Raw genomic sequence first — 228,781 nt, 5'->3', positions numbered from 1 at the left:
CCGATAGCCATAGTCATAGGCGTCTTTGGTTTCATTGCCGGTCGCCGGAATCTCGACCTGTTTGACCAGGGCGAGCCGCGCTGCGTTCGGCGTGGTAGTCGCAGGTTTGGCCGCAGCCGCGGGTGGTTTTTTCGCGGGCGCGGCCGCAACCGTCGATGATGCCGCAGGGGGCTTCACCGCTGGCGCAGGCGCGAGGCTGGCCGGGGTCGCGGTGGCCGCAGGATCGGCGAAGCGATTGTCCATCTCGGTCTTGTACGCGGTGAACTGCTTTTCAAGCTCGCGTAGCTGAAAAGCGTTTTGTTCGGTCTGACCGGTCAGCGTCTGGAGCTGGCTTTCCAATGCATCGACGCGCGCGGTCAGGTCGATCACCGGGGCGTTGCTGCGCGCGCGTTCGCCGGGCGTGTTGTCAGGTGCAATCTCGCCTTCAAAAAAGGTCGGGCTGCCGCCGGGGAACACCGAGCGCTGGACCGCCCGCATTTCCTTTTCGAGCCGTTCGACCCGCTTGTCGATCGCGCCCTCTTGAGCGGGAGCGGGCATGGTCGCCGCCAGCGCAATCGTTGCGGCTCCAAGGAAAGTGATCTGACGCATCTTCATCTGCCGTTCGGCCCCCACCAATTAACCATTCTGTCGTTCATAACGCCGCAGAGTGCGGCAGCGCAAACCCAATTCGGTGCACTGCCGTTCGTGCCGGCCCAAAACATAGCCGTTTCAGCCCTTGGGAAGCGGGCGTGCCGCAGGCGCCGCAGCGCTGGGTGCACCATTACCTTCGGCCCTGGCCACCAGATCGGCAGGCTTGAGCGAAACGCCTTTGACCAGCGTATCGGCGGGGCCGATCGCCCCGACGTCGCGGCCACCGACCGTGACTTTCAGTGCCTGCGGAATGCTGGTGCGCAGCGTGAATTGATTGATATATTCGGGCGGCACCTGATAGGTTTCGCCCGGGTCGAGGGTGCGCCAATTTTCGGTCTTGCCCGCCGCGTCGTCGAAGCCGATCCACACCTCGGAAATGCCTGTTAGCACCACCGGTGCATTGGCGGCGATGGCCGACTGAGCGGTGCCGGCCTTGGTCGTCGGCGGCGCCGCGGCGTCGCTCTGCGGTGCTTCGGAGGCATCGGCGGCGCGGTTCTGCGCGGCGACCAGCGCTTCGCCCGGCTCGACCGACAGGAAACGCCACACGCCGTAAGCCGATGCGAGGAGCAAGGCGATGATGACCAGCGTCCACGTCATCCGGGCAGTCGGCAGCCGCGCCGGATCGGTGGGTTCATAAGCTTCGTAAAGCGGCCGCGCGCCATAAGCGTCTTCTTCGAGTTCACGGCGCACCGCGGCGCCAACTTCGGCTTCGGGAAGATCGACCGCACGGGCATAGGCGCGGGCAAAGCCGGTGACATAGGTTCGGCCCGGAAGTTCCGAGAAATCAGACTTTTCAATCGCGGAAAGGTGACGCTGGGTGATCCGCGTCCGCGTCGCCACGTCAGCAAGCGACAATCCCGCGGCTTCCCGCGCCAGCCGAAGCCGATCGCCGGTGCGCGTAATCGCCAGCTCGCCCTGCTCCGGGGCGACGTCCTCGTCTGTCATTACTGTCTCCGCGCCGGTCGGTTGCAACCCGTGTCGACCGTGTCGCACCGTTCATCGCATTGTCACGCCGAAAAAGTCAAATGAAGTTCGGCAAACGACCGGCTGAAAAGAGTATGATTTAAGCCCGTCGGAACGAGAGGCGTTCAGAGCACATATTTGCTGAGGTCGGCATCACCGACAATCTCTGACAGCTGGCGCTCGACATAGGCGGCATCGATGGCGAGGGTGGTACCCGACATGTCTTCGGCGCCGAAACTGACCTCTTCGACCAGCTTTTCCATGATCGTCTGCAAGCGCCGCGCGCCGATATTTTCGACGCGTTCGTTCACCTCGGCTGCGAGTTTGGCGACGCGAGCAATCGCATCATCGGTGAATGACAAGCTGACACCCTCGGTGCCGAGCAGCGCCGAATATTGTTCGGGAAGGCCCGCCTTTGTCTCGCTGAGGATGCGCACGAAATCGCTTTCGGTCAGCGCGCTCAACTCGACGCGGATCGGGAGGCGCCCCTGCAATTCGGGCAGCAGGTCGCTCGGCTTGGCGACATGAAAAGCGCCCGAGGCGATGAACAGGATGTGGTCGGTTTTCATCGGGCCATATTTGGTCGCGACGGTGGTGCCTTCGATCAGCGGCAGCAGGTCGCGCTGCACGCCTTCGCGGCTGACCGATCCGCCGCGCACATCGCTCACCGCGATCTTGTCGATTTCGTCAAGGAAGACGATGCCATTGGCTTCGGCATCGGCGAGCGCGATGCGGGCGACGTCATCCTGATCGAGCCGTTTGTCCTGTTCTTCCTCGATCAGCCGCGTCGCGGCTTCGATGACCTTGAGCTTGCGGCGCTTCTTGGGCGCGCCGCCCATTGCCTTACCGAGCATGTCGGACAGGTTGATCATGCCCATTTGGCCAGGCTGGCCGGGCAGTTCAAAGGGCATTGACGGCGCGTCGGCTACCTCGATTTCGACCTCGCTATCGTTGAGATGGCCTTCACGAATGCGCTGACGAAAGCTCTGGCGCGTCGCCTCGCTAGCGCCCTTGCCGGTCAGCGCATCGAGCAGGCGTTCCATCGCGGCCTCCTCGGCGGCGGCGCGCACGGCTTCGCGGCGGCGATCCTTTCCAGCCGCACCGCCTCCTCAACCAGATCGCGCACGATCTGCTCGACATCGCGGCCGACATAGCCGACCTCGGTGAATTTGGTCGCCTCGACCTTGATGAACGGCGCATCGGCGAGCTTGGCCAGGCGCCGCGAAATCTCGGTCTTGCCGCAGCCGGTGGGGCCGATCATCAGGATGTTCTTCGGCGTCACCTCGTCGCGCAGGTCGGCGGACAGCTGCTGGCGGCGCCAGCGGTTGCGCAGTGCGACGGCGACCGCGCGTTTCGCCGCGTCCTGGCCGATGATGTGCGTGTCGAGGGCAGCGACGATCGCCTTGGGAGTCAGGTCCTTGTTCATCTGTCTTACGCCTGAGTTTCGATGGTTTCTTGGGTGAACTGGTCGTTGGTATAGACGCAGATTTCGGCGGCGACCTGCATCGCCTTGCGGACCAGAATTTCGGCGTCCTTCTCATACTCGGCGAGGGCGGTGGCGGCGGCGAGCGCGTAGTTGCCCCCCGAACCGATTGCGGCGATGCCGCCTTTGGGTTCGAGGACGTCGCCGTTGCCGGTGATGACCAGCGTCACCTCCTTGTCGGCGACGATCATCATCGCCTCGAGGTTGCGAAGATATTTATCGGTGCGCCAATCTTTGGCGAGTTCGACCGCAGCGCGCAGCAGCTGGCCGTTGTGGCGTTCGAGCTTGGCTTCGAGCCGTTCAAACAGCGTGAACGCATCGGCGGTCGCGCCGGCGAAACCGCCGATGACGCTGCCGTCGTGGAGGCGGCGTACCTTGCGCGCGTTGGGCTTCATCACCGTCTGGCCCATCGACACCTGACCGTCACCGATGACAACGACCTTGTCGGCGGTGCGAGCGGAGAGGATGGTGGTTCCGTGCCAGGGCGCGGCACTTTGCGCATGAGGATTGGTCATGCGGCGGGATATGGGAGATCGCGAGCGGGGCCGCAAGGGGAGGGCGGATATGCGTTTAGGCGGGCCAGGTTAGCAGCGCGCGAGCGCCCAGGTCGATCGCGATCGTCAACGGATCGGTGAGCAGGACCGCTTCGCCTAGCCGCACGCTTTCGCCCCCGACACGGCAACCGGCCGCTAGCGGCACGAATGTCAGCTCGCCGGTCGCCCGTTCGAGCAGCGTTTGATCAATCGGCGCGGCCAGATGCGCCAAATAAAAATGCGGCCCGCTGACGAGCAGGCGGTTGGCGTCCGGATTGACAAAGGTGTCGCGCGGGTCGTGGACTGGGCCGGGGTTCGCGACCTTCAGTCCCTCGTCGAGGTGCAGTTCGCGCGGGCGGCCATAGTCGTAGAGACGATAGGTGCAGTCGACATTCTGCTGTACCTCGACGACGGTGAGCCCGCCACCGATCGCGTGGATCGTGGCGGCGCGGTTATAGACGAAATCGCCGTTTTTCGACGACCGCCAGTCGATCATATCGACGATCGTTCCGTCGAGCGCGGCATCGTGGAGCGCTTCGCGCGTCGTCACGACATTGAGCCCGACACCAAGTTCGGCGCCGGGCTGGCCATCGAGGATCAACCAGCATTCTTCCTTGCCCCGCGCGAAGCCTGCAGCCTGTGCGTCGACGTCGTCGGGGTGAACCTGGATCGAAAGGCGTTCGGACGTGAAGAGAAATTTGACCATGATCGGCGCCGCATCGCCGTCGGGGTGCGCGAACCAGATTTCGCCGATCCGGCGGTCGCCGAAATCCCCGAAATCCAGAGGTATATCGGTGCGTCCCCAAGGCTTTTCGACGACGATCGTTTTCAGGCGTGCCAGCATACCCCCAGCATGCGTGGGCATTGGCAGACGGTCAAGCCGTGCTGCGTCAGGCCGCCCGATGAAGGCGGCTGCCGTTCGCCGGGGGTGGTTGGTCGAGCCATAGGCCGCGCGTGTCATAGACGATCTTTTCGCTTCGTTCTTCAAGCGGGATCGATTTGAACAGGTCATGATCGACCAGCACGATCAGAATGTCACAGGCTGCAAGCGCGCTGTCGAGATCGATCAGTTCTGCGCCAGTCCCGGCGAATTCCATCGGCAGGCCGCGCGCATAGGGCTCGACGATCTGGACCTGCTGACCAAATCTCCGCGCCAGCGCCGCTGCAACCTCGACCGCCGGACTTTCGCGGAAATCGTCGATATTGGGTTTGAACGCGAGGCCGAGGCAAGCGACCCGCGCGCCCGGATGCTGCGATACCAGCATTTCAGCCGCGCCGATGACATGCGCGGTCTTGGCGAGATTGACCTCGCGCGCGGTGCGGATCAGGCGGCTATGCTCGGGGGCGCCATGGACGAGGAACCACGGGTCGACCGCGATGCAGTGGCCGCCGACGCCGGGGCCGGGCTGCAGGATATTGACGCGCGGGTGGCGGTTGGCGAGGCGGATCACCTCCCAGACATCAACCCCCATCTGCTCGGCCATCATCGACAGCTCGTTGGCAAAGGCGATGTTGACGTCGCGGTAGCTGTTCTCGACCAGCTTGACCATTTCGGCAGCGCGCGCCGAGGTGGTGACGCAGGCGCCGCGCACGAACTGGCGGTAAAAGGTCATCGCGCGGCGGGCGCAGCGCGGGGTGATGCCGCCGATGCAACGATCGTTATCGACCAGCTCAACGAGGATACGGCCCGGCAGGACGCGCTCGGGGCAATAGGCGACGAAGATGTCCGCGGCGCCGGTGCAGGCGCCCGGAACCTTCAGATCTGGGCGAAGCTCGGCGAGGAGCGCGGCGACCTTTTCGGTCGTGCCGACGGGGGAAGTCGATTCGAGGATGACGAGATTGCCAGCTTCCAGTTTTGGTGCGATGGCGCGCGCGGCTGAGAGGACGTAACCGATATCGGGCCGATATTCGTCGTCGTGCGGAGTCGGTACCGCAATGACAAAGGTGTCAGCGGGGGCGACCTCGGTCGAAGCGACCAGCGCGCCGCGCGAAACGACACCTTGGACGAGGCCGTCGAGATCGACTTCCTCGATATGCACCTTGCCGTTGTTGACGGTGTCGACGACATGCTGGCTGACATCGACGCCCGTCACCTTGCAGCCCGAGCGCGCAATCAGCGCCGCTGTCGGCAGACCGATATAACCCAGCCCGAGAACTGTGACCGTCTGTTCACTATCGATGGGCACGCGCAACAATCTCCGCAATCTGTTTGGCCGCCGTGCCGTCACCAAAGGGATTATGGGCGCGGGCCATGGCCGAATAGGCGTCCTTATCGTCGAGAAGCCTGAAAATTTCGGAAACAATACGCGCTTTGTCCGTTCCGACAAGTCGTGCAGTGCCCGCCGCAATGCCTTCGGGGCGCTCGGTGGTCTCGCGCATGACAAGGACGGGTTTGCCGAATGAAGGCGCTTCCTCCTGCACCCCGCCGCTGTCGGTCAGCACAAGGTTCGAGATCGCGAGCAGGCGAACGAAATGCGGATAGTCCAGCGGGTCGATCAGCGCGACATTTTGGACAGCACCGAGGATAGGCTCCATCGCGCTGCGGACATGCGGGTTCGGATGGACCGGAAAGACGACCGCGACGTCGCTGCGTGCGGCAATTGCCGCGATCGCATCGGCGATAGCTTTCATACCGTCACCAAAATTCTCGCGGCGGTGCGAGGTAACGGCGATGATCCTTTTGTCCGCGAAACGCGCGACGAGCGGATCGAGCCCGGCAGCCAGAGTCGGCTCCTCGTCGATCCGCGCCTTCGTCGCCAGCAGCGCGTCGATAACGGTATTGCCAGTGATGTGAATTCGATCGGACGGTACATTCTCGGCGCGGAGCGCTGCGGCGGCGGTTTCGGTCGGTGCGAAGTGTAGATCCGCGACCGCGCCAGCGACCTTGCGGTTCACCTCCTCGGGCCAGGGGTGATATATGTTACCGCTGCGCAATCCCGCCTCGACATGGCCGACGGGTATCTTGCGGAAATAGGCGGCGAGGGTGGCCGCCATTGTGGTGAGCGTATCGCCGTGAACGAGAACGCGGCCGGGCTTTTCGGCGTCGAACGTCTCGCCGAGCCCGGTGACCAGCCGGGCGAGAAGACTATCAAGCGACTGGTTCGCCTGCATAACATCAAGATCAATGTCCGGCGTGATGCGCGCGATGTCGAGCACCTGGTCCAGAATCTCGCGGTGCTGCGCGGTGACGCAGACGCGCGCGTCAACACCGGCATGGGTGTGCAGGGCGTGTACCACGGGAAACATCTTGATTGCTTCGGGGCGGGTGCCGAAGACGGCCATCACTTTTATCATTAGTCCTCCCGCGCCATGCGCGGTCACAACGGTATCATGAGGGCGGGCGACAACGTTAACCGGCAAAACTTGCAACACCCTTAAGCGTGTATAGCCGCTGGAGGAAAGGCAGAAAGATCTCTGGCGATGCAACGTCTGCGCTGCAAAGCCGTTATTGTCACCGGATGCGAGGCGGAGTAGGGGGCCGGGGCATGCGCGCCGCCATTTTGCGCGAACCGGGTTTTAACTGGAAACGGAATGTTCTGGAAGCGGAAGGCTAAACAAGTTGAGAGTGCTGGCCGGGGCTTTTCCGTTCCAGCCGGGCAGCGTGTCTATGCGATCGGTGACATCCATGGGCGCGACGATCTCTTCGCGCAGATGATCGATCTGATCCGGGCCGACCACGCCGCCCGCGCGCCAGCCGAGCTGACGCTGGTGCTTTTGGGCGACCTCGTCGATCGTGGACCCCAGTCGTCCCAAGTCGTCGAACGCGCGATCCAGTTGCGCGCCAAATTTCCCGGCCTGCGCTTCCTGATCGGCAATCACGAAGAATGTTTTCTTGCCGCCCTGACCGGGAATGTCCGCCGGCTGCGCTATTTCATGCGCATCGGGGGCGATGCGACGGTGCAGAGCTACTGGCCCGAGGGCGAGAATTTCGCCGACAGCAGCTTCGAGGAAGTCGCCGAACGATTGCCCGGGCTCGTGCCGCAATCGCACATCGATTTTATGAGTAATGGCGAGGATATGGTCGAGATCGGCGATTATCTTTTCGTCCATGCGGGTATCCGGCCGGGCGTTCCGCTCGAAAAGCAGACGATCGCCGACTTGCGGTGGATCGCGAAGATTTTCTCGATCATCTCGGTGACTATGGAAAGATGGTCGTTCACGGGCACAGCATATCGGCTCGCCCCGACGAACAGCTGAACCGGATCGGCGTGGACATCGGGGCGTTTCGCACCGGTGCGCTCGCTTGCCTCGCGCTCGAGGGAGGCCAGCGATGGTTTATCGTGGCGGAGGTGGATACCGTGGTCGAGGCGGTTGCCGCCTAAACCGTCTTAGTCGATTGAAATATCCGCCTGACCGAGGCGCCCCCCTTGTCACCTGTTGATGCTGCGTTTATGCGCCGAACTCATCGTGCGCATTGCGGCGAGCGAACCCCTTGAATAGCGAATGTAATGAACAGAAGATCCACACGCACGGCGCGTTCATCGGCTGGTCTCAGTTTCGCTTGGGGCGAATGGATTCCGGGTCTTTTTTCTGATGTTCGTCGTCTTGTTTGGCGGGAGCGGGCGCAGCGACGTTGCGTCGCTGCCGATTTTGCGCGGCGGATCATTATTGTTCGCCTGTTGGGCGGCGACGCGCCTCAGCTCGGAAGACTGGCACCGCATTCCGGGTTCCACTGACGCTCTGGTTCGCCGCGACGGTGTGGATGGCGATCCAGCTGATTCCCCTGCCCCCGGAAGTCTGGCATGCGCTCCCCGGCCGTGAAATTATCGTGCAGATCGATGGGCTGGTCGGACAATCCGGCCTCTGGCGGCCGATTTCGCTTTCGCCGTCGCAAACCATGAACAGTTTGCTCGCGATGACGGTTCCGCTCGCGGCATTGCTGGTCGCCGCACAGGCCCCCGCCGAACACTACCGCCGACTGACGCTCGCAATCATCGGCATCGCCTGCTTCAGTGTCCTGCTGGGAGTGATGCAGATGCTGTCCGGTCCGGGCAGCGCCTTCTATCTCTATCGCATTACCAACGTGACTAACATGGTCGGCCTGTTTGCGAACAGCAATCATCACGCGTTGTTTCTCGCCGCCGCGGTTGCGCTTATCGGCGCGGCGCTTCGCGATGAACTAATTCCGGAAACGGCGCAACAAATTGCTTGTCGGGCTGCTTGGCGCTGCGGGTCTTTTCATTGTGGTGGTCACTCCCTTCACAGGCTCGCGCCTTGGCTTCCTTGCTGCGGGCGCGGCCTTTGCCATAAGCTATCTGATGGTGGTGCTGACCTGGCGGTCCCAATCCGAGGAGTCCACGCCAACCCGACGCGGCACGCCCGCGCCGAAATTGGCGCGATATCTAATTTATTCGCCGCCAGTGCTGCTGGTTGCTGCGCTGGGCTCTGTGCTTTTCCTCACCAATCGTGTGACATCGCTCAGCCGCGCTTTTGGCGAGGATGTTGCGGGGGATCTTCGCGTCCAGGCTTGGCCGACGGTACAGTCGATGATTGAAACCTATTGGCAGCTGGGTAGTGGCTTCGGGTCTTTTCCTGGCGTGTACAAGATTTACGAACCGGATAATCTGCTGCAGGCGAATTATTTCAATCATGCCCACAATGACTGGGCAGAACTGCTGATCACCGGCGGAGCGCCGTTCGCGCTGGTTGTGCTGGGCCTGATCCTCTGGCTCGCGATACGGTTCTGGAGCCTTGGGCTGCGTAATCTCCTTGGAGCGCGCAGGGGCGACCTTCGTCTTCCCGTAATAGTTGTAGTCGGGCTCTTGGCGACGGCAAGTATTGCCGAATATCCGCTTCGTGTGCCCTCAATCCAGGCTTTTGCCGTGGTGCTGATAGTCATGCTTTGCAGCCCGAAAATGGTTCGAACGGTGTGAGGATTGGGCTTGAAGCGCGGCCCATTGCCTCTATAGCCTCCTCCTCTTTTCAATTTGGATTGATTTGCACCCCATGACCTCCTTTCGCTTTATCGCTGCCATCATGATGATGCTGGTCGCCGGTTGCGCGCACTCACCAGCTCCCGTGGCGAGCAGTCCCGGCAGTCCGGTGACCGCGATGAAGGCGCTTCCACAGCCCGAAGCAGCGGACATGGTCCGCTCGGCCCGGCTGTCGTTTGTCGGCCCGTTCAACGAGCTTCGGGTCGAAGTGTTCGGCGTCGAAGAGATGCAGCGCGACATCATGACGGATGGGCAGGGGAATTTCACCTTTCCTTTAATTGGTGTGGTCCCAGCAGCGGGCAAGACCCCGACCGCGGTCGCTGAGGATATTCGTTCGAAGCTTGCCGGCCGCTACGTACGCGATCCCAGCGTGACCGTGAATTTCAAGTCTTCGGACAATCCACTCGCACTTCAGTCACAGTCGGTCTCTGTCGATGGCCAGGTGAACAAGGCCGGCGCCTATCCCGTTGTTGGGCGCGTGACGCTAATGCGTGCCGTCGCATTGGCCGGCGGCGTGAGCGAATATGCCAAGCTAGAGGATGTCGTTGTGTTCAGGGACGTCGGCGACCAAAAATATGTCGGCATCTATAATCTGGAAGGCATTCGGCGGGGGAATTATGCCGATCCGGAAATCTTTCCGAATGATGTGATTGTGGTTGGAGATTCCGTGGCTCGTCGCCAGTTCAAGGACATCTTGCAAGTCGTCCCGGCGCTGCTTTCGCCGCTCATTCTTATTGCAACAAATTTTTAGGGGCGGACCAGGTCGCATTATGAATAACGTCGCACAGAACCCGGCCGATCTGCTGCCCAATGGCACGACGGTTATTCCTGAGGGCGAAGCGAGAGGCTATTACGAGCCCTCGCAACCTTCCGCCCTGTCGGTCGTGGAGCACGCATGGGCCGCATTATTAAATCACCGCAATCTGGTGATTGGTATCATTCTCGCCACGCTCGCGCTCGGTATTTTGGCGCCCTTTTTGGCGACGCCCCAGTTCACGTCAAAAATCCGGCTTGAAGTTCTGCCAGATTCCCCAATTGCGACGTCGGTAGAAGGTCAGCGAGACAAGGAGTTGATCAACGAGCTCTCGTTCTACAACACGCAATATTCACTATTGAAATCGGACTCGCTGGCTGAACGCGTCGTTCGGGCAGGCAATCTGACCAACGACAAGAGCTTCCTTGCCGCGTTCAAATTGGATGTCCCCGAAGGCGCGATGACGAGCGCGCAGCGGCAGGATGTTGCCCGGTCCGCCAAAAATATCTTGCTCGACCTGCTGGACGTGTCGCCGGTTCGCAGTTCCAGCCTAGTGGACGTCAGTTTTTCGACCCCGTCGCCTGAGCTGTCCGCCAAACTCGCCAATTTGTGGGGGCAACAGTTCCTACAGGCTACCATCGATCGTCGTTTCGCCGCGACGTCTGACGCGCGAAGTTATTTGGAAACACGACTTGAAGCGCTCCGTCAGAATTTGGAAACCTCGGAACGGTCGCTGATCAATTATGGCACGAACAAGGGCATCGTGACCATTTCATCGGAGACTGACGGCGATGGCCGCACGCGCAACCAGACGCTGGTCGCCGCCGATATTCGCGATGTCAGTGCATCGCTTTCCAAGGCCCGCGAATCCCGGATCGCCGCAGAGGCGGACCTTGCGAACAGCACGACCGGCGTCACCTCGCAAAATGCGCAAACGATTGGCAATCTGCGCCAAAAGCGTGCAGAAATCGCCGGTGAGCTCTCGCGCAAGCAGACGACCTTCGCAGACGATTACCCCGAGATCGTGTCGCTGCGTGCGCAGGTCGCGACGCTTGATCGTGCGATTGGCGACGAAGCTGGGCGGGCCACGCGCGGAACGCGCGAAGCCTATAATGCGGCGATGCGCCGCGAACGCGAACTGCAATCGGAAATGGACGGCTTGCTGCAGAAATATAATGTGCAGCAGCGTGACTCGATCGAAATGGCGATCCTCCAGCGCGAAGTCGATTCCAACCGGCAGCTTTATGAGGGGCTGCTGCAGCGCTACAAGGAAATCGGCGTTGCCGGGGTCGGTACGAACAATATTTCGGTTGTCGACCGCGCGCTTCCGGCGGAAAAGCCTTCGACCCCCATTCTTTGGTTGAACATTCTGATTTCATTGATTGTGGGCACCGGCCTTGCGGCGGGCGCTATATTCGGGCTCGAAAAGATCGACAGCTCGATCCGTGATCCGCAGGATGTCACCAAACGCCATGGTCTGCCGCTTTTGGGCGCAATTCCCGAAGTGGTCGGACAGGAGGTCGCCGAGGCGATTACCGACAAGAAGTCGCCTGCGTATGAAGCTTATTTCTCGTTGATGACGAACTTGAGCTTCCTGACCACACATGGGGCGCCGCGGACGATCATGCTGACCTCGTCGCAGCCGCGTGAGGGCAAGAGCAATTCGTCGCTGTGTCTCGCGACGGTGCTTGCCGCAACCGGCAAGTCGGTGATTCTGGTCGACGCCGACATTCGCAATCCGTCGCAGAACCGTTATCTGGACATTCCCAATAGCCGCGGTCTCAGCCATTATCTTGCGGGCGATGACGATGTGAACGGGATGATTTCCGAGCTTTCCAAATTCGGTTTTTCGATCATCACCGCGGGCAAGGTGCCGCCCAATGCAGCGGAACTGCTGGGCAGCCAGCGGCTCGACCAGTTGATCAAGACGCTGCTCCAGCGATATGATCATGTGCTCGTCGACTCGCCGCCGCTGCTCGGCCTCGCAGATGCGCCGCTGATCGCGCGTCGCGTCGAAGGCGTACTGTTCACGATCGAGGCAAATTCGACGAAGAGCCGCGCCATCGCAACCGCGTTGATGCGTTTGCGGATGTCGGGGGCGAAAATTTTTGGTGCAATCGTGACCAAGGTTGGGGCGAGAAATCAGCTTTATGGCTATGGCTATGGCTATGGCTATGGCTACAGCTACGGCGCGGAGTCGCCTAAGGACTAACGAGCTTTTAAGGCTTTTGGATCGAGTATGAATGTTGCGCGGATATCGGGTTGGCTCGCGGGCGTTACAGGGGCAGTTGTCGTTGCCGTCTGGAGCTATGCGATTGCTAACCAGGGCAGGTCCCCGGCGACGACGGCCGCGCTCAACCTTCCTTTCACGCAGACCGCGAACGGCGCCCTAGCACTCGGGTCGCTCGCGCGGCGACAGGCGGAAGCGCAGCGTAAGGCAAATGAGCCAGCGGTCAAGGTCAACGGGTTCGAAACCCGGTTGGCAGAGACCGCCTATCGCAGCGATCCCCTGGCCATCACGGCCATCGGCATCATGGGTATGTCAATTTCAGGCGCCGGCTCCCCCAACAAGGGGCGAGCCGTACTCGAAGCCGCCGGCAGGCTTAGCCGCCGCAGTTCGCTGGTTTCGAGCCGACTGATTGAGGCTGCCGGTCACACAGGCGATGAAGCGACTGTATTCCTTTGGCTTTCGCGTGCGATGTTGACCGACGAAACGGTCCGGAATGTCTACATCGCAGCCATGGCGGAGGCGACGGCGCAGGATCGATCGGTAGCGGCACTCGTGCCGATCGTCGGGCCGGCGCCCGCCTGGTCCGACTATTATTGGTCGGCGGTGCTGGCGCGCCCGCGCAGCTTGGTGAATGCCGCAAAAATCAGGATCGCTATCGCGCGCGGGTCGTGGCCCAAAAAGGATATGACGTCGGCCGACCGGCAACTGGTGGAAAATCTTGTTGCGATTCGCGAGTTTGAAATGGCGCAGGGCCTCGCCAGGCCGTTGAAGCGCGGCAAATCAGGCTCGCGAGCATCGTCCGCAATTTTAAGCGGTGATGTCTTTACCGACGCCCCTGTTTTCGCGCCATTCGATTGGCAGCTGTCGTCGGAGGGAAATCTGGGCGCTTCGATCGACAAGGCCAACAAGCAGATTGTAGTTTCCGCCATTCCCGGCGCGTCGGGTTTCGCGGCGCGCCAGCTCGTTCGCTTGAATAGCGGAAATCACGCCTTGTCGTGGACGATGTCGAGCGAACAGGCGATTGCGAAAAATGCCCTGGCGGTGAGTTTGCAGTGCGCTGAAGAGGGGGCTCAGGAAAAAGCTGCCTCGGTCGTCCTCGCACCCGGCAAGAACCGCGAAATTGTGTCGGTCCCGCCGTCGGCCTGCGGCTGGTACTGGGTTTCGATCGATGTGACTGTTCCCGACGGCGCGGTGGGGCTGGATGCGCAAATCGGCGACTTGGCACTGTCGCAGGCCGCGGCCGGGGAGAAGAATGTCGACGCCCGGTCGAACACGCCGGTCCTTCCTGCATCGACGAGCGGAGGCTCATAAGTCGGTGAGCTGCAAGAGTTTTTGATTTTGCCGGTGCACGTCGAAGCGTTCGCAGGCCATTTTGCGGCTTTCGATCCCCATCGGTACGATCCTTTCGGAATTTTCGACGAAGAAGCGCATGGCTTCCGCGAGCGCTTCGGGGTTTCGCACGGGCACGAGCATGCCGTTCACGCCGTCGACCACCGTCTCGCGGCATCCCGGCACGTCGGTCGTGATGACGGGCAGCCCGACCGCCAGCGCTTCCTGCGTGCTCCGCGGCACCCCCTCCCGATAGGATGGAAGGACGAAGACGCTTGCGCGGGCGAACCAGGCCTGAACCGGAACATGTCCCGGCCATTCGACGAGGCCTTCGGCTACCCAGCTCTCCGCGAGCGAGAGCGGGAGGGCAGCGGGATTGAGATCATGGCCGCCGACGAGCAAAAACTTTGCGGCCGGGTGCGTCTTTTTGATGAGGCGGGCGGCGGCGATATAGTCTTCGACCCCCTTGTCGCGTAGTAACCGACCTACGAATAGGAAAGTTATGGGATCTGTAGTAGGCGTCCTATAGCGCCATTCGTCGAGATCGACGCCGATGCCGCCCAGCAAAGCGGTCTTATTCGCGCGGACGAGGCGGCGATCCAGAAACTCGTTCCGATCGTCGGGGTTGAGGAGCACCAATTTTGTCGCGAAGGTCAGCGACAGGCGGAACAACCCCGTCACAATCGCCTGTAGAGCCTTGTGGCGCCAGCCTTGCCCTTCGGAAGAGGTGAAGGCGAAGCCCATCCCCTCAATCATCGCATAGCGTCGTTTCACTCCGGCAAGACGCGCTGCAAGCGTCCCGTAGATCACTGGCTTTACGAAGTACGCGAAACTGACGTCAGGGCGGTGCTTGCGCAGGATCCTGTAAAGCTCAAGGAGCGCCGCGATGTCCTGTAGCGGATTGGTTCCCCCGCGCGAAAGGCGGTAATCGATCGGCCGAGCCCCCAACTTTGCCAGTCCCGACCTGGTCGCATCATCATGGTCCGGTGCGAGCGCCAGAACCTCGTGCCCGTGTTTCACCATTTCCGCGATCAACGGGCCGCGAAAGTTAAGAAGGGAGCGGGCGAAGCTGGAAATGACGGCGATTTTCAAAGGTGTGTTTCCCTGGCTTCGCCGAACCACACAGCCCGATAGCCTTCTACCATTTGCTTAATTGAAAATCGCGATTCGATACGGCGCCGCGCGTTATGTTGCCGCCGCTGCCAAGTCGAACTGCCTAGCTCGGCGAGGGCACGGCCGATTGCGTGTGCCATCGCCTCGATATCCCCGGGCGGGACAATCCAGCCGGTGTCGCCCAGAATAATGGCTGCGTCGCCGACATCTGTGGAAACGCATGGCGTCCCGCATGCCATCGCTTCCGCCAGCACATTGGGAAATGCTTCAGCGAGCGATGCGAGGATATGCACGTCAAGCGCGTTCATGATCGCCGGTACATCATCGCGGCGTCCCAGCAAGCGAAGCTGGCCGGATAATCCAAATTCGTCCACCATTGCGGCCAAGGCGTCGTTCGAATTGTCCATGCCGGTACTGACGAGAAGGCAGCTTGCCGTTTGCCCCCGCGACTTCAGTAAGCGAAGCGCGCGGAACAGGTTGCGGTGGTCCTTTTGGGAATCAAAGCGCGCGACGAATCCGATCAGCGCTTCGCCGTCGAGCCCCAGTTCCGACCGTACCGCCTGACCGGCGCGACCGTCGGGGCGAAACTGCGACAGGTCATAGCCGTTGTTGACTACATGCATAATCGACGCGCGATACCCAAGGTCCGCATGCACTTCGGCCGATTTCTTGGCGCAGCATATGATGGCGCGGGGCACAAATCGGGACAGGATCGCGCAAAGCCGCGAAATGAGGATAGTGGTGCTCGTACTTTCCCCCCGGGTCAGCGTCGTATTGTGAATTCCCCAGTACAGGTTCCTGATGCCGGCGGTTCGGGCGACAATTCCACCGAGGAAATCGGCATGGTACATCCACGTCTGCACGGCGTCGGGGCGGGTATCGACCAGGAACTTCCGGAGTCGCCACAACGCCGCAAGCCTGATTTTCCCCTGGGGCATGTCGAGACTGAGGACCGGGACACCCGCCTGTTCGAGCAGTGGGCCATATTTCCCCGGCCCCATCAGTGACACAACAAGGTGGCGCGCTTCATGGTCGGCTGTACAAAGTCGAAACAATGCGGCTTCGGCTCCGCCGTCGTTCAGCCCGGTAATGATATGGGCGACGATCCGCCTTGGCCGCGACATTTATGCGGCCCAGCCGAGCCATGGCTCGTTACTCTGGAAGTAATAGGTCATCAGGATGAACAGGATCAGCATGGTCAGGAAAGCGGCTTTTCGCCAGCCTTGCATCGCGAGGCCGCATATCAGGATCAGAAAGAGGCCGCTCTCGAGAATACGGGCCGCAAACGGCACGATAAAATAGGTCCCTAAGTAGAATGCCAGAAGCGAGGCGGGGAGAGTGTGCTGCCGCAGGAAGATGACGCCGGACGACAGGAAGAGCAGGAACACGCATGTCCAGAAAACAAATCCAACCCCGCTGACGTCGATCGCCGCGCCCTGATATTCCAGGATCTGGCGGGCGCCCACGCCGGACGCTACGACTTCGAGCAGTGAAGCCGTAGCGACATAACAGACGGTGATGAATGTTATGCGCATCCAGAGAGGAAATTTCATGATGCCGGTAGCGTAGTTGATACCTGCCATCATCAAAATGAAGAAAAATGATGAGTGGATAAACGGCGTGATGCCCAATAGAACTGGCTTTAATGTTCGCGATTGAGAATAGTATCCCGCTATAAAGATTGCGATGGCCAATCCTTGCCGAAGGTGAACGATATAATTTTTAATAATGGCTGGAACAAGGAGAAATATCATGATCCAGAAAAGATTTTTATTTTCTCTTCTCATCAATATAAAAGAAGTTAAAAAAGATGAAGAAAATATGATTGTTTGAAGAATTTGATCTGGAGTAAGAAATTTAATAAGAACGACATTGATGTACAGCCAAATAGGTTCATTCGCAAATATCGCTTTGATATCATAAACAAGATATCGGTAAAATATCACGTCACTCGTGGTAGTATAGGCGAAATAAACAACGCGATCCTTGAATGCGTCGATTGGCAGGCTGGTCAAAAATGAGGCATAGGCCAGAGCGACCAAAAGCGGAATCAGCGTGCGCCGGACAAAGCCACCCGTATCAGCGTGTGCCGGCGCCGGGGAATTGATTCATTCCAATGTCGGGGTTGAGATTCACGTAATCATCCCTTTTGGCGCGTCTGGCCATTCCATGTTCAAATACTCATCGTCCGCAAATAGCTATCTACCGCATATTCGATCCTGAACGCGTCGGCACGCTTTGCGACGTCAAGGCGATCGGGTGATGCAAGCTCCGCATCCATCGCGTCCGCCATGGCCCGAAAGTCACCAACAGGAACAAGTGTACCCCATTTGCCGTCTTCGAGGATCTCGTCCGGTCGGTCGGGCAGTTGGTGCTCACGACTTTCGCGCCGCGAATATGGCCTCAGCAGCACGCCCGGCAGGCCTTCCCACGCCGACGACAGCACGTACAGATCGCTCGCCGCCATCCAAGCGAAGGGATTGGCTTCATAGCCCGGCAACGCCACGTCGGCCTCGATACCGAGTTCGCGGGTTAATTTTTCTAGCGCCTCGCGCTCTTCTCCATCGCCCAGAATGACCAGCCTTGCGTCGCGGCGCTGACAAAGCAGGGCGAACGCGCGCAGGAGGGTCGGATAATCTTTCTGGGCCGTCAACCGACCCACCGCTACGATCATCGGCGGTGTGCCCGCCGCCAGCCACGGGTGATCGGGACGCGGAAACATGCGGCCGCGAATGGTATCAACGTCGAGTGGATTATAGATGGTGCAAAGCTTGTCTTTGGGCAAACCGAAGTTGGCCGCGAGTTCCTTCTCGATACCGCGCGACACGCTGACGATACGGTCGGCGTGCGGATAAAGCCACCGCATCAGGCCGAAGACGAGGCGCCCATGGCGGACGTTCGCGCCGACCGACGTGCTGTTATGCTCGGTCACGACGAGTCGGGTCGGAACACGCGCGATCATCCGCGCGAGGATGGCGACGATGTTGGCATGGTTCAGGCCCGAAAGCAGCGCATCGGGACGTTCGCGGCGCAGATAGCGGGCAAGCGGAAGCAGGCTTGCAAAGGTACGGCGATTGCCAAGGTCGACGACCCGGATGCCGGGCGAAACGTCTTCGAGATAGGGACCTTCGCGTTTCGCCAGAAGCAAATCCACTTGATCGCCGCGCGCAGCGATCGCGTTGGCAAGGGTCACGGTAATCCTTTCCGCGCCGCCGCCACCAAGCGAAGGCAAATAGATGGCGACGCGGCTCATTGAAAAGGGCTCCTGGATCATCGGTCGGGTTCAGGCGGGCTGGTCTGGCGTCGCGCGGCGCGTATTGCATAATTTCGATCGATAACAAATCCTCTTTGCCGCAGATTTGGTCAGGCTGAAGGCGCGTGCGGCAGTCCGAGAGTATCTGTCAAGGGCGGCCACCAACGCCGGCCGGGTGGTTCCGGTGATATTATCTGAACCAGGCTACGAACTGCGTGATGCCTACGCAGACGTCGGTCTACGGGCGCTAGTCCGTAAGCCGGTGGAGGAGCCAGGCATCGGCCTTGGTGGCCGGGACATCGCCCATCTAAATGAGCTGCGGAAGCGGGGCACGAGTGTTTTGAACGCTTGTAAGGGGCGCTGGCAGGCGTTAGGGACAGGCCCGGCGCCGGAAAGGTGATATGTGGATTTTACTGTGAGTTCTAACAGTCGTTTCTTGGGAAAATCGAGCCGCATTGCAAAGGCCGCTATCGAGAAACTGAAGAATAAAATAATAGAGATTGGAAAAGCTGATCTTTTTCAGGCGCCCGGTTCGTCGATCAATAGCTTTTTTTTCCGACATCATATTTTGTTTTGTTGCGTCGCTTTTTTCTTATGCTTTGAGGGTGGGGGAGTGGCCCGCGCAGCCGGGGCCGATCGTCGCGATGGGATTGATCGCTCTTCTGTTCTGGATTCCGCTGGCGTGGCAGTTCCAGGTCTATCGGAACCTTGTTCGCTATTCGGGCGGAAGGTCGATGGCTGGCCTATTCTATGCGTGCGCCGGGCTGACCATTCCTCTCGTCATCATTTTCGCTTTTGTGCAGATCCCCGGCGTCCCGCGGACCTTGGCGGTTCTGCAACCGATCATTTTCTTCCTGCTTTTGTTGTTCAGCCGCCTGGGAATGCGTTACGTCGTCTTCGAACTGGTGAGCCAGGCCAATGTCCATCTGTCGCAGCGGCGACGGCTGACAATCTATGGTGCGGGCGGCGCGGGGCAGCAACTTGCATCCTCGCTTCGCCATGAACCGCATCTCCGGCTCGTGGGCTTCGTCGATGACGATGAGCGTCTCGACGGCCAGCGCGTCGACGGACTGCCGGTATGGCACTCCGCCAAGCTCGGCCGCGTGATCGAGGATCAGGAGATCGACGAGGTCTTGCTGGCGATCCCCAGTGCGAGCCGCGCGCGCCGGCGCGAGATCGTGACCGCGCTGCAGGGGCGCAATATCCGGGTCCGGATGCTCCCCGGCATCGGGCAGATCATCCAGGGCCATGTATCGACGAGCGACCTCAGGGACGTGCAGGTCGAGGATCTGCTCGGTCGCGATCCGGTCGCCCCCGACGATCAATTGATGCACCGCTCGATCGCGAACAAGACCGTCCTCGTTACCGGTGCCGGCGGCTCGATCGGAAGCGAATTGTGTCGCCAGATCCTTCGTGCCGGTGCCAAGCGCCTGATCCTTGTGGAACGGTCCGAATTTTCGCTCTACGCAATTGACGCAGAACTGCGCGAGCTCGCGCGAAGCGAAGGGATTGCGGTCGATATCGTCGCCGAACTGGCCGACATGTCCGATCGGGACGCGGTCGTTCGTACCCTTGACCGGTATCGGCCCGAAAGCATCTATCACGCGGCGGCGTACAAGCATGTGCCACTTGTCGAGAACAACCCGATAGCCGGTCTGCGCAACAACATCTTCTGCACGCTGTACTGCACCCTCGCCGCCGAAGCGGCGAGTGTCGAGCGTTTCATCCTGGTGAGCACCGACAAGGCGGTGCGGCCAACCAATATCATGGGCGCTTCGAAGCGGATCTGCGAGCTGATATTGCAGGCCCGCGCGGTCGAACAGCAACGGTCGCTTTTGGCGATGGTTCGCTTCGGTAACGTCCTGGGCTCCAGCGGGTCGGTCGTCCCCTTGTTCAAGGAGCAGATCGCCGCGGGCGGGCCGGTCACGGTCACCCATCGCGAGGTCACGCGTTATTTCATGACCATCCCCGAGGCATCCCAGCTCGTCATCCAGGCGGGGAGCATGGCACGCGGCGGCGAGGTTTTCGTGCTCGACATGGGGCAGCCGGTCCAAATCACCGATCTGGCGGAAACGATGATCCGGCTCACCGGGCTGACGGTTCGCGACGATGGCAATCCCCACGGCGATATCGAGGTGGTCGAGGTCGGTTTGCGTCCGGGCGAAAAACTGTACGAGGAATTGCTGGTGGGGGACGATCCCGCACCGACTGCGCATGCCCGGATCATGCAGGCGCGCGACGCGGTCAAGCCTTGGGCTGAACTCTCCGCGCTGCTAGAGCGGCTGGACCGCATGCTCCGCAAGGGCGACGCGGCGGCCGCAATCGCGATCGTTCGCGAACTGGTCCCCGAATATCGTGCCGGTGCATCAGCGAACTCAGCGGGTTGAGGCTGGTATCGTCAGGCACAAGATGGTCGCGGGTGAACATGTTGGCATTGGGGATGGTTGGTAATGAAACGCGGTTTCGATCTTGCAGCGGCGGGATTGCTTCTCTTCCTTCTGTGGCCGGTCATTCTCCTGATCGGGCTGCTTGTGCGGATACGGATCGGCTCGCCCGTCTTCTTTCGGCAGATGCGGCCAGGGTATCGCGGCGAGACGTTCGAGATGCTGAAGTTCCGCACGATGCGCGAAGCGGTCGGAAGCGACGGCCAGCCGCTATCGGACGCGGAGAGGATGACCGATGTGGGCCGCATGCTGCGTTCGTCGAGTCTCGACGAACTCCCAGAGTTGTGGAATGTGCTGAAGGGCGAGATGAGCCTTGTCGGGCCCAGGCCCCTTTTGATGGAGTATCTTCCGCTCTATGATGCGGAGCAGATGCGGCGTCATCAGGTGCGCCCCGGCGTTACCGGTTGGGCACAGGTCAATGGCCGCAATGCGTTAAGCTGGGAACAGAAATTCGCACTTGATGTTTGGTATGTCGACAATCGATCAATGTCGATCGACATGAAAATTCTCTGGATGACTTTGGCAAAGGTGCTGAAACGCGACGGTATCAACGCCGATGGCGAGGTAACGATGCCGAAATTTGAAGGGACGGGCAAGCGATGACCCGGCTGTTCGGAGTATATGGCGCCAGCGGGTGCGGCCGCGGAATCATGCCGTTGCTTCGGGCCGAACTTGCTGGGGAAGACGCGCGGCTGGTCTTCGTCGATGATGCGCCCCCAAGCGACCATATCAACGGCCATGCAGTTTTGGTGTTCGACGACTTCATCCGCGACGAGGCCTGTTCACGCCATGTGGCTATCGCCATTGCAAATTCGAAGGTTCGCGAAACACTCGACTGGCGCTGCGCCGCCGCGGGCGTCGAGGTGATCGGCACGCGTGCGCCGAATGTGGTCATTATGGATGATGTGGAGATCGGCGCGGGCGCGCTGCTTTCGCCATTCGTAGCCGTGACGTCAAACATTCGGATCGGCCGCTGTTTCCATGCGAACCTCTATTCCTATGTCGAGCATGATTGCGTAATCGGCGATTATGTCACATTCGCACCCGGAGTTCATTGCAACGGCAATGTATCGATCGGTGATCATGCTTATATCGGGGCGGGCGCGGTGATCAGGCAGGGCCTCAGCATCGGTGCGGGTGCGACTGTTGGAATGGGCGCGGTCGTGACTAAGAATGTACCCGCAGGGGCAACTGTCGCCGGCAATCCTGCCAGGCCCCTGGACAAGAAGCAGGACTTTGGTCCTTAGCGTTCACCCGCACTGACGGAGGCTCCTAACGGGTAGCTTTGTTGCCGAAGCGCCACGGAACCATCGTGATGTTGCTATTCGACCATCTCGGAGACGGAGGCCCGGGCTACCGGGGCGGGCGGTTGGCTTTCGGTCTGTCACATCGCAGAAAGGTTGACGGCGACGGTTGCAAAGGCGATGGGCAGGGCTCTTTCGATTATTTCGGATTGCACTTCCCCCATGCTCAACACCGATTTTGCGCCTTGGCCCTCGTTCTCCGAAGAAGAGGTCGCCGCCGTCGCGGCCGTGCTGCGGTCAAACAAGGTCAATTACTGGACTGGGCAGGAATGCCGCATATTTGAAAGGGAGTTCGCCGAATGGAGCGGAACCGCGCGCGCCATTGCCGTCGCCAACGGGACCGTCGCGCTCGACCTGGCACTGCAAGGCCTTGGTATCGGCGCGGCCTATGGTGGCAGCGCCGACGACGAAGTGATCGTCACCCCGCGAACATTCCTGGCATCGGTCAGCTGCGTCTATAATGCTGGCGCGTCGCCGGTATTTGCTGATGTCGAGCCTGATAGCGGAAATCTCTCGGCAGCGACCATCGCGCCGCACGTCAGTGAACGCACCAAAGGGATTATCGTGGTTCATCTGGCCGGATGGCCGGCCGATATGAGCCCGATCATGGCGCTCGCGAACGAGCAGGGCATCAAGGTCATCGAGGATTGCGCCCAGGCGCATGGTGCGCGGTACAAGGGGCGCAGCGTCGGATCGATCGGCCATGTTGGTGCATGGTCCTTCTGTCAGGACAAGAGCATGACGACGGGCGGCGAGGGGGCATGGTCACCACCGACGACGCCGCGCTTTGGTCGCGCATGTGGTCATACAAGGATCACGGCAAGAGCTGGGAAGCCGTTTATGAGCGCGAGCATCCGCCCGGGTTTCGCTGGGTGCACGAGAGTATCGGAACCAACTGGCGGATGCTGGAAATGCAGGCGGCGATCGGCCGGATCCAGCTTGCGCGCATGCCCGACTGGACGCAGGCACGGACGCAGAACGCAGCGGTGATCCGTGAAGCGCTTGCGCCTTTCGCCAGCGAGCAGGGCGTGGTTCGCGTTCCCGAACTGGGCGATACGGACAGCGTCCACGCGCAGTATAAATTCTATGCCTATGTCCGGCCCGAAAATCTGAAGGATGGGTGGGATCGCGACCGGATCGTCAGCGAAACCAACGTGCGCGGGGTGCCTTGCTATCAGGGCAGCTGTTCAGAGGTCTATCTGGAAAAGGCTTTTGACGACACCGACGCGCGTCCGGCGCAGCGTTTGCCAGTGGCGCGCGTCCTGGGGAAACCAGCCTGATGTGGCTGGTGCATCCCACCCTGACCGATGAACAGATGTCGCGAACCGCAGAGGTCGTCGTGGAGGTTCTGGGACTGGCCACGGCGGGTTAAGTCGACGGGGCCATCGGCCGGCTCCGTGCCAATGACTTGGGTAAAAAGCTGGCAAAGGACGGGACGCATTGATATGGGCGGCCCCAAGTCTGTTCCGGCCCAATTGGCCGTCGCACCGTTGATTTTCGACGCTGCTTAACCGGAAGAAAGAGACGCATGAAGCTGTTGGTGACCGGCGGCGCCGGATTTATCGGGTCCGCCGTCGTCCTGGATTTGATCGCGCGCGCCGGGGTGTCGGTCGTCAATGTCGACAAGCTGACCTATGCGGCGAACTTGCGCTCGCTGGATGCCGTCGCCCATCTGCCGAATTACGCGTTCGAGCAAGCCGATATCGGCGATGCAGCGGCGATGGTGGATATTTTCGAGCGGCATACGCCCGATGCGGTCATGCATCTGGCGGCGGAATCGCATGTCGACCGTTCGATCGACGGTCCGGCCGCCTTTGTGCAGACGAATATCGTCGGCACGTCGGTACTGCTCGATTGTGCGCACCGCTATTGGTCGGGACTTGATGAGGAAAAACGGCAGGGCTTTCGCTTCCTGCACATCTCGACCGACGAGGTGTTCGGCGATCTCGATGCCGACGAGCCGGCCTTTACCGAAGAGACGCGATATGCGCCGAGTTCGCCTGATTCGGCGAGCAAGGCGAGTTCGGACCATCTCGTACGCGCCTGGTATCGGACTTATGGCTTTCCCCGTCCTGATCACCAATTGCTCGAACAATTACGGGCCACGGCATTTCCCGGAAAGCTTGTGCCGCTGATGATCATCAATGCGATTTCGGGCAAGCCGCTGCCCGTTTATGGCGACGGCAGCAACATCCGCGACTGGCTTTATGTCGAGGATCATGCCCGCGCGCTGATCAACGTCGTGATGCGCGGGCGCGTCGGCGAAACCTATATGATCGGTGGCAAAAGCGAGTGTCGGAATATCGACCTGGTCCGTGCGATCTGCGCCGAACTGGAAGTGCAGGCGCCGCAGAAGCCGACGGGCGTCGCGAACTATGCCGATCTCATTACCTTTGTTACCGACCGCCCCGGGCACGATCGCCGATACGCCGTCGATATTGCCAAGATCGAGCGCGAACTTGGCTGGGCGCCTCGTGACTCGCTCCAATCGGGTCTCGGCAAGACGGTCGGATGGTTCCTCGATAACCGGCAATGGTGGGAAGACATATTGAACGGCACCTACAAGCTGGAACGCCTTGGGCTGGCAGTCGGCGCGAAATGATGAAGGGCATTATCCTGGCCGGGGGGTCCGGCACGCGTCTCTATCCGATCACGCAGGGGGTGTCGAAACAGCTGCTGCCGATCTATGACAAGCCGATGATCTATTATCCGCTGTCGGTGCTGATGCTCGCGGGAATCCGTGAGATATTGCTGATCACGACGCCGGAGGATCAGGCCAATTTCGTGCGGCTGCTCGGCGATGGCAGCCAGTTCGGCATCGAATTGACCTATGCGGTGCAGGAACGTCCTGACGGGCTGGCGCAGGCCTTCATCATCGGGGAGGAGTTTCTCGACGGAAATGCCGCAGCGCTCGTTCTCGGCGACAATATCTTCTATGGACAGGGCTTTACGCCGATGCTGCAGCGGTCGGCGGCGCGGACCGAAGGGGCGACGATTTTTGCCTATCGGGTCAAAAACCCTGAAAGCTTTGGCGTCGTCGCCTTCGATGAAAATGGACGACCGACATCGATCGAGGAAAAACCAGCCAAGCCCGCGTCGAACTATGCGGTCACCGGCCTTTACTTCTTTGATTCCGGCGTCTGCGAAATCGCGAAGAGCGTGAAGCCGTCGCCCCGCGGAGAGGTGGAAATCACGAGCGTGATCGACGCCTATCTCCAGCGCGGCGCACTGGACGTAGAGACGCTCGGGCGCGGCTTTGCGTGGCTCGACACAGGCACGCATGAATCGCTGTTGGAGGCGGCACATTTTGTCGAAACCGTCGAGAGCCGTCAGGGATTTAAGATCGCCTGTCTTGAAGAGATCGCGCTCCACAACGGATGGCTTTCTCCCGCGCAGGTTGCCGAAGCGGGGCAGCGGATCGCGAAAACCGGGTATGGCCAATATCTGATCGCAACCGCGGAGATGGCGCAGTGACGCTAGCAAAATGGATCGATTTGAAAGCCGTGTCCGATCCGCGCGGCTTGCTGGTTGTAGCCGAGGCAGGGCGGCAGATTCCGTTCGACATCCGGCGCGTCTATTTCATGCGCGACTTGAAGGTCGACGAACCGCGCGGATTTCACGCGCACAAGGCGCTGGAACAGGTCGCGGTGTGTGTTGCCGGATCGTGCAGTATCATTCTCGACGATGGGACGACGCGCGAAGAACTGCGCTGCGAAGACCCGACAAAGGGGCTCTATGTCGGGCCGACGATATGGCATGAGATGCAGGATTTTTCGCCCGATTGCGTCCTGCTGATGTTTGCCAGCGCCGAATATGACGAAGCGGACTACATCCGCGATATGTCGGAATTCAAGGGAAAGGACGAGCTAATGTCGATCCACCCCACAGCCATTGTAGCCGACGGAGCGAATGTGTCGCCGGATGCGAAAATCGGCGCCTATGCCGTCATCGGCAAAGCTGAAATTGGGAGCGGCTGCGTTATCCATCCGCACGTCGTCATCGAAGACGGATGCATTCTGGGCGAGCGCGTTGAGGTTTTTCCCTCGGCCTATATTGGCAAGGAGCCAAAGGGCGCGGGCGCGATTGCGCGCCAGCCCGAGTTCGAGCGTCGACTCGTCATTGGGAACGACTGCTCGGTGGGGCCGGGCAGCACGCTTTACTATGATACGAACATCGGCCCGAGTACATTGATCGGCGATGGCGCTTCGATACGTGAGAAGTGCCGGATCGGACGCGAATGCATCATCAGCCGTTTCGTCACAATCAACTATAACACGGTGGTCGGCGACCGTACGAAGATCATGGACAACACCCACATCACGGGAAACGCCATCATCGGTAACGACGTTTTCATCAGCGTTCTGGTCGGCACGGCAAATGACAATCTGGTTCGGGCTGGATATGGCGATCATGTCCGCGGCCCGATCATCGAGGATGGCGCGGTGATCGGCGTCGGCGCCACCATTCTTCCCGGCGTGGTGATTGGAAAGAAGGCGACGGTTGCCGCCGGCGCTGTAGCAACCAAGAATGTCGAGGAAGGCGCGCTCGTGGCCGGTATGCCGGCGCGGCAGATCAGAAGCGCGTCCGAATGACAGCAGTCCCGTTCCTCGATCTCAAAGCGATCAATCTGCGCGACGCCGACCGTTTTCAGGACGCGTTGCGGCGTGTGCTTGACAGCGGATGGCTGATCCTCGGCAAGGAAGTTTCCCAGTTCGAGGCGAATTTCGCGACCTATTGCGAGAGCGATCACTGCGTCGGGGTCGGCAACGGCCTCGACGCGCTGCATCTGGCGCTAATGGCGTGGGGAATTGGCCCCGGCGATGAAGTCATCGTGCCGTCCAACACCTATATCGCGACCTGGCTTGCCGTGACTTACACCGGCGCGACGCCGGTTCCCATCGAACCGGTCGAGGCGATGCATAACCTCGATGCAGCGCGGATCGAAGCGGCGATCACGCCGCACACCAAGGCGATCATCGCGGTGCATCTTTATGGCCAGATGGCCGACATGGACGCGCTCGCGGCGGTCGCGCGCAAGCACGGACTCAAATTGCTCGAAGACGCCGCGCAGTCGCACGGCGCGCGCTGGAACAGCAGGAGCGCCGGCGCATCGAGCGACGCCGTGGCTTACAGCTTCTATCCCGGCAAGAATCTGGGCGCGCTGGGTGACGGTGGCGCGATCACCACCAATGATTCCGCCTTGGCAGAGACGATCGCGATGCTCCGCAACTATGGATCGCGGCGCAAATATGAGAATGAATTTGTCGGCTATAACAGCCGACTGGACGAATTGCAGGCGGCGTTCCTGTCAGTGAAGCTGCCGGTCCTCGACCGGGACAACGCTCGGCGCACCGAGATCGCACGGCGATATGGCGAAGGGCTTTCGGGTCTTGTCGGCCTGACTTTGCCTTTCGTGCCGCAGCAGGCAGCGCCGGTCTGGCACGTTCATGTCGTGCGGACAGAGCGGCGCGTCCAGTTGCAGGCGTTCCTGCAGGAGCGCGGCATCGGAACGCTGATCCACTATCCCATCCCGCCGCATCGGCAAAAAGCTTACGCGGCCCTTGGCTATGGCGAGGGGTTTTCCCGATTGCCGAAGCGATCCACCGCGAAGTCCTGAGCCTTCCCATCGGTCCGACGATGACCGATGAAGAGGCGGAGAGGGTTGTGGCCGCAATCTCGGACTTCTTCAGAGCCACGACGTGACGCTGGTCAAAACGGGTTTTCTCAATGCAATAGCGGTGGCAATTCGCATCCTGAGTTCGATCGTCCTCAACAAGATACTGGCGATATACGTCGGGCCGTCCGGTTATGCGATCATCGGCCAGTTTGCATCTCGTCACGATGCTCACGACCTTGCCAATGGCGCGACGAATACAGGCGTCACCAAGGCCACCGCCGAGCATTTCGACGACCCCGACCGGCAGGTCCTCCTTTGGCGTACCGCGGGGACGATCACGATCGTCGGGTCGACCATCGTCGGCCTAGGTCTCGCGCTGTTCAGCCGGTCTCTGGCCGAGAGGCTTCTGGGCGACGAAAACCTCGCGTCGGTGCTGATCTGGCTGGGCGTCAGCCTGGTTTTCATTGCGCTTAACGGTCTGTTGCTGGCCATCTTGAACGGCAAGAAGGCGATCAAGCTGTTCGTCATGATCACGATCGCTGGCAGCCTGATTGGCTTGGGGATGACGGGTGCGCTGACGGTCGCCTTCGGTCTTGAAGGCGCGCTGACCGCGCTGTCGCTTAATCAGGCCATCGTATTTCTGGTCACCGCCGTCGCTTGCCTGCGCCAGCCGTGGTTCAGGCCATCGATGCTGGTCGGAGCGATCGATCGCGACGCGCTGCGCGAACTGCTCAAATTTACCGCAAATGGCGTTGACGTCGGCCATCATGGTGCCGCTGACGCAGTTGTTTATCCGCGATCATCTGATCGACGATTTTGGTCTGGCGAGTGCGGGCTATTGGGACGCTTTGACACGGATCAGTGCGCTTTACCTGATGGTCGTGACGGTACCCCTCTATATCCTCATCGCTCGGGCATGATGAAGCCGTTTATCGCGACCGAGATCTTTCGGCTTAGCTGGTATGTCCTAGTGCGCCTGCTCACCCCTATCTATTTCGGCCTTGAGGGCGCGCAGATCGCCTAATGCGATCAATTATCTGCTCTATATCGTCGCCCCTTTCGTTCATACTGCATATCTTTCTGAAACGACAAGCCGAACATGAAAATAACGCTTTTAGGAGTTTAGCGGTTTCGCACACGACGTTGCGCGATGGCCTGTATGTGCTCGGCCATGATGCGACGGTGGTGGGAACCGGCGATGGGACGAAGGCGATTCCGGTCGACTGGAATATCGGCACCGCGTGGAGCGGCGGCGCGGGCACACTAGCGCGCATCGCAAAGGCATTGCATTTTGCGGCCACGGCGCCCGACGCCGACGTCCTACAGGTCATCAATCCAAATATTTTCCCGGTCGGATGGGGACTGAATGCGCGGTTGCTGCGTCGTCTTCGGCGGTCTTCGCCGCGGATGTTTCTTTCGGGATGCGGGGACGATGCCCTTTTCGTCCAGAAGGGCATCCGTGCGATGCGCTACAATCCCATCGATGACGCGACCACCATCGATCTCGGGCTGACGGAGCACCCGCTTTCGATGCCCGATGAACTCGCATGGAATGAAGAAATCGCCGATTTCGTCGATGGCTATATTCCCGTGATGCACGAATATGAGCTCGGATATGCCGGGCGTTCAAACGTCCGTCCGACCATTCCGCTGCCGGTCAATGTCGAAAAGATCGCGCAATTGCCGAACCGTGTGGACGGCAAACTGGTCGTGATGCACGGCGCGGGACGCCTGGGGTTCAAAGGCACGCGGCATGTACTCGAGGCGTTCCGGATACTTGAGGAAAAGCGTCCTGACCGCTTTGAATGCATGCACCTCAGCAATCTTCCGATTGCCGAGTATCTCAAGATGATGACGCGAGTGAATGTCGTCGTCGATCAGACCAATGGTTATTCCTGCGGAATGAACGCCTTGTTCGCAATGGCGATGGGTAAGGTCGTGCTCGGCGGCGCTGAGCCGGAATCACTGTCCATCTATGATGGCGAGCGGACTCCTGTGCTCAATATAACCCCCGACGCAGCCAGCATCGTATCGCAGATCGAGGCGGTATGGGAAGCGCAGCACCGACTGTCTGAGATGGGAGACGAGGCGCGCGCATTTGTCGAGAAGCACCATAATTACCGGCGCATCGCCGAACGATATGTCGAAGAATGGCGCCGGCCCTGATCCTGTGTCGAACTGCGACCCGTGCCTTGGAGCGAAGAAATATGCGATGCGGTCCGGCCGCTTGCATTCACGACGTCAACACTCGACATAGGTTGTTATGAATTTTGCGTTCGAAAATAGCTTCCACGATTCCATGGACGGGTTTTTCGCCCGCTGATGCGGCCAAGCCTTCCGCCCCCAACCCCTGATCTTCAATCATGCGTTGGCGGATCGGCTGGGGATCGCAGCCGCAGGAACAAGCGACGACCAGCTTGCGCGCATCTTTTCGGGCGAGGAGACCCCGAAGGTGCGAATCCCCTGGCCTTTGCTTACGCCGGCCATCAATTTGGACATTTTTCGCCGCAACTCGGCGACGGCGCGCTGCTTCTCGGCGAGATCGTAACTCCCGATGGCTGCGCGGTTCGATATTCAGTTCAAGGGATCCGGCCCGACCGCCTTCTCGCGCAATGGCGACGGCAAGGCCGCCATTGGCCCGGTGCTGCGCGAATTTCTCGTGTCCGGAGGCCATGGCCGCGATGGGGTGCCGACAACGCGGTCACTCGCGGCCGTCGCGACCGGCGATCGAGTTCAGCGCGAGCGGTCGCATCCTGGCGCCGTGCTGACGCGCGTTGCGAGCAGTCATATTCGTGTTGGGACTTTTCAATTTTTTGCGGCGCATTTCGGCGCTGACCATGTCATCCAGCTGTCCGATTACACTATACGCCGTCACTTTCCTGAGCTGGCGGAGGCCGCCAACCCTCACCTTGCGCTGCTCGATCGCGTGATTGGCCTGCAATGCGAACTCGTCGCGCGCTGGATGGGCGTCGGTTTTATTCATGGCGTGATGAACACTGACAATGTCGCGATCTGCGGTGAGACGCTCGATTACGGTCCTTGCGCCTTCATGGATCGTTTTGCCGTGTACACGGTGTTCAGTTCGATCGATACGAACGGGCGCTACGCCTATGGGCGCCAGCCGCAAATCACGCACTGGAATATGGCGCGGTTTGCCGAGGCGATGCTGCCGGCGATACATGCCGTCGATCCTGCGGACGTCGATGCGGCCAAAGCGTTGGTGGATGCGATACCGGCCCGGTTCCGCGCGATATGGCTTGGCGAGATGCGCACCAAACTGGGGTTGGGGCGGCCGGACAACGCCGATGAACAGCTGATCGATGCGCTGTTCGGCGAGCTCGAGCAGCATTCGGTCGATTTTACGTCCTTCTTTCGTGCGCTGGCGCAGTTGCTGCGCGGCGACGGCGATATGTTGCAAGCGCTGTTGCCCGATGCCGAGGCGATGGCGCCGTGGATTGCCGACTGGTGGGCGCAACTCGAACGCGAAGCGATTGCGCCGCTGGAGCGCGCTGACGCGATGGACGCGGTGAATCCGCTTAATATCCCGCGTAACCACCAGGTCGAACGCGCGCTGGAGGCGGCGGAGGCCGGCGATATGGCCCCGTGGCATGCCCTGTTGGAGGTTGTTCAAAACCCTTATGCCGTGCGACCCGAATGGGCTGCTTTCGCGCAGCCGGCGCCAATTGACGCCGACCCTTACAAAACCTTTTGCGGTACCTGATCGCCACTTTGTCGTCGCAGCTCAGACAGCGTCGCGGTTGAGCGATCTCGCACCGGCTGTTAGGGGGCGGCAACCATCACAGGAGAATAGACACAGTGCCGAACGATCCGGTCAAAATCACAATCGTCGGCACCGGCTACGTCGGTATCTCGAACGCGGTGTTGCTGGCACAGCATAATCGAGTCGTGGCGCTCGATATCGACAGCCATAAAGTGGATGAGATCAATGCGCGCCGTTCCCCGATTGCTGATCCGGAAATCGAGGAGTATCTGGCGAACCGCAAACTCGATCTGACGGCAACCATCGACAAGCAAGCTGCCTATGAGGGCGCCGATTTTGTCGTCGTCGCGACGCCGACCGATTATGATCCCGACACCAATTATTTCAACACCGGCTCGGTCGAATCCGTGATTGGCGATGCGTTGACGATGGCGCCAAATGCGGTGATCGTGGTCAAATCGACGGTACCGGTCGGCTTCACCGACCGGATGCGCGCCAAACACGACACCGACGCGATCGTCTTTTCTCCCGAATTCCTCCGCGAAGGGCGCGCGCTGTTCGACAATCTCCATCCGTCTCGGATCATTGTCGGCAACACGCACCCGCGCGCGGCGCACTTTGCGCAGTTGTTGCTCGGAGCATCGCTGAAACCCGAGACGGCCGTATTGCACACGGGCAATACCGAGGCGGAGGCGATCAAGCTGTTCGCCAACACCTTTCTTGCGATGCGCGTCGCGTTCTTCAACGAGCTCGATACCTACGCCGCGATGCATGGCGCCGATTCGCGCCAGATCATCGAGGGCGTATGCCTCGACCCGCGGATCGGCAGTTTCTATAACAACCCGTCCTTTGGCTATGGCGGCTATTGCCTGCCCAAGGACACCAAGCAGATGCTGGCCAATTACAGCGAAGTGCCGCAGAATTTGATTCAGGCGATCGTGTCGTCGAACACGACGCGCAAGGATTTCGTCGCGTCCGAGGTGCTGAAGCGGCGTCCGCGCGTGGTCGGCATCCACCGTCTGGCGATGAAGGCGGGATCGGACAATTTCCGTGCCAGCAGCATCCTGGGCGTAATGAAGCGGATCAAGGCCAAGGGGGTTGAGGTGATCGTCTATGAACCGCTGATCGACGATGAGCGGCTGTTCAACTCACGCGTGGTGCGCGATCTTGCCGCGTTCAAGGCCGAGGCCGACGTGATCATCGCCAATCGCGTCACCGACGAACTGGCGGACGTCGAAGGCAAGGTTTACAGCCGCGATCTGTTCGGCGTCGATAGCTGAGGCACGGAACCCGATCACCATAGGCTCGTTGATCGCGTGCAGCCGAAACGGCTGACGGGATATTTGCGACGAAATGAGCCGGATTCGGGACTTTGGCAGCATAGAAACGGGTTGCGCCGCCGCTGTGTGCCAGCCAGAGATGCCGTATCGACGGCTGACAGATGCAAAACCCTGAAACTTCCCGTGATTATCACCTGATGCGACTGGAGCGGACGCGGCCTTTGCTGATCGCATCGGCGTCGGCTTGTTGTCTGGCCTGGACGACTGCTGCCATCGGTCAGTCGGTTGCGCCGCCGCAGGTTGTGCCGACGGTCGAACCGGCATCCGATACTTCGATTGCGGCTCCGACGCCGCCGCCGCCCGATATTCAGTTTCCCGAGGTCGCGCCGATCATCAGCGATGAGGAGTTCGAGAAGGCGATCCCGCAGATATTCGCGGAGGATGATCCCGAGCTCAACCGGCCGCTTGAATCGATCGCCGATTTTGAAAAGCGCCAGTCGGCCGAAGCTTCGAAGGCCGGCGATAGCATTGCGGGTGCTGCAGCACCCGCGGTGGACGGAGTGCCGATCCCCGCGCTCGCCGATGGCGATGCGGCCGAAGTCATCGGTGATGCACCAATCACCGACATCGAGCTCGCGGCGCCGCTGCCACCGCTCGAAAATTTCGATGTAGAACCGGTCGAATTTGCCGAGGCTGAAGACGACCGCGAGAATGTCAGCGTTGCCTATTCGGTACAGGTCAACGGGCTCGTTCCCGCTGACGACAGCACCGATGTTGATCTCGCCGACCTGTTCGGCGACTTGTCCGCGCTCTATGACGGCGACGGTAAAGCCGACAATGCCGCGATGGTGCGCGCCCGTCTGACCGCCGACGGCGAGTTGATGCAGCGCATCCTGGCGTCCGAAGGCTATTATGACGCGGTGGTCGACACGCGGATTGATCGCGGCGAACGCGACGAAGGCCAGGAGGGGCAGCCGCGCCAGCGCCGCCCCATCACGGCGGTCATCGATGTGAAGCCGGGGACGCAATACAAGCTGGCCGAGATCATTCTTAAGGCCGATCCCACCGTGCCGCCGCACCTGATCGCCGACAATTTTCCGCTCAGCGTCGGTGAACCGATCGTCGCGCAGCGCGTCCAGGGCGCCGAGGCAGCCATTGCGCTCAAATTGCCGGAAGAGGGATATCCCTTTGCGGAGGTGGGGCAGCGCGACATTTTGCTCGATGGGGCGACTGGTGACGGCGTGTACACGCTGCCCGTCGAGATCGGCAAAAGATCGCGGTTCGGGGGCATCGAGACCACCGGCAATCTGGCGTTTGACGCCGAGCATGTCGAAGTGCTGGCGCGCTTCAAGCGCGGCGAACTTTATGACAGCCGAAAAGTCGACGATTTGCGTCAGGCGCTGGTCGCGACCGGATTGTTCGCCACCGTCGCGGCCGAGCCGCAGCCGACCGGCGAAAGCGCGGGCGACGACACTGAATATGTGACGATGCTGGTGACGCAGCAGGCGGGGCCGCCGCGCACGCTTGCCGCCAGTGCCGGTTATGGCACCGGCGAGGGGATCAGGCTGGAAGGCAGCTGGACGCATCGCAACCTGTTGCCCCCCGAAGGCGCGCTGATCTTTCGCGGCGTGCTGGGAACACAGGAACAAGGGTTTGGAGCGACGTTGCGCCGGTCGAACGCCGGACGCCGTGATCGCACCTTTGAACTCGTCGCCGAGACGACGCGGAGCGATTACAACGCGTTCAACGCGATCACGGGGCGGATTGCGGCGCGCGTCAGCTATGATTCGACCCCGATCTGGCAAAAGAAATTCACTTACGCCTTTGGCGCCGAACTGATCGCGACCAGCGAGGATGATTATGATTTCGTGCGCGCCGAACGGAACCGCGATTTCTATACCATTTTTGGGGTCGCAGGTCAGATCGGTATGGACCGGACGGACAGCCTGCTCGATCCGACCAAGGGTTTTCGTGTTACTGCGCTGATCCAGCCTGAAGGGTCGCTCGCCGGCCGATTCTCACCCTATGCGCGAACGCGGCTCGACGTCAGCGGCTATTATCCGGTCGCCGACAATATCGTGCTGGCGGCGCGGGTGCGCGCCGGATCGATCCTCGGCGCGGCGCGCGAACGGCTGGCGCCATCGCGGCGTTTCTATGCCGGTGGCGGAGGGTCGGTGCGCGGTTTCGGCTATCAGGAACTTGGCCCCAAAGACCCCAATCTTGATCCAATCGGCGGTCGCAGCGTGGCCGAAGCCGCATTCGAGGGGCGCTATCGCTTTGGCAATTTCGGCGTCGTCGGATTTGTCGATGCGGGGCAGGTGTATCGCGGCTCGACACCGACCTTCTCCGACCTGCGCTTTGGCGCAGGTATTGGCGCGCGCTATTATACGAATTTCGGCCCGATGCGGCTTGATGTCGCGACGCCGATCGGCCGCAAGCCGGGTGAGGCGCTGGTTAGTGTCTATGTGTCGATCGGGCAGGCTTTCTGATGCCCGGGGCTACCCCCGCGGTCGCCGAAACGGCGATAAAGGTGAAACCGCGCAACTGGCCAATGACGGTTTTGCGCTGGATCGGGTTGTCGCTGCTCGGACTGATCCTGCTGTTCGCGCTATTCCTGATCGGGCTCAACAGCGACGCCGGGCGCCGCTTCGTGGTCACCCAGGTCGAGAAATATGAATTCGAAAATGGGATGAAGATCGGGATCGGGCGACTCGATGGGTCGCTCTATGGCCGCATGGTCATCCGCAACTTCACGCTCTCCGATCCCACCGGTGTTTTTCTCGAATCGCCCGAGGTCAGGGTCGATTGGCGGCCGATCCGCTATTTCGCCAACCATGTGGATGTCCGGTCGGCTACCGCCGCGACGATGACGATGCGCAAGATGCCGGCGTTCAAGGTCGTCCCCGACACCGGCGAGCCGCTGCTGCCCGATCTCGATATCGACGTCGGCGCGCTGCGCGTCGATCGCTTCATCTTTGAGCCGGCGGTTGCTGGCGAGCGGCAGGAAGCGCGGCTGGCGGGAAAGATCGCGATCGCCAACCGCCGCGCGCAGATCACTGCCAACGCTGCCACGATCGGCGCGAATGCCAAGGGCGATACACTGGCGCTGCTGCTCGACGCGGTACCCGAGGCGAACCGGTTCGACGTTACCATGAACGTGACAGCGCCGCAGGGCGGCGTGATCGCAGCGATGGGCGGGTTTCAAAGAGCCATTGACCGCGAAGCTGGCGGGGCGCGGCGACTGGAAAGTCTGGAATGGCAATCTCAGTGCCGATCTCGGTACTGCACCGCTCGCACGGCTGGCTCTGACGGGCCGGAACGGCACGTTCGCCGTGAAAGGGAGCGCGCAGGCGGCGCGGCTGTTCACCGGTGCGACGGCCGCGCTGCTCGCGCCGCAAACCGCGGTCGATCTGACGGCGCGACTGGATGAGCGGAACGTCGACCTAGACGGTCGCTTCACTTCCGATGCCTTCCGTTTGGGGGTGAGCGGCGGGCTTGATCTGGGCGATAGCCGTTACGAAGCCTTGCAACTGGCGTTCGTTCTGCTTCGCCCGAGTGCCATTGCGCCATCGGTTCGCGCCGATGGCGTGCGGGCGACGGCGACGCTGGACGGGGCGTTCGACCGGCCGACCGTCGCCTACCAGGCCAATGCGAACGCGCTTGCGGTCAACGATATTGTTATCGACGCGTTGACCCTAGCGGGCAAAGCGCGGGTCGATACCGATCAGGTCATCATTCCGGTCGCGGGCCGTGCGGCGCGGATACGTGGCCTCGATGCGGTCGCCGGCGGGACGCTGGTGCAAGTGCGGCTTGACGGTGATCTCGCGTACAGCAATGGCCGCATCCTGAGCGATAATCTGCGCCTGCGTTCGCCGCGCATAGATGCCAAGGCGATCGTCATCGCCGATCTCAATCGTGGTTTTTACACCGGGGCGATCGACGGGCGGATCAATGATTACCGGATCGAGAGCGTCGGCATCTTCGATATCGACACCGATGCCGATCTGGAAACTGCGCCGAACGGCGGCTTTGCGATCGCCGGTCGGGTCCGCGCCCGCTCGACGCAATTGTTCAACTCGGGCGTGCGCGACCTCTTGGGCGGCAATGCGGTCGCGACCAGCGACGTCCGCTATGGCACCGACGGCATCATCCGCTTCGCCAATCTGCGGATGACCTCACCGCTGCTGCGGATCGTCAGCGGGCAGGGGAGCTATGCGCCGAGTGGGCAGGTTCGACTGACCGCGCGCGCCAGTTCGGCCGACTATGGCCCGCTTGGCGTCCAGTTAGCGGGAACGATCAGCGACCCGCGCGCCACGCTGACCGCCGAACGCCCCGGCCTCGGCATCGGCCTCGCCAATCTGGTCGCACGAATCAACGGCGCACCGAACGGTTACCGTCTCGCGGCAACCGGCGACACCGATTATGGACCGCTGTCGGCCGATGTCGTGCTGCTGACCGCGGCAGGGCCGCTGACCATCGACATCGCGCGCGGCGACCTGTCGGGTATCGGGTTTGACGGTCGGCTGGTGCAAAGCAGCGCGGGGCCGTTTGTCGGGCAGCTCAACGCATCGGGGCAAGGGCTGGGCGGCCTCGTCCGATTGAGCGCCGCGGGCCAATATCAGGCGGCAGCGATCAACGTGCGCGCCAATGACGTCGTGCTGCCCGGACCCGCAAAACTGGCAGTCGGATCGGCGATCGTCGATGCCGACGTCACGCTTTACGACACCCCGCATGTTGTCGCCGACATCCAGATCGCGCAAACGCGCATCCGCGAATATGACATCGCTGTCGGGCGGGTGAAGATCGATTACCGCGACGGACGCGGCAAAGCACAGGCGCTGGTCGAAGGCACCAGCGGCGTGCCGTTCCGCATCGCCGCCAACGCCGATCTGACCCCAAAGCTGTGGCGCGCATCAGTGCAAGGCCGCGCAACGGGGATCAACTTCCGAACCACCTCGCCCGCGCGGATCATTCCCGGCCCCGAAGGCTATGAACTGCTGCCGACGACAGTCAACCTGGGCCGCGGCAGCAGCGCGCGCGTCGCCGGACGCTTCGGCGATGGCATCATGGTCCAGAGCCGGCTGGAACGCGTCAACATGGCGATCCTCAATGCCGTCTATCCCGACATGGGGCTGGGCGGGCGGGCGACGGGCAGCCTTGATTTTGAGCAGGCGAGTTCCGAAAGCTTCCCGCGCGCCGACGCGCGGCTGTCGATCACCGGTTTTACCCGCACCACCGCCGCATCGGTGAGCCAGCCCACGCGCGGCGCCGCTCGGCGGCGGGATCCGTTACAACGGTCCTGCGGATACGCTCTATTCCTTCTTTGGACCTGCCGACCAGGGCGTGTCAGGACCGATCGCGGTCGCTGCCGATTTCAGCTGTAGCGTTGCCGACCCGTGCCTGGCGGGTGTCGTGCGCGGCAAGGACATGGTCTATGAAAACCAGACCTATGGCACGCGGCTGACCAACATGGTCGTGGCGGGCCGCTTTACCGGCAACCGGCTGGAGATCGACCAGCTGACCGCGACGGCGGGCGATGGCAAGGTCGACGCCAAAGGCTATGTCAGCTTGGCGCAGGCCGACGGTTATCCGATGAACATCGCGATGACGCTCGACAATGCGCGCCTCGCGCGCAGCGAAAATATCGCGGCACGCGCGACGGGCAATCTGACGCTGGAAAAGGTTGCGGGGCAGGCGGCGTTGCTGTCGGGCAGCTTGCGACTTCCCGAAACGCGCTACCGCATCGTGCGCGAGGGGGCGGCGCAGGTGCCCGTGCTGACCGGCATCAGGCGCAAACCCGCGGCGGGGCGTCCTCGGATCAGCGGCGACGGGCTGGCGGCGGTCGGCGGCAGCCTGTTCGACCTCATCCGCCTCGATATTGCGCTGAAGGCAGCGGATGAAATCTATGTCAGTGGCATGGGGCTCGAATCCGAATGGATGGCAGATATCGTCCTGCGCGGGACGACCCTGGCGCCGCGCGTGACGGGTGAAATCGAGCTGGTGCGCGGGACGCTGGGATTTGCCGGACGCTCGTTCGAATTGCAGGAAGGCCGCGTGACCTTCCCCACCGGCGATGCCTACGACCCCGCGATTCGCCTGCTGGCGAGCGATACGATCGAGACGGTGACAGTGAATGTCGCGGTGTCAGGCCGCGCCAGCAATCCGCAGATTGCATTCTCCAGCGTCCCTGGCCTGCCGCAGGACGAAATCGTCTCGCGCATCCTGTTCGGCGATTCGATCACATCGCTGTCGCCGCTGCAGGCGGTCCAACTCGCCTCGTCGCTCAATACCCTCAGCAGCGGGGCGGCGGATTGAGCCCGCTCGGGGCGCTCCAGTCCGCCACCGGCATCGACCGGCTGCGCGTGCTTGGCCCCGACGATACCGTCGGGCGCGGTACCGCGCTCGCCGCCGGCCAATATATCACCAAGGACATCTATCTGGAGGTGATCACCGACGCTCGCGGTTACACTGCGACGCAGCTCGAGATCAGTCTCACCCGGGCGCTATCTCTGCTCAGCCAGGCGGGCGGTGCGGGCCAATCGAACCTCAGCATCCGCTACCGCAAGGACTATTGATGCGCGGTGCGATGATCCTGCTGCCGTTGTTGCTGCTGGCGGCGTGCAAGGGCGAGCCCGATTTCGAGGCGCGCTACGACAAAGCGGCGGAGGAGATCGAGGCGCGCGCCAATGCGATGGACGCTGCTATCGCCGAATCCGAAACGGCGGCGGAAGCCGCTGGCGAGGCTCGAGCAGCGCCCACTCCGAACCTTGAGCCGCGCGGAAAAATTCCGCGCGTTCGCCCCGAACCCTTGCCAGAGACCGCCAACCCGACTAACCCGCCCCCGTCATCTGGGGAGTAGCCAGCCGTCCGAACGGACGGGCCACCGTGTCAACATACTCGGCCGAGAGGTCGTGGTGCGGTGGAAGCGGGGAACCGCTTGGGCGAGACCAATGGCATCGTATCCCTCGTCCGGGCCGGGCGGCGGGTGTCGATGTCGTTTGGAATCGCAACGCCGCCCGGCCCCGGAGTTTTACCTATGGAAGCCATGCTTACCTCGACCGCCGTCGTCGCGCTCGCCGAAATCGGCGACAAGACGCAGCTGCTCGCGATCCTGCTCGCAACGCGGTTCAACCGGCCGCTGCCGATTATCCTGGGCATATTGGTGGCGACGCTGGCTAATCATGCGCTTGCCGCGCTGCTGGGAGCGTCAGCGGCCAGCTTCCTCGATAGCGACATTTTCCGCTATGCGATTGGCCTATCCTTTATCGCGATGGCAGCGTGGACGTTGATACCCGACAAGTTCGATGACGACGAAGCGCCCAAGCCGCGTTTCGGGGCCTTCCTGACGACGCTGGTCGCCTTCTTCCTCGTGGAAATGGGTGACAAGACGCAGATCGCGACCATCGCCCTGGGCGCGCAATATCATGACGTCGTCGCGGTGACCGCGGGAACGACGCTGGGCATGATGATCGCCAATGTGCCCGCAATCTTCCTGGGCCATGAATTGCTCAAGCGCGTCGATCTTGCAAAGGTGCGGATGATCGCTGCAGCGCTATTCCTGTTGATCGGCCTGTGGGTGCTGGCGCAAACCGCTGGTTGGTTCAGCTAACCCGAATTGCGCATCGCCAGCGTGCGCTCAAAGCTCCAGCTCGACGCACACATCGCGTCGAGATCACGGCGCGCGGTCCAGCCCAGCTCGCGCGCGGCGCGTTCGGGGCTCGCGTAGCAGCTCGCCACATCGCCGTCGCGGCGCGGTGCAATGCGGTAAGGGACGCGCACGCTGTTCACGCGCTCGAATGCTTCGACCATATCGAGCACCGAATAGCCTTGCCCGGTGCCGAGGTTCCAGGTCGATAGCGCCGGCTCAGCCTTCGCGATTGTATCAAGCGCCGCAACATGTCCGTCCGCCAGATCGACGACATGAATATAATCGCGCACGCCGGTACCGTCGGGGGTGTCATAGTCGTTGCCGAACACGGACAATTCGCCCAGTCGCCCGGCGGCAACGCGGCTGATGAAAGGCATCAGATTGTTGGGGAGACCGTTCGGGTTCTCACCAATCAGGCCGCTGTCATGCGCGCCGACCGGATTGAAATAGCGCAGCGTCGCGATCCGCCATTCGGGATCGGATGCTGCGATGTCGGTCAGCATTTCCTCGATCATCAGCTTGGTACGGCCATAAGGGTTGGTCGCCGAGGTCGGGTGATTTTCATCGAGCGGCAGGTAGCGCGGCTGGCCATACACCGTCGCACTCGACGAAAAGACCAGCGTCTTGATCCCGCACTCAGCCATCGCCTCGACGAGCGACAGGGTGCCGCGGACGTTGTTGTCGTAATATTTGATCGGCTCGGCGACCGATTCGCCGACGGCTTTCAGCCCTGCGAAATGGATCACGGCTTCGACGCCATGATCCGCCATGGCGCGGCGCAACGCATCGCCATCACGGATGTCGCCGATCATCAAGGGGATCGCCGTGCCTGTGATCGCCTCGAGCCGGTCGATGACCGCGGCATCGCTGTTGGCGAGGTTGTCGAAACAGACGACCTGATGGCCCGTCGAAATCAACGCCGCCGCAACGTGGCTGCCGATATAGCCGGTGCCGCCGGTCAATAGGATATTCATCGGATATCATGCCTCCACACGGATGTTTTGCCGTCTACAGATCGCCCTATTCTATCCGGGGCTTCGTACCAAGCCATCGCCCATATCCATCGGCGCGGTTAGGTTTTACGGCAATGGGCGGAGCGCGAACCCGCAAGTGTCGTTGCCTTATCGCGGTCGCGGTCGCGGTCGCCCTATGCGCGTTTCAACCAGTCCTCACGGTACCAATCGACAAACGCCGGAATCCCGACCGCCATCGGCGTCGTCGGTGCGAAACCCAGGTCGCGGCTAATATCTTCGATATCGGCAAAGGTCTGATAGACGTCGCCATCCTGCATCGGCAGCAGGTTGATTTGGGCCTTGCGACCGCACGCGGCCTCGATGGCGCGAATCAGGTCGGTCAGCTGCTCGGGGCGGTTGTTGCCGATGTTGTACAATCGGTGCGGCGTGGTGAAGCCGCCCGGTTTCTCGCGGTGATCATCTGCCGGCGGGCGATCGAGTGCCAGGACCACGCCGTTGACGATATCATCGATGAAGGTGAAATCGCGGAGCATGTCGCCATGATTGTAAACATCAATCGGACGACCCTGCAGCACTGCTTCGGTGAACTTCCAGACCGCCATGTCGGGGCGTCCCCAGGGACCATAAACGGTAAAGAAGCGCAGCCCGGTCTGCGGGATCCGGTAGAGATGCGCATAGGTTTCGCTCATCAACTCATCGGCGCGTTTCGTTGCGGCGTAGAGCGAGATGGGCGCATCGGCGCGATCGGCGACCCGAAAGGGCGTATCGGCCCGCATGCCATAGACCGACGACGACGAGGCATAGACGAGGTGCGAAATTGCGCGGTGGCGCGCCAGCTCGAGAATATTCACGTGCCCGGAAATGTTTGAATGGATGTAGGCCGCCGGGTTTTCGAGCGAATAGCGGACCCCCGGCTGTGCACCCAGATGAACGATCCGATCGATCGTTACATCGGTGAGCGCGGTTGAGAGCGCGCCTGCAGCACCGAAATCAACATCTTTGAATTTGAAGAGGTCGCCGTAACGCGCCTCAATATGCGCGATGCGGGCGCGCTTGAGCTCGAGCGAATAATAGGGTGTGAAATTGTCGATTCCGACCACGCGCTCGCCGCGTTCAAGCAGCGCAGCCGCGACATGCATCCCGATGAAGCCAGCTGCGCCGGTGATGAGTATCGTCAAATTCCGTCCCCGGTTCAATCGTCGGTAAATGCGCGCCCGCGCCGCCTTCTCACGCTGTCATGATGATTCATGCGCTGCGCTAGCAGACATATCAGGCCAATCCGTAAATTCACAGGTAACGATGGGTTTGGCCCTCCGTAAAGCTGGTCTGGCGCCACAATGCGGAGTGATGTTCGCCGGTTCCTATCTACTGCCATAGGGCTCGCATCCGATGCCGTCGCGATCGCCATTCGTCTCGGCACGATAAACGCGCTGGCTGCGGCGGAGCGGCGCCGCGCCAGCTGCCCGCGATTTCCGGCAGTTACCTACATGACGCCTAACGGCGCGGACCGCCGCGCCGGCGTCAAACTCTGCGACCGCATCTTAGATTTCATGCCGGGTCGCGGGTGCGCTGCGCGAAAGTCGGCGGCATATGGAAAGCGCTGTTTCACACGCCGCGCCGGGCTGCGCGAGCGTGAGCGTCGGCGCCGGTAGCTGACTGACGCCCGCGTGCTCCTTGCTACATCGCCCAGCGGATACGGAAAAGGCGGACAGGCCCGCACCCGGCAAACGCGCGCCCAAGGGGACATCGGACCCTGCTATCCGGTTGTATCCGGCCAGATGTTCAAGATAATAGGAATCGAACAGGTTCTGGATGCCAAGATCGAGCCTGATGCCGTCACGTATCAGCCAGTATCCCGCGATGTTGGCAAGGACATGTCCGGCGCTCAGCGCCTCGCCATTGGTGTCCGAAACCCGCTTCTGCGGTGCGACGAACTGGCTTTCGACCGAGATTGACCAGCGGCTTTGCACCCAGCTGACCGCCAGACGGCCATTGGCCGGTGCCATGCGGTAGAGATTCTCGGCAATATCCGTGCGTTCAGCACCCACAGAGCTGGCAACTCCGTCAAGCCGCAGCGGCCCCACAATCTTCGCGCCAAAGGCAATGTCTGCGCCCGAGATGCGTGCATCGGTGTTGGCAAAGCGCAGCGGGGTGGGATCGCCACTGCCGTTCGAAACGATTTCGACGGGGGTGTCGAGGATGCCGGGCGTCGAGTCAAACGGCACACCCTGGATGAATCGTCGATACGGAGATAACAGACCACCGGGGGTGCATAGCCATTATCGCCCTTCCATTCGAAACGAAGCTCGGCAATCCACGCCTTTTCAATCTTCAGATGGACGTCGCCCACATAGATATCGGCGTCGGCGAGACCTCCGCTGGCTTCGGTGGGCAACCAGGAATCGCGCTCAATGAGGCTGGGCGCCCGAGTCTTTTGCGCAAGCGCCAGCCGCGGAGTGAAAGCGCCGATATGGACCCATAGGCGCAGCGATGCATCGACGCTGGTGCCCGACCAGTTACGGTCGGCCTATGCGAACGCCTTGGCGAGATTGGCCGGGTCTGCGGGAACCAAGGGGCCAAAGCGCGATGCGCCGGTTGATGCGCCGTGACGGTCGATGCACAGTCCCAGTTCGGATTCAATGACGCCAAAACCGTTCCGCCATTCGACATAGCCGCCCACCCGGTCGCTCTTGGCGCGACCAAGCGGATGGATGAAGATGGCGGGGGACAGGGAATTGTACAGCATATAGCCCTTGTCGATCAGCTCGAAATCAGCGCCGATCCGGATGTGACGATCTGCTGAACCAAAGCGCAACGACGCATCGGCTCCCATCGTTTCAGCATAGGTGTCCGACTGTCTGGTCAGGGCAGTCGTCGGGTCGGCCCAACCGTCGCGGGAAACAGTCCGCTCTTCTTGAACTGATGGCGCCAATTAAAAATCTGGCTTTGCGATACATCTTAGCGCCGCGCAACGCGTGCCAAAGGCTCGCCTCTCGCCCCCACAGCACCTAGAATCTCCAGCTTCTGCGCTTCCTTCCATCAACGACGCCATTCCCGGCCCAATATCTACATCGCCGTCTCTCACCCTCGCTCAGGACGTCCATATGGGAGTCCCTAGGGACGTCTCTTGCGAGCTCAACCCACCTCATGGCAGGCGGCCTCGACCGTTGGGTTACGCTCTGGCGGAAGATATAAGCGTTTTAGAATAAGCAAAAATCTTGTGTGTTTTCGAAACCCGTCGTCTGCACGAGCCTGTGAAGCCCACGCATCGCTGTAAGCCTATGTTTCCAACTCAACCGGAATCGGAGAAGCCGCGCGATCTGTGAGCCGCCGCGAAATGCGATGACCAATGGTACGCATGGGCTTCTCAATCAGGAAATAGGATGTAATCGCCATCGGAATGAAAGCAAACGCCAGCACAATGTTTGCATGGCTATACAGGGTTTCGGCGCCGGTGACCGTGCCTCCCCACGCGGCAGGGGCAAGTGACAGTTGCTGCCACAGATAAAGGCTATAGGATACCAGCCCAACTTTATTCAGCCAGGCGCTGCGCAGCATCCCCGTTAAAAGACCTGGAGAGCGCCCGAACAGCGTTCCGAACAAGACGGCTGCGATGAGCACTGGTTGAATGGGGCCTACGATCTTGACTACTGAATGTGGCGCGGCGGGCAGGGTCACAAGCACCGCGAAGAGTATCCATGCCCAGCTTGCATCGATCAACGCGAGGCGTTCCCGCAACCCTGCGAAAAGTGCGACCACAACACCTGCCATAATATAGATGAAGCTGCCGAGCGGCGCGAAGAATAGAGAACCCACAAATAACGCGATAAGCAGGGCAATCGCGCTGCTCCGGCGCGACGAGCCCGCAAATGCGAAGATCATTGGCCACACAAGATAAAATTGCTCTTCGACGGCGAGGCTCCATGTGTGGGCGAGCCACCACGAGCACGAGAAGGCGGAAAAATTGCAGACGTAGATCGAGCTCCGAAGCACTGCCTCCTCATCTATGAGGACCAACCCAGATCGGCCGAGAAAAAACACCGCAATCACGTAGACATAAAAAGCGGGCATAATTCGAAAGGCGCGCCGGACATAGAACGCTTTCAGATTGATCTGATCGCGCTTGCCTTCTTCCGCAACCAGAAGCGTCGTAATCAAATATCCGCTGATCATAAAGAAGAAGCAGACGCCGAGCGTTCCGAGCGACGAGATGATCGCGAAGCTCTTGTTGCCGAGCGACAAACCTAACGAATTCAGCGCTTCGACCGGATACATATCCTTGGCGCGATAGGCGAAGAGGTGCCCGATGATGACCATTAGCACGCTAATGCCGCGCCAGCCGTCAATTACAGCATCGCGCCCCGTGAATTGATCCCGCCCCATCTGCTCCGGCTATCATCACCGATGCTGGCGCGCAACCAACGGGCAACCAAAGCGAGAGAACGAACGGGAGCCGCGGTGTTGCTCGCCTCTTGACAGCTGCAGGGAGCAGGCGTTGCTCGGCGAACCACGCCGGCACTTGTCGCTGATGACACGCAGCGCAGATCGTTATTTCTCATCATCGCAGCCGTTCTGCCACAGCTGGGGAACTGGAGATGCGATCAACTGAGCATGATTGCAACGGGTCCGATAGCGATAGTCCGGAATACTTGCGTAATCCACGTGCGTTTAGGGACAGGCACCAACCTGGGCGACGCCTTTCCCGAAGGGTATCGCTTGCCGCGCGACATGATTTGCCCGTCGCCAAGATCGCCATCTGAGCAGTTGAGCATTTTGTCGATACAGCCCGCTTCCCAACGGAGCCGAATTTCATCCTGCCACGCCTCGAAATAGTCACTGTGGAAGGTCGAACCGGGGCGGCGCAGCGCAGCAGGGACCATATGGTCGCTCGCGAGCGTCCAAAGCGTCGGATCGTCGCCCGCCTCTATGCTGTACGAGACGCCCATCGTGAATTGCGGGATTATCCACGGATGCGAGGACGGACAGGCATTCTTGCCCGTATTCCTATCTCGTACCATGTCGGAGAGGTGGCTGCGATGATCCTTCGTATCCAGGTCGACCCCATTCCAGCATTGCGGCGTACCAATCGTTGCTGAGAGCCATTGACCAGGCTTGCATGCCTTCATCGGCTCGATCATGTCGGGGAAAGCAGCTGTCGTGGGGTCCAGCCCTTCACACATTTGAAGTTGAATAACCTGTTGTTTTGCGGCTGTCGCTCGCTGGGTCTGGTTTGATCCCAACCGAAGACGAAGCGAAGGCCGCGGGGAATGCCGACACACCCCTTGGCAGCGGTCGCACAGTAAGGATCGCTGGCAGGTCGGCGCTTGTAATAGATCGATACGAAGTCGGGCCGGACTACGTTGCCCTTGCCGTCGAGCATCGCTGGCATCCAATAAGCCGATCGATTGAGGTCGTTTTGACAGGTGCTCTCGCCGCTTTCCGGAGGCTCTCGTAGGTCGAAACCGCGTTAGCTCCAAGGTTGCCGAAAAACTGATGCAGATGGGCCGCACCGGGCTTGCCGGGGTACACGATCGGGTCGTCATAGCTGACCTGTCCCGCGCCGCACAGGAAGCGAAACGCGCCGACAACATCGGGTGCCGAACTTGGTGGGATCCTTTTCGGACCGAGTAGCGAGGCGACGCTAAGCCCCGACGGGACCGGTTTGGCGTCATCTACTTTGGGCAGGGGGCCGGTTGCCGGCTCGGTGACCGTGTGGTGCGGCTTCTGCAGCGCGGCGGCGTTCGCATACGAGGCGTCGCCCGTCACATCGGCAGCCTGACGCACCCTTTCCGCGCAACTGACATATTGCTGGCGTGCGCAACCATAGACGGCCTGATCCGCGAAGTTCAGAACAAGATTTACCTCGTCGCGACCTTCTGGGGGCAATCGTTGGTGGTCTGCGCCACGACTGGCATCGCGACGAGCAACAGACAGGGCAACCGCAAGAACATTCTCCCTTGTGTGACCGATCTCGCCGAACGTGGGTCGATGAGCTGGACGAGAGGCACGGCGGCCGCCATTCAGCCTCGGATCGACGCAGGCAGGACTCGCAGTTCAAGTCAATGTCGTCGGTCCGATGTCCCGGGACTAGCTCTCCATGGCATTCATCTTGGGAATCCCAAAGCTAGGCCACTCGCCTAGAGGCGCAGACCTACTTCCGGCCAACGAATATCTTTTCGCCGCGGCTCAACCTGAATTGCAGGACGTCTTCAGGCCCGGCGGTAATCTCTCGCAGCATGAACCCAGCCTCGCGGATGCGGTCGCGAACGTCGCTGCCATAATAGCGCACATGGTCCCATTGGCCAAAATGAGTATCACGGCCAACGGGATCCGTGACCCTCGGATTTTCGTAGGTCTCTGACCAGCCCTCAATTATCGGAAACATGCAGATGATTTCGCCGCCTGGCCGGAGCACGCGATGGATTTCGGCTAGCGCCTTACGGTCGTCGATATGCTCAAGGATATGATTGGCGATGACGAGGTCGAGCGAACTATCGGGCAGATCAATATTTTCGATGTCGAGGCGAACATCGCCATGATCACCCTCATATTCCGAGATTTTATAGCTTTTTGGCTGCTTCGAAAGGATTAAATGCGTGACGCTGTATTCGCCGGCGAAATGAACGATTTCGCGCCCGGTGATCTCGATATCATCTCGCGTCATGGCCAGCGCGAGCAGCCGCTGGCGTTCCAGCGACCAGCATTTTGGGCACATGACACCTGTCCGCACCGGCATCCCGAATGGTGAAAACCGGCCATCATAGTTACAGGCCGGACAAATGCCGGGCTCCGCTTTCGCGTGTGATATCGCCGCGAGGCGAAGCTGCTGAAACATCTGCTTCGTGAAGATCGTCTTGGCGACGTTGCATAGCGTTCGTGGGTTCATGCCGGCAGTTTTCCAGATCTCGGTGGAGAAGCAATGACCGTTAATGGACGGGGCCGACAGCGGTCAAACAAAGCCCCGAATATGCTCGCACAATGCCACACTATAAAAATGAAGAAATCGTCGTTTTTCGCGATGCAGCCCATCACACTGTCCGCCGGTTGACGGGCGTAACCCGCCCGTAGTGAGCTCGACCGTGGCTTGGCTGTTGGTGCGCGACACTGCTTACAGCGTCACCACTATAGAAGATAGCGCCGATTGCAGGATCTGTAAGTTTGCCCTTCCGATGGCCAATGTGGCGTGAAACGTTCGTCTACGCGGATCTGCGCAATTGCTCAGCGGATGATCATTGCGTCATCCCAAGCGAGATAAGGTATCGCCGCTCCTGCGCGGTGAGGCTGGTGGCCGCGCCCGCTAGTTGAGGCTCACTAGGCGCGGATTAGCGGTCCAGCTTGCTTCCCACGTCTGCTTAATTCTCTGGCCGTTGCCGAGATCACCAGCTGAGCAATTTAACATTTTGTCGAGGCAGTTCTTCTCCAAAGTTCATGAACGATCGGATCCCACGCCATGAAGAAGTCTGAATGAAATGTGTCGCCGCGCTTATGATTTGGCGATGTGTCCATGTGGTCAGAGACGAACGCGTATGTTTCTCCGGCAGCCTGAGTATACCAAACCCCAATTGTGAAGGCCGGTATGACAAAAGGATGGGTTGTAGGGCACTTCAGATAGCCCCAGTTTCCGTACGAGCCATAGGAGACATGACTTCGGTGATCGGGGCTGTCTAGGTTTTTCCCGTCCCAACAATCTGGCGCGCTCATAGTCGCCCCAATCCGATTGCCTACGGGACAGCCACGTTGAGCGTCCTCGAAGTTCGACCAGTCCTGTTTTGTGAAAGGCACGGGTCCATCGCAGCCGAAGTGCAGCTTGCCGGTAGGCGCGTCTGCCAGATTGAGCATGTCACGTCCAAAGATGAACCTCAGGCCGTTGGGAAGATTAGTCGCCTTGCCCATATACTGCGGGTGAGTGGGATCGGACACAATCGGGTCCGACTTCGGTCGCCTTTTGTAATAAATGCCCACATAGTCAGGCCGGACCACCTGACCTTTGCCGTTAAGCAGAGCAGGAATCCAGTAGGCTGACCGGTTCACGGGTGACATGCAGGTCGAGTTGCCGCTCGTGCGCAGCGTTGAATAAGTTGAATAGGCATCGGCGGTATCATTCCCGAAGAACTGGTGCAAATGGCTCCTACCCGGCTGTCCGGGATAAACGATCGGGTCATCTGCCTTGAGCTGCCCAGGCATGCAGATGAACCGAAACGCGCCCACCACATCGGGAGCCGAAGTTGGCGGCAACGAAGTCGCCAACAGTTCGCTCATGGGATCAAAATTACTCGGAATCGCGGTGACGCTTTGCGCTGCCGCACCTGCGGCGGTCCCCACTGAGCCCGTCGGCGGCGGTGTCGGAGCAGGTGTGGTCGGCGGAGGCGATGGCGGTGGCGGCAGCACGACCGCTGGGGCTGCATCGCTGCTACTGCCGGAACCTCCGCCGCCGCAGGATGCGGTTGCGAGAGCAAAAGCGGATACTAAAACAAAACGATGCATATGTTTCCTCAATGGCAAATATTTATGCAGCGATTCCCAACAATTAATATTCTCGACCCCCTATTCAGGCGCGGCGGCAAGCGCCGCGACAAGGAGGATCGGCCGAAGCAAGTAATGAGTTGGTGAGTGACCCCTTGCGCAATATTGCCACGCAAAGGCTAATTTGAGGTAAAGGCGGCCCGCCACAGATATTGTATTTCGCAGCAGCGGCGCTTGGCCGATGCGGCGACTGTGGCGCAATTTCCGAAAAAGCCTTGGACAGACTAAACGGTGGGCCGTTTAGCGATGACTTCAGCCACAGGCGCGTGGCGGCAAGGTTGAGCAAGCCTTCGAACGAGCGGACGGTTTGTCATAGCGGATGGTGATGCGTCGTCGCTGTTTGAACTTTTCGAACATGCGCCCGACGCTGTTGCGGTCTCGGGAGCGGCGACAGTGGGAATGCTCTCGCACCTTGCGGTTCGACCTGCGCGGGATGACCGGCAGAATTCCTGAACCAGCATTGGTTCATGAGCCTGGATGACGCGGTCTGAAAATGCGAGGCTTGGCGTAGAGACTACAGCGAAGGACGACCCCACAGCGCGATCGGCAACAAACCGCCGATATCGCTCATGTTGGCATCAGCGGCACATGGCCCGCCCTGATGCACGCACGCTGGAAGGCCGCCAGCCAAGTGGTCCAGCATCGGGGTGCAGGTCACTACGGCGGAAAACTCTAACCGCAACTGGTCCAGAATTCAGGTGGCAGAGCAACCGCTGCTCGTCCGACAAATCCATTGACCATGAATGCTACTCAAGAGCAGTCTTACACCCAGACGATCCGCGCTCGAGATGCTATTTTGTCAGAACGACCTAGGTGCTCCTCGACGATACATGACGGCAATTCTGCTGTCGGGAGGGCAAAGACTTAGGCGAGGCCATAAGTGGCGGCCCGGTGATAGCAAGCCGGTCAATTGCTTGTGCTAGATGAACGCTGAGAGTTGCGCTCCCTTTTCCATTCAGATGAACCAGATCATTGAACTGCGAGTCAGCTACAGCATCGCGCAAATTCACTATACTGAGACCCCGCATCCCGCTCTCGCTGCGCAAGCGATCCTCGACAAACCTGTCGACACCCGTCGGCTCCAGCGCGCGTAGCCTACTGTGCTCGGGCATCATCAACACGACGACACATGCGCCACGAGCGGTGAAATCGCGTATGATCTTTGCTCCGACATGTGGTCCCTGTCTGCTCTGCTCATAAGCCTTCAAATCATTCGCACTGAATGATCGCGCCCAAGCCAGCCCGCTTTCGATGGCTTTATCCGTCGGCGTAGTTTCCTTCAGCGTTCGTAACATAGGGCGCCAAGGACTTCGAGAATCTTGTGAAGTTGCATCAACGCCGATGATGGTCTGCGCCGCAGATCGAATATCCATCAAACGCCGGTCGAACCACGCGCGCAGATCAGTGCGCCTGTTAATCAGCCAAAATGATTGCCTGACATTACTCTTCACCTGTTCGATCAAGTTTTGCGGCGCAGACCTGCCGGCAATTGCGCGTGATTTGATTGGGTCGACAAGCGGATCAAGCAAATGCATCGGCGAGATGCCCAGCACAACCAGATCAGGCCGTAGATTACTGCTGAGGACCAGTTCGGCCTGTTCCGCCGTGCTAGGCACGCCTGCGCCCGCGCCAGCCACGCCGATAAAACGCCAGCGGTCGGAATGCGCCTCGGTCAGGGTGTCGATGCTTACACCTTCACGGACATTCGATATGCCCACGATTGCGGCGAGATACTTGCCGTCGCGAGCCATGCCAGACTGATAGGCAGCCTGGGCCGCATCGACACGTTGTTTGCTTTCTAACAGGAAGCCAACTCCGGTGCTCCTTTCGGGGAGCCATCGCAGAAACGAAGTGCCATCCAGTGCGAACGCCAATATATTCACGGTGACGACGAACGTGACAATCCACGCGGTAACACCTGCGAGTGGGAACAAGGAACGAATCGCGCGCATCAGGGCCTTCTTTTCAGAATTGTTGATAGAAAAAGGCCGCATCCGCCTGCGACAGGATGTAGACGATCATTAACTTGCTTGCGATGATGGCTGCACGCACGGGCAAAGTGCCAAGGAGTTTGCGAAGCCGCGCCCTAGGCGAAGCGCTGGCGGCCGTCGTGTCGGCCCGTTCGGGTTCTTTGCTCAGGCGGCGTTGAATCATCAGCCTAGGATCCTTTACCGATTAAAAATACCGGCAGAAATGCCGCTGACACATAAGTATATGTCAGGAGAGTAGCGGCGAGCCCCGCAACGCGGCTTTGGCGATATGCGACCATCTGCTGCGGCGTAAAGCGCTTCGTCAGCCAATTGCCGTATACGCGCACAGCGACCAATCCAGCGGCGTGCATCGCCCCCCAACCGAGCCAGCCCCATGTCAGTCCGTGCCAAAGCCCACACAGCAGGAAAGACACGCTTGTTGCGACAGAAGCAATGAGCACTGGATCAAACTCAAAAATAGGAAGAACATCGATTCCACCAGCAAGTGGATCCCCGTTGAATCAAAATCGTTAAGGAAAATTCGCTGGACCGCGAAGGCCAGCACGAACTTCTTAAAAAGGCCGTTGGCGATCGCTTCTGCGCCCGAAAGCGCCGCTGCCCTGTCTAACGCGGGAACTTCCGCCGGGCGTCGAAAATCGTCATAGGCTTGAATAGGGCCTGCTGCCAGCATGTGGAATGGGACCAGGTAGTTGACGAGATCGATGGCGTCGGGCGTCGAATCATTCTGTTCATTAACCGCGCGGATGACCTCAATCGCTCGCAGCGCGACGAAGGAAAAGCCGACTGCGGCGAGCAGCGGAGGTAATCCCGGCGGAAGGTTGACCGCCAGAGCGCCGCCAGTCTTGTTGACAATGAAGAAGATCAGCACCCAACCCAAAGTCAGCGCCATCAGGATCTGCCGCAGCTTGGTGTCTGCCATAAGGCGCAGTAAGCTATAAAGACCATGATTGCGACGGCGACGTGAATGACAAGACCGTGCACGAGCAGGCCGATAAACCCGAGGTTGATCGCCGCCTGCACATAGCGCCTCTTGGCGTTGCCACTCAGCAGTCTCATCGCCACGATAGTCAGCGCGGCGAAAATCCAGAAGAGCATGCTGTTAACTGAAATGACGGCCTGTTCCAAAAATCTTCTCTGTCTGCTTGGACGCCCCCATATGTCTCAGCGCCGCTCCATTATCCGATAATCCTTGCCCTCATCATCAACGAAGTTGAAGCCCCGTCGTTGATATAAAGCGATCGCGCGGCGATTATCCGCGCGGACATGTAGCGAAACGCCCTCGTCACCAGCAGTCTCGATGAGACCGGCTAGCAGATTGCTCGCCAGCGACGTCCCCCTGTAGCTCTCGGCGATCGCGATGCGCGCCAGATACATTCCGCGCGCACTAATCGGCCCAACCTGCTCACGAAAGCTCTGCAGATGCTCAAACACCCGGGACACCTCCACGCGGTCGAGCGCTCCACCCAGCAAATGCAGCCCAGCGCGCTGGCGATCCGCCTGTTCCCGCGCCGGATAGGCGCACATAATGCTGATGACGGACTCCCCGCAAAGGCTGCAGAGGGTGTCTGACAGTTCATTGCCCGGTTCGACCAGCTGCGCGGCGATGAGAACTTCCGCCCGGTCGTCCGTCAAGGGCTGATAGAAATGCGGCATGGCCAGCCGGACTAAACGCGCCGCCTCGATAAGCTGCTCAGCCGACAGCTCGTCTACGCGTCGCAGCGCGACATCGCCGGCATTGGACGCTAGCGTCATCGCCTTGGGCGCTCCATTATCCTCGCCATCATCGGGTGGCTGCGCAACGCGACATAGTCGACCTTGCCGTTGGCATTGAACGGCATGTCAGTCACCGCTAATATACGCGTCGGTACCATGTATTCGGGCAGGCGCGCCCGGCAAGCCTGCAGCGTTGTTATTTCGTCCTGGAGCGGGTTCAGCGCAAAGGCGGCGCAGCCCATGGCCGGTTCTCCTGGCTTTTGTGACCAAGGCAGCACAGCCACCAGATCTGACCGTGCTTCCTCGCGCACGACATGTTCGATTTCTTGGAGTTCTACTCGATAGCCCCTAATCTTCACTTGATGATCGGCTCGCCCGGAATAGAGAAAACCCTCGCCTACGTCATAGCGGCCGAGGTCTCCGGTGCGGTACCAGCGGCGGCCATCGGCATCGAACATGCGCCTGGCGGTCAACTCGGGGTCTTGCCAGTAGCCTTCCATGACCTGGCTTCCCGCCAGGCAAATTTCCCCAAAATCCTGTTTCTCGCCAGTTTCCGAAAACAGCGCCATATGTTGGCCAGGGAAGGGCTCGCCGAGCGGCACGACCGCTGGCGGATCCTTTCGCCCCGGCACATATTGGAACGCGCTAAATGCCACGGTCGCCTCGGTAGGACCGTAGATATTGGTGATGTGCGAATTGGGCGCTGCCTCCGCCCAAGCTTCAGCCACCGTGCCGGTGAGCGCCTCGCCACAAAAAAACGTGTGACGCAGCGTCGGCATGCTTGACGGCTCAAGCAAGCCAGCCTGCTTGATCAATCCCGCAGTAGACGGCACTGACAGCCAAGCGGTGATGTCATGTTCACTGACGAAGCGCGTGCACAGCAGGACCGCGTTCTCGGGCACGCTGTAAAGGCAGGCTCCGGACGTCCAGCACAGGAACATGTCATGGACCGAGAGGTCGAATGTCAGGTCCACCAATTGCAGTAGCCGGTCCGAGGGGCCGATATTACAGATCGTGCGAATGCCATCGAGATAGGCGAAGACATTGGCATGGCTGATTGGCACCCCCTTTGGCTTGCCGGTGCTGCCTGAGGTGAAGAACAAATAGGCGAAGTCGCCGCTGGCGCTCTCGCAGGGGGCGGACAGGTCGAGCGGGCGAGGGGACAGCGCTTCCGCCCCAAGCTGCTTTAGGGTCACGCCTTCGGCAATACCGCCTTCCGGGAAGCCTACCAGCTCCAGACTGGGCAATCCCTCGACAACTTCCCCGATAAGCGCGCGGTGCCGTTCATCGCAGAGCAGCGCAAATGCTCCGGATTCCTGCAAGATTTGACGATTGCGCTGGATCGGGAAGCGGGGATTGAGCGGAACGTAGGTCGCCCCCGCTAATAGCGTGGCGACGATGGAGACATAAGCCGTCAAAGTTCGGTCGGAGAGAATAGCAACCCGCTTCCCAGGACCGACACCGCCGTTTTCAACAAGCGCCTGAGCGATACCGCTCGCGCGTTCGAATAATTCCTCGTACGATAGCTGTGCACCCCTGCTCCACAGGGCAGTGCTCTGCCTATTTCGGCGCGCAAGGCCGATTAATGTCGATCCCAAATCCTTGGGGAGACAATCCGCTTCCATACTAAATTTTTCCGACGATAGGTTAGCTATGTTTGATGACGAGTTCGATCAATGACCCTGCATCTTCGAGCTGTGCCACTTCCGTGGACGTGAACCGAACCCCATACTTGCGCTCAATTTCAATGATGATTTGAATGTGGGTAAGCGAATCCCAACCCGGTACATCGTTTGCAGTGGTGGCTTCATCCATACAAAGATCGGGGAGTCGCAATACGTCCGAAACAATTGCGTTAATCTGATCAAGGATGACTTGTCGGCTAGTTGAATCCATTAAAACTTTCCTCCGGAGACATGCTCTCGACTTTAACTTAGCCGATTACGCACAACAATATCGTTAACGCTGTTTTAGAGCCGACGCTGCTAAAAACTGTTGGCAGTGGTCTTCGAGTCCGGCGCTAGCTTGACGAGGCGGGGGAGTTGCAGCGGCCTTTGCCTTCAATGTTGCAACGCTGCAGGCCTGGACCAAATATTTGGGGCCAGTCCAGTCCTTCCTAGCAAAGCCGGCGTGAATGACAATGCTATTCGCCTTGGCCGCGATGACAAAATACTCCAACCCTAGGCGCGTGGCGGCGCGGTTGTGGAGGCTTTCGAGCCAGAGAAGGGTTGTGTCATAGCAGGTGTCGATTCGTCGTGGCTGTATGAACTTACCGGCCATTTCCCCGAATCGCTTGCGGTCACGTTGGCGGCAATTGTCGGGATGCTCTGGCACCTTGGATTCGATGGGCGGGATGATCGGCATAATGCTCCGGACCGGCACGGCCTGTCAGAAGTTTTGTGCGCGAGGCTGTAAGATGGAATGAAGAGGACCATCATATGGCTATCGACAAGGAAGTATTGGATCAGTTGCTGGTAGGCCGTGATCCGCAGGAGCTATCTGTCAAGGACGGCTTAATCGACGATTTGAAAAAGGCGCTGTCGGAACGATTGCTGGCTGCCCAGTTAGACGATCATCTGGAATCAGAGGCGGCGGCAGGTGTAGGAAACCGGCGCAACGGAACGTCTCAAAAGACGATGCTGACGGGCAGTTCGAAAGTGTCGCTGGGTATCCCGCGGGATCGCAAGGGAACATTCGATCCGAAGTTAATCGCGAGATATCAGCGCCGGTTCCCGGGCTTCGACGACAAGATTATTTCGATGTATGCGCGCGGGATGACGGTTCGCGAGATCCGTGGGCACCTTGAGGAGCTTTACGGCATCGACGTATCCCCGGACCTGATCTCGACGGTGACCGACGCCATGCTGGAGACGATCGCGGAGTGGTAGGGCCATCCGCTCGACGCCTGCTACCCGCTAGTGTTCTTCGCCGCGATCCGCGTTAAAATCCGCGATGAGGGCTTAGTCCGGAACAAGGCCGTATACATCGTGCTCGGCATATTGCCCGACGGGACCAAGGAAATCCTCGGGATCTGGATCGAGCAGACCGAGGGCGCGAAGTTGTGGATGAGCCTCATGAACGAGCTCTAGAGCCGGGGCGTCGCCGATATCCTGATCGCCGTCGTCGATGACCTGAAGGGCTTCCCGGACACCATCAACGCCGTGTTCTCCGAGACGGTCGTGCAAACATGCTCGCGCATCTGATCGGAAACAGCATAAGCTTCGCATCGTGGAAAGATCGCAAGTCGATCTCGAGCTCGATCCGCAGCGTCTATCGCGCCCAGAGCGCCGAGGCCGCCCCGGACGCGTTAGAGGCTGGGCATTGGGGCCAGCAATACCTAGCGATCGCAAAAAGTTGGCGGCGCCATTGGGATCAGGTCATCCCATTTTTGCCGTTTAGTGAGGCTATCCGCCGGATGATCTACACCGCCAACGCTATTGAGGCTTTGAACTCGATGCTCTGGCGCGCTGTTCGCTCCCGCTGACACTTCCCCAGTGACGACGCTGCCATGAAGCTGATATACCTCGTCCTCAATAATGAGGCGCCGGAGTGGAAACGACCGCCGCGCAAATGGACCGAGGCAAAAACCCAGTTCGCCGTGATCTTCGGCGAAAGGTTCGTCATCTAATGACGACAATCAGCCTCACGGATAAAACTTCTGACGGGCTCGACCGGCAGGGTTTCCCGTAAGCGATGGTCATCATAAGCCTTGTCCGCCTGCAGCGCCCTGGTTGCGCGGCGCGCACGTCGATCAGCGCCTCGGCAGCTGCGTAATTCGCGGCCTCGCCGCCGGTCAGTATGAAGCCGACAGGCAGACCGTGATTGTCGCAGCATGCGTGGATTTCACTCAAAAAGCTGCCGCGTGATCGATCAAGGTCATTCGTACAAGGCCCTTTTCCCGCCATTTACTGAGACACGGCCGTGAACGCTGTTGCCGGGATCATGTGCTGCCAGTCGTTGGTCAGGCCCAAGTCGAACCAGTGTTTGCAGCATGGCATCCCACTCAATTTGTTCGGCCCACGTAAGCAAGCGCACTTAACCACAGCTTCATCGCTCTAGCGCTCGCATATGTCGCCCAGGGTCAGCCGACCCGCAGCACGAGAGGCATCCTAATTGATCGGCGTTGATCCTCAAATCCTGACCGGCAGCTCAATTTTATTAACCTTGATCGGATAAATGGGCACGCCTGAAGGATTCGCCATGACACGAACTTTTCTGCTTTTCGTTGGTCTGCTTGGGGGGTGTACGCCCGCGGTTCGAGACATTGCCTTGTCCGACATTGATCTGAGCAACATGCAGACGGTGCAAACGATCCGAGAGCGGCTAAGCCCGCAAGAGGGGGCTGCTTTTGCCGATTATGTCGTGAGGCACCATATCAAATCTGCTCACTATTGCGGCCAACCGCTCCTCAACAACGATGGCGAAGCGCCTGATACGGTTGGTGAAGCAGTCGACCTGACGGTCCGCCGAGACGCAGGAGATCGTTCGATCCTTGTGGCTGCTCAACCGCCTGCTCACCCGCGAGAACTTGCGAAAGACCATTGGGACAAGCTGATACGCAACCGCGACAATATAATCGACGCGCAAGCTCGGCTCCGCCTGGAATATGGCGATGACGCTAAACGTCGATCGGATTGGATGTCATTGGAAACCAGAATGATTGAAATCGATCGGAACCTCCTCGCCATAAAGCCGAACGTTTTCGGCTCCGGTACGTAACGCGAGATCTTCACAATCTTCGCTTAGTCGACCAACTTCAAGTTTTGTGACGCACTCGTCCGATAAATTGCGTCATGCGGTTGGATCTAGGGTCAGGCCCCGTTGATTAGCGGTGACGGCTGTGATTCAGGCTCTCGGCGAGGAGCCTGAATGATGAGTGATTTGTATTGGCTGACGGACGAGCAGATGGCGCGTCTTCAGCCCTATTTTCCGAAGAGCCATGGTCGCGAGCGGGTCGACGATCGACGGGTTTTGAGCGGGATCATCTTCGTCAACCGCAATGGGCTGAGGTGGCGCGATGCGCCGAGGGAGTATGGCCCGGCGAAGACGCTTTATAATCGCTGGAAGCGGTGGAGCGACAAAGGCATCTTCATCCGCATGATGGAGGGCTTGGCGACACCTCAGGCGCCAGAGCGCAAGACGATCATGATCGACGCGACCTATTTGAAGGCCCACCGCACGGCGTCCAGCCTTGGGGTAAAAAAGGGGGTCCGGGACGCCTGATCGGCCGCACGAAAGGCGGCATGAACACCAAGCTTCATGCCGTGACCGATGCAAATGGCCGCCCGATCAGCTTCTTCATGACCGCCGGGCAGGTCAGCGATTACACCGGCGCGGCAGCCTTGCTCGACAGTCTGCCCAAAGCGCAATGGATGCTGGCCGATCGGGGCTATGATGCCGACTGGTTCCGCGATGCCTTGCAGGAAAAGGGCATCACGCCCTGCATCCCGGGCCGGAAAATACGGAACAAGACCGTCAAATACGACAAGCGCCGCTACAAACGCCGCAACCGCATCGAGATCATGTTCGGTCGTCTCAAGGACTGGCGCAGGGTCGCAACCCGCTACGACAGATGCGCCAAGACCTTCCTCTCCGCCGTCGCCCTCGCCGCAACCGTCATCTTCTGGCTCTGATCAATGAGTCCTGACCCTAGGAGCGGCCGATGATTGTGACCGGACCCGAGGTCCGACGATAGAGCGTCAAGCAGTGACGCGAAAAACAAAGCACGGCAGCGACCAAACCAGTGACTTTTTGGGCAGGTTTAAGGATCGCGGAGCTATTATGTCCGATGAATGGGGGCGGCCCGATGACGCCGGTCAAGGGAAGGGCGACAGAGTTACCCCTGCCGCCCCCCTTTTGCACCGCATACCGCGAGCGCGGGCAAGCGGGATGTGGCTAGCTGTGTTAACCGTTAACCTAATAACAGGTTCCTACCACTTTCGGATTTTAGGCAACGGGAGGCTTTCGGACCACTAAAAGTACACAATTCGCGCCGGCGGCAGATGCGTCGTCGCTCGCACTTGACTCTCACCCGACACTTTCTCCGCCGCTGTCCTGCGCGGCCGCGCGGCTCGTAACGAAGCTAGCTGCGTTACCGCCTGAGCAACTCGCAGTATCGGTTTTTGTTAAGCTGACCATATAATAGTGTGCAAGATATCCGCCCCGCACCGCGATTTGAGATAAACAGAATGTTGTGCGGAGATCAGGAAAGTGCACACGGGCATCGATCCATGTACTCGTCGGAAGAAAGCGGCTGTTCGACACGAGGCCGCTCACCGGCGCGTTTCGTCCAGGACAAACACCGACAGTCGAAATTGCTGGCTCCACGAGAACCTCTGGGCGGTTCCTCTGGGTTGCTGACGACGCCGGGGGTCAACAGCGATGCCATTTACATTGTGCCGTCGCAGCATCGCCAGCAAACTCGCATACTATGGATTGTGTCAGCTGCCAACGGAGGGGGAGGATGCTCTTCCCAATGTAAGGCCTCATTCTGCAGGCCTGGGTCGGAATCCTCCCATGCGAGGTTACACCGTGGATGCGATGCGAGTGCGGTGCGTCCAATTGTGACATTGTTGGGCCAACATCGGGCACCTTATATAATGACTTAGGCGAGATGATCCACGCGCGGTGGCATCACCCCCTGGTTGGTGGGCTTCGTCGGAGGGGTCGGCAATCACTGCCAGTATGGTCTTAAAAAGCTGCGACGGAACGTCGAAGATATCGCCAACGAAATCCCTCCTTTGCAGCAGTCACCGATCTCGATGGGGGGCGTGGCTGGCGATATTTCCCGGGCTCACGGCAGCGCCCCTTATCTAGCGAAGCCGGCTCGCTATTCTGCCCAGGCTGAGTATCGAATGCTGTGGCATATGGATAAAGACATATCCGACCACCATGCTGGCCACGCGCCGGATGCAGTCCAGTTTTGCAACAAGATTTCAGCCTCAGAACTTGAAAGTTGACCCAGTTTTCGCGTGATGATCGCCTCTTCCGTAAAAAAGCGGGGCAGGCCTGGGCCTATCCGGCTTCCATCACCGCTCGGCGATTTCGTCAGATTATTCTATAGGCGACGGACATGGAGCGGTCGAGCCGTGCGCCTTCGACCACCGACATATTCGCGCGTCGGTCGATCATCCGCGCTCGCCCCAGTCTTCGACCGCGCTGTTGTACCGTGCCTCGGCCGCAGCATCGGTCAGGATATCGAGGGTCGGCACCGGCTTCGGCTCGACAGCCAGGTCAGCCGCACTCGGCAATGCGGCTTGTATCCTGACCTTGCCTGTCGCAGGCGCCTCCGTGCACAGCGCCATGGCGGCCTTTTCGGACGCTGCGAACATGTCGCCGCCGTCGCCGTCCTCATAGAAAGCCGTCAGCATAGTGAGCATAGCGCGCTTCAGAATCATCGGCGCGTCGGCCGGATAGACAAAGCCCGCGGTGAAGGTCTCCTCGATGCCTCCGAACACGGTGTGAGCCGCTGGCCAATAGGCTGCGGCAGCGGGATTGATCCGCGCTGGGCGGCTCGCCGCGCTCAGCTGCGCGTCGGCAGGAGCCCGGTATAGCCCTCGACTCAATCGCGCGCAGAGACGATCGCGTCTTCCATTAACGCGTTGTCGGCGCTGGAATCGACACGCAGGTGCTTTTTCGCTTCGGCGAGCGTGATTGGCTCGGCTGACGGGCCGGGATCAACGACATCGCCGACGAGCAGCGTTGCAAGATAGAGCGCGAGCATTGCATCTCTCCTTTTGCCGGCGCAGAACGGATTGCGGGATCGAAGCCCGACGGAGGTGATCGCCGTTCCTCGCTTCCGGCTCCTCAATGAGCGTAGCGCTAGTTAACGAAGTTGCAAATCCAGTTGATGCGGGCACAGTGCCCAAGGCGCCAAAACGGAGTTCGGCATGGGTAAAATTTTCGATCTTTTGCGATTTCTCTATGTTCAAAGAGTCTCCGGCTTCGATCCACCAGGCGACGAGCCGTTTATGCCCTTGCAAGAAGTCGAGCGATTCAAAGCGGAGATTGGCAGAGCGAATTTTTATGTCGAGTTCGGCTCGGGCGGCAGTACGGTTTATGCGAGCGCGAAAGGCATCCGCGGCGTCAGCGTTGAAAGTGACCGATATTTCGCCCGAAGCGTCGCCACGAAGCTGGCTGGTACATCAATTGATCAGGTGGTGGTTGACATGGGACTGGTCGGGAAGTGGGGTAAGCCGCTTTTTCCCAGCAAGGCAAAAGCTAAGCGTTACATCTCCGCTCCTTGGAGAGAGGGGCCATTCCCGGACTTCATTTTGGTTGATGGGCGATATCGCATCGCCTGCGCCCTCGAAACTGCGCGTAGGGCAGAAGAGGCCGGCGCGATCGGAACCTTGATGGTTGACGATTACGGCCATCGGCCACACTACCTCCCTATTGCTGAGATTCTTGGCACCCCGGAGATGGTAGGGCGCGGAGCGATATTTAGGATCGGAACACAGCAAGTTCCCATCTCAACCGTTGAAAAATGGCTGGACGATCCGTTTTGACGATCCGCAAAAAAGGTTCAGCCGCGAAGCCAGCGCGTTCGCTGAGGTTAGCAATGGCAACGCCCGATACCGGGCGTCACCGCTCGCTCATTATGTGAGCTTTTTCAACCTGACCTGATGCGTTCGCCCCATGATCGTTGGCAACTTCGCAACAAGCCTGGCCACTGTCGTTGCGGCAATCCTTGCGAGGACAACGAACCCGAGTGCCCGACCTGCATCGGGATGCGGCAGTGGTAACGATTTAAGCGTGATGGCGCGATCCGCTTCACGGACCCGCGAAGGAAATCGATCGTTTCTGCCAACGTCTTGCCCGACCCAACTCAGATCGTCACGCGCAACGCGACAGGGTTTATGACATGACCCCTGGTTTCCACCAGCCCGGATTAGAGCCATGCGAGGTTTTGCACTGCTACCCAACCTTGGACCACGCGGGTCTAGAGTTTTCCGCCTTACTCACATCCGGTGGGCTGGTTGCACCGGCTGAGTTTGCCAGCCGTATCGGGGGGATATTCCCGATCGCGCTGTGCGGTCGCTCTTCGTTGTAGTGTCTACGCCAAGCCTCCAGCTTTTCGCAAGCGTCTTGCAGTGACAGGAACCAGTGCGCGTTCAGGCATTCGCTCCGCAGTTTGCTGTTGAAGGCTTCGATGAACGCGTTGTCTGTGGGCTTGCCAGGGCGGGAGAAGTCGAGGATCACGCCGCGCTGGTAAGCCCACAGATCCATGTCCCGGGATATAAATTCGCTGCCATTGTCCACCCGGATCGTCTTCGGATAACCGATCTCCTGCATGCCCGTTCCAGCGTGGCGACCACATCTTCACCGCGATAGCTGAACCGAGGATCGACCACGGGCGATAGCCGCGAGAACGTGTCGACCACTGTCAGAATGCGCAGCTTCCGACCAGTCGCCAACTGATCGTGCACAAAGTCCATCGCCCATACATTCGGACGGATCGCTGGTGCACGATCCTCCCGCAGCTTCGCTTTCACACGGCGCTTGGGCGTTTTATTGCGCAGCTGCAAGCCCAACTCCCTGTAAAGCCTGTATACCTTCTTCATGTTCACAGCCCAGCCATCGCGGCGGAGGATGTAATACGCCCGCCGGTAGCCGTAGCGGACATGCGTCTCGCAGATATCCCTGAAACGCTTCTTCAAAATGGCCGGATCGGTGCGACAAGCCTGGTAGTGATAGGTTGATCGATCAAAGTGCAGTGCGGCACACGCCCTGCGGATCGTCACCTGCCAGTCCTGCCGAACCGCGTCGATAATCTCGCGCTTGCGATCCGGCCTCAGAGCTTTGGCCGCGCTTCGCTTGGCCGCCTGCGGCCCCGCTTGAGGACATCCTGCAGCATCTCGCGGTCAAGCGTCAGGTCCGCGACGATCTTCTTGAGCCGCCCATTCTCATCCTCGATCTCGCGCAGCCGCCGCATCTTCGACGGCATTAGCCCCGCGTATTTCTTCTTCCAGTTGAAGTAGGTCGCCTGGCTGATTCCAGCCTTGCGACAGACCTCTGCAACCGGCGTGCCCTCCTCGCCCTGCTTGATGACAAACGCCTTCTGCGCGTCCGTAAACTTCGTTGCCTTCATGCCGTACCTCCTCGCCCAGCCAAGGATATCTACGGCGGAAAACTCTAACCACAACTGGTCCAGAATTCAGGTGGCAGAGCAGATGCGGCCAAATGAGAATGGAGGCTGCGAGGGGGCCATTTGCATGTCGGCGCGTCGGTCCTATGCTTCAATTGTATGAAGAACGAAATTGCCCTCGAACACCTTGCCTGATGATCGGCGATTGGCAAGCATCTATCGCGCATGCGGATATGGCGGACTGGGGGACGGTCGCGGCGTATTTCCTAGCGGCGATCCTGTGTTGGCGCGCAGAAAGGCACGCACGCCTTCAGCGTAGTTCACGCGAGAAAATATTCTGGAGATCCACGGCGATTTTCTTCGTGCTTCTAGGATTCAACGAACTCCTCGATTTGCAGACTCTTCTAACTATGATCGGACGCGCGCATGCCAAGGCGAATGGCTGGTACCCCGATCACCGTAGGATCCAATATCTTTTTATCGTCGCTTTGGCGATCGGTGCCCTCTGTTTGGGCGCGGCGCTTCTCTGGCTGACGCGGCGACTGCATTACAGCGTACGTCTCGCCCTCGGCGGCCTCGTCTTCATCGGGCTTTTCATTCTTCTACGGGCCGCGTCATTCCATCATTTGTATGAGATCCTTGGCCGCGGTGCGGCCGACTTTCCTTTGGGGTGGATTCAAGAGATGGCGGGCATCCTACTCGTTGCCGCAGCGGCGCTGCTGTACAGGCCGGAGCGGTAGGTGGCACGTTACGAGTGAAGACATTCAGTGATTGATCCCTGACCGATATCAGACTCACTTTGGCCTTTTTCAGGACGCCAATAGCTGGTGAGGGGATTGCGTGCGCCCCCGCTCGACGTCCGAAACCTGCAGGGACATTACAAATGTAGCGATCCCTCGGAATTACGCCGGGCAGTCCGCGCTGCCCGTGTTTCCATGTCAGCTCTCATGCGCCGATTTCCGTCCTGATAACCGAGACCTGTCCCATCGTGGGGCAAAGTTTTGATTCGCAAATTGAGGCGTTTTGGTTAAATGTTACTAAACACGTAACGCAAACAGGCGAGTCGCGCGGGTTATCGCCTTTAATCTAGGGAGCTACGAACGATGCGAACTTTAATAATGAAAACACTGCTGGCTGCGACCGCAGCAATGGCTCTTCCTGCGGCCGCGAACGCTGCAATCATCCTCGGGTCCGTCACGCCGGGAACGGTGCCCTATTCGGGCCCGACCCCGACGTATGACTTCAGATCGCCCACTCCAAACGTGACGGGTGGTCTCATAACAAATACCAGCGAGAGCGGCGTCGGTGCTCAGCCCTACGGCAGCACTGGTAGCTTTTGGACGGTAGGCCCAGACGACGGGTCGCCTGGTAATATGGATCTCTCATCCTTCGGAAATATTTCGAACATCAGCTTCATCTGGGGTTCGGTTGACGGGTACAATCTGCTCGAGTTTCTTGACGCAGGAGGCAACGTTTTGGCGAGCTTCACGGGGGCGGATGTCTTCAACCCTGCGAATGGCAACCAGACGGATCCGAATACGAATCCCGTCGTCCGCTTTAATTTGACGGATGGCGATCAGACCGCATTCACGACGCTTCGGCTGAGCTCGACGTCGAATGCGTTCGAGACGGATAACTTCGCGATCAATGCAGTTCCGGAACCCGCTACCTGGGCTTTGATGATGATCGGCTTCGCTGCGGTTGGCTTCGGAATGCGCCGTCGTCGTCCTCAGGTTTCGGTTCGCTACGCCTGAACACTGCAGAGCATTTAACGAGAGGCGGCCATTTATGGTCGCCTCTTTTTTTGTCCGATTGAAACTGCGCCCGGCGGTCCCATTCGAGGAGGTCATGTCCCGATCTTTGAGTTGGATAATAGGCAACCAATTCATTGTTAATTCGCGATCACGAAAACTGGTGAGGTCAATGATCGACCAGGAGCTTGATCTGGGGAGTTTCGACGCCAAGAATTGTAGCAATATCGGATCGGACCGAGGCAAACTTGTCTGAATCATCGACAATTTGCGCCTCGATATAAAACGAAGCAAGATTGACGGTCGGAACGCCAAAGAGCTTGGCAAGGTCGACCATTCTTCACCGCTTGGGAAACGATCGAACACTTTCCCAATGGCTGACTGATGCAACGCTGACGCCCAGGCTGGCGGCGACGTCGTCCTGCATCAATCCGCGCTGGGACCGAAGACTACGCATTCTGCCATCCAGTGTCTCTCCCGCGGAATTCGACAAAGCCGTGTCAGCGCTTCTTCGTCTGAAATTCTGGCTAGGGAGTTCATCGTCATGCAAAGGCGCCGGCTTTACCGCCTCGAGGGCTACATTTTCGAATTCGCAGCCGAATAGCTTGCCACTCTTCCACAGGCCTCGGGCGGTCGCCCGCGCGTCCGGAGAAAATTCTACTTCCAGATGATCGTCGACTCTCGCTGGACGGTCGGCCTCAATGATTAGGACAGACGGAGTCGCCAAGTGAATTGTCGCGAGAGTGCCTCGAAGCTCTTGCGCGTGCGAATCCTCGCGCAGCGTAATTTGCATGGCGCACCTTGCGCAGTTTCGAAACATTCCAGATGTGCAGCAAAAGCCGTCGATGCGCATCGTCAGGGGCGGACAGTTCCATCCGCTGGTTAACGCGACATACGTCAAATGCCCGAACTACAACACAGTTTAACGCTGCCTCAAGATCTCTTGAACGGCAGCCTGCGCTGCGCCTTGCGGGTTCATCCCGCGTGCCATTGCTTTCTAGGCTTGGATAGAAGCCGAGATGTTTAGTTCATCTTGGTCACAAGGAATGCCCTGATCTCGTCCGCGATGTCGGGTCGTTCGAGCGCGACGGCCAGATTGGCCTGGATATATCCGGCCTTCGACCCGCAATCGTAGCGCGCACCTTCGAAGGTGACAGCGTGGAACGGCTGGTTGCCGATCATGGTCGCCATCGCGTCGGTGAGTTGGATTTCGCCGCCCGCGCCCTTTTCCTGTTTTTCGAGCACGCGCATTACCTCGGGCTGCAGAATATAACGGCCCGAAATAATCAGGTTTGACGGCGCCTCGGCTACCGGCGGCTTCTCGACGAGCCCGGTCACCTCGGTCAGCGCTCCGTCGCGGGCACCGTGTGCAATGACGCCATAGCTCGACACCTGTTTGTGCGGCACTTCGAGCACCGAGATCAAATTGCCGCCGACCTTATGATACGCATCGACCATCTGCTTCATGCAGCCCGGCGTTCCGTGCATGAATTCGTCGGGGAGGAAGATCGCGAAAGGTTCGTCGCCGACGATGTCGCGCGCGCACCAGATCGCATGGCCGAGCCCAAGCGGTTCCTGCTGGCGGACATAAGCGCAGGCACCTGGTCGAGGCGCGTCGGTTCAGAACCGACAGATCGCCTGCCGCGTTCGGACATCGTTTTTCAAGTTCGAAGGCGACGTCAAAATGATCCTCGATCGCGCTCTTGCCGCGCCCAGTGACAAAGATCATCTGTTCGATCCCCGCCTCGCGCGCTTCGTCGACCGCATATTGGATCAGCGGCCGGTCGACGACTGGCAGCATTTCGCCCAGGGATCGCCTTCGTCGCGGGGAGGAAGCGGGTGCCGAGGCCGGCGACGGGAAAGACGGCTTTGCGGATCAGTTTCATGCTCGTCGCGATATCAGAAAATCTTAAAGACAGTCTCAACTTGGCACGGCTCTAGATGGACCGAATATTACAAAATGGCACGTGTTCCGCGAAAACACTGCACCAGTCGTCGGCTGGCTACGCTTCGGGGCGGGAGAAATCACGCCTATCCGCCGTGTCACAGCCCTGCTACGTCATTGCATGGATCCGACATGCGCGTGTCGCGCAACATCTGTCAGCAAGGGAGCGGAGCGGACGTGGAAACATTTTGGGATTGGATTACCGTTTTTACATTTGCCGGGCTCGCCACCCTACTTCTGCAACGATCCGCCGAAGAAGAACCGCGCGATCATCTTTGGCAATATGCGCCTCCTGCTGTCGGCTGCGCTTTGGCGAATTATGTTGGTAATGAGGGGCTATCATGCGCCAGCAGCAGTGATTTTTGAGCGACCGTCGTGTACATCTTCAAGGTTCTGAATGTCCCGATTCCGTTCCTCAAACCGTAGGCGTTGTTATACGCATGGCATGCGACGACCTGTCCAGCGACGAAAAGGTCAATACTAGTTCGTTCTACAAATAGTTGAGGGCTTACAGGGTCAGCCAGCGCCGATCGGCTCAGGCCTCTCGTCCCGATGGACTTCTTTGCTAGCCTACACGTATTGCTGCAAATGTTACGGAACTATTGGAAATGTTAAGGGTCTGAGCTTTAATGGTGAGGCGCTTGCATTCGTCTGAGTTGCCCCAGCGACAGCGTGTCCCCGTCGATGGGGGAGGCGCTAGCTCTTGGGTTGCGAAGACAAGCTGATAATTCACGATTAATTTTCAGCGCGATAACATGGTAGAGATGGCGGCGGCGAGGCGTGGCGACACGCGATATTGCTATAACCGGGATATGGTGGGGCTTAGGGCAGTTATCCAATGAAGCATTTGCAGACAAGATCGTCGGAGGGGTCATGGTTGCCAGTTCGCGTCGTTGATCCGGCCGCAGACGCGCCCGGCTTATTCTCGTCTGCGCGCGACAAGCGCACTTTTCTGTACGGCCTGTCACTCCTGCTCGACATTTTGTCTTTGATTGGTGGCTATCTGTGCGCGCTCGAACTGCGAGACGAGCGATGGCTAGCCGCGGGAGGACAGTCCATCGTCTTTATCGCGCTGCCTATCTTCATCATGTTCGAGATTGCTCGTGAAGCCCAAGATGCTGAACTCTAGGCAATCGCCTGCTGGCAATCCGGCGATCATTGGGAGCGCTTGGCGCTACCGCCTTTGTCATAATCGGCATGGGATTTCTCTTCAAATCTCAGGAAATCTCGCGCCTTGGTCTCGCGGTCACCTTTGGAGCGGCAGCGATCTTCATCATTGTCTCGAAGGTCTTCCTAGATGCCGTTGTAAAACGCCTCCTCGGCGATTCCGTGTTGGCTACGATCCTCATACTGGACGGTCTTGACGCGCGCCCTCAACCGCATGCAGCGGTCGTTGACGTCGCGTCTCAGGGTCTGTGGCCCGACCTCGACCGGCCGGACATGATCGATGCGCTATCGCGGTTGATCGCGCCGTTTGATCGAGTGATCATAGCGTGTCGATATGATCATCGGCCTGCATGGGCGACGTTTCTAAAGGGTCATGATGTTGGGGGCGAAATCCTTCTCGATCGCGATCTCCTCCATGGTGCCGTCACGATCGGCGAATATGATGACAAGGACACGATAGTTCTCTCGCGCGGTCCTCTGAATCTCGTAACTCGCATTCAGAAGCGCTTTCTCGATTTGTTCGTGGCCCTTATTGCGCTGGTCATATTTATGCCGCTCTTGATAGTTGTGGCTCTTGCGATACGACTTGAAGGACCCGGCCCCGTTTTCTTCCGGCAACTCCGGGTGGGGCAGGGGAATCGCCAGTTCCGGATATTCAAGTTTCGCTCGATGCATCTCGAAAGCAGCGATTCTGCGGGAGATCGCTCGACCAGCCGCGATGATGACCGCATTACCCGGGTTGGTCGCATTATCCGCCGGACGAGCATCGACGAACTTCCCCAGCTTATCAACGTGCTTCGCGGCGAAATGAGCATGGTCGGACCCCGACCGCATGCCTTGGGTTCCACCGCGGGTGATGAACTGTTTTGGCACGCCTCGCAGCAATATTGGCTTCGGCATGCGCTCAAGCCCGGCATAACCGGCCTGGCTCAAATTCGGGGTTATCGGGGAGCAACCGAGCGCGTCGAGGACATCGACCGCCGGGTCCGCTGCGATCTTGAGTATCTCTCAAACTGGTCGCTATGGAATGATATCATCATTCTGCTGAAGACCGTACGCGTCGTGATGCATAAGAATGCCTACTGATCGCGTTTGGTAGGGTGCGGAGCAAGATGCTCACCCAGCTCGGATTGGCAGTTGCCGATTACTGCCCTAGGCATGCGCCATGCGAATAATCGGCCTCTTGCTCATTCTCTTGTCGATCCCGGTTTTCATCGCCTGGCTTCGGCGATACCCGCGGCAACGGAAATGGGCCTACCTTGGTGTCGGCATCCTCCCGTTCGTCATCAGCGCATTTAATCTCGATGCTGCATTCGTGACATGGCCAGCGTGGCCTGGGTACGCCAAGGGAATTGTCGTATCGCTTCTGGACACCCTCGCCATCGCGATACTCGTGACACGTCGCGCACCGCTTAAAAAGCTTCCATTTCTAATTGTCTTTCTAGCCTATCTTTTCGCTGTCGCGCTCTCAATCGCCGTCTCGACGCTTCCGATGAGCTCCTTCTTCTACTTCTTTCAAGTCACGCGCATCCTCCTAGTTTTTGTGGCTGTCGCGTCCTTCGCCGGAGATCCGCGCGCTATCCGGTGGCTGCGCTATGGGCTTGCCTTAGGCGCCATATTCCAGGCCGCCGCGACAGTCGACCAACGCCTCTCAGGCGTCGTGCAAGCATCGGGAACGATGGGGCATCAAAACCTCCTAGGCCTCATGTTGCATTTCGTGACCTTGCCGCTCCTCGCACTGCTCCTCGCAGGCGAACGCAACAAGCTGATCATGCTCGGTGTCCTAGCTGCACTTGTGGCGGTTGCTCTGGGTGCCTCACGCGGCACGGTCGGTTTTGTAGCGATCGGCATCGTGCTTTTGTTGACGCTTTCGCTTATGCGCCGCTCCACCGCGCATAAGTGGAAAATGATAGGTCTTGCAGCTGTGGCATTTGCCATCGTCGCCCCGATCGCAATGGTAAGTTTCGAGGAGCGCTTCACAGTCAGGCCGGTCAGCGAAGGCTCGGACGAGGAGCGGCTGGCATTCGAGCGCGCTGCAAAATCGATGTGGAAGGATCACCCGATGGGTGTAGGCGCAAACCAATATGTGTTGGTCGCCAACTCTGAAGGCTATTCGGCCCGGGCAGGAGTCATTTGGAACTGGACCAGCCGAGCAGCTAATGTCCACAATATGTACCTTCTCGCTGCGGCCGAGACGGGTTGGCCGGGGTTTCTGACATTTATTGCTCTGCTTCTCATCCCTACCATTCAAGGGCTTGTTTTCGCATTTCGCAACCGCCGCGACCCGCGAGGGGAGGTCGTGCTGGGCGTAAGTGTTACGTTCCTGATACTCGGGCTGCACAGCCTCTATGAATGGGTTTTCGTCGTGTATCATGCGCAATATGTCTTTGCGATCGGGCTGGGAATTGTCGCGGGATGTATCCGGCAACTGAAAATCGAACAACGCATGCGTTCAAAAGCCACGAAAACGCAGCGGTCGACGCTAGTTAAGAACGGCGGCGACGCTCGTCTAGGGGCGGCCCGAACAATCTATTGAGCCAGCGCGTCATCGGGCGTTCAATCCAGGCATGCAGTCCTTCGGCCACCAGGAGCGAAAGGCCTGCGATTGCCAATGCTGCGAGTGCCGGCTCGACCATTTTGATCGCCGGGACATGAGCGGCTAGCGTGATGGTCAGAGTAATGACGATCAGATGGATTAGGTACAAAACATAGCTGCTATTTCCGAAATGACTAAACTTCCGGAGCTCCTTTTTGAAGCCAAGGGAGTTTTCCCAGATGACCGCGCCAGCCACGAGGAGAGTGCTGGGAATCCCCCACATTGCAACAGAAGGAAAGCGATCATAACCGAAAGCAATCCCGGCTCCGAATAACGAGATCGCGAGTAGCAAGACAACTGAGCCACCTCGTCGCGGAAGACGTCCTGTGGCGAGCAGCCATCCAATCGCCGCGCCCGCGATGAACTCGAGGAGCAGGCTATTGGTAATCAGGCGACCTAGCGCTCCTTCGATCGGAAAGAAAAAGCCCGTTGCAATTGAGAGCATGAATACGGCCCCCAGAATGACCAGCCCCCGCGTTGCGCCCAGCTTCATCGCAATGCCGAAACACAGATAGAAAAACATCTCGAATGACAGCGTCCACGCGGGTCCGATAATGGCAGAGGCATGTTCAGGATAAAGCGCAAGCGCGCCCAAAATTTCAGACCCGCTAAGTTGGTAGGGGCTGCCAATAAAATTATGCGCGACGAGATAGAGCCCGACGCACACCCAGTACATCGGATATATTCTGAATATCCTTTTACGCAAAAAATCTCGCGCAACGAAGCTCGGGTCGACGTGCGTCGTGTAAACCATGATGAAGCCACTGATGACGAAGAATATGTGGACGCCAACGGCTCCGAACGCAAAAAGATAAGTCTCGACAGCAAAGGCGGGAGTAGCGAAGCGCGTCGATATTGCCAGCTGGCCATGATATAAAACGACAAGTAGGGCAGCAATGGCCCGCAGCAACTGAATGGAGTGCATCGTTCCGTTTTTGGCTATAGTCCCATGCGGCGTAACCGTCGAATTGCTTTGCTCGTTGCCAGTCATTGATGCCCCTCTGCGCTCACCCATATCAGCATTTTTACGAATGTCAGTTGCGCTGAAGGGGTTGCCTGCTATCCGTGCGCTTGAGGGCTGGGCGAGAAATCTTGCGTCAGTTGGATCTCATCGAGAAAGCGTCGTAGCCCCGTGCAGCAACGCCAGATAGGAACTTCCGATCCGGTTGCCATCAATAATGGTGTGTGGTTCAGGATTCGGACCTTTTTCCAGCGACGCCTTACGCTTATCGGATCTGCTGGATGGGTGGCAGGAGCGTATATTGCCCAGCAAGTTTTGCGGCTGGTCACAAATGTCATTCTCGCCTGGCTCCTGGCGCCCGCCCTTTTGGGAACGATGCTCCTGATCAACACTCTCCGCACGGGCGGTGAGTTGTTGACGGACGTCGGCGTCGGGCAGAGCATCGTCAACAACCGCCGCGGCAGTGAACCAGACTTCTACAACACGGCCTGGACAATCCAGATCGTCCGCGGGTTAATCCTTTTCGCGCTGGCGATGCTGCTGACGGTTCCAATTGCTCGAGTATACGACAATCCGGAACTGCTCGTTCTTCTGCCAGTCGTCGCGCCAATATTTATTCTGACAGGGTTAACATCGCCGGCGCGCTTTCTCCTTCAGAAGCAGCTTCAGGTGCGGAAGCTTGCGCTTTTTGACCTCACTACGTCCCTGTTCGGAATTGCTGTTCAGATTGGACTTGCATTATACACGCCTACGATCTGGGCTCTCGTCTTCGGATTGTTGATCGGAACTGCCGCGCCTGCCGTCGCGAGTTTTTTCTTAATCGACTGGCGCACCCACCGGCTCCGCTGGGAAAAGGAGGCAGTGAAGGCGATCCTCCATTTCGGTAAATGGATATTTCTAGCCTCTCTCATCTATTTTTTGGCAATGAATTTCGACCGGCTTTATTTTGCCGGTGCGATATCTTTTGCTTCGCTGGGTATTTACGGCATTGCCAGAACATTTGCCGACACGATTATGCAGCTCTTTCAACGCATGGGCAGCCTTTTGATTTTTCCCAAGGTGGCCGCCTCCAATCAGCGAGGTGCTGACCTACAGCGTGCGATCAGGCCAATGCGATTGGTAACGTTGCTTCTTGTCGCGGTGGGACTAGCAATGGGTACGGCTATCGCGGATCAATTTATCTCTCTCTTTTACGATGCGCGGTATCACGAAGCGGGCTTGTTTCTGACGATATTGCTTGTCGGCAGCTGGTTCGGTATCCTCGCGACAATGGCCGACGCGATGATGATGGGGGTAGGAAAGCCTTCGGGCGTGGCGTTCAGCAATGGCGCCAAACTTGCGATCATCGCTGTGGCGATCCCATTGGTTTTGCCCCGCTATGGCATGAATGCGGCGCTGGTGATTTTTGTGCTGGCTGAGGCGATCCGATATGCTGTTCTTGCTTGGCGCAAGCGTGGTGTCGGGCTCAGTTTTCTTCGGCAGGACGCCGCACTGACTATTCTTTTTTTCTTCCTGATATTTTTATGTCGCGAGGCAAGCATGCTCGCCGGGCTGACGGGCGGGATAGATGCTTGGTTTACGCAGGCCGGCTTGTTCCATGGATGAGAGCGCAAAGCTTGGGCTGGTAGCAATCGGACGCAATGAAGGTGAACGGCTCCAGAATTGCCTTCGGTCGGTGCCTCGATCTGTGCCGATCGTTTATGTCGACAGCGCGTCGACCGATGGAAGCGTGGACTTTGCCCGATCGATAGGGGCGCATGTCGTCCAACTGGATTTGACGATGCCGTTCACCGCCGCGCGCGCGCGCAATGCCGGCCTTGAAGCCGTTCTGCTCGACTGCCCCGAAATCGAATTTATCCAATTCGTCGATGGCGACTGCGAACTCGAGCCTGACTGGTTGACTGCTGCTGAGGCATTTTTGAGGTCCAGACCGACTGTTGCGGCAGTGTGCGGTAGGCGGCGCGAGCGTTATCCGGAACGCAGCATCTATAATGGAATGTGCGATGCTGAATGGAATACCCCTGTCGGCGAGGCCGAGGCGTGTGGCGGCGACGCATTGTTCAGGGTCGAAGCTTTGAAGCAGGTGCGAGGCTATGACCCTGCAGTCATCGCGGGCGAAGAGCCCGAACTTTGTTTTCGGCTACGCGGAGCCGGCTGGGTAGTATGGCGCATAGACAGTGCTATGACCATTCATGACGCTGATATGCACCACGCGCGGCAGTGGTGGATGCGCGCTGTCAGAAGCGGATTTGGTTATGCGCAGGTATGGCAGAAAACGAGACGGACCAAAAGACCGGCTCTTTATGGTCGGCAAGTGGCGAGTGCGATAGGCTGGACGATAGGCATTGCGCTGGTGGCGCTCACGCTGTCGATCGCGTTCGGTCCGCTTGCCGCTGCGATCGCTCCTCTGCTCTGGGGGATCCAATTCGCAAGGCTATCATTGCGTGGTGGCATAATATGGGGTTGGCATATGCTCATTGGAAAATTTGCTGAAACCATTGGCATCCTTCGTTTCGCCGCGGGCCGCTTCGGGGGCAAAAAGCAGGGCGCGATTTTCTATAAATGAGCAACATCGCGTATTTGGTCAGTGACATTCACGCACCGTCGCACACATTTGTGCGCCGCGAGATTGCGGCACTTCGGGCTTTGGGCGTGAAGGTCACACCATACACGATACGTCGGGAAGAATCAGCCGGTGACGCCGTGGAGAATCTCCTCGGGCGATCATTTATTGATTATATTATAGCAATATGCTGGGCAATCTTAAGCGGTCCACGTCGTTTTTCCAAGGCGTGGCTGTTTGCACTGCGGCATCGGGTGCCAGGGGTCAAAGCGCTAATTTGGTCGCAGTTTCATTTTGTTGAGGCGATGATGCTCGCTCGCCTGCTCCACCGCGCCGCCACAAGCCGGCTACACAATCATTTTGCCAATAGCGGCGCGACCGTCGGATTAATCGCTGCCCGCTATTCCGGACTCCCCTGGAGCCTGACGCTTCACGGCATCTCCGAGACGGACTATCCGGCCGGTCCTCTTCTCGCTGAAAAGCTCGAACAGGCGAGTTTCGTCGCGTGCGCAAGTTATTTCATGCGGAGCCCAGGCAATGCGTATCGTCGCTCGGTCGCATTGGGACAAGATGGCCATTGTAAGATGCGGCATCGACCTTGCGGTACTGCCGAAAGCACGAAAGCACATTGGGGTGCGCCGAAGATAATTTGCGTCGGGCGCCTGTCGCCTGAGAAGGGCCATTTTGGCTTGCTCGAGGCACTGGCGGAGATCGCGTCGCACGGGGCTGAATTCGAGTTGATCATCGTTGGGGACGGCCCGACGGAGCCGAGCATCAAGCACAGGGCGTCACAGCTTGGTCTCCTCGAGCGGATTAGATTTGCGGGGGCTCTACCCGAATTTGAAACTCTTGCCGAGATATCCGCAGCGGACGTGCTCGTCCTGCCCAGTTTGATGGAAGGTTTGCCCGTCGTGCTCATCGAAGCCATGGCGCTGCACCGCCCCGTGCTGGCGAGCCAGGTTGCCGGTATACCCGAACTGATCGATGGCAGCGGCGCAGGTCTATTGTTCACGCCGTCCGACTGGGACGATCTTGCCCGAAAGCTCAGTGCGGTGATCGCAGCGCGAGGCGAATGGCAGCGCATGGGGGATGCCGGCCGCATCAAGGTCGAGGAGGAGTTCCGCGTCGAAGTCTCCGCAGCCCGAATGGCTCATCTTTTTTCGGGAGAGATCCTTACGTGACAATTTTCAGCATTTCGATCGTATTCGGATCATAAATCTCGCGTACCGCACCGACCGTCGCCGCGCCATGGAACGAGAACTCGCCAAGGTCGGCCTGGCTGGCGATCCGCGCGTGAGCTTCTTCGAGGCGATCAGACCGGAGACCGCGGGAAGTTTCACATCGATCGGCGCTCGCGGAGTCTATGCCAGCCAGAAAATTCTCCTGGGCGAGGCCGCTGCCGCCGGTGAATCTTTGCTCATATTGGAAGATGACTGCATCTTCCTGCCGGGAGCCGAGAGCCGGACCTTCGCAGGCGACTGGGATATTTTCTACGGCGGATATCACGCCGAGCTTCCAAGCGATCTAGCGCGCAGCGACATTCAGGGTGCGCATATGATGGGCTTCTCGCGACAAGGAGCGAGCCTAGTATTCAATTATCTCGAGCAGTTGCAGTATGAAGGAATCCATCCGCCGATCGACGGAGCCTATGTCTGGTTTCGGCGAGCAAATCCCGAGGTGCGCACTTTATTCGCTGAGCCGCCGCTTGCCGGACAGCGGCCCTCGCGCAGCGACATTGCATCGCTCGCTTGGTTTGACCGTCTGCCATTTCTTCGCAGTGCCGCCACCTTTGCGCGTGGTCTGCGCCGAGGGGCCAGTCGCAAATAGCTCGCACCTCAAATCCATCTCTTACGAAACGCTCGCCGGGCTCGTGGCCGTTGCTGCGGTCATCGATCGTATTTGCTATCGTCCGTATCGACTTCGAACCGCAAGCACATCTCGTCAATGAAAGACCCCGGCGCTGGCGGGGCATCGCGCAGTCCTTGCAGGCGCGAGTGCCACATGTGAACCGCGCGTGTTCTTTCTGTCAGCATCGCCTTGACCACGTTGGCTGGTTGGTAGAGAGACAGGGCATCCTTGTATCGAACCGGGTAAAACACCTCCGGAGAGCTTGCTTGGTCCATCACTTTGTTACGTTTGATCGCGTGGGTAAGAAGTCCGGCGCTGAATGTTCCCCAAGGATAGTCCTCAAGTTCGATCGGACCTTCACGCCAACGGCGCCAGAGGAATTTCAGTCGATTCCTCGGACCGTACCAAGGCGGAACCATATTGGGACGAGGCAGAGACTGCAGGTCGCTGACGAGAGCCGAGTCCGCAGGCGCGTATATGACCGCGTTGTTGATCCACCCTTCATATTCGAGGCCAAAGACGTAGCTTGCGTCATTTTTAAGCGGTCGCAAAAAGATGAAGTCCATATCGACCCAGCAGCCGAAGCCTTTTGCCAGAAGCTCTATTCGCCAAAGATTTGCGCCCAGGGCGACCGAGCCGCTGTCGCGATAGCGCAGTAGCCGCTCCTGCGGCATGACCTCGGCGGCGTCGCGCACCGTAGTTCCACGTGGGACGCCCATAAGCGACTGAGGATCGTAGCTCCAAAGCGTGAATTCGTGACCCATCGCTTTTGCGGACGCGAGACACAGCCGCTCCAGATAATTTAGCTTTGGCCCGACCCAAAGAGAGTGAAGAGGTAGAAGAGACATCGCAATCCTTAAGCCACATTATTCTGAGAGTTGGGGGCGATAGCCGATCGAACGCATCGGCAACGATGCCAGATTTCCGCGAGGCGCCGATGCCCGCGCGAGAACTGCTGTCAGGAGGCGGGGTTCTTCAGATCGTAATATTTACCGTAATTGGGGCCGCCGTAGCCGTAGCCGTAGCTGTCGCCCAGGCCGCCGCTATATCGGTTTAGAATGGTCCCGAGACACGGCGTCGGGGACAGCATGCTCAATACATCCATGACGTGCCTTCTGGTCGTCTTTCCTGAATCGACGACGAGTATGAACCCGTCGAGGTGCGATAGGCTGATCATCGCATCGTCGCTTGCGAAGGCGGGCGGGAGATCAAACAAGATTGTAGATGCTTCGCACCGATCGCGCAGAATTTCGATCATTCGCGTGAAGCGGTCGCCCGCCAGAAGCTCCGCGGTGTTGCTCGTCCGGCGAAGCGTCGGAAAAAGGCCGAGGTTGGTGCCTTCGATACGGTGGCCGATTTCGGTCAGATCGTTCACATGTCCCTCGAGGAAACTCTCGATGCCGCGCTCTGGTACGAGCCCGATCTCCTCAGCAAGCGACGCTCTGCGAATATCCAGGTCCACAAGAAACACCGGCTCATCAACGACGCGAGCGAGCGAGCTGGCCAAGTTCATCGACAGGAAGGATTTGCCAGCCGCCGGGGTTGCCGACGTGATGCCGACGAGTCGATGACCCTCTTCCTTGAGCTTCTTGGCGAAGCTTGTGCGCAGCAAATTGAACGGGCGTGCACGCGCGTCGCGACTGTCGAAACCGACGATGCGGTGCTTCTTGATGTCCGATATTGCAGGCGTAAAGCCGGCCAGATTTGCCAGCTTCAAGATGGCCAAATCGCCAGGGGGAGGGCGGAGTAGCGTCAGCCATGGGTCAACCTTAGACAATATGGACACATCAACGCGTGCCTCGGAAGGAGAGAAATCGTTTCCAGCCTCTGGGCTGGATGCGCACGGGCTCAATCATCGGAATGATGCCGAGCGGAGGCGACCCAAGGATCGCTTTCAATGCCGATGGATCGCGAATGGGTCGAAGAATAAGTTCAACAGCCAGGGCGAGGAGAAATCCGAGCCCGATACCGCCACCGATTCCGATGGCTCCCAGAAGCAGCCTGTTCGGCCAGCTCGGCTGGTCGGGAATCACCGGCGGCTCGACAACCGACAGGCGCTCGGACATTTGTTCATCTTCTGCCCGTACGCCGGCCTTTGCGCTCATCAGCTGATTTTGAACTTGTTCATATTGCGCATTTACCGCCGTGAGGCGCTGCTGCAATTCACCAAGTTGCTGCTGCACGAGCGGCGCGCGTGCCCGTGCAGCGAGCTGCGAGTTAACCTGGGCCGTCTCCCCAGCTTTGGCACTGCGCAAGGCTGCAATCTGGGAATTGTTGAAAGCGATTTGCTCGTCCAGCGTGTTAACGGGTATTTTTGCGCTGTTATCCTTGGCCAGACGCTTCGCTTCCGCGAGCGCTTGCTTTGCCATCACGACGTCGGGATGCGTCTCAGCATAGACCGAACGGGCTCCAGCCAGCCGTTGTTCTGCTGCAGCCACGATCGGATCGCGCTGGTCGCTGGTTTGCGCGAGACTGCGCTGCTGCAAGAGCAGCTGATTGTCACGCTGGAGGGCCGCGATCTGCACATCATAGCTTCCGCCGCTTCCTCCCATGATCATACCGCCCCCCGACAGGACGCTGCCATTGCGGGCGTTGATTTCGCCGATCTGCAACTGCAAGGCCGATATCTGGGTCTCGAGGCCGGCCGACTGGTCAGTCAGAAATTGCACGGTATTGGTGGCCTGTTCGGCGTTACCACGTGCATCCAGCTGCAATACGCGATCCATGAGTTCCTGCGTCACCGCCTGCGTTTGCAGGGGCTGCGAATATTCGAACGCGAGTTCAAAAGCGATCGTCCGGTTTGCGGCTCCGCCGCCGGCCGACGCGGAGGTTTCCGAAGGTGTAAGCGTGATCGCCGACCGCATGTCGGCAATCACATCGGATAACGGCGTGCTCTTACGCTCACTCGCGTAAAGCCCGTGCCGTTCGATCAACTGAATGAGATCGGGTCGCGCGGTGATCTGCTGGCGGATCGCCGCTATCCGCCGATCGATGAGGTCTGCTGAATCCGTGCCCAACACTTCCTTGGGGAGTTGAGGTGACTCGACCAGCATGATCGCGTTCGACCGATATACCGGCGGAACGAGCAAAATCGCGGCAGCTGCGCCAACAATGCCAATGATCGTGGGCACGATAATGAACCAGCGCCGTTGCCACAAGATGACCGGCAATTGCTGAAAAAAATTTCCGCCCGCCGCTTCGTCACCGAGCGGCGCGTCAAACATCATTTCGTCCACTAGCGCAGCTTTCCAAAATTGACGGTCAATCCGATCATCAGCGCATAATTGGCGTCGCGTTTCTGGAGATCGTCGTAAATCTTAGAGTAGCTGGGGGTAACCGTCAAAGCGACGCGGTCACTCAGCTCATGGGTATAGGTCGCAAGCGCGCCTATCAGATCCGTCACCCGTGAGAGCGGAAGCCCGCGGCCATCCTGATTTGTCCGGCCATATCGCCCCGAGAGGGCGATACGATCCTTGGCCGAGAGTTGCGTGTCGTAGCTCAACGACGCCGTTGTGACCGTCGATACCCCGCCCAACGCCGTCGGTTGCGCGCTTCGGTTTGCCGCGAGGCAGACATTCTGATTGGGTCCGCGATCGCATACGCCGACGCTGCCTGCAAATGACACGGATTTCCTGTGGAAGCCTCCCCCGATGTCGGTATCGACATAGGAGATGCCGGCATCGGCAACGACGCTGAGCCGATCACTCAACTGCTGTCTGACGCCGATGCGCGGCGAGACAATCAAGCTGTCTCCCGTGCGCCGACCAAGATAGTCAACCACGCCGAACTGCGATCCCAGGGTAACCGACGTCCGCTCTGACAATTTGCGCTCATATCCCAGCTGCGCAGAGGCATCCCGGTAATCGAAGCCGAAATCGCCGCCAATATAGGTCGCGCCCAACGAAACACTTGCGTTAGCCGAGCTGAGTTCATCAAGAGCTCGGGATATCCCGATGCTCGTGCTGACATTAGTGACACGAGCGCGTGTGCCTGCAATCGTCGTGTCAATAATCGGGATCTCGGGCGGTTGGAGGGGGCCCGAACCTGGCAATACGCTATTATCAAAGATCAACCCGTCCTGAACCGCCGAACGGGCGGTCTGAATCGACGATGAGATGTTAACGCTGGTAAGCTCGTCGAGCATGCGCCGCGTCGAAGCTTCCAAGCGCGCGGCTACATCGCTGCCGTATCGATTGGTATACTGCGAGACGCGAAGATTTCCCCCGAGCCTGGTTTCGCCCACCTCGTCCTCATAAATGATGGACGGGGACACGCTGAGGGTCACCGAACCGGCGGTTTCCGCGTCGCTGTAGAGATAAGGATTGGTGGAAACACCACCGCCGATGGAAACATCAAGCGTCGCCTCGGGTTCAGACTGAGCAAGGGCAACATGCGATTGGACGACCAAAACCACCGCAATCAAGGAAGAAGCGCGCTTCTTCATCGGACTATTCCCCCGTTCATCAACGCACGATGACCGTGTCGCCGGTTTCGATGCGCAGAATATTGGCGCGCGCCACGTCTTTCTCGTCAACTCCGGTCTTGAATAAAGGTGCGAGGCGAACATTCAATGTGGTCAACTGCTCGTTCGATTTGCGAATTATCAGAACATTATCGAGGTTCGCAAACTCGGCTGGCCCACCCGCCATGCTCAAGGCTTCCAAGACATTGATATAACGTCCTGGGGAAAATGTTCCCGGCGACTTCACCCGGCCCATGACCGAAAACTGCATCCCGGCGGCAGCGACAACTGAAACGGTGACCTGCGGCACTGCACCGACATATTGCGCGCTCAACCCATTGGTGATCAACGCTTCCACTTCGGATGGCAGAAAACCTTGAACCTTGATCTGCCCGACCAGGGGAAAGGCCATCGTTCCGTCGGGAAGAACCTTCACCTTGCGCTGCAGCCGCTCTTCGCCCCAGACGTAAATCTCCAGCTCGTCCCCCGCATTGATACGATATGTAGAGGCCGCGGAGGTCGCCGTAGCGCCGCCGGTCGCAGCCAGCTTTGGTTCGGCCGGGGCTGCCCTGGTGTCTGTGCATGGGCCACTGACAGCATGGCCATTGCTGTGGCTATCCCGCAGGAAAGCAAAATTTTATCATTCGGGAGGTACCTCAGTGAGCGGTCGACAGTTAAACGACGATCTTTATAAGGTGACCCATGGTCTTTGGCTACCTCGTTAACACTCGGAATTCTGGCTTATGATGCGTCGTATCAAATCGAAATCGATCCATCATGGGACATTGATGCTTGCGTTTGTCTTAACAATTTCAGCTGCGCTTACCGGGTGCGGGCGTTCTGACGCGGCTGCTGCCGAGGAAGCCTTGCAGGCGCAATCGCTCCTGGAACAGCGCCGACTAGGCGAGGCTCGCCTGGCAATCAATGATGCCATAGCGATGCGTGACGACGAGCCGCAATTCCATATTCTGCGCGGGCGGATTGAAATGGCCGCGGGGTCGCTACCCGGTGCCTATGACGCCTACAGCAATGCCATGTCGCTCGACCCTGCGAACGTCGAGGCGCTGCAGGCGGTTTCGCAACTGGGCCTGCAGACTGGAAATCTCCGCGAATCTCTCGAAGCTACCGACGCGATCCTGTCGTTGACACCCGATGATCCACAAGCCTTGTTGATGCGCGGGCTACACGCGGTCATCCGCAGCCGGTTCGCCGAAGCGGATGGATATGCCGATAAAATTCTTTCTCGCGATCCGAACAACGAAGGCGGCGTCGTTCTGAAAGCGCGTGTGGCCGTTCGGAAAGGTGAACCGGCCAGCGCGCTTCGGGTCTTGGCTGCTTACGGCGTCTCGAAGCCCGAAACCCTTGGCGTGGTGATGACCCGGCTGGAGATATATCGCGTCCTGCGCGACGCGCCCGGAATGCGAAGCCAATTCGCCCTTTTGCGAACGCTTGCGGCGGATAATAGGGACGTGCAGCTCGACGAAGCAAATTTCGCCTTCAAGGACGGACGTCCGCAAGATGGAGCGAAGCTGATCACTGCCTTGCTGGCCGATCCCAAGCTTCCCGAGAAACAGCTGCCAGCCATCGTTGCCGTGATGCGCGAATACGCACCGGACGGGCTCGATGATCGGAATCTGGCTCGCGTAGGGGAGACCGGAACGAAGCCCGCCAGGCTGGCAATGGCGGAATTACTGGTTGATCGCGCGAAACTCGCGCGTGCGCGCGTCCTGCTGGGCGGACTCGACGGACAAGACCTTCACGCTGTGGAGGCCGGCATTGCAGCGCGAGAAAACCGCTGGAGCGATGCGATCGCGCTGACCGATCAAGTTCTCGATGAAGACAAAACCCACTGCCTGGCGCTGACCGTGCAGGCCGAGGGCGCGGCTGCAAAGAACGATCTCGCGCGCGCGCTGACGTCGGCACAGCTTGCCGTGAACCAATGCCCCGGCCAGGAACAGGCGTGGGAGTTGGCCGCGCGCATCTATGAACGTCGCGACGATCTCGAGAACGCGCGCCGTATGTGGCGACAGGGCTTGAGGGCGAATTCCCAGAACCCAAACTTAACAAAGGCCTATGTTGACTGGTTGCTGCGGGAAGGGCAGGAGCGCGAAGCCCTTGCGGCCTCTCGGCGGTTGACGCGTGCAGCGCCCGCGCTCCTAAGTGGCTGGAGACTTTACAATGATGTTTGCACGCGATTGAGGCAGGCATGTACTTCCGAGGCGCGGACGGGGCTCGCTGACGCAGCGACGCTTTATGGTGTCGATCTTCTTCCCGGTCAGGCACCTCCCAATGGCCTTTTCGGCCGGATCGTGACGCGATGACCGGTGAAGGCGCGTTGCGCTGCGAGTTCCTGGGTCTGATGTTTGATCGCTGGTCGGCTGCTGCGGTGGCCGCTTGCGTCCGAGATCTTGCCGACAGCGAGACCTTCTCCTACGTCGTCACGCCCAATGTAGACCATATCGTACAACTGTTCCGAACCGATGATCCGGAGCAAGTCGCCAGTTATGATCATGCGACGCTTTGCGTTTGCGACAGCCGCATTCTGCAGCGCTTGGCTTCATGGTCCGGCTTGGACCTTCCGCTCGTGCGTGGAAGCGACCTGACCCGGGATCTGCTCGAGGATGTGCTCCCTTCGGGAAAGATTGCGGTCGTCGGAGGCGATGCGCAATTTCATCGCGAAATTGCTCTGCGCTATCCAGATTTTGGATGGCAATTTCACGAGCCGCCTATGGGCGTTCGCCATAATGCAAAAGCACGCATCGCGATCGCAGAATTTGTCGAAGCCAGCGGCGCCGATGTCATCTTCTTCGTGATTGGTGCTCCACAGAGCGAGCTTGTTTGTTCCGAAATACTAGAGCGCGGCCGCGCGCGGGGTGTTGCGCTTTGCGTTGGCGCGTCGCTCGCGTTTCTCACCGGAGCGAAGACGCGCGCGCCGCTTTGGATGCAGCGCGCCAGCCTCGAATGGCTCTTCAGGCTGTTGAGTGAACCCCGCCGACTTTGGCGCCGTTACCTGATCGATGGCCCTGAAATTTTTATGATTTGGCGGCGCTGGCAACGCGAAAAGTCTGCTCGCCTCAGCGCTGCGTCCGGTTCCAGTCTTTCTGGTTACGAGTGAAGAAACCGATATAGATCGGGACCTTCCAGATGATGTACAACGGTATGCGCAATAGGTCCGCAAAGGGTAGCACCGCCCTTCCGTAGCGCCACCAGGCGACCAGGAGCATCGCGCTGGCGAAGGCAAATGCGCTTCCTCCAACCGTGAGCGGTATCCAGTGGCCAGTCCAGAACCCGGCTGCAGCCGCAATCGCCAGTCCAATTATCGACAAGAGCATCAGAAGCGCCAACGGCGGAACCAGCAGATGGGTGCCTAATGTCGCGAGATTCCGTGAGCGTCGAACAATTCCTTCCAGCATCAGCGGCAGGCCTTTTGTCGCCGCGGTGCGCAAAAAACCATGTTCCCAACGGCTGCGCTGGGCGCGACTGCTCTCGACTGGCGCTGCACTGCTCGTGACCTGGGCGCGATCGTCGAGGTCGACAGGCACACCCTGCCTGGCAAGCCACAAACCGAGACTAAGGTCCTCAACTGCGTCTCCGGTGGCGAGCGGGAGCCGGGCGAAAAGCGGCCAGCCAAAGGCCATGCCGGTGCCGAAGAGCATTGCACCGCCGCCGAGCCGCTTGAGTCCGCGCGCGCGGACGAGGTTTTTGATCAGCATTGCAAAATTCGAAACGGCGACAAGCGGCGACGCCTGATCCGAGGTCAGCAGGTTTGAAGCCTGCACGGGCCGCCCATGCGCTAGCGCGCGCAAGGCCAGTCTTTCCGCGCTTCCCTGCGCGAGACGGCAGTCAGCGTCGATGACAATCACTGCGTCTGGCGGATCTTGCTCAAGAACATCGCGTCCAAACGCGAGAGCATAGCCCTTTCCGCGGCGGCTGGGGTCGTCACGCACGGCCACAGTTGCGCCCGCTTGCCGCGCAAGCGCCGCGGTATCATCGTCGCAATTGTCAGCAATGACCAATATCTCGGCCGTCGGCGCTGTCGCCTTTAGCGCGCTGACGGTCTGGGTTATCCCCGCGCTTTCGTTGTGCGCCGGAACCAGGATCGTGACCCGCCTCTGTCTGTCGATACATGTCCCGTCCTCGTCCGGTAGCGGACTGAGGCCGACAGCCAGTTCGATGCCCAGGTAGACCAGCGAAAAGGCAAGCGGCAGCATCACGAGCCAAGCGAGCGACAAGATCATCGCGGCGTCGGCCTTCTAAAGGAATGGTGGGCCCACAAGGATGTCGACCGCAGCTGTCTCAAATCGCTACTCATTTCACATCGTCCCTATGCAGTCACCCGCTCGGTGTCTAGGAAGGCTGTGAACATTTAAGGGGTTTTACAATGGCGCGCGAATATTTCTCGGCCCGCAGGGTGCTGGTCACCGGCGGCGCAGGGTTTGTCGGATCGCATCTCATCGACCGATTGATCGCCGCGGGGGACGAGGTGCTGTGCGTCGATAATCTGTTCACTGGCGCCAAGGCGAATATAGCCCATCTGCTCGGCCATCCCCGTTTCGAATTCCTTCGTCATGATGTCTGCCTCCGACTTTTCGTGGAAGTCGAGGCAATCTTCAATCTGGCGTGCCCGGCGTCACCTATCCATTATCAGCATGATCCTGTGCAGACGACGAAAGTTTCGGTCATCGGCTCGATCAATATGCTTGGATTGGCGAAGCGCATTAAGGTTCCAATTCTTCAAGCTTCGACGAGCGAAGTCTATGGGGATCCAACGCAACATCCGCAGACAGAGGGCTATTGGGGCAACGTCAACCCGATCGGCTTGCGCAGCTGCTACGACGAGGGGAAGCGCTGTGCCGAGACGCTCTTCTTCGATTATCACAGGCAGCATGGCATCGACATTAAAGTCGCGCGCATCTTCAATACCTATGGCCCGCGGATGCACCCGTCCGATGGCCGCGTCGTCTCCAACTTCGTAATGCAGGCCTTACGCGGCGAGGACATCACCATCTTTGGCGATGGTTCGCAGACGCGAAGCTTCTGTTATGTCGATGACCTCGTCGAAGGTCTCCTGCGGCTGATGAGCTCGCGCGAGGGTTTCACGGGACCCGTGAATATCGGTAATCCTGTAGAATTCACGATCCGGGAACTTGCCGAGCTGGTAATCGAAATGACCGGCGCGCGGTCTAAACTGGTACAGCGTCCCTTGCCCTCGGATGACCCGACGCAGCGTAAGCCTGACATATCGCTTGCCCGTGCAGAGCTGGATTGGGAGCCGTCAATCGCGCTTCGCGAAGGCTTGGTCAAAACAATCGATTATTTCCGGCAGCTAGCGAACTGACGCGCGCTGGGTGATCAGGCCCGCGATAAAATCGCGGTACTGATCTGCAATGGTGGCCCAGGAAAAGCGTTCGATCCCGTCAGGGTGACCAGCGCGCTCTGCGCCGCGGGCAAGGGCGGCCTGCAACATGTCCACAAGCGTGGGTTGATTTTCCGTGTCGCACAGAAATTCGGTATTTGCGCCGAGGATCCAGCGCAGTCGGTCAGTGTCGTGACCGATCACCGGGAGTCCGCTTGCCCAAGCTTCGATGAAGACATTGCCGAAAGATTCGAGCAGCGACATGTGCACAAATGCATCGGCCGAGCGGTAGAGCATCGGCATGTCGGCTGCAGCCAAACTTAGCCGCTTGAAGCGGCCGGGAAGCAGCGCGTCGGCGAGGGCCTGACCTTCGTCACGAAGGGGGCCATCGCCTGCGACAACAAGAAAGGCGTCATCAAGTTTTGAGACTGCACGAATGGCGTCCATCACCCGTTTGGTGGCGATGAACGCGCTCACCATCAGGATTATTGGCCGATCCGCCGGAAGCCCGAAACGAGCACGGTCAGCGGGGCCGGGATGAAAGCGCGCAAGGTCGGCACCATTTGGTATCAGTGCGCAATTCCATTGCTGCTGATTGCGCGCCAAATAATCGGGATTGGTGCACACGAGACCATCGCAGGCGAAGCTGCGATACTCGGAATTTGACGCGAAAGCAGGCCAGTCCCCATTTTGGGTGACAAAAATCTGCAAGGGTTGCTTCGCCGAAGGGCGTCGCAACGCCCAGTGAGTGAAGGGAAAGGAGCAGGTTACGACCGCATCATAGGCGGTGGGTTTGTAGGCCGCGAGCAACCCCGGTGAAAAGCTGGCATCCTCCCATGCGGTCTCGCTGCGGAGTGGCGGGAAGTGAGGAAAGCGCTCGAAGCGCTCACGTCGTACCGCTGGCACATGGCGAAACTTATAGGCGGCGTCAGGCCGGCTCTCACCAGAACCCATGACCGTGATGTCTTCACCGCTGCGTGCGAGCGCATCAGCCACGGATAACAGAGCGACTTCTGCGCCGCGGTCGTAGCGATGGAAGCCCGGTAACGCGAATAACAGTCTCATGTCGGTCCGATACTCCCATTGACCATTACGTCCGGCCCGTTGGGGTGGGCCGAGCAGGTGAAGCCCGTTGCGGATTGCGGCTCCGGCCAGCCGAGGTCGCTAACAATGGGCGAGGGGGGCAGGGGCACCGCTCCTCCTATTGATCCGTTCCTGCCGAGATCTCCACACTGTGGAGCGCCCAGTTCCGTCATTTTTTGGTGGGAGTGCCCTTTTCAGGGGCCGGGGCGAAGCCAGGCTGATACTGAATTTCCGCACTGGTCCGGCTTTGTTTCAGGCGCTGCTGCATCGTCTCGCTCATTTGCTTGTTGCGAATAGCCTGAACAGCCATCGGACGTGCATTTGCGGCAGGAACGGGCTCGGCTCGCTCGCCGGTTACGACGCCCACAGTCACGACGCCATTCTCCGGAACCACAAATGGCTCACCCGCGGGCAGAGCGCGAATTTGTTGCAGCCTTTGCTGACCCAGCGCAGCTGAATCGATCTGCGTCGCATCCCGGCGAAACTCGATCCCCATCTGTTTGAGGCGAGCTGCCACTGCCTCCATGGAATGATCATTCTCGAGCGCCTTGAGCTGATCCACATTCTTCGGCATCGCGAACTGAATGCGATCAACAGCCAAGATCTTTCGCTCGGCGAACATCACGGGATTGTCCGCGATGAACTTGTCGATTTCCTGCTCACCGGGGACCTTCAAAGCGCGCTCGGCGCGCTGACCCATGAGCTGGACCAGAAGCGCGTCGCGCAACTGCCGCTCCCGCAGAAGATAATCGGGGGTCTTGTCGAGTTCGTCGTCGCGCGCGGCCTGTGCGAGCAACCGCCGTTCGACGATCCGCTGGAGCGCGGCCTGTTGGACGAGTTTCTTGTCGACACCTTCCGGAATCGCGGCGCTGCCCAGTTCGGCATTGATTTCCTGAAGCGTAATTTCTTCGCCATTGACGACGGCCGCGACCTGGCCGGTCGCCTCCTTGTCGCATGCCGAAAGCGAAAGTGCGATCAATGCACATGTGAAGCTGATTGTCCGGTTCATTGCCTTATCCTCTTGCATCTTGTCCCAGCAGCAAGCGCTGCATCCGTGGGTTTGAATTTTCGATAAATTGGCCGGCGAATGCCGCCAGGAGAGGCTGCGCCTCTCGCTGGTCGATGCCTAGGGCGGAGACCCGCATCATCATGCCGTCCGGAATTTCTCCGGCAAGATTGGCGCGCATCACGGCGACGCGTTGCTCTATCCACTTGCGCGGATACACAGTTCCGAGCCGGGTGAAGTAGGCGACCTGCTCGACGCGACCGGGCGCAGAGGCGGTAAACATATTCGCGGGAACGGCCTGGCCGCTCGCGTTAAGCATGATTTCCCGAGTGGCACTGAGCTCAAAGCCGCCGACAGGATAACAGACTTCGGGGCGGTGGACCTGGAGCACGCCATCCTGCGCATTGTTATACGCAAGGAGCAGCATCACGGCTGGAAGGTCGGGCGCGACATAAACGCGGGTCACGAGATTGTCGTATAACCGGTCGCGCAGCGTATCAGGCGGCGGAAGAACAACGCCACTTTGCGATACCGTTGTCCAGTTCCCGAACTTCGGAGGGACCCAGCTCTCAAATTCCTTCTCGGGGACGACGGGATGAGCGATCGCCGGCTGCCGGGCATAAGCGAACCCCGATGCGCCAGCGAGAACAGCGCCCAAAAGCATGTTACGTCGGGAGAGGTTTGGCGATGACAAGCGTTCACTCTCTGTCATGACGCGGCCCTTTCTGTCTTGCCGACGTAACGGTCCCAGACCGGTTTCAGCAACAGGTCGAGAGCGAAAATCGAAATCAGCGCGATTCCAAACATCAAGATACCAGCGAAATTATGGAGGAACCCCTGAGCGGCCGCCTCGCCGGCATGATATGTCAGCAAAATCAGGATGAGGACGCGAAAGAAATTTGCGACCAGAGCGACGGGGATGATGAAGAGGACGAGCAACAAGGCATATTGCCAGCGTGCCTGGTGACGCATGTAAATGTAAAATAGCGAGATAGCCGAAAGCGAGATGATCGAGTTGATCCCGGAACAGGCCGCGGCAACCAGCAACTCATATTGACCAATATAAATTCTGACGCCTTCGCCGCCGATCGGGTAACCGAGCAGGTCTAGAAACCAGATCGCCGCTTCAGAAAGCCACATCTTCATAGGAACCGTAACAACGGCCACTAAGGTATCCGGCGGCGGGAATATGAACGCGATATAGAAAAGGGGAAACCAGAGCCGCTTCATCACCTCAAGGCCGACAAGACTGTAGAGCACCACCAGCAAGGTGAAATACATCAGATAGCCTTCAATTTCGACGATCTGAGTTATTCGCGCAAATATCTCCAGCGGGATGAGGATGGCCAGAAGCGCCCACACCGGCGCCGACGGAGCCGGCGTTGCGAGCTCCTTGACCTCTTTCCACTGGCGATAGAGCAGCCACAGCCCGGTCACGAGGACGATCGGGCCGTGCGCACCTTCCTCGCCCGTCCAGGACTGGCGCACCACAAACATCATCGTTGGAATACAAAATGATGCGACGCCGAGCACCAACACGATCAATCCGAGCGGAATCACGCGTGCGGCGGGACCGGGGAGGTCTGACGTGATCTTGGGATCGGCGACAGTGGCCATTAATTACTCGATAATTGGAACAGGAAAGTTCGGATAGACGATACCGGTCTTCATGCCAATGTCGCTGATGGTTTAAAGCGTATCACGGCGGGACAATGATGCGCGGCTGTCGAGCGACTATGGACCGCGGACTTGCTTTGGCATAGCAGCCTTTTTTCGGAATTTGGAATAGCCCCGCCTAATATGGACCTTGCAGTAAACCGAAAGCGGCGGGGCCGTCGCCAAATTTTAGGCGCCCTAGCGATTGTCGTCGCTGCGTTCGGACTTGCGTTCGCCTTATGGTGGGTGCTTGCAACCGGTGCCGGGCATGGGAGACTGTCGCCTGAGGACATTCGCGAGCGCGCTGCTGCGGCCACCCAGGTTCCGCCAGCTGTTGCCCCACAGGACTATAAGCCGATTTCGCCCGACGCCGCACTAGCCGAAAATGCGGCATTGCCTTTCTCGGCGGCGCCGGTCGAGCCAGCACCGCCGCTCGTGGTGCCGCTCAACGCCTCGGCCTTCGCGGGTCGCCGTTCGGCGATGGACTGCCTGACTGCAGCGATTTACTATGAGGCGGCACAGGAAACCGAGACGGGGAAGCGTGGCGTCGCTCAGGTCATCTTGAACCGAGCGCGTCATCCCGCCTTTCCGAACAGCATTTGCGGAGTCGTGTACCAAGGCTCCGAGCGGCGGACCGGATGCCAGTTTACCTTCACCTGTGACGGAAGCCTCGCGCGCAAGCCGTCGCGAGCGGGATGGGATGCTGCAAGACGCGTTGCCCTTGGAGCGCTGTCTGGATATGTCGAGCGCAGCGTCGGAATGGCAACACATTATCATGCCGATTATGTGGTGCCCTACTGGGCCCCATCACTCGCTAAAATTGCTCAGGTCGATCACCATATTTTCTATCGGTGGTCCGGCGGATGGGGCCGGCGCGCCGCTTTCAATCAGTCGGTGAGCCAGGAGCAATTTCTCGACGACAAGCCACAGATTGTCGGAATTGAAGACTTCGAGATCGACCCGGTGGCGCCGGAGCCTTTCGCCGGCTTGCTGCCGCCGAAATCTCCGATCATTGCGGACGATGCGGCCGGCGCGTTAGCCAATAGCGGCAAATCGCTGCTTCCGGCCACTGACGCATTGCCCTCGATCAAGGCTGATGCCGCGCCCGCAAAGCCGGCCGCCGATACCGCCAAGGGAAGTCTGAAGGTCGACTGACCGGTCCGGGCGCCGGCGAGCGTCTTCTGCAAGTCCTGCCCGAATGGGTCACGGCCCCTCACATTACCGGGCTCGCTGTACCGACAGACAAGGATCTCCTCGCTGCCCTTGCCACTCAGGCCACATCCAACCGCGCCCGAGCGGGCCCAGATCAGCTGAGTATAATGAGAAACGTCCTGGGGTCGTCCTGTCTGGCTGTTTGCCGGAAAGACGCCGGGAACAAAATTTTCTTTCTCCGAGATCCAAAGGTCAACCATTGCTTCCGGTCTGAAAGTCCCCGGCGTGCCACCCCAGATATTCTCGCCCTCAAGAGGACGACCGGGAATGTTTGGGGAGTGCTCAAATTTTCCCGTTTCCGAAAGATGGTCTGCCCAAGCCTGCGCCCGCTGCGCCAAGTCCGGGCTCCAAGTCAAAGCTGGAACCCCTACGCTGGCGCGTTCGCGGTTATGACTAGCGAGGATCCGGTCATTGAGACCGCCCAACCTTGGTTGAGCTCCACTAAGCAGCGCCATCGCGACAGCAAGAATAGCGAGCTTCCCCGCCGTTTTGTTGAGCCGTTGCATACCAAATCCCCAAGATGACGGGGAAAAGTAGCTTGCAAGGCCCTAAGGCCGAGTGGTGTAACAAGGTTAAATCGTGATTAGGATTTAGCGGTGAGATGCGTTGCCGCTGAAGAGCCAGTCCCGGATCGAACTATCTGGACCTCGTCGCCAATCTTGGCGGCGTTGAAAAGGAGGCGAGCAAATTCGACGGGCAGGCCCACGCATCCGTGAGTGGCTCGTCGACTGGACATCGGACTCCCGTGCAAGGCGACGCCCGTGTTATCTATGAACATGGAGTAGGGCATCGGTGCATCATAGGCGCGCGAATGATAATCACGACTTTTTATGAGAATGGGAAATCGCCCAGTCGGGGATTCCATACTCTCGGCGCCGTAGACCACCACTGCGGTCCCGATTTCGTGGCCGCCACGAAAAACCGAAATCAACTGTGTCCTAAGATCCACCCAGATCGTTAACTTGCCCGCAGGGACGCCATCTTCATTCCACTTGAAATCACCATGCCGCATGGTCGTCTCTGTCGTCAGCAACGACTTGGTACCGAGCGGAAGCAAGCCGCCGCTTACAGCGATTTTCAGCTCGGCAGGCGAGAGAGTGTCTCGGCCTGCTCGCGGCGACGCCGCTGGGGGAGAGGGGCGTTCGTTGACTGCAGTTACAGAGCGGTTGGCCAATCCCGATGTCGATACGTCATTTCCAATCAACGCGCCTGCAACTGCAGCAGGTACGACTAGAACTGCGACAATCAGGCCGGCGCGCATAGCGGGCTGCTCCGCGATCCAGCGGGAAGGGTCTTCCTTCGCCGCCGGAGAACGGCACCGCACAAACCAAATCCGATCAACATCAAGGCCCATGTTCCAGGCTCAGGGATCGCCGCTACGGGCGGCTGTACGACCGGATCTGTCGGACCGCCGGGTACGGGATTGCCCGGATTGGATCCTCCTGGCGTTCCTCCCGGTCCGGAAGGCGCCACCGCGCTGATACCGCCGGGAAAGCCAGTGGATGTTCCGCCGCCGACGGGAGCACCGATATCCCCAACTGGCAAGAGGCCAGAGGATACAGGGTCGCCTAGCGCGAGCGGGCCCGGCAGCCCGGGCACGAGTTCTTTGATCGAATCTTCGGGCGGTTTATCGAAGATCTTGCCCAGTGCGCGTTGGTCGGGTTCGCCACCATTAGCGCGGCGTCCAAAAAGCCGATCCGTGAGCGATTTTTCTTTGCGTTCTTTGCCTTTGAGCAGGTTCGCTTCATCCCGCTCGCCGGGCGAACGACCAATAAAGCGGTCCAGCACATCGGTTGTTTGGGCGAGCAGAGTTCCGCCGTCGCCGCTGAACGCAGGGATTGTGACCGACATGACTGCCAGCAGGAGCAAAGCAATGGCCATAGCTCCCACGCGAAGTCTCGAGCCCAAGAATGATGTAATTGCTGCCATGACAGTTGGTTAGACGATATATTACAATGAGTGAAGATTTTTGTTTCGAGCTGAGTGGCGGCGCGTCCCAATCAGACACAGCGGCGATGGATCCTTCGGGGAGGGGGCTCCACACGGCCGGTGGTCCGGCGAGGCAGAAAGGGTATCTGTAGCCCGGAAACTCGCAGATAACCGAGATATGTTTCACCGCGCCGATTGTGAGGCAGCGTGAGGGGGGGGCAATTACTCGTCGCCTGCACGAGATATGGGGGCCTCCGAAATGCTTTCGACCTGAACGGTCGGGAAGATTGATCTATGTTACGATCTGTTAATTTTGAGGGCTGAGGCTGCGGTGAGAGAATAGGGAGCGGCGGCGTTTTCATTGTGGCGCATCTCGATTCGGAGCGCTCTGTCGGCTGGCTAGGTTTAGCCAATTAGGGTCGCGAGCTCGTTCGTCGATAAGGGTTTTTTAACCGCAAGGTCCGACTAAGCGGAATATGGCTATTACCGCATATCTGGATGGGCTGGCAGACGGTCGCAAGCGGCGCACTGCACGGCGGACACTTCATCTCAACGCCCATGGTGCCCATTCAGCGGGCACCGATATCAAAGTGGTGATTCACAATATTTCGCTGACCGGCATGCTGATCGAATGCGATGCGCTGCTGGCGGTTGATGATAAAATAGAAGTCGATCTTCCCCATGCAGGGGCGGTCGCGACAAACATTTTATGGGTAAGCGGCAAGCTGTTCGGTTGTGAATTCGAAACGCCGATTTCATCGGCGGCGCTGAGTGCCGCTCAGTTGCAGAGCGCGGTAGTGGGCGGCGACGCCGACAAAGTTTTGGCAGGGTCGGGCGAAATCGCGATTTCCTCCTCTGACGTCCGTTTTGGTGCGAACCTGAAGCGGTTACGAATTTCCAAAGGGCTGAGTCAGGCCGACATCGCGACCGAACTGGGCGTAAGCGGTCCTTCGATTTCAGGCTGGGAGTCCGGGCGAGCGCGGCCGAAGCACGATCGCCTGAGACCACTTGCGGCTTTGCTCGGGGTGCCAGCGGCGCAACTTCTTGTCGACCTCGCTACGGATCCGGCCGAGGATCTCATCAACCAAGGTCGTGAAAAAATAGCGCGCGCCACGGGCGCGAGTCCGAACAGAATCCGGATATTCATCGAGGTATGAACCGGCAATCTACCTAGAGATTATGCTGAAAAGATTGCGGCGGGAGTTACGCTGAACCACGATATAAAGTGATCAAAAGAAAGCTTTAGCCCCGGCTCGTAGCGAGGGGACGCCGAACCGGTGAGGCAGACTGGCAGATATTAAGCCAGGGGCAGTCTAGAGGGCTTGCACCGCACTCACCTCGCTGCTGATCCAACTGTGACTTTATACCGCTTCGCTATTCACGAGGACGTCGTGGACCATTCCTTTGCGACCTTCGTCCGATATGGTCATCAGGTTGTATTACATGCTCCGCCGGGCGTGAGGCGCGCGAAACATAACCAAGGTGTGCAGGCTCTAAAGCGGACTAGAACTTAAACGGCTCAGCGACTATGTGCATGGCGCTCGCGGACAGCTGAATGGATGGCGTGATCATGGTGACCAGGGACCGCTTGCGCAATCACGGATGCCGATCGGCTAACTCCGTCGGATTAACCTGGCACGCATCTGGGGAAGGCGGAAAATTCCCCTGGCACGGTCCGACATGCCGTGGGACCGTGAAAGCTGTTCGGCTTTAGTCCCGGTTGGCGAAACGAGATGGGCACTTTCGATCTGCAAAATACGCGGTGTTAAGTTATCAAAAAAATCATTCTAGGCACGCGAGGCGAACGAGAGATGATTCCGAAACTGCTGCACCAAATCTATCTTGTGGGGGACTTGCCTGATATCCTCCTATCCAATTCAGCGGACCATATTTCACGAAACGCCGGATGGCGGTACACCTTGTGGACTGAGCCTATGGCTGAATCTTTCATTCGTGAATCATATGGTACAGACACTCTGGCATCATACAAAATGATCGATGATCAGTATTTGGCTGCACGTGCCGATCTGTTGCGTCATCTCATCATAAATAGACTTGGCGGCGTGTATTTCGACATAAAGGGAGTTATTCAGAAACCTCTGGACGAGGTACTAAATCCGACGGACCGTTATATTCTTTCTCAATGGGACAATGGCCCGGGAGAACCACATGAGGGGTGGGGCCTTCATAGAGACTTGGCGCACGTTCCAGGTGGCGAGTATGTGACAAATGTGATCATCTCGGAGCCTTCTCACCCATACTCAATTGCAGTGATCGAAAAGATTCTGAAAAACATATCTAGCTATAAGGCGTGGTCGGCAGTCGGACGAACCGGTACGCTGCGCACTACCGGGCCCATAGCCTACACATTGGCTATAGAGAGCGTCAAAGATGAGAAGCTGCACCGTGTTGTCGACCAGTCGGAGTTGGGTTCACAGGTCAGCGTAGGGGAAGGCTACGACCACTTTTCTGCGCTAGAACGCCCGCATTATTCAACTCTTAGACATCCATTGGTGGCCCAGAGGGAATTGCGAAACTGGTAAGTCGCGTGGCGCTCTGGATTCGGGAACAAAACAGCGGCTAAAAGCTAACCGGAACTAGCCACTGGCTGTCGTTGCGGTCACCGCACAGCGCAAGACTTGTGGCGCGGAACCCATGGTCAAAGATACGAGCATTGGCTCATCTAGCTGATTCTGCAGCATAACGCCGTCGCAATTGCGGATTTGAGGTGCGCTGCGGAAGCGCGCTCAATCGGCGCATTTTGCAAGGAGCAGGGCGTCCCTGACGGTCGCGCCACGAGTCACTTCGTCAGCGACTGGGCGACGGGACCAGCCGGGGTGCGGCTTTTGGGGCAGGGTAATGCTTGCCGCGCGCCATTATCTGTCCGTCACCAAGGTCGCCGTCGGAGCAATTGAGAAGCTTATCGATGCAGCCTGCTTCCCAACGAAGCCTTATTTCGTCCTGCCACGCCTCGAAATAGTCGCTATGAAGAGACGCGCCAGGCCGACGTAACGCGGGTGGCAACATGTGGTCACTTGCCAGCGACCAAAGCGTGGCTTCATCGCCGGCTTCAATGCTGTAACCCACGCTCATCGTGAATTGCGGTATTATCCACGGATACATTGCCGGGCAGGAGAGCTTGCCAGAGGTGCGGTTGCGGACCATGTCCGCGAGGTGGCTGCGATGATCCTTGGAATCGAGGTCGACGCCGTTCCAGCATTCCGGCGAATTAATCGTAGCGGACAGCCACTGGCCCGGTTTGCAGACCTTCATTGGTTCTACCATATCAGGGAAAGCTGCCGTTGTCGGCGTCCAAACCTGCACGCACTTAAAGTTGAAGAGCTTGTTATTTTCAGGCTGTGCCTCTCCGGGCCGCGTCTGGTCCCATCCAAACACGAAGCGAAGACCGCGCGGGGTCCCGACGCAGCCTTTGGCCGCGGTGGTGCAGAAAGGATCGCTGACAGGTCGGCGCTTGTAATAGATCGACACGAAATCAGGCCGCACGACGTTGCCCTGCCGTCGAGCATCGCTGGCATCCAATATGCCGACCGGTTCAAATCGTTCTGGCAAGTGCTTTCCCCGCTGCTCCGGAGACTTTCGTACGTTGAGTGAGCATTAGCGCCAAGATTGCCGAAGAACTGGTGAAGGTGAGCCGCACCGGGCTGACCCGGATAGACGATCGGATCGTCGTTGCTGATTTGTCCCGGGCCGCACAGGAAACGGAAGGCGCCGACATTGTCCGGCGCTGAACTCCGCGGAATGGCGCTCGGTTCGAGGAGCAAATCAACATCCAGGCCTGATGCCACTGACGCCACGCCTCCCACCTTCGGCGAGACGGACACGGGCGAGCCTTGCGGCGTGGCCAGATCGGAGCGCGCGCGATCGACGCCGTAAAACATGAGTGTGAATTCATCGGTCGCGATCTCCACTTCGCTCGCGCATTTCGCATAGCGCTGGAGCGCACAGGAATAGATCGCGCGTTCGGCCGTGTTCTGGAAGACAGCGACCCCGTCACGCTGATTTTGAAGCCTATGGTCGGAGGTCTGCGCGGTCCCAGGAACGGCAAACAGCGCGGCGAGGATCGCGAAACTTTTCACATCAAGTCGCCTTGGCATAACCGATTGCTTACATCGTATCGCAATCAAGGCAGACCCGATACAAGCCCCCGGCCCTGTCATATGCGCTTGGGACAAAATAAAATAGCTGCGTCGCATCTTCGATCCGAATGTCACACTAGTCAATGGCGGGGCTGATTCGCCATGGTTCCCGTTATGTTCGTATCGCCATGTCATTGGTCCGTGCTTTTATCGAGCTAGTCCAGGTCGCGCTGTTTGAACGGCAGTTGAAACGGCCGCGATCTAAGCGCCGCCATGAGCCAGCTTGATTCTCCGATTTCAGCCGCACGCTGCCAATCCGCTATGAGACCCTTCGCTCGTTCAAAAGCGTCTCAATCTCACCGCTCCGCGCCTTTGGTTGAGGCCTTTAGTCCACCCGGCTTATTCTCAGATCCGCAACACCAACCAAGACTGATCAGTGGTGTGCCATAATGAAACAGCGTCCAAGTGGCGGAGGCAGAAGAACCTTGTCTCGTTCTTAACTTCTTGTAACGCGCCGTAACATTAGGTCGCATGATCGAGACACGCTTGTCGGCAGGCTTCGGTGTGACACGAAAATAGGAGAATAAATTATGCGGGGTCTACTTGCTGCCGTGGCGGCCATTACGATGCTTCCGTCTGCAGCGAACGCTGCCGAATTCGTAAACGGGAGCTTCGAAACCGGCGTGCCGGCCGGCTCGTTTACCACGGTTGCTGGCGGTAACGGCGCCTCGATCACGGGTTGGACCGTGACCGGCAGCAGTGTCGACTATATTGGCAGCTACTGGACGGCGCAAAATGGTTCGCACAGCATCGATTTGAACGGAAGCGCGCAGGGCGGCATCCAGCAGACGTTCGACACGCTTGCGGGCATCCAGTACAATGTCACCTTCTGGCTGGCGGGAAATCCGGACGGCGCGCCTCTCACGAAAAACGTGCTGGTCAGCGCTACTGGAGCAACTAACGGCGAGTTCAGCTTTAACTCGACCGGGACCAGCAAAACCAACATGGGTTGGTCGAAATATACCTATAATTTCTTGGCCGCCGGACCCTCTACTACGCTGTCTTTCGCTTCGCAGGATGCAGGCGCATTTGGCGCAGCGCTTGATAATGTCTCGGTTGCGGCAGTTCCCGAGCCCGCGACCTGGGCTTTGATGCTGATCGGCTTTGCGGGCGTCGGCTTCAGCATGCGTCGTCGTTCGTCGACGGTACGTGGCGTGCGCTACGCCTGAAATTATTCCTATTCTCTCTTCAAAAGGCCGCTAATCGAAAGATTGGCGGCCTTTTTTGTTCGGCTCTCTGCCCTCCGCGATAGGGGGGGCGGAAACGAGCTGTCTAAGGGGCAATGGTAAGGCTTGGCTTGGGTGCATTTCGAAACGATCGAGTTCGCCTCACCGTCATCGTGAAGAATCAGGACCAATGGTTCTGGTTATCATCCTGTGGCAAATTCGAGACAAGTGTTACCTAAGTGGTATTCCAAGCGGTGATCTGTTCGGCAGAGGCGGGACTGGCGCCGGCGTGTTTAAGTACGAGGCCGCGGGCGTGAATTCGGTGCTGTAGCTCGTTCACCCGATCATTCTCCTGCCGAAGTCGGTCGAACGCACCATCCTCGATCGTGTCGCTTCCGACGATCGAGTGCATTGTTTGAGCGTAATCCCACGTGCAAGCACGGCGTAGATTTCGCTTATAATTTCATCTGCGCCTTTTGTCGCCGCATAGAGGGAAATCGGTGTGTCAGCACGATCGGAAACGCGGAAGGGCGTATCATCTCTTTAAAATTCGTGTCCTTGCTCGTCGTACCCGGATTTGTGACCCAAAATGACACAAAGCCCGCCGACAAGCGCTATGGCACTTAACAAAACTGTGGTAACCGCCGCATTATCTGGGCGACCTGACGGGTAAATTGGGGATTTACAATGACTTGGAGTGTTAAGAAATCTTTGCGGATCGGTGCATTTGTGTCAGCGTTGGCTATGTGCGCGACCGCCGCCGAAGCATTGGCGGCCGATGTATCGTTCATGTTTGAGGATGGGGCGACCAACCAGTTTTACGGCCGCGGTCATGTTGCAGGGACGGTCACTGGCACACTTCTCGGACTCACGGACAATGCGACATCTTTACCGACTGCAATTCAGATCTTTTCTTCTCCGGATCTCATCGGACTTGTAGAAGGAACCTACACTGGGAGCTACGTCACAGGGACTGGGTTCACGATGGCAGGCGGGACCATCGTCGCCGCAAATCTGTTCTTCAATTTCAGTGACGCCAACAGCAATTCTTTCCAGATGCGGTTCAACTGTACCGATCCAGGGGCTTGTCCCGGCGCCACAGCAAACCTGAACCTCTTGTTCTGGAATGGCGGCAGCACGCCTGTCGTCGGAACAGGAAACCAGGCGGGTTTTGCTGGCGCGACCTACGGCAGCATCAACGCCGCCGTGCCGGAGCCCGCAACATGGGCTCTGATGTTGATTGGCTTCGGAGCGGTCAGCGCGGGAATGCGTCGTCGCCGTAAGCACACCGTGAGCGTCCAATACGCTTGAAATTAGGCTCGGCGCCGACCAATCGGTCAGCGCCGGGCTGATCAGCGAGCCAGTGCCGGGCCATCTGGTTCGTTTGGTTTTGCCTTAAATCACGGCTCGTCCGTTCGATTGCCACAAGCCTGGTCACGGCCACCAGCTCAAGAATTGCCTCCGCAGTTGGTGCTGCGCAGTCTGTGCGGCCATTTTCGTTTCCTCAGATTGCTCGGTTCGACTTGCTGCAATAATCGTGTCACGCTGCCTGCCGCACCACCGCGGAGCGTCTTGCTATGGCTTCAGATCGGACACCCGAAGATATTGGCAGCATTATCGGCATTTTCGTTGGCATGTTTGTCGCTGGCGTTATTGCGATTGCTTTTGCTTCTGAAGCGGGGACGTTCGTGCGCTACCTAATCATGTCGGCTGGGCTCATCGTCGGCTGGTTGGTTGGTCGCCAAATCGGCCGTTCGAGGATGCGCTGGATGAATGGCACGCATTGGAGATGTCCCATCGCGGGAAATTCACTCCTTTGCGCAGATTGACGATAGAACCACCTTGGATATGATTACTGCAACTTTGGCGACTCCTGCGACCCGGAGAGTAGCCGAGGGGCTGCATTGAGATATGCCGGAAAGGCCGCGTTCCACTGGCGCGGCCTTTTTGCTATTCGGATTCTGGAAACCGCTCGCGGTAAATTCTCATTGCGATTGCGATCCAGTCGCTGCTGTTTACGGTGCCTCGAATTGTATCGCGCATAGGCTACGGCTAGGCCGATAACGGCGAACAACGCAGCGGCAAGCGCATAGGCAAATATCAGTCTCGGTTCGATGGTGGTTACTCCAGCTTGATTTGGTCGAAACCGCGCTGATACGCGCCCCCGTCGCCAAGGTTCCGTTACTACTTTCCTACAATGTCCCGGCTAGACATGCCGACCGGATGAACCACCGATGATGCCGAGAAACTGCGGATAGACGTCGGCGGGCGCGCTGACGCCGTCGGCCGCTGGCGTTCGAAACAGGCCCCCCACCTCCTGCATGGTAGCTTCATTCGTGATTAGCACCGTAGCCAGCCGCCCATGGGCATCCCGCAGCAACCGCATATGGTCCAGCTTTTCCATCCTCTGTGTCACAGTGAACGCGGGCAGCTGGCTGTTGAAGAACTCAGCGGCGAGGCGGTGGGCCTCGGCCTCAGTGAGCTTGCGGGTGGGGCTGTTGCTCGCGAGGCTGCGCGCCTCGTTGACTTTAGCGCGGTACTCAGCGGCGATCAGGGGCAGCTTGTCGGCGGCCCTCTCCCTGACCGTCTCCCAGTGGTGCGGACGAACTCGCTACCGAGAATCGAAGCGCAGTCCTGAGGTCAACGCTTCCGGACTTGCCAAGCGACGGACCCATTGCGGCGCGATAGGCTGAACACTTCCCCCTCCTCCCCGGTGTAGCAACTTTGTGGTGCAACGGAGACAGAAGAGCACGGTATAATCCGCAGTTTTACAAAGGTTTCCACGGGATAGATGGTGAGCCCTGCTGGGTTCGAACCAGCGACCTACTGATTAAAAGTCAGTTGCTCTACCGACTGAGCTAAGGGCCCATCGCGGCGCTGCCAAAGCGGCGTGCGAAGTGAGCCGTCGCCCTAGTGCGCCGCTGCGCCCCGGTCAACCGGCTTTGGACGTGCGAGCCGCGCAGCGAGTTGACGCACGCTGCGACCGTGGAGCGGATGTTGCCATTCGGGAACAATGGCGCGGAGCGGGCCAAGGACAAAAGCGCGTTGCTCGATCGCGGGGTGGGGAATGGTGAGCATATTGTCGGACCAGATGCCGCCCGACCACAGGAGAATGTCGAGGTCGAGCGTTCGCGCGCTCCAGCGCTTTCCCGTGCGACGACCGAAGGTCGCTTCGATCGCGTGGAGCCTTTCGAGCATTTCGGGCGGGCTCAGCGTCGACGCGACCAGTGCAACCGCATTGGCATAGCGCCGCCGCGACGGGCCGATCGGATCACTGGCAATGATCGGGCTGGCATCGACGGCTTCGATGTCGTCGCTTTCCAGTGCTGCAAGCGCCGCGAGGAGTACCGCGCGCGGATCGCCGAAGCGGGCGTGGCGCCGGTTCGACCCGAGCCCGATGGCGTACAGAGGAAGCGGCATTGCGTTGCTCATGCCCTCGCGCCTAACGCACATGCGTGAAGATTGACAGCCCGTTGCCCGGAACCGAGCCGTCGCGCGATTGTGCGCGCTGCCCGCGGCTCGTCGCCTTTCGGCGAGAATGTCAGGCCGAGCATCCCGATTGGTGGAACGCGCCAGTATATGCCTTCGGCGATCCCGACGCCTGGCTCGCCTTTGCGGGGCTGGCGCCGGGCAAGCATGGCGCTAACCGGACGGGGCGGCCGTTCACCGGCGATTATGCAGGCGACCTGCTGTTCGCGACGCTGGCCGCGTTCGGGCTCAGCAAAGGTCGATATGATGCCCGGATCGATGACGGGCTGACGCTCGACGGCGCAGTCATCATTAACAGCGTCAAATGCCTGCCGCCGCAAAACAAGCCGGCGCCTGCGGAGATTGCGAATTGCCGGCCGTTTTTCGAGACGCAACTCGCGGCATTGCCAGGGATCCGTGTCATCATCGCGCTCGGACGGATCGCGCATGACGCAGTGCTAAGGGCAGCAGGCGCGCGACCGGCGGCCCATCCCTTTGGTCATGGCGCCGTTCACCGGCTCACGGACGGGCGGCACCTGGTCGATAGCTATCATTGCTCGCGTTACAACACGAACACCCGGCGTTTGACCCCGGAGATGTTCGCCGACGTCTTTCGCACCGCACTGGCGCTGGGTGATCAGACCAGCGGGCCGAATTCCTCGACCAGCCCGCGGTAAAGCACGCGCTTGAACGGCACGATCAGCTTTTCGATCTCGTTCAGTTCGGCCCATTTCCAGGCTCGAAATTCCTGGTGCTTGGTGGCGATGTTGACGTCGCCGTCGTCTCCCATGAAGCGCATCAGGAACCAGTGCTGGCGCTGGCCGCGATATTTGCCGCCCCACATCTTGCCGATCAGATGATCAGGGAGATCGTAGAAATATTCCTCGCGGCTGCGCGCGATGACATCGACCAGGCCGCCGTGGACGCCGGTTTCCTCCCCGAGTTCGCGAATCGCGGCTTCCTCGGCATCCTCGCCGGGGTCGATGCCGCCTTGCGGCATCTGCCACGCTTCGCTCGAGGTATCGAGCCGCTGGCCGACAAAGACCAGGCCATCGCGGTTGGCAAGCATGACGCCCGCGCAGGGGCGATAGGGCAGGGTGGCACGATCGATCATGCCGTCCCGCTAGCTTCGGCGACGATCGCTTTCAAGACTGTCAACGCGCCGCGAATATCGTCCTTCGCGCTCGGGATGCCCTGCGCCAAATTGATGTAGCCGTGAATACTGCCTGCGGCTTCACGATAGGTTGTCGGAACCCCCGCCTCGATCAGCTTGGCGGCATAGGCGCGGCCCTGATCGCGCAGCGGGTCGAGGCCTGCAGTGGTGAGCAATGTGGGCGGCAGGCCCGCAGCGGGAAAATCGAACGGCGAGGCGCGATAGTCGGCGGGGTCGGCGGCATAATGATTGCCGAAATACGTCATACTGCCGGTCGTCAGCAAATGGCCTTCGCCAAAATCGCGATAGCTTTGCCAATCGTCGTGCGTCGTCACGGCGGGATAGATGGGGTGCATCGCGATCACCGGCTTCGACGCGGGTGTGTCGCGAAGGGTCAGCGCCGTGGCAATGGTCAGGTTGCCGCCAGCGCTTTCGCCCGACAGGACCAGTCCGGTGCAAGGGAAATGATCGGCGACCCAGCGCGTCGCCGCTTCGCAATCTTCGGGCGCGGCAGGAAAAGGGTTTTCGGGCGAGAGGCGATAATCGACCGCGATCACGGGCATGTCGAGCACGCGCGCCGCCTCGGCACAATAGGCATCGTGGGTGTCGAGATCGCCGATCACCCAGCCGCCGCCGTGATAAAACACCATCACCGGGCCGGGGTCGCGGTCGGGACGATCGTCGTAGATGCGGATCGCAATCTCGCCCGCGGGGCCCGGAATTGTCCGATCTTCGACCTTCGCAATCTCGCCGCGCGGCGCGTCTGCCATCTGGGCCATCATCCGGAACATCTCGCGCGCCTCAGCGGGGGGCAGCTCTTCCATCTTGGGGCTTTCCTGCGCGTTCAGGAATGCCAGGAACATCGCCACGTCGGGGCGGGTATAATGGGTGGTGCCGTCGGTCATCCTGCTGATCCCCTCGTTTCGCTCATGCGGCCTGTCGTTCATGCAGCTATTCGGCATCGCGGCGGATAATTCAATGGCAATTGGCAACCCTTTCGGGCGTTTGAAGTTTGCAGCGCACAATTTTTTCTGAATTGCGGCATCGCGCCCACAGGCCTAGGCCAGCGTCACAGGTTCGCAAGATTCAAGGCAGAAGATAAAATGGCGACAGCGGTAGTGGACGAAGCCGGCAAGCGGCAGTCCCCCCTTTCGGATGCAGTGGTAGTCAGGTTTGCAGGCGATAGCGGCGACGGGATGCAGCTGACTGGCGGTCAGTTCACCTTGTCGTCGGCGCTTGCGGGCAACGACTTTGCGACCTTCCCCGATTTCCCTGCGGAGATCCGCGCGCCGCAAGGCACGCTGTTCGGGGTGTCGGCATTCCAGATCAATTTCGGTTCGTCCGCGATCGACACCGCAGGCGACGCGCCCGACGTCCTCGTCGCGATGAACCCGGCAGCGCTCAAGACGAATGTGCCGTCGCTCAAGCAGGGCGGGCTGATCATCGCCGATGAGGGCGAGTTCAACGACCGCAACCTCGCCAAGGCGAAATATGGCGCGAACCCGCTCGATGACGGGAGCCTGGCGAAGTGGCAGCTCTTGAAGCTCAATATCAGCCAGCTGACCATGGATGCGGTGAAGCCCTTTGGCCTTGGCAACAAGGAAGCGCTGCGCTGCAAGAATATGTGGACGCTCGGACTGGCGCTGTGGATGTTCGACCGCGACCGCGCGCCGCTCGTCGATTGGCTCAACGCGAAATTTGCCAAGGCGCCCGATCTTGCGGCCGCCAATATTGCGGCGCTGAATGCGGGTCATGCCTATGGCGAGACTGCCGAGCTGGCCGGGCCGCTCAAGCAGCATCATGTCGATCCGGCACCTGCCGCGCCGGGGCTCTATCGCACGCTGACCGGCGCCGAAGGCATCGCGCTCGGTCTCGTCGCGGGCGCGCAGCTCGCCAAGCTGCCGATGTTCTTCGGCGGCTATCCGATCACGCCGGCGTCCGCGATCCTGCATCATCTGTCGCGGCTCAAGGAATATGACGTCACCACCTTCCAGGCCGAGGACGAAATCGCCGCGATCTGCTCCGCGATCGGCGCCAGCTATGGCGGTTCGCTCGGCGTCACCAGTTCGTCGGGACCGGGCATCGCCCTCAAGGGCGAGGCGATGGGCCTCGCGATCATGACCGAGCTGCCGCTGGTCATCGTCAATTCGCAGCGCGGCGGGCCGTCGACCGGCCTGCCGACCAAGACCGAGCAGTCGGACCTGTATCAGGCGGTCTATGGCCGCAACGGCGATGCGCCGATGCCCGTGATCTCGGCGCGCTCGCCCGGCGATGCGTTCGAATGCGCAATCGAAGCCGTGCGGATCGCGGTGCAGTATATGACCCCAGTGATCCTGCTGACCGACGGCTATATCGCCAATGCCGCCGAGCCCTGGGCCGTTCCTGATCTCACGACTTACGAAGCCTTCCCGGTCAAGTTCCTGACCGAAGTGCCCGAGGGCGGGTTCAAGCCCTACGGCCGCGACGAAAATCTCAAGCGTCCGTGGGTCAAGCCCGGGCACGCCGGGGCTGCTCCACCGGATCGGCGGGATCGAGAAGGAACTCGACACCGGCCATATCAATTATGAAGCGTCGAACCACCAGGCGATGACCGACATCCGCAAGGCCAAGATCGACGGCATCAAGGTACCCGACCAGATTGTCGAACTTGGCGCCGAGAGCGGCAAGCTCGCGGTCGTTGGCTGGGGCTCGACTTTTGGCCCGATCCATCAGGCGGTGCGCCGCAAACGCGCCGAGGGTGCCGACGTCAGCCACATCCACATCCGCCACATCTGGCCGCTGCCTGCCAATTTGGGCGAACTGCTCAAAAGCTATGACAAGGTGATCATACCCGAAATGAACACCGGCCAGCTCAAGACCGTGCTGCGCGACCAGTATCTGGTCGACGCCAAGCCGGTGAACAAGGTGTCGGGCCAGCCCTTCACAATTGCCGAAATCGAAGCCGCCATCGAGGAGGCACTAGCATGAACGAGATGACGACCATCGCGCGCACGACGACGCTCAAGGATTGGGAAACCGATCAGGAAGTGCGCTGGTGCCCCGGCTGCGGCGATTATGCGATCCTCAAGGCCGTGCAGCGCACGATGCCGGAAATCGGCACGACGCCTGAGAACACCGTGTTTATCAGCGGCATCGGCTGCTCGTCGCGCTTCCCCTATTATATGGAAACCTATGGCTTCCATACGATTCATGGGCGTGCCCCGGCGTTCGCGACCGGGCTGAAGCTTGCCAATCCGGCGCTCGACATCTGGATCGTCACCGGCGACGGCGACGGGCTGTCGATCGGCGGCAACCACACGATGCACCTGATCCGCCGCAATCTCGATTGCCAGATCATGCTGTTCAACAACGAGATCTATGGCCTCACCAAGGGGCAATATTCGCCAACTAGCCGCGTCGGAACGACCAGCCCGTCGACCCCCTATGGTTCGGTCGACCGTCCGGCGCAGCCCGCGGCCTTTGCGCTCGGCGCCGGATCGCGCTTCGTCGCGCGCGGCTTCGACGTGTCGAAGAAACTGCCCGAGGTCTTGAAAGCGGCCCATGCGCACAAGGGCGCCGCCTTTATCGAGATTTTCCAGAACTGTATCGTCTATAATAAAGACGTGTTCGAGGATTTCGCGGCGCCCAAGGGTGCCGAGGATCGCCAGCTCTGGCTCGAGAATGGCGAACCGATGCTCTATGCCAAAGGCACCAGGGGCATCGCGCTCGACGCCGAGGCGCTTAACCTCAAGACCGTCGATGTGGTGGATGGGGATTGGCAGGCGGCGGGGGTGATCGTCCACGACGTCACCAACCGTAGTGTCGCCCACATGCTCGTCGAAATGCGCTTTGGCGAATTCCCGATGGCGCTCGGCGTCCTCTACGACGATCCGCGCCCGACCTTCGAGGCTGACGTCTGGCGCCAGAATGCGGCGGCTGCAGAGGGCAAAACGGCGGATCTCCAAAGCTTGCTCAAGAAAGGGCAGACGTGGACGGTGACCGAGGACGGCCCCGAACTGTAATCGCGGCGCATATGGCGCGCGCCAAAGAGCGCATGATCCGGTCCGCATAACGCATTGCAATGCCGCCCGATCCGCGCCACCAACCGGCGATGGACAATCTCACGCACAGCCTCGCCGGCGCAGTTCTCGGGCAGATGGGACTCAAGGAAAAAACCGGGTTGGCGATGCCGACCCTGATCCTCGCGGCGAACCTGCCCGACATCGATGCCGCCTGTCTGGCCTGGCTCGACGGGGTCCAGCATCTGGGATTTCGGCGCGGCATCACGCATGGGCCGATCGCATTGCTGGTTTTGCCGATCCTGTTGTGGGCGGCGATGCTGGCGTTCGATCGCTGGCAGACCAAGCGCGGAAAACGCCCCGCCAGACGGCTTCCGATCGACAAAGGCTGGCTGCTGGCGCTCGCCTATATCGGTTGCCTCAGCCATCCGGCGCTCGACTGGCTCAACAACTACGGCATCCGCCTATTCGAACCTTTTTCGTCGCAATGGTTTTACGGCGATACGATCTTCATCATCGACCTGTGGATATGGATCGCGCTGGGCCTGTCGGTGTGGCTGTCGCTGCGGCGCGAGCGGAGCGGGGTCGCGAATTGGCAGCGACCTGCGTGGATCGGCTTCACCGCGGTTTGCGCCTATATTTTTGCCAACGGGCTGATTACGGGCGCCGCCGAACGGACGACTGCGAGTGCATTGGCAGCAAGCGGACATCGCGGCGCGCTGGTCGTGGCGAGTCCGCCACCGCTCGCTTTCTGGCAACGCGACATCTTCTGGCGCACCGCAGAACGCTATGGGAGCGGTAGTTTCATCCCCGGCATAGGCGGAAATCTCGACATCAGCGGCCATCCAACCGGGATGGACGACCCGCGCCTGAAAACATGGCTGATGGGCGATCCCGATGCGCGCGCGTTTTTGTTCTGGGCGCGAATGCCGGTGGCGCAGGCCGGTAGCGACGCGATCATGTTGCGCGACCAGCGGTTCATGCACCCCTTGTCGCAGGATCGTTTCCAGGTTCGAATGACCGCACCTGACACTGCTACCCACGCCGAATGACGGCGCCGGCGATTCTGTGGTTCCGCCGCGATTTGCGGCTGTCGGATCAGGCGGCGCTCGCGGTGGCGGCCGCGGCGGGACCGGTGATCCCGGTGTTCATTCTGGACGACGATACGCCGAAGCATCGCCGCATGGGAGCGGCATGTCGCTGGTGGCTGCACCATAGCCTCACCAGCCTTGATGCCAGCCTGCGCGAAAAAGGATCGCGATTGATCGTGCGGCGCGGAAAGTGTGAAGAGCAACTGGCGAACATTGCCGAAGAATTTGGCGCAGGGCAGGTGCATTGCCTTCGGCACTACGAACCATGGTGGCGCAACGCCGAAAAGGCGGTGGCGAAGCGGCTCGATTTGCAGTGCCATGATGGCAATTATCTGCTGCCGCCGGGATCGCTGACGACGGGGGGCGGCACGCCATACAAGATCTACACGCCGTTCTGGCGCGCTTTAAAGGATCATATGCCGCCAGCGAACCCGTCGAACGGCCCGCGCGAGATTGCAGCGCCTGCCAGATGGCCTGGTTCAGACACGCTCGATGACTGGGGGTTGCTGCCGACCAAGCCCGATTGGGCAACCGGCTTTGCCGCCGAATGGGCTCCGGGCGAGGCAGGCGCGCGCAAAAGAATTGCGGCGTTTGCCAATGCGGCGGCAGATTATGATCGCTGCCGCAACCTGCCGTCGCAGGAGGGCAGTTCGCGCCTTTCGCCACACCTCCATTTCGGCGAAGTGTCGCCGGCCACCATCTGGCATTGCATCGCCGATGCCGGCGGATCGGTCGATGTGTTTCTGGGCGAGATCGGCTGGCGCGACTATGCGCAGAATATCATCCTGCAATTTCCCGATTATGGCGGGCGCAGCGCGCGCCAAGCCTTCGACGATTTGCCGTGGCGTAGCGGGGCGGCGGCCGACGCCGATCTGGCGGCCTGGCAACAGGGCCGCACCGGATATCCGATCGTCGATGCCGGGATGCGGCAGCTTTGGACGACGGGGTGGATGCACAACCGGGTGCGGATGATTGCCGCGAGTTTCCTGATCAAACATCTGCTGATCGACTGGCGGCAGGGCGAGCAATGGTTCTGGGACACGCTGGTCGACGCCGACTACGCTTCCAACGCGGTAAACTGGCAGTGGGTGGCGGGCAGCGGGGTCGACAGCAACATGTTCCCGCGGATCATGGCACCGCTGACGCAGTCGGAAAAATTCGACGCCGCGGCCTATATTCGCCAATGGGTGCCTGAACTTGCCGAACTCACCGACCCGGCGATTCACGATCCCGAAAGCTTTGGTCAGCGCCCGCGTTCCTATCCCGCCAAGATCATCGGCCACCGCGAAGCCCGCGAACGCGCGCTCGCCGCCTATGACGTCATGAAGGCGCGCGGCAACTGATTGTCAGGCGCCGGACTTTGAGGCAGGAAGGCACTATGAACACGCATGTCAGCCCGCGCCGCGGCAAGCAATTGCTCCGCGCCGATCGCGCCTATCGCAGCGGCGGCGCGCTGGCGCGGCTGCTGGCTTTGGCGCCCTCAGGACTGTTCCACCGCCTCCTCGACCGGATCGACGTCGGCCTCGCGCTCGGCACGATCGAAGCGCATGCGCCCGACGGCAGCGTCCGCCTGCTTGGCGGGCGCGGCAAGGGGCCAGCGGCGGTCGTTCACCTGCACAGCTGGGCGGCGCTGGCGCGGCTGGCGATGTCAGGATCGGTGGGCTGGTATCGCGCCTGGGACGCAGGCGAGTGGTCGTCACCCGATCCGGTGGCGCTGTTCGACCTGTTCATGCGCAATAGCGAATCTCTGGGGGATGTGGCGCGCGCGCGCGGGCCGCTGCGCTGGCTGAACAAAATTGCTCATGTGCTGAACCATAACAACCGCCGCGGCGCCAAGCGCAACATTCATGCCCACTATGATTTGGGTAATGATTTCTATCGCTTATGGCTCGACCAGGCGATGAACTATTCAAGCGCGCTGTTCGCCGACCCGGCGCAATCGCTGGAGGACGCGCAGTTCGCCAAGGTCGACGCGATCCTCGACCGCCTCGACCTGCGATCCGGCAGCCGCTTGCTGGAAATCGGCTGTGGCTGGGGCGCGCTCGCGGAGCGCGCGGTCGAGCGGCACGATGTCATCTACACCGGGATCACACTGTCGCCGTCGCAGGCCGAAATCGCCGACGCGCGGCTCGCCGCGGTCGATCTGTCAGGACGATCGCGTGTTGAACTCTGCGATTATCGCGACGCACAGGGGCCATATGACGCGATCGCCAGCGTCGAGATGGTCGAAGCCGTCGGGCAGGCCTATTGGCCTGCCTATCTCGACGCTATCGCGCGGCTGCTGCGCCCCGGCGGTAAAGCAGCGATCCAGTATATCCTGATCAACGATGCGCTGTTCGAGCGCTATGCCGCGAGCAGCGATTTCATCCAGGCCTATATTTTTCCGGGCGGTTGCCTGATCTCTGAAACCCGGTTTCGGGCGCTGGCCGAAGCGCGCGGACTGGCGTGGTGCGATGTTCACCGCTTTGGCGAGGATTATGTCGAGACGCTGCGCCAGTGGCGCGAGCGTTTCGACGCCGCTGTCGCCGCCGATGGGCTGCCGTCGGGGTTCGATGACCGCTTCGTGCGGCTCTGGCGCTATTATCTGCAATATTGCGAGGGCGGATTTCGCGGCGGCGGCATCGACGTTGCGCAAGTCACGCTTGAAAGAACAGCCTGAAAACAGGGGAGAGGGATCCTATGCGACGATATCTGGCAGCGGCGTTACTGAGCGCCGCGGCGACGGCGTGCTCCGCACCCGCATCCACGCAAACCACCGACACGCTGCCAAAGGATATGAATGTGCTGTTCTGGACCCAGGATCAACGCGACGTCGCTTTCCGCACGATGGAGACTGTTCCCAAGGTGGTGGTCAATACCGTGGAAGCCGGTGGTACGGTCTACCCACTGCCGCAAGGGCAGCCGCTCAACCTTGGTTCGGATGTCGATGCTTATATGGCGAAGCAGCGCAACGCGGGGCTGATCATCGTTCAGGACGGCAAGGTCCGACTCGAGAAATATGCGCTTGGCTATGGCGCCGCGGGGCGCTGGACCAGTTTTTCGGTCGCCAAGAGTTTCACCTCCACCTTGGTCGGGGCGGCGGTCAAAGACGGCTATATCAAGAGCCTCGACGACAAGGTTACTGTCTATATCGCCGGGCTCAAGGGCTCGGCCTATGACGATGTGAGCGTGCGGCAGCTGCTGACGATGACGTCGGGGGTCAGGTGGAACGAGGATTATACCGATCCGAAATCCGACGTTGCGCAGTTCAATTTGCAAAAACCCGTCGCGGGGGAGGACATTACTGTCAGCTATATGAAGACGTTACCGCGCGAAGCGCCGGCTGGATCGAAGTGGGTGTACAAGACCGGCGAGACCAATTTGATCGGTGTGCTGGTGTCGAGCGCAACGGGCAAGACGCTGTCGCAATATCTTTCCGAAAAGGTTTGGAAGCCGTTCGGAATGGAGCAGGACGCGGTTTGGATGCTCGGCGCCACCGGGCATGAGATCAGCGGCTGCTGCATGTCCGCCAGCCTCAAGGATTACGCGCGGTTCGGCCAGTTCATGTTGAACGGCGGCGTCGCGGGCGGCCAGAAGGTTGTCCCCGACGACTGGATGACTGCAGCGACGACGAAGCAAACGGGGATCGATATTCCGGGCCGCGGCTATGGCTATCAATGGTGGACGAATGACGACGGCAGTTTTGCGGCGCAGGGTATTTTTGGTCAGGGAATCTTCATCGATCCGCAGCGCCAGCTGGTGATTGCGTCGAACGGCAACTGGCCGACCGCGACCGATCCCGAGGGGGTCGGCGCGGCGCGTGAGGCCTTTTACAAAAGCGTGCAAGCGGCGGTGGACCGGGAGGCGGCGAAGTAAAATACGTCGCCCCCACTGGCGGGGCGGTTGCCTGGTCGGGAGGCGCTGTGTAAACTTCCGGCGGCCGCGCCTTCGCCGGGGCGACGGCTATGTGTCGGCCACGATCGCCGTCGCGCGCTGCGCCAGCCAAACGGCGGCAAGCGGAATCGCAACGCCCAGCGCCATGATCCACCACGCATCGGCGAGGGTCACGGCGCGATAAAGCGCAGCGCCAATCACCGACCCCGCGACGATCCAGCCGGCGCCAGTGCCTGCCGAAATGCGCATCGCGAGCCAGCCGCCGGCAAAGGTGCCGATGAACCAGCCGACAATCAACGCGATCGTCGATCCGATCGGGATCAAGATTTCGCCAGTCTCGACGTCATATTCGGACGGGGAAATTTCGCTACCGGCATATTGCGCCAGCCAGATCAGCCCGAAGGCGACGACGATGCCGATCACCGCCGCGATCGCCGATCGCAAAATATCCTTGGTCATAGCTGCGCCCTTGCAAACCCGTCTTATCCGGCTCCCTTAGTGCCGGAAAACAAAAATGGCGTTAAGCCTTTTCCATGACCTTGGGCAAAGCGTGAAAGGCGGTGCTGTCGAAGCCGTCGACCATCAGCCCGGCGACGAACTCACCGACGGCCGCGGGTTCCTTGATGCTTTTTGCGTCTTCGCCGGGATAGGCGCGCGCGCGCATCTGGGTGCGCGTGCCGCCGGGATCGAGAATGGCAGTGCGCACGGTCGAGATGTTGCGCATTTCAGCGCCATAGCTGGTCACCAGCGTCTCGAATGCCGCTTTCGACGCGGCGTAAGCGCCCCAATAGGCGCGCGGTTCGCGGGCAACGCCACTCGACAGCGCGAGCAGGCGCCCGTTCGCAGCGCTGCGCAGCAGCGGGTCGAAATTGGCGATCAGCGCCTGCTGCGCGATGAGGTTGAGCGTCAGCAGCTTGTTGAATTCCTTGCCGTCGATTGCCGCGACGGGGGTCAGCGTGCCGAGCATCGCGGCATTAAGGACCAGCATGTCGAGCTGCTGCCAGCGTTCGGCCATCGCGCTGGCGAGGCGCGCGATACTGTCACCGTCGGTCAGGTCGAGCGGCGCGATCGTCGCGGCGCCGCCCGCCTCGTGGATGCGATCCTCAAGCGCTTCGAGCCCGCCCGCGGTGCGCGCGGTGATCACGACATGCGCGCCGCGTGCTGCCAACGCTGCGGCAATCGCTTCGCCGATGCCACGGCTCGCCCCGGTGACGAGCGCAACCTGGCCCGCCAGGTCTTCAGTCTTGATAGTCATGATGTCAGACAACTCGTTCGGCAAGCAGTGAAAATTGGTCCTCTAACCCATGCTCGTCGAAATCGGTGAGCGTGGTGGGATAATCGCCGGTAAAGCAGGCATCGCAATATTGCGGGGCGTCGTCGGTGCGCTTTGCTTCGCCCAGCGCGCGGTAGAGGCCGTCGATGGTGACGAACGACAGGCTGTCGGCGTTGATGAAATTTGCCATCTGGCCGACGGTCATCTGCGCCGCGAGCAGCTTGGCGCGTTCGGGGGTGTCGACGCCATAGAAGCAGCTGTGCTGCGTCGGCGGACTGGCGATGCGCATATGGACTTCGGCAGCGCCGGCATCGCGCATCATCTGGACGATCTTCAGGCTGGTCGTGCCGCGCACAATCGAATCATCGATCAGCACGATCCGCATGCCGGCGATCAGCGCGCGGTTGGCGTTGTGCTTCAGCTTGACGCCCAAATGGCGGACTTTGTCGCCCGGCTGGATGAAGGTGCGGCCGACATAGTGCGAGCGGATGATACCGAGTTCGAACGGGATACCCGATTCCTGCGCATAGCCGATCGCGGCGGGCGTTCCCGAATCGGGGACCGGGATGATCAGGTCGGCATCGACAGGGTTTTCGCGCGCCAGTTCGGCGCCGATGGCCTTGCGAACCGAATAGACGCTGGTGCCATCGACGATCGAATCAGGCCGCGAAAAATAGACATATTCGAAGATGCACGGCCGCGCCGATTGCGCGGCGAAGGGGCGGTGCGTGGTGAGCTGGCCGTCGCGGACGATTACCAGTTCGCCCGGTTCAACCGAGCGGACGAATTCGGCACCGACGACGTCGAGGGCGACGGTTTCTGATGCCAGAATATGCGCGTCGCCGAGCTTGCCGATAACCAGTGGACGGATACCGAGCGGGTCGCGGCAGCCGATCATCCCCTCGGCAGTCAGGCAGATCAGCGAATAGGCACCCTCGACCTGCTTCAGCGCGTCGATGAACCGGTCGAGCAGCGAACGATAGCTCGACGTCGCGACGAGGTGGATGATCACCTCGGTATCGCTGGTCGACTGAAAGATCGAACCGCGGCGGACGAGCACCTTTTTGAGCGCTGTCGCGTTGGAAATATTGCCATTATGCGCCACCGCGAAACCGCCGGTCGACAGGTCTGCAAACAACGGCTGGACGTTGCGCAGCGCGGTCTCGCCGGTCGTCGAGTAGCGGACATGCCCCACCGACGATCCGCCCTGCAACTGGCGCATGATCTCGTCGCGGTCGAAATTGCCCGCGACATGGCCCATCGCACGGTGGGTGTGGAATTCCTTGCCGTCGAAGGCGGTGATCCCCGCGGCCTCCTGGCCCCGGTGCTGCAAGGCATGCAGGCCGAGCGCGACAACCGCGGCGGCGCTGTCGGCGCCGTGAATACCAAAGACGCCGCACTCCTCACGGAGCTTGTCGTCGTCGAAAGGGTTTGTGGTGAGCATGATGGTCCAGCAGCGAGGGCAGTGACTGGCGCGCATATAGGGACGGCAAACGCAAATGTCGCCCCCCTATTCACGATATTGTCATGGTGGGCGTCAACGACGGGGTGACAGCAGCTCTGCACCTGCTCTAAAGCGCGGGGCATGGACGACCACCGCGACGCCACTGATCATTTCCTCCCGCGTTTTGACGCAGCGGGACTGGTAACCGCAATCGTCATCGATGCCGAAACCGGCGTGCTGCTGATGGTCGCGCATATGAATGCCGAGGCGATCGAGCTAACGCAGGCGACGGGGCAGGCGCATTTCTGGTCGCGATCGCGCGCGGCGCTGTGGCGCAAGGGCGAGACGTCGGGCAACGGGCAGACGCTGGTCGAGATGCGCGTCGACTGCGATCAGGATGCGTTGTTGCTGCGTGTGATACCCGCCGGCCCGGCTTGCCATACCGGGCGCCGGTCGTGCTTTTATCGCCGGGTCGAAGCGGACGGCGCTCTGACGTTTCTGGACGATGATGCGCAGAGCTAAGCTCGCACTGGTGCTGGGCATCCTGCTAATCGGCGGGTGTGAGCGGCCTGCGCCGGATCGGAGCGGGCAGGGGATCGACGCCGACAGCCCGCTGGAAATCGCCGCGCGCGAACGCAGGGTCGTGAATCCGGACGCCGAGACGCCGGTCGGTGTGTTCGAACGCTCGCACGATCTGGGCCGCGATGCGATGTGTGTCGTTCCCGACGGACCGGGGCAGTGGCGGTTTGCGGTCACGGCGGCTTTTGGGACCACCTTGTCCTGTTCGGCCAGCGGAACGATGGCGCGCGAAGGCGAAGGGTGGCGCATGCGTTTCGCCGGGGCGGAAGACTGCGACGTGTTGGTGCGGGAAGAGGAGGAAGAGCTGCGCCTCCCGGGCAGCCTGCCGCCCCAATGCAAGAAATTGTGTCCAGCACGTGTGTCGCTTTCGGGTTTGCGACTGCCGCGCGCCAGCTGGTCGGTGGACGATGCGCGGGGCTTGCAGATCCGCGATCGACAAGGCAATATGCAACAACCTTGCGGGGTCTGAGCTCGCTCAATGCGCCCCGATTTGCCGGTCTTGACGTTCACGTCAACGGAAACTAGTTTCAGCGGCATGACCGAACCATATGGCCACGCCCATATCGATACGCCCGATCATCTGGGGCGCGAACAATTCAGCATCACCGACTTGTCGACCGAGTTCGGCGTCACCGCGCGTGCGCTGCGTTTCTATGAGGATGAAGGGCTGATCAGCCCGTCGCGCAAGGGATTGTCGCGCATCTATTCGAAACGTGACCGGGCGCGGCTGGCGTGGATCCTGCGCGCCAAGCGAACGGGGTTCAGCCTGGCCGACATTCGCGAAATGATCGACCTGTACGACGTCGGCGACGGCCGCAAGCTGCAGCGCCAGGTGACGATCGAGAAATGCGAACAGCGCATCGGCTTGTTGCAGCGGCAGCGGGACGACATCGACAGCGCTGTCGAAGAACTGTCGCGGTTCATCGATATGGTGAAGAAAGTCGACGCCGGCCAGAAGGTCGGTTGAGCCTCTCCCCAGGCAAGTGACATTGCGAAGCTGATTTTCAGAAGGATTTCCCATGCCCGTCTATCGCGCCCCCGTGCAAGACAGCCTTTTCCTCCTCAATGATGTGCTCGGGGTCGAGCGCTACGCGAAGCTGCCCGGTTTCGCTAATGCGACCCCCGACATGATCGAGGCGGTGCTGACCGAGGCTGGCAAATTCTGTGAGGAAGTGCTGTTCCCGATCAACCAGTCGGGCGATCTGGAGGGCTGCACGCGCCACAACGACGGATCGGTGACGACGCCGAAGGGCTTCAAGGAGGCTTACAAGGCCTATTGCGAAGCCGGCTGGACGCTGCTGACCCAGCCGGAGGAATTTGGCGGGCAAGGACTGCCGCATATTGTCGGTTTTCCGGTGGAGGAATATCGCATGGCCGCCAACCAGGCCTTTGCGATGTACCCGGGGCTGACCCAAGCCGCGGTTGCGGCAATTCTCGTCAAGGGGTCGGACGAGCAGAAGGCCCTTTATGCACCCAAGATGATTTCGGGCGAATGGGGCGGGACGATGAACCTCACCGAGCCGCATTGCGGCACCGACCTTGGTCTGATCCGCACCCGGGCGGTGCCGAATGGTGACGGCAGCCATGCGATCACCGGAACCAAGATATTCATCTCGTCGGGCGAGCATGACCTGACCGACAACATCATCCACCTGGTGCTCGCCAAGACCCCCGATGCGCCCGACAGCGTCAAGGGCATCTCGCTGTTCATTGTACCGAAGTTCCTCGTCAACGAAGACGGATCACTGGGTGAGCACAACGCGCTGCAATGCGGCTCGATCGAGCACAAGATGGGCATCCATGCCAATTCGACCTGCGTGATGAACTATGATGGCGCGCGAGGCTGGATGGTCGGCGAGGAGAACAAAGGCCTCGCCGCGATGTTCGTGATGATGAACGCCGCGCGGCTTGGCGTCGGCATTCAGGGGCTGGGTCAGGCCGACATCGCGTTCCAGAATGCGGTACGCTATGCGCAGGATCGCCGTCAGGGCCGCGCGCTCACCGGTCCGGCCGACCCGCAGGAAAAAGCCGATCCGCTGTTCGTCCATCCCGACGTCCGCCGCATGCTGATGGATGCCAAGGCCACCGTCGAAGGGTTGCGTGCGCTGTGCCTGTGGGGCGCCTTGCAGGTCGATCTGGCGCACGTTGCCGAGACCGAGGAAGAGCGCCAGCAGGCCGACGACCTCGTCAGCCTGCTCACCCCGGTGATCAAGGGCTATGGCACCGACAAGGGCTATGACGTCGCGACCAACGCGCAGCAGGTGTTCGGCGGCCACGGCTACATCGAAGAATGGGGCATGAGCCAATATGTCCGCGATGCCCGCATCACGATGATCTACGAAGGCGCGAACGGCGTCCAGGCGATGGACTTGGTCGGGCGCAAGCTGGCGCAGAACGGCGGTCGTGCCATCCAGGCCTTTTTTGCGATCATCGACGCCGAATGCGCGCGCGCCAAGGACAATGAAGCGCTCGCCGACTTTGCCGCGCGGCTGGAAAAAGCGAACGGCGAACTCAAGGCCGCGACGATGTGGTTCATGCAGAACGGTATGGCGAACCCGAACAATATCGGCGCCGGTGCGCATCACTATATGCACATCATGGGGATCGTCGCGCTGGGCTCGATGTGGCTGATGATGGCCGAAGCGGCGCAGAAGGCGCTCGCCGAAGGGCGCGGCAACAAGGCGTTCCTTGAAGCCAAGCTCGTCACCGCGCGCCACTTTGGCGAACGGTTCCTGCCCGACGCCGGGTCGCTGCGCCGCAAGATCGAAGCGGGCAGCGAAGCGATGATGGCGCTGGCCCCGGAACAATTTTACGCCGCCTGATCGCGCCCGATGGAACGATCGCCGCCGCCATGCGTGGCGTCGGCGATGAGCGACCCCGAACGCCCGCAGACCTTGGTCCCCATCGTCGTCGAAGGGCGAAACTGCTGGCGCATCGAACGCGCCAACAAGGCGCGAATGATCGTCGATGCCGCCGATTATTATGCACTCCTCGAACGGTTGATGGCGGGCGCTCAGGAACGGATCCTGCTGATCGGGTGGGACTTCGATCCGCGCATTCCGTTAATCCCCGACGAACAGGGCAAAGGCGAATCGCTCGGCCATTATCTGCTTCGCCTCGCCAAGGACCAGCCGAAGCGCGACATCGACATTTTACGCTGGAACTTCGGCGGGCTGAAACATCTGTTTGTGCCATCGATCGTGGCGATGATCCTGCGCTGGAAAATGACCAAATCGATCAGTTTCCGGCTCGACAGCGCGCACCCGGTCGGGTGCAGCCACCATCAGAAGGTCGCGGTGTTCGACGATCATCTGGCGGTATGCGGCGGTATCGATGTCAGTTCGACGCGGTGGGACACGCGCGAGCATGTCGACGACGACCCGCGGCGCACCGGCCCCAACGGCAAACGCTATATGCCCTGGCACGATTCGACGATGATCCTGTCGGGACCGATCGGAACCGCGCTCGCGGAACTCGGCAACGAACGCTGGCAACGCGCGACGAACAAGCCGCTCCGTGACCTGAGTGGGGCGGGCGAGAACTGGCCGGACGATTTGGAAGCCGATTTCAAAGATGTCGATGTCGCCATCTCACGCAACAGCGCGAAACATGATGGCCGCGAAGAGGTGCGCGAGAATGCGCAGCTCTATCTCGACATGATTGCCGGGGCGCAGCGCTTCATCTATTTCGAGAATCAATATTTCACCAGCGGCGCGATCGCCGCGGCGATTGCGGCGCGGCTCGACGAAGACGATCCGCCCGAATTTGTCATGGTCATGCCGCTCACGGCTGACGGGTGGCTCGAACAGATGGCGATGGACGCGGCGCGGGTGCAACTCGTCCGCTCGATCGCCAAGTCGCGGCACGGTGACCGACTGAAAGTCTATGTTCCGCATACCAAGGGCGGCGACCCCATCTATGTCCACGCCAAGACCGCGATCGTCGACGACCGCTTGCTGCGGATCGGATCGTCGAACCTGAACAACCGGTCGATGGGGCTCGACAGCGAATGCGACGTCACGATCGATGCGGCGCTGGCAGCGAACAAGGGCGTCGAGCCGGTCATCGCGCGACTTCGCGAGTCCCTGATGGCCGAGCATTTGGGCGTGACCGAGAAAGATATCGCAGCGACGTTCGAGCGTACCGGATCATTGATCGAAACGATCGAATCCATGCGCGGCGACGGTCGCTCGCTCGAACTGCTCGATCTGGTCGCCCCTGGACCGCTCGACGAATTCATTGCCAACAACGAAGTGCTCGACCCGACCAGCCCTGATGCGATGTTCGAAAGCTTTACCGAGCGCGGGCTCAAAAAGAGCTGGCACCGCGGGCGCGATTGGACGAAGCGGCACCGGCCTTTCCGGCGCAAAAAAGGCTGACGAGCGCTTAGTCTGCAAGCGACAGAATATGCTTCGCCTGTTTGAGGTGCGGGGCATCGACCATCTTGCCATCGACCTGCAGCACCCCGACCCCCGGACTGGCGGCGAAGGCATCAACGATCGCCTGCGCGCGCGATACTTCGTCGGAGCTGGGCGTGAAGGCGGCGTTGATCGGTTCAACCTGCGACGGATGGATCGCCATCATGCCGGTAAACCCGTCGCGCCGTGCTCGCGCCGCATAAGCAGCAAGCCCTGCTTCGTCCTTGATCGCTGGGAACACAGTGTCGATGGCGGCGACGCCAGCGGCGTGGGCGGCAAACAGCGTCAGCGCGCGGGCGACGTCATAGGGCGCAGTGTAGCTGCCGTCAGTTTCGCGACTAGCCGTCGCTCCGATCGCGGCGGGCAGGTCTTCGGCGCCCCAGGTCAGCCCAAGCAGACGGTCCTTCGTCTCGCGGTAGCTGCCCAGGTTGAAGATCGCCGCGGCGGTTTCGGTCGCGATCGGCAGGATGGGGGGCAGCGATGCGTCGGCCGCGCCTTCGCTGCGCAAAATCAAATCGAGCTGCGCGATGCTCGGCGCGCCTTCGGCCTTTGGCAACATGATCGCATCGGGGCGTGCGGCGATGATCGCGGCGACATCGGCGGCGGTCATATGTCCATCGAGCGGATTGACGCGCACCAAGGTGACGACTTCGCGCGCGCCAGCCAGATAATCGGCAATCGCATGGCGCGCCGCATCCTTGTTCGCGAGTGACACCGAATCCTCCAGATCGAGGATGATCGCGTCCGCCCCCGATGCCGCCGCCTTGGCAAAGCGTTCGGGGCGGTCGCCGGGGACGAAGAGGAGGGAACGTAGTCTCATGTGCTGGCCTTCCGCAGGACAAGTGTAGAACGCTCGCACTGGCAGACAAGTTCATCGCGCTGGTTGATGCAGCGGTGGCGGAAGGTCACGATCCCGGCGTTCGGCCGCGATTTCGATTCCTTCAGCCCGATGACTTCGCTCTCCGCGCGCAGCGTGTCGCCGATAAACACCGGCTTGGGCATCACCAGCTTGTCATAGCCCAGGTTCGCAACGAGCGTGCCGAGCGTCGTGTCGCCGACCGACAGCCCGACCATCAGGCTGAACGTAAATGTGCCGTTGACGAGGATCTGACCGAACTCCGACGCCTTCGCCGCCTCGATGTCGAGATGCAGCGGCTGCGGATTGTGCGTCATCACCGTGAACAGCAGATTGTCGGTCTCGGTCACCGTGCGGCGGATGTCGTGGGTCAGCATGTCGCCGATTTGCCATTCGTCGAAATATCTACCGGCCATTATGCGTCTTCCTTTTCGATCCGCACGAGCAATGCCTCGACCTGCACCTGCGCGCCCGGTGTCGCATTAAGCTCGGCCACTACGCCGTCGAACGGCGCGGTCAGGCTATGCTCCATCTTCATCGCTTCAAGGGTGAGCAGTTTCTGGCCTTTGCTCACTGTGTCACCCGCTGCGACCTCTACCGCAATGACCTTGCCGGGCATGGGGGAAAGAATGGCGCCGTCGCCAGCTGCTCCGCCCGCGCTGCCCGCAGCGCGCCAAGTGGTGAGTTGCCACACGGAACCGCTCTCGGCGACGAGCATGGCGGGCGCCGGATCGTCAGTGCCGGGGCCGTGCAGTTCGACCTCAATACGCTTTCCATCGAGCATAAAGACCGCAGAGCGCACGTCGGGTGCGTTAAGACGGAAACCCGCGTGCAGCGAGCGCGGAACGATCGCCATTGCGGCGTTGGTAAGGGCTTCGATCGTGGGAGCGGGCTCTTCGGTCATCGCATCGCCATCGCGGGCGATGAGTCCCGTATCGACGGTGCCAGTTACGAAGTCGTTGTGAGCGAGAGCGTTAATCAGGAAGGCCGAATTTGTCTTCACCGGCCAGATCGCGCTGTCCTCCAGCATTTCCGACAGCAGCTCGCGCGCTTCCTCGCGATCCTCGCCATAAGCGATGACCTTGGCAATCATCGGGTCATAGAAGGGCGAAACTTCGGCGCCTTCATAGACGCCGGTATCGACGCGGCCGAGGTGCTCGGAAAGCTGGAACAGTTCGAGCGTGCCGATCGAGGGCAGGAATCCCTTTGCGGGATCTTCCGCATAAAGCCGCGCTTCCATCGCCCAGCCGTTGATCGACAGCTCGTCCTGTCGCAGCGGCAGTGGCTCACCGCTCGCTACCCGCAGCTGCCACTCCACCAGATCGACCCCGGTGATCTCCTCGGTCACCGGATGCTCCACCTGCAGCCGGGTGTTCATTTCCATGAACCAGATGCGGTCGGCGCGCAGGCCTTCGCTGGCGTCGGCGATGAATTCGATCGTTCCGGCGCCAACATAGCCGACCGCCTGCGCTGCGCGCACCGCGGCGGCGCACAGCGCTTCGCGGGTGATCTCGTCCATGCCCGGAGCCGGGGCTTCCTCGATCACCTTCTGGTGGCGGCGTTGCAGCGAACAATCACGTTCGAAAAGATGGACGACATTGCCGTGGGTGTCGCCGAACACCTGCACCTCGATATGGCGCGGGGTCAGGATATATTTCTCGATCAGCACATGGTCGTTGCCGAACGACGCCGCCGCCTCGCGCTGGCAGGAGGCGAGCGCGTCGATGAAATCCGCTGCGGCATCGACCTTGCGCATCCCCTTGCCGCCGCCGCCTGCGACGGCCTTGATCAGCACCGGATAGCCGATTTCAGCGGCGCGTTCGGCGAGGAAGGGGGCGTCCTGATTTTCGCCCATATAGCCGGGGGTTACCGGCACTCCGGCTTCGGCCATCAGTTTCTTGGCGGCATCCTTCAGCCCCATCGCGGTGATCGACGAGGGGTTGGGACCGACCCAAATCAACCCGGCGTCGATGACGGCCTGCGCGAACGCGGCATTCTCGGACAGGAACCCGTAACCCGGATGGATCGCCTCCGCCCCGGAGGCTTTGGCGGCGGCGATGATCTTTTCGCCAACCAGATAGGATTCGCGCGCCGGCGACGGACCGATATGCACCACCTCGTCGGCCTGCCGGACATGCAGCGCCTTGGCGTCGGCGTCCGAATAGACCGCAACGGTGCGAATGCCCATCTCGCGTGCGGTGCGGATGATGCGGCAGGCGATCTCGCCGCGATTGGCGATGAGGAGAGACTGGATCATGGATGAGGTTCCGGAAAGTCGTGACGGGAATGAAGAGCGTCAAGCAGCGAATTGATGTCGTTCACGAACCCGCCGTCGGAGAAGACGAGAGCAGGAAGATTCTGGTTCGCCTCGCCGATAGCCTCGACGACCAGCGGGCGCGGACGCGGCCAAGGTACGCGGATCACTTCGAGGTTGGCGGTGCGATCGGGGAACATCGCGAGCAAGCCTTCGATCAGGATGCAATCGCGGCAATAGAAGGTCGAACCCGGAAAAGCCGGGTCGTCGAACGCGCGCTCGAGAAGGAGCAGGCGATCGGGTTTGCCGCTCATCGCCATCACATCCTGAACACGCCGAACCCACGATCCTCGATCGGGGCGTTCAGCGTTGCCGCGAAGGCCAGCCCGAGCACATCGCGCGTCTGGGCGGGGTCGATGATGCCGTCGTCCCAAAGCCGCGCGGTTGCGTGATAGGGGTTGCCTTCGTCCTCGTACTTCTGGCGGATCGGCGCCTTGAACGCCTCGGCCTCCTCGGGAGTCCATTTGTCGGCGTCGCGGTGGACGGTCGCGAGCACGCTCGCCGCCTGTTCGCCCCCCATCACGCTGATCCGCGCATTGGGCCAGGTGAACAGGAAACGCGGTGAATAGGCGCGCCCGCACATGCCGTAATTGCCCGCGCCAAAACTGCCGCCGATCAGCACGGTAACCTTGGGCACCGTCGCGGTCGCGACCGCGGTCACCAGCTTGGCGCCGTGCTTGGCAATGCCCTCCGCCTCATATTTGCCGCCGACCATGAAGCCGCTGATGTTCTGGAGGAAGAGGAGGGGGATGCGGCGTTGCTGCGCCAGTTCGATGAAATGCGCGCCCTTGACCGCGCTCTCGCTGAACAGCACGCCGTTGTTGGCGAGGATCGCGACCGGGATACCCCAGATATGCGCGAAGCCGCAGACGAGCGTGCTGCCGTAATTGGCCTTGAAATCATGAAACTCGCTGGCGTCGACGATGCGCGCGATGGCTTCGTGGACATCATAGGGCGCGCGGACGTCGTCGGGGACGACGCCGTAGAGCTGCTCGGGATCATATTTGGGCGGACGCGGGTCTTTCAGCGCGACGTTGAACCCGGTGTCGGCGCCCAGATGGCTGATGATGTCCCGCACGATGGTCAGCGCATGTTCGTCATTTTCGGCGAGATGATCGACAACGCCCGATCTCCGCGCGTGCAGGTCACCGCCGCCCAGATCCTCGGCGCTGATTTCTTCGCCCGTCGCGGCTTTGACCAGCGGCGGACCGGCGAGGAAGATCGTCCCCTGATTGCGGACGATCACGGTCTCGTCGCTCATCGCAGGGACATAGGCGCCGCCCGCGGTGCAGCTGCCCATCACGCACGCAATCTGCGGGATGCGCCGCGCCGACATATTGGCCTGATTGAAAAAGATACGCCCGAAATGGTCGCGGTCGGGGAACACCTGATCCTGATGCGGCAGGTTGGCGCCGCCGCTGTCGACAAGATAGATGCACGGCAGGCGGTTTTCGAGCGCGATTTCCTGCGCGCGCAGATGCTTTTTCACCGTCAACGGATAGTAGGTGCCGCCTTTGACCGTCGCGTCGTTGCACACGATCATGCACTGGCGCCCCGAGACTCGGCCGATGCCGCAGATCAGCCCCGCGCCGGGCACTTCGCCATCGTAAAGGTCGTTTGCCGCGAGCTGGCCGATCTCAAGGAACGGCGAACCCGGATCGAGCAACCGTTCGACCCGCTCGCGCGGCAACAGCTTGCCGCGGCTGGTGTGCCGCTCGCGCGATTTCTCATTGCCGCCAAGCGCCGCTTCGGCGACGCGCGCCCATAGTTCGTCCTTCAGGGCGCGATTATGCGCGGCGCGGGTGCGAAACTCGTCGCTGTCGGGATCGACATTGGTGCCAAGAACCGGTGCGCTCACTGTAAAGTCTCTCCCCGTTTGTCGTCCGGATCGCCCGGTTCATCTTTCAGGATCAGGTAACGATAGACGCCGATCGCATTGATGATCAGCAGCGCCACATTCTGCCAACCGATGCCCTCGCTATCGGGTTGCAAAAAGCCCCAAGCGATCAACGCAATGCTGCTCGTGACAAAGATGACAAAGGCCCAGCCCGTGCGGCGGCGGCCCAGGTTGAGCGAGACGATGAGCGCCGCGAGCGTCGACGCGGCCGCGCCATAATATTGCAGAGCGGTGAGCAGCGTGTCGTTCACGCGGCCGCGCCCAGGATGGCGAACACGCCCGACGCGGTGAGGATCGGCCAGCCGATGTGCCGCCCGCGGGTGTAAAAGCCATCGGCCAGACCGACCGCCGTCCACGCCGCACCGATCAGCAGGATCAGGTTGCGCGGTGTTCCCGGCCAGATGACCGAGGCGGCGGACACCAGCATCAGCACCGACATCGCATGCCAGGCAAAGCGAAACACCTTGCGCGCCAGATCGACCGCCATGATCCCCTGATTGAGCGCGAGGAGCGGCTGGATCAGTCGTTTCTCGCCCAGCGCGCCATGCACCAGGGCCGTCGTCGCCATGAAGGCCGCCGACAGCCAGAGCCAGATCAAGCGCCGGCGCCGATCAGCTCGCGGCCGATCAGCATCCGGCGGATCTCGTTGGTCCCGGCGCCGATGTCGAGCAGCTTGGCATCACGCCAATAGCGTTCGACTGGCCAGTCCTTGGTATAGCCCGCGCCGCCTAGCGCCTGGATCGCTTCGCCCGCGACCTTCACCGCGCTTTCGCTGGCGAGCAGGATGCAACCCGCGGCGTCGAAGCGCGTCGTCTGCCCGGCATCGCAAGCCTTGGCGACATTATAGACGTAGGACCGCGCCGACTGGAGCGCGACATACATATCGGCAACTTTCGCCTGCATCAGCTGGAACGAGCCGATCGGCTTGCCGAATTGCTTGCGGTCGCGAACGTAGGGAATGACGGTATCGAGGCAGGCTTGCATGATGCCGAGCTGGAGCCCGGCGAGCACGACGCGCTCATAATCGAGCCCCGACATCAGCACCCCGACGCCGCCATTCGCCGGTCCCATGACCTGTTCTTCGGACACTTCGCAATCGGTGAAGACGAGCTCGGCGGTTGGCGAGCCGCGCATGCCGACCTTGTCGATCTTTTGCCCGATGCTGAACCCCGGCATGTCCTTTTCGATCAGGAAGGCGGTGATGCCGCGCGAGCCCGCTTCGGGGCTGGTCTTGGCATAGACGACGAGCGTGTCCGCATGCGTCGCGTTGGTGATCCAGAATTTGGTGCCGTTGAGGACGTAACCGCCCTGAACCCGCTCAGCCTTCAGCTTCATCGACACGACATCGCTGCCGGCGCCCGCTTCGGACATCGCGAGGCTGCCGACATGTTCACCGCTGATCAGCTTGGGGAGATATTTCGCCTTTTGCTCGGCACGCCCCCAGCGGCGGATCTGGTTGACGCACAGATTCGAATGCGCGCCATAGGACAGGCCGATCGCGCCCGAGGCGCGCGACACTTCTTCGACCGCGATCACATGCTCCAGATAGCCGAGGCCAAGCCCGCCAAACTCTTCCTCGACGGTAATGCCGTGTAGGCCGAGATCGCCCATCTGCGTCCACAGTTCGTCGCGCGGGAACCAGTCTTCGGCATCAGCTTTGGCAGCGAGCGGTGCGATCTGGTCGTCGGCGAAGCGTGCGGTGGTGTCGCGGATCATGTCGGCGGTTTCGCCGAGCGCGAAATCGAAGTCGGGGGTTGCGCGCATGGATGGGCCTATCGATCGAGGGCGGGACTGTGTGCGATACTGCCCCAAAAATTGATCATATGGAAATTGAAACGATAGGGGATTTGGCATAAGTAAAATCTATGATTAAGCGTGCCCATGTCCGCCAGTTTCTCGCCGCCGTCGATGCGGGCAGTTTTACCCAAGCGGCGGCGCGGATCCGGGTGACCCAGCCGGCACTGTCGAGCGGGATTGCCGAGCTCGAAAAACTGGTCGGCACGCCGCTGTTCATCCGCAATCGACGCCAGATCCGGCTTACCGAAGCGGGCGGTCGTTTCCTGCCGATCGCGCGCGATCTGGAACGCGGGTTTCGCGCTGCCGACGATTTCGGCCGCGAGGACAACCGCCAGGCGACCGAACTCAAGCTCGGGGTGATCCGATCGGTGTCAGGGGAGTTTTTGCAGGCGATCGTCACGGCGCTGCGAACCAGCTTCGCCATCGAGCTGATCGAAAACAGCGAATCCGAACTTCGCGCAGCACTGGGCAGCGGCCGCATCAACTTGGCGCTGGTCCCGCTGCGGTCGGGCGAGCGCGGCGATCAGGTAATGCCGTTGTACGAAGAGCCGCTGGCGATGTTCATCGCAACCGATCATCCGCTCGCCGGGCGGATCGAGGTCGGCCCCGAGGAACTCGCCGCCGAAACGATGATCGCGCGCCGCTCGTGTGAATTTCTCGATGCCACCAGTCGCTTCTTCACGCGGCACGGTGTGCGCCCGCGCTTTGCCCTGCGCAGCGAGAGCGACGAGCGGTGTCTGCGGATGGTCGCTGCCGGGATCGGCATCACGACCGCGCCGGTGTCGCTGGCGATCGACGGCATCGTTCCGCTCAAGGTCGCGGGGTATGATTTCCGTCGTGAACTGGGCTTGATCGCCGATCCGGCGTGGGCGGCATTGCCCGACGTCGCACCGCGACTGGCCCATGCCCGCGATACCGTGACTGCCATCGCCGCAGAATGGCGCCGGACCCGGGTCGACGCCGCCGCATGAGCCGTCACCTTACAAGTCTGGCTTGCATGGCCAAAAGGCCATACAGCTTGATCGCCGCACGCCGCGGCGGCAAGGGCGGGGCATGACCGATACGCTGACCCATCTCGACCGGCTCGAGGCCGAGAGCATCCATATCATGCGCGAAGTGATGGCCGACGCGGTCAAGCCGGTGATGCTGTATAGCGTCGGCAAGGACAGCGCGGTGATGCTGCATCTGGCGCGCAAGGCCTTCTATCCCTCGCCGCCGCCGTTTCCGCTGCTGCACGTGGATACGACGTGGAAGTTCCAGGCGATGTACGAACTGCGCGACCGGATGGCGGCGGAGAGCGGCATGGAGCTAATCGTCTATCAGAACCCCGAGGCGAAGCAGCGCGGGATCAATCCGTTCGACCATGGCCCGCTGCATACCGACATGTGGAAGACAGAAGGATTGAAGCAGGCGCTCGACCTCCATGGTTTCGATGTCGCCTTCGGCGGTGCGCGGCGCGACGAGGAAAAGAGCCGGGCGAAGGAACGCATCTTTTCCTTCCGCACCGGCACCCACGGCTGGGATCCCAAAAAGCAGCGCCCCGAGCTGTGGAACCTCTACAATGCCAAGAAGGCCAAGGGCGAAAGTATCCGCGTCTTCCCGATCTCGAACTGGACCGAACTCGATATCTGGCAATATATCGCGCGCGAAAATATCCCGATCGTCCCGCTCTATTTCGCTGCGCCGCGCCCGACGGTGGAGCGTGACGGCTTGCTGCTGATGGTCGACGACGATCGCTTTCCCTTGCTGCCCGGCGAGACGCCCGTCGAGCGTTCGGTGCGTTTCCGCACCCTGGGTTGTTATCCGCTGACCGGCGCGGTCGAGAGCGAGGCGAAGACGCTCAGCGAAGTGATTCAGGAAATGCTGCTGACGACCACCAGCGAAAGGCAAGGACGGATCATCGACAAGGATGGCGGCGACGCCAGCATGGAGAAGAAGAAGCAGGAGGGGTATTTCTGATGCCAAATCCTGCAGACGCTCCCATCTACGTCACCGACGCCCTGATCGCCGAGGATATCGACGCCTATCTTGCGCAGCATCAGCAGAAATCGCTGCTGCGGTTCATCACCTGCGGATCGGTTGACGACGGCAAATCCACGCTGATCGGGCGGCTGCTTTACGACAGCAAGATGATCTTCGAGGACCAGCTTGCCGCGCTCGAAACGGACAGCAGGAAGGTGGGCACACAGGGGCAGGAGATCGATTTTGCCTTGCTCGTCGACGGCCTTGCTGCTGAGCGCGAGCAGGGGATCACGATCGACGTTGCTTACCGCTTTTTCACCACCGAGAAGCGCAAGTTCATCGTTGCCGACACGCCGGGGCATGAACAATATACGCGCAACATGATCACCGGCGCGTCGACCGCCGACCTCGCGGTCATCCTGATCGACGCGCGCAAGGGCGTGCTCACCCAGACGCGGCGGCACAGCTATCTCGCGCATCTGATCGGCATCAAGCATATCGTGCTCGCGGTGAACAAGATGGACCTGGTCGGTTACGATAAGGCCGTATTCGAGCGGATTCTGCTGAGCTATCGTGCCTTTGCGAGCGAGATCGGCATTACCAACTTCACCGCGATCCCGATCTCGGGGTTCAAAGGCGATAATATTACCGCGCTGTCGGACAATATGCCCTGGTTCAAGGGACCGGCGCTGATCGAGCATCTGGAAGGTGTCGAAGTTGCCGCGCAGCGTGACGTAAATTCCGATTTTCGCTTTCCTGTTCAATGGGTCAATCGTCCGAACCTCGATTTTAGGGGCTTTTCGGGGCAGATTGCGGGCGGATCGGTCAGGCCGGGGGACGCGGTGCGTGTCCTGCCCAGCGGCAAAACCACGACAATCGACCGCATTGTCACCATTGGTGGAGACCTTGATGAGGCCGTCGCGGGCCAGTCGGTGACGCTGACACTTGCCGACGAGGTCGATTGCTCGCGCGGCGATGTCATCGCCGCCGCCGACGCACCGCCCGAGGCCGCGGACCAGTTCGAGGCGACGCTCGTCTGGATGGCCGACGAGGCGATGATCGCGGGCCGCGCCTATTGGCTCAAGCTGGCGACGCAGACGGTATCGGCGACGGTCCAGCAGCCGAAATATGAGATCAACGTCAATACGCTCGACCATCTTGCGGCCAAGACGCTGGAACTCAACGGCATCGGCGTCGTCGAACTGTCGACCGACAAGCCAATCGTGTTCGAGGCCTATGCCGACAATCGCACGCTGGGCGGGTTCATCCTGATCGACAAGCTGACCAACGCGACCGTCGCCGCGGGGATGCTGCACTTCAGCCTGCGCCGCGCGCAGAATGTCCATTGGCAGGCGAGCGACATCAGCCGCGACATGCGCGCGAACCTGAAAAATCAGAAACCCGCGCTGCTGTGGTTCACCGGCCTGTCGGGGTCGGGCAAGTCGACGATCGCCAATCTGGTCGAAAAACGCCTGCACCGGATGAACCGGCACAGCTTCCTGCTCGACGGCGACAATGTCCGCCACGGGCTCAACCGTGACCTCGGCTTCACCGAAGCCGACCGCATCGAAAATATCCGCCGCGTTGGCGAGGTTGCAAAGCTGATGACCGACGCTGGGCTGATCGTGATCACCGCCTTCATCTCGCCTTTCCGCGTCGAGCGCGACATGGTGCGCTCGATGCTGCCCGAGGGCGATTTTATCGAAGTGTTCATCGACACCCCGCTCGCCGAAGCCGAGCGCCGCGATGTCAAAGGCCTGTATAAAAAGGCGCGCGCCGGGCAGCTCAAGAATTTCACCGGCATCGACAGTCCGTATGAGGCGCCCGAGACCCCCGAGATCCGCATCGACACGACGGCGATGTCGCCGGAGGAAGCGGCGGACCTGATCATCGACCGGCTGCTTGGCTGACATGACCGAAAGCGACGAGCAGCTGGCCGAACGGCTCGCCACCGCTGCGGGCGCGATCCTGCTGGCGCTGCGGAGGGAGGGGCTGGAGGGCAAGGCGCTGGGGCAGGCGGGTGATGAAGCCGCCAACGCGATGTTGTGCGACGAATTGCGCGCGGCGCGTCCCGATGACGCGATCCTGTCCGAAGAGGAAAAGGACTGCGCGGCGCGGCTGGCGCACCGCCGGGTTTGGATCGTCGATCCGCTCGATGGCACGCGCGAATATGGCGAAGGGCGCGACGACTGGGCGGTGCATGTCGCGCTCGCGGTCGATGGCGTTGCGCGCGTGGGCGCGGTGGCGTTGCCGGGGTTGGGGATCACGTTGACTTCGGGCGCGCCGATGCCGCTGCAGCCCGCGAATAAGCCGCTTAAGATGCTGGTCAGCCGCACACGCCCCGCGGCCGAGGCCGTGTATGTGGCCGAGCGGATCGGCGCCGAGCTGCTCGCGATGGGATCGGCGGGCGCCAAGGCGATGGCGGTGGTGCGCGGCGAGGCCGACATCTATCTGCACACCGGCGGCCAGTATGAATGGGACAATTGCGCGCCCGTTGCGGTGGCGCAGGCGGCGGGCCTGCATGCCAGCCGCGTCGATGGGTCGGCGATCCAGTATAATGCGGCGGATACCTATTTGCCCGATTTGCTGATTTGCCGGATGGAATTGGCGGACGAGGTTTTGCGGCTGGCAGCGGCATATTCGCCGGATTAGACGTTGCCACCGCGAAGGCGGGGCCGTCATCGGTTTAGGTTTCAGTCGTTGGAGAGGCAGCCAGCGGCCCCCGCCTTCGCGGGGGCGACGATTGCCTTTTTCATCGATCGCTGACCCATCCGCGGTTGCCAGCCGCTTCGTCACCCCCTAATCCGTTGCATCAAGAAACCGAAAAGCGACGGGAGACCCGCAATGACCGACCTGCCTGATACCAACCTCACCATGCTGACCCTCGTCAAGCCCGAGGGCGAGCTGGTGGTATCGCTCGAACGGCGTCCGATGCCGACGCCCAAGTCGCACGAGGTGCTGGTCCAGATTCTCGCGACCCCGATCAACCCGTCGGATCTCGCACTGTTGTTCGGCGGCGCCGATATGTCGACCGCGCGTGCCTCGATCCGCGATGGCCTGCCGCAGATCACCGCCGATATTCCGCCCGCCGGCATGCGCGCAATGGGCGGCCGCATCGGCGAAGCGCTGGCGATCGGCAACGAAGGCTGCGGCACCGTGGTCGCGGCGGGCGATTCGCCAGAGGCGCAGGCACTGCTCGGCAAAACCGTCGCGCTGATCGGCGGCGAGATCTTTGCCGAATATCGCTGCCTGCCAGCGCAGATGTGCATGGTTCTGCCCGACGGCACCGATCCCAAGGATGGCGCGTCGTGCTTCGTCAATCCGCTCACGAGCCTTGCCTTCACCGAGGTGATGAAGGCCGAAGGGCATAGCGCCATCGTCCACACGGCAGCGGCGTCGAACCTGGGCCAGATGCTGGTCAAGATCTGCGCCAAGGACGGCATTCCGCTAGTCAACATCGTGCGCAGCGACGCGCAGGTCGAAATACTCAAGAGCATTGGTGCAACGCATATCGTTAACAGCAGCGCCGACGATTTCATCGACCAACTGGTTGCGGCGATCGTCGCGACCGGCGCGACGATCGGATTCGACGCGATCGGTGGTGGCAAGCTGGCGGGACAGATCCTGTCGGCGATGGAAGTCGCCGCGGTAAAGCGGATGGCGACGTACAGCCGCTATGGTTCGGATACGTTCAAGCAGGTCTATATCTATGGCGGGCTCGATCTTGGCCCGACGATCCTCAACCGTGCGTTCGGCCTGACCTGGTCGCTGTCGGGCTTCCTGCTGACGCCGTTCCTGCAAAAGGCGGGGATGGAAACCAATTTGCGGCTGCGGGCGCGCGTCGTCGATGAACTGACGACGACGTTCAAGAGCCACTACAGCCATGAAATCTCGCTGACCGAGGCGCTGTCGCTGGACGTGGCGCATGCGTATAATGCGAAGCGGACGGGCGAGAAATATCTGATTCGGCCGTAGGATAGTCGTTCTGGATCTTAATCCTCCCAGTGGCGAAGCCATGGGGAAGTGGCAGCGCGAAGCGCTGACGGAGGGGCAATGACGCTAAGTCGTTGCCCCGAACTCTGTCGGGGGGCCAAGACCTCAGCGCCGCAGTGGATACCGGAACAAGTCCGGAATGATAAACGGCAACAAAAGACCAAAGCTAGCCGTCGCGCCCGCGACGGCGGGGGCCGCTTTCGGTTTACACAGCGACGCAGGAATTGGCTGTTTGCGGCCTCCGCCTTTGCGGGTGCAACGATTATTGGTGACGGCCGCTCCCCACCCCAAACCAATCATTCACAATTTTTCGCTACCGTTGTCGAATGAGACAATCCCGACGCTATCACGAACCCTCACGGCATTACCGCGGACGCCTACAACGCCCTCGCCGCAGTTCGTCGGCAGGCGGCACATTGTTGGGGTTTGGGCTGCTAGGGGTTGTTGTGGGAGGTGGCTGGGCAATCTCCAAACCGGAGCAGAAGGCAGCAGCATTTTCGGCCGCAGAACGCTTTGCGATCGATACCGGCATTACACGGGAGCGCGCCTCAGGATGGCGACTATTGGCGCGGCTGCAATGATGCACGAGCGGCGGGCACCGCACCAATCTATCGAGGCGAGCCCGGATATCGGGAAGGCATGGATGGCGACAACGACGGGATTGCTTGCGAGCCTTATCGCTGACGGTCGTAGTTCCGAAATCGGACCGATTGCGGACATTCTAAATTGATCCCATAGTTCGGCGATGTTGCCGCCAGTTCGATCTTTAGTTTGCCTTAGCCTACTGGCCGCGTCGGCCTGCGGCGAGCAACTCGCCTCATCCCAAATGAAGCAACACAACGTACTCGTCTTTGACGACCCAGGCCCCTAATCCACCTCGCGGAGATTGGCTGTCGGCTGCTCTAATGCCTGCTCTCCACCCCATACCAGCCATAAGCCGCCGATATGGCGGCAATGGCCGGAAACGACCAGTTGCGGTCATTGCTCAAAACTGTAAATCTTCCGCATGCTCGGCTCCGATGAAATTGCCTTAGATGATCGTAACGGTCGGCCGATTGCGCCTGAACGTGCAATCACGACAAGTCTATGGATTGCATTTTTGATATTTTTTGCCGCTGCATCGGGATATATCGCCAATGAAATGTGGCAGAAAAATCAAGCTGAATTGGCCGCTCTATCAGCGGCATCGGCGGTGATCCTGTTATTCACAGCCATTAGCCGTTACAGGCAGGCAAAACGTTACCGCCGCGCATATCAGCTAAAGTTGAGCAACTATGAAGCAGGTGCGCGGCAGACGCCATTCTGACGTCCGCTCCCCCCTAAACTAGTCGTTCGAGCCCCTGTAACTGCCTTACCGCTTCATGCACTGCCGCACATCATCGCGCTTGTACTCGCTGCAATTCCACAGCGCCTTTTCGAATCCCGACTTGTCATCGCGCAGGTAGGAAAAGGTCATTGCGGCGCGCTGGGTGTCGCTCATTGCGTCGCTGTCGGGTTTCAGCATCGGGTTGGTCCAGCCCATGAACTTGCAATAGGGTTTTTCGCCGCACAGCCGCAGTGCGGTGGTGACGAAGCTTTCGGGCGCGGCGCGGCGGTCGAGTTGGGTGTAGATCGTGTCGCGGCCTGTCGCTTCACCCGCACCGACGACGACGCGCGCGTCGCCGACCGCGGCATTGGCATCGACGCCGGTCGCCAGTTCGGTTGGCAAGCCGAGCGCTATGGCGTGCAGCGGTGAGATAGCAGCAAGCTTCGCGACCGGCCCGTCGCTGCCCGACACCGCGCCGCGGAACGCGCCCGCAGTGCCCCAATAGCCCGGCCAGCGGAAGAAGAGGTGGGTGTCGACGATCGCGATCTTTTCGAGGCTGTCGCTCCAATAGGGACGGACCCAGTCGGTGTGATAATGGGTGGCGAGGCCGACCGGCGGATAGGTGCCACCGAGAGCATCATGTCGGCAATCTCCTGCGCGCGGATCCACGCGGCGTCGGAGTAGCGGCGATTCAGCGCGCCGTCGCAGGTGAAGGTGAACTGGCAGCCGGTGGTGCGCTCCGACCCCTGAAACACGACGCCGCAGATCGATTTCGGGAAGGCCGGGTGGCGCGCGCGGTTGATGATGACCTGACCGACCGCTTGCTGCCCTTTAGCATCATCGCCCGCCTCGTAGATCATCGCGGCAGCGAGGCAGTCGCGGGCGCGAAGTTTGGCGTCGCCATTGCCGGCATAGATGAAGGGGCGCGCGGCGATGAAGCCCTTGGTGATCAGCGCGATCTGCGCATTTGCGGCGCGCGCATCATCCTCGGCAACGGGTGCAAACTCCATCGGCAGCACATCGGGGACGACGTCCGCAGGCGGCGCGACGGGATGCGGGCGCACGCTGAGGGCGTCGCCACTGCGGCCACTGGCAAACAGCACCGCACCGATTGCCAATGCCGCCAACAGCACGAACAGCCAGCCCGTCCAGTCGCGCCCGATAGGCAACGCCGCTTGATCGTCATGGGGTTGCACGAATGGTCCTCAGATCTCCGGGAGGAAATCGGGAACCGACAGATAGCGCTCGCCAGTGTCGTAGTTGAAGCCGAGGACGCGGCTGCCGACGGGAAGCTCAGCAAGTTTCTGCGCGATGGCGGCGAGCGTGGCGCCCGACGAAATGCCGACGAGCATGCCTTCCTCGGTCGCAGCGCGGCGCGCGAAATCCTTTGCCGCGCCGGCGTCGACCTTGATCACGCCGTCGAGCAGGTCGGTGTGGAGGTTGCGCGGGATGAAGCCGGCGCCGATGCCCTGGATCGGGTGCGGCGCGGGCTGGCCGCCCGAAATGACCGGCGAGGCTTCGGGCTCGACCGCGAACACTTTCAGGTTCGGCCAATGCTGTTTGAGGAACTGCGCGGTCCCGGTGATGTGGCCGCCGGTGCCAACCCCGGTGATCAGCGCGTCGATCAGGGGTGTCGCTTGAAGTCGGCGAGGATTTCGGGCCCGGTGGTGCGGACATGGACGTCGATATTGGCCTCATTTTCGAATTGTTGCGGCATCCACGCGCCGGGGGTGGTTTCGACCAGTTCGATCGCACGCTCGATCGCGCCCTTCATGCCCTTCTCGCGCGGCGTCAGGTCGAAGGTGGCGCCGTAAGCGAGCATCAACCTTCGGCGCTCGATCGACATGCTTTCGGGCATGACGAGGACGAGCTTGTAACCCTTGACCGCGGCGGCCATCGCCAGCCCGATACCGGTGTTCCCCGACGTCGGTTCGACAATGGTACCGCCGGGCTTGAGGCTGCCGTCGGCTTCGGCCGCCTCGATCATCGCAAGGCCGATACGATCCTTGATCGACCCGCCGGGATTGCTGCGCTCCGACTTCACCCAGACTTCGGCGTCGGGGAACAGCTTACCCATGCGGATGTGCGGCGTGTTGCCGATGGTATCGAGGATCGAATTGGCTTTCATGTTCGGTGCGCTCTTTCATTGAATTCGAACCGCGGGTCGCGGCGGACGCGATTTGGCCAGTCGCCAGCGCGGAGCCAGCGGGCCTCGTCCGCCAGCGCCGGCGTCGGCGCAGGTTGTAACGAGGCGAGCAGATACTGTCCATAAGGCCAGTCACCGATGGCCGACTCAGCATTGATATGCCCGAACGGTCCGGCGTTGACGAAGCGGGCGTCCCAGTGCCGCGACAGCCGCCAGACATAGGCGGTCTTGGCATAGGGATCGTCATCGCTGGCGACGACGATCATCGGCGTCTGCGATGACAAGGCGGGCGAATCGGTGAAACCGGCGAGGCGATGCTTGCCGCGCAATTGCGTCAGATCGGGCGGCGCGACGAGCAGTGCGCCGACGATGCGGTCGCGCGCGACGCTGCTGGCGCCGGCGAACCAATGGGCGAAGGCGTAGCAGCCCAGGCTGTGCGCGACGATCAGGACGGGATCGTGTTCGGCGTCGATCGCCGCGGCGATCCGCTCGACCCACAGGTCCTTGTCGGGGGCGTCCCATTGGCCGAGCTCGACGCGTTCGCAATGGACGAAGCGGCGTTCCCACAGGCTTTGCCAATGGGCCGGGCCGCTGTTGTTGAGGCCCGGGATGGTCAGGATTTTATGCTGGATAGTCAGGTCATGCATGGCGGTCACTCCGACGAAAGGAGAGAGGGGAACCGCGGTGACGGGTGAGTGGAAAGTAATTCAATCGATTAAATTGACAATAGGCGTTCGACGGGCTGACGGTGAAATGCGGCGAATGGTTCGGGTTAGTCCGCTTGCGGTTTGAATTGCGGCGCGAACGTCCTGGCGCGGCGCAGTTCGGGGAACAGCCACGCCCACAGCGCAGTGACGCCGATCGCCGCGACCCCGCCAAAAACGACCGCAGAAATCGGGCCAAGCGCCGCGGCCATCGAACCGGCGCGCATTTCGCCGAGCTCGTTGGAGGCCGAGATCGCCAGTCCCGACACCGCGCTGACGCGGCCGCGCATATGGTCGGGGGTGTTGAGCTGGATCAGCGTGCCGCGCACGAACACCGAGAACATGTCGGCGGCCCCCATCAGCACGAGCAAGCCGAGCGAGAGGAAGACGTTGGTCGAGAAACCGAATGCGACTGTGCCGGCGCCAAACGCCGCGACGGCCCACAGCATCTTGACCCCGACGTTGCGCTCGATCGGGCGGAACGCGAGACCGAGCGCGACGACTGCGGCGCCGACCGCGGGGGCGGCGCGCAGGAAGCCAAGTCCTTCCGAACCGGTCTGCAAGATGTCGCGCGCGTAAACGGGCAGCAGCGCGGTCGCGCCCGACAGGATCACGGCGAACAGGTCGAGCGTGATCGTCCCGAACAGGAAGCGTTCGCGCCAGGTGAATTGCAGGCCGTCGGCCATCTCGCGCAGCGGATGGCGGCGCACTTCGGTCGGCGGTGGCAGCACCGGGCGGACGCGGCTGATCGTGAAGGCCGATACGGCGAGCAGAATGGCCGAGAAGACATAGACCGACGCGGGGTGCGCGGCGTAGATCAGCCCGCCCGCGGCGGGACCGACCACCGATGCCGACTGCCAGGCGATGCTGCTCATCGCGATGGCGCGCGGCAGGACGGCGGGCGGGACGATATTGGGTGCGATCGCGCTCATCGCGGGACCGACAAAAACGCGCGCAACCCCGTGGAGCGCGGCGAGGGCGAACAGTAGCGGCAAGGTCAGGCCGTCGGTCCAGGTGAACCAGCCGAGCAGGACCGCGATGACGAGGTCGATCATATTGGCAAAAATCGCGACCTTGCGCCGCTCGAAGCGGTCGGCAACCCAACCCGCCACGGGGGTCAGGATCGCCAGCGGGACAAACTGGACCAGCCCGAGCAGGCCGAGCTGAAACGACGCCTCGCGGATCGACATGCCGTAGTCGGTGCGTGCGGTGTCGTAGAGCTGGTACCCAATAACGACGACCATCGCCATCGTCGCCATGACGGCGGTGAAGCGCGCCAGCCAGAAATAGCGGTAATCGGGAAAGCTGAGCGGCGAAGGGGCTTTGGGCGCCGCGTCCGGCATGACCGGTTCGACGCCTTCGGGGGGAGGGATTGTCGCCATCGCGGTCCGCCGTAAACGGCTTTTTGCCGCTGTCCAGTGGCGCTGCTGGCGCCGTTCGTCGATTATCGGGTGTCATCGGTCGGCACGAGTGCCAGAAGCGGGTCATGGAAAACCCAGGGAGATAGCCGAATGACACGCAAATTTGCCCGCTTTGGCGGCGCCGCCATGGCCGCGACGCTGCTCGTGCTGACCGCCTGCAACGCATCGGACAACAAATCCACGACCACCGCCCCGAACGCGGCAAGCTGGACCGAGTTTCGCGACCAGTTTCTCGCCGGTTACTTCCCGCTCAACCCGACCTTTGCGGTCTATCAGGGCAAGCATGAGTTCGACGGGCAATTGCCCGACTGGTCGCCTGAGGGGATCGAGAAGCAGGCGGCGTACCTCGAAAAGTCGATCGCCGATGCCAAAGCCTTTGACGGCGAGATGACGGCGGCCGAAATGTTCGAGCGCGATTATCTGGTGCATGTCGCACAGGGTCAGCTGTTCTTTCTGCGCGATACCGATTTCGCGCAGAAAAACCCGTCCTATTACACCGGTGCGCTCGATCCCAATGTCTATATCGCGCGGCCGTACGCCGATGCGACGACGCGGATGAAGGCGTTTATCGCCTATGCCGAGAAAGTCCCGGCTGCTGCCGCGCAGATCAAGGCGAATCTGAAGCTGCCGCTGCCCGCTACCTTCGTAAAATATGGCACCGCCGGGTTCGGCGGCTTTGCCGATTATTACACCGGCGACGCCAAGGCGGCTTTTGCCGAGGTGAAGGACGCAGCGCTGCAAAAGCAGTTCGACGAAGCCGCCGCAAAGGCCGGGGCGGCGATGACCGATCTGGCGACATATGTCGGATCGCAGCCGGGAACCGCCGATGGTTATGCGCTGGGCGCCGACAAATTTGCCAAGATGATCCTGACCAACGAGGGGGTCGACACCCCGATCGACGAGCTCGAGCGCATTGGCCAGGTTGATCTCAAGCGCAATCAGGATGCGCTGAAGACTGCGTGCGCGACCTATGCCGCGGGAATGACGATCGGCGAGTGCATGAAAAAGATGAACGCGGACAAGCCCGCCGACGGCCCGGTCGCCGAGGCGCGGCGCCAGTTGCCGACGTTGCGCGCCTTCCTGATCGAGAAGGATCTGGTCACGATTCCGGGTACCGAACAGGACAGGTCGAGGAATCGCCGCCGTACAACCGGCAGAACAGCGCCTATATCGATATCCCGGGGCCGTATGAAACGGGTCTGCCGTCGGTCTATTACATCTCACCGCCCGACCCGACCTGGGACAAGCAGACGCAGGCCGACTTCGTGCCGGGGCGCAAGGATTTGATGTTCACGTCGGTCCATGAAGTATGGCCCGGACATTTTCTGAACTTCCTCCATTCGAACCGGGCGGAAAGCATCTTTGGCAAGCTGTTCGTCGGCTATGCCTTTGCCGAAGGCTGGGCGCATTATACCGAAGAAATGATGTGGGACGCGGGGCTGGGCGAGGGTGATCTCGAAACGCATATCGGCCAGCTGTCGAACGCACTGCTCCGTAACTGCCGCTATCTCTCGGCGATCGGGCTGCATACCAAGGGGATGACCGTCGCGGATTCGGAAAAGCTGTTCAAGGAGCAATGCTATCAGGACGAGGGCAATGCGCGGCAGCAAGCGGCGCGCGGTACCTATGATCCGCTCTACCTCAATTACACGATGGGCAAGCTGATGATCCGCAAGCTGCGCGAGGATTGGACCAAGGGCGACCGCACGAAGTGGAAGGCGTTCCACGACGAATTCCTGTCCTATGGCGGGCCGCCGATCCCGATGGTGCGCGCGGCGATGATGAAGGAAGCTGCGCCGAAGGCGGTGTTCTGACGGGTGCGGGCCGCAGGGTTAGATGGCAGTCATATGAGGTTGAATCCGCCTCTGCTTTGGGGAGGGGTGGATTCAGCTCGCAGGCGCCCGCAACCGGGCGACAAAGAAGCCGTCGAGGCCGCCTGCGACGCTCAGAACGCCGGGCAGGGTGCGAACAAAACCGTTCGCGTCGGGCACGATGGCGTCGGGCAGTTCGTCTGCGCACACCGGGTCGATGCGCCATGATGGATGATGGTCGAGGAACGTCGCGACCTGATCCTCTCCCTCGGCGCGCTCGAGCGAACAGGTGGCGTAGATCAGGGTGCCGCCGGGTTTGACCCACCGCGCGGCGCGTGCGAGCAATTCGGTCTGCAACACTGCCATCTCGTCGATCTGGCGCGCTTCGATCCGGTGAAGGACGTCGGGGTGGCGGCGGAAGATGCCGGTGGCCGAACAGGGTGCGTCGAGCAGCACCGCATCGGCGGGCTCGGCGGGCGCCCATGAGCGGATATCAGCCTGCACGATGTCGGCGGCCAGCCCGGTGCGCGCCATGTTGGCGCTCAATCGTTCGAGCCGTTTTGCGCTGGAGTCGACCGCGACGACCTGCCAGCCGGCGGCCGCGAGTTGCATCGTCTTGCCGCCCGGCGCGGCGCACAGATCGAGTACGGAGCGGCCGTCGCCCGGTCCCAGCATGCGCGCGGGCAAGCTCGCTGCGAGATCCTGAATCCACCAGCCGCCTTCGCGGTAACCCGGCATCGCCTCGACCGCCAGCCCGCGCGGCAGGCGGCGATGGCGCGGCGCGAGCGAGATGGCGTCGGGCCATTCTTCCGCGCCGGGTTCCGCGGCGAAGCTGAGGTCGATCGGCGGCGGCACACTCCAGCCCGCTTCGGCGTCTTCGACCATCGCCAGACTCCATTGCTCGGCCCATCGTTCGGCGGTCGGCAGGGGCAGGGTGGCGCGGTCGGGCAGTCGCCATTCATCCTGTTGCGCGCGCGACAGGATCGCATGGACCAGCCGCCGCGGCCCGCCCGCAACGAGCGGCAGCGCGGTCGCCACCACCGCGTGCGCAGGGCTTTTCAGCACGAGAAGCTGGGCGAGCGCGATCCGCAGCACGGTGCGCGATTTGACGTCGTCGGGCAGGATCTGCGCCGTCGCGCTGTCGATCAGCGCGTCGATGTCGATCATCCAGCGCAAGGTTTCGGACGCGATCGCCACCGCAAAGGCGCGGTCGGCGCCGGTCAGCCCCTGCGCTGCGGCGTGCATCGCAATGTCGAGTGGGTCGCCGCGGCGCAGGACCGCATCAACCAGACGCAGCGCAGCGCGGCGCGGTGCGGTACCCGCCGGATCGGGTTCATTCTGCCCGCGCTGTTTGGGGCGGCGCGGGCGATCAACCATGATTATGTTCGGCGAGGCTGGCGGGAAGCATGCATTATCCTATATGATCTGCGTTATGACCGAACGCAGCGAAACGGAAACCATCGGCGGCACGCCGCGCGCAGCGAAGCGTCCGGCGCATGTGAGGGCGCCTGCCGGCTGGACCAACAACCCGGTACCACCCCCGGCGCCGATCCGCGAGGAAAAGGCCGAGGATCAACCCGGCGGCCGCAACCCGGTGCGCTATGGCGACTGGGAGCTCAAGGGTATTGCCGTCGATTTTTGACGCCGCGACCAGCGGGCGATTCAAAAGGGGTTCATCCGCCCCATCAGCCCGGTCCGATCAACAAACTGATGCTTCAGCGCGGCGAGGATGTGAATTGCGGCGAGTGCCAACATTGCAAGGCCAAGTGCCTCGTGCCGGTCATGCAGGACGTCAGCCAGCCCTTCGTTCGGCGCCACGATCGTCGGGATCGTCGTCAGCCCGAAAAAATCGATTGGCCGGTCGGCGGCGGACATCCACACCCAGCCCGACAGCGGCAGCAAGATGAGCAGCGCATAGAAAAGAAAATGCACGACCTTGCTGAGCGGCCGCTGCCATGCCGGGGTTGTGGCCGGCAGCGGTGGCGGCTTGTGGCCAAGTCGCCACAGGATGCGGAGAAGGGTCAGTGCCAGGATCGTGATCCCCAGCGCTTTGTGAACGTCCATCGCGGCGCGGTGCGTTTCGCGCGGCATGTCCTCGGTCAGCATGGCAAGGCCGATATTGGCGATGACGGCGAGGCCGATCAGCCAGTGAAGCCAGATGGCCACCTTGGTATAACGCGGACCGGCGGTGCCGGCGGTTTCTGCAACGGTGGCCATCTGCATCATGCTCCTCAGTTCGTCGGAACTTCCTGAAATTCCGGCACCTTGCCAGCCTTTGCCTGCTCGGCAAACACTTCGCGCATCAGTTGCAGCGAAAAGAGGTGCGCGAAGATCAGGCCGAGGATCCCGTTTTGCATCATTTTGCGCAGCACGTCACCGCGCAGTTCGCGCAGCTTGTTCTCATCGACCATCTGAAACCCGCGATAGATGTAGGGCTTGTCATTGCCGTCCTGCTGGATGCTGACTTCACCTTCCATCAGCAGGTCGGCCTTTTTCAGTTCGTCCATGAACATGCCGGTGCGCTGGCCCGCTTCTTCGAAATTCTTGCAGAATTCGAGGACAGCCTGAACCGGGGCGGTCGGCTCGCCGTTCTCGAACAGCACGTCGCCTTCATCGAACTTGCCAACCGCGCCCGAGGTGGGGTCGAAGCACAGCGACAATTCGTCCGAATCTTGCTGCAGTCGGGCGAGCAGGAACGGGTAGCGGCGAACATAGGCCGGCACATAGACCGGGTTGAGCAGCTTGCCTTCATCGTCGACGAAGGTGTTGACGCCTTCGTTGAGGCCCATCAGCGCCAGCGGCACCGGATTGTCGCCCGCCGAAAAGACGATGGGAAAAAAGCGGCATGCCGACACAAATTCGTCCGAGGTCAGCGGGATCGCGTGCTGGTTGACCAGGAAATCAGCCTTGTCCAGCGGGCGCGCGTGAAAATCGGCATGATCGACGCTCGAAAGTGGCACAAGGTCTTTATAGAATAGCGGCAGGTTGGCGGGGACGGGCGCAGTGGCCATGATAAAACTCCGGTAGGGTGTCCCGACCAGCCGGGACGCAAAAAGATAACAGCGCGCCTTATTGACCTGCGCCGCATGGCGCAAGGGGGCGATGGCGAGCGGCGAGAGTGGGTCAGGCGATCAGCTTGCCAGGATTGAAGATACCTGCCGGATCGAGACCGGCCTTGATCCCGCGCAGCGCCGCCAGGCGCGCCGGGCTGTCGAGCTCTGCGAGCACATCGCGCTTCATCTGACCAATGCCATGTTCGGCCGAGATCGACCCGCCGAGCGCGATGACGTGCGCATAGACCAGCCGACTGACGGCGGCGCCATGCTCTGCAAGCCACGCGGCACCGTCAACCCCGACTGGCGGCTGGACATGATGATGGACGTTGCCGTCACCCAGATGCCCGAACGACAGCGCGCGGGCGCCGGGGAACGCCGCGGTCAGCCGCGCCGGATTGTCGGCGATGAAGGTCGGCATCAGGTCGATAGGCACGCTGACGTCATGCTGCAACGCCGGTCCTTCGGCGCGCTCGGCCTCGGAAATGGAATCGCGCAGGCGCCAGAAATCGCCACTTTCGCGGTCATTTTTGGCGATCACGACATCGCGGATCAGCCCGGCGTCGAGGGCAGTGGAGAGTTCGCGCTCCAGTGCATCGGCCAACATCTGGTCATCGTCGCCCGCCAGTTCGGCGAGCACATACCAGGGATGCGGCGCGGCGATCGGGGCGCGGGTTTGCGGGATGTGCCGCAGCACCGCATCAAGGCACGCGTGCGGAATGATCTCGAACCCTTCCAGCTCGCGCCCGATGCTGGCGTCGAGCTGACGGAGCAGTAGGAGCGCGCGATCGGGCGAATCGATTGCGATCCAGGCGGTGCTGCGTGCGGCAGCGGCAGGGACGAGATGCAGGCTCGCGGCGGTGACGATGCCCAGCGTTCCCTCGGCCCCGCACAAGAGGTGGCGCAGATCGTAGCCGCGATTGTCCTTTTTCAGTGGCGCAAGGCCATCGAAGATGCGGCCGTCGGGGAGCACCGCTTCGATCCCCGCGACCAGCGCGCGCATCGTCCCGTGACGCAGGACCTGGGTGCCCCCGGCGTTGGTCGATACGAGGCCGCCGATCGTCGCCGATCCTTTGCCGCCGAGCGTCAGGGGGAAGCGCAGGCCATGTGCCAGCGCCTCATGGTGGAAGGTTTCGAGGATGACCCCCGCCTCGACCACCGCAATCCGCGCTGCGGTATCGATCTGGCGTACCTTGTTCATGCGGCGCAGACTGAGCAACAGCTGGTTGCCGCCAGCGTCGGGGGTAGCGCCGCCGACCATGCCGCTGTTGCCGCCCTGGGGGACCAAAGCTGCCTGCTCCTCTGCACAAAGGCGGACGACCGCAGCGACCTCTTCGGTCGACCCCGGCGACAGCATCGCCGCGGCGTGCCCAGTGTATTTGCCGCGCCAGTCGGTAAGCCACGGCGCCATGGTATCGGCGTCGGTCGTATAGCCCTTCGGCCCCAACTCCGCGGCCAGGCGATCGAGGAACACCTGCGTCGGCGCCCGGGTCATGCGTTGCATCCCCATCTTGCGCGGACGAGAGAGCGAAAATAGTTCATTTGATGTTCAATCATGGCTGCTAAAGCGAGCGTTGGATGAATATCGGATTTTCGTCCAGTGGGTTTGGGTGCGGGAGCGACGAGTGAGCAGCAATTTCTGTCAGGATGCCGAAGGAGCGGCAGCGCGCTTGTGCTGACGGCCGCGGCCCTGTGGATTGCGGCGGCTGCGCCAGCTGGCGATGCGCTGTCACAGGTTGCGGCGCCCGAACCGCTGGTCGCGCTCACCGCGCCGACGCCTGAACAGATCACGTCCTTCTGGCAGGTCGTGATCGAGCAGCAGCTGATCATCCGCGTCCCGGCCCAGCGTTCGCAGCTCAACAATTTCGCCGCCGGGCCCATGCAGTCACGGCGCGGCACCGAAATACCGATCGTCTGGAAAGAGAAAAAGGCGCCAAAATGCGTGGCGATGCGCAATATCATGGGGATGCAGGCGGTCCAGCGCGACAGCATCGATATCATCACCCGGCAAAAGCAGCGGCTGCGCGCGCAGCTCAATCGCGGGTGCCGCGCGCTCGACTTTTACGCGGGCTTTTACATGCAGGGCAGCAAAGACGGGAAGCTTTGCGAAGACCGTGATGAGATCCACGCCCGCACCGGCGCCAAGTGCGAGATCGACAAATTCCGGTTGATGGTTCCGGTTCGCGACGACGATTAATCGCCTCTTTCGTCGCCTTTTCTTGACTTTTCATCGCTATTTGCCCAAGGGCCGACGCAGCGCTGCCTGCGTGGAAGGCTGAGCGTCACCTCTTTTTCCGGACATGATAATCTTATGAAATTTGCCGAAATCGGCCTTTCCGACGAACTTTTGCGCGCCATCGACGAGTCGGGTTATGACGAAGCGACGCCGATCCAGGCGGGTGTCATCCCCTCGGTCCTGATGATGCGCGACATCATCGGCATCGCCCAGACGGGGACGGGCAAAACCGCTTCGTTCGTGCTGCCGATGATCGACATCCTGGCCCACGGCCGCGCCCGCGCGCTGATGCCGCGTTCGCTGATCCTGGCGCCGACGCGCGAACTTGCGGCGCAGGTCGCTGAGAATTTTGAGAAATATGGCAAGTATCACAAGCTGTCGATGGCGCTGCTGATCGGCGGCGTGCAGATGGGCGATCAGGTCAAGGCGCTCGAAAAGGGCGTCGATGTGCTCATCGCGACCCCGGGCCGCCTGATGGACCTGTTCGAGCGCGGCAAGATTTTGCTCACCGGTTGCAACCTGCTGGTGATCGACGAAGCCGACCGGATGCTCGACATGGGGTTCATTCCCGACATCGAACATATCTGCACCAAGCTCCCGGCGAATCGCCAGACTTTGTTGTTTTCGGCGACGATGCCGGCACCGATCAAGCGGCTGGCCGACAAATTCCTGTCGAACCCGAAAACGGTCGAAGTCGCACGCCCCGCGAGCCGCAACGAGAATATCGAGCAGTTCCTGGTCAAGACGTCGGAACGCGGCAAGCGCGACGCGCTGCGTAGCCTGATCGAATCAGAGAAGGTCCACACCGCGATCATCTTTTGCAACCGCAAGACGACGGTGCGCGAACTGGCGAAAGCGCTGCAACGCTCGGGTTATAACGCGGGCGAGATTCAGGGGGATATGGACCAGTCGAGCCGTACCGCCGAACTCGATCGGTTCAAAAGCGGTACAATCAACATATTGGTCGCGTCCGACGTCGCGGCGCGTGGGCTCGACGTCAAAGGCGTCAGCCATGTCTTCAATTTCGATGCCCCCTGGCATCCCGACGATTATGTCCACCGCATCGGTCGTACCGGCCGCGCCGGTGCGCAGGGGCGGGCGTTCACGCTGGTGACACCGTCGGACGACGAAGCGATCGACAGCATTCAGAAGCTGACCGGATACAAGATTCCGGTCCATGGCGGCGAAGCGACGGCAAATCCAGCGGCACCCTCGGCACCCCCCGCACCCAGCGAAACCGAGGAAAACCGCGGCGCGCGCGTTCGGAGCGTGGCGGACGTGGTCGCGGCGCGGCAAAGACGGACAAGGTCGCGGTGCCACCGGTTGAAGAGCCCAAAGCGGTCCCCGCAAAGGCGCCCAAACCGCGCGACGATCGCAAACCCGCCGCCGCGCCGAAACCGACGCCCGCGCCGCGCCGCGACGATCAGGATGGCCCCGATGACGGCTGGAATGGCCCGATGCCGGGGTTCCTGTCGGTCGGTTTCGGTAGCTGATAATTTTCCGACTGTTTGAGAATACGAACCTGGAAGCCAATGGCGGCTTTGGGGTGGAAGCGGACCTCATGCTACCCGGCGCAAGCCGGGGCCCAGGGCGTTGGAGACCAAGTGTCGCGCCGTGACACTCTGGGCCCGGCTTGCGCCGGGGAACGGCATTTTCTGGTCGCTAGCGGGCCCCTGACCTATAGCCGAACGAGCATCTTCCCCATATTGGCGCCGGAAAATAGCCCCAGGAAGGCGTCGGGCGCCGAAGCGATCCCCTCGTAAACCGTCTCGCGCATCGTCACCGCGCCGCTGGCAATCAGGCCGCCCATGTCGGCGTAGAATTCTTCCATGCAATCGAAGATCTGGTCGGTGTAGATAAACCCTTCCATGCGGATTCGCGCCGGGATCGTGCGGATGAGATATTTCATCTCTTGCGCCTTACCGTCGTTATAAACGTCGATCATCCCGCAGATCGCAAAGCGGGCGAAATCATTGGCGGTCGCAAAGGCGGCATCGAGATGTTCGCCGCCGACATTGTCGAAATAAACATCGATGCCGGGCTTGCCCAAGTCTTCAAGCGCTTGGGTCAGCCCCGACAGTACCGGTTCGCCCTTGTAGTCGACGACCGCATCGGCGCCGAGTTGCTTAACCCACGCGCATTTTTCGGCGCCCCCAGCAGAGCCGATCACGGTCATCTCGCGCGCCTTGGCGATCTGGACCACCGCAGACCCCACTGCGCCCGCTGCCGCCGACACAAAAATCGTGTCCCCGGGTTTCGCCGCGGCAATGCGGAGCAGGCCGATCCATGCCGTACCGCCGGTCAGGCCCATATTGTGGAGGAACGTCTGCGGGGTCAGCCCCGCGGCCAGCTGAGCGGCGGGCAACTTATTGGGCATCATGTCGAGGCCGACGACGCCTCCGTCGCGCCACCCACCCATATGCAGGATCATGTCGCCGGGCGAAAAGCCCTCCATTCTGCTTTCGATCACTTCGCCGATCGCGCCGCCGGTCATCGGGTGGTCGAGCTGGAAACTGGCCGAATAGCTTTTGGCATCGTTCATCCGGCCGCGCATATAGGGATCGACCGACAGCCACAGATTGCGAACGCGCAGTTGATCGGTTTCTAGCGGCACATCGGGCAGTTCGCGGAGCGCGAAATTGTCCATCGTCGGAAGCCCTTGCGGGCGGCTGGTCAAGTGCCAGGCTTTGCTCATCGGAACCCCCATTCCCTGATTTTGCGTGGCGCTCACGGCGGTGGTCAGAAAAGCCGTTGCCACTGCAATGCTGTGCGTTTATTACGCCGCGGTCGTGGGGCCGTAGCTCAGATGGGAGAGCGCTGCAATCGCACTGCAGAGGTCAGGGGTTCGATTCCCCTCGGCTCCACCAGCAACCCTCCTGCACCCCCGGTCAACAGAATCGCGGATCATGGTGCTGACGGTGACTAGATGCCAAATCTGCGTCGTTCCTTCGCAAATCCGGTAAATGCGGCGGTTGCAATAGATGCGCTCGGCACAATATTCATTTTCATCGTCAGCGGCGCCCACAGCGGCCGCGTTGCCGCGGGGTTGGGCGCCGCGTTCCAGGTCCGGCCACAACAGCCGCGAACATCTGCAAGCGACGCCCTTGCACCGTCAGCCCATCGGTGGAATCGCGGGATCATTCGGGTTTTTCGTGGTTCGCAGTTGCTGGCGGACGGCCCCGACAAACCGGCTGCGCCAGAAAGCGACGATCAGCGCAAGCAGGATGCCCCATGGCAGGAGTGCAGCGCCGAGCGTCAGGACAAAGGTCAGCGCCGTGTTGCCGCTGCGCATCAGCGTCTCGCCCGCATTGGCGAAGGGGTTCTCGTGACCGAGGCCGGGGAGACCGCCGTCGCTGACATAGTTGAATGCAACGCTCGTCCACGCAATCCGCGCTTCGCCCATGCGGCGGCTCTGGCGTTCGTCACCGAGCTGTCCGCGCAGCTGACCAATCTGCGCGAGCAATTCAGCGCGCTCGCCTTTGTCGAGCCCGCCCGATTTGAGCCGGGCTTCGAGCCGCGCGATCTCGGCCTCGGATCCCGCGCTGCGCTGCTGCGAGGCGAGGATTTCCGTTCCGACGTCTTCACCGGCGACACTGGCGTCGGCGAGCACGCCTTCGGCCTTTTCAACGCTGGCGATAGCACTGGCTCCAAATCTGCGCGCGATGCCGGGATCGAGCTTGAACTGGGTCTGTGCCTCGACGAGTTTTTCGTCGCTCAGCTGGTAGCGAACATCGACGATGCGGCAACGCTGAACGCCCAGCGTTTCGCAGGCGGCGGCGTGTTCCTCCTGCACTTTGGCGATATGTTTATCGACGAGGCGAAACGTGTAAGCATAGTCGAAGGCGACGCCGGGGGCGGCTTCAACATTGATGCGTGGGGCAGCCTCGGCGTCGGCGCTTTCTTCCGCGACGGCGGGGGCTGCGGTATCGGGGGTGGCAGAAACGCCTGGCTCATCGGACGATTGTTCCGAACAGCCGACCAGGGCGAGCGCCATCGCGCCCACTAAGAGCTTCATTTTCATTGAAGATTCTCCCAAAAAACGACTCGATGGCCGCGTGGGATGGCATATCATAACTGTTCTGGTTGACAATAGGTTCAAGCGAGTCGGACGAAACTATCCAATACGCGCTTGGTGCCGGCCTGCTCGAACGCGACTTCCAGCTTGTTGCCGTCAATGTCGGTGATTTCGCCATAGCCGAATTTTTCGTGGAACACGCGCATGCCGATGGCGAGATCGGCGCGCGGTTTGGCACCGACCGACGCCGCCTGGCCTTTTTCATTGGGGGCGGGCGCGCGAGTGATCGTCGACGATTGCGCGGTGGCGCGCTGCCACGCCGGGCCGCGGGTCATCGTGCGCGACGGCTGGCGTTCGGCGACATGCGCGAACGGATCGCCCTGCGCCGACCAGTTGGCGCGCCACAGGCTTTGCCCGCCGCCGAAACTGTTTTCGCTATCGACATGCTCGGGCGGGATTTCGGCGATGAAGCGGCTGGGGATGCTGCTCATCCACTGGCCGTAGATGCGGCGGTTGGCGGCGTGATAGATGCTTGCGCGCTGGCGCGCGCGGGTGATCGCGACATAAGCGAGGCGCCGCTCCTCCTCAAGGCTCGCGGTGCCGCCTTCGTCCATCGACCGCTGCGACGGGAATACTCCATCCTCCCACCCGGCGAGGAAGACATGGTCGAACTCCAGGCCTTTGGCGGCGTGGATCGTCATGATCGTCACGGTTTCGGTGTCGTCATTCTGGTCGCGGTCCATCACCAGACTGACATGCTCGAGAAAGGCTTCGAGCGAGTCATAGTCTTCCATCGCTCGGACGAGTTCGGAGAGGTTTTCGAGGCGGCCCGCGGCTTCGACGCTGCGGTCGGCCTGGAGCATAGCGGTGTAACCCGATTCGTCGAGGATCAGCTGGGTCAGCTCGGGGTGCGACAGATCGTTCGCCTTCGTCTGCCAGCCGCGCATCAGCGCGACAAAATTTACGAGCTGGCGGCGGGCCTGCGGGGTCAGTTCGTCGGTTTCGGTGATACGCGCCGCGGCGCGGAGCATCGGCGTCTGTTCGATCCGTGCAAACTGGTGGATGCGCGCGAGCGCCTTGTCGCCGAGCCCGCGTTTGGGGGTGTTGATGATGCGCTCGAACGCCAGGTCGTCGGCGGGTGATTGGACAAGTCGCAGATAGGCAAGGGCGTCGCGGATCTCGGCGCGTTCGTAGAAACGATAGCCGCCGACGATTCGGTACGGCATGCCGATCGCGATGAAGCGGTCTTCGAATTCGCGCGTCTGGAACTGCGCGCGGACGAGGATTGCGGCGCGGTCGAGGCTGACCTGCCGAAGCTGGAGGGTTTCCAGCTCTTCGCCGATCCGCCGCGCTTCCTCTGGCCCATCCCACACGCCGACGACGCGCAGCTTGTCGCCGGGTTCGAGGTCGGTCCACAGCGTCTTGCCGAGCCGGCCGCTGTTCTGCGCGATCAGCGCCGACGCGGCGGCGAGGATCTGGGGGGTCGAGCGATAATTTTGTTCAAGGCGGATGACGGTCGCGCCGGGAAAATCTTTCTCGAAGCGCAGGATGTTCGCGACCTCGGCGCCGCGCCAGCTATAGATCGACTGATCGTCATCGCCGACGCAGCAGATATTCTTGCGGGTTTGCGCGAGCAATCGCAGCCACAGATATTGGCTGGCGTTGGTGTCCTGATATTCGTCGACGAGGATATATTTGAAGCGCTCCTGATATTGCTCGAGCACGTCGCGGTGCGTCTTGAGGATCACCAGCATGTGCAGCAGCAGGTCGCCGAAATCGCAGGCGTTGAGCGTTTTCAGCCGCGCCTGATAGAGCGCATAGAAATGTTGCCCCTTGCCGTCGGCGTAGGATTCCTTGTCGGCGGCATCAAGGTTGGCGGGGACGAGGCCGCGATTCTTCCACTTGTCGATCAGCCCGGCGAGCTGGCGCGCGGGCCAGCGTTTTTCGTCGAGGCCGTCGGCTTGGATCAGCTGTTTGAGAACGCGGAGCTGGTCGTCGGTGTCGAGGATGGTGAAATTGCTTTGCAAGCCCACCAGTTCGGCGTGGCGACGCAGCATCTTGGCCGCGATACTGTGGAAGGTGCCAAGCCACGACATCCCTTCGACCGCGTCACCCATCATCCGCCCGATGCGTTCGCGCATTTCGCGCGCTGCCTTATTGGTGAAGGTGACCGCGAGGATTTCGGACGGCCAGGCGCGTCGCGTTGCGATGATATGGCCGAGCCGCGCGGTGAGCGCGGCGGTCTTGCCGGTCCCGGCGCCCGCGAGCATGAGCACCGGCCCCTCGGTGGTGAGCACCGCCTGCCGCTGCGGCCCGTTCAATCCTTGCAGATAGGGTGGGTCCGATGGGCTCGGCGGAGGCAGGTCGGGCAGCGAGGCGGGTGGCAGGGTCACGTGCGAACGATTAGGGAACGCGGGGCGGGCTGTCCAGCACGGGGAGGCGCATTTTCGCCTTGCACCGATCGCTTCGTCGCGTCCAAGGCGGCTTGATCAGCAAGGGGAGGGGCATAGGCCATGGATCTGGCACCCTATCGCAAACATCGGCGCATCCTGACCGCGAGTTTGGTCGGCACCGCGGTCGAATTTTACGATTTCTATATTTACGGTACCGCCGCGGCGCTGGTGTTCGGGCCGCTGTTCTTTCCGTCGGAATCACCCTCGGCGCAGCTGATGCTGAGCTTCATGAGCTTTGGCCTCGCGTTCTTTGCCCGGCCCGTCGGGGCTATCGTGTTCGGCCATTATGGCGACCGGATCGGACGCAAATCGACGCTGGTCGCTTCGCTGATGCTGATGGGCGTATCGACGCTGCTGATCGCCTTCCTGCCGACCTATGCGATGGTGGGCTGGGTTGCGCCGTTGTTGCTGTGCCTGTTGCGGTTCGGGCAAGGGTTCGGGTTGGGCGGCGAGTGGGGCGGCGCGGCACTGCTCGCGGTCGAGAATGCGCCGCCGGGATGGCGATCGCGGTTCGGGATGTTCCCGCAATTGGGGGCGCCGGTCGGCTTTGTCGCGGCCAACGGCTTGTTCCTTATGCTCGGCCTGTGGCTCAGCGACAGCGACTTTGCCGCCTGGGGCTGGCGGATTCCATTCCTGTTGTCGGCGGTGCTCGTCGGACTGGGGTTGTGGGTGCGGCTCAAGATCGGCGAGACGCCGGCCTTTGCCGACGCGCTGGCCCAGGAGGTGCCCGTCGCGGTGCCGATCGGCGAGCTGTTTCGCCACCATCTGGTCGTCACGCTGGCCGGTACCTTCGCCGTCGTGGCCTGTTTCGCGATCTTCTATCTCGCGACCTCGTTCGCGCTGGCGCACGGGACTACCGCGCTGGGGTATCCGAAGGAGCAGTTCCTGCTGATCCAGCTTGGCGCGATTCTGTTCATGGCGGTCGGGATCATCTTTGCCGGATACGCCAGCGATGCGTCGAGCCCGCACCGCGTATTGACCTGGGGATGCGGCGCGACTGTGCTGGTCGGTTTCCTGTTCGGACCGGCGCTGGCGTCGGGATCATGGCCCGTCGTCGGGCTGGGACTGGCGACGGCGCTGTTCGTGATGGGGCTGGTGTACGGCCCGCTCGGCGGCTGGCTGACCGGGCTGTTCCCGGTTCGCGTGCGCTATACCGGCGCGTCGGTGGCGTTCAACGCGGGCGGCATATTGGGCGGCGCGATGGCGCCGATCGTCGCGCAGGCGCTTGCCGAGCGAGGCGGAACCGAAATGGTCGGCCTCTATCTGGCGATCGCCGGGATCGTCAGCTGGATCGGCTTACGCCTGGTGCGCCCCGATACGGCGCCAGGCTAAACCCACTTGTCAGGCGAGGCGCAGCAACGTGAGCCGCGCCTTGCCGACCTTGCGATCGGCGTCGATGGCAAAGCCGGCCACCTCGACGTTTTCGCCATGTCCGGTTTCGACCGACACCCAGCTGTCAGCGCCGATCCAGCCGAGCCGGTGCAGCTTGTCGAGCGCGACGCTGGCGGCGCCGGTGCCGTACGGCGGGTCGAGCATCAACAGGTCAAAGGCGCGCGGTGCCGGGCCAAGGCCGAGCACCGATCCAGCGCGGACATCGGCCCGCGCGGCCGCGCCCAGGCTGGACAAATTGCCGCGCAGAACGTCGAGCGCGTCGCGGTCCTGCTCGGCGAACAGGCAGGTGGCGGCGCCGCGCGACAGCGCTTCGATGCCGAGTGCGCCCGATCCTGCGAACAGGTCGGCGATGACCAGTCCTTCAAAGCTGCCGAGGCGGCTCGTCAGCATCGAGAACAGGGTCTCGCGGGTGCGATCCGCAGTCGGGCGCGTCGCGTCGCCCTTGGGCGCCAGCAGCTTGCGGCCGCGCCATTCGCCTGAAATGACACGCATCGCCGTCAGCTCATATGCCGGCGGAATTTGAACAATTCGTCGCGCGGGACGACGTCAACTGCGCTCATGGGCAACCCGTCGAGTTCGAACGCGCCATAGCGGGTGCGGATCAGGCGGCTGACCTGCAGCCCGAAATGTTCGAGCACCTTGCGGACTTCGCGATTCTTGCCTTCGGTCAGCGTCATTTCGACCCACTGGTTGCGCCCGGTGCGGCGCTCCAGATTGGCGTCGATCTTGCCATAGGTAACGCCGTCGATCGTAATCCCCATCGCAAGTTCTTCGAGCTGTTCCTGGCTGATGTCCCCGAAGGCCCGAGCGCGATAGGTGCGCTCGACTCCGCTGGCAGGGAGTTCGAGTTGGCGTTTGAATTCGCCGTCGTTGGTCAGCAGCAGCAATCCCTCGGTGTTATAGTCGAGGCGGCCGACCGGCATCAGGCGCGGCAGATCCTTCGGCAACACGTCATAAATCGTCTTGCGCCCCTTCGGGTCGCGCGCCGCGGTGATGCATCCGGAAGGTTTGTGGAAACGATAGAGCCGGGTTGAGACGGGCTTGGCAACCGGGTTGCCATCGACGGTCAGCCCCTCAAGCGAGGTCAGCAGCGGCGCGGGCTGGACGACGACGACGCCGTTGAGCGCGATGCGGCCTTCCTCGACCATGCGTTCTACATCGCGCCGCGAGCCGACCCCGGCGCGCGCGAGCAGCTTGGCGATGCGCTGCGGGCCATCCTCGTCGCGCTCGGCGTCCGCCGGCTTGGCTTTGAGCGCGGAAGCGGCACCGCGCGCGGCGCGGCGGCCTTTCGGGGCGTCGCGGTCGCCAGCGGACTTGGGCGCTGAGCGCGGCGCGGCGCGGGGTGGTCGGCGGGTGGTCATGGGAACGGGTACGGCTTTCTTGTCGTTATGCAGGCAATAGTGTTGCCCTGTGGCCACGCTCATAGCCGGAAACGTGTCGCTTCGTCGATGGGAAGCCGAAGCAATCTTGCACGGCGACACAGAGCGCGTCATGGCGCCGTTAAAGGGAGACAATATGCTCTTCGCGTCCCGCCCGTCCTGCATCAAGCGGCTGCTGATCATCGAGGATGATCCGCTTGTCGCGTTCGATAATGAGCGGACGCTGAAACACAGCGGGTACAACATCGTCGCGACGGTCGATTCGGGTGAGGCGGCGGTGCCGATCATCGCCGACGAACAGATCGACGCGCTGGTGCTCGACTTGGGGCTCGCGGGGCATATGACCGGCCGTGAAGTCGCCCGCCTAGCGCGCGATCGCGGCATCGCGGTGCTGCTGGTGACGGGGCGGTGCCCGGACGACGCCGCCGACATTGCGATCGCCTGCCTGAGCAAACCGCATAGCGCTTCGGCGCTGGTCGCGGCGCTGCGCGCGGTCGAAACGATGACCTGCAAGAACAAGGCGCCGCGCAAGGTCAACGGGCTGTTGACCTATTGGCGACCCGAAGCCGCCTGAGCACGGCCAACCGATAAATCGCCGCTTCCAATTTGCCCGCGACGCTTTAGGCCAAACCATCAGCGTGATGGCATCCCGGAACGAGGATGCGGGGGAGCCTGTGCATGTCGATTGATCTGATCCGGTTTTTAATTTTTGTGGCGGTGCTTGTGGGGCTGGTGATCGTCGCCTTGTCGATTCCTGCTTTTCGCCCCTATCTGCGCAAGAACCCGATGGTCACGTTCCTGCTTGGCATATCGAGCGGCTTTCCGCTGACGTTGCTGATCGCAACGATGACCTTCTGGCTGGCGAAGGTTGGGATCGATACCGCGACTATCGGTTTTGCGGTCGCGCTGGGGATTCCCTACACGCTCAAATTCCTGTGGGCACCGCTTGTCGACAAGCTGCCGATTCCGTTTCTGACCAGCAGATTCGGTCAACGGCGCGGGTGGTTGTTCTTCATTCAGGTGCTGCTGTTCGTGGCAATCTGGCAATTGGGGGCGAGCAACCCGCAGCCAGGCGACATAAGCCAGTTCGCAATCTGCGCGCTGATCACCGCCTTCCTGTCGGCGACGCAGGATATCGTCATCGACGCGTATCGCATCGAAATCCTTGACAACGACGAGTTCGCGCATGGCATCGCGACGAACCAGTTCGGCTATCGCACCGGCAATCTGATCGCGGGCGCCGGGACGATCTATTTTGCGTCGAATGAAGGGCTCGGGCTGGGCTGGGCGACGGCTTATGGCTTGACGGCTTTCAGCATCGTTCCGGCTATTGTCGGCGCGCTGTGGGCGGGACCGGGCAAATTCGTCGATCGGTTCGCGCAGGCGTCGGGCATGAAGGCCGGGCAATGGCTGACAGAAGCCGTGGTCAATCCATTTCGCGAATTTTTGAGCCGTCACGGAGCGTTTCTGATCCTCGGCTTCGTGCTGGTGTACAAGGTCGGCGACGCAATGGGCCAAGCGATGCTGGGGCCGATGATCGTCGATCTGGGCTTTGCCGACCTGGACTATATTTCGGCCAACAAGCTGTGGGGCTTTGGTGCCTTGATCGTCGGCTCGGCGCTCGGTGCGCCGTTCCTGCTGTGGCTGGGGATGGGGCGTGCGCTGGTGATTTCGGGGCTGATGATGATGTTCTCGAACGTCATGTTCATGATCCTGGCCGCCACAGGCGATAATTACTGGATGATGGTCGCCGCTATCGTCACCGAAAATGTGACGAGCGGCATCGGCCTGACCGTGTTTGCCACCTATCTGTCAGGGCTGTCGAACATCGCTTATACCGCCACGCAGTTTGCGCTGCTGTCGTCGTTCGCCGGGGTCGGGCGTACATTCATGGCGGGACCGGCGGGCATCGTCGCGGAGAACTTTGGCTGGGTCTTTTCTGGGGATTTACCGTCGTCGCTGCGATCCCGGGCATGCTGCTGCTGTGGCTGCTGTGGAGCAAGGGCTATGTCGTCGAAGGCGTGCGGCAGGCCGAGGTGGTCGATGATCAGAAGCTGCGCCAACCGGTCGGGGCGATCCGCATTGCCGGGTTCGTGCTGGTGGTTGCGGGGCTGGTCGGGGTGTTGTTGTCGCAGCAGCTTCAACTTACGAGCTATGTGATGGCGTCGTCGATCCTCGCTTTTGCTGTTGGCGCCGTGCTGGCCTGGACCGGCAAGCCCGCGCGCACTGCCTAATCGGGCAGCTCGTCGTTGCGCAGCAAGACATCGCCAGCGAGATAGAGCGAACCGCAGACGAGAATGTCGGCAGCGGCACGGTGGTCGCCAATGAACGCCAGCGCCGCCGCCACGTCATCGCACGGCTGCGCGTCCGCGATTCCCAACTCGCTTTGGACCCAATTGCAAAGATCTTTGGAATCATGATGCTCATGACCCGGGATCGGCACCGCCTGAAACGACGCAATCGTGTCGGCGAAAGGACGCAGGAAGCCCATGGCGTCCTTGTTGCTCAGCAAGCCGCAGACGATGTGCAGCGGCGGTTGATCGGCCAGCGCCATCGCCAGCGCCGCTCCCGCATCCGGATTATGTCCCCCGTCGAGCCAGATTGTTGTGCCGTCGGGCAGCAGCCTGGTCAGCGGACCACTGCCCAGCCGCTGCATTCGCCCGGGCCAGAAGGCCGCCGCAACACCCCTTACAATGTCATCGTCGGTGGGTTGCGGGTCAGGGGTGCTGCGCAGCATGGCAATCGCGAGACCCGCGTTGCGCATTTGATGCGCGCCCGCCATGCGCGATCGCAGGGTCGGCGCAATCGAGCCGCGCCTGGATTGCCAGCTGAAGCCGTCGGCGTGGGGGACGACTGACCAGGCTTCGCCCTCAGAAAAGAGCGTGCCGCCGACGGCAGCGGCGCGTTTACTGACGAGTTGCATGACGCAATCGGGATAGGCGAGCGTAGCGAGCGCTGCGCCGGGTTTGAAGATCCCGGTTTTTTCCCAGGCGATGCGTTGGATCGCCTCATCTGGCACGCCCTCATCGGGAGCCAGCAGGAACGCTTCATGATCGATGCCGAGCGAGGCGATGCCGCACACGGCGGGGGGCGGAATGATGTTGGTGGCGTCAAGGCGGCCGCCGAGCCCGACCTCGATAATGCAATCGTCAGCGGCAATACGCGCGAAGGCGAGAAAGGCGGCGGCGGTGGTGACCTCGAAGAAGCTGGCTTGCAGATCGTGCGCGACGTCGAGCACTTCGTCGAGCAGCGCCGCGAGCAGCGCGTCGTCGATCAGCGTTCCGGCGAGGCGGATGCGTTCGTTGAAGCGGACGAGGTGCGGGCTGGTGTAGCTGTGGACGCGGCGGCCCTGCGCTTCGAGGATCGCGCGGAGATAGGCGCAGGTCGAGCCTTTGCCGTTGGTGCCTGCGACGTGGAAGACGCGTGGCAGCTGGTTTTGCGGATTGCCGAGGCGGGCGCAGAGTTCGGCGATACGCTCAAGGCCCAGGATATCGCGGCCCGGCGATAGTGCGGCGAGGCGATCGAGTTGGGCCTGGACTTCGGTATCGGAGGAGTGGGCGTGGTCGGGCATTAGGTGCCTCAAAGAATTCCCTGATTGCGAGCGAAGTGAAGCAATTCAGAGCGGTTTACGGCTGCTCTGGATTGCCGCGTCCCTCGGATCAAGTCCGGGGTCCTCGCAATGACGATATTTGTGTACGTTAAGCCGCCTTTTCCGGCGCCAGATAGCCGATCAACCGCCCCAGCGTTTCCGGCAGCTCCTTGCGATGCACCACCATGTCGATCATCCCGTGATCGAGCAGATATTCGGCGCGCTGGAAGCCTTCGGGCAGTTTTTCGCGGATCGTATTTTCGATCACGCGCTGGCCGGCGAATCCGATCAGCGCCTTGGGTTCGCTGATCTGGACGTCGCCGAGCATCGCATAGCTGGCGGTCACGCCGCCGGTCGTCGGATCGGTGAGCAGCACGATATAGGGCAGGCCGGCGCGGCGAAGGCGGGCCAAGGCTACGGTAGCACGCGGCATCTGCATCAGCGACAGCGTGCCTTCCTGCATCCGCGCGCCGCCGGCGGCGGTGATCGCGATATAGGGGCAGCCGCGCTTGATCGCCTGTTCGACCCCGGCGACAAAGGCTTCGCCGACGGCGACGCCCATCGAGCCGCCCATGAAGGCGAAATCCTGGACGCCGACGACCGCGGGCTGGCTGCCAATGCGGCCGAATGCATTCTGATAGGCGTCGCGATCGCCGGTCTGGGCGCGCGCCGCCTTGATCCGGTCAACATATTTTTTGGTATCGCGGAATTTCAGCGGATCCTCGGGTGCCGCGGGGGCGGGCAGGATTTCGTGCTGACCGCCGTCGAACAGCTGCGCAAAACGCTCGGTCGCGCCGATGCGGTCATGATGGTCGCAGCGCGGGCAGACGTTGAGATTGTCTTCCCATTCCTTGACGAACACCATCTGCTGGCACTGGCGGCATTTGTGCCACAGATTGTCGGCGGTATCGCGCTTCGCCGTGAAGGGCAGGGCATTGCGGACGCGGTCGAGCCAGCTCATGCGGCAATCTCCTTTGCACCGTGGATAGCAGCGGCAAGGCTGCGGGTGAAGGTTTCGATGTGGCGCGGCGCGTCGGCACCATGCTGCGCAACGATCTCGACGAGCGCCGAGCCGACGACGACGCCGTCGGCGACCCTGGCGATCTGTGCGGCCTGGTCGGGGGTGCGGACGCCGAAGCCGACCGCGATTGGCAGAGCAGTCTGGGCGCGAAGGCGTGCGACCGCTTCCTCGATGCTTGCCTGCGCCGCCTGTTGCAGTCCGGTGATCCCCGCAACGCTGACATAGTAAAGGAAACCGCCCGCGCCATCGAGCACCGCGGGCAGGCGCGCCACGTCGGTGGTCGGGGTGGCGAGGCGGATCTGGTCAACCCCGGCGGCGCGCAGCGCGGGGCCAAGGCTGTCGTCTTCCTCGAACGGAATATCGACGCAGATCACGCCATCGACGCCCGCATCCTGGCAGGCCGCGGCAAACCAGTCGGCACCGCGCCGGGTCATCGGGTTCGCATAACCCATCAGCACGAGTGGGATGTCGGGATGGCGCGCACGAAAGCCTTTGGCGATTGCAAATATGTCCGCGGTCTTCGTGCCCGCGGCAAAACTGCGCAGATTGGCCGCCTGGATCGCCGGTCCGTCGGCCATCGGATCGGTGAACGGCATGCCGAGTTCGATCACATCGGCGCCCCCCGCGACGAGCGCGTCGAGGATGGCGGCGGTGTGGCCGTCACCCGCGGTGACAAAGGTGACGAGCGCGGCATGAGGCTTGGTGAAGGCGGCAGCGAAGCGGCTCATATCTGCGTCCCCAGCGCCTCGGCGACGGTGAAGATGTCCTTGTCGCCACGCCCACACAGGTTGGCAACGATGATCGCGTCGCGGTCCATTTCCAGCGCCACCTTCGTAACGGCGGCGATCGCGTGCGCCGGTTCGAGCGCGGGGATGATGCCTTCGGTGCGGCAGAGCAGTTGAAAGGCGTCGAGCGCGTCTTTGTCGGTCGCGCTGGTGTAGTCTACGCGGCCAATGTCGCGCAGCCACGCATGTTCGGGGCCGATACCGGGATAATCGAGCCCGGCGCTGATCGAATGGGCTTCGTCGATCTGGCCGTCTTCGTCTTGAAGCAGGTAGGTGCGGTTGCCATGGAGGATGCCGGGCGAACCGCCCGCGAGGCTGGCGGCATGTTCCTTGTCGAGCCCATGGCCCGCAGCTTCGACGCCGAGCATCTTGACCGAGGGATCGTCAAGGAAGGGGTGGAACAGCCCAATCGCATTCGACCCACCGCCGATCGCGGCGACGAGCAGGTCGGGCAGGCGCCCGGTGCGTTCGAGCAATTGCGCGCGTGCTTCCTTACCGATCACGCTCTGAAAATCGCGAACAAGTTCGGGATAGGGGTGCGGGCCGGCGGCAGTACCGATGATGTAAAAGGTGTCGTGGACATTGGCGACCCAGTCGCGCAGCGCCTCGTTCATCGCGTCCTTCAGTGTCCGGGCGCCGCTTTCGACGCCGATCACCTCGGCGCCGAGCAGTTTCATGCGGAACACATTCGGCTGCTGCCGTTCCATGTCGCGCGCGCCCATGTAGATGACACACGGCAGGCCAAAGCGCGCGCAGACGGTCGCGGTCGCGACGCCGTGCTGACCTGCACCGGTTTCGGCGATGATCCGCGTCTTGCCCATGCGGCGCGCGAGCAGGATCTGCCCGATGCAATTGTTGATCTTGTGCGCGCCGGTGTGATTGAGTTCGTCGCGTTTGAACCAGATTTGCGCGCCCTTGCCCGCGGGGGCGTCCTTGCGCAGTTCATCGGTCAGCCGCTCGGCATAATAGAGCGGGCTGGGACGACCGACATAGTGGCTGAGCAGATCGTCGAATTCGGCTGCGAAGGCAGGGTCGTTCTGCGCGGCGCGATATTCGCGTTCGAGGTCGAGGACGAGCGGCATCAGCGTCTCGGCGACAAAGCGCCCACCGAAAATCCCGAAATGGCCGCGCGAGTCAGGTTGTTGGCGCAGGCTATTCGCGTGCGCGGGGGGCTGACTGCTAAAGCTGGTGGATTGGGTGCTCATGACCGCGCCGCTTTAAGGAAAGCGGCGATCTTGTCCACATCCTTCACGCCCGGGGCGCTTTCGACCCCGGATGACACATCGACCAGCGGCGCGCCGGTCGCAGCGATCGCTTCGGCGACGTTCGCAGGCGTCAGACCGCCCGCGACGCCCCAATCCATGGTGTGGCGATGATTCTTGAGCAGCGACCAGTCGAAGCGCGTGCCTGTGCCGCCGGGGAGCGCGGCTGCAGGGGCGTCGAAAAGGATACGGTCGGCGGCGCCCTGATACTTCTGTATCCGATCCAGCGTTCCAGCATCCTTCAGACCGACAGCTTTCCAAACCTGCGCGGGCGCCAGCCGCTTGACCACAGCAAGCCATTCGGGGCTTTCATTGCCATGGAACTGAATGATGTCGGGACGCACCGAGGCCAGCGCATCGGCGGTCAGTTGCTGCGGAGCGTTGACGAGCAGCAGTGCGACCTGGACGTGGCGGCCGGCGCGTTTGCGCAGTTCCGCTGCGGTCTTGAGATCGACGTGGCGCGGGCTCGGCTCGTAATGGACGAGGCCGATGTGGGTCGCGCCATGTGCGATGGCGGCGTCGACGGTCGCAGGGGTGGAAAGGCCACAGATTTTCACGAGTAGGGACATGTTACTGACTCAAGCTATCCGTTCGCATCGAGCAAAATCGAGATGCCCCTCGGCAATGCGTTGGTCCGATGGGTGTCTCGCCGTCGCTCGACACGAACGAGAAATGGGGAGGAGCTTACAGCGTCGCTTCGATTTCGCGCGCCGCGAGGTCGGGGTCGGGGGACTGACTGATCGGGCGGCCGACCACCAGGATCGAGGCGCCATCGGCCATCGCCTGTGCCGGAGTGACGACGCGTTTCTGGTCGCCCGCGCTGCCGTTCGAGGGGCGCACTCCAGGGACGACGAAGAAACCGCCTGGCCACGCCTTGCGCGCCGCTTTCACTTCCTGACCCGAGCAGACGATGCCGTCGAGCCCGGCTTCGCGCGCCAGTGCGGCGAGGCGGACGACCTGGTCGTGCGGAGTGCCGCCGATGCCGATGTCGTCGAGATCGGGCGCGTCGAGGCTGGTTAGCACGGTCACGGCGACCACCTTGGTGCTGAGCCCCGCCACGGCTTTCGCCTCTTCGAGCATCGCGCGGCCGCCAGCAGCATGCACGGTCAGTATTGCGGGTTCGAGCGGGCGCAGCGCCTGGATCGCCTTGGCGACGGTGTTGGGAATGTCGTGGAGCTTGAGGTCAAGGAAGATCGGCAGGCCGAGCTTCGCCATTTCATGGACGCCGTGATGACCGTTGGCGCAGAAGAATTCGAGCCCGAGCTTTAACCCGCCGACATGATGCCGAACCTTTTGCGCCAGCGCGACGGCGGCGTCGAGGTGCGGATTGTCGATGGCGAGATAAAGCGGCGAGCTCATGGAATATCCAGTGGCAGGGTTGGGGAGGCGGTTCCGGGGGCTGGCGCGGGGGCGGGCGCCACCACCGGCGCGGCCTCGACGGGGCGGTTGGCGAGCGCGCGCATATCGGCGAGCTGACGCTCGCTGGCGTCGAGACGGCGTTTGAGCGACCAACGGGTGGTGCGCAGCGCGATCCACATCGGCACGCTTCCGATCAGAAAGGATGCCAGGATCAGCACGGGCAATTTGGTGTCGAGCACCTGCCCCGGCCAGATGGTGACCGTGACGGCAAGCCAGTTCGCCATGGCAAAAATCACCAGCACGGCGGTCAGCAAGACCCAGATGATCGTCCGCAGAATTCCCACTATTCCATGCTCCTCTGTCGGTTGATGACGACCCTATGCCAGATTGGCGCGGCTTTCCAGTCCGGCTATGCCGCGCCGAAAACGCGATCGAAGATCGTGTCGACATGCTTCATATGATAGCCGAGGTCGAAAAGTTCCGTCAGCTGCGCCGCGGACAGGCGCGCAGTGACGTCCGCGTCGGCTTTGAGCAGTTCGAGCAGCGACAATTGGCCATCGCTTTCCCATACCCGCATCGCGTTACGCTGGACGAGCAGATAGCTGTCCTCGCGGCTGGCGCCGGCCTGCGTCAGCGCCAGCAGCACGCGCTGCGAATGGACAAGCCCGCCCATGCGATCGAGGTTTTTCTGCATCCGTTCAGGATAGATCAGCAGCTTGTCGATCACCCCGGTCAGGCGGCCGAGCGCGAAGTCGAGCGTGATCGTCGCATCGGGGCCGATGAAGCGTTCGACCGACGAATGGCTGATGTCGCGTTCGTGCCACAGCGCCACATTCTCGAGCGCCGGGACAACGGCGCTGCGTACCATGCGGGCGAGGCCGGTGAGGTTTTCGGTCAGAATCGGGTTGCGCTTGTGCGGCATGGCCGACGAGCCCTTTTGCCCCGGTGAGAAGTATTCCTCGGCCTCGAGCACTTCGGTGCGCTGAAGGTGGCGGACTTCCGTGGCGAGCCTTTCGATCGAGCCGGCTACGACGCCGAGGGTGGCAAAGAACATCGCGTGGCGATCGCGCGGGATGACCTGCGTCGATACCGGTTCGATGCTGAGGCCAAGCTTGGAAGCGACGTGCGCCTCGACGCGGGGGTCTATGTTGGCGAAGGTCCCCACGGCGCCCGAGATCGCGCAGGTGGCGATTTCGGCGCGGGCGGCGATCAGGCGCGCCTTGCAGCGATCAAACTCGGCATAGGCCTGCGCGAGTTTGAGTCCGAAAGTAACGGGTTCGGCGTGAATGCCGTGACTGCGGCCGATCGTCGGGGTCAGCTTATGTTCAAAGGCGCGGCGCTTGATCGCGGCAAGCAGCGCATCGAGATCGCCGATCAACAGGTCTGCCGCTTGCGCGAGCTGGACCGCAAGGCACGTGTCGAGGACGTCCGAGCTGGTCATCCCCTGATGCATGAAGCGCGCTTCTTCGCCGACATTTTCCGACACCCAGGTCAGAAAGGCGATGACGTCATGCTTGGTAACCGCTTCGATCGCGTCGATCGCTGCAACATCGATCACAGGTTTCGTCGCCCACCAATCCCACAGCGCTTTGGCGGCGGATTTGGGAACGGTTCCGAGCTCGGCGAGGGCATCGGTGGCGTGCGCTTCGATCGCGAACCAGATGGACAAGCGATTCTCGGCCGACCAGATCGCGGTCATTTCCGGCCTGGCGTAACGCGGAACCATTGAATTTCCTTCCTTTAAGGGCGCTCTGTCGCACAATCGCAGCGGAACCGTGACGGGCCGCCCCGTAGCAGGGACAAGGCGTTTCGCCAAATGCCGTGGTCGGGCAACCATGCCGGGACCCGGCGGTTGCTTAGATGCCCCATTAAAACAGGCGACGGGTCGCAAACACCCACAAAGTCGCCGCGAAAGGAGAAATTCTGTGTTGAAACAAATGCTTTTGATCGGCGCGGCGGCCGTGAGCTTCCCTGCGCTGGCGCAGACGACTCCCCCGCCGGGCGAGGAACCGGCACCGACCAGTCAGACGCCGCCCGCGCCCACCGATACCACAGCACCGGCGCCGGATGAAAAGCCCGCCGACAACGCCAATCCCACGGACGACACGGCCCCAACTGAGGACGCCATGCCGACCGACACGCCCCCGGCAGCCGAGCCGAACCCGCCGGCTGACCAGCCTGCTCCGGAACCCGAACCGACCCCCGAACCGGACCCGGAATAACATCCAACGAATAACTTAGGAGAACAACAATGTTGAAACAGATGCTTTTGATCGGCGCCGCTGCCGTAAGTTTCCCGGTGATCGCCCAGACGACCGCCCCCGCTGTGGATCCGGCTGCCCCGACGACGGCGACCGAACCGGCAACGATGCCCGATTCGACTATGCCGACTGAGCCGGCACCGGCACCGGCCCCTGATGCGTCGGCGCCCGCCCCCGCTGCATCGAGTCCCCCGGCAGCGACGGAGCCTGCACCTGCTGGCGCGGCAGCGTCGGCCACGCCGACCCAAATCGCGCAAATCGTCGATAAGGAATTTCCCACCTATGATGCTGATGCCAACGGCGATCTGAACAATGCGGAATTTGCGACGTGGATGAAGAAGCTGCGCGCCGCGACCGAGCCGGGCGTCGATCCCGAATCGGCCGAGGTGAAGACGTGGATTGGTCAGGCCTTTGCCGCCGCCGATGGCGACAAGTCGGGCGCGGTCAACAAGTCCGAACTGACCGGGTTCCTTACACGCGGCGCATAGTCAGCGTTACGCGGGGTGGTACAGCCGTCGGAGAAATCCGGCGGCTGTTTCTGTTTCGTCTTATAAAATCCCTATCGCCCGGAAACTGCAATCTTCCGATCCGCCGATGGCGATATGGTCGTGCAATGCTGTCCCCAGCCTGCTCGCGGCATCGTCGATTTCCCGGGTGATCGCCATATTCTGACGACTGGGTTCGGGGCTGCCGCTGGGGTGATTGTGGACGAGGATGATCGCCGACGTGCCAAGTTCAAGCGCGCGCTTGACGACGTCGCGGACATCGATGGCCGACTGTTCGATCGACCCTTTGCTCGCCAGTTCGTCGCGGATCGGCATGTTGCTCGAATTGAGATACAAGACGAGCACGCGCTCGATATCGATCGGTCCCATGTCGGCGCGCAGTCAGTCGAGCAGCGCGTCCCAACCCGACAAACGGTCTTGTCGCGAAATTCGCCCATGCGCAGCGGCAGGCTGGCGGCCTGGACGATCTTCGACACCGCGCTCCCGGTGTCCCCCAATCCATCGACGCGGCGAAGCAGATCTGGAACGGCGCTGATCAGCTGCGCCAGCGAACCGAATTCGCGCAGCAGCGCCTTGGCGAGCAGCTTGGCGTCGCGGCGCGGGACGGCCAGCGCGGGCAGATATTCGACGAGCTCATGGTCGGCCATGCCGTCCACGTTACCGTCAAGCAAGCGACCGCGCCGACGTGCGCCGTGCCCGGCGTGATCGGGCGTGGCATCGGAGGCGTCGGCATCGGCCATCGCGCTCGAATAACCGCCTTGTGAGGCTCACTCAACGGGCATAGGACACAGATGATGGCGATCCGCACCAATTTGTTGCAGCGAAACGGGATCCCCGGCGTTGCTTTGATAGAAACCGGCGGGCCGAGGGACGCATTGAACGCCATGACGTCATCTGCCGCCCTGCCATCTCGCTCCAATTCCTGCATGTCGCGGCCCCGTCATGACTGAGGCGGAGGACACCCCGCGGCGCGAATGGCATCACCGGACGGTGCTGTTCAAGAAGCGATGGATGACCGCAGGTGCGGTCATCGTGGTGATCGCTGGCGTGTGGGTGGCGCGTGAGCCGATTGCCGACCGTTTTATCAGCGATGAACTCGGCAGTAGGGGCGTCCCGGCACAATATCAGATCGATGCGATCGGTTTCCGCAGCGAGCGGCTGTCGAATGTCGTGATCGGAGATCCCAACAACCCCGATCTGATCGCGAAAAAGGTCGAGGTGCTGCTGGGCTACGGCTGGTCTGGCCCCTATGTGACCGAAATCCGCGCCGAGGGTGTCCGGCTTTATGGCCGCTTCGTCGATGATCGCCTGTCGTTCGGGGCGCTCGACAAATTTCGCGATCCAACAAGCACCGATGTCTTTGCCTTGCCCGACCTGACCGTCGTGTTGCGCGATGCGCGGGCGCGCGTCGCAACGCCATGGGGCAACGTCGGCGCGGCACTGAACGGCGGCGGCAATTTGCGCCGGGACTTCACTGGCAAGCTGGCGCTGGTCGCACCGCGGGTCATCGCTGCCGGGTGCAGCGGCGGCGACGTCAGCTTTTACGGCACCCTACTCGTTCGCGATGTCCGACCGCAGCTTGTTGGCCCCTTGCGCGGGCGTAGCCTGTCGTGCGTTGACGGCGGCGTAACCGCTGCGTCGCCGCAGATCGCGCTTGATCTGTCGCTGTCGGAGGATTTGCAAAGCTGGAAGGGCGAAGCTGACGCCAGTATCGCGCAGCTCGTCGCTGGACCGCTACAGGCCGATCGCCTGGGCGTGTTGGCCAAGTTCGAAGGCACCGCGGCCGCGACAAAAATCGACGTGGATGCCGATATGGCAAGGGCACGCGGCGCCGACGTCGCCGCCGCAACGGTGAGCGTCGATGCCCGGGGCATTGTCGGCAGCGGCGCGCCGAAGCTCGACGGTCATATCAGATTTGCGCGCGCCAGCGGCAGCCCGGCGATGCGACGCGCGCTGACCGAGAGCGTCGGCAGCCTTGCCGAAACGCCGCTCGGCCCGCTGGCGACCAAAGCCAGCGCTGCGCTCAGCCGGATGCTGGCCGATGTCGGCGGTAGCGCCGATTTCACGCTGTCTGGCGAAGGAAGTTTTGCACGCATCGACCTGATCGCACCGCAACTGGCAAGCGCGAGCGGCGCGCGCCTCACCGGCAGCGCCGACAGCCGCATCAGCTATATTTACGGAGCGTCGCAGCCCGCGCTTCTCGCCGCGGGCCGCTGGAGCTTTGGCGGCGACGACTTGCCGACGGGTTCGCTCAGCCTCGATCGTCGCGGCGACGGGTCGATCACGGGACTTGCTAACCTCGATTCTTATCAGGCGGGCGGCGCCCGGCTCACGCTGGCGCCGGTGCGCTTTTCGGGCGACCGTACCGGCCTGCTGCGCTTCGCGACGCGTGCCGACGTGTCGGGGCCATTGGCTGGCGGGCAGATCGAGCGGTTGAGCGTCCCGTTAAACGGCTTTGTCGCCCCGACTGGCTCGTTCGCACTGAACGGCGGATGCAGCCGGGTGAGCGCGGACCGTGTCACAATATCGGGCTTCCAGATTGACCGAAGCGCGATCGACGTGTGCAGCCGCGCCGGAGCGCCTTTGCTCAGCGCAGGTCCGGGCGGGCTGCGCGGGCAGATCCGCATTCCGGGCATCAATCTGCGCGGCACCAGCGGCAGCTCGCCGTTCGCAGTGAGCAGCGGCCCGGCGAACATCGACTTGACCGCGATGCGCTGGACGCTCGCGCTCGCCGATTTCCGGCTGGGAGAGGGGGACAGCCTCACGCGCTTCAGTGCCCAGGGCATTGCCGGACGCGCCACCGCGCAGGGCATGGCGGGTGACTTGCGCGGTGCCAGCGCCAAGATCGGCGCGGTGCCGCTGAACTTGGGCGAAATTGCGGGCGGATGGCGCTGGGCGGACGGCGCGCTGACGCTCGATGGCGGGCTGTTGCTGACCGATGCCGCCCCCGAGGCGCGCTTTGCGCCGTTGATCAGCAACGATGCGACGCTGCGCTTCGCCGATGGCGTGATCAATGCCAGGGCAGCGTTCAGTGAGCAAAAGACCGGCACGAAAATTCTCGACACGATCATTCGCCATCGGTTCGCGGATGGAAGCGGCTGGGCGGACTTGCTCGTCAAGGAACTGCGGTTCGACGAGCGGTTCCAGCCCGATCAGTTGACCAGCCTGGCGCTGGGTGTCGTCGCCAATGTCCAGGGTTCGGTGGTGGGCGATGGGCGGATCGATTGGACCGCCGACGGGGTTACCAGCCGCGGCACTTTTGCGACCGCCGACGCCAGTCTGGCCGCCGCGTTCGGCCCGGTGAGCGGACTGACCTCGACGCTGACCTTTGACGATTTGATCGGCTTGAGGTCCGCGCCCGGACAGGTCGCGCGGATCAAGGAAATCAATCCCGGCATCCCGGTCCTCGACGGCGAGATCGAATATCAGCTGCTCGGGGACAATCGGGTCAGGGTCGAGGGAGGCAGCTGGCCATTTGCCGGCGGGCAATTGCTGCTTCACCCGACAACACTCGATTTCGGCGCCGAGCAGACGCGGCGGCTGTCGTTCGACATCGTCGGGGTCGACGCCGCGGTGTTCCTGCAAAGCTTCGGGTTCGACAATATCAACGCGACGGGCAAGTTCGACGGGACGCTGCCGGTTGAGTTCAGCGGGCTGGGCGGGCGTATCGTCGGCGGGCGGATCGATTCGCGCGAGGGCGGCGGGACGCTCGCCTACGTCGGCGAATTGTCGAACCGCAATTTGGGGGTCATCGCCAACTTTGCCTTTGGCGCGCTGCGCAGTCTCAAATATGACGATCTCACGATCATTTTGAACGGGGATCTCGACGGCGAGATGGTGACCGATATCCGCTTTGGCGGCGTGGGGCAGGGCGAAGGCGCGTCGCGCAATTTCCTAACCACTGCGGTCGCCAGAATCCCGTTGGTTTTTAATGTGAAGATTACGGCGCCGTTCCGCCAACTGCTGACCTCGGCGAAGGGGTTTTACGATCCGTCGCTGCTGATCGAACAGAATCTGCCCGCACTGATGCGCGCGCAGGAAGAAGCCGAAGCGGCCGAAAAGGCCCGGTCCACCACCGTTCAGCCTCCAGAAAGCGAGCCCATGCGATGAACACACCCAAGACAGGAGCAAGGAGGCGGGCCATCGTCGGTCACAGTCTGGCAGTTCTGATCGGTGCTGCGGCCTTAACCGGCTGTGTGCAGATCGAAACGCCCGACAAGCCGATCGAAATCAACCTGAACATCAACATTCGTCAGGAAGTGGTGTACAGACTGGATGGCGATGCCAAGAAGCTCATCGAGCAGAATAGCGAGATATTCTGAACACAGGGAATGACATGATGCGTTTTAAGATGTGGAAACCGACCGGACTTGCGCTTGCTGCGATTGCGGCGACCGCCGCTGTTGCGCTCGCGGTGCCGTCGGCGATGGCGCAACGCGATCCTGCCTATGCCGCGGCGCGCGCCGCGGGCCAGATCGGCGAGCAGCCCGACGGCTATCTGGGCTTTGCCAGCACCCCGACTCCGGCGATCCGCGCTTTGGTGCAGGACCTGAACATCAAGCGCAAGGCGGCCTATACCGAGCGCGCGCAGGCGACCGGTAGCACGGTGGAGCAATTCGCCTTTACCAGTGGCTGCAACCTGATCGCCAACACCAAGCCGGGCGAGAAATATCAGGCCCCCGACGGTCGCTGGCTGACCCGCGACGACAGTCCGCCGGTTCGCAACGCCAGCTGCCCGTAAGCCGTTCCATCGTTCAAGGGCGCCCGCGGGCGCCACATGCCGCCGCGCCCCTAAACGCGGCGGCATTTTTGTGCGCCTGCGCACAAGCATTGACTTAATCGGGCGTCATTCCTAAACGGACCGCGCCTTAGGGGTCCCCCGAATTTTCGGGCCTTTTTTCGCAGGCGGAATCGGGGCTTTCCGGTTCTGTTTCAGGAGGATGGCACAAAATGACGGGGAACGGCAGCGATCCGGAACTTGGCTCGGAGGATTCGCGCCTGGTCTCGCTCAACGAGCGATTGGACCGGGCCGAAGCCGCAGAGGCGAAGCGGACCGCGGTGAACGCCGGACCGGAATCCGATGCCAGTTATAGGCTCGGCAACCGCGTTCTGGCCGAACTGCTGGGCGGAATGGGTGGCGGTGCTTTGGTCGGTTGGACGATCGATCATTTTGCCGGCACCGCTCCCTGGGGCCTGTTGGTGGTACTGTTCCTCGGAATAGCGGTCGCCTTCAGGAATATATTTCGGATTGCGAATGTCCGGCCAAAAAAGCCGGATTGACGCTGGGTTACTGGGATTTAGGCGAGGTATCGCGTGGCGGATCAAGGCAAAGTGGACCCAATGCACCAGTTCGAGGTGCAGAAGATGTTCGACATGTTCCATGTCGGGGGTCATGAGGTTGCTTTTACGACGAGTGCGATGTGGATGATCGTCGCGGGCCTGCTGCTCTGGATTTTCATGATCGGCGGCATGAAGCGTCAGCTCGTTCCTGGTCGCTGGCAGGTTGCGGTTGAAGGCTTCACCGGCTTCATCTCAAGCATGATGAACGCGAATATCGGTCCCGAGGGCCGCAAATATACGCCTTATGTGTTCTCGCTTTTCATGTTTATCCTGATGCTCAACCTCATCGGCCTTGCGCCCCTAGGGCTTTTCGGCGTCCATCCCTTCACCGTGACGAGCCACTTCACGATCACCGGTTTCCTCGCGATCCTCAGCTTCGCGATCGTGTTGATCGTGGGTTTCTGGCGCCACGGCCTCCACTTTTTCTCGCTGTTCGTCCCGCACGGCACGCCTTGGTGGCTGCTGTGGCTGATCCCGGTGATCGAGCTGGTATCGTTCATGGTCCGTCCTTTCAGTCTCGCTCTGCGTTTGTTTGTCGCAATGACCGCGGGTCACGTGCTGATGAAGGTGTTTGCCTCCTTTATCATCGACGGTCTCGCCGCCAGCCCGGCGATTGGCCTTGGTGTCGGCATCCCCAGCATGGCACTGATGGTTGGGATCAGCGGCCTCGAGTTGCTGGTCGCGGGGATCCAGGCCTATGTTTTTGCACTACTCACGTCGCTCTATCTCAATGACGCGATCAACCTTCACTGATTTTCAACCGTTTAATCGACGTTTTTCCCAAGGAGTTATACAATGGACGTTCAAGCAGCTTCGCTCATCGGCGCCGGTCTGGCCGCTATTGGTGCCGGTATGGCCGCCATCGGTGTGGGCAATGTGTTCGGCAGCTTCCTCGAGAGCGCGCTGCGCAACCCGGGTGCGGCCGACGGCCAGCAGGGCCGCCTGTTCATCGGCTTCGCCGCCGCCGAACTTCTCGGCCTGCTGTCGTTCCTGATCGCGATCCTGCTGTACCTCAAGGCAGCCTGATTTTCGTCTGCGGGGCCTGCTCGCTAGAGTCGGGCCCCGCGACTGCTTTTCTTTTGTCGGTCGAGTAAATCCATGCCTCAAATCAGCCAATTTGCTGAAAGCTGGTACGCCGCATCGCAGATTTTCTGGGTGCTGCTGACCTTCGGCTTCGTCTTTTTCGTCATCGGCCGCGGCATGCTGCCGAAGATCGAGGCGACGGTGGACGCGCGCGACCGCAAGGTGGCCGACGACCTGGCAGCGGCGAAATCCGCGCACGCCGCTGCCGACACCCTGGAGGAAAGCTATCGCCAGCAGAGCGATGCCAGTCGCGCCGCTGCGCAAAAAGCGGTAACGGACGCGAAGGACAAGGCTGCGAAGGATGCTGAAAAGCGTCTGGCCAAGATCGATGCCGAACTTGCCGACAAGCTTTCGGCGGCCGAAGCCGACATCGCCGCGGCGCGCACGTCGGCGATGGCCGAAATCGAATCGGTTGCGGCGGAAGCCGCCAGCGACCTTGTCGCCAAACTGTCGGGCGTGAAGGTCGGCGCGATGGATGCCCAGGCGGCGGTGAAGGCGGTGCTCCATGGCTGATTTTGCGCTGATCCTTTCCGAAGCGGTCGCTGAGCCGGCGTCCTTCGGTGTCATCACGGCAACCGTATGGGTGTCGATTGCGATGGCGATCTTCATAGCCATCCTGTTGTGGAAGAAGGTGCCAGCGTTTATCGCGGGCATGCTCGACAACAAGATTGCCGAAATTTCAAAGCAACTGAACGAAGCCGAACGACTGCGGCTCGATGCCGAATCGCTCAAAGCCGAATATGAAGCGAAGCTCGCCGGTGCGGTGAAGGAAGCCGCGGCTATGCGCGCGCGCGCCGAAAGCGATGCCGAAACGCTGGTCGCCAAGGCCAAGGCCGACGCCACCGCGCTGATCGCTCGCCGCAAGCAGATGGCCGAGGATCGCATTGCAGCGGCCGAAGCGACGGCGCTGACCGAAGTCCGCGCTGCGACCGCAAAGGCCGCGACCGCGGCGGCGGCGGCGCTGATTGCGGAGAAGCATGACGCCAAGGCCGACAAGACACTGGTCGATCAGGCTATCGCCGGCGTCGCCAAGGGCTGATCACTCCAGCATGGCCGACAACAGAGCGCCCGCGGATTTCCGCGGGCGTTTTGCTTGTTAGGTGCAATTTGCCGGTGACGAGGCGGCCAAGGTCACGACCCAGGCCTTGGTCGCGGGGCAACGGTCCATCGCGCGGCGGTAACCTTCACGCGCCGCGCTCCGCGCGATATAGTCCAGTTCCACAGCGCCGAACGCGAAGCCAATGGTGCGCTGAGCAAATTCGAGGGCATAGGTCACGGATATGTCGGCGGCGGTGAAACGGTCGCCCGCGATATACGGCGTGCTGGCAAGCTGGCGGGTCACGAGACCGAGGCGACTTTTGAAAAGGTCGAGCGCCCAACCCATGGTCCAGTTGTGCCGATCGGCCTCGGGGGCGAGGATATTGGTCGCGACTATGGCGTTGATCGGCCCGGCAAGGCCAGCCTCGCCCAAGTGCAGAAACTGCTGATAGGCGGAGAACGCGGGATCGTCCGGTGTGAGCGCAAGGGGGTCCGGGCCGTGGCGCGCGAGCAGATATTCCATGATCGCGATCGATTCGACCATTATAGTGTCGCCATCCTCGATCGCAGGAATGAAACCGGCGGGGTTGATTGCCAGGAACTCGGTGTCCTGTTCGAGCCCGAAGAGGATGTCGACCTGCCGCAGGCGGTATGAGATTCCCATTTCTTCGAGCAACCACGCGACGCGGAAGCCGCGCCGCCGTATAATGTGATCATTCGCGCGACCCTCAGAACTTGATCATGATCCGCCGCGCTAATGCCGGCGAGATGCTGTGGACGAACTGCAAAATCTTCACCATCCCGGCATTGACCTCACTTTTGCCGGTCCTGATACCGCGGACGATTTCGGCGGCGCAGTCGTGTGCGCTCATCTTCTTGCCGCCACGGCCCGCGGTCATGTTGGTTTCGACGACGGGTGGCAGCGCCTCGATCACGTGGACATTGCTGTCCTTGAGCAGATGACGGATCGCCTGGGTGTAGCTGCGCAGTCCGGCCTTGGTCGCGCAATAGATCGAACCACCGGCCCGCGGCGCAATGGCGAGACCCGAGGTGACGTTGACGATCGCCGCCTCGGGCTGAGCACGCAGCGTCGGGAGCAAGCGGGTGCAGAGCGCGATCGGCGCATCAAGGTTGGTGCGGATGCAATGCGCCGCGCTTTCCAGCGTCGCGGCGTTAGCGAGCTCATATTCGCTGCCCACGCCGGCATTGTTGACGAGCAGGGCGAGCGGCTTGCCCGATACGCACCCGACCACCGCATCGACGCCAACCGCGGTCGATAAATCGCCAGCGATCGTCCCAAACCCGAGCGCCGCCATCGCCTGCAGCTTCTCCACTGAACGGCCGGTAACGATCACATCCGCGCCCGCACCCTGCAATTGCAGTGCAATCTCGCGCCCGATCCCGTCGCTGCCACCGGTGACCAGCGCCAATTTTCCTCTGACGTCCATACGGGCCTCTCCCATGTCGTTTGCCCTTACACACTATGGCGGCTCGCATCACCATCGCCTACATGCAAATCATGGCTCGCCCGAACGCTCCCGACCGATTTAACGAAGAGAAGGCGACTTACGTTATCCGCGGCAGCGGCGAGGCCGACGACAAGCCCGACCTCGAGCGCGGCGCCGAAGCGATCCGCAGCGTTGTGCGCAAATTGCCGACGCGCCCCGGCGTCTATCGGATGCTCGATGCGCGCGGTGACGTCCTCTATGTCGGCAAGGCGCGAGCACTCAAGAACCGGGTGACCAACTATACGCAGGTCGCGCGGTTGCCGCAGCGGTTGCAGCGCATGGTATCGCAGACGCGCGCGATGGAGATCGTGACGACGACGAGCGAGGCCGAAGCGCTGCTGCTCGAAGCGCAACTGATCAAACGCTATCGCCCGCCGTACAACGTCCTGCTTCGCGACGACAAAAGTTTCCCCTTCATCCTGCTGCGGATGGATCATGATTTTCCCCGGGTGCAGAAGCACCGCGGCGCGAGGCGCGCGAAAGGGCGCTATTATGGGCCATTCGCGAGCGCCGGGTCGGTCGCCAAGACACTCAACGCGTTGCAGAAAACCTTTCTGCTGCGCAGCTGTACCGACAGTTTCTTTGCCAATCGCTCGCGACCATGCCTGTTGTATCAGATCAAGCGGTGCAGCGCGCCGTGCGTCGGCCGGATCGGCACGGAGGAATATGCCGGGCTGGTCGGCGATGCGCAGGATTTTCTGGAGGGCCGCTCGACGGCGGTCCAGAAACGCCTCGGCGATGCGATGACCAAGTCGGCCGAGGCGATGGATTTCGAGCAGGCGGCGGTGCTGCGCGATCGCCTGAAATCGCTGACCTTCATCCAGGGCAGCCAGTCGGTGCACGCCAACGGGCTGGGCGATGCCGACGTCTTTGCGCTCGCTGCCAAAGGTGGCCAATTATGCATCGCGGGCTTCTTCATCCGTGGCGGCCAGAATTGGGGGCATCGAAGCTTTTTTCCGGCGCATGTTTCGGGGGTTCCCGAAGCCGAAGTGATGGCGAGCTTCCTGATGCAATTCTACGAAGGCGTGCCGCCGCCGAAGACGATCCTCGTCGACCGCGAACCCGCCGAGATGGGTTTGCTCGCTGAGGCGCTGGGCGAAGTCGCCGAGCGCAGGGTCGAGATCAGCGTGCCCCAGCGCGGCAACCGCCGCCGCCTACTCGAACAGGCGGTGCGCAACGCCGGCGAGGAGCTCGATCGGCGGCTTGCCGAGAGCAGCTCGCAAGCCAAGCTGGGCCGCGAACTGGCGGAGTTGTTCGACCTGGAGACCGCGCCGCAGCGGATCGAGATTTACGACAACAGCCATATCCAGGGCACCAACGCGCTCGGTGCGATGGTGGTCGCGGGGCCGGAGGGCTGGATCAAGGGCGCGTACCGCAAATTCAACATTAAGCGCGCCGACACGATGCCCGGCGACGATTTCGCGATGATGCGCGAGGTGTTCCAGCGCCGCTTTGCCCGCGCGCTGGAAGAAGACCCCGAGCGGACGAAGGGCGAATGGCCCGACTTGGTGCTGATCGATGGCGGCAAAGGTCAGGTGTCGGCGGTCGCGGGGGTGTTCGCCGAGCTGGGGATCGACGATCTGCCCTTCATCGGGGTTGCCAAGGGGCCGGATCGCAATGCCGGGCGTGAGACTTTTTACTGGCCCGACGGGCGCGAATTCACCCTGCCGCCAAACAATGCGGCGCTGTTCTATATCCAGCGGCTGCGCGACGAGGCGCACCGCTTTGCGATCGGCGCGCACCGGGCGAAGCGGTCGAAGGCGATGGGTTCGTCGCCGCTCGACGAGGTGCCGGGGATCGGGCCGTCGCGGAAAAAAGCACTGCTGATGCATTTCGGCACCGCACGCGCGGTGCGTGGGGCGAGTCTGGAGGATTTGCAGAAGGCGCCGGGGGTGAGCGCGGCGGTGGCGCAGGCGGTGCATGATTTTTATCATGCGGGGCGGTGAGCAAAATTTGTTCGTCATCCCGGCGAAGGCCGGGATCGCAACCTAGCGTCCTTGCTCACCGGTGAGATCCCGGCCTTCGCCGGGATGACGACTTGAGAGGAAAGCATATGGATTTCGCCGCAATGATGCCCTTGGCCGCCACGCTCGGCGTGATCATCCATGACGGCAGCAAGGACCGCGTCGCCGGCAAGCTCCCCGTGCGCCCCGACATCTGTACCGCGGGCGGGATCGTCCATGGCGGCGCGATCATGGCGTTCGCCGACTGTCTCGGCGCCGTCGGAGCGTTTCTGACCCTGCCCAAAGGGGCGAGCGGGACGACGACGATCGAAAGCAAGACCAATTTCCTCGGCGCCGGTCCGGTCGGATCGGTGCTGGTCGGGGAGGCGACCCCGGTCAAGATCGGCAAACGCGTGTCGGTTTGGCAGACGCGCATCGCGACCGAGAACGGCGCCGACGTTGCGCTGGTGACGCAGACGCAGCTGGTGCTTTGGCCAGCCTGACCGCCCCCGCCATCGTCTGCGCGGTGCGCGCGCATGGCGAGCATGGCGCGATCCTGCGCGCGCTGACCGAGGAGGCGGGGCTAGTTGCGGGCTATGTGCGCGGCGGGCGATCGACGCGGCTGCGCCCGATATTGATCGCGGGCAATCTGATCGCGCTCGAACTGCGCGCGCGCACCGAGGAACAATTGGCGAGTGCCACCGCCGAACTGCTCGCGAGCCGTGCGCCGCTGCTCGCCGAGCCGCTGGCGGCGGGGGCGATCGACTGGGTGACGAGTGTTACCGCGACGATCCTGCCCGAAAGCCAGCCTTATCCGGCGCTTTATTCGGCGCTGTCGGGGCTGCTCGATGCGATCGGCGTCGCATCGTCGGCGCGGCAGTGGGCGGCGGCACTCGCGCGCTATGAGCTGCTATTGCTCGCCGAACTGGGGTTTGGCCTCGATCTTGACGAATGTGTCGTGACCGGGGCGAACAGCGATCTGGCGTTTGTCAGTCGCAAGTCGGGGGGCGCAGTCAGTGCTGCTGCGGCGGTTGGCTATGAAGACCGGTTGCTGCGCCTGCCGCCATTCCTGCGCGGCGCAGATGCGAGGCCGTCGCTGGCCGACGTCGTCGATGGATTGGCAATCACCGGCCATTTCATCGACCGCGACCTGCTCGATGGTCGCGCGCGCGATTTGCTGGCGGTGCGGGCGCGATTGATCGATCGGCTGGGCAGGGCGGTTGCGTGAGGCGCCGCCGCTGTCTAAGCGGCGGGCGAGACACGAAAGGGCGACAAGTTGAAAATCCTGCTGCTGGCTGGCGACGGTATCGGTCCGGAGATTATGGTTGAGGCCGAGAAGGTGCTGACCGCGCTCGCGCTGCCGGTGATGCTTGACCGCGCGCTGGTTGGCGGGGCGGCCTATGCAGCGACCGGCCATCCGCTGCCGCCCGAGACGCTGGCGAAGGCAAAAGCGGCCGATGGGATCCTGTTCGGCGCCGTCGGTGATCCGCGCTTCGACAGCGTCGAGCGCCATTTGCGACCCGAACAGGCGATCCTGGGCCTGCGCGCCGAACTTGGCCTGTTCGCCAACCTGCGCCCAGCGAAAATGTTTGCCGGACTGGAGGACAGCTCGGCGCTGCGCCCCGAAGTGGCGTCGGCGATCGATCTGCTGATCGTCCGCGAGCTCAACGGCGATGTTTATTTCGGCGAAAAGGGCACGCGCATGACCGCAAGCGGCGAGCGCGAAGGATATGACATCATGGCGTACCGCGAGAGCGAGGTACGGCGCATCGCGCATGTCGCATTCCGCGCGGCGCAGGGGCGGCGTGGGCGGCTCTGTTCGGTCGACAAGGCGAATGTGCTGGAAACGTCGCAGCTGTGGCGCGATGTGGTGGTCGAGGTGGCCGCCGACTATTCCGACGTGGCGCTGAGTCATATGTATGTCGACAATGCTGCGATGCAGCTGGTCCGCAATCCCGGCCAGTTCGACGTCGTCGTCACCGGCAATCTGTTCGGCGATATCCTGTCCGATCAGGCGTCGATGTGCGTCGGGTCAATCGGCCTGCTCGCCTCGGCGTCGCTGAGCGAGGGCAAACAGGGTCTTTACGAGCCGATCCACGGCAGCGCGCCGGACATTTCCGGGCAAGGCGTGGCCAACCCGCTGGCGATGATCCTGTCGCTCGCGATGCTGCTGCGCCATTCGGGCGACGACGAGGCGAGCGCGGCGCGGATCGAGGCGGCGGTGGCGAAGGTGCTCGCCGACGGGTGTCGCGGCGCCGATCTGGGCGGCACGATGGGAACGGCGGCGCTCGGCGATGCGGTTGTTTCGGCTTTGAACGGATAGATGCAATGAAGAAAACGACGGGTTTCGATCGCAACACGACACGCAACTGGCACCCCGCGACGCAGGCGGTGCGCGGCGGCACGTGGCGCAGCGAGCATGGCGAGACGTCGGAGGCGTTGTTCCTGACCTCGGGCTATACCTACGACGATGCCGAGACGGTTGCGGCGCGCTTTGCCGGCGAGGCGCAGGGCATGACCTATTCGCGGCTGCAGAACCCGACTGTCGCAATGCTCGAAGAACGCATCGCGCTGATGGAAGGCGCCGAGGCATGCCGGACGCAGGCGACGGGCATGGCAGCGATGACCACCGCCTTGCTGTGCCAGCTGTCGGCGGGCGATCATATCGTCGCGGCGAAAGCGGCGTTCGGCTCGTGCCGCTGGCTGGTCGATCAGCTGTGTCCACGCTTCGGCATTGAAACGACGGTGATCGACGGGCGCGACAATGGTGCGTGGGAACGCGCAATCCAGCCGAATACCAAGGTGTTCTTCTTCGAAACCCCGGCTAACCCGACGATGGACATCGTCGACATGAAGCATGTCTGCGGTGTCGCGAAGGCGCATGGAATCACTTCTGTAGTGGACAATGCGTTCGCCACCGCGGTCCTGCAACGTCCGCTCGATTTCGGCGCCGACGTCGTCGCCTATTCAGCGACCAAGCTGATGGAAGGACAGGGACGCGTGCTCGCCGGCGCGGTATGCGGAACCGAGAAATTCATCAACGACGTGCTGCTGCCGTTCCAGCGCAACACCGGGCCGAACCTGTCGCCGTTCAATGCGTGGGTCGTGCTCAAAGGCCTCGAAACGCTCGACCTGCGCGCGCGGCGTCAGTCCGACAACGCACTGGCGGTCGGAAAATTCGTCGAAAAGCGGGTGCCAAGGATGCTGCATCCCGGCCTCGCCAGCCATCCGCAGCATAATCTGGCGATGAGCCAGATGGAGGCATGCGGGCCAATCTTCTCGTTCGTTCTTGAGGACAGAAAACAGGCGATGGCGATGCTCAACGCGCTCGAACTCGTCGATATTTCGAACAATATCGGCGATTCGCGCAGTCTGTGCTGCCACCCGGCATCGACGACTCACTACAGCGTCAGCGCCGAAGCGCGCGCCGATATGGGCGTTGTCGAGGGCATGTTGCGGATCAACATCGGCTTGGAGGATCCGCGCGATTTGATCGCCGATCTGGACCAGGCATTGACCAGGGTCGGGCTTTGAGCGACCTTGGCCGCGTGATGATCGACTCCTTCTTCCCCTTTGCCGAGACCACCGGCCCGGTCACCGTTCGCGTGTCGGTCAGTTATCTGCCCGAACAATCGCATCCGGCGCTCGGGCGCTGGTTCTGGGCCTATCATGTCCGGATCGAGAATCATGGCGACGTCGCCGCCCAGCTGATCAGCCGCCATTGGCGCATCAGTGACGGGCGCGGCCAGATCAGCGAAGTCGAGGGTGAGGGCGTCGTCGGCGAACAGCCGTTGATCGCGCCGGGCGGCGCCTATGATTATGTCTCGGGCTGTCCGCTTCCGACCCCCGAAGGCTCGATGGTCGGCAGCTACACGATGGAACTAGGCGACGGTTCACAAATGCTGATCGCCATCCCGCATTTCCCGCTCGTGGCGCCTGCGACCGCGGCATGAAGCGCACTCATCTGCCACTGAACGCCTTGCGCGTGTTCGACGCCGCGGCCCGACATTTGAGCTTCACGCGTGCCGCCGACGAGCTGGCGGTGACCCCCGCCGCGGTCGGGCAACAGATTCGCGCGTTAGAAGACATGCTCGGCGTTGTGCTGTTCCGCCGCACACCCAAGGGGCTAGAGTTGACAGGGGAGGCCGATGCCGGGCTCGACGCGCTCCGCCAAGGCTTTTTGCAGTTCGAAGAGTCGGTGCGGGCGATGCAGGCCGGGCAATCGTCGCAATCGCTGACGATCGCCGCGCCGCGCGACTTAACCGCCAAATGGCTGGCGCCTCGGCTGGCGCGTTACAGCCAGCAGGCACCCGACGTGCGCTTTACGTTGGTATCCGCTGACGGCGGGATCGACTTTACCGAGGCCAATCTCGATCTTGCGATCTTCTGGACCGACAGCGTAGGCGAGCACGAGGGCGTTTCGCTCGCCGAGGCGTTGATGGTGACCGTTGCGGGTCCGGGCAGCGCCAGCGACACGCGGATTGCGTGGCCGGGTTGCCCGGTTGCCGACGGCGAACCCGCACTGCGGCTGGGCGATGCCGGGCTCGCGATCGATGCGGCGGCCAACGGATTGGGGCATGCCAACGTCCCCGCGATGCTGGCGGAAGCCGATATTGCGTCCGGCCGCGTCCGCCAGATTGGTGAGTTCGTCGCGGTGAAGCGCGGTTACTGGCTGGTCGCCCCGACCCCGCAATGGCGGCAAGCCAAGGTCAGGGCGCTGGTTGCCGCGTTGACGGCGTAAACATCGCTCGGCTGGCGGCTACTTCGCCGCTAGCGCCAGTAATCGTGTGACCAGTCCAACCAGCGTTTCGGTGGCGACGGGCGCGTCCGGGTTGTTCCAGCTGGCGGTGATGACGAACCATTTGCCGTCGGATTTCCGCTGGCCCAACATGCTCATCGAAATCACACCGAGTTCGGAGCCGCCCTTGTAGCCGAGCCACGCCCAATCCTTGATCGCACCGGGGTTTATGCCTGGATTGATCGCCATCGCCGCCATGGCGGTGGGTGAATTGCGATTGCGCAGGTCGATCATCAGCCTGGCGACGTCGTTGGGGCTGGCGAACCATTCGAGACTGTCGATAAAGCGCGGCCCACCAGCGAAGCTCACGCCGTCAACATTGGCGAGCGTCAGCCGGGTTTGGTTTGACTCGATCAGCGTGCGCTGTGCCGCGTCGTCGCCCGCGATAAAGGCGGTACGCTCGCGTGCGAAGTTATCGCCCTTGAGCGCAAACGCCTCGACGGTGGTCAGGAAGGGAATGTTGCGTGGCGGCGCACTATGCCCTGCCGCGCGCATCCTCGATTCGATCGCATCGCGACCGAGCAGATGGATCAACGTGTCGGCCGCGCTGTTATCGCTGACCGAAATCATCCAGTTGGCGAGGGTTTGCAGCGTTACAGGCGTGTCTTTTGGCCAGTTGGCGGTCCCTATCGACGAAAAACTGGGATGCGACAGCGGCACAACGTCGGACCAGCGGCGCTTCTTGTCCGCCACCTGCGCCGCCAGTTCGTCGAGGATATAGAGTTTGAAGGTCGAACCGACTGCGAACTGGCGGTCGGGGTTCGCGGCCGCGAGTGGGCGGAAGGTGTTTCCCTCCAACTCGGTGACAAGGAAGCCGCTCGATCCCGGCAAGGCCGCGATTTCTTTGGCGACCTTGTCGAAACTGTCGTCCGCCATCTCAAAACCGGTCAGGCGCAGACCAATCACACGTGCGTCGGCGACCGCGCCGACATCGAGCAGCACCGCTGCTATACCTTTTTCAAAACGCAGCGACAGGGAACCCGAGCGTCCATCGGTCGATGCCGCGTTTTCGGTCGCGATGGGCTTGCCATATTGCGCGATGATGCTGGCGGTCATCGCCTTGAACTGTGCCTCAGGCAATTCGGCCTGAAAGCCGGGGTCAAAATAGTCGGCAAAAGCGATTTCGCCGGTCAGTACTTCGACGAGTTGCGCTGCACGCCGTTCGAAACCCGTCGCGCTTTCCGCTTGCGTTTCAGGGGATTGCGCTGCGGCGATTGGCGCCGGCAACAAAAAAGCCAGCAGAAGCCCGACGAGTACGGGTTTGCGGGTCATGGACTACTCCCTGGAATCGAGTGGCCCGCCGAATGCTAAGCGTCGATCGCTGCCTCGTCGAGCGTCGCGGCGTTTGCCTGGATGAACTGGAAACGGTGTTCGGGGTGCTTGCCCATCAGCCGGTCGACCAGATCCTTGACCAAATGCCGCTCTTCATATTCCTGTGGCAAGGTGACGCGCAACATACTGCGCGTCGCGGGATCCATCGTTGTTTCCTTGAGCTGGTTCGGGTTCATTTCTCCCAACCCTTTGAAGCGACCGACATCGACCTTCTTGCCCTTGAACTGCGTGGCTTCGATCTCGGCGCGATGCGCATCGTCCCGCGCGTATACCGAGGTGTTCCCCGAGGTGATGCGATAGAGCGGTGGCTGCGCCAGATAGACATGACCCTTGCGGACAATATCGGGCATTTCCTGAAAGAAAAAGGTCATCAGCAAGGTCGCGATATGCGCGCCGTCGACGTCGGCATCGGTCATGATCACGATCTTTTCGTACCTTAGCCGGTCCGCGTCGCAATCCTTGCGCATTCCACAGCCGAGCGCGAGCGCGAGATCGGCGATTTCCTGGTTGGCGCGGATCTTGTCATTGCTGGCACTTGCGACGTTGAGAATTTTACCGCGGATCGGCAGAATCGCCTGCGTCTTGCGGTTACGCGCCTGTTTGGCGCTGCCACCCGCACTATCGCCTTCTACGATAAACAATTCCGTGCCTTCAGGGCCGTCGTTCGCACAATCTGTAAGCTTTCCGGGCAGGCGCAGTTTGCGCCCGCTCGTCGCGGTCTTGCGCTTCACCTCACGCTCGGCCTTGCGTTTCAGCCGCTCGTCCATGCGGTCGAGGACAAGCCCGAGCAGCGCGCGGCCACGGTCCATGTTGTCCGACAGAAAATGGTCGAAATGGTCACGCACGGCGTTTTCGACGAAACGCGTCGCTTCGGGACTGCTGAGCCGGTCCTTGGTCTGGCTTTGGAACTGCGGGTCACGGATGAACACCGACAGCATCATTTCGCCGCCGTTGAACACGTCTTCGGCGGTGATCTGTGCCGCCTTCTTTTGCCCGATCAGTTCGCCAAAACCGCGCAGCCCCTTGGTCAGCGCCGAGCGCAGTCCCGCCTCGTGGGTGCCGCCGGCGGGGGTCGGGATGGTGTTGCAGTACCAGCTATAGCTGCCATCGGACCATAAAGGCCAGGCGATCGCCCATTCGGCGCGACCCTGATCGCTCGGGAAATCCTGACGGCCGATGAACGGTTCGGCGGTCGCGCATTCGCGCGTCCCGATCTGTTCTTTGAGATGATCCGCAAGACCACCGGGGAACTGGAACGTGGCCTCCGCCGGCGTGTCATCGCCGATCAGTTCGGGCGCGCATTTCCAGCGGATTTCGACGCCCGCGAACAGATAGGCCTTTGAGCGTGCCATGCGATAAAGGCGCTGCGGCTTGAACCGTCCGTGATCGCCAAAAATTTCGGGGTCGGGAACAAAGGACACGCTGGTTCCGCGGCGATTAGGTGTCGGACCGAGCTCTTCGAGGCCGCCTATCGGGGCGCCGCGAGAAAAACGCTGACGATACAGCAATTTGCTGCGCGCAACCTCGATCTCGGTCTCGACCGACAGGGCGTTGACGACGCTTACTCCGACGCCGTGGAGGCCGCCCGATGTCGCATAGGCCTTGCCCTCAAACTTCCCGCCCGAATGGAGCATGGTCATGATGACTTCGAGCGCGGATTTGCCCGGGAATTTGGGATGCGGATCGACAGGCATGCCGCGTCCATTGTCGACGACGGTCAGGCGGTTGCCGACGTCAAGGGTGACTTCGATCCGGTTGGCATGACCCGCAACCGCCTCATCCATGCTGTTGTCGATCACCTCGGCGGCAAGGTGGTGCAGCGCGCGCTCGTCGGTGCCGCCGATATACATGCCGGGGCGTCGCCGGACGGGTTCCAGACCCTCCAGCACCTCGATCTGGGAGGCATTGTAGCTTTCGGTGGCCGGGGTCGCGGCGTCGAACAAATCGTGACTCATGCGATGGCTATAGGGGGCAGTAAAGGCGGCTGGCAAGCGCGGTTTTCGGGGCATGTGGGCGTCGGCTTAGCCACTCAGTTCATCCCGTTTTTTTTGGACACGCGGAACTTTGGCCAACGAGGGCGAGTTTGGCGGTGACTAAAAAGTCATTCAAAAAGCGGAGTAAAAAATGAAAACTCTCTCTCTCCTCGCCATTCTGGCGGCCAGCACCTTTGCCGTTCCGGCATTCGCGCAAGATCGCGATATGTCGCAGGACTTTAACGGTCCGTATATCAGCATAGGCGGCGGCGGTACGTTGCAAGGCAATGATCGCGGTGAAAGCGTCATCTTCGACACCGATCGTGACGGCACTTATGGCGATCAGGTGACCACGGTCGGCGGAGCCAATGCATTTTCGACCGGTTTCTGTAACGGTGCTGCGACAAGCAGCGCGAACATTGGCTGCCGCAACGACAAGGATGGTCCGGAATATTTCGGTCGCCTGGGTTTCGACAAGCGGATGGGTAATTTCGTCCTTGGCGCGGTGATCGAAGGCGGCCGCAGCGTCGCGCGCGATAGCGTCACCGCATTCTCGACCACCCCCGCGAGCTATACCTTCAGCCGCGAAGCCGATTATCAGGCAAATGCCCGCCTGCGCGCCGGTTATACGCCCGGCGGCGGTGCCCTGTTCTATGTTACTGGTGGCGGTGCCTATGCACGGCTCGACAACCGATTCTCGACGAGCAACGGCGCCAATAGCTTTGCCGACAACGGGAAAACGAAAGGCTGGGGCTATGCCGCGGGTGGTGGTGCTGAGGTCATGGTGACGAGCAACATCGCGCTTGGCCTCGAATATCTCTACACCGACATCAAGGACAATGATTTCGTTGTCAATGTCGGCCCGGGCACCGCACCGGCAACCAACCCGTTTCTGCTCAATGGGGGCGGGACGGATATGAAGCGCAGTAGCGACAATTTCCGCACGCACAGCGTCCGCGGGTCACTGAGCTTCCGCTTCTAAACGCTTGTAAAAGCAGAAATTGGAAGGCGTCGGATCGCGAGATCCGGCGCCTTTCGCTTATGTGATGGTTGGCGCCGCGAAAATGGCGAAATTGCCGTTGGCGCTGCCGACCAAGCGGCCACTCTGATGAAGCCTGGCGTCGATATTGGCGACGCGCTTGCCGCGGTGCAGCACCGCTGCCTCGCAGGTCAGTCGGCCTTCGCCGACGCGGACGTGATAGTTGATTTTGATTTCCAGTGTCGCGCACCATTGGTCGGCATCGAGCAGGCTGGTCAGCGCGCCGCCCATCGCGGTGTCGGCGAGTGAATAGGCGACGCCGCCGTGTGCGGCGCCTTGCGGGCTGAAATGACGCTTGCGGTCGATATCGATCGCCATGATGCATCGTCCGTCGCCGCGCTCGATCATTTGCAGACCGAGCGCACGCGCGAATTCAAACTCCTGCCCGAAGGGCTTCACCGGACGCGCGGGCCACCGAACGGCGGGGGCGGGGGCGGGCGGCGCGTGCCGCGCGGCAGCTGGGCCTGATAGGCGCGACCGCAATGTTCGACACAATAGGGGAAGCCGGGATTGACGGCCTGACCGCAGAAATGGAAGTCGGGCTCGCCAGGATGCCCCATCGGCCAGCGGCAGATGCGGTCGTTGAGGTCGAGCAGCGTCGTCTTGTCGGCGATCTCGGGGCTCGGCTTGGCGGGCACGAGACGGCGCGGCGGCGCGGGCGGGATTGGCGCCTGCTGGTCGCCCGGGCCCTGACGGATAAAACCACCTGGCCCAATCGAGACGATGCGCGGCTGATCGGCCTTTGGAATTTGTTCACCGACCGAACCATCGGCAGTAGGGGTGTCGACCGTCGGGCGCGCTTCAGACTTAGGCGGCGTGGCGGCGACCGGACGCGGTGCGACTGGCGCAGCAGCGCGCGGGGCGGCCGCGGGGACGAACGGCTTTGCCGCAACAGGGGCTGCAGCCTTGACTGGCTTGACCTTGTCGGTCGCCTTGACGGGCGAGGGGCGCGATTTCAGGCCCAGGCGATGCGCCTTGCCAATCACGGCATTGCGGCTGACGCCGCCGAGTTCCTCGGCGATCTGGCTGGCAGTCAGCCCTTTTTCCCACATTGTGCGCAAGCTTTCGATGCGCTCATCGGTCCAAGACATAATCTATTCCTTATCATTCCACGCCGCGGGCTATGTCGCGGTTATCGATACGATCCTTGCGGACCGGCGCCACTGCCCAGCTTGCGGTAAGATCGGGGAGGCGATAGGCGAGAACGCCATGAACGACCAGCCCCAAATTTCGCGACCCGACTCGAGCAAATTCGCGGCAACCCCGCCCTTTGCCGAACCGGGAGTGCCGCACATCCGGACGCTCAACGTGCCCGGGATGCAGGCGCTATATGTCAAGGAGGTGCGGCGGTTTTTCAAGGTGCAGCTGCAAACTATCTGGGCGCCCGCGATCACCACCCTCCTGTTCCTCGTCATTTTCACCGTCGCGCTGGGCGGCGCGGGGCGCGAAGTCATCGGGGTTCCCTTTGCCGATTTCATCGCGCCGGGGCTGATCATGATGGCGATGCTGCAGAACAGCTTTGCCAATGCCAGCTTTTCGCTGCTTGTCGGCAAGATCCAGGGGACGATCGTCGATTACCTGATGCCGCCGCTGGCCGTCGGCGAGTTGATCATTGCGCTGGTCGGCGCCGCGATCACGCGCGCGATCCTGGTCGGGCTAGCCTTGTTGCTGGCGATGTCGCTGTGGCCGGGGGTCAGCGTGATGCCCGATCATCTGTGGGCTGTCGCTGTGTTCGGCGTGCTGGGCGCCTCGATGCTCGGCTTTCTGGGCCTGATCACGTCGGTCTGGGCGGAGAAGTTCGACCATGCGGCGGCGGTGACCAACTTCGTCGTCACACCACTCGCCCTACTCTCTGGGACATTCTACTCGGTCGATCGGCTGGCGCCATGGTTCCAGACCGTCGCACACGGCAATCCCGTCTATTATGCGATCATGGGCTTTCGCTACGGCTTCATTGGTACGGTGGATTCAACGATTTCCCATCCGGTGCTGACCGCGATACTGGTGCTTGTCGGCGTTAATATCGTGCTGGGGCTGCTGACGTATCGCCTGCTGGCGTCGGGCTGGAAGCTGAAAGCCTGACCGCGCCCAGTCAGTGCCGATGGATGGCGCGGACGCGGTAGCGACCGTCGTCCAATCCTTCGAACATCGCTTCGATCTGCGGATGGTCGATCGGCCCGCTTTCGGCGTCGGGCACCAGGTTCTGCTGGCTGACGTAAGCGATATAGGATGAATCGCCGTTTTCGGCGAGCAGGTGGTAATATGGCTGCGCTTTGGCCGGACGAATTTCCTCCGGGATCGCTTCATACCATTCGTCACTGTTGGCAAAGACCGGGTCGATGTCGAACACGACGCCGCGAAAATCGAACATGCGGTGGCGCACGATGTCGCCGGGCGCGAAGCTGGCGGCGCCGATCAGCGGTGCGGTGACGGCCGCAGCACGCCCGGAGGTGGATTTGGAAATCATCCCCCCAATCTATGGCTATTCCCTGCTGTTTCAACCCTGTTACACTCGGCTGCCCGCCGGTGGGCCGAATCCCGGCTGTGATGCGCGTTACAAAGGTTGGCGCAGGCCGTGCTAAGCTGACTGCTCGGCCACCGGTTGTACCGGGCTGGATTGCGGGCCGTGTTGATTGCAACAGGGAAAGGCATAGCATGAACGACATACCGACAGGCAACCCGACGCCGCCGCAAAGCCCCGCATCGGGCATCATCGAGCGGGCCAAAAACATCATCCTCAAACCAAAAGAGACGTGGGTCGCAATCGACGCTGAACCCGCGACCACACAGTCGATTTATATGCCTTATGTGCTGATACTGGCCGCGATCGGACCGATCGCCCAGTTCATCGGCGGACAGGTTTTCGGTTACGGCGCATTTGGCATCAGTTTTCACCCGCCGATCGGCCCCGCCTTGGTTTCGGCGATATTGTCTTATGGGCTGGCGCTGGCGACAACCTTTGCCCTTGCCTTGGTAATCGACGGGCTGGCGCCGAATTTCGGCGGGCAGAAGAACCAGGTTCAGGCGCTGAAGGTCGCGGCCTATTCCGCAACGGCAGGCTGGCTCGCGGGAATATTCGGCCTGATCCCGGCGCTCGCCGTCCTGGGTCTGCTCGGCCTTTACGGCCTCTATCTGCTCTATCTTGGGCTGCCGATCCTGATGAAAGTGCCGCAGGACAAAGCACTGGGCTACACCGTTGTCGTGATCATCGTCGCGATCGTGCTGTTCTTGATCGTCGGCGCGATCGTCGCGTCACTGACGGGGCCGTCGCTGCCCGGCATCAGTATCTAGCGCTTGTCAGCCGTCCCGGCGGTCGTACCGGGGCGGCTGCCCGCTGGTGGTCAAATCAGAAAAAATGGAGGAGAGTGAGGGATTCGAACCCTCGGTACCGTTGCCGGCACTTCGCATTTCGAGTGCGACGCTTTCGACCACTCAGCCAACTCTCCTCGCTGAGAGGTGACGCCCCTAGCGGCGGTCCGTCGCGCTTGCAACCCTCTAGTCACAAAAGCGACGAACCACGCTTCAGATTACGGCTTTTCCGCTTCCCACCAATAGGCCGCGCGCTTGCGATTGCCTGTCGCCACCTCGTTCATCGTCAGCGGATCGTAAAGCCGCCCGCCAAGCATGACGCTGTGGATGCGTTCGGTGTTGCGGATGTCCTGCGTTGGGTCGGCATCGAGAATCAGCAGGTCGGCGAGCTTGCCCGCCTCGAGCGACCCGACATCCTTACCATAGCCCAGAGAAGTCGCGGGCATGATCGTCGCGGCGCGCAGCGCGTCGATGTTGCTCCATCCGCCGCGCACGAACGACCAGATTTCCCAATGCGCGCCTAGCCCAGCCTGCTGGCCGTGGGCACCGATCGACACCATCCGTCCGGTGGCAGCGATCTTGCCCGCCTCGCGCGCCGAATCGTCGTCGACATAGTCGGCTTCGGGGGCGATCACCCGGCGCTTGTTGTTCGCGGTGAGCTCGGTCGGCGGGATATGTTTGGTAAGGATCGGATGCTCCCACACGTTGGTGTGCGCGCGCCAATAAGGATCGCCGGCGGGGCCGCCATAGGTGACGACGAGAGTTGGGGTGTAATCAACCTGCGTCTGCCCCCACAGCTGGACCAGATCCTTGTAGAAGGTGTGGAGCGGGATATTGTGCTCGACGGTCGAATTGCCGTCTTGGATCAGCGACACGTCCATGGTGTAGAGCGAGCCCCCTTCGGGCACGACCAGCATGCCTTCCGCCTGCGCCGCCTTGACCACCATCTGGCGCTGATCGCGGCGCGGCTGGTTGTAGTTTTTGACGCTATGCGCGCCCTGTGCCTTCAGGCGGCGGACGTGGGCGAGCGCGTCGTCATAACCGTTGATCTCGGCATAGACCCCCGCCGCCTTCGCACCATAAATGATCTCGCCGGTCGAAAAGATACGCGGCGCCAGAATCAGTCCGGCGCGCTGCATTTCGGAAGACACGAAGATTTCCGAGGCGCGCGACGACGGATTATGGCTCGTCGTCGTCCCCATCGCCAGATTGACGATTTCGGACCAGTTCTGCTGCGGGATCAGTTCGTCGTCGCCGTGGCCGCCGTGCGCATGGGCATCGACGAAGCCGGGGACGATCGTCTTGCCGGTTGCATCGACGGTGACGGCGCCGGCGGGAATGGTGATCGACGCGAGCGGGCCGACTGCTGTAATGCGATCGCCTTCGATGACGATAGCGCCATTGTCGATGATACCGCCATCGGCGCCCGCCATCGTGACGATTTTTGCGCCGGTGATGACAACAGTACCGCGCCGTTTCGACGCCGTATGCGTCATCGCGAGCGAAACGCCATCCGTCGGCGGCACAAACTTCGGTGCTTTCTCGTCCGCAGGCGCGTTGGTGAACAGGCTGGCGAGGTCGGCGCTGAACAGCGTCGCACCGCGGCTCCAGTGGAGGCGGCGACCGCCGTCCGACCAGTGGATATATTCGGCCCCACTGCCGCTGACCCGGGTAACCGGCAGCGGGCCGCTCTTCGTACCAAGCGCGACATCCTGGCCGCCGGGCATCAGCGGCGTGACATAGGCATCGTAATTCTGGCGGAACGCCAGCGTACGGCCGTCGGGCGATATTTCATAGTCGCTGACCAGTTCGCCATTGGCATGGATTCGCTTGTCCTGACCGCCGAGGTCGGTGCTGACCAGCTGGCTTTTGCCGTCGCCCGCTGTGACCATGAAGATACGGTCGCTCGCGGCGCCGAACTGCGGTTTGGCGCCGTCGCTGCTGACCCGCTCGGCAGGGCCGCCAGTTGCCGCGATGCGATAGACGCCGGGATCTTCACTCCAGCGCGCTGAAGTCAGCCCGCCGCTGCCGCGCCGTTCGAACGCAATCGTCTTGCCGTCGGGCGAAAAGCGCGGCTCGGCGTAATGGCCGGGAACGCTGGTCACCTTGCGCGGGGTGCCGCCACTCGCACCCACGACATGGATTTCGCCGAGGCCGGTATCGGTCCAACGCACGAAAACGAGCGACTTGCCGTCGCGCGACCAGCTCGGCCAGGCTTCGATCGCGTCGTCTTTTGCGGCGGTCAGCCGCCGCGCGATGCCGCCGGTTGCAGGCTTGACGTAGAGCTTGCCAAGCGTTTCGAACACGACGCTGCGCCCGTCAGGCGAAACTTCGGCCCAGCGCGGCATTTGGGTGGTGAAGCTGTCGGGCGCGACCTCGACCGCGGGATGGATGGCGTCGACAATCACGCGGTCATCGCTGATGCTGAACGGGATGATGCGCGCTTCGCCGCCAGCGCCGCTCACGCGGCGCAGCTTGCCGCCCGCCCAAAAGACGATGTCGCGGCTGTCCGGCGTCCACGCCATGTTCGGATAGACGCCGGTGACCGCCCAGGTCTCCTGCACATCCTGATCGAGCGCGTCATACAGCTTGCGCTCGGTGCCCGAGGTCAGATCTTTGACGTACAGCTTAGACTGCGCGCCTTCGCGTCGCACGAACGCCAGCCGCTTGCCGTCTGGCGACGGGGTCGGGCGCACCGCGCCACCGGCGCCCGATGCTGCGGTGCTGACCTTGCCGTCCTGAAGGTCATAGCGTTCGATGTGGAACAGGTCGGTATTGCTGTCCTGCGCATATTCAAAGATCGGACCGGGGGTGACGTTGCGCGTATAAAAGACGCTGTTGCCGTCGGCGGCAAAGATCGGTTCGCCGAGCTCCTTCTGGTGGCGCTCGTTCGGCTTCTTGACGAGCGGCACGCCCGCGCCGCCCGATACATGGTACATCCACACTTCGCCGGTGCCGAGCGAACGGCCGGTGGTGAAATGCTTCTTGGCGACGATGAACTGGCCGTCGCGGCTCCAGCTCGGTTGGTTGAGCAAGCGGAAATCCTCTTTCGACAGCTGCACCTTGCCGCTGCCGTCGCGGTTCATCAGCCAGATATTGTCGCCGCCGCCTGCGTCCGAAACAAAAGCGATACGTTTACCGTCGGGCGAAAAGCGCGGCTGGTGCTCGAACGCCAGGCCTTCGGCGATGCGTGTCGGGGTGCCGCCCTCAATCGGCATCGTATAAATATCGCCGAGCAGGTCGAATGCAATCGTGCGGCCGTCGGGGGCGACGTCGACATTCATCCAGCTCCCTTCGTCAACCGCGATTGGCATCTTGCGCGTCGTCATCCCGGGCGGCGCGTTGACGTCCCATTTTTCGGGCTTGGCATCGGCGGCGGGCGCAGGTGCCGCCTGCTGCGCCAAAACCGAAGTCGAACAAGCCAAAGTCGCCGCAAGGGCGAGAGCAAAGCGCGCCATGTTATTATCCCCGTTTGAAATTATCTGCCGACCATATGACCCTGTAACGCACATGCAAGCGACAGGTTTCGACGAAGGCGCTGGCACGCTCGACGGGCGGCTGCTAGCCCGAACCAAAAATAGCATTGGGAGAGCATGGCGTGCCGCTTAAGGGAATTAGAGTCCTCGATTTCGGTCGCTATATCGCCGGCCCCTATTGCGCTGCACTGCTGGGCGATTATGGCGCTGACGTGATCCGCATCGAAGCTCCGGGTGGCAATGACGATCGCTATACGGTGCCGGTCGCCGACGATGGATCGGGCGCGATGTTCATGCAGATGAACCGCGGCAAGCGTTGCCTGACGCTGAAACCGGGGAGCCCCGAAGGCCGCGAGATCGTGCGGCAACTCGTCGAAACCGCCGATGTCGTCGTCGCCAACCTGCCGCACGATGCGCTGGCCAAGCTGGAGCTCGACTATGCCAGCCTGTCGTCGATCAATCCCCGCGTCATCCTCGCCACCGCGTCGGCCTTTGGCAGCGAGGGGCCGCTGGCGCAAAATGTCGGGTTCGATGCGGTTGGCCAGGCGATGTCGGGCGCGGTGCACCTGACCGGGACGCCCGACCAGCCATACCGCGCGCAAGTCAATTATGTCGATTTCGGCACCGCTCTGCACACCGCGTTCGGCGTCATGCTGGCGCTGCGCGAGCGCGAGATAACAGGGAAAGGGCAATCCGTTTCGGGTTCGCTGCTCGGCACCGCGCTTGCCTTTTCGAACGCGCTAGCGATCGACCATGCGCTCAACCGCATAGAGCGCCAGCCGATCGGCAATCGCAGTTACAGTTCGGGTCCGACCGATATTTTCCGCACCCGCGACGGGTGGATCGTCACCCAGATCGTCGGCGGCGGCATTTTTGTCCGATGGGCCAACCTGGTCGGGCGGTCCGATTTGATCGACGATCCGCGTTACGCAAGCGACATCTTGCGCGGCGACAATGGCGAAGCACTGAGCGTCATCATGCAGCATTGGTGCAGCGAACGCAGCAGCGCCGAAGCAATCGCCGAGCTAGGCGCAGCGCGCGTTCCCGCCGCGCCGGTGCTGCGCGCCGGTGAAGCGTTGGCGCAGCCGCAGGTCGCGGCGATGGGACTGGTCGAGCCCGCCGACTATCCGGGCATCCCAAGCGGCGCGCCGGTCATTCGAGCGCCGATCATTTTGTCAGACAGCGCGAAGACGGCGGCGGCCCGCGCTCCGCAAGTTGGTGAACATAGCGACGTGATTTTGACCGAACTCGGCTATGGTGCCGCAGCGATTGCAGCTTTGCGCGCAGCAAGGATAATTTGAGCGGCGAGGGGTGGACGGCGACACCTCCACCTCTTAAATACCGATCAGTATGAAATTCAGCCTCCCCAAAAACAGCCCAGGAGTGTCGAGATGAGCGATCAAGCCGAATATGTGCCGCCAAAAGTGTGGACCTGGGACAAGGACAGCGGCGGACGCTTCGCCAATATCAATCGTCCGATCGCGGGGCCGACGCACGACAAGGATCTGCCGATTGGCAAGCATCCGCTCCAGCTCTATTCGCTCGGCACCCCCATGGGGTGAAAGTCACGGTGATGCTGGAGGAACTGCTCGCAGCGGGCCTTAGCGGGGCCGAATATGACGCGTGGCTGATCAACATCGGCGAGGGCGATCAATTCTCCAGCGGCTATGTCGCGGCCAATCCGAACAGCAAGATCCCAGTGCTCGTCGACCATAGCGGTCGCGACCCGATTCGCGTGTTCGAATCGGGCGCTATCCTGATTCATCTTGCCGAAAAGTTCGGCGCCTTCTTGCCGACCGAGACCGCGAAGCGCGCCGAGACCTTGTCGTGGCTGATGTGGCAAATGGGCAGCGCGCCCTTCCTTGGCGGCGGTTTTGGCCATTTTTACGCCTATGCACCGACGAAGCAGGAATATCCGATCAACCGCTATGCCATGGAAGTGAAGCGCCAGATGGACGTACTCGACCGGCGGCTGGCGGAGAGCGAATATATTGCGGGCACTGACTACACGATCGCCGATATGGCGATTTGGCCGTGGTACGGCGCGCTGGCCAAAGGGCTGGTCTATGACGCGGGCGAATTCCTGCAAGTGCAGGACTATAAGAACGTCCAGCGCTGGACCGACCAGCTCGCGACGCGCCCGGCGGTGAAACGCGGGCGGATGGTCAACCGCGTGACCGGCGATCCGGCAAGCCAGTTGCGCGAACGGCACGATGCGTCGGACTTTGAGCTGCGGACGCAGGACAAGCTGGAAGCGGCCGAATAGTCGCAATTTGCGTGATTCGATGACGAAGCATTGTTAGGGCTGCGTCAATGAATGATGCGAACGGCGAACATCGCGCCTGCTCCGAACGCTCGCGCGACGAATGATCGTTGTAATATACACAAAAGCAGAGTCGGGCTTTCTCGACGCTGCCTTCATTTTGTGCCGTCATGCTGGCGGGCATGACAGCTTTTCTCTCATTGGCGCGGCACCCCCGCCAACCGTCCTGACCGGACTAGCCCTGTCGCGCGAGGAGCGCGGCGCCGCTATCGTCGAAATGGCGCTGGTGCTGCCGCTGCTCCTCGCGCTGTTGATGGGGGTGCTCGTTTATGGCCAATATTTCATGCTCGCGCACAGCGTCCAGCAGGCGGCGAACGACGGCGCGCGCGCGGCGATCGTCGGGCTCGACGCCGCCGATCGCCGCGCTGTGGCGACCCGGGCGGTAGGGCGCAGCCTGCAGGCGGTAAGTGGGACACAGCGTCGCGGTGTCTGAAACGAGCGACGCAATCACGGTTGCGGTCACGTTCACCGCCCCGCCCGACAGCTTCTTGCGTTCCGCGCTCGTCCCGTCGCCGAATAACGTCATTCGTTCGCGCGCGACCTTTGATTTGCCGGTGGATTGACCATGGCTGGTATCTCATCCCTTCGCGCCCTTGTCCGCGACCGCCGCGCTGGGATCAGCGTCGCCACCGCCTTTGCGATGACGATACTGGTCGGCGCCGCCGCGCTCGCTGTCGATGTCGGCTCGCTCTACCTAGACCGCCGCAAGCTGCAGGGCATTGCCGACGCCGCGGCAATGGCGGCGGCGGGGCGACGGGCGAGGAACGGGTGGCGGCCGAACGGATTATCGCCGCCAACTGCGATTGCGGCATCCGCATCGCATCGCTGACGACCGGGACCTACACACCCGACGGAGCGATTGCCGCCGAACGGCGATTTGCCGTCGGAGGCCTATCGAGCAACGCGGTGCGAATCCTGCTGACGCGCGATCGCCTGCTGTATTTCGGGCGCTTTTTGACCGGGAAGAGCGAAAGCGTCATCCGCGCCACCGCGACGGGGGCGCGGCGCGGTTATGCCGCCTTTTCGCTCGGTTCGCGGGTCGCTGCGGTCAATGGCGGCCTGCCGAACTCCCTGTTGTCGCGGCTGACCGGGAGCCAGCTCAGCCTGTCGCTGATGGACTATAACGCGCTGGCCAGCACCGACATCGACCTGCTGGCGTTTTCCGATGCGCTCCGCACCGAAATCGATGCCGATGTACTGACTTTTGGCCAGACGCTCGATAGTCAGGTGACGATGCCGCAGGTGATATCGGCGCTGGCCGCCGCGTCGGATGGGCAGGCGGCGAGAGCGCTAGACCATATTGCCGACCGAGCCTTGCCGCGCAGCCTGTTTCCGTCGCGCGCGATCGATCTGGGGCCGCGTTCGTCGAGCATCCGCGTCGATGCCGCCAATTCGGTCAAGGTCAATGCCCTAAGCCTGCTGCGCGCGATGCTGTTGCTCGGCAGCGCCAATCGCCAGGTCGACCTGTCGGTGGCGAGCAACCTGCCTGGCGGGTCGGGGATCGACATCGCGCTGCTCATCGGCGAGCCGCCAGCGCATTCGCCGCTGATCGCGGTGACCGACACCAACGAGGTGATCGTGCGCACGGCGCAATTGCGACTGAAATTCGACACGAGGGTACAGACACCGCTGGCCAGCATCCATATCCCGGTGCTGGCCGAACTGGGATCGGCATCGGCACGGATAGCCGACATTGATTGCGGTCCGAACAGCAGTGCCGCGGTCTCGCTGGCGGTGGTCCCTTCGCCCGCTATGCTGGCGATCGGCACTGTCGACGATGCCGATTTTCAGGACATGCAGCGCCCGCTCGACCCGCGATCGGCGCGGGTGGTGAAGCTGCCACTCGCCAGCGTTGACGCAGAGGCCGAACTGGTCCTGTCGGATCTCGCCGAGAAACAGGTCGCCTTTTCGCGAAGCGAGATCGACGGTGGACGGTTGAAGACCGTGTCGAGCAGCGGGCTGGTCGCGGGCGCGGCGAAATCGCTGTCCGACCGCATGGACCTGCGCGTTAACGTGCTGGGGCTCGGCCTCAACCTCAACGCGCTGCGAACCGTCGTCGGTGATACCGTGGCGCTTGCGGCGCCGGTGCTCCACACCGTGCTCGCCGACATCACCGGTCTGCTCGGGGTGCACGTCGGACAGGCCGACGCGCGGGTGAACGCGCTGCGCTGCGGCAAGGCGAAGCTGGTCTGATCCACCAAAACGGCGCCGGACCGGACGCACTTCGCGGCCATTGTCTCGCAAAACGCCCCAATATGATTGCGACGCATCGACAATCCGGGAGATCAGGGTGGCGACAGCGCAGGAACCACAGCGGGTATCGGCAGCGGAGTTCATTCGCGGCTTTGCGAACTGGCGCCTGCAATCGGCGCGTGAGCCCGTCGTCGTCACGCACCATGGCAAGGACGCGCATGTGCTGATCTCGCTCGACGATTATCGGCGGCTCGATGGCGATACGGATGATGTCGCTGGCACGGCGGACCGCCTGCAGCCTTCGCTCGCCGGACTGGTTGAATCGATCCGCGACGGTGTGATCCTGATCGATCGTCAATGGCGGATTGCGGCCGCCAATCCCGCGGCGTCCGATATGCTGGAAAAATCATGCGCCGATCTGATCGGCGTGCCGCTGACAACCGCGGCACCGCGGATCGAGGGCAGCTTCCTGGCGCAGCATATCATCCGCCTGATCGACCATCGCGAGCGTTTCTCGGGCGACATCCCCGACATCCTGCGCCCGCGCCAATGGCTCCGCATCGATCTTGTTCCGACCCCGATCGGCGGCGCGATCATCCTGCGCGACGTGAACGGCACGATGGCCGATTTTGCGGCGAGCGATGCGCGGCAGGCGCTGATCGTCGCCGTCGAGGCACAGGGTCAAATCGGTCGCGCCCGCATCTCGGTCCGCGAAGCGGTCGATACAGCGAATGATGTACTGACGGGCATGCTGGGGGTCGATGCGGCCGCGATCCGGCGGGTGCGTTTTTCCGCCCTGCTGGCGATCGGACATCGCGCCGCCTTCGCGGAAGCGCTGGAATCGCTGGTCCGATCGGGTGAGCCGACGCGCCTTGCATCGCAGATCATCACGCGCGACGGCGCTGCCATCGACGTGATTCTGACGATCGCCGAAGTGCGCGGCCCCTATGCAAGCGACGGTGCGGTCGTGCTCGTCACCCGGCGCTTCGCCTAGAACCAGCTGCCGCGTTCGACTGCCTTGCTGCCCACCGGCAGAGAGAAATACTGGCCGTCCTCTCCCACGACAATCGGCCCGTCAAAATGGCCTTCCGCGCCATCGAGAAACGCCGCGTTCAGGTAGGGCGATGGCATCGACGGAACAACATGGCTAAGCACCAGCATCCGAACCCCTGCGACGCGCGCACTCTCAGCGGCCTGCGCCGGGCTGGCATGATAGTCGAGGATGTCGCGCATGACTTGCGCCGTCTTTTTCCGGCCCGCCGCATCGAGCTTCGCCGCCAACGTCTTGACCATTACCGGATTTAACGCCTCGTGGATCAGCAGGTCGGCGCCCCTCGACGCGGCCTCGAGCGTCTTCGACGGTGCGGTGTCGCCGCTAACGACGACGCTACGTCCCTTGTAGTCGAACCGGTAGCCGACCGACGGCTGCACCGGGCGGTGATCGACGGGAAACGCCGTCACACGCAAACCATCGCCTGCATAGACGACGGTCGGAGTGGCGGGAATGGCGAAGGGCATGGCGGCGGCGCCGGCGGCGGCGGGGGGCGTGATTGCTTCGCCGTGGTGCGCAATGCGGTAGCCGTTGTCGAGCGCGTAGGCGGCGTTGAATCCCGCGATCACGCGCTCGACGCCGGGCGGCCCATAAACGGGCAGGGGGCTGCTATTACCGCTGGCGGCCCAACGCAGGAGCATCATCGGCCCCATGCCGTCGATATGGTCCGAATGATAATGGGTCAGGAACAGAGCTCTAATGCGGCCGTTCGGCAAACCCATTTGCGCGATATTGCGCGCCGCCCCTTCGCCGGCATCGACAACGAATATGGCCTTGCCCGCAATGACGACGGTACAGGCGGCAGCGCGTTCGCGGTCAGGGAGGGGCGAACCGGTGCCGCACAGTCCGACGTGCAGGCCATCAGGCAAACCCTTGAGAGTATCGCGCGCTGCGGCGCGTTCGGCCCCACGTTCGAAGAGCCACATCCCGATTGGTCGCTGGAACAGCCACGCCGCCAGCACCGCGATGCCCATGATTGCCGCAACCGATAGCACGGTGCGCTTTGCCTTCGTCATCGCTGATCCCCCATGATTTCCGCCGACGACGGTCGCGCCCGCTGGACAAGCGACGGCGTTACGCGCAATCATCGCGCGAAGGAAGGTTGCAAGACGCAACTTGCCGTTTACGTAAAGGTGAGCGCTCATTATAAGGGCGCCATTATCCGATGGGAGATTCGTGATGGACATGGAATTCAGCCCCGAAGATCTCGCCTTCCAGCAGGAAGTGCGCGACTTCATCGCCGAAAATTACCCCGCCGAGCTGCGTGAAAAGCAGGACGAGGGCGAAGAGATGTCCAAGGAGGATTTCCTCGTCTGGCACAAGATCCTGCACAAAAAGGGTTGGATCGCGCCGGCGTGGCCGGTCGAATATGGCGGCACCGGCTGGACACCGACGCAGCGTTTCATATGGTCCGAAGAAACCGCGCGCGCGGATTGCATCCGACTGATGCCCTTCGGCCTCGCGATGGTCGGCCCGGTCATCTACACCTTTGGCACGCCCGAACAGAAAGCCCATTTCCTGCCGCGCATCCTGTCAGGCGAGGATTGGTGGTGTCAGGGTTATTCGGAACCCGGCTCGGGCTCCGACCTTGCTTCGCTCCGCACCACCGCCATCGCCGATGGCGACGATTATATCGTCAACGGCCAGAAGACCTGGACGACGCTGGCGCAGCACGCCGACTGGGGCTTTTTCCTCGTCCGCACCGACAAGGACGCCAAGCAGCAGGAAGGCATCAGCTTCCTTCTGATCGACATGAAATCGCCGGGTATCACGGTGCGGCCGATCATCACGCTCGGCGGCGAGCATGAGGTCAACGAAGTGTGGCTCGAAGATGTTCGCGTGCCGCAATCGCAGCGTGTCTATGACGAGAATAAAGGCTGGACCTGCGCCAAGTTCCTGCTCGCGCACGAGCGGACCGGCATCGCCGGCGTTGCGGCGTCGAAGCGCGGAATAGAAAAGGTGAAGGCAATCGCCCGCACCGAAGTCGATGGCGACAAGCCGCTTCTCGCCAACGCGTTTTTCAAGCGCAAGGTCGCCGAGCTGGAAGTCGATCTCGCCGCGCTTGAGTTCACCGAGTTGCGCAGCCTGGCCGGTGCCAATGCGGGCCGTGGTCCGGGACCGGAATCGAGCCTGCTCAAGATCAAGGGGTCGGAGATTCAGCAGCGCCTGACCGAGCTGTCACTGGAAGCGGTCGGCCATTATGGCGCGCCCTATTTCCGCGGCTTTGGCGAGGGCGACAACGAGCATCCGATCGGCCCCGACTACGCGCATCGCGCCGCGCCGACCTATTTCAACATGCGCAAGACGACGATCTATGGCGGGTCGAACGAAATTCAGCGGAACATCATCGCGAAGATGGTTTTGGGTCTTTGATCCACAACCACCCCGGACTTGATCCGGGGTCTCGAGCGGCTGGCTTGACCGTTTGCGGCAATGCGCCCCGGCTTTCGCCGGGGAACAATGAAGATCAGGAATTACGATAATGGATTTCACCTACACCGAAACGCAGGACATGATCCGCGATACGCTCGCCCGTTTCCTCGGCGACACCTATGATTTCGAAACGCGCCAGAAGTTTATCAATAGCGACAGCGGCCGCGATCCAGCGATCTGGACAGCGCTGGCGCAGGAACTCGGCATGCTTGGCGCACCGTTCGCCGAAGAGTATGGCGGGCTTGGCGGCGGCGCGCTTGAAAATGCGATTGTGATGGAGGAACTCGGCAAGGTCATCGGGATCGAGCCTTACCTTCCGACCGTCGTCATTGCAGGCGGCGCGCTGAAAGCCGTTGGCGGTGCGCAAGCCGATGCCATGATCCCCGAGATCATTGCGGGCAATGCGATCATCGCCTTCGCTTATGCCGAGCCGCAGGGACGCTACGACCTGGCGAATCTTCGCACCACCGCGAGGAAGGATGGCTCCGGCTATGTGTTGAGCGGCCACAAGAGCGTTGTTTACGCTGCGCCGTGGGCGACGCATCTGCTCGTCACCGCGCGCACGGGCGGCAACGCCCGGGACCGCGACGGGGTGTCGCTGTTCCTGATCGATGTCAATCTGACCGGCATCGTTCGCCGCGACTATCCGACGGTCGACGGCAACCGGGCATCGGAGATCTATTTCGAGAATGTCGCGATCTCTGGCGATGCGCTGCTGGGAGGCGAAGGGACCGGCCTGCCGCTGATCGAGCAGATCGTTGACGAAGCGACGGTGGCGGTGTGCGCCGAGGCGACGGGCGTGATGCAGAAGCTGCACGAAGGGACGCTCGAATATACTCAGCAGCGCAAACAGTTCGGTGTGCCGATCGCAAAATTCCAGGTGCTCCAGCACCGTATGGTCGACATGTTCATGGAGGTCGAACAGGCACGCTCGATGACGATCATGGGCACGCTGAAACTGGAACTGCCGGCGAACGAACGCATGGCGGCGGTCTCGGCTGCCAAAGCGAAAGTTGCACGCGGCGCCAACTTCGTCGGTCAGAATGCGATCCAGACGCACGGCGGCATCGGCATCACGCAGGAGCTAGCGATCGGCCATTATTTCAAGCGTGCCACGATGATCGAAAGCCAGTTCGGCAGCCATGATTATCACATGGACCGCTACGAACGGATTGTGCTGGCGGATTGAGTATTACGCTCTCCCCTTCAGGAGAGGGCAGCGAGCCTTGCGAATTTGTTCGCGAGTCGCAGCGGGTGTGGTCCATCGGCCTCGCGCAAGACCGATGGGCCACACCCTAACCCCTCCTCTGAAAGGGAGGGGCATTGACTTTAGTAAGCCACATCCACCGCGATCCGCAGCGTCCTTGGCCGCAGCGGCGTCATGAAGCCAGCGTTGCCCTCGACAAACGGTGTACCGAGTGAAAAACGGTTGCCGCGAGAATCGAACAAATTGGTCAGCGTTAGCGACAGTCCGCGCCGATCATTGCCGATACGCATAGCCAGCCCGGTGTCTATATAATCGCCCTGGCTCTCGCCCAGCACCGGGCCGATCCCCAACCGCGACGGCCCGATATAATTGGCCCAACCGTTAACGCGGAAATCCTCGTCGCCGATGACCGTGGCATAGTTGACCGATCCGCGCATCGCGTGCGTTGCGACATTGGGAATGCGCCCCAGCCGCCCCGGTGCGCTGTCGAACACGGGCAGGATTTCCAGCGTCAGATTGTCAACCCGGCTGTGGTTATAAACCGCGCCCAATTCGAAGGTCAGCGCCGCAGTGGGCCGCATCGCGAGCGCGCCCGAAACGCTGGTGATGTGTCCGTCACCGATATTGGCTGTGGTCGGAAAGCCTGTGCTGTCAATGAAATCAGCCTGAATATTACGCCAAATGCTGTGCGACACAGCGAGGCTCGCATCGAACAGGCTTTGCCTGTTGTCGCCAATGCGGATGCCGGCTTCCCATGTCCGCACCTGATCATTCAAAAACCGCCGAACAAAATTGCCATCGACCGCAAGACCGCCGGGGCGAAAGCCTTCCTGATAGCGCGCATAGAGCCGCAAATTATGCAGCGGCGTCGCGAGCAGCGAGAAGGACGGCAGCAGGTCGGTTTCGTTGCGTGACGCCGTCGTTGCGCGACCCGCCTGGGCGAGCGCGAAGGAGACGCCTTCAGCCATGCCGCCCAGCCGCGCGTGCGACAGGCGAATACCACCCGCGGCGACGAGGTCGGGGATCACTTCAACGGTGGCCTCGGCATAACCGGTGACTTCGGTGATTTTGTTGGTGACGCCGGGCAGCACCGCGCGGAGTGAACCATAGCCATATTCGCGGTTCTGCCGCGCGCGATTGTCGATGAAACTCGCGCCGACCACCCAGCCAAGTCCGTCGTGATAGCGACGCGACAGGCGATTTTCGCTGACGAACATCCGTGTCGCGTTGCGCTGGTCGAGCACGCGCGGCACGTCGCTGAGCGGCGTGATCTGGATCGGCGCGAACAGCCGCTCGACATCGACCGCGCCAGCCGAGATTACCGAACCGGGCGGTGCTTCGGGCAGGCTGGCGTCGAAGCGTTCGAACAGGCGGTGGTCGATGAAGGCGTTGGACGATTGGAAATGCAGGCCGTCCCAGTCCTTCATAACAACAATCGTGCCAAGGCCGTAACGCGCCGACGCGTTCTGCTCGACCATCGAATTACGGGTCAGCGGCTCAGCCGCCTTGTCGGCATATTGCGCATCGATGGATTTGATCGACTGATAGACCCCGCCCAGATCGACGGTCCAATCATCACCGGCGTCAAAGCGAAAGGCGCCACGACCGCCGCGGACATGGACGCGGTTGACGTCATTCTGACCGCGGAGCGGATTGTCGATATAGCCGCCGTCGGTGAGCATATAGCCGACCAGGCGCAGCGCGTGTCCGTTGTCGCCGACCGGAAGATTGGCGATCGCGGCGATGTCGCCGCCGGGGTCGCCATGCTGGGTCAGCGAAACACCCGCGATAGCCTGCACCGACATCGCGCGCGGGTCGGGCGCTTTGGGGACGACGCGAATGATACCGCCGAGCGACCCGGCGCCATAAAGTGTCCCCTGCGGACCTTCGAGTATTTCGACATTATCGACGTCATAAAGCCTGAGGTCGGGGTCGGGGGCGTTATAGCTGAGGCGAATATCGCCCAGATACTGACCAACCGTCGATTGCGTCGGACCAGTGAAGCTGGAATCGGCGATGCCGCGAATGAACAGCTTGTTGCGCCCCGAACCCAGATGGGTCGAAGACACGGTAGCGGTGCGCGACAAGATCGAATCCATGCCGCGCTCGCCGCCAAACGCCAAATCGCCGCCACTCAGTTGCGTGACGACGCCGGCGAAATGCGAATAGGGCGTGTCGGTCTTTGACGCCGTGACGATGATCTCATCCCGCGCGGCCGCGACAATGTCGTGCGACGGTTCGCGCGCGCGCGGCTGCGGCGCCTGTTGCGGCGCGGGGGAGGGGCGATGCGCGAGACGCGGCGCAACGAGGCGGCGTTCGATGCGCCAGCTGGTGGCGCTGACGCGGACCGCGCGTGCGTCGGTGCCGCCCAGAAGGCGCTTTATTGCTTTCTCGACGCTCATCCGTCCGCGTACCGGTTTCACGCGTGACTGCCACAATTTGGCATCCATAACACTGATGCTGATCCCGGCTTGGCGACTCATCACCGGCAACGCCGTCGAGAGGCGGCCTTTGGGTACGTCGAACACACGTTCATCCGCCGCCAAAGCCTGCACGGGCAGGCTCAGCGCGATCGCTGCAGCGACTAGAGAAAGGCGCGCGTGCATGCTCAGCGGGTCAGTATCCAGCCATTGCCCTGCCGCTGCACCTTAGTCCCCGACAAAGCGGCGAGGTCGGCGATCGTGCGATTCCGATCGGCATCGATAATCAGCGCTCCGCGGAACGAGAGATCGACCGCGGTCGGCGCGATGTGGACATCCATCCCTGCGGTCCGTTTCAGATCTTCGGCAACAACCGCGAGCGGGGCGTCGTTGTAAACGAGCAGTCCGGTACGCCAGCCGCCGATGCTGGTAACATCGACATCCTGCACAATCGGGGTTTGGCGATCACCATCGCGCACTTCAATTGCCTTGCCCGCCACCAGCCGGACCTTGTCGCGATCGGGGTTGTAGAGAACGATACCTTCGGACACCGCGACCGACGTCTGCCGTTCGCGCCGGACGACGTTGAAGGCAGTGCCCAGATCAACAATCCGGTCGTTGCCGGTCTCGACCACGAAAGGATCGTTATTGCGGTGAACGACATGGAACATCGCTTCGCCCGTTTCCAGGCGGGCAAAGCGTGGGCGATCCTTGTCGATTTCGACCACCGATCCGCCGTTGATTTCGATCCGCGACCCATCCACGAGCTCAATCGTGCGATGCTCGCCCGCTGCCGTCTGAATCCGGTTACTATTTCCGAACGGATTCAGCGTGGACACGCCGATCACCGCGACCAATGCCGCCGCCATCGCGCTGCCGAACCAGGCGCGGCGCGTTTGGTGGCGCGGCATCGCGGGCGCCATGATGGGCAAAGGCTTCACCATCGGCGGCAGTCCGTCGAGATCCTGATCGAGACTCGCAACGGCATCATAGATTGCGGCATGTTCGGAATCTTCGTCCAGCCAGTCGGCAAAGCCGTCCCAATCGTCGAACGCCGGGTCGCGCTGGCGGATCAGCCAGTCGATGGCGCGCGCTTCGGCGGGGCTGGCGTCAGGACGCATCGAACTGCCTCCGTAGCGCGGCGAGCGCCGCATAGACTTTGCGCAAATCGGCTTCCACGGTGCTCAGGCTTATTCTCATTTCGCTGGCTATATCGCGTTGCGTGAGGCCGTCGACGCGGAACCGGTGGAAGATGCGGGCGGGGCGTTCGCCGGCGTCCGCGATCGCCGCCTCGACCAGCGCCAGTTGCTCGCGCGAGATCAGCGCAGTCTCCGCAGACGGTGCATGGCCTGCCGCCGCCTCTCCCCAAGCATGGTCGCGCAGCGCGCTTTGCCGCGCCGAACGATAGCGATCGAGCATCAGATTGTTTGCCGCGCGCATTACATAGGGCAGCGGTTCGGCGATCGGGCCGGTGGCGCGATCCGTCAGCCGCATCCACAGATCCTGAAATACATCTTCCGCCGCATCGCCCGCACCGCGCACCTGCAAGAACCGGACGATCCGGTCCCGGTTGGCGAGCAATACGCCTTCGATGCCCTGTACGGCGTCGGTTCGGTCCTGCGAACTCGTCATCGATTGCTTGCTCTGGAACGCCATCTTTTGCCGGGTAGCGCCGCCCCGGCGCGTGCCATACGTCCCCCTGATGCTGCCGTCATATAGCGCCCCGGTCCCACCGCGCAACCGCGGGATCGGGAAAGAGGGGAAGGGCAGTGCAATCATGGCTATGTTCGTTCATTTCTGTCTAAGCAAGGGGGAGGCGGGGGTAGGGAGGTGCCTCCCCCTTGCACGCGGGGCCGGCCGGGGGGCTAGAGGCCGACCCGCAGACTCGCACGGAACGCCCAGCCAATATGGCTTTGCTGTTCCTCCGCGGACACTTCGCCAGCGACCTGAAAGGCCGCGTTACCAGCGATGCCACGGAGACGGCCGACCCAGCCGCTCGTGCGATCATCAGGAATAAGGGTGAACGGCGTGCCGTCCTTGAACGAAGCGGTGGTCGAACCCAGCGTGCCGCCGACGATCTGGCGCCGACCACCTTCGATCTCGAAGCGTGTCCAGCCGTCATATTGGTCGATGCCGCCGAAATCGAGACCGAGGGCTATGGTACCGGAGACCGCAAGTTCGTCGCTGTCGCGGCCCAACACTTTGAGGTCGAGCGCATCGCCGCCGCCGGTTTCCTGGTAGCCCTTCTCGGTCAGCTTGAAATAATCGACCGCAACCATCGGGCGGATCGAGAAGCCGCCCCCGGTAACGGCATCATAGGCCAGCGAACCTGACGCCGACCACAAGGTGCCGTCCCACTTGCCCTTCATCGTCTTGTCGATGTCATCGGCCCCAGCTTCGGCGCGGAAGATGCGGGTACCCTTCAGGCTGATCGGCGCGCCCGACACGCGGGCATTGGCCATGAAACCTTTCGAGCGCAGGCGCCAGTGCAGCGCGCCTTCGAACTGGCTGGTGCTGACTTCATTGGCATTGCTGCCATTGCCGTTCTTGCCGCTGAGAAAGGCGACCGAGCCGCCGAAGTTGCCGATGTCACTCTTGATTTCGGCCCCGAACCCGATGCCCCAGCCGCTCACGTCATAGCTCGCCGTATCGCCGATGCTTTTCGACGTACCCCACACCGCCTGATTGACCCAATAGCCCCATTTGCCTTCGTCCTGGAACGGGGCGTTGGGATCCTGTAGATAGCGCGAGAGCGCGCGCGAGCCTGAGGTGACCGTTTCGAAAACCCCGCCTTCATGCTCGGGCAACATCTGACCGAGCTGGTTGCGGAACTGATCACCATCGACGATGCCGAGGAAGACATCTTCGATCTTCTGGTCCGCTACGACGGCGTCGAGCACCGCGTCAAACGCTCCGGCTTCGGAACGGTTGAGTCCGAGTTCGCTCGTGCTCTTGCGCGACACATCGACGATGAGCTGGGTAGCGTTCGAGGTAAGCGCGCCTTTGTACAGGAAGGGGAGCAACGTCTGCGACGCGGTCAGGTTGCTCGCACCGGTCAGCGTGCCCGCGGTCAGCACGATATGCCGGCCCTCGGCCTCTTCGATGCTCGTGAGGCGGAGCGCCAATTTCGATTCGGTGCCAAAGCTGGCGTTCCCGGTAACCTGCAGTTCAGTGCCAGTGCTGCCGGTGTCGAGCAACACGCCCAATACGCCCTTGTCGGTCACCGCCAGCGATGAAATCGTAGCCGCCCCGGTCACGTCGAACGTGCCGCCGCTGACCGATACAGCCAGCCTTTGCGCGTTCGCCAGTGTACCTGAAAACATCGATGTGCCGCCAATAGTCAACGTATCGGCGCCACCGCCAAAATCGACTGTGCCCGTATATTTGGACGTTCCAGCCAAGGTCATCGTATCGCTACCGGCGCCAAACCGCGCCGTCCCGGCGTATGTCGCGTCACCCGACAGCGCGAGACGGTTGTTGCCAGCGCCGAAAAAGCTGTTCCCTTTCACCGAACCATCGGCGATGTCGAAGACATCGTTGCCACCGCCAAAGCGGACGTCGCCAACGATGCTCGGCGCGGTGACGCCCGATGCAACCGCAGTCTGCTTTACCGTAGCGCCAGTCGCATGCGCCGACAGGTCGATCGCCACGTTGCGGTCGGAACTGGCCAGCGCCCCGGTCGCACTGATCGTACCGCTGTTCTCGACGACATCGACGTTGCCAGAAAGATCGACGATCGCGCGCGCAGTGCCATTGTCGCCACCGGTTTTCGCCGCGATCGTGCCGCTGTTGCGGATCAACGCGACGTCGCCGCCCGCCTCGACGAGCACCGCAGTTGCGACCGAGCCTGCTACATTTCCGGCGGTCGTCGCCTCGACCTTGCCCGCGTTGCGCAATTCGGGGATGGTTGCACCGCTGCCGATCCGGATTGCCGTCGCCGCAAGATCTTTCGACAGTGCCGCAACGCTACCGGTCGCGCCGATGCCGATCCCGCCCGCGATCGTCACAGCGCCGCCAAGGCCGCCGATCTGCATCCCGTTTCCGTCTTTGCCGGCATAGAGTCCGTTGCCGATCACCCCTCCGTCGATGATCAGGCCGAGGCCGGTCCCGGTTCCCGCGACCGGACCGATCGTCACACTTTGGGTCGTCGATCCGATCCGGACCGCTGCGGCGGAGCCAAACGAACGCACCGCGGCACTGCCCTCCTTGTCGTCGGGAATGCCGTCCTTGTCTTCGTCATTATCGGTGGTGCTGTTGTCCTTGGGCGGGACCGCGAGCACGATGCCGCCGGTCACATTGCCCTCGACCGACAGCGCCGGGCCGCCGATCAGCAGATCGTCGGCGTCGAGTTTCGACGGGTCGGCGGGCGGCGTGGTAAAGCGATATCCGGTCGCGGTCAGGCTGCCCTGAACGACGAGGGCACCGGTGATGTTGCCTGTCAACCGCGCAGCCGTTGCGTCGAGGCCGGTGGCGGTGATCGTTCCGGCCAACCGGACATTGCCGGTGACATCCTGCAACCCGACGCCGAGTGCCCGATCGCCGAGCACAGAGACCGTGCCGTCGTTGGTAAAATTGCCGGTCAGCAGCCCGCCGAGGCGGATGCCTGCCGAATCATTGCCTTCAATCGTGATCGCCCCGCTGTTGACGATATTACCGGTGAAGGCACCAAGGGTCGCGATGCCGACGCGGTTGCTGCCCAGCGCGAAGGCCCCGTCGATGTCGCCGTCATTGTCGATGTCGGTCGGGGCATAGGGTTCGTCGATCGTGATCTTGCCGGTCGCGGCGTTGGTGATCGATCCCACCGTCCCGGCATTGGCGACGACACCGCGCGCGCCATTGACGTTGCTGATCTCGATCGTGCCCTCGTTGATCACCTTGTGATTGCTGTCGATGGTGACCGCCGCACCGCTGGTTGGCTTCACCGATCCTGCCGAAGTGATCTTGATATCGTCGGGCGCGCCCGATTTGATCGTCGACGTGCGCACCGGCGCCGTGGTGGCGCTGGTGATCGTCGTTTCCGCCTTGGCGGTCGTTGAAAGCAGGGCGGCCAGACAGGTGGTGGCCAGCAAGGTCTTGCGCATCGGGTTCCTCTTGTGTTCGGGGCCGGAATGACATCCCGGCAACAATCACAAGACGGAGTCCCTGCGGCGCGGCCTTGAAAATAAGATCAGCCAATTCCCGGAGCACTGCGTCGTGGCAGCCAATGCGGTTGCCACCGCAGTGCAAAGGGTCGAAAAGGCCGGCCCGGGCGCAGCCGCCTGACCGCCAGCACAGGCGCAAGCCGCAATAGAAAGACACTTCATTACCCAATGACATCGGCCAACGAAATTCTGGAAGCACTCGGCTGGCGGGCGCATTTCTCCATTCAACTGACCGATCACGAGGTCGAACAGTGCCTTCCCGTTCGCGTCATGGCCGTGCATCGCGGAAAGATCGCCGTTGCGGGCGCGGGGGGGCAACACGTCGTCTCGCCCTATATCGCCGGCGCCGGACCGGCAGACGATCATCCAACCGTTGGCGATTGGCTCCTGATCGATCGCGACACGCTCGAAACGGTACGCGTTCTCGAACGGTTGAACCTGTTCAAGCGGCGCGCGCCGGGCGATCCGAATCGCGAGCAGATGATCGCGGCGAACGTCGACACGCTGTTCGTCGTCGCCTCGTGCAATCAGGATTTCAGCGTTGCGCGGCTGGAGCGTTATCTCGTCCTGGCGCGCGAAGTGGGGTCAAACCCGTCGTTGTTTTGACCAAGACCGACCTGACCGATGATCCGCAGCGTTTCGTCACTGCCGCCAGCGCGATCGAACCGGGACTGCAGGTCGAACCGGTGAACGGCCGCGATCCTGCCAGCGTCGCCCGCCTTGCAGCCTGGTGCGGCAAGGGCGAAACCGTGGCGTTGCTCGGCTCCTCGGGGGTCGGCAAATCGACGCTGGTCAATACCTTGCGGGGGTCGAGCAGCATCGCAACGCAGGCGATCCGCCCGCGCGACGACACCGGACGCCACACGACCACGGTCCGCGAAATGCACCGGCTCGATCATGGCGGCTGGCTGCTCGACACGCCGGGGATGCGCGAACTGCAGCTGCCGCAAGCGACCGCCGGCATCGCCGAGATTTTCGACGATTTCATTCTGATCGCGGAGCACTGCCGCTTTTCGGATTGCGCGCATGGGGCGGAGCCCGACTGCGCAGTCCGCGCGGCCATCAACGCTGGCACCTTGACCATTGATCGTTTCGAGCGCTGGCAAAAACTGGCAGCCGAGGACAACGCTGCGGCTCATCCGCCGAAACGCCGCCGATAGCGCATTTGGCGGACAGGGTGGCTTTAAGAAACTAGCCCTATGTATTTGATATGTTTTTTCAAATACATGTCTGCGAAATTCGCTCCCACACGGCGTTCCCCGTGTGCCTGAAATCACATTCAGTCCGGAGAACCGCTATGCCAGAATACGAGATTCTTGTCTAACATTTTCCATGCTACGCTAGCAGCCTTTCCAAACTACGAGATGGTGAGTTGACGGTCGCGGACAACTCCAAAAGCTCAAAATGCCAGATTGGCCCCGATGGCAGCTCGTTGTGCGTAAATTCGACTGGTCAAGTCGTGATCGTCGGCCTTTGATGGCTGTACCGACGTTTGGTGTGCTGCCGATTTCGCCATGAGTCCCTCAGAATTGCTCTACGGAACTACCTTTTGGGCCGACTTGTAAATCGAGTCGGGGAGCTTAAGGATGGTTAAGGGGACGTTGCGCAAGCGGGTCGCGAGAAACGCCGAAACTCTGATAAGTTTGATAATCGGTGCTGGCGCGGCGCGTTGAGGGGGATAGAAGATGGTAACTGGACGAGCGGCGTTATTGGTGGGACTGGCACTGACACTCGGATCCTGCGGTGATCCCAATGCCCTGACGGAAGATCGAATTTCTGAGATCGTTTCAGAGGAAGTTCGGCTGAGCCCTTGCATCGAATTTTTTGGCAATGGCCCCTTGTTTGCGGAGGCCTACGTAAACAATGCCAGGGTAGAAATGGCTGACTTCTTGACCGGCAATGAACCCTTTCCTGTAACCGTCGCAATTGGCGGATTTGACAATGTCACCGGGCCGCGATTCCAAGATTTTGAAGCAGCAGGACTGCTGGTTTCCAAATTAGAGAGCGAGCAAACCGGCATGATGGGTGGGCCAGTCCAATACCGCAGGTTCGACCTCACCGACCTCGGACGCTCACTGTATCAGCTGGGTGAAAAGAAACAATTCCGGGACCGACCGCCACGGAAGAACCCGCTGTTTTGCGCAGGCAAAGGACAAGTTTCAGAAGTCGTCAGATTTATTGTTCCGTCCGATGGGCAAAATACGACGCAGGTTACCTACCGTTGGAACACCGTGGATGCCGGAGGTAATATTGTCAGTGCGCTGCCCGACCAGCCGTGGGCAAATATCGGCAAGTACCAAAGCGACCGACTTCCGTTGGAGGGCGAAGGAACCGCGACGCTCGCTCTCACCAACAACGGCTGGGAAGTGATGGACTAACACGTCCGGGTTCGCGGTAGGGGGGGTGAGCGCTTGGCAGGATGGCACCGTGGTTGATGTCGTGTCTGATCCAGCCGATCGAAACTTCAATAGTCTCGGCTACATGGTCATGATCGACCATGGCACCTTGCCGTCGCTGGGTAAGCGCACATTTTCACTTTACTTACATCTGCAAGCGCCCCCCAAGTTGGATGGACGCGACGATCTTGCTGTCGGCACAAGCGTCGCGCGAGGAACTCGCATTGGGGAAATTGGGAAGACCGGCGTCGCCACCGGATGCCATCTGCATTTTGAAACCCGGCATTTCGCGAGCCGCTTTCATCCTGACTGGCTCAATATATATGGGAAAGGAGATAAGCGCCGCTCTTCGGAGTTTTTGGCGGACTGGGTTGACCCCAAGGTCGCGACTTTCGGAAAGCAGGCGCTCAATCCTTCGCAGCCCGTGCTGGATCCGGGCGCTTCGGGTGAAGAGGCAAGGGTATGGGTCACCGCAGCAGCGAATGTTCGCAGCAAGGCCTCTACAAGCGGTTCTCAGGTGCTCGCCACGCGCACGGCAGGGTCCCTGATGTCCGGAAGCTGGGTGCCCGGGGATGACGGAAAATCGCGTTGGTTGAAGGTCGAGCTAGCAGCGATGGAAGTTCATTCGCCGCTCGGGCCATTCGGCTATGTATGGGAAGGCAACCTTCGGTCGGCGAATGACAATGGCGGGGAACCAGCCATGGCTCAAAGGCCGATCGCACCGGTCACTCCCGCGCAAATGCCCCAGCTACGCATGGGAGCCTATGTCGCGTTTCCCACTCGCTGCGCGCAGGCATCAAACGCAACGCTTGAATGGTGGAACGGCCAGTTCTTCTCGGGTGGTCGGAAACACGCCGCCTATCCTCGTGCCGTCGCCCCGGCTCGGGCGAACGGATCTCAGCCTTTCGTCGCTGATGTGAAGGGATGGGAGGATAACAAAACATATTCGGTTAGTTTCCTCGTTCTGAGCCAGAGCATGTATGAACGGGACGGTCTCCGCTATTTCCACTGCGCGGATGCAAAGTTGCCGCCAACTTGGCGCGGTTCAACTCCGCCGCAAACTCCTGCGCCGCGTCCGCCTGTTGTCGCACCGGCAACGGCGGGACAAGTTGATTTCGCCAGCTACACAAATCCTGAGGTTGGGCGGGCCTTCTCAGTTTCGAGTGATGTGAACCTATGGAAGCTTGTTCGAGCAGCGGTCCCCGACCAAAGGCTGTTGACGAGGATCAGGGATGATGTGGGGGTAACATTGCCTCCCGAGGTGTCAGGTGGACGGCTATTACTTTGGAACAAATGCACCAATTTGTGCCGTGATTTTTTTAGCAATACGATAGTTCTGGCGCAGGGAGCAAATGGGCAAACAGCCCTTGTGTGCGTTTACGAGAGCACCAACAATCGTTCGGGGACTGCACGCTGGTTCCAGCGAGGCAAGGTGGTGAGGCAGACAAGAGGGGAATGCCCCAACAAACTCGACCAGATACCACTCAGCAGCACTTCGCAAGCCACGGTCCCCAAGCCTACGCTCGCAAAGGCGGATATGGCGTTCATGAACGAGCGCCATGTCTCCCCGCTTGCTAACTTTCTAAAGGCCAATCCGCTAATCAGGTTGGCGCAGACATCAGATTTTTGGGAATGGGACCGGGTGAGCAGCGAAATCCGGGGACAATATTCGAATAGTCATCCCTATTACGCTGTCGGTGATTTCAACAGGGATCGATTCGAGGACTTCGCTGTCGTGCTGGTGGATATGACTATCGGCGCAATGCCGCGTAATTACGAAGGCAACGGGTCAAAATATTACAACGCTTCCGTGGCTGTGTTTAACGGATCAGATATTGGTTATAACAACTACCCAAACTTCATAGAAAAATGGGGGGTAGTTCAGTCGAATCTTTTACTCTACTCGTATGAGACAAATGATTTGATGGTTGGTCAATGGCAAGGGTCATTAGCTCAAGTTAAACCAGAGCGGAATGGAAAATATCGTTATTATTTTGGCGAGTGATGGTAGGTCGGTTTTTATTTAACAAAAATCGGGAATCCAGATTAGAGGTGCGAGCATGAAACGTGGATTGAAAGCGTTTATCGTATTAGGTGCGTCCGTGCTTGGCTTTGGAGGGCAAATCGCTGTAGCGGCGCCTACCCTCGCCAACCCTCAAGTCCGGCTTTGGTATGAAGAGACCGGCAGGCTGTCAGGCAACATAGCTCCTCCGAAGACGGTGACGCTGTGGAATACGTGCATTGGCGAGGGCGACGCGCAAGAAAATGCCAACGATGCATTATTCACGATCGATGTTCGCTCGTCCGGTGCGGAGAATGTGGATACCCCGATCACGTTGGTAGCAAACGGCGCAAACGGCAAAATCCTCGCGCGCCGCACATATACCAGCGTCTTAACAAGCGAGGCAGGCGTAGCTGTTCTGGCGCTTTGGGTACCAAATGTCGGCTGCGGAGGTCGGGTGGTGCTCAACGCAAGGATGGGGGCCGTAAGTAGGTCGGTGTCGCTCGACTTTGACGGCGGTGAGTAAGAAGCTATCGTCGATGACGCGCTCACAAGACGCTTGGCTCTTGGACATGACTTCGCCGAAAGCGAGGTTTGTAGTGAAGATGACACCGGAACGCTCTCAAAGATTCCTGATGAGGTGGAGCCGCAACTACCTTCTCTAGCGTGCAAAGGGCAGATGTCGCAGGCATCGTGCACCACCAAGTTCGCGATAACTCTGCCGCAAAGGTCTCGCTCTCGGGTTCCTTTTCGGGGCGTGCTACCAAGCCCGTATCATTCGGCGTCGTTATGCACATTTTGATGGCGTGCAAAGCGAGCCGGAATCAGCTCGTCAGCATATGGGCTTTCGAGCATCGCCGTAAGCAAACTTCGTGCGCGGCTCTTGGTTAGGTCAGTTCTTGGTCTTTCAATCCGCGTGGTCCAAGCCCCAGGGTAGCGATGGCAGAACCGGGTGAATCGTGGTCTCCCAAAACCGTCATCGTATCGAATTATGCCCCACACAAAGATGTGCACCGCCGGATCATCGATGTTTTTAATAGCGGTTGTTCCGGTTGAGCTCCTACGCATCTCGCCGCCCGGTTGTATCGTGCGGTCAGCAATTACCCCATCGCTCGGCCAGTCGAGCGCCCCTACGTTCGTGCTTCTCATTGTTTTAAGGCGAACGAAAGACATGACATTCTTAGCCGGAATTTTGCCGACGTTGCGAATAACGATGTCGCCCACCGCGCGGTTGCTCTTGGTTCGATTGATTCCCCCGGGATCTACAGCCAAGTAGGCTCTGTCCTGTCGTTCGGCAGAAATCGTGTTGAGTGTATTGCTTGTCTCCGCGTGATGAGCGGCCGACTTAGTATGGTCAGCGGCTCTTTTTGCAAAAAGAGCCGCTGCGCTGGCGGCGAGAAGAGTCAGCGCCCCAATAATCGACCCGACACCGCCGAACAACCAAGCCGCATCGGCGCTATCGCTTGCGGCATCGGCAGCCTTCCATTGAGCGCACAAATCGGTGGATCGATCCTCATTGCCAGCATTGCAGGGCTTTTCGCGATCAAGAGTGATGTTAGCAGGTGGGTTGGCAGACGACCGGAGAGTGCCATTGACTTCGCCAATAGTCCGTTGATCGTGTTTGCTTTTTTCTTCGCTATTAGGGCTGGCGCCTAGCACTATCAGTCCTACCAGCGCGCCGATCAGACCCCGTTCGATCCTAAGCATAAATCACCGCTATAAATTGTTCCACGCGCCGGCGCGATTGCTGTCGCACAATCAGAATTTCCGTTCGAACCGCACACGCTTGGAACCTGAGACAAGAAAAGTCTGATAGGGCGTGCCGCGCATTGCCGTGCAGACCGGCCCCTTGCCATCGACGACATTTGCCCAATACTGAGGTCTTAAAGCACTATCCGGCAACTTGGTTTCTATGATAGCCTCGATCTTGTAGAACGGAAGTTCGAATTCACGAAGGCTTTGATGTTCGCAATATTCGGCGAGCTTACTAAATTTCGTTATTCTGTTGCCCTTGGATCGTTCGCGCGCAATTTATAGCGATTGTAAAGCTAAGGCTGTCTGAGTCGAGTCAGGCAGGAGGTTACATGAAACAATCACTGCTAGAATGGCGACGCTGCCCCCGGTCGGACTTCATTCTTGGACACGAAGCGGGCGTGTATGCCCTTTTCCTTCGCGAAGACTCGACTCTCCCGGGCGTTGAGCCGGGAGAGCAGGGGCTACTCTACATCGGCCTTGCCGCCAATCGGAAGGGTTTGAGTGGTCGCTGCCACTTCGATGCGCGGACGCGCAATCACTCTCCTCGCAAGAGCCTTGCCGTCCTGCTGATGGATGAGCTGGGTCTGGCTCCAGTGCTCATTATCAAGCCGAATTCCGCCGACACATGGGGGCTGGACGGGCCGTCCGAGGCAAGGCTGAGCAGATGGATGCACGACAATCTCGACCTGGCCATTGAGGTTTGCACGCATCCGGACGCTCGAGAGACAGAGCTGGTAGGCAGATATGCCCCGCCGCTGAATCTCAAAAAATGTGTGCAGACCGAACAGCATCGCCGGATTTCGCGGGCGCGGGCAAGCGTTATGGCGCAATTGCAGGAGCGAGGAGTAGTGACGTTCAGCGACAACCTCGCCCATGAACGAAGGCGTCCAAAAATGGCTTTTGTTGTAGCGGACGATGCCGCCAGCGCCACCCGGCAGTCGCTGCATTCGGCGCGCCAGTGGGCCGGAGCGGATATCGATACGGCAGTAGCGATAGCTGCCCGCTACGGCCTCAATCCCAAGAGCTACCGCCAGCGGCTGCGGGTCTCGATTCCTTGGTACCGCAAACCTCAGGAGTGGACCTTCCCCGTAGATAGCACTGAATGGCGAGACATGATCGCGGTTGCAGAAAAGATGACATGATGGTCGAAATAGATATGGTCATGTCCCGACTTTCCGCGCGCCGCCCGGTGTTCTGTTCCGAGGCGGATTTCCAGCACGAACTTGCCTACGAGCTGCGCCGCGCCGATCCCGACCTCGGCGTGCGCCTTGAACAACCGCTCGGCTCAGGAATGCGCGGCGCAATCGACATCCTACTGATCGGCGAGCATCGGCACGCGCTCGAACTCAAATACCTCTGCAAGGGAATGACAGCAACGATCGATGACGAGGTGACGATCCTGCGTCATCAGGGCGCGCATGACATTCGCCGCTATGACGTCTGCAAGGATATTCTTCGAATGGAGCGATATGCCGAGCGCACCGGTCATGGCGCCGCGGTCCTCGTTCTGAGCAACGATCCCGCTTACTGGCAGCCGAGACGACGCAATGACACCGTTGATGCTGCTTTCGACCTCGCCGACCAGCGCCAGTTGGGTGGAACATTAGGGTGGGGAGCGACCGCAGGGGCCGGTACAACGAAAGGCCGTGAGTCAGTGCTCGAAATTCACGGAAGCTATCCATTGGTGTGGCGGGATTACTCCGATCTTGATTGCCGAGGAGGCCGATTTCGTTTTCTCTGGGTGCCGGTAGCAAAGCGTCGCATGGATTGATGTTTTTGTGAGCCTGCTGTGAGAGGGGTGCAATATGCTGATCGTACCCGAGGAACCGGAATGCGAAACCCTGCGGGTACCCGTTCTCAGGGTGTTCGACGGAGACGGTTTTCTGACTCGCATTTCCGATCCCCGGCATGGCATCGAAATGGAGTTTACAGTTCGCTTTGGCTTCATCGATGCGCCCGAGATGGCGCAACCGGGCGGGCAGGACGCGAAGGATTTTTTGGAGCGGATCGTAGGAGGACAATGGCTTGATCTGGCCATTCTGACGAAAATGGACACGGGCCGCGTCGTTGATCGACATCGTCGCGTTGTTGCTACTCCTTACCTAAGGCAGGTGAATTCCGGTGTCGGCGGTTTGTTGTCGTTACGCGGCCCTACAGGACTGCGAAGTGACGAGACCTACCTATGCAGGAACATCGAGCTTGAAATGGTCCTCAATGGTTGGGCTTGGGTACTTGATCGTTACGAACCCGACGAGCGCTATTTTAAGGCGCTCGCCGACGCTCAGCGAAGCCGTCGAGGTATCTGGGCGTGGAACGACAATATTCACCCATGGGAGTTCAAAAAGCACCAATACCGCGCGAAAAGGCGGGATGGACGGCAGCTAACCAAGCAACCGTCGCTTTTTGATAGCCGGGTTGGCGTGGAGCCATGCCCGACAAATGGCTGTGTAGGCCACATAGTGGAGCGCAGCGGGAAGTTCGGTCGCTTCAGTGGCTGCTCGGAGTTTCCGAAATGTCGATATTCTCGTTCAGCACCGGAATAGGTCGAGCGCGATCCTGGACAGCAACTCGCCTTGCGAAATCATGACGACGGGGTAGCAAGTAGATTAACGTGCAGCCCGAAATGGTCGGTCAACCTTGGCTTGCCTTCGAGAAGATTCGACAGGCCGGTGACTGACAGGCTCACCAAATCTGAGCTATGTGCGACGTGATCGATTGCCAGCTCGCCAAGAGGGGCGATCTGTCCCTTCGTCGGAACTGCGAAGCGGTCCATAATCGCCGAACTGAGGGCCTCATATTACTAGGTGCGGCGCATCGCGCCTCGGTATTCTCTGGTTAAAATCTCCGGCAACTATCGTTCGCCGATCACGGTCACTGAGCATGCGGTTGAGGCCGGTGAGATATTGAAGATGATCCTCCCAACGCTGACGATCCTTCCGCCCGGTTGATACGTGGGCGGCTGCCCAAGGAATGCAAACGCCGACGAAATCAATTTCGCCAATTGGCGTTCCGGTGCGCGCCGAGACAAAGCGACCTTGGGGCATGCCGTCATCGCCGGTCGCGTCAAAGTCTCGCCACGGTTCGCGGCTCCAAAGCAAAACCTTCCTGCGCCCTTCCTTGATCGGATAACCATAATCCGGCGAGGATGCGACGACATGCCCGAAATCTGGCAAAAAGCCTATGTAGGCTTCGGTCAAGCATATGATGTCCGGGTTTACCGCGTAAATCCGACGCCGAAGCTCATCTGCGCTCCGTGAGCGTGGCAGTTGCCACTCCACGTTCCAAACTACGATGCTGAGGGCTGGGTCGGTCATCTGTTTGGGGTTGCTGACCGGTCCCTGTTGCGTCGGTCAGCAATGTAGCTCTGGCCGCCGTCCACCTTGAAAATCTCGAACAGGCCGGTCGCCTCGAATAGCGCAGGAAAATTTTTTACTCCGTAATTACGCGGATCAATAGGGGCTTGGCGTTTTGCCGCACTACCTGCCGCCGACATCAATGCCCAGCCATCTTCGCGCGCTGCCGCCTCGACGCCTCCGCGTAGCACGGTGACCAGCTTTGCGTTTTGCGCGAGAGGCTTCGCGGGCAGAGCTGTCGCGGCGGAAACGCTACCTTTCGCCGTCGCGGCAGTCTTGGCACCAGCTTTCGCTTGCGGCTTGGAAACAGGCGCGTCTGCTGGACCTGCTACCGGCGCCGATCCACTTTCAAGGCCGTCTAGGTACAGAAAGGTGGTGCATGCATTCACGAAGGGGTCAGGGGTCTTGCGCTCGCCAAAACCATAGACCTCGTGCCCATTTGCCTTGAGCTGCATAACCAGCGGCGTGAAATCGGCGTCACTTGAGGCAATGCAAAATGCGTCGAGATCCTGCGTGTACAACAATTCCATTGCATCGATAACCAAGGCAATATCTGTAGCATTCTTGCCCGAGGAATAGCTGAACTGCTGGATCGGCCGGATGGCGAATTCGTGGACCTTGTCCTTCCAGCCATTCAACCTGGCGCTTGCCCAATCGCCGTAGGCCCGCCGGATGTTGGCGGTGCCATATTTTGATAGCTCGGCAACAATGGAACCGATCTTGCCATGTGATACGTTGTCCGCGTCAATCAGTAGGGCAATACGCCGATTGATGACGGGGGGAGCAGGCTGGTCGGTTTCCATGTTCTTCCTTGCCCTGGGCGCCAACATACGGCGGAAAATCATCAATGCATCCCGGTAATCTCAGTTCCTAGCCGGTTCTCCATGTTTCTCCGCATCCGCGAGCGCCGCAAGGATTTTTTCGGGTTTTGCATAAACGGTGCGGCCGTTAGCAGTGAAACGCCCGGCGCACTCCCGAGCTTTGCTTCGCAAACCAAGCTGGGATTGCGTTTCCCGAATTCTATCAGAGTTATTTCGCTGGCCGCCGTCGTTCCGCTGGACATGAGGTAAACGTGATTGTCAGTCCGCAGGCTGGTAACACGGTTAGTCGGTCAAGGGTCGATGGTTCGGATCCGGAAAAGAAATTTGCTCTTCTTCGAACAAAGGCATCGATCTGTTGTGCGCTGCCGAGCGATGACGATCCTGAGATCTCGGTCGATGGTCGAAATTGGCTCTTTGGCTACTTTCGACCGGCCGATTCTGGATTGAAATCGCAGTTCGGCTAAGATGACCGCCCCGTTGCCGCTCGATCAAATCGCGCAAGCTTTCGGTAAGGATGAGCGTGGCGGCCCCCAGCTTGACGATTTCGACCTCGCCCCTCGCGATCAGCAGATAAAGCGTACTGCGGCTGATACCGGTAAACCGGCAGGCATCTGGAATGCGCATACTGATTGGCTCGATAGCCAACGGCGACGAAGGCGGCGGGGAAGAGGGCAGGGAAGACATAGGGACACCGATGGTTGGGGGCAGCGGTGGCGGGATGGCCGGGAAAGAGAGGGGCAGCCACTCCGCCGCGTCCGATTATCTAAAATTGCGCCGTCGTTTTCCACATGACGTTTGTGGCCTAGAGTAGCCGTTTCTACGACTGAGGTCGGCTCGCCGTTTGATCGGACGCAGTCAATCTGCTGGGGACGCGTTTGAACGCATTGATTCGCTCGGCAGAGCACTTCCGCTGCCCGCGTGGCGTCTCGACCATCGGACTTTGATTGTCTTCCTCCCGGTCCTTACTTCACCGCTGGAGACACCCAAGCGCGAGCGGCTGATCTGGCGCTCGCGCCTGATTCCGTCCGCCATATTTGCGTCCGACGAGAGTACGATGCGCAGCCTCGAAACGTCGCAGAAAACCGTCGCTTTGCATTCACCGAGGCAGCGGTGTAGTCGGATCGCACCCTCGAAAAGTGGCGGAAAAGCGTTATGCACCCGTGCGTAAGGTGTGTGATTATAATATGTGGGGCCGATGCGAAGCATCGCGTCCCGGCAACGTCGCGGTTACAGTCAGGGTATCAGAAGGGTACTGGCGGGTGTCAGAAAAGGGGGGGAGAGCGGACGTCAACTTCTCCGCAAAAAATTCTCCAGTTTGCCATTTATGCCAAGCGGGTTGGAAAGGAACGGCGGCAGCGAGCGCGAATATCGCCGGGTAAACATGGCCCCCGAAGCTAGGCTCAGTGAAAAACGAGAGCCGGAGCAGAATGCAAACTGCGAGGTAGCTTCGCGGGCGAAGAAAAAGCGGAGCTGGCGCGGTCGGCAGAGCGCTTCGCCGGACCTTCTTTCCGCACCATGCCAACAGGCGTCTTCGCAGATTACTCCTTATGCCTACGCTCTTGCGATATATGAGCTCCATATATTATGGCGGTAACGGGGGAGGCTACGTGGCGCGCTTCGTCATTCTCAAAAAACTACCGGAGGGGCATTTTATGTTTCAGGCCAAATTATTGATGCCTGCCGTGGCGGCAGGGCTAGTCATCTTAGTCAAAGCATGTGCGTCACTGGGTAATTTTGTCGCAGGAGTACGGCGATGACAAAATTGGCAAACATTGTAAGCGTCACTGCCACAGTCGCCTTGGTGGGGTATGTACTAACACAGGCGGTTCCAAGCGGCGGCGGAAATAGCATCGCTTCCTCTGTTGGATTGACATTAGAACAACCGCCAGAAGAAGAGAAAATGCACGGGTTTACTAGCCACCTCAGCCGCTTATATTCACACACACCCTATACCCTGCTCAGCGCCGAGTTTCGCAATGAAAAGGTCTATGAGAAGAATGATAGAGGCGGTCTGGAGTATACTGCCGACATCAGTGCTCAGTTGCATTTTCCACAAGGGAGTGGGGCAGAATGTGCCGGGCCAACAGCCAGTCAGCCATACCGCTGTCAGTTCGCTGATAAGTTCCCTATGGCGACCTCACCTATCGCTCCCGGCTCCACAATCACGTTGATTGGGACGCACAAATTTGAGCGCGAAACTGACCGCCACCCGTGGGAGGGGGGCGTGCAATGTTGTATCACGCGCGCGAACTGAGCTTTAGCGCAATGTCGGCTGATGTTGCGCCCGCTCGTTATCTACGTCGGCCAATCGACTGACGGCATTCGTTCGCGCGTCAAGCCCTGCGACCCTTCGTCGGTGCAGCATCTTTCATGCTGATCTTCGGTTTTCGACGCTTCACAGCATCCCTCCCGCCAAACTTTAGCGGAATGGAATGCCGCCAGATCCAATGTCCGCAATTGGTCGTGTTCTGCCGTGCGCCCATTCGGGATCAACGGCAATTACTGGTATTGAGGAGAGATCGAGATGGCGAAATCTTGCAGAAAACGGGAGCCAAATAAGAAGGCAAGATAAAAGCCGTGCCAGCTTCGGGCGCGTATGTGGCTGTTTTACCGTGATACTTTCGTATGGCTCTGCCAAGCGATGCCATGCATTCGCAATATTATTATATGATTTCAGGAATTTACGGTATGGTAGCAACGAATTTCCGATGAGTTTGAACTCAATTGGAATTGAAGCTAGCTTGTCAGACTTGCCGTTGATGAGGGGCAACAGGCGATGATTTTCCAAACCAACACAATCGGCTTTCGGTTAGCGCTGAGCGTCGTTGCTCTGTGGCTGGCGTACACAGGATACCAGTCTGTCGGCCGCTACAATGCAGCGCAGGACGCCATTGCAGCGTATCGCGACGATCCGGAGCGGTATGAGAAGTGCGATTATTCCAAGTACGATCCGACCGCCGACGAAAACGCGCAGTGGCGCAATCCGACAATCAAAGAAGTGGGCGACTGCCGAGAATCCATTGATGACGCCGAAAAATACGTCAACGATCGCACAAGCTGGTGGAACAAGCGCATTCTGGAACGGCAAGCTTTTTCCAGCTTCTTCAGGGAAGGTATCTTACCCGCCGGTCTCCTGCTTCTGATAGCGGGCCTGTGGAGAAGGATCGCTGCCGTTGGACGGTCCTACCTTGGCTGGCTGAAGAGCGGCAGAGTGGCACCAGAAGAATGATCGACAGCGCAATTCTCGCAACAGTCGTTGCCGCACTCACTGGATTGGGAGGTACTTGGCTTGGCGCATAGTGTGGATCGGCGTGCAAAAAGGACCCCGTTAGCGGGGTGATCGGCGTCTAAAAGGGACCCCTCATTTCGATGGTTTAAGCAGCCGGCTGGATAATCAGGCGGCGAGATCGGGATGTTGGTTTTGGAGACGGTGGTTCGGATTCGGCGCGAGTATGCCGGTGGCAAGGCGATCAAGGCGATCGCGCGGGATTTGCGTGTGTCGCGGAAGGTGATCCGCAAAGCGATCCGGGCGCCGGAAGGCGCATTCGACTATCAGCGCAAGGTTCAGCCGCTGCCGCGGATCGGGCCGTTCCAGGCTCGGCTCGATACGTTGCTGGAAGAGAACGAGGTGCGCGGCAGGCGTGAGCGGCTGCGGATGACGCGGATCCATGACCTGCTGGTGCGCGAAGGTTTTGAGGGCTCCTACGATGCTGTGCGCCGATACACGGCGCGCTGGAAGGCCGACCGACGCAAGGATGCCGGCGATGGTGTTACCGCCTTCATCCCGCTGACGTTCAAGCCGGGCGAGGCCTATCAGTTCGACTGGAGCCATGAGGACGTGGAGATCGCCGGCAAGCCGATGCGCGTGAAGGTTGCGCATATGCGGCTGTGTGCATCGCGGGCGGTCTATGTCCGGGCGTATCCACGCGAGAGCCAGGAGATGCTGTTCGACGCGCATGCGCGCGGCTTTGCCTTCTTCGGCGGCGTGCCGGGCCGCGGCATCTACGACAATATGAAGACGGCGGTGACGAGCGTGTTCACCGGCAAGGAGCGGGTCTTCAACCGGCGCTTCTTGATCATGACCGACCATTATATGATCGAGCCGACCGCCTGCTCGCCGGCGGCGGGATGGGAAGAAGGGCCAGGTCGAGAACCAGGTGCAGACGATCCGGGGCCGCTTCTTCCAACCCCGGTTGCGGTTCGCCAGTCTCGACGAGCTCAATGGCTGGCTGGAGGCCGAGTGCCAGCGCTGGGCGGAACGACAGGCACACCCGGAACAGGGCGAGCTGACCGTGGCGCAGGCGCTGGAGATCGAGCGATCCGCGCTGCAGCCGATGCTTGGACCGTTCGACGGCTTTAACGAGAGCGAGCATGCGGTGACTGGCACCTGCCTGATCAGCTTCGATCGCAACCGCTACTCGGTTCTCTCGACGCTGGCGCGGCGGACGGTGCAGGTCCGGGCCTATGCCGACCGCATCGTCGTACGCTGCGGCGAGGAGGTTGTCGCCGAGCATCCCCGCTACTTCGGGCGCAACCGCACGATCTATGACCCTTGGCATTATCTGCCGGTGCTGGCCCGCAAGCCCGGCGCGCTGCGGAACGGTGCGCCCTTCCAGGACTGGGATCTGCCGCCGGCGCTGGCGCGCCTGCGCCGCAAGCTTGGCAATGGCGACGATGCCGACCGCCGGTTCGTCCGCGTGCTGTCGGCCGTGCTGACCGATGGCCTGGAGCCGGTCGAAGCGGCCGTGCGCGAGGCGTTGGCGACCGGCACGGCGAGCGACGACCTGATCCTCAACATCCTGGCGCGGCGGCGCGAACCGCCGCGACCGCTCACCATCATCACCTCCGAGGACAGCGCCTTGCGCCATCCGCCGATCGCCGACTGCGCCCGTTACGACCAGCTGAGGACCTTCGATGCAGCGGCATGACATGATCGAGGCGATGCGCGGGCTTGGGCTCAAGGGCATGGCGGGCGCGTTCGACGATGCGGTCACCACCGGCCTTCAGCGCCAGCGCACCACGATGGAGATACTGACCGACCTTCTGCGCGCGGAAGCAACACATCGCCATGCTGCCTCGATCCGATACCGGATGGCGGCCGCCAGGCTGCCGGTCGTGAAGGATATCGATGCGTTCCGGTTCGAGGGCACACCGATCAATGAAGGCCTGGTGCGTTCGCTTCACAGCGGCGCGTTCCTGCCCGCTCGGCGCAACATCGTCCTGGTCGGCGGCACGGGCACCGGCAAAACCCACCTTGCCATCGCCATCGCCGCCAATGTCGTTCGCTCGGGTGCGCGAGGCCGCTACTTCAACACCGTCGATCTGGTGACCCGCCTCGAAGAGGAGGCCAGAATCGGCAAGAGCGGCGCTCTCGCCGCCCAGCTATCCCGCCTCGACCTGATCGTGCTCGACGAACTGGGATATCTGCCGTTCGCCCGCTCAGGCGGCCAACTGCTGTTCCATCTGGTCAGCAAGCTCTACGAGCAGACCAGCGTTATCATCACCACCAACCTCGCGTTCGGGGAGTGGCCAACGGTGTTCGGCGATCCCAAGATGACCACCGCGCTCCTCGATCGTGTCACTCATCATTGCGATATCGTCGAGACCGGCAATGACAGCTGGCGCTTTAAAAACCGCAGCTGATCGCCCCCGCTGACTTCCGAATAAGAGATGCTTTGCGCTGCGCGCGCCTCCGGTCGGGCTCCGCCCTCCCTACGCCGCGCGCAGCGCAACGGCGCGTGTCCGATCAACCTTGCGCCATCTTGAAAGGGGGTCCCTTTTGCGCGCCGATAGGGGGTCCCGTTTGCACGCCGATTGACAGCGCATAGATTGGGAAGGTCAGATTGGGAGCGGCCCCATCCAACTTTCTCAGGCCCAGCATATTGAACATATCCATCGAACTGATATCGACCGTACAATCGAGGTTGAGGCCAGAGAGGGGAATACATGCTGACGCGCCTCTTGGGTTTAAAACATCAACCTAAGTCCGCACAGGATCTTCTGATCGATCTCCGACGCGAACTATCGAAGAAACCCGAGCAAGCTGACCCTGAAAATCTAGTCAATCTCTGTCGCACGATCCGCGGCAACAAACTGGCTGAGTTCAGGCAGAACCTCTCCAATGAGTTCGGGCATTTCTTGCCGACATCCAACGTGCTTATTAGCGACTATACGGACCGCTTTGCCATAGCCACAGCAGACGGCGTCGTCATCATGGGGCGGTTTCTAGATAGGCTGTTCCCGTATGCCCCTAAAGCTGCTCGCGAGACATTCGGACAGCAGCTGGAGGTATCAAACTTCCACGACTGGGCCTTAATTTCTGACGAAGACAGGCTGCGCCTTAACGCTGATTGGAAGGTGGCTGACTCGTTCGATTCCACTAGATATCCCGAGGTTGCGAGCCGCTTAGGAGGGTTCAGGTATATAGTCGTCCCGGCGAGCGACATTCACGGGATCGTCCTCCAGTACAACGACGAGACTATGTTCAACACGAACGTATTTTCCGCTAGGCCGCTGTCGGAAATGAAGGTCGCGATGGATCGGGTGGTGAGATATCCCTATGACACCGAGAAGATGATCTCAAATATCAGCATTACACTTCAATCAGTGGATCCTGAATTTCCTCGTATCGGCGGATTTAGGTTCACACATATTTACCATGAACACAAAGGATGCTTTGACAGGCTCGAACTGTCACACGGGATGTTTGGGAATTTCTTCAAGTTCGCTTTCGCGCTTGAAAGCGATTTGTCGAGCATATCGCAGAGGGATCGCCTTATCGAACAGAGTGGTGACCCCGATGGCAGCTTTTTCGAAAATCAGATGAACCCTGATACGGCTATGTGAAGCGCGTTGCGCCGGACTAGAGTGCTATAGCGAAACGGTAATGCTCATCTTCGCCCGTCGCGGTGCCCCGCGCATCGCCAGATCGAGAGAAACGAGGGGGCAGGTTTCAGACCGTAGAGATCATAGCCTAACCGAGGCTCTCGCTTCAAGTTCGGCCATCCGCGCGGAGCAGATCGCGTGGACGGCGCGGCCAAGTTCCTCGACGCAGCCGCCGAGCCAAGTCAGCTCATGCTCGGTGACGCGGTAATGCTTCGAATAGCGAGCTTTAACATAAGCCTCTTTCAGCTTCTCGAACCGCGCCCGATCCTCGCGACGCTCGCGCGGCCAAGCGTCCACGAGGCGCATGTCTATCCGCTCGGCCTGGGTGCGCAGGAAGGCTAGGTTATGGACGTGGGGAGTGTAGAATGTGCAAACGAGCAGAACGCAGTGGTACAGCCGCTCAGCTGCCTGATGCATGTCGAAGGCAGCTTTCTTAAGCCACCCTTGCGATATCGAATGCAGCGCCGAGCCGTGAAATTGCCCGGCAGTGGGATACCATTCTTCGTAGTATTCCTTCGCCATCGCGAGCGCCTGTTCTGGCGTTTTCGGTTTCGGCGTATGTAGCGGCTTGTCGTCAAAGGAGTGCAGCGCGATTCCGTCCTTGGCGACGTCCATGAAGAAATAACGCCCATGCGCCAGCCCGTCGTTCACCTCCTGCAGAGTGTGAACGATGAAGTTGACCGGCGTATGGAGCGTCTTGTCGATCGCCAGTTCACGGATGAGCCGGTCGTCCAACTTGAGCCAGAAATCGACTTTCTCGGTGAGCCGCTTGTCATTGACGATGATGAGAAGGTCGAAGTCTGACCGATAACCCTTGGCGGTGTGCGGCTCATCGACCCAGCCGCCGCGCGCGTAGCTGCCGTACAGAATGATCTTGTCGATCCGACCCTTCTTCTTCCAGCTCATGGTGCCGAGGGCGAGCGCGTCTTCGAACTCCGCGAAGATGATCTGCTTCACGCGTTCGAGTTCGCGCTGCTTGTTCGTCGGAAGATGATCGAGGTCGGTTTTCATGTTGGCGGCACCCTGTCGAGACGATGGCAGATTGGCAAGGTCGAAGCGGTGTCACCGCCGCCAGAATTGCCACCGGCTGCGGTTCTTTCTATCGACCGTTTGCGCGATCACGCGTAGGCTTCGGATCATCGCCTGTTCGATCTCGTGAACGCTGACGCCGTGCCGCTCGGCAAGCTGGCGATAACTCAGCTCCTCGACACGGTGACCAAGAAAGACGCGCCGGTCGAACTCGTCCAGCCGATCAATGGCGCGCTCGTAGAGGCGTAGCAGGCGGCGCCTCGCGCGGGGAATCCGGTTCACCGCTTCTTCCCTTCACAGAAATTTGCCCAATCCTCCATCATCACACGGCGCTTTTCGAGCAAATTGCCGCGCCGGTAGGCAGCCTCGGTCTTGTTCGCGACGGTGTGGGCGAGGGCAGCTTCGGCTACGTCGCTCTGATGGTCAGTTTCTTCGCTCACCCAATCACGGAACGACGAGCGGAACCCATGCGCGGTGAACGGCTCACCCAACTCCTTGACCAGCTTCGAAAGCGTCATATCGGACAGGGGGCGGTTTCTGCGGATGCCGGGGAATACCAACTCGCAACCCGCAATGCGAAGCCGCGCGCAGCGCTGAACGATGCGGAGTGGGCGGCGGGAGAGGGGGACGACATGCTCGCGGAATGCCTTCATGCGGTCCTTAGAAAGCGTCCACAGACCCTTTTCGAGGTCAAACTCATCCCATGTCGCGCCGCGCACCTCGCCCGATCGTGCCGCCGTGAAAATGGCAAACTCCAGCGCCAACCGACTGAAAGATTCTCGCTCGCGCAGCGTCTGAACGAACGCAGGCACATCCTCGTAGGGCATCGCGGCAAAATGATTGTCGCGGCGCGGCTGGCGGGGCAATCCCTTAGTGATCGCCCGCATGGGAGCCTCGGTGTCGCGATAGCCCGACGCGTAGGCCCAATCGAGAACGGCGCCGACGCGCTGGCGGACGCGGCGCGCTGTTTCGGGCTTGTCGAGCCAGATTTCCTCAAGCAAATCTCGGATCATCGGACCGGTGATCTGATCGACCCGGAACTTCCCGATGTGCGGGAAGGCATATAATTCCAGCGTCCGCGTCCATTGTGCGTGGTGCTTGCCGTTGCGCCACGTCTTCGAATGGACTTCGTAAACTCGCGCTGCCGCTTCTTTGAAATTCGGCACCGCCTGCCGCTTATGTCGCTCGAATTGGGGGTCGATGCCCAATTCGATCTGGCTACGAATATCGCGCGCCAGCTCCCGTGCTTGCGCCAAGCTGACTTTCTGGCAGCTCCCCAAGCCGAAGTCCCGGCGGTTGCCGTGCTTCTGGACTCGGCAAACCCAGCTGCTCGCCCCTCCCGGTCGATCGAGCCGCATAAGGCCGTCGCCATAGCTTACACGGCTCGACTTTCCCTTGGGCTTCGCAGCCCCGTTCGAAGTGCTTTTCAGGTGTAATCATAAAATTTAGTCCCACATTGGCAAAAATGTCGGACTGGATCCTGTGGGACACACAGGGACCCGAATCGCTTCTCAAACCCGCAGCAAAGCTGCGATGTGAAAAACGGATCGGGAGAATGTGGGATTAGAACTTGGCGGACAGGGTGTCTGCCTAGATATTCATACTTCTAGTTGAATTAATTTGATAAATATTCAAGTGGAATCCCTTTCTCCCACATATTCTACCACGTCAGTCGCGTTTGATGGGACGGTAGCAACGGTGGTTATCGTCCGTTCACCCTAAATTTTGACCGGACGC

Annotated in this window: 210 protein-coding genes, 3 tRNA genes, 19 pseudogenes and 1 riboswitch (1 of these 233 cut by a window edge); of the genes and pseudogenes, 119 read left to right on the top strand and 113 right to left on the bottom strand. The window is 61.1% G+C overall.

Annotation, left to right across the window (positions count from 1 at the left end; translation table 11 throughout):
* From IPF76_RS16170 to wecB, 7 genes and pseudogenes are all read right to left on the bottom strand, one after another.
* A protein-coding gene (locus tag IPF76_RS16170; protein WP_293846178.1) for a tetratricopeptide repeat protein crosses the window boundary here: on the bottom strand, window positions 1–588 show its 5' portion. 351 nt of this gene lie to the left of the window's left edge; 588 of the gene's 939 nt are visible here — the first part of the coding sequence; its start codon is at window positions 586–588; its stop codon lies beyond the left edge, outside the window.
* A gap of 120 nt (window positions 589–708) precedes the next feature.
* Window positions 709–1,575 (bottom strand): helix-turn-helix domain-containing protein, encoded by an 867-nt coding sequence (locus tag IPF76_RS16165; RefSeq protein WP_293846176.1) that lies wholly within the window; start codon window positions 1,573–1,575, stop codon window positions 709–711.
* A gap of 143 nt (window positions 1,576–1,718) precedes the next feature.
* Window positions 1,719–3,019: pseudogene (gene hslU, locus IPF76_RS16160) on the bottom strand (ATP-dependent protease ATPase subunit HslU).
* A 5-nt stretch (window positions 3,020–3,024) separates the two neighbouring features.
* The gene (gene hslV, locus IPF76_RS16155) at window positions 3,025–3,591 is read right to left on the bottom strand and encodes an ATP-dependent protease subunit HslV (RefSeq protein WP_293846174.1); all 567 of its coding nucleotides are present in this window, start codon (window positions 3,589–3,591) and stop codon (window positions 3,025–3,027) included.
* A gap of 55 nt (window positions 3,592–3,646) precedes the next feature.
* Window positions 3,647–4,453: a class I mannose-6-phosphate isomerase gene (locus tag IPF76_RS16150; RefSeq protein WP_293846172.1), complete on the bottom strand. Its 807-nt coding sequence runs from the start codon at window positions 4,451–4,453 to the stop codon at window positions 3,647–3,649.
* Window positions 4,454–4,499: 46 nt separating this feature from the next.
* On the bottom strand, window positions 4,500–5,795 hold the full coding sequence (gene wecC, locus IPF76_RS16145) for a UDP-N-acetyl-D-mannosamine dehydrogenase (RefSeq protein ID WP_293846170.1): 1,296 nt from the start codon (window positions 5,793–5,795) through the stop codon (window positions 4,500–4,502).
* The gene (gene wecB, locus IPF76_RS16140; protein ID WP_293847382.1) at window positions 5,782–6,900 is read right to left on the bottom strand and encodes a UDP-N-acetylglucosamine 2-epimerase (non-hydrolyzing); all 1,119 of its coding nucleotides are present in this window, start codon (window positions 6,898–6,900) and stop codon (window positions 5,782–5,784) included. The genes wecC and wecB overlap by 14 nt, the downstream gene beginning before the upstream one ends.
* Window positions 6,901–7,140: 240 nt before the next feature.
* Between wecB and IPF76_RS16135 the strand changes: the two genes are divergently transcribed.
* Together IPF76_RS16135 and IPF76_RS20990 are read left to right on the top strand one after the other, a co-directional pair.
* The gene (locus tag IPF76_RS16135) at window positions 7,141–7,806 is read left to right on the top strand and encodes a metallophosphoesterase (protein ID WP_366499735.1); all 666 of its coding nucleotides are present in this window, start codon (window positions 7,141–7,143) and stop codon (window positions 7,804–7,806) included.
* A complete protein-coding gene (locus IPF76_RS20990) occupies window positions 7,713–7,931 on the top strand; it encodes a hypothetical protein (protein ID WP_366499756.1) in 219 nt (72 codons plus the stop codon). Before IPF76_RS16135 ends, IPF76_RS20990 begins: the two co-directional genes overlap by 94 nt.
* A 314-nt stretch (window positions 7,932–8,245) precedes the next feature.
* Here IPF76_RS20990 and IPF76_RS16130 read toward each other — a convergent pair whose 3' ends face one another.
* A complete protein-coding gene (locus IPF76_RS16130; RefSeq protein ID WP_293846168.1) occupies window positions 8,246–8,671 on the bottom strand; it encodes a hypothetical protein in 426 nt (141 codons plus the stop codon).
* A 121-nt stretch (window positions 8,672–8,792) separates the two neighbouring features.
* Between IPF76_RS16130 and IPF76_RS16125 the strand changes: the two genes are divergently transcribed.
* The 4 genes from IPF76_RS16125 (at window position 8,793) to IPF76_RS16110 (ending at window position 13,837) form a co-directional block, all read left to right on the top strand.
* Window positions 8,793–9,482, top strand: coding sequence for an O-antigen ligase family protein (locus IPF76_RS16125; protein ID WP_366499753.1), 690 nt, complete (start codon window positions 8,793–8,795; stop codon window positions 9,480–9,482).
* 73 nt (window positions 9,483–9,555) lie between these two features.
* Window positions 9,556–10,293 (top strand): polysaccharide biosynthesis/export family protein, encoded by a 738-nt coding sequence (locus IPF76_RS16120; RefSeq protein ID WP_293846166.1) that lies wholly within the window; start codon window positions 9,556–9,558, stop codon window positions 10,291–10,293.
* A 19-nt stretch (window positions 10,294–10,312) separates the two neighbouring features.
* Window positions 10,313–12,508 (top strand): polysaccharide biosynthesis tyrosine autokinase, encoded by a 2,196-nt coding sequence (locus IPF76_RS16115; RefSeq protein ID WP_293846164.1) that lies wholly within the window; start codon window positions 10,313–10,315, stop codon window positions 12,506–12,508.
* A gap of 486 nt (window positions 12,509–12,994) precedes the next feature.
* A complete protein-coding gene (locus IPF76_RS16110) occupies window positions 12,995–13,837 on the top strand; it encodes a hypothetical protein (RefSeq protein WP_293846163.1) in 843 nt (280 codons plus the stop codon).
* Here IPF76_RS16110 and IPF76_RS16105 read toward each other — a convergent pair.
* The 4 genes from IPF76_RS16105 to IPF76_RS16090 all read right to left on the bottom strand — a co-directional run bounded on the left by IPF76_RS16105 (window position 13,832) and on the right by IPF76_RS16090 (window position 18,221).
* Window positions 13,832–14,947 (bottom strand): glycosyltransferase family 4 protein, encoded by a 1,116-nt coding sequence (locus tag IPF76_RS16105; protein ID WP_293846161.1) that lies wholly within the window; start codon window positions 14,945–14,947, stop codon window positions 13,832–13,834. The two genes, IPF76_RS16110 and IPF76_RS16105, sit on opposite strands and share 6 nt — an antisense overlap.
* Window positions 14,944–16,092 carry a glycosyltransferase gene (locus tag IPF76_RS16100; RefSeq protein WP_293846159.1) on the bottom strand — a complete coding sequence of 383 codons (1,149 nt, stop codon included), beginning with the start codon at window positions 16,090–16,092 and terminating at the stop codon, window positions 14,944–14,946. Before IPF76_RS16100 ends, IPF76_RS16105 begins: the two co-directional genes overlap by 4 nt.
* Entirely contained in the window at window positions 16,093–17,010 is a 918-nt protein-coding gene (locus tag IPF76_RS16095) for an EpsG family protein (protein ID WP_293846158.1), read from the bottom strand.
* A gap of 131 nt (window positions 17,011–17,141) precedes the next feature.
* Window positions 17,142–18,221, bottom strand: coding sequence for a glycosyltransferase (locus tag IPF76_RS16090; protein ID WP_293846156.1), 1,080 nt, complete (start codon window positions 18,219–18,221; stop codon window positions 17,142–17,144).
* Between the two features lie 605 nt (window positions 18,222–18,826).
* On the opposite strand from IPF76_RS16090, the gene IPF76_RS16085 reads away from it, so the two are divergent.
* The 3 genes from IPF76_RS16085 to IPF76_RS16075 all read left to right on the top strand — a co-directional run bounded on the left by IPF76_RS16085 (window position 18,827) and on the right by IPF76_RS16075 (window position 21,912).
* The gene (locus IPF76_RS16085; protein WP_293846154.1) at window positions 18,827–20,608 is read left to right on the top strand and encodes a nucleoside-diphosphate sugar epimerase/dehydratase; all 1,782 of its coding nucleotides are present in this window, start codon (window positions 18,827–18,829) and stop codon (window positions 20,606–20,608) included.
* Window positions 20,609–20,671: 63 nt separating this feature from the next.
* Complete coding sequence (locus tag IPF76_RS16080) at window positions 20,672–21,268, top strand: sugar transferase (RefSeq protein ID WP_293846152.1); 597 nt, start codon at window positions 20,672–20,674, stop codon at window positions 21,266–21,268.
* On the top strand, window positions 21,265–21,912 hold the full coding sequence (locus IPF76_RS16075; RefSeq protein WP_293846150.1) for an acetyltransferase: 648 nt from the start codon (window positions 21,265–21,267) through the stop codon (window positions 21,910–21,912). Before IPF76_RS16080 ends, IPF76_RS16075 begins: the two co-directional genes overlap by 4 nt.
* Before the next feature lie 137 nt (window positions 21,913–22,049).
* Here the strand turns inward: IPF76_RS16075 and IPF76_RS16070 are convergent, their stop codons facing one another.
* The gene (locus IPF76_RS16070) at window positions 22,050–22,214 is read right to left on the bottom strand and encodes a hypothetical protein (protein WP_293847413.1); all 165 of its coding nucleotides are present in this window, start codon (window positions 22,212–22,214) and stop codon (window positions 22,050–22,052) included.
* On the opposite strand from IPF76_RS16070, the pseudogene IPF76_RS16065 reads away from it, so the two are divergent.
* The 19 genes and pseudogenes from IPF76_RS16065 to IPF76_RS15980 all read left to right on the top strand — a co-directional run.
* Window positions 22,198–22,671 (top strand): annotated as a pseudogene (locus IPF76_RS16065) (DegT/DnrJ/EryC1/StrS family aminotransferase); the annotation flags it as partial. The gene IPF76_RS16070 and the pseudogene IPF76_RS16065 overlap by 17 nt on opposite strands.
* A 59-nt stretch (window positions 22,672–22,730) precedes the next feature.
* On the top strand, window positions 22,731–23,249 hold the full coding sequence (locus IPF76_RS16060; protein ID WP_293846148.1) for a DegT/DnrJ/EryC1/StrS family aminotransferase: 519 nt from the start codon (window positions 22,731–22,733) through the stop codon (window positions 23,247–23,249).
* A 248-nt stretch (window positions 23,250–23,497) separates the two neighbouring features.
* A complete protein-coding gene (rfbB, locus tag IPF76_RS16055) occupies window positions 23,498–24,571 on the top strand; it encodes a dTDP-glucose 4,6-dehydratase (protein ID WP_293846146.1) in 1,074 nt (357 codons plus the stop codon).
* Complete coding sequence (rfbA, locus tag IPF76_RS16050) at window positions 24,571–25,443, top strand: glucose-1-phosphate thymidylyltransferase RfbA (protein WP_293847380.1); 873 nt, start codon at window positions 24,571–24,573, stop codon at window positions 25,441–25,443. Before rfbB ends, rfbA begins: the two co-directional genes overlap by 1 nt.
* Window positions 25,440–26,561, top strand: coding sequence for a WxcM-like domain-containing protein (locus tag IPF76_RS16045; protein WP_293846145.1), 1,122 nt, complete (start codon window positions 25,440–25,442; stop codon window positions 26,559–26,561). Before rfbA ends, IPF76_RS16045 begins: the two co-directional genes overlap by 4 nt.
* Complete coding sequence (locus IPF76_RS16040; protein WP_293846143.1) at window positions 26,558–27,586, top strand: DegT/DnrJ/EryC1/StrS family aminotransferase; 1,029 nt, start codon at window positions 26,558–26,560, stop codon at window positions 27,584–27,586. The genes IPF76_RS16045 and IPF76_RS16040 overlap by 4 nt, the downstream gene beginning before the upstream one ends.
* Entirely contained in the window at window positions 27,556–27,672 is a 117-nt protein-coding gene (locus tag IPF76_RS20985; protein ID WP_366499752.1) for a DegT/DnrJ/EryC1/StrS family aminotransferase, read from the top strand. The genes IPF76_RS16040 and IPF76_RS20985 overlap by 31 nt, the downstream gene beginning before the upstream one ends.
* Complete coding sequence (locus IPF76_RS16035; RefSeq protein ID WP_293846141.1) at window positions 27,669–28,610, top strand: oligosaccharide flippase family protein; 942 nt, start codon at window positions 27,669–27,671, stop codon at window positions 28,608–28,610. Before IPF76_RS20985 ends, IPF76_RS16035 begins: the two co-directional genes overlap by 4 nt.
* Window positions 28,611–28,729: 119 nt before the next feature.
* Window positions 28,730–29,752, top strand: coding sequence for a glycosyltransferase (locus IPF76_RS16030; protein WP_293846140.1), 1,023 nt, complete (start codon window positions 28,730–28,732; stop codon window positions 29,750–29,752).
* Between the two features lie 156 nt (window positions 29,753–29,908).
* Window positions 29,909–30,109: pseudogene (locus tag IPF76_RS16025) on the top strand (protein adenylyltransferase SelO family protein); the annotation flags it as partial.
* Between the two features lie 31 nt (window positions 30,110–30,140).
* Window positions 30,141–31,307, top strand: a complete 1,167-nt coding sequence (locus tag IPF76_RS16020; RefSeq protein WP_293846138.1) for a protein adenylyltransferase SelO family protein — start codon at window positions 30,141–30,143, stop codon at window positions 31,305–31,307.
* A 95-nt stretch (window positions 31,308–31,402) separates the two neighbouring features.
* Window positions 31,403–32,587 (top strand): nucleotide sugar dehydrogenase, encoded by a 1,185-nt coding sequence (locus tag IPF76_RS16015; RefSeq protein WP_293846136.1) that lies wholly within the window; start codon window positions 31,403–31,405, stop codon window positions 32,585–32,587.
* 161 nt (window positions 32,588–32,748) lie between these two features.
* Window positions 32,749–35,076: a BamA/TamA family outer membrane protein gene (locus tag IPF76_RS16010; RefSeq protein ID WP_293846134.1), complete on the top strand. Its 2,328-nt coding sequence runs from the start codon at window positions 32,749–32,751 to the stop codon at window positions 35,074–35,076.
* Window positions 35,076–36,017, top strand: coding sequence for a hypothetical protein (locus tag IPF76_RS16005; RefSeq protein WP_293846132.1), 942 nt, complete (start codon window positions 35,076–35,078; stop codon window positions 36,015–36,017). Before IPF76_RS16010 ends, IPF76_RS16005 begins: the two co-directional genes overlap by 1 nt.
* Window positions 35,920–37,971 carry a hypothetical protein gene (locus IPF76_RS16000; RefSeq protein ID WP_293846131.1) on the top strand — a complete coding sequence of 684 codons (2,052 nt, stop codon included), beginning with the start codon at window positions 35,920–35,922 and terminating at the stop codon, window positions 37,969–37,971. The genes IPF76_RS16005 and IPF76_RS16000 overlap by 98 nt, the downstream gene beginning before the upstream one ends.
* The gene (locus IPF76_RS15995) at window positions 37,931–38,902 is read left to right on the top strand and encodes a translocation/assembly module TamB domain-containing protein (RefSeq protein WP_293846129.1); all 972 of its coding nucleotides are present in this window, start codon (window positions 37,931–37,933) and stop codon (window positions 38,900–38,902) included. The genes IPF76_RS16000 and IPF76_RS15995 overlap by 41 nt, the downstream gene beginning before the upstream one ends.
* The gene (locus IPF76_RS15990) at window positions 38,899–39,162 is read left to right on the top strand and encodes a translocation/assembly module TamB domain-containing protein (protein ID WP_293846127.1); all 264 of its coding nucleotides are present in this window, start codon (window positions 38,899–38,901) and stop codon (window positions 39,160–39,162) included. Before IPF76_RS15995 ends, IPF76_RS15990 begins: the two co-directional genes overlap by 4 nt.
* Window positions 39,162–39,446 carry a hypothetical protein gene (locus tag IPF76_RS15985; RefSeq protein ID WP_293846125.1) on the top strand — a complete coding sequence of 95 codons (285 nt, stop codon included), beginning with the start codon at window positions 39,162–39,164 and terminating at the stop codon, window positions 39,444–39,446. Before IPF76_RS15990 ends, IPF76_RS15985 begins: the two co-directional genes overlap by 1 nt.
* A riboswitch (yybP-ykoY riboswitch) is annotated at window positions 39,425–39,601 on the top strand. It overlaps the preceding gene by 22 nt.
* Window positions 39,602–39,623: 22 nt before the next feature.
* Window positions 39,624–40,196 (top strand): TMEM165/GDT1 family protein, encoded by a 573-nt coding sequence (locus tag IPF76_RS15980; RefSeq protein ID WP_293846123.1) that lies wholly within the window; start codon window positions 39,624–39,626, stop codon window positions 40,194–40,196.
* On the opposite strand, the gene galE is transcribed toward IPF76_RS15980, so the two are convergent.
* From galE to IPF76_RS15940, 9 genes and pseudogenes are all read right to left on the bottom strand, one after another.
* On the bottom strand, window positions 40,193–41,209 hold the full coding sequence (galE, locus tag IPF76_RS15975; RefSeq protein WP_293846121.1) for a UDP-glucose 4-epimerase GalE: 1,017 nt from the start codon (window positions 41,207–41,209) through the stop codon (window positions 40,193–40,195). The genes IPF76_RS15980 and galE overlap by 4 nt on opposite strands.
* Window positions 41,210–41,382: 173 nt before the next feature.
* Window positions 41,383–42,387: an NAD-dependent epimerase/dehydratase family protein gene (locus tag IPF76_RS15970; RefSeq protein ID WP_293846119.1), complete on the bottom strand. Its 1,005-nt coding sequence runs from the start codon at window positions 42,385–42,387 to the stop codon at window positions 41,383–41,385.
* 183 nt (window positions 42,388–42,570) lie between these two features.
* Window positions 42,571–42,678: pseudogene (locus IPF76_RS20980) on the bottom strand (excalibur calcium-binding domain-containing protein); the annotation flags it as partial.
* A gap of 72 nt (window positions 42,679–42,750) precedes the next feature.
* Window positions 42,751–43,434 (bottom strand): TonB-dependent receptor, encoded by a 684-nt coding sequence (locus tag IPF76_RS15965; protein WP_293846117.1) that lies wholly within the window; start codon window positions 43,432–43,434, stop codon window positions 42,751–42,753.
* 302 nt (window positions 43,435–43,736) lie between these two features.
* Window positions 43,737–44,042: a hypothetical protein gene (locus IPF76_RS15960; RefSeq protein WP_293846115.1), complete on the bottom strand. Its 306-nt coding sequence runs from the start codon at window positions 44,040–44,042 to the stop codon at window positions 43,737–43,739.
* A gap of 446 nt (window positions 44,043–44,488) precedes the next feature.
* The gene (locus tag IPF76_RS15955; protein ID WP_293846114.1) at window positions 44,489–45,592 is read right to left on the bottom strand and encodes an acyltransferase; all 1,104 of its coding nucleotides are present in this window, start codon (window positions 45,590–45,592) and stop codon (window positions 44,489–44,491) included.
* Window positions 45,593–45,810: 218 nt separating this feature from the next.
* Window positions 45,811–46,589, bottom strand: a pseudogene (locus IPF76_RS15950) (DUF1996 domain-containing protein).
* 771 nt (window positions 46,590–47,360) lie between these two features.
* Window positions 47,361–47,873: a class I SAM-dependent methyltransferase gene (locus IPF76_RS15945; RefSeq protein WP_293846112.1), complete on the bottom strand. Its 513-nt coding sequence runs from the start codon at window positions 47,871–47,873 to the stop codon at window positions 47,361–47,363.
* Between the two features lie 728 nt (window positions 47,874–48,601).
* Complete coding sequence (locus IPF76_RS15940) at window positions 48,602–49,468, bottom strand: DUF1996 domain-containing protein (protein WP_293846110.1); 867 nt, start codon at window positions 49,466–49,468, stop codon at window positions 48,602–48,604.
* Window positions 49,469–50,172: 704 nt separating this feature from the next.
* Here IPF76_RS15940 and IPF76_RS15935 point away from each other — a divergent pair.
* Window positions 50,173–50,334, top strand: a pseudogene (locus IPF76_RS15935) (integrase core domain-containing protein); the annotation flags it as partial.
* Window positions 50,335–50,541: 207 nt separating this feature from the next.
* Here the strand turns inward: IPF76_RS15935 and IPF76_RS15930 are convergent.
* From IPF76_RS15930 to IPF76_RS15895, 8 genes are all read right to left on the bottom strand, one after another.
* Complete coding sequence (locus IPF76_RS15930; RefSeq protein ID WP_293846108.1) at window positions 50,542–51,684, bottom strand: hypothetical protein; 1,143 nt, start codon at window positions 51,682–51,684, stop codon at window positions 50,542–50,544.
* A 13-nt stretch (window positions 51,685–51,697) separates the two neighbouring features.
* Window positions 51,698–51,886 carry a hypothetical protein gene (locus tag IPF76_RS15925; RefSeq protein ID WP_293846106.1) on the bottom strand — a complete coding sequence of 63 codons (189 nt, stop codon included), beginning with the start codon at window positions 51,884–51,886 and terminating at the stop codon, window positions 51,698–51,700.
* Between the two features lie 213 nt (window positions 51,887–52,099).
* Complete coding sequence (locus IPF76_RS15920) at window positions 52,100–52,642, bottom strand: hypothetical protein (protein WP_293846104.1); 543 nt, start codon at window positions 52,640–52,642, stop codon at window positions 52,100–52,102.
* Entirely contained in the window at window positions 52,612–52,848 is a 237-nt protein-coding gene (locus IPF76_RS15915; RefSeq protein WP_293846102.1) for a hypothetical protein, read from the bottom strand. The genes IPF76_RS15920 and IPF76_RS15915 overlap by 31 nt, the downstream gene beginning before the upstream one ends.
* Before the next feature lie 36 nt (window positions 52,849–52,884).
* Window positions 52,885–53,475, bottom strand: a complete 591-nt coding sequence (locus IPF76_RS15910) for a GNAT family N-acetyltransferase (protein ID WP_293846100.1) — start codon at window positions 53,473–53,475, stop codon at window positions 52,885–52,887.
* Complete coding sequence (locus tag IPF76_RS15905; RefSeq protein WP_293846099.1) at window positions 53,472–55,061, bottom strand: amino acid adenylation domain-containing protein; 1,590 nt, start codon at window positions 55,059–55,061, stop codon at window positions 53,472–53,474. The genes IPF76_RS15910 and IPF76_RS15905 overlap by 4 nt, the downstream gene beginning before the upstream one ends.
* Window positions 55,062–55,083: 22 nt before the next feature.
* On the bottom strand, window positions 55,084–55,332 hold the full coding sequence (locus tag IPF76_RS15900) for an acyl carrier protein (RefSeq protein WP_293846097.1): 249 nt from the start codon (window positions 55,330–55,332) through the stop codon (window positions 55,084–55,086).
* Between the two features lie 63 nt (window positions 55,333–55,395).
* Window positions 55,396–55,800, bottom strand: a complete 405-nt coding sequence (locus tag IPF76_RS15895) for a hypothetical protein (protein WP_293846095.1) — start codon at window positions 55,798–55,800, stop codon at window positions 55,396–55,398.
* A 74-nt stretch (window positions 55,801–55,874) separates the two neighbouring features.
* On the opposite strand from IPF76_RS15895, the pseudogene IPF76_RS15890 reads away from it, so the two are divergent.
* The 4 genes and pseudogenes from IPF76_RS15890 to IPF76_RS15875 all read left to right on the top strand — a co-directional run bounded on the left by IPF76_RS15890 (window position 55,875) and on the right by IPF76_RS15875 (window position 60,395).
* Window positions 55,875–57,064 (top strand): annotated as a pseudogene (locus tag IPF76_RS15890) (IS256 family transposase).
* Window positions 57,065–57,612: 548 nt separating this feature from the next.
* The gene (locus IPF76_RS15885) at window positions 57,613–58,155 is read left to right on the top strand and encodes a hypothetical protein (protein WP_293846093.1); all 543 of its coding nucleotides are present in this window, start codon (window positions 57,613–57,615) and stop codon (window positions 58,153–58,155) included.
* Window positions 58,156–58,308: 153 nt separating this feature from the next.
* Window positions 58,309–59,069, top strand: a protein-coding gene (locus IPF76_RS15880) for an IS5 family transposase (protein WP_293847379.1) whose coding sequence is annotated in 2 segments (ribosomal slippage) — window positions 58,309–58,633 and window positions 58,633–59,069 — 762 coding nt in all. Because the reading frame shifts where the segments join, the coding sequence is not laid out codon by codon here.
* Window positions 59,070–60,080: 1,011 nt separating this feature from the next.
* On the top strand, window positions 60,081–60,395 hold the full coding sequence (locus IPF76_RS15875) for a hypothetical protein (protein ID WP_293846091.1): 315 nt from the start codon (window positions 60,081–60,083) through the stop codon (window positions 60,393–60,395).
* A 168-nt stretch (window positions 60,396–60,563) separates the two neighbouring features.
* Here IPF76_RS15875 and IPF76_RS15870 read toward each other — a convergent pair whose 3' ends face one another.
* The gene (locus IPF76_RS15870) at window positions 60,564–60,893 is read right to left on the bottom strand and encodes a hypothetical protein (protein ID WP_293846090.1); all 330 of its coding nucleotides are present in this window, start codon (window positions 60,891–60,893) and stop codon (window positions 60,564–60,566) included.
* Between the two features lie 104 nt (window positions 60,894–60,997).
* Window positions 60,998–61,159: a head-tail connector protein gene (locus IPF76_RS15865; RefSeq protein WP_293846088.1), complete on the bottom strand. Its 162-nt coding sequence runs from the start codon at window positions 61,157–61,159 to the stop codon at window positions 60,998–61,000.
* 166 nt (window positions 61,160–61,325) lie between these two features.
* Here IPF76_RS15865 and IPF76_RS15860 point away from each other — a divergent pair, with 166 nt between their 5' ends.
* Complete coding sequence (locus tag IPF76_RS15860) at window positions 61,326–61,943, top strand: hypothetical protein (protein WP_293846086.1); 618 nt, start codon at window positions 61,326–61,328, stop codon at window positions 61,941–61,943.
* Between the two features lie 409 nt (window positions 61,944–62,352).
* Here the strand turns inward: IPF76_RS15860 and IPF76_RS15855 are convergent.
* Window positions 62,353–63,526 (bottom strand): annotated as a pseudogene (locus IPF76_RS15855) (IS3 family transposase).
* 191 nt (window positions 63,527–63,717) lie between these two features.
* Here IPF76_RS15855 and IPF76_RS15850 point away from each other — a divergent pair.
* On the top strand, window positions 63,718–64,263 hold the full coding sequence (locus tag IPF76_RS15850) for a hypothetical protein (protein ID WP_293846085.1): 546 nt from the start codon (window positions 63,718–63,720) through the stop codon (window positions 64,261–64,263).
* Between the two features lie 378 nt (window positions 64,264–64,641).
* A complete protein-coding gene (locus IPF76_RS15845) occupies window positions 64,642–65,277 on the top strand; it encodes a PEPxxWA-CTERM sorting domain-containing protein (RefSeq protein WP_293846083.1) in 636 nt (211 codons plus the stop codon).
* 166 nt (window positions 65,278–65,443) lie between these two features.
* Here IPF76_RS15845 and IPF76_RS15840 read toward each other — a convergent pair whose 3' ends face one another.
* The 3 genes and pseudogenes from IPF76_RS15840 to galU form a co-directional block, all read right to left on the bottom strand.
* Window positions 65,444–65,611 carry a hypothetical protein gene (locus IPF76_RS15840; RefSeq protein ID WP_293846081.1) on the bottom strand — a complete coding sequence of 56 codons (168 nt, stop codon included), beginning with the start codon at window positions 65,609–65,611 and terminating at the stop codon, window positions 65,444–65,446.
* Window positions 65,612–65,614: 3 nt separating this feature from the next.
* Window positions 65,615–65,731: a helix-turn-helix domain-containing protein gene (locus IPF76_RS20975; RefSeq protein ID WP_366499751.1), complete on the bottom strand. Its 117-nt coding sequence runs from the start codon at window positions 65,729–65,731 to the stop codon at window positions 65,615–65,617.
* A gap of 566 nt (window positions 65,732–66,297) precedes the next feature.
* A pseudogene (galU, locus tag IPF76_RS15835) lies at window positions 66,298–67,160 on the bottom strand (UTP--glucose-1-phosphate uridylyltransferase GalU).
* Between the two features lie 191 nt (window positions 67,161–67,351).
* Here galU and IPF76_RS15830 point away from each other — a divergent pair.
* The 4 genes from IPF76_RS15830 to IPF76_RS15815 all read left to right on the top strand — a co-directional run bounded on the left by IPF76_RS15830 (window position 67,352) and on the right by IPF76_RS15815 (window position 70,922).
* Window positions 67,352–67,585, top strand: coding sequence for an XrtV sorting system accessory protein (locus tag IPF76_RS15830; protein WP_293846079.1), 234 nt, complete (start codon window positions 67,352–67,354; stop codon window positions 67,583–67,585).
* Between the two features lie 472 nt (window positions 67,586–68,057).
* The gene (locus IPF76_RS15825; RefSeq protein ID WP_293846077.1) at window positions 68,058–68,348 is read left to right on the top strand and encodes a hypothetical protein; all 291 of its coding nucleotides are present in this window, start codon (window positions 68,058–68,060) and stop codon (window positions 68,346–68,348) included.
* An 8-nt stretch (window positions 68,349–68,356) separates the two neighbouring features.
* Window positions 68,357–69,472, top strand: a complete 1,116-nt coding sequence (locus tag IPF76_RS15820) for an exopolysaccharide biosynthesis polyprenyl glycosylphosphotransferase (RefSeq protein ID WP_366499750.1) — start codon at window positions 68,357–68,359, stop codon at window positions 69,470–69,472.
* Window positions 69,473–69,551: 79 nt separating this feature from the next.
* Window positions 69,552–70,922, top strand: coding sequence for an O-antigen ligase family protein (locus IPF76_RS15815; RefSeq protein WP_293846075.1), 1,371 nt, complete (start codon window positions 69,552–69,554; stop codon window positions 70,920–70,922).
* Here the strand turns inward: IPF76_RS15815 and IPF76_RS15810 are convergent.
* Window positions 70,873–71,973, bottom strand: a complete 1,101-nt coding sequence (locus IPF76_RS15810; protein WP_293846073.1) for an acyltransferase — start codon at window positions 71,971–71,973, stop codon at window positions 70,873–70,875. The genes IPF76_RS15815 and IPF76_RS15810 overlap by 50 nt on opposite strands.
* 141 nt (window positions 71,974–72,114) lie before the next feature.
* Here IPF76_RS15810 and IPF76_RS15805 point away from each other — a divergent pair, with 141 nt between their 5' ends.
* The 4 genes from IPF76_RS15805 to IPF76_RS15790 are packed head-to-tail and all read left to right on the top strand — an operon-like array spanning window position 72,115 to window position 76,333.
* Window positions 72,115–73,548, top strand: a complete 1,434-nt coding sequence (locus IPF76_RS15805; RefSeq protein ID WP_293846071.1) for an oligosaccharide flippase family protein — start codon at window positions 72,115–72,117, stop codon at window positions 73,546–73,548.
* On the top strand, window positions 73,541–74,509 hold the full coding sequence (locus IPF76_RS15800) for a glycosyltransferase (protein WP_293846070.1): 969 nt from the start codon (window positions 73,541–73,543) through the stop codon (window positions 74,507–74,509). The genes IPF76_RS15805 and IPF76_RS15800 overlap by 8 nt, the downstream gene beginning before the upstream one ends.
* The gene (locus IPF76_RS15795) at window positions 74,506–75,687 is read left to right on the top strand and encodes a glycosyltransferase (protein WP_293846068.1); all 1,182 of its coding nucleotides are present in this window, start codon (window positions 74,506–74,508) and stop codon (window positions 75,685–75,687) included. The genes IPF76_RS15800 and IPF76_RS15795 overlap by 4 nt, the downstream gene beginning before the upstream one ends.
* Window positions 75,596–76,333 (top strand): hypothetical protein, encoded by a 738-nt coding sequence (locus IPF76_RS15790; protein WP_293846066.1) that lies wholly within the window; start codon window positions 75,596–75,598, stop codon window positions 76,331–76,333. The genes IPF76_RS15795 and IPF76_RS15790 overlap by 92 nt, the downstream gene beginning before the upstream one ends.
* 59 nt (window positions 76,334–76,392) lie before the next feature.
* Here the strand turns inward: IPF76_RS15790 and IPF76_RS15785 are convergent, their stop codons facing one another.
* From IPF76_RS15785 to IPF76_RS15765, 5 genes are all read right to left on the bottom strand, one after another.
* On the bottom strand, window positions 76,393–77,049 hold the full coding sequence (locus IPF76_RS15785; RefSeq protein ID WP_293846064.1) for a hypothetical protein: 657 nt from the start codon (window positions 77,047–77,049) through the stop codon (window positions 76,393–76,395).
* 263 nt (window positions 77,050–77,312) lie between these two features.
* Complete coding sequence (locus IPF76_RS15780) at window positions 77,313–78,071, bottom strand: CpsD/CapB family tyrosine-protein kinase (RefSeq protein ID WP_293846061.1); 759 nt, start codon at window positions 78,069–78,071, stop codon at window positions 77,313–77,315.
* A gap of 70 nt (window positions 78,072–78,141) precedes the next feature.
* Window positions 78,142–79,581: a Wzz/FepE/Etk N-terminal domain-containing protein gene (locus tag IPF76_RS15775; protein ID WP_293847377.1), complete on the bottom strand. Its 1,440-nt coding sequence runs from the start codon at window positions 79,579–79,581 to the stop codon at window positions 78,142–78,144.
* An 8-nt stretch (window positions 79,582–79,589) separates the two neighbouring features.
* Window positions 79,590–80,798 (bottom strand): hypothetical protein, encoded by a 1,209-nt coding sequence (locus tag IPF76_RS15770; RefSeq protein ID WP_293846058.1) that lies wholly within the window; start codon window positions 80,796–80,798, stop codon window positions 79,590–79,592.
* 19 nt (window positions 80,799–80,817) lie between these two features.
* On the bottom strand, window positions 80,818–81,363 hold the full coding sequence (locus IPF76_RS15765; RefSeq protein ID WP_293847376.1) for a polysaccharide biosynthesis/export family protein: 546 nt from the start codon (window positions 81,361–81,363) through the stop codon (window positions 80,818–80,820).
* 196 nt (window positions 81,364–81,559) lie between these two features.
* On the opposite strand from IPF76_RS15765, the gene IPF76_RS15760 reads away from it, so the two are divergent.
* Window positions 81,560–83,137 carry a tetratricopeptide repeat protein gene (locus tag IPF76_RS15760; protein WP_293846055.1) on the top strand — a complete coding sequence of 526 codons (1,578 nt, stop codon included), beginning with the start codon at window positions 81,560–81,562 and terminating at the stop codon, window positions 83,135–83,137.
* Entirely contained in the window at window positions 83,134–83,931 is a 798-nt protein-coding gene (locus IPF76_RS15755; RefSeq protein WP_293846052.1) for a WecB/TagA/CpsF family glycosyltransferase, read from the top strand. Before IPF76_RS15760 ends, IPF76_RS15755 begins: the two co-directional genes overlap by 4 nt.
* On the opposite strand, the gene IPF76_RS15750 is transcribed toward IPF76_RS15755, so the two are convergent.
* The gene (locus tag IPF76_RS15750) at window positions 83,891–85,027 is read right to left on the bottom strand and encodes a glycosyltransferase family 2 protein (RefSeq protein WP_293846049.1); all 1,137 of its coding nucleotides are present in this window, start codon (window positions 85,025–85,027) and stop codon (window positions 83,891–83,893) included. The two genes, IPF76_RS15755 and IPF76_RS15750, sit on opposite strands and share 41 nt — an antisense overlap.
* A gap of 170 nt (window positions 85,028–85,197) precedes the next feature.
* Between IPF76_RS15750 and IPF76_RS15745 the strand changes: the two genes are divergently transcribed.
* The gene (locus tag IPF76_RS15745; RefSeq protein ID WP_293846046.1) at window positions 85,198–86,154 is read left to right on the top strand and encodes a UDP-glucuronic acid decarboxylase family protein; all 957 of its coding nucleotides are present in this window, start codon (window positions 85,198–85,200) and stop codon (window positions 86,152–86,154) included.
* Here IPF76_RS15745 and IPF76_RS15740 read toward each other — a convergent pair.
* The 4 genes from IPF76_RS15740 to xrtV form a co-directional block, all read right to left on the bottom strand.
* Window positions 86,143–87,237, bottom strand: a complete 1,095-nt coding sequence (locus tag IPF76_RS15740; protein ID WP_293846043.1) for a glycosyltransferase family 4 protein — start codon at window positions 87,235–87,237, stop codon at window positions 86,143–86,145. The genes IPF76_RS15745 and IPF76_RS15740 overlap by 12 nt on opposite strands.
* 187 nt (window positions 87,238–87,424) lie before the next feature.
* Window positions 87,425–88,234 carry a hypothetical protein gene (locus IPF76_RS15735; protein WP_293846040.1) on the bottom strand — a complete coding sequence of 270 codons (810 nt, stop codon included), beginning with the start codon at window positions 88,232–88,234 and terminating at the stop codon, window positions 87,425–87,427.
* 34 nt (window positions 88,235–88,268) lie between these two features.
* Complete coding sequence (gene epsI, locus IPF76_RS15730; RefSeq protein WP_293846037.1) at window positions 88,269–88,973, bottom strand: exosortase-associated protein EpsI, V-type; 705 nt, start codon at window positions 88,971–88,973, stop codon at window positions 88,269–88,271.
* Window positions 88,970–89,878 carry an exosortase V gene (gene xrtV, locus IPF76_RS15725; protein WP_293846034.1) on the bottom strand — a complete coding sequence of 303 codons (909 nt, stop codon included), beginning with the start codon at window positions 89,876–89,878 and terminating at the stop codon, window positions 88,970–88,972. The genes epsI and xrtV overlap by 4 nt, the downstream gene beginning before the upstream one ends.
* A gap of 183 nt (window positions 89,879–90,061) precedes the next feature.
* Between xrtV and IPF76_RS15720 the strand changes: the two genes are divergently transcribed.
* The gene (locus IPF76_RS15720; protein ID WP_293846032.1) at window positions 90,062–91,072 is read left to right on the top strand and encodes a cell wall hydrolase; all 1,011 of its coding nucleotides are present in this window, start codon (window positions 90,062–90,064) and stop codon (window positions 91,070–91,072) included.
* An 89-nt stretch (window positions 91,073–91,161) separates the two neighbouring features.
* Here the strand turns inward: IPF76_RS15720 and IPF76_RS15715 are convergent.
* The 3 genes and pseudogenes from IPF76_RS15715 to IPF76_RS15705 form a co-directional block, all read right to left on the bottom strand.
* Window positions 91,162–91,584 (bottom strand): annotated as a pseudogene (locus IPF76_RS15715) (CAP domain-containing protein); the annotation flags it as partial.
* Window positions 91,585–91,712: 128 nt separating this feature from the next.
* Window positions 91,713–92,390, bottom strand: a complete 678-nt coding sequence (locus tag IPF76_RS15710; protein WP_293846029.1) for a L,D-transpeptidase family protein — start codon at window positions 92,388–92,390, stop codon at window positions 91,713–91,715.
* On the bottom strand, window positions 92,375–93,010 hold the full coding sequence (locus tag IPF76_RS15705) for a PEPxxWA-CTERM sorting domain-containing protein (RefSeq protein ID WP_293846027.1): 636 nt from the start codon (window positions 93,008–93,010) through the stop codon (window positions 92,375–92,377). The genes IPF76_RS15710 and IPF76_RS15705 overlap by 16 nt, the downstream gene beginning before the upstream one ends.
* 524 nt (window positions 93,011–93,534) lie before the next feature.
* On the opposite strand from IPF76_RS15705, the gene IPF76_RS15700 reads away from it, so the two are divergent.
* Together IPF76_RS15700 and IPF76_RS15695 are read left to right on the top strand one after the other, a co-directional pair.
* Complete coding sequence (locus IPF76_RS15700) at window positions 93,535–94,215, top strand: helix-turn-helix domain-containing protein (protein WP_293846024.1); 681 nt, start codon at window positions 93,535–93,537, stop codon at window positions 94,213–94,215.
* Window positions 94,216–94,869: 654 nt separating this feature from the next.
* Window positions 94,870–95,601, top strand: a complete 732-nt coding sequence (locus IPF76_RS15695) for a glycosyltransferase (RefSeq protein ID WP_293846022.1) — start codon at window positions 94,870–94,872, stop codon at window positions 95,599–95,601.
* Window positions 95,602–95,866: 265 nt separating this feature from the next.
* On the opposite strand, the gene IPF76_RS15690 is transcribed toward IPF76_RS15695, so the two are convergent.
* Window positions 95,867–96,628, bottom strand: coding sequence for a DUF1996 domain-containing protein (locus IPF76_RS15690; protein WP_293846019.1), 762 nt, complete (start codon window positions 96,626–96,628; stop codon window positions 95,867–95,869).
* An 11-nt stretch (window positions 96,629–96,639) separates the two neighbouring features.
* Window positions 96,640–96,957, bottom strand: a pseudogene (locus tag IPF76_RS20970) (hypothetical protein); the annotation flags it as partial.
* Window positions 96,958–97,745: 788 nt separating this feature from the next.
* Here IPF76_RS20970 and IPF76_RS15685 point away from each other — a divergent pair.
* Window positions 97,746–98,384 carry a choice-of-anchor C family protein gene (locus tag IPF76_RS15685; RefSeq protein ID WP_293846016.1) on the top strand — a complete coding sequence of 213 codons (639 nt, stop codon included), beginning with the start codon at window positions 97,746–97,748 and terminating at the stop codon, window positions 98,382–98,384.
* A 426-nt stretch (window positions 98,385–98,810) separates the two neighbouring features.
* On the opposite strand, the pseudogene IPF76_RS15680 reads toward IPF76_RS15685, so the two are convergent.
* Window positions 98,811–98,912, bottom strand: a pseudogene (locus IPF76_RS15680) (protein CapI); the annotation flags it as partial.
* Window positions 98,913–99,068: 156 nt separating this feature from the next.
* Between IPF76_RS15680 and IPF76_RS15675 the strand changes: the two are divergent.
* Complete coding sequence (locus tag IPF76_RS15675) at window positions 99,069–99,692, top strand: PEPxxWA-CTERM sorting domain-containing protein (RefSeq protein WP_293846013.1); 624 nt, start codon at window positions 99,069–99,071, stop codon at window positions 99,690–99,692.
* 895 nt (window positions 99,693–100,587) lie between these two features.
* Here IPF76_RS15675 and IPF76_RS15670 read toward each other — a convergent pair.
* From IPF76_RS15670 to folK, 3 genes are all read right to left on the bottom strand, one after another.
* Window positions 100,588–100,785 (bottom strand): hypothetical protein, encoded by a 198-nt coding sequence (locus IPF76_RS15670; protein ID WP_293846011.1) that lies wholly within the window; start codon window positions 100,783–100,785, stop codon window positions 100,588–100,590.
* A gap of 388 nt (window positions 100,786–101,173) precedes the next feature.
* Window positions 101,174–101,249: transfer RNA gene (locus IPF76_RS15665), tRNA-Lys, on the bottom strand.
* 42 nt (window positions 101,250–101,291) lie between these two features.
* A complete protein-coding gene (gene folK, locus IPF76_RS15660; protein WP_293846008.1) occupies window positions 101,292–101,813 on the bottom strand; it encodes a 2-amino-4-hydroxy-6-hydroxymethyldihydropteridine diphosphokinase in 522 nt (173 codons plus the stop codon).
* A gap of 23 nt (window positions 101,814–101,836) precedes the next feature.
* Between folK and IPF76_RS15655 the strand changes: the two genes are divergently transcribed.
* Window positions 101,837–102,526, top strand: coding sequence for a uracil-DNA glycosylase (locus tag IPF76_RS15655; protein WP_293846005.1), 690 nt, complete (start codon window positions 101,837–101,839; stop codon window positions 102,524–102,526).
* On the opposite strand, the gene IPF76_RS15650 is transcribed toward IPF76_RS15655, so the two are convergent.
* Both IPF76_RS15650 and IPF76_RS15645 read right to left on the bottom strand, forming a co-directional pair.
* On the bottom strand, window positions 102,487–102,963 hold the full coding sequence (locus IPF76_RS15650; RefSeq protein ID WP_293846003.1) for an RNA pyrophosphohydrolase: 477 nt from the start codon (window positions 102,961–102,963) through the stop codon (window positions 102,487–102,489). The two genes, IPF76_RS15655 and IPF76_RS15650, sit on opposite strands and share 40 nt — an antisense overlap.
* Window positions 102,960–103,907, bottom strand: coding sequence for an alpha/beta hydrolase (locus IPF76_RS15645; protein WP_293846001.1), 948 nt, complete (start codon window positions 103,905–103,907; stop codon window positions 102,960–102,962). The genes IPF76_RS15650 and IPF76_RS15645 overlap by 4 nt, the downstream gene beginning before the upstream one ends.
* Window positions 103,908–104,105: 198 nt before the next feature.
* Here IPF76_RS15645 and IPF76_RS15640 point away from each other — a divergent pair.
* From IPF76_RS15640 to IPF76_RS15615, 6 genes and pseudogenes are all read left to right on the top strand, one after another.
* Window positions 104,106–105,969, top strand: a pseudogene (locus IPF76_RS15640) (2-oxoacid:acceptor oxidoreductase subunit alpha).
* A complete protein-coding gene (locus IPF76_RS15635; protein ID WP_293845998.1) occupies window positions 105,966–107,003 on the top strand; it encodes a 2-oxoacid:ferredoxin oxidoreductase subunit beta in 1,038 nt (345 codons plus the stop codon). Before IPF76_RS15640 ends, IPF76_RS15635 begins: the two are co-directional and overlap by 4 nt.
* 59 nt (window positions 107,004–107,062) lie before the next feature.
* Window positions 107,063–108,052: a metal-dependent hydrolase gene (locus tag IPF76_RS15630; RefSeq protein WP_293845996.1), complete on the top strand. Its 990-nt coding sequence runs from the start codon at window positions 107,063–107,065 to the stop codon at window positions 108,050–108,052.
* Complete coding sequence (locus IPF76_RS15625) at window positions 108,049–109,434, top strand: deoxyribodipyrimidine photo-lyase (protein ID WP_293845993.1); 1,386 nt, start codon at window positions 108,049–108,051, stop codon at window positions 109,432–109,434. Before IPF76_RS15630 ends, IPF76_RS15625 begins: the two co-directional genes overlap by 4 nt.
* 35 nt (window positions 109,435–109,469) lie before the next feature.
* Window positions 109,470–110,750: a cyclopropane-fatty-acyl-phospholipid synthase family protein gene (locus tag IPF76_RS15620; RefSeq protein WP_293845990.1), complete on the top strand. Its 1,281-nt coding sequence runs from the start codon at window positions 109,470–109,472 to the stop codon at window positions 110,748–110,750.
* 20 nt (window positions 110,751–110,770) lie between these two features.
* The gene (locus IPF76_RS15615; protein ID WP_293845987.1) at window positions 110,771–111,946 is read left to right on the top strand and encodes a serine hydrolase; all 1,176 of its coding nucleotides are present in this window, start codon (window positions 110,771–110,773) and stop codon (window positions 111,944–111,946) included.
* 87 nt (window positions 111,947–112,033) lie between these two features.
* Here IPF76_RS15615 and IPF76_RS15610 read toward each other — a convergent pair whose 3' ends face one another.
* The 3 genes from IPF76_RS15610 to purF form a co-directional block, all read right to left on the bottom strand.
* Window positions 112,034–112,423, bottom strand: a complete 390-nt coding sequence (locus IPF76_RS15610; RefSeq protein WP_293845984.1) for a hypothetical protein — start codon at window positions 112,421–112,423, stop codon at window positions 112,034–112,036.
* Between the two features lie 61 nt (window positions 112,424–112,484).
* Entirely contained in the window at window positions 112,485–113,219 is a 735-nt protein-coding gene (locus IPF76_RS15605; protein WP_293845981.1) for an SDR family NAD(P)-dependent oxidoreductase, read from the bottom strand.
* 4 nt (window positions 113,220–113,223) lie between these two features.
* A complete protein-coding gene (gene purF / locus IPF76_RS15600; RefSeq protein ID WP_293845979.1) occupies window positions 113,224–114,681 on the bottom strand; it encodes an amidophosphoribosyltransferase in 1,458 nt (485 codons plus the stop codon).
* Window positions 114,682–114,822: 141 nt separating this feature from the next.
* On the opposite strand from purF, the gene hisI reads away from it, so the two are divergent.
* The 5 genes from hisI to IPF76_RS15575 all read left to right on the top strand — a co-directional run bounded on the left by hisI (window position 114,823) and on the right by IPF76_RS15575 (window position 119,639).
* A complete protein-coding gene (gene hisI / locus IPF76_RS15595; protein ID WP_293845976.1) occupies window positions 114,823–115,203 on the top strand; it encodes a phosphoribosyl-AMP cyclohydrolase in 381 nt (126 codons plus the stop codon).
* Window positions 115,187–115,729, top strand: a complete 543-nt coding sequence (locus IPF76_RS15590; protein ID WP_293845974.1) for a hypothetical protein — start codon at window positions 115,187–115,189, stop codon at window positions 115,727–115,729. The genes hisI and IPF76_RS15590 overlap by 17 nt, the downstream gene beginning before the upstream one ends.
* Before the next feature lie 66 nt (window positions 115,730–115,795).
* Entirely contained in the window at window positions 115,796–116,227 is a 432-nt protein-coding gene (locus tag IPF76_RS15585) for a MerR family DNA-binding transcriptional regulator (protein WP_088439096.1), read from the top strand.
* Window positions 116,228–116,279: 52 nt separating this feature from the next.
* Entirely contained in the window at window positions 116,280–118,082 is a 1,803-nt protein-coding gene (locus IPF76_RS15580; RefSeq protein ID WP_293845970.1) for an acyl-CoA dehydrogenase C-terminal domain-containing protein, read from the top strand.
* A 45-nt stretch (window positions 118,083–118,127) separates the two neighbouring features.
* Window positions 118,128–119,639, top strand: a complete 1,512-nt coding sequence (locus IPF76_RS15575) for a phospholipase D-like domain-containing protein (protein ID WP_293845968.1) — start codon at window positions 118,128–118,130, stop codon at window positions 119,637–119,639.
* Between the two features lie 7 nt (window positions 119,640–119,646).
* Here IPF76_RS15575 and IPF76_RS15570 read toward each other — a convergent pair whose 3' ends face one another.
* Genes IPF76_RS15570 through IPF76_RS15535 form a run of 8 tightly spaced genes read right to left on the bottom strand, consistent with a single transcriptional unit; the run spans window position 119,647 to window position 126,509 of the window.
* Window positions 119,647–120,498 carry a CoA ester lyase gene (locus tag IPF76_RS15570; RefSeq protein ID WP_293845965.1) on the bottom strand — a complete coding sequence of 284 codons (852 nt, stop codon included), beginning with the start codon at window positions 120,496–120,498 and terminating at the stop codon, window positions 119,647–119,649.
* Entirely contained in the window at window positions 120,495–120,950 is a 456-nt protein-coding gene (locus IPF76_RS15565; protein WP_293845963.1) for a MaoC family dehydratase, read from the bottom strand. Before IPF76_RS15565 ends, IPF76_RS15570 begins: the two co-directional genes overlap by 4 nt.
* On the bottom strand, window positions 120,950–122,791 hold the full coding sequence (locus IPF76_RS15560) for an acetyl/propionyl/methylcrotonyl-CoA carboxylase subunit alpha (RefSeq protein WP_293845960.1): 1,842 nt from the start codon (window positions 122,789–122,791) through the stop codon (window positions 120,950–120,952). The genes IPF76_RS15565 and IPF76_RS15560 overlap by 1 nt, the downstream gene beginning before the upstream one ends.
* Window positions 122,788–123,102 carry a DUF3088 family protein gene (locus IPF76_RS15555; protein WP_293845957.1) on the bottom strand — a complete coding sequence of 105 codons (315 nt, stop codon included), beginning with the start codon at window positions 123,100–123,102 and terminating at the stop codon, window positions 122,788–122,790. Before IPF76_RS15555 ends, IPF76_RS15560 begins: the two co-directional genes overlap by 4 nt.
* 5 nt (window positions 123,103–123,107) lie before the next feature.
* Window positions 123,108–124,706, bottom strand: a complete 1,599-nt coding sequence (locus IPF76_RS15550; RefSeq protein ID WP_293845954.1) for a carboxyl transferase domain-containing protein — start codon at window positions 124,704–124,706, stop codon at window positions 123,108–123,110.
* Entirely contained in the window at window positions 124,703–124,996 is a 294-nt protein-coding gene (locus tag IPF76_RS15545; protein WP_293845952.1) for a hypothetical protein, read from the bottom strand. The genes IPF76_RS15550 and IPF76_RS15545 overlap by 4 nt, the downstream gene beginning before the upstream one ends.
* Window positions 124,993–125,343 carry a hypothetical protein gene (locus IPF76_RS15540; RefSeq protein ID WP_293845949.1) on the bottom strand — a complete coding sequence of 117 codons (351 nt, stop codon included), beginning with the start codon at window positions 125,341–125,343 and terminating at the stop codon, window positions 124,993–124,995. The genes IPF76_RS15545 and IPF76_RS15540 overlap by 4 nt, the downstream gene beginning before the upstream one ends.
* The gene (locus IPF76_RS15535; RefSeq protein WP_293845947.1) at window positions 125,340–126,509 is read right to left on the bottom strand and encodes an isovaleryl-CoA dehydrogenase; all 1,170 of its coding nucleotides are present in this window, start codon (window positions 126,507–126,509) and stop codon (window positions 125,340–125,342) included. The genes IPF76_RS15540 and IPF76_RS15535 overlap by 4 nt, the downstream gene beginning before the upstream one ends.
* Before the next feature lie 101 nt (window positions 126,510–126,610).
* On the opposite strand from IPF76_RS15535, the gene IPF76_RS15530 reads away from it, so the two are divergent.
* The 7 genes from IPF76_RS15530 (at window position 126,611) to IPF76_RS15500 (ending at window position 133,803) form a co-directional block, all read left to right on the top strand.
* Entirely contained in the window at window positions 126,611–127,513 is a 903-nt protein-coding gene (locus IPF76_RS15530) for a LysR family transcriptional regulator (RefSeq protein WP_293845944.1), read from the top strand.
* 40 nt (window positions 127,514–127,553) lie between these two features.
* Complete coding sequence (gene cysD, locus IPF76_RS15525) at window positions 127,554–128,501, top strand: sulfate adenylyltransferase subunit CysD (RefSeq protein ID WP_293847375.1); 948 nt, start codon at window positions 127,554–127,556, stop codon at window positions 128,499–128,501.
* Window positions 128,501–130,414, top strand: a complete 1,914-nt coding sequence (gene cysN, locus IPF76_RS15520) for a sulfate adenylyltransferase subunit CysN (RefSeq protein WP_293845942.1) — start codon at window positions 128,501–128,503, stop codon at window positions 130,412–130,414. Before cysD ends, cysN begins: the two co-directional genes overlap by 1 nt.
* A gap of 1 nt (window position 130,415) precedes the next feature.
* On the top strand, window positions 130,416–131,156 hold the full coding sequence (locus IPF76_RS15515; protein ID WP_293847374.1) for a 3'(2'),5'-bisphosphate nucleotidase CysQ: 741 nt from the start codon (window positions 130,416–130,418) through the stop codon (window positions 131,154–131,156).
* 192 nt (window positions 131,157–131,348) lie between these two features.
* Window positions 131,349–132,479 carry a zinc-binding dehydrogenase gene (locus tag IPF76_RS15510; RefSeq protein WP_293845939.1) on the top strand — a complete coding sequence of 377 codons (1,131 nt, stop codon included), beginning with the start codon at window positions 131,349–131,351 and terminating at the stop codon, window positions 132,477–132,479.
* A 471-nt stretch (window positions 132,480–132,950) separates the two neighbouring features.
* The gene (locus IPF76_RS15505) at window positions 132,951–133,181 is read left to right on the top strand and encodes an excalibur calcium-binding domain-containing protein (protein ID WP_293845936.1); all 231 of its coding nucleotides are present in this window, start codon (window positions 132,951–132,953) and stop codon (window positions 133,179–133,181) included.
* 322 nt (window positions 133,182–133,503) lie between these two features.
* Window positions 133,504–133,803: a hypothetical protein gene (locus IPF76_RS15500; RefSeq protein ID WP_293845934.1), complete on the top strand. Its 300-nt coding sequence runs from the start codon at window positions 133,504–133,506 to the stop codon at window positions 133,801–133,803.
* Window positions 133,804–133,848: 45 nt separating this feature from the next.
* Here IPF76_RS15500 and IPF76_RS15495 read toward each other — a convergent pair whose 3' ends face one another.
* The 5 genes and pseudogenes from IPF76_RS15495 to IPF76_RS15475 form a co-directional block, all read right to left on the bottom strand.
* Window positions 133,849–134,205: a hypothetical protein gene (locus IPF76_RS15495; protein ID WP_293845931.1), complete on the bottom strand. Its 357-nt coding sequence runs from the start codon at window positions 134,203–134,205 to the stop codon at window positions 133,849–133,851.
* An 8-nt stretch (window positions 134,206–134,213) separates the two neighbouring features.
* The gene (locus IPF76_RS15490) at window positions 134,214–134,999 is read right to left on the bottom strand and encodes a cell wall hydrolase (protein ID WP_293845928.1); all 786 of its coding nucleotides are present in this window, start codon (window positions 134,997–134,999) and stop codon (window positions 134,214–134,216) included.
* A 9-nt stretch (window positions 135,000–135,008) separates the two neighbouring features.
* Window positions 135,009–135,931 (bottom strand): annotated as a pseudogene (gene cysK / locus IPF76_RS15485) (cysteine synthase A).
* On the bottom strand, window positions 135,928–136,596 hold the full coding sequence (locus IPF76_RS15480; RefSeq protein WP_293845925.1) for an alpha/beta hydrolase: 669 nt from the start codon (window positions 136,594–136,596) through the stop codon (window positions 135,928–135,930). Before IPF76_RS15480 ends, cysK begins: the two are co-directional and overlap by 4 nt.
* A 125-nt stretch (window positions 136,597–136,721) precedes the next feature.
* A complete protein-coding gene (locus IPF76_RS15475) occupies window positions 136,722–137,996 on the bottom strand; it encodes an MFS transporter (protein ID WP_293847373.1) in 1,275 nt (424 codons plus the stop codon).
* A gap of 168 nt (window positions 137,997–138,164) precedes the next feature.
* Between IPF76_RS15475 and IPF76_RS15470 the strand changes: the two are divergent.
* Window positions 138,165–139,888 (top strand): annotated as a pseudogene (locus IPF76_RS15470) (DUF885 domain-containing protein).
* Between the two features lie 72 nt (window positions 139,889–139,960).
* On the opposite strand, the gene IPF76_RS15465 reads toward IPF76_RS15470, so the two are convergent.
* Window positions 139,961–141,262, bottom strand: a complete 1,302-nt coding sequence (locus tag IPF76_RS15465; protein ID WP_293845922.1) for a transcription antitermination factor NusB — start codon at window positions 141,260–141,262, stop codon at window positions 139,961–139,963.
* Window positions 141,263–141,317: 55 nt separating this feature from the next.
* On the opposite strand from IPF76_RS15465, the gene IPF76_RS15460 reads away from it, so the two are divergent.
* Window positions 141,318–141,527: a DUF1674 domain-containing protein gene (locus tag IPF76_RS15460; protein WP_293845920.1), complete on the top strand. Its 210-nt coding sequence runs from the start codon at window positions 141,318–141,320 to the stop codon at window positions 141,525–141,527.
* Between the two features lie 20 nt (window positions 141,528–141,547).
* Here the strand turns inward: IPF76_RS15460 and IPF76_RS15455 are convergent, their stop codons facing one another.
* The 3 genes from IPF76_RS15455 to IPF76_RS15445 all read right to left on the bottom strand — a co-directional run bounded on the left by IPF76_RS15455 (window position 141,548) and on the right by IPF76_RS15445 (window position 144,433).
* Window positions 141,548–142,102 (bottom strand): cytochrome b, encoded by a 555-nt coding sequence (locus IPF76_RS15455; protein WP_293845917.1) that lies wholly within the window; start codon window positions 142,100–142,102, stop codon window positions 141,548–141,550.
* 14 nt (window positions 142,103–142,116) lie between these two features.
* Window positions 142,117–142,896, bottom strand: coding sequence for a SapC family protein (locus tag IPF76_RS15450; RefSeq protein ID WP_293845914.1), 780 nt, complete (start codon window positions 142,894–142,896; stop codon window positions 142,117–142,119).
* Window positions 142,897–143,008: 112 nt separating this feature from the next.
* Complete coding sequence (locus tag IPF76_RS15445; RefSeq protein ID WP_293845912.1) at window positions 143,009–144,433, bottom strand: FAD-binding oxidoreductase; 1,425 nt, start codon at window positions 144,431–144,433, stop codon at window positions 143,009–143,011.
* Window positions 144,434–144,610: 177 nt separating this feature from the next.
* On the opposite strand from IPF76_RS15445, the gene IPF76_RS15440 reads away from it, so the two are divergent.
* A complete protein-coding gene (locus tag IPF76_RS15440) occupies window positions 144,611–145,135 on the top strand; it encodes a hypothetical protein (protein ID WP_293845910.1) in 525 nt (174 codons plus the stop codon).
* Window positions 145,136–145,249: 114 nt separating this feature from the next.
* Window positions 145,250–146,667: pseudogene (locus tag IPF76_RS15435) on the top strand (DEAD/DEAH box helicase).
* Between the two features lie 185 nt (window positions 146,668–146,852).
* On the opposite strand, the gene IPF76_RS15430 reads toward IPF76_RS15435, so the two are convergent.
* Window positions 146,853–147,869: an NADP-dependent oxidoreductase gene (locus IPF76_RS15430; protein ID WP_293845908.1), complete on the bottom strand. Its 1,017-nt coding sequence runs from the start codon at window positions 147,867–147,869 to the stop codon at window positions 146,853–146,855.
* Window positions 147,870–147,965: 96 nt separating this feature from the next.
* Between IPF76_RS15430 and IPF76_RS15425 the strand changes: the two genes are divergently transcribed.
* A tRNA-Ala gene (locus IPF76_RS15425) sits at window positions 147,966–148,041 on the top strand.
* A 245-nt stretch (window positions 148,042–148,286) separates the two neighbouring features.
* Here the strand turns inward: IPF76_RS15425 and IPF76_RS15420 are convergent.
* Both IPF76_RS15420 and IPF76_RS15415 read right to left on the bottom strand, forming a co-directional pair.
* Complete coding sequence (locus IPF76_RS15420) at window positions 148,287–149,195, bottom strand: DUF4349 domain-containing protein (protein ID WP_293845905.1); 909 nt, start codon at window positions 149,193–149,195, stop codon at window positions 148,287–148,289.
* A 74-nt stretch (window positions 149,196–149,269) separates the two neighbouring features.
* Entirely contained in the window at window positions 149,270–151,582 is a 2,313-nt protein-coding gene (locus IPF76_RS15415) for a UvrD-helicase domain-containing protein (protein WP_293845902.1), read from the bottom strand.
* Between the two features lie 120 nt (window positions 151,583–151,702).
* Here IPF76_RS15415 and IPF76_RS15410 point away from each other — a divergent pair, with 120 nt between their 5' ends.
* Window positions 151,703–152,974: an MFS transporter gene (locus IPF76_RS15410; protein ID WP_293845900.1), complete on the top strand. Its 1,272-nt coding sequence runs from the start codon at window positions 151,703–151,705 to the stop codon at window positions 152,972–152,974.
* Between the two features lie 9 nt (window positions 152,975–152,983).
* Here IPF76_RS15410 and rsmD read toward each other — a convergent pair whose 3' ends face one another.
* Both rsmD and IPF76_RS15400 read right to left on the bottom strand, forming a co-directional pair.
* Window positions 152,984–153,526: a 16S rRNA (guanine(966)-N(2))-methyltransferase RsmD gene (rsmD, locus tag IPF76_RS15405; protein ID WP_293845897.1), complete on the bottom strand. Its 543-nt coding sequence runs from the start codon at window positions 153,524–153,526 to the stop codon at window positions 152,984–152,986.
* Window positions 153,527–153,531: 5 nt separating this feature from the next.
* Window positions 153,532–154,395 (bottom strand): pseudouridine synthase, encoded by an 864-nt coding sequence (locus IPF76_RS15400; RefSeq protein ID WP_293845894.1) that lies wholly within the window; start codon window positions 154,393–154,395, stop codon window positions 153,532–153,534.
* A gap of 154 nt (window positions 154,396–154,549) precedes the next feature.
* Between IPF76_RS15400 and IPF76_RS15395 the strand changes: the two genes are divergently transcribed.
* Complete coding sequence (locus IPF76_RS15395) at window positions 154,550–154,987, top strand: response regulator (protein WP_293845891.1); 438 nt, start codon at window positions 154,550–154,552, stop codon at window positions 154,985–154,987.
* 104 nt (window positions 154,988–155,091) lie between these two features.
* Window positions 155,092–156,573, top strand: a complete 1,482-nt coding sequence (locus tag IPF76_RS15390) for an MFS transporter (protein ID WP_293845888.1) — start codon at window positions 155,092–155,094, stop codon at window positions 156,571–156,573.
* Between the two features lie 70 nt (window positions 156,574–156,643).
* On the opposite strand, the gene IPF76_RS15385 is transcribed toward IPF76_RS15390, so the two are convergent.
* From IPF76_RS15385 to purB, 8 genes are all read right to left on the bottom strand, one after another.
* Entirely contained in the window at window positions 156,644–157,984 is a 1,341-nt protein-coding gene (locus IPF76_RS15385) for a folylpolyglutamate synthase/dihydrofolate synthase family protein (protein ID WP_293845885.1), read from the bottom strand.
* A 127-nt stretch (window positions 157,985–158,111) separates the two neighbouring features.
* Window positions 158,112–158,963, bottom strand: coding sequence for an acetyl-CoA carboxylase, carboxyltransferase subunit beta (accD, locus tag IPF76_RS15380; RefSeq protein WP_293845882.1), 852 nt, complete (start codon window positions 158,961–158,963; stop codon window positions 158,112–158,114).
* Window positions 158,960–159,751 (bottom strand): tryptophan synthase subunit alpha, encoded by a 792-nt coding sequence (gene trpA, locus IPF76_RS15375; RefSeq protein ID WP_293845879.1) that lies wholly within the window; start codon window positions 159,749–159,751, stop codon window positions 158,960–158,962. Before trpA ends, accD begins: the two co-directional genes overlap by 4 nt.
* Entirely contained in the window at window positions 159,748–161,013 is a 1,266-nt protein-coding gene (gene trpB / locus IPF76_RS15370) for a tryptophan synthase subunit beta (protein WP_293845877.1), read from the bottom strand. Before trpB ends, trpA begins: the two co-directional genes overlap by 4 nt.
* Window positions 161,010–161,639: a phosphoribosylanthranilate isomerase gene (locus IPF76_RS15365; protein ID WP_293845875.1), complete on the bottom strand. Its 630-nt coding sequence runs from the start codon at window positions 161,637–161,639 to the stop codon at window positions 161,010–161,012. Before IPF76_RS15365 ends, trpB begins: the two co-directional genes overlap by 4 nt.
* A gap of 115 nt (window positions 161,640–161,754) precedes the next feature.
* Window positions 161,755–162,429 carry an orotidine-5'-phosphate decarboxylase gene (gene pyrF, locus IPF76_RS15360; RefSeq protein ID WP_293845872.1) on the bottom strand — a complete coding sequence of 225 codons (675 nt, stop codon included), beginning with the start codon at window positions 162,427–162,429 and terminating at the stop codon, window positions 161,755–161,757.
* Window positions 162,426–162,773, bottom strand: coding sequence for a LapA family protein (locus IPF76_RS15355; protein WP_293845869.1), 348 nt, complete (start codon window positions 162,771–162,773; stop codon window positions 162,426–162,428). The genes pyrF and IPF76_RS15355 overlap by 4 nt, the downstream gene beginning before the upstream one ends.
* Window positions 162,774–162,838: 65 nt before the next feature.
* Entirely contained in the window at window positions 162,839–164,155 is a 1,317-nt protein-coding gene (purB, locus tag IPF76_RS15350) for an adenylosuccinate lyase (protein ID WP_293845866.1), read from the bottom strand.
* Between the two features lie 202 nt (window positions 164,156–164,357).
* Here purB and IPF76_RS15345 point away from each other — a divergent pair, with 202 nt between their 5' ends.
* Both IPF76_RS15345 and IPF76_RS15340 read left to right on the top strand, forming a co-directional pair.
* Entirely contained in the window at window positions 164,358–164,651 is a 294-nt protein-coding gene (locus IPF76_RS15345) for a hypothetical protein (RefSeq protein ID WP_293845863.1), read from the top strand.
* A gap of 29 nt (window positions 164,652–164,680) precedes the next feature.
* Window positions 164,681–165,178: a calcium-binding protein gene (locus tag IPF76_RS15340; protein WP_293845860.1), complete on the top strand. Its 498-nt coding sequence runs from the start codon at window positions 164,681–164,683 to the stop codon at window positions 165,176–165,178.
* Between the two features lie 60 nt (window positions 165,179–165,238).
* On the opposite strand, the gene IPF76_RS20965 is transcribed toward IPF76_RS15340, so the two are convergent.
* Window positions 165,239–165,565 (bottom strand): JAB domain-containing protein, encoded by a 327-nt coding sequence (locus tag IPF76_RS20965; protein WP_366499734.1) that lies wholly within the window; start codon window positions 165,563–165,565, stop codon window positions 165,239–165,241.
* Window positions 165,566–166,138: 573 nt separating this feature from the next.
* On the opposite strand from IPF76_RS20965, the gene IPF76_RS15330 reads away from it, so the two are divergent.
* The 8 genes from IPF76_RS15330 (at window position 166,139) to IPF76_RS15295 (ending at window position 172,658) form a co-directional block, all read left to right on the top strand.
* Window positions 166,139–169,306 carry a YdbH domain-containing protein gene (locus tag IPF76_RS15330; RefSeq protein ID WP_293845858.1) on the top strand — a complete coding sequence of 1,056 codons (3,168 nt, stop codon included), beginning with the start codon at window positions 166,139–166,141 and terminating at the stop codon, window positions 169,304–169,306.
* Complete coding sequence (locus IPF76_RS15325; protein ID WP_293845856.1) at window positions 169,303–169,518, top strand: YnbE family lipoprotein; 216 nt, start codon at window positions 169,303–169,305, stop codon at window positions 169,516–169,518. The genes IPF76_RS15330 and IPF76_RS15325 overlap by 4 nt, the downstream gene beginning before the upstream one ends.
* Before the next feature lie 14 nt (window positions 169,519–169,532).
* Window positions 169,533–169,937, top strand: a complete 405-nt coding sequence (locus IPF76_RS15320) for a YdbL family protein (protein WP_293845854.1) — start codon at window positions 169,533–169,535, stop codon at window positions 169,935–169,937.
* 209 nt (window positions 169,938–170,146) lie between these two features.
* Entirely contained in the window at window positions 170,147–170,476 is a 330-nt protein-coding gene (locus tag IPF76_RS15315) for an AtpZ/AtpI family protein (protein ID WP_293845852.1), read from the top strand.
* Between the two features lie 60 nt (window positions 170,477–170,536).
* Entirely contained in the window at window positions 170,537–171,289 is a 753-nt protein-coding gene (locus IPF76_RS15310; protein ID WP_293845849.1) for a F0F1 ATP synthase subunit A, read from the top strand.
* Window positions 171,290–171,331: 42 nt separating this feature from the next.
* Window positions 171,332–171,562 (top strand): F0F1 ATP synthase subunit C, encoded by a 231-nt coding sequence (locus tag IPF76_RS15305; protein ID WP_293845847.1) that lies wholly within the window; start codon window positions 171,332–171,334, stop codon window positions 171,560–171,562.
* Window positions 171,563–171,634: 72 nt separating this feature from the next.
* Window positions 171,635–172,132 carry an ATPase gene (locus tag IPF76_RS15300; protein ID WP_293845844.1) on the top strand — a complete coding sequence of 166 codons (498 nt, stop codon included), beginning with the start codon at window positions 171,635–171,637 and terminating at the stop codon, window positions 172,130–172,132.
* A complete protein-coding gene (locus IPF76_RS15295; RefSeq protein ID WP_293845841.1) occupies window positions 172,125–172,658 on the top strand; it encodes a F0F1 ATP synthase subunit B in 534 nt (177 codons plus the stop codon). The genes IPF76_RS15300 and IPF76_RS15295 overlap by 8 nt, the downstream gene beginning before the upstream one ends.
* 57 nt (window positions 172,659–172,715) lie before the next feature.
* Here the strand turns inward: IPF76_RS15295 and IPF76_RS15290 are convergent, their stop codons facing one another.
* Together IPF76_RS15290 and IPF76_RS15285 are read right to left on the bottom strand one after the other, a co-directional pair.
* Window positions 172,716–173,321 carry a glutathione S-transferase family protein gene (locus IPF76_RS15290; protein WP_293845839.1) on the bottom strand — a complete coding sequence of 202 codons (606 nt, stop codon included), beginning with the start codon at window positions 173,319–173,321 and terminating at the stop codon, window positions 172,716–172,718.
* A gap of 64 nt (window positions 173,322–173,385) precedes the next feature.
* Complete coding sequence (locus IPF76_RS15285) at window positions 173,386–174,120, bottom strand: SDR family NAD(P)-dependent oxidoreductase (protein ID WP_293845836.1); 735 nt, start codon at window positions 174,118–174,120, stop codon at window positions 173,386–173,388.
* A 56-nt stretch (window positions 174,121–174,176) separates the two neighbouring features.
* On the opposite strand from IPF76_RS15285, the gene uvrC reads away from it, so the two are divergent.
* The 7 genes from uvrC (at window position 174,177) to IPF76_RS15250 (ending at window position 180,849) form a co-directional block, all read left to right on the top strand.
* Complete coding sequence (uvrC, locus tag IPF76_RS15280; RefSeq protein ID WP_293845834.1) at window positions 174,177–176,111, top strand: excinuclease ABC subunit UvrC; 1,935 nt, start codon at window positions 174,177–174,179, stop codon at window positions 176,109–176,111.
* A gap of 107 nt (window positions 176,112–176,218) precedes the next feature.
* The gene (locus tag IPF76_RS15275) at window positions 176,219–176,611 is read left to right on the top strand and encodes a PaaI family thioesterase (RefSeq protein WP_293845831.1); all 393 of its coding nucleotides are present in this window, start codon (window positions 176,219–176,221) and stop codon (window positions 176,609–176,611) included.
* Window positions 176,599–177,336: a DNA repair protein RecO gene (gene recO / locus IPF76_RS15270; protein WP_293845828.1), complete on the top strand. Its 738-nt coding sequence runs from the start codon at window positions 176,599–176,601 to the stop codon at window positions 177,334–177,336. The genes IPF76_RS15275 and recO overlap by 13 nt, the downstream gene beginning before the upstream one ends.
* A 48-nt stretch (window positions 177,337–177,384) precedes the next feature.
* On the top strand, window positions 177,385–178,431 hold the full coding sequence (gene leuB / locus IPF76_RS15265) for a 3-isopropylmalate dehydrogenase (RefSeq protein ID WP_293845825.1): 1,047 nt from the start codon (window positions 177,385–177,387) through the stop codon (window positions 178,429–178,431).
* A gap of 5 nt (window positions 178,432–178,436) precedes the next feature.
* Window positions 178,437–179,642: an aminotransferase class I/II-fold pyridoxal phosphate-dependent enzyme gene (locus tag IPF76_RS15260; protein ID WP_293845822.1), complete on the top strand. Its 1,206-nt coding sequence runs from the start codon at window positions 178,437–178,439 to the stop codon at window positions 179,640–179,642.
* A gap of 17 nt (window positions 179,643–179,659) precedes the next feature.
* Entirely contained in the window at window positions 179,660–180,061 is a 402-nt protein-coding gene (apaG, locus tag IPF76_RS15255) for a Co2+/Mg2+ efflux protein ApaG (RefSeq protein WP_293847372.1), read from the top strand.
* Window positions 180,058–180,849 (top strand): LysR family transcriptional regulator, encoded by a 792-nt coding sequence (locus tag IPF76_RS15250; RefSeq protein WP_293845820.1) that lies wholly within the window; start codon window positions 180,058–180,060, stop codon window positions 180,847–180,849. Before apaG ends, IPF76_RS15250 begins: the two co-directional genes overlap by 4 nt.
* A gap of 18 nt (window positions 180,850–180,867) precedes the next feature.
* Here IPF76_RS15250 and IPF76_RS15245 read toward each other — a convergent pair whose 3' ends face one another.
* Together IPF76_RS15245 and parE are read right to left on the bottom strand one after the other, a co-directional pair.
* A complete protein-coding gene (locus IPF76_RS15245; RefSeq protein WP_293845817.1) occupies window positions 180,868–182,178 on the bottom strand; it encodes a serine hydrolase in 1,311 nt (436 codons plus the stop codon).
* A gap of 35 nt (window positions 182,179–182,213) precedes the next feature.
* Window positions 182,214–184,193: a DNA topoisomerase IV subunit B gene (parE, locus tag IPF76_RS15240; protein ID WP_293845813.1), complete on the bottom strand. Its 1,980-nt coding sequence runs from the start codon at window positions 184,191–184,193 to the stop codon at window positions 182,214–182,216.
* A gap of 169 nt (window positions 184,194–184,362) precedes the next feature.
* Between parE and IPF76_RS15235 the strand changes: the two genes are divergently transcribed.
* On the top strand, window positions 184,363–185,193 hold the full coding sequence (locus tag IPF76_RS15235; RefSeq protein WP_293845811.1) for an outer membrane beta-barrel protein: 831 nt from the start codon (window positions 184,363–184,365) through the stop codon (window positions 185,191–185,193).
* A 57-nt stretch (window positions 185,194–185,250) separates the two neighbouring features.
* On the opposite strand, the gene IPF76_RS15230 is transcribed toward IPF76_RS15235, so the two are convergent.
* Window positions 185,251–185,649, bottom strand: coding sequence for a PaaI family thioesterase (locus IPF76_RS15230; RefSeq protein WP_293845808.1), 399 nt, complete (start codon window positions 185,647–185,649; stop codon window positions 185,251–185,253).
* On the bottom strand, window positions 185,646–186,341 hold the full coding sequence (locus IPF76_RS15225) for a GcrA family cell cycle regulator (protein WP_293845805.1): 696 nt from the start codon (window positions 186,339–186,341) through the stop codon (window positions 185,646–185,648). Before IPF76_RS15225 ends, IPF76_RS15230 begins: the two co-directional genes overlap by 4 nt.
* Before the next feature lie 118 nt (window positions 186,342–186,459).
* Between IPF76_RS15225 and IPF76_RS15220 the strand changes: the two genes are divergently transcribed.
* Window positions 186,460–187,332 (top strand): ABC transporter permease, encoded by an 873-nt coding sequence (locus IPF76_RS15220; RefSeq protein WP_293845802.1) that lies wholly within the window; start codon window positions 186,460–186,462, stop codon window positions 187,330–187,332.
* A 10-nt stretch (window positions 187,333–187,342) separates the two neighbouring features.
* Here IPF76_RS15220 and hspQ read toward each other — a convergent pair whose 3' ends face one another.
* Entirely contained in the window at window positions 187,343–187,717 is a 375-nt protein-coding gene (hspQ, locus tag IPF76_RS15215) for a heat shock protein HspQ (RefSeq protein WP_293845799.1), read from the bottom strand.
* 188 nt (window positions 187,718–187,905) lie between these two features.
* Between hspQ and IPF76_RS15210 the strand changes: the two genes are divergently transcribed.
* The gene (locus tag IPF76_RS15210; RefSeq protein WP_293845796.1) at window positions 187,906–188,541 is read left to right on the top strand and encodes a Yip1 family protein; all 636 of its coding nucleotides are present in this window, start codon (window positions 187,906–187,908) and stop codon (window positions 188,539–188,541) included.
* Between the two features lie 65 nt (window positions 188,542–188,606).
* On the opposite strand, the gene IPF76_RS15205 is transcribed toward IPF76_RS15210, so the two are convergent.
* A tRNA-Ser gene (locus tag IPF76_RS15205) sits at window positions 188,607–188,696 on the bottom strand.
* 81 nt (window positions 188,697–188,777) lie between these two features.
* Complete coding sequence (locus IPF76_RS15200) at window positions 188,778–192,017, bottom strand: amidohydrolase family protein (RefSeq protein ID WP_293845794.1); 3,240 nt, start codon at window positions 192,015–192,017, stop codon at window positions 188,778–188,780.
* A 140-nt stretch (window positions 192,018–192,157) separates the two neighbouring features.
* Here IPF76_RS15200 and IPF76_RS15195 point away from each other — a divergent pair, with 140 nt between their 5' ends.
* The 6 genes and pseudogenes from IPF76_RS15195 to IPF76_RS15170 all read left to right on the top strand — a co-directional run bounded on the left by IPF76_RS15195 (window position 192,158) and on the right by IPF76_RS15170 (window position 197,545).
* Window positions 192,158–193,336: a CoA transferase gene (locus tag IPF76_RS15195; protein WP_293845791.1), complete on the top strand. Its 1,179-nt coding sequence runs from the start codon at window positions 192,158–192,160 to the stop codon at window positions 193,334–193,336.
* Between the two features lie 90 nt (window positions 193,337–193,426).
* A pseudogene (gene yghU / locus IPF76_RS15190) lies at window positions 193,427–194,301 on the top strand (glutathione-dependent disulfide-bond oxidoreductase).
* Between the two features lie 100 nt (window positions 194,302–194,401).
* Window positions 194,402–194,791, top strand: coding sequence for a TadE/TadG family type IV pilus assembly protein (locus IPF76_RS15185; protein WP_293845788.1), 390 nt, complete (start codon window positions 194,402–194,404; stop codon window positions 194,789–194,791).
* 132 nt (window positions 194,792–194,923) lie between these two features.
* Window positions 194,924–195,187, top strand: coding sequence for a pilus assembly protein TadG-related protein (locus IPF76_RS15180; protein ID WP_293845786.1), 264 nt, complete (start codon window positions 194,924–194,926; stop codon window positions 195,185–195,187).
* Window positions 195,127–196,551 carry a TadG family pilus assembly protein gene (locus IPF76_RS15175; protein ID WP_293845783.1) on the top strand — a complete coding sequence of 475 codons (1,425 nt, stop codon included), beginning with the start codon at window positions 195,127–195,129 and terminating at the stop codon, window positions 196,549–196,551. Before IPF76_RS15180 ends, IPF76_RS15175 begins: the two co-directional genes overlap by 61 nt.
* A gap of 97 nt (window positions 196,552–196,648) precedes the next feature.
* The gene (locus tag IPF76_RS15170) at window positions 196,649–197,545 is read left to right on the top strand and encodes a PAS domain-containing protein (RefSeq protein ID WP_293845780.1); all 897 of its coding nucleotides are present in this window, start codon (window positions 196,649–196,651) and stop codon (window positions 197,543–197,545) included.
* Here IPF76_RS15170 and IPF76_RS15165 read toward each other — a convergent pair.
* Window positions 197,542–198,618, bottom strand: a complete 1,077-nt coding sequence (locus IPF76_RS15165; protein WP_293845777.1) for an MBL fold metallo-hydrolase — start codon at window positions 198,616–198,618, stop codon at window positions 197,542–197,544. The genes IPF76_RS15170 and IPF76_RS15165 overlap by 4 nt on opposite strands.
* Window positions 198,619–198,781: 163 nt before the next feature.
* Between IPF76_RS15165 and IPF76_RS15160 the strand changes: the two genes are divergently transcribed.
* Together IPF76_RS15160 and IPF76_RS15155 are read left to right on the top strand one after the other, a co-directional pair.
* Window positions 198,782–199,975 carry an acyl-CoA dehydrogenase family protein gene (locus IPF76_RS15160; protein WP_293845775.1) on the top strand — a complete coding sequence of 398 codons (1,194 nt, stop codon included), beginning with the start codon at window positions 198,782–198,784 and terminating at the stop codon, window positions 199,973–199,975.
* A gap of 109 nt (window positions 199,976–200,084) precedes the next feature.
* Entirely contained in the window at window positions 200,085–201,224 is a 1,140-nt protein-coding gene (locus IPF76_RS15155; protein ID WP_293845772.1) for an acyl-CoA dehydrogenase family protein, read from the top strand.
* A gap of 140 nt (window positions 201,225–201,364) precedes the next feature.
* Here the strand turns inward: IPF76_RS15155 and IPF76_RS15150 are convergent, their stop codons facing one another.
* The 4 genes from IPF76_RS15150 to IPF76_RS15135 all read right to left on the bottom strand — a co-directional run bounded on the left by IPF76_RS15150 (window position 201,365) and on the right by IPF76_RS15135 (window position 208,743).
* On the bottom strand, window positions 201,365–203,848 hold the full coding sequence (locus IPF76_RS15150) for a TonB-dependent receptor (protein ID WP_293845769.1): 2,484 nt from the start codon (window positions 203,846–203,848) through the stop codon (window positions 201,365–201,367).
* 2 nt (window positions 203,849–203,850) lie between these two features.
* Window positions 203,851–204,783, bottom strand: a complete 933-nt coding sequence (locus IPF76_RS15145; protein ID WP_293845766.1) for a FecR domain-containing protein — start codon at window positions 204,781–204,783, stop codon at window positions 203,851–203,853.
* Window positions 204,773–205,441 (bottom strand): sigma-70 family RNA polymerase sigma factor, encoded by a 669-nt coding sequence (locus tag IPF76_RS15140; RefSeq protein ID WP_366499733.1) that lies wholly within the window; start codon window positions 205,439–205,441, stop codon window positions 204,773–204,775. Before IPF76_RS15140 ends, IPF76_RS15145 begins: the two co-directional genes overlap by 11 nt.
* 86 nt (window positions 205,442–205,527) lie before the next feature.
* A complete protein-coding gene (locus IPF76_RS15135) occupies window positions 205,528–208,743 on the bottom strand; it encodes an autotransporter outer membrane beta-barrel domain-containing protein (protein ID WP_293845763.1) in 3,216 nt (1,071 codons plus the stop codon).
* Window positions 208,744–208,971: 228 nt separating this feature from the next.
* Between IPF76_RS15135 and rsgA the strand changes: the two are divergent.
* The 4 genes and pseudogenes from rsgA to IPF76_RS15110 all read left to right on the top strand — a co-directional run bounded on the left by rsgA (window position 208,972) and on the right by IPF76_RS15110 (window position 213,727).
* Window positions 208,972–209,963, top strand: a pseudogene (rsgA, locus tag IPF76_RS20960) (ribosome small subunit-dependent GTPase A).
* Window positions 209,964–210,515: 552 nt separating this feature from the next.
* Entirely contained in the window at window positions 210,516–211,181 is a 666-nt protein-coding gene (locus IPF76_RS15120; protein WP_293845754.1) for a hypothetical protein, read from the top strand.
* A gap of 25 nt (window positions 211,182–211,206) precedes the next feature.
* Window positions 211,207–213,204 (top strand): M23 family metallopeptidase, encoded by a 1,998-nt coding sequence (locus tag IPF76_RS15115; protein WP_293845751.1) that lies wholly within the window; start codon window positions 211,207–211,209, stop codon window positions 213,202–213,204.
* A 55-nt stretch (window positions 213,205–213,259) separates the two neighbouring features.
* The gene (locus tag IPF76_RS15110; RefSeq protein WP_293845748.1) at window positions 213,260–213,727 is read left to right on the top strand and encodes a hypothetical protein; all 468 of its coding nucleotides are present in this window, start codon (window positions 213,260–213,262) and stop codon (window positions 213,725–213,727) included.
* A gap of 248 nt (window positions 213,728–213,975) precedes the next feature.
* Here the strand turns inward: IPF76_RS15110 and IPF76_RS15105 are convergent, their stop codons facing one another.
* Window positions 213,976–214,908 carry a hypothetical protein gene (locus IPF76_RS15105; RefSeq protein ID WP_293845745.1) on the bottom strand — a complete coding sequence of 311 codons (933 nt, stop codon included), beginning with the start codon at window positions 214,906–214,908 and terminating at the stop codon, window positions 213,976–213,978.
* A gap of 377 nt (window positions 214,909–215,285) precedes the next feature.
* Here IPF76_RS15105 and IPF76_RS15100 point away from each other — a divergent pair, with 377 nt between their 5' ends.
* Genes IPF76_RS15100 through IPF76_RS15090 form a run of 3 tightly spaced genes read left to right on the top strand, consistent with a single transcriptional unit; the run spans window position 215,286 to window position 217,499 of the window.
* Window positions 215,286–216,098: a GIY-YIG nuclease family protein gene (locus tag IPF76_RS15100; RefSeq protein WP_293845743.1), complete on the top strand. Its 813-nt coding sequence runs from the start codon at window positions 215,286–215,288 to the stop codon at window positions 216,096–216,098.
* Window positions 216,095–216,727, top strand: a complete 633-nt coding sequence (locus IPF76_RS15095; protein WP_293845740.1) for a hypothetical protein — start codon at window positions 216,095–216,097, stop codon at window positions 216,725–216,727. Before IPF76_RS15100 ends, IPF76_RS15095 begins: the two co-directional genes overlap by 4 nt.
* 34 nt (window positions 216,728–216,761) lie before the next feature.
* Entirely contained in the window at window positions 216,762–217,499 is a 738-nt protein-coding gene (locus IPF76_RS15090; protein ID WP_293845737.1) for a thermonuclease family protein, read from the top strand.
* A gap of 249 nt (window positions 217,500–217,748) precedes the next feature.
* Here IPF76_RS15090 and IPF76_RS15085 read toward each other — a convergent pair whose 3' ends face one another.
* From IPF76_RS15085 to IPF76_RS20955, 3 genes are all read right to left on the bottom strand, one after another.
* Window positions 217,749–218,270: an endonuclease/exonuclease/phosphatase family protein gene (locus IPF76_RS15085; RefSeq protein WP_293845734.1), complete on the bottom strand. Its 522-nt coding sequence runs from the start codon at window positions 218,268–218,270 to the stop codon at window positions 217,749–217,751.
* The gene (locus IPF76_RS15080; protein WP_293845732.1) at window positions 218,267–219,112 is read right to left on the bottom strand and encodes an NYN domain-containing protein; all 846 of its coding nucleotides are present in this window, start codon (window positions 219,110–219,112) and stop codon (window positions 218,267–218,269) included. The genes IPF76_RS15085 and IPF76_RS15080 overlap by 4 nt, the downstream gene beginning before the upstream one ends.
* A gap of 300 nt (window positions 219,113–219,412) precedes the next feature.
* Window positions 219,413–219,754 carry a helix-turn-helix domain-containing protein gene (locus IPF76_RS20955; protein WP_366499732.1) on the bottom strand — a complete coding sequence of 114 codons (342 nt, stop codon included), beginning with the start codon at window positions 219,752–219,754 and terminating at the stop codon, window positions 219,413–219,415.
* Window positions 219,755–220,883: 1,129 nt separating this feature from the next.
* Between IPF76_RS20955 and IPF76_RS15070 the strand changes: the two genes are divergently transcribed.
* The 5 genes and pseudogenes from IPF76_RS15070 to IPF76_RS15050 all read left to right on the top strand — a co-directional run bounded on the left by IPF76_RS15070 (window position 220,884) and on the right by IPF76_RS15050 (window position 225,976).
* Entirely contained in the window at window positions 220,884–221,384 is a 501-nt protein-coding gene (locus tag IPF76_RS15070) for a hypothetical protein (protein WP_293845728.1), read from the top strand.
* A 522-nt stretch (window positions 221,385–221,906) separates the two neighbouring features.
* Window positions 221,907–222,359 carry a hypothetical protein gene (locus tag IPF76_RS15065; RefSeq protein ID WP_293845725.1) on the top strand — a complete coding sequence of 151 codons (453 nt, stop codon included), beginning with the start codon at window positions 221,907–221,909 and terminating at the stop codon, window positions 222,357–222,359.
* A gap of 183 nt (window positions 222,360–222,542) precedes the next feature.
* Window positions 222,543–224,058, top strand: a pseudogene (istA, locus tag IPF76_RS15060) (IS21 family transposase).
* Complete coding sequence (gene istB / locus IPF76_RS15055; RefSeq protein ID WP_293838241.1) at window positions 224,045–224,773, top strand: IS21-like element helper ATPase IstB; 729 nt, start codon at window positions 224,045–224,047, stop codon at window positions 224,771–224,773. The pseudogene istA and the gene istB overlap by 14 nt, the downstream one beginning before the upstream one ends.
* A 303-nt stretch (window positions 224,774–225,076) precedes the next feature.
* Window positions 225,077–225,976, top strand: coding sequence for a hypothetical protein (locus IPF76_RS15050; RefSeq protein WP_293845722.1), 900 nt, complete (start codon window positions 225,077–225,079; stop codon window positions 225,974–225,976).
* 120 nt (window positions 225,977–226,096) lie between these two features.
* Here the strand turns inward: IPF76_RS15050 and IPF76_RS15045 are convergent, their stop codons facing one another.
* The 3 genes from IPF76_RS15045 to IPF76_RS15035 are packed head-to-tail and all read right to left on the bottom strand — an operon-like array spanning window position 226,097 to window position 228,474.
* Complete coding sequence (locus IPF76_RS15045) at window positions 226,097–227,026, bottom strand: HEPN domain-containing protein (RefSeq protein ID WP_293845720.1); 930 nt, start codon at window positions 227,024–227,026, stop codon at window positions 226,097–226,099.
* 51 nt (window positions 227,027–227,077) lie between these two features.
* Entirely contained in the window at window positions 227,078–227,326 is a 249-nt protein-coding gene (locus tag IPF76_RS15040) for a sigma factor-like helix-turn-helix DNA-binding protein (RefSeq protein WP_293845717.1), read from the bottom strand.
* Window positions 227,323–228,474, bottom strand: coding sequence for an integrase arm-type DNA-binding domain-containing protein (locus IPF76_RS15035; RefSeq protein WP_293847368.1), 1,152 nt, complete (start codon window positions 228,472–228,474; stop codon window positions 227,323–227,325). Before IPF76_RS15035 ends, IPF76_RS15040 begins: the two co-directional genes overlap by 4 nt.
* Window positions 228,475–228,781: the final 307 nt, after the last annotated feature.

This window comes from Sphingopyxis sp., assembly GCF_016704835.1.
GTDB lineage: Bacteria > Pseudomonadota > Alphaproteobacteria > Sphingomonadales > Sphingomonadaceae > Sphingopyxis.
The sequence above is the reverse complement of the archived record's forward strand: the minus strand, read 5'-3'. Positions and strand labels throughout refer to the sequence as shown.

Excerpts from the sequence above, each read along its gene's own strand:
- IPF76_RS16165 (WP_293846176.1), bottom strand. The coding sequence starts at position 1,575 with ATGACAGACGAGGACGTCGCCCCGGAGCAGGGCGAGCTGGCGATTACG.
- hslV (WP_293846174.1), bottom strand. The coding sequence starts at position 3,591 with ATGACCAATCCTCATGCGCAAAGTGCCGCGCCCTGGCACGGAACCACC.
- IPF76_RS16150 (WP_293846172.1), bottom strand. The coding sequence starts at position 4,453 with ATGCTGGCACGCCTGAAAACGATCGTCGTCGAAAAGCCTTGGGGACGC.
- IPF76_RS16135 (WP_366499735.1), top strand. The coding sequence starts at position 7,141 with ATGTTCTGGAAGCGGAAGGCTAAACAAGTTGAGAGTGCTGGCCGGGGC.
- IPF76_RS16130 (WP_293846168.1), bottom strand. The coding sequence starts at position 8,671 with ATGATTGCTGTTCGCAAACAGGCCGACCATGTTAGTCACGTTGGTAAT.
- IPF76_RS16120 (WP_293846166.1), top strand. The coding sequence starts at position 9,556 with ATGACCTCCTTTCGCTTTATCGCTGCCATCATGATGATGCTGGTCGCC.
- IPF76_RS16115 (WP_293846164.1), top strand. The coding sequence starts at position 10,313 with ATGAATAACGTCGCACAGAACCCGGCCGATCTGCTGCCCAATGGCACG.
- IPF76_RS16110 (WP_293846163.1), top strand. The coding sequence starts at position 12,995 with ATGTTGACCGACGAAACGGTCCGGAATGTCTACATCGCAGCCATGGCG.
- IPF76_RS16100 (WP_293846159.1), bottom strand. The coding sequence starts at position 16,092 with ATGTCGCGGCCAAGGCGGATCGTCGCCCATATCATTACCGGGCTGAAC.
- IPF76_RS16090 (WP_293846156.1), bottom strand. The coding sequence starts at position 18,221 with ATGAGCCGCGTCGCCATCTATTTGCCTTCGCTTGGTGGCGGCGGCGCG.
- IPF76_RS16080 (WP_293846152.1), top strand. The coding sequence starts at position 20,672 with ATGAAACGCGGTTTCGATCTTGCAGCGGCGGGATTGCTTCTCTTCCTT.
- IPF76_RS16075 (WP_293846150.1), top strand. The coding sequence starts at position 21,265 with ATGACCCGGCTGTTCGGAGTATATGGCGCCAGCGGGTGCGGCCGCGGA.
- IPF76_RS16060 (WP_293846148.1), top strand. The coding sequence starts at position 22,731 with ATGGTCACCACCGACGACGCCGCGCTTTGGTCGCGCATGTGGTCATAC.
- rfbB (WP_293846146.1), top strand. The coding sequence starts at position 23,498 with ATGAAGCTGTTGGTGACCGGCGGCGCCGGATTTATCGGGTCCGCCGTC.
- rfbA (WP_293847380.1), top strand. The coding sequence starts at position 24,571 with ATGAAGGGCATTATCCTGGCCGGGGGGTCCGGCACGCGTCTCTATCCG.
- IPF76_RS16040 (WP_293846143.1), top strand. The coding sequence starts at position 26,558 with ATGACAGCAGTCCCGTTCCTCGATCTCAAAGCGATCAATCTGCGCGAC.
- IPF76_RS16020 (WP_293846138.1), top strand. The coding sequence starts at position 30,141 with ATGGCTGCGCGGTTCGATATTCAGTTCAAGGGATCCGGCCCGACCGCC.
- IPF76_RS16010 (WP_293846134.1), top strand. The coding sequence starts at position 32,749 with ATGCAAAACCCTGAAACTTCCCGTGATTATCACCTGATGCGACTGGAG.
- IPF76_RS16005 (WP_293846132.1), top strand. The coding sequence starts at position 35,076 with ATGCCCGGGGCTACCCCCGCGGTCGCCGAAACGGCGATAAAGGTGAAA.
- IPF76_RS15985 (WP_293846125.1), top strand. The coding sequence starts at position 39,162 with ATGCGCGGTGCGATGATCCTGCTGCCGTTGTTGCTGCTGGCGGCGTGC.
- IPF76_RS15980 (WP_293846123.1), top strand. The coding sequence starts at position 39,624 with ATGGAAGCCATGCTTACCTCGACCGCCGTCGTCGCGCTCGCCGAAATC.
- galE (WP_293846121.1), bottom strand. The coding sequence starts at position 41,209 with ATGAATATCCTATTGACCGGCGGCACCGGCTATATCGGCAGCCACGTT.
- IPF76_RS15960 (WP_293846115.1), bottom strand. The coding sequence starts at position 44,042 with ATGGGAGCCGATGCGTCGTTGCGCTTTGGTTCAGCAGATCGTCACATC.
- IPF76_RS15955 (WP_293846114.1), bottom strand. The coding sequence starts at position 45,592 with ATGGGGCGGGATCAATTCACGGGGCGCGATGCTGTAATTGACGGCTGG.
- IPF76_RS15945 (WP_293846112.1), bottom strand. The coding sequence starts at position 47,873 with ATGACGCGAGATGATATCGAGATCACCGGGCGCGAAATCGTTCATTTC.
- IPF76_RS15940 (WP_293846110.1), bottom strand. The coding sequence starts at position 49,468 with ATGAGCGAACTGTTGGCGACTTCGTTGCCGCCAACTTCGGCTCCCGAT.
- IPF76_RS15930 (WP_293846108.1), bottom strand. The coding sequence starts at position 51,684 with ATGCGCGCGATTCGTTCCTTGTTCCCACTCGCAGGTGTTACCGCGTGG.
- IPF76_RS15925 (WP_293846106.1), bottom strand. The coding sequence starts at position 51,886 with ATGATTCAACGCCGCCTGAGCAAAGAACCCGAACGGGCCGACACGACG.
- IPF76_RS15920 (WP_293846104.1), bottom strand. The coding sequence starts at position 52,642 with ATGGCAGACACCAAGCTGCGGCAGATCCTGATGGCGCTGACTTTGGGT.
- IPF76_RS15910 (WP_293846100.1), bottom strand. The coding sequence starts at position 53,475 with ATGACGCTAGCGTCCAATGCCGGCGATGTCGCGCTGCGACGCGTAGAC.
- IPF76_RS15905 (WP_293846099.1), bottom strand. The coding sequence starts at position 55,061 with ATGGAAGCGGATTGTCTCCCCAAGGATTTGGGATCGACATTAATCGGC.
- IPF76_RS15900 (WP_293846097.1), bottom strand. The coding sequence starts at position 55,332 with ATGGATTCAACTAGCCGACAAGTCATCCTTGATCAGATTAACGCAATT.
- IPF76_RS15895 (WP_293846095.1), bottom strand. The coding sequence starts at position 55,800 with ATGCCGATCATCCCGCCCATCGAATCCAAGGTGCCAGAGCATCCCGAC.
- IPF76_RS15885 (WP_293846093.1), top strand. The coding sequence starts at position 57,613 with ATGGGCACGCCTGAAGGATTCGCCATGACACGAACTTTTCTGCTTTTC.
- IPF76_RS15865 (WP_293846088.1), bottom strand. The coding sequence starts at position 61,159 with ATGCTCGCGCTCTATCTTGCAACGCTGCTCGTCGGCGATGTCGTTGAT.
- IPF76_RS15860 (WP_293846086.1), top strand. The coding sequence starts at position 61,326 with ATGGGTAAAATTTTCGATCTTTTGCGATTTCTCTATGTTCAAAGAGTC.
- IPF76_RS15850 (WP_293846085.1), top strand. The coding sequence starts at position 63,718 with ATGATCGGCGATTGGCAAGCATCTATCGCGCATGCGGATATGGCGGAC.
- IPF76_RS15845 (WP_293846083.1), top strand. The coding sequence starts at position 64,642 with ATGAAAACACTGCTGGCTGCGACCGCAGCAATGGCTCTTCCTGCGGCC.
- IPF76_RS15840 (WP_293846081.1), bottom strand. The coding sequence starts at position 65,611 with ATGGTCGACCTTGCCAAGCTCTTTGGCGTTCCGACCGTCAATCTTGCT.
- IPF76_RS20975 (WP_366499751.1), bottom strand. The coding sequence starts at position 65,731 with ATGCGTAGTCTTCGGTCCCAGCGCGGATTGATGCAGGACGACGTCGCC.
- IPF76_RS15830 (WP_293846079.1), top strand. The coding sequence starts at position 67,352 with ATGCGCGTGTCGCGCAACATCTGTCAGCAAGGGAGCGGAGCGGACGTG.
- IPF76_RS15825 (WP_293846077.1), top strand. The coding sequence starts at position 68,058 with ATGAAGCATTTGCAGACAAGATCGTCGGAGGGGTCATGGTTGCCAGTT.
- IPF76_RS15815 (WP_293846075.1), top strand. The coding sequence starts at position 69,552 with ATGCGAATAATCGGCCTCTTGCTCATTCTCTTGTCGATCCCGGTTTTC.
- IPF76_RS15810 (WP_293846073.1), bottom strand. The coding sequence starts at position 71,973 with ATGACTGGCAACGAGCAAAGCAATTCGACGGTTACGCCGCATGGGACT.
- IPF76_RS15800 (WP_293846070.1), top strand. The coding sequence starts at position 73,541 with ATGGATGAGAGCGCAAAGCTTGGGCTGGTAGCAATCGGACGCAATGAA.
- IPF76_RS15795 (WP_293846068.1), top strand. The coding sequence starts at position 74,506 with ATGAGCAACATCGCGTATTTGGTCAGTGACATTCACGCACCGTCGCAC.
- IPF76_RS15790 (WP_293846066.1), top strand. The coding sequence starts at position 75,596 with ATGCCGGCCGCATCAAGGTCGAGGAGGAGTTCCGCGTCGAAGTCTCCG.
- IPF76_RS15775 (WP_293847377.1), bottom strand. The coding sequence starts at position 79,581 with ATGATGTTTGACGCGCCGCTCGGTGACGAAGCGGCGGGCGGAAATTTT.
- IPF76_RS15770 (WP_293846058.1), bottom strand. The coding sequence starts at position 80,798 with ATGAAGAAGCGCGCTTCTTCCTTGATTGCGGTGGTTTTGGTCGTCCAA.
- IPF76_RS15760 (WP_293846055.1), top strand. The coding sequence starts at position 81,560 with ATGATGCGTCGTATCAAATCGAAATCGATCCATCATGGGACATTGATG.
- IPF76_RS15755 (WP_293846052.1), top strand. The coding sequence starts at position 83,134 with ATGACCGGTGAAGGCGCGTTGCGCTGCGAGTTCCTGGGTCTGATGTTT.
- IPF76_RS15750 (WP_293846049.1), bottom strand. The coding sequence starts at position 85,027 with ATGCTGCCGCTTGCCTTTTCGCTGGTCTACCTGGGCATCGAACTGGCT.
- IPF76_RS15745 (WP_293846046.1), top strand. The coding sequence starts at position 85,198 with ATGGCGCGCGAATATTTCTCGGCCCGCAGGGTGCTGGTCACCGGCGGC.
- IPF76_RS15740 (WP_293846043.1), bottom strand. The coding sequence starts at position 87,237 with ATGAGACTGTTATTCGCGTTACCGGGCTTCCATCGCTACGACCGCGGC.
- epsI (WP_293846037.1), bottom strand. The coding sequence starts at position 88,973 with ATGACAGAGAGTGAACGCTTGTCATCGCCAAACCTCTCCCGACGTAAC.
- xrtV (WP_293846034.1), bottom strand. The coding sequence starts at position 89,878 with ATGGCCACTGTCGCCGATCCCAAGATCACGTCAGACCTCCCCGGTCCC.
- IPF76_RS15720 (WP_293846032.1), top strand. The coding sequence starts at position 90,062 with ATGGACCTTGCAGTAAACCGAAAGCGGCGGGGCCGTCGCCAAATTTTA.
- IPF76_RS15710 (WP_293846029.1), bottom strand. The coding sequence starts at position 92,390 with ATGCGCGCCGGCCTGATTGTCGCAGTTCTAGTCGTACCTGCTGCAGTT.
- IPF76_RS15705 (WP_293846027.1), bottom strand. The coding sequence starts at position 93,010 with ATGGCCATTGCTTTGCTCCTGCTGGCAGTCATGTCGGTCACAATCCCT.
- IPF76_RS15700 (WP_293846024.1), top strand. The coding sequence starts at position 93,535 with ATGGCTATTACCGCATATCTGGATGGGCTGGCAGACGGTCGCAAGCGG.
- IPF76_RS15695 (WP_293846022.1), top strand. The coding sequence starts at position 94,870 with ATGATTCCGAAACTGCTGCACCAAATCTATCTTGTGGGGGACTTGCCT.
- IPF76_RS15685 (WP_293846016.1), top strand. The coding sequence starts at position 97,746 with ATGCGGGGTCTACTTGCTGCCGTGGCGGCCATTACGATGCTTCCGTCT.
- IPF76_RS15675 (WP_293846013.1), top strand. The coding sequence starts at position 99,069 with ATGACTTGGAGTGTTAAGAAATCTTTGCGGATCGGTGCATTTGTGTCA.
- IPF76_RS15670 (WP_293846011.1), bottom strand. The coding sequence starts at position 100,785 with ATGGAAAAGCTGGACCATATGCGGTTGCTGCGGGATGCCCATGGGCGG.
- folK (WP_293846008.1), bottom strand. The coding sequence starts at position 101,813 with ATGAGCAACGCAATGCCGCTTCCTCTGTACGCCATCGGGCTCGGGTCG.
- IPF76_RS15650 (WP_293846003.1), bottom strand. The coding sequence starts at position 102,963 with ATGATCGATCGTGCCACCCTGCCCTATCGCCCCTGCGCGGGCGTCATG.
- IPF76_RS15645 (WP_293846001.1), bottom strand. The coding sequence starts at position 103,907 with ATGACCGACGGCACCACCCATTATACCCGCCCCGACGTGGCGATGTTC.
- IPF76_RS15635 (WP_293845998.1), top strand. The coding sequence starts at position 105,966 with ATGAACGAGATGACGACCATCGCGCGCACGACGACGCTCAAGGATTGG.
- IPF76_RS15630 (WP_293845996.1), top strand. The coding sequence starts at position 107,063 with ATGCCGCCCGATCCGCGCCACCAACCGGCGATGGACAATCTCACGCAC.
- IPF76_RS15625 (WP_293845993.1), top strand. The coding sequence starts at position 108,049 with ATGACGGCGCCGGCGATTCTGTGGTTCCGCCGCGATTTGCGGCTGTCG.
- IPF76_RS15620 (WP_293845990.1), top strand. The coding sequence starts at position 109,470 with ATGAACACGCATGTCAGCCCGCGCCGCGGCAAGCAATTGCTCCGCGCC.
- IPF76_RS15615 (WP_293845987.1), top strand. The coding sequence starts at position 110,771 with ATGCGACGATATCTGGCAGCGGCGTTACTGAGCGCCGCGGCGACGGCG.
- IPF76_RS15610 (WP_293845984.1), bottom strand. The coding sequence starts at position 112,423 with ATGACCAAGGATATTTTGCGATCGGCGATCGCGGCGGTGATCGGCATC.
- IPF76_RS15605 (WP_293845981.1), bottom strand. The coding sequence starts at position 113,219 with ATGACTATCAAGACTGAAGACCTGGCGGGCCAGGTTGCGCTCGTCACC.
- purF (WP_293845979.1), bottom strand. The coding sequence starts at position 114,681 with ATGCTCACCACAAACCCTTTCGACGACGACAAGCTCCGTGAGGAGTGC.
- hisI (WP_293845976.1), top strand. The coding sequence starts at position 114,823 with ATGGACGACCACCGCGACGCCACTGATCATTTCCTCCCGCGTTTTGAC.
- IPF76_RS15590 (WP_293845974.1), top strand. The coding sequence starts at position 115,187 with ATGATGCGCAGAGCTAAGCTCGCACTGGTGCTGGGCATCCTGCTAATC.
- IPF76_RS15585 (WP_088439096.1), top strand. The coding sequence starts at position 115,796 with ATGACCGAACCATATGGCCACGCCCATATCGATACGCCCGATCATCTG.
- IPF76_RS15580 (WP_293845970.1), top strand. The coding sequence starts at position 116,280 with ATGCCCGTCTATCGCGCCCCCGTGCAAGACAGCCTTTTCCTCCTCAAT.
- IPF76_RS15575 (WP_293845968.1), top strand. The coding sequence starts at position 118,128 with ATGAGCGACCCCGAACGCCCGCAGACCTTGGTCCCCATCGTCGTCGAA.
- IPF76_RS15570 (WP_293845965.1), bottom strand. The coding sequence starts at position 120,498 with ATGAGACTACGTTCCCTCCTCTTCGTCCCCGGCGACCGCCCCGAACGC.
- IPF76_RS15565 (WP_293845963.1), bottom strand. The coding sequence starts at position 120,950 with ATGGCCGGTAGATATTTCGACGAATGGCAAATCGGCGACATGCTGACC.
- IPF76_RS15560 (WP_293845960.1), bottom strand. The coding sequence starts at position 122,791 with ATGATCCAGTCTCTCCTCATCGCCAATCGCGGCGAGATCGCCTGCCGC.
- IPF76_RS15555 (WP_293845957.1), bottom strand. The coding sequence starts at position 123,102 with ATGAGCGGCAAACCCGATCGCCTGCTCCTTCTCGAGCGCGCGTTCGAC.
- IPF76_RS15535 (WP_293845947.1), bottom strand. The coding sequence starts at position 126,509 with ATGCGCGCAACCCCCGACTTCGATTTCGCGCTCGGCGAAACCGCCGAC.
- IPF76_RS15530 (WP_293845944.1), top strand. The coding sequence starts at position 126,611 with ATGATTAAGCGTGCCCATGTCCGCCAGTTTCTCGCCGCCGTCGATGCG.
- cysN (WP_293845942.1), top strand. The coding sequence starts at position 128,501 with ATGCCAAATCCTGCAGACGCTCCCATCTACGTCACCGACGCCCTGATC.
- IPF76_RS15515 (WP_293847374.1), top strand. The coding sequence starts at position 130,416 with ATGACCGAAAGCGACGAGCAGCTGGCCGAACGGCTCGCCACCGCTGCG.
- IPF76_RS15510 (WP_293845939.1), top strand. The coding sequence starts at position 131,349 with ATGACCGACCTGCCTGATACCAACCTCACCATGCTGACCCTCGTCAAG.
- IPF76_RS15500 (WP_293845934.1), top strand. The coding sequence starts at position 133,504 with ATGCTCGGCTCCGATGAAATTGCCTTAGATGATCGTAACGGTCGGCCG.
- IPF76_RS15480 (WP_293845925.1), bottom strand. The coding sequence starts at position 136,596 with ATGCATGACCTGACTATCCAGCATAAAATCCTGACCATCCCGGGCCTC.
- IPF76_RS15475 (WP_293847373.1), bottom strand. The coding sequence starts at position 137,996 with ATGCCGGACGCGGCGCCCAAAGCCCCTTCGCCGCTCAGCTTTCCCGAT.
- IPF76_RS15465 (WP_293845922.1), bottom strand. The coding sequence starts at position 141,262 with ATGGTTGATCGCCCGCGCCGCCCCAAACAGCGCGGGCAGAATGAACCC.
- IPF76_RS15460 (WP_293845920.1), top strand. The coding sequence starts at position 141,318 with ATGACCGAACGCAGCGAAACGGAAACCATCGGCGGCACGCCGCGCGCA.
- IPF76_RS15455 (WP_293845917.1), bottom strand. The coding sequence starts at position 142,102 with ATGGCCACCGTTGCAGAAACCGCCGGCACCGCCGGTCCGCGTTATACC.
- IPF76_RS15450 (WP_293845914.1), bottom strand. The coding sequence starts at position 142,896 with ATGGCCACTGCGCCCGTCCCCGCCAACCTGCCGCTATTCTATAAAGAC.
- IPF76_RS15445 (WP_293845912.1), bottom strand. The coding sequence starts at position 144,433 with ATGACCCGGGCGCCGACGCAGGTGTTCCTCGATCGCCTGGCCGCGGAG.
- IPF76_RS15430 (WP_293845908.1), bottom strand. The coding sequence starts at position 147,869 with ATGAGCAAAGCCTGGCACTTGACCAGCCGCCCGCAAGGGCTTCCGACG.
- IPF76_RS15420 (WP_293845905.1), bottom strand. The coding sequence starts at position 149,195 with ATGAAAATGAAGCTCTTAGTGGGCGCGATGGCGCTCGCCCTGGTCGGC.
- IPF76_RS15410 (WP_293845900.1), top strand. The coding sequence starts at position 151,703 with ATGGATCTGGCACCCTATCGCAAACATCGGCGCATCCTGACCGCGAGT.
- rsmD (WP_293845897.1), bottom strand. The coding sequence starts at position 153,526 with ATGCGTGTCATTTCAGGCGAATGGCGCGGCCGCAAGCTGCTGGCGCCC.
- IPF76_RS15400 (WP_293845894.1), bottom strand. The coding sequence starts at position 154,395 with ATGACCACCCGCCGACCACCCCGCGCCGCGCCGCGCTCAGCGCCCAAG.
- IPF76_RS15395 (WP_293845891.1), top strand. The coding sequence starts at position 154,550 with ATGCTCTTCGCGTCCCGCCCGTCCTGCATCAAGCGGCTGCTGATCATC.
- IPF76_RS15390 (WP_293845888.1), top strand. The coding sequence starts at position 155,092 with ATGTCGATTGATCTGATCCGGTTTTTAATTTTTGTGGCGGTGCTTGTG.
- IPF76_RS15385 (WP_293845885.1), bottom strand. The coding sequence starts at position 157,984 with ATGCCCGACCACGCCCACTCCTCCGATACCGAAGTCCAGGCCCAACTC.
- accD (WP_293845882.1), bottom strand. The coding sequence starts at position 158,963 with ATGAGCTGGCTCGACCGCGTCCGCAATGCCCTGCCCTTCACGGCGAAG.
- trpA (WP_293845879.1), bottom strand. The coding sequence starts at position 159,751 with ATGAGCCGCTTCGCTGCCGCCTTCACCAAGCCTCATGCCGCGCTCGTC.
- trpB (WP_293845877.1), bottom strand. The coding sequence starts at position 161,013 with ATGAGCACCCAATCCACCAGCTTTAGCAGTCAGCCCCCCGCGCACGCG.
- IPF76_RS15365 (WP_293845875.1), bottom strand. The coding sequence starts at position 161,639 with ATGTCCCTACTCGTGAAAATCTGTGGCCTTTCCACCCCTGCGACCGTC.
- pyrF (WP_293845872.1), bottom strand. The coding sequence starts at position 162,429 with ATGAGCTCGCCGCTTTATCTCGCCATCGACAATCCGCACCTCGACGCC.
- purB (WP_293845866.1), bottom strand. The coding sequence starts at position 164,155 with ATGGTTCCGCGTTACGCCAGGCCGGAAATGACCGCGATCTGGTCGGCC.
- IPF76_RS15340 (WP_293845860.1), top strand. The coding sequence starts at position 164,681 with ATGTTGAAACAGATGCTTTTGATCGGCGCCGCTGCCGTAAGTTTCCCG.
- IPF76_RS20965 (WP_366499734.1), bottom strand. The coding sequence starts at position 165,565 with ATGGGACCGATCGATATCGAGCGCGTGCTCGTCTTGTATCTCAATTCG.
- IPF76_RS15330 (WP_293845858.1), top strand. The coding sequence starts at position 166,139 with ATGACTGAGGCGGAGGACACCCCGCGGCGCGAATGGCATCACCGGACG.
- IPF76_RS15325 (WP_293845856.1), top strand. The coding sequence starts at position 169,303 with ATGAACACACCCAAGACAGGAGCAAGGAGGCGGGCCATCGTCGGTCAC.
- IPF76_RS15320 (WP_293845854.1), top strand. The coding sequence starts at position 169,533 with ATGATGCGTTTTAAGATGTGGAAACCGACCGGACTTGCGCTTGCTGCG.
- IPF76_RS15315 (WP_293845852.1), top strand. The coding sequence starts at position 170,147 with ATGACGGGGAACGGCAGCGATCCGGAACTTGGCTCGGAGGATTCGCGC.
- IPF76_RS15310 (WP_293845849.1), top strand. The coding sequence starts at position 170,537 with ATGCACCAGTTCGAGGTGCAGAAGATGTTCGACATGTTCCATGTCGGG.
- IPF76_RS15305 (WP_293845847.1), top strand. The coding sequence starts at position 171,332 with ATGGACGTTCAAGCAGCTTCGCTCATCGGCGCCGGTCTGGCCGCTATT.
- IPF76_RS15300 (WP_293845844.1), top strand. The coding sequence starts at position 171,635 with ATGCCTCAAATCAGCCAATTTGCTGAAAGCTGGTACGCCGCATCGCAG.
- IPF76_RS15295 (WP_293845841.1), top strand. The coding sequence starts at position 172,125 with ATGGCTGATTTTGCGCTGATCCTTTCCGAAGCGGTCGCTGAGCCGGCG.
- IPF76_RS15290 (WP_293845839.1), bottom strand. The coding sequence starts at position 173,321 with ATGGGAATCTCATACCGCCTGCGGCAGGTCGACATCCTCTTCGGGCTC.
- IPF76_RS15285 (WP_293845836.1), bottom strand. The coding sequence starts at position 174,120 with ATGGGAGAGGCCCGTATGGACGTCAGAGGAAAATTGGCGCTGGTCACC.
- uvrC (WP_293845834.1), top strand. The coding sequence starts at position 174,177 with ATGGCTCGCCCGAACGCTCCCGACCGATTTAACGAAGAGAAGGCGACT.
- IPF76_RS15275 (WP_293845831.1), top strand. The coding sequence starts at position 176,219 with ATGGATTTCGCCGCAATGATGCCCTTGGCCGCCACGCTCGGCGTGATC.
- IPF76_RS15260 (WP_293845822.1), top strand. The coding sequence starts at position 178,437 with ATGAAGAAAACGACGGGTTTCGATCGCAACACGACACGCAACTGGCAC.
- apaG (WP_293847372.1), top strand. The coding sequence starts at position 179,660 with ATGATCGACTCCTTCTTCCCCTTTGCCGAGACCACCGGCCCGGTCACC.
- IPF76_RS15250 (WP_293845820.1), top strand. The coding sequence starts at position 180,058 with ATGAAGCGCACTCATCTGCCACTGAACGCCTTGCGCGTGTTCGACGCC.
- IPF76_RS15245 (WP_293845817.1), bottom strand. The coding sequence starts at position 182,178 with ATGACCCGCAAACCCGTACTCGTCGGGCTTCTGCTGGCTTTTTTGTTG.
- parE (WP_293845813.1), bottom strand. The coding sequence starts at position 184,193 with ATGAGTCACGATTTGTTCGACGCCGCGACCCCGGCCACCGAAAGCTAC.
- IPF76_RS15235 (WP_293845811.1), top strand. The coding sequence starts at position 184,363 with ATGAAAACTCTCTCTCTCCTCGCCATTCTGGCGGCCAGCACCTTTGCC.
- IPF76_RS15225 (WP_293845805.1), bottom strand. The coding sequence starts at position 186,341 with ATGTCTTGGACCGATGAGCGCATCGAAAGCTTGCGCACAATGTGGGAA.
- IPF76_RS15220 (WP_293845802.1), top strand. The coding sequence starts at position 186,460 with ATGAACGACCAGCCCCAAATTTCGCGACCCGACTCGAGCAAATTCGCG.
- hspQ (WP_293845799.1), bottom strand. The coding sequence starts at position 187,717 with ATGATTTCCAAATCCACCTCCGGGCGTGCTGCGGCCGTCACCGCACCG.
- IPF76_RS15210 (WP_293845796.1), top strand. The coding sequence starts at position 187,906 with ATGAACGACATACCGACAGGCAACCCGACGCCGCCGCAAAGCCCCGCA.
- IPF76_RS15200 (WP_293845794.1), bottom strand. The coding sequence starts at position 192,017 with ATGGCGCGCTTTGCTCTCGCCCTTGCGGCGACTTTGGCTTGTTCGACT.
- IPF76_RS15185 (WP_293845788.1), top strand. The coding sequence starts at position 194,402 with ATGATCGTTGTAATATACACAAAAGCAGAGTCGGGCTTTCTCGACGCT.
- IPF76_RS15180 (WP_293845786.1), top strand. The coding sequence starts at position 194,924 with ATGGCTGGTATCTCATCCCTTCGCGCCCTTGTCCGCGACCGCCGCGCT.
- IPF76_RS15165 (WP_293845777.1), bottom strand. The coding sequence starts at position 198,618 with ATGACGAAGGCAAAGCGCACCGTGCTATCGGTTGCGGCAATCATGGGC.
- IPF76_RS15160 (WP_293845775.1), top strand. The coding sequence starts at position 198,782 with ATGGACATGGAATTCAGCCCCGAAGATCTCGCCTTCCAGCAGGAAGTG.
- IPF76_RS15155 (WP_293845772.1), top strand. The coding sequence starts at position 200,085 with ATGGATTTCACCTACACCGAAACGCAGGACATGATCCGCGATACGCTC.
- IPF76_RS15150 (WP_293845769.1), bottom strand. The coding sequence starts at position 203,848 with ATGCACGCGCGCCTTTCTCTAGTCGCTGCAGCGATCGCGCTGAGCCTG.
- IPF76_RS15145 (WP_293845766.1), bottom strand. The coding sequence starts at position 204,783 with ATGCGTCCTGACGCCAGCCCCGCCGAAGCGCGCGCCATCGACTGGCTG.
- IPF76_RS15140 (WP_366499733.1), bottom strand. The coding sequence starts at position 205,441 with ATGATTGCACTGCCCTTCCCCTCTTTCCCGATCCCGCGGTTGCGCGGT.
- IPF76_RS15135 (WP_293845763.1), bottom strand. The coding sequence starts at position 208,743 with ATGCGCAAGACCTTGCTGGCCACCACCTGTCTGGCCGCCCTGCTTTCA.
- IPF76_RS15110 (WP_293845748.1), top strand. The coding sequence starts at position 213,260 with ATGAAACGTGGATTGAAAGCGTTTATCGTATTAGGTGCGTCCGTGCTT.
- IPF76_RS15105 (WP_293845745.1), bottom strand. The coding sequence starts at position 214,908 with ATGCTTAGGATCGAACGGGGTCTGATCGGCGCGCTGGTAGGACTGATA.
- IPF76_RS15100 (WP_293845743.1), top strand. The coding sequence starts at position 215,286 with ATGAAACAATCACTGCTAGAATGGCGACGCTGCCCCCGGTCGGACTTC.
- IPF76_RS15095 (WP_293845740.1), top strand. The coding sequence starts at position 216,095 with ATGATGGTCGAAATAGATATGGTCATGTCCCGACTTTCCGCGCGCCGC.
- IPF76_RS15090 (WP_293845737.1), top strand. The coding sequence starts at position 216,762 with ATGCTGATCGTACCCGAGGAACCGGAATGCGAAACCCTGCGGGTACCC.
- IPF76_RS15085 (WP_293845734.1), bottom strand. The coding sequence starts at position 218,270 with ATGACCGACCCAGCCCTCAGCATCGTAGTTTGGAACGTGGAGTGGCAA.
- IPF76_RS15080 (WP_293845732.1), bottom strand. The coding sequence starts at position 219,112 with ATGGAAACCGACCAGCCTGCTCCCCCCGTCATCAATCGGCGTATTGCC.
- IPF76_RS20955 (WP_366499732.1), bottom strand. The coding sequence starts at position 219,754 with ATGCGCATTCCAGATGCCTGCCGGTTTACCGGTATCAGCCGCAGTACG.
- IPF76_RS15070 (WP_293845728.1), top strand. The coding sequence starts at position 220,884 with ATGACAAAATTGGCAAACATTGTAAGCGTCACTGCCACAGTCGCCTTG.
- IPF76_RS15065 (WP_293845725.1), top strand. The coding sequence starts at position 221,907 with ATGATTTTCCAAACCAACACAATCGGCTTTCGGTTAGCGCTGAGCGTC.
- istB (WP_293838241.1), top strand. The coding sequence starts at position 224,045 with ATGCAGCGGCATGACATGATCGAGGCGATGCGCGGGCTTGGGCTCAAG.
- IPF76_RS15050 (WP_293845722.1), top strand. The coding sequence starts at position 225,077 with ATGCTGACGCGCCTCTTGGGTTTAAAACATCAACCTAAGTCCGCACAG.
- IPF76_RS15045 (WP_293845720.1), bottom strand. The coding sequence starts at position 227,026 with ATGAAAACCGACCTCGATCATCTTCCGACGAACAAGCAGCGCGAACTC.